This window comes from Streptomyces sp. NPDC048288 (assembly GCF_043201555.1).
Classification (GTDB): Bacteria; Actinomycetota; Actinomycetes; order Streptomycetales; family Streptomycetaceae; genus Streptomyces.
On sequence record NZ_JBICZD010000002.1, the window covers coordinates 1 to 229105 of the forward strand.

A 229105-nucleotide genomic window follows, 5' to 3' on the forward strand; every position below is an offset into this window, starting at 1 on the left:
CCGTTTTCCGATCCGATTTCCTCGGTGCTTTCCAGGTTTCCGCTCTCGCGTTTCCCTTTCCGGCGGTTCCGACTCTATCAGATCCTTTCGGCGTCCGATTCCCAGTCAGCGGGGGTTGTCTTCTCGGCTGTTGGGCCGTTCCGACGAGTGAGACTTTAGCGGATTCCCGGCCTCCGAGCTAATCGGGGGCCGCGTCCTTTCGAACGTGGATTCCTCATTTCGCACAGCACATGCCGAAGCAACACGACGACATGCGTCGATTGCCGGTAGGTACTTGCGGAATGGTTGTCCGGGGACCGACCGGGGTCGGCGCTCACGTCGGACAACTCGGAGAACACTACGTATCCGTTTGGGGTGTGTCAACTCAACGGCGGACGGCACCCCACGGGCGTAAGGTGGACGCCATGACTACGCGTACGTGTACCCAGCAGTGGTGGCCCGCCTGACGGCGGCCGCGCTCACGTACGTATTCAACGGCCGCCGCCTCGGCGGCCGTTCGCGTATCTCCCTCCGGAACCCCTGAGGGTCGGCCGCCCGGGACGGCGGCCTCGACCAGGAGGTGGAGAGGGAATGACACGGGTCTTCAGCGGGATCAAGCCGACCGGGCACCTGACACTGGGGAACTACCTGGGGGCCATGCGCCAGTGGGCCGCGGTGGACCAGCACCAGTCCGACGCGCTGTTCTGCATCGTCGATCTGCACGGCATGACCGTGGACCACGATCCGGCCCGGCTGCGCAGACTCACCCGGCAGGCCGCGACGCTGCTGCTGGCGGCGGGGCTGGATCCCGAGCTGTGCACCGTGTTCGTACAGAGTCATGTCGACGAGCACACCCGGCTGTCGTACGTCATGGAGTGTGTGGCGGCCGACGGGGAGATGCGGCGGATGATCCAGTACAGGGAGAAGGTCGCGAGCGAGGGGGTGCGGGGGCGGGGTGTGCGGCTGTCCCTGCTGACGTATCCGGCGCTGATGGCGGCGGACATCCTGGCGTACGGGGCGGACGAGGTGCCGGTCGGGGACGACCAGGCGCAGCACGTGGAGCTGACGCGGGATCTGGCGGTGCGGTTCAACCAGCGGTACGGGCACACGTTCGTGGTGCCGAGGGCGACCGTGCCGGCGGTGGCGGCGCGGGTGATGAACCTGCAGGATCCGACGTCGAAGATGGGGAAGAGCGACGACTCGGGGCCGGGGATCGTCTATCTGCTCGACGAGCCGGACGTGATCCGGAAGAAGATCATGCGGGCCGTGACCGACAGCGGGCACGAGGTCGTGTACGACCGGGAGGAGCAGCCCGGCGTCGCGAATCTGCTGGAGATTCTCGCTGCGTGCACGGGCGGGAACCCTGAGTCACTGGCAACCGTTCACGATTCGTACGGCGCTCTGAAGCAGGCCACCGCGGAGGCGGTGCTGGAGGTGCTCAGGCCCGTGCGGGCCAGGCACAAGGAGCTGTGTGCGGATCCGGGATATGTGGAGGGGGTGCTGCGGCATGGGGCGGAGAAGGCTCGGGCGATCGCCCGGCCGATCGTCGATACCGCCTACCGGGCGATCGGGCTGTTGCCGCCCGGTGCCTTCGCGGAGTCGGTGGCGGCCGAGCCCGCGTTGAACGCGGCGCGGTAGGCGCGGGGGCTGGTGGCGAGGCGCGATGCGAAGTGCTGGCGCATCGTGACCTCGCTGCCGAAGCCGGCCCGGCGGGCGATCTCGGGCATGGGCAGGTCGGTGCGTTCGAGGAGTTTCTGCGCCGCCGCGATGCGCTGGTCGAGGAGCCAGCGGAGCGGGGTCGTGCCGGTTTCCGCGGTGAAGTGGCGGGCGAAGCTGCGCGGTGACATTCCGGCGTGGGCGGCGAGGCCGGCGACCGTGAGCGGTTCGTGCAGCCGGCGCAGGGCGTGTTCGCGTACGGCGGCGAGGGTGTCGGCGTCGCGGTCGGCGCGGGGCGTGGGGTGCTCGATGAACTGTGCCTGGGTGCCGGTGCGGAAGGGGGCGGTGACCATCGAGCGGGCGATGGTGGCCGCGGCCTCGGCGCCGTGGGCCTGCCGGACCAGATGGAGGCAGAGGTCGATGCCGGCTGCCGTTCCGGCGGCGGTCCAGATGTTGTCGTCCTCGATGAAGAGGGCGTCGGGGACGACGGTGACCTGGGGGTGGCGGGTGCGCAGGAGGTCGATGAGGTTCCAGTGGGTGATGGCTCGGCGGCCGTCGAGCAGGCCGGCCTGGGCGAGGGTGAAGGCGCCGCCGCAGAGGGCGGCGAGGGTGGTGCCGCGGGCGTGGGCGCGGCGGAGCGCGTCGAGAACGGGGGTGGGTGCGGGTGCGAGGTGCTCGTCGAGGCCGGGGACGACGATGAGATCGGCGCGGTCGAGCCAGGCGAGGGTGCGGTCGGGGTGCAGGGCCAGGCCGCCGCGCATCGGAATGGGGGTGGTGGTGTCGACGGCGGCTCTGCGCAGGTCGAAGGAGGGGGCGCCGCGGTCGGTGCGGTCGGTGCCCCAGACCTCGGTGATGACGGAGGCGTCGAAGGCGCGGATGCCGGGGAAGGCGACGAGGGCGATGCGCTGCGCGGGAGCCTCGGTGGGCGTGGCGGGCGCGGGTGGCGGCATGGCTGGCAGTAAACCATCGATCGCTGGCTTCTGTCCGTCTGGGGCGGGTCGGGTCCCGGCGCCAGGATCGTGGCCATGGGAGACAACACGGAAAGCAAGCAGCTCGCTGTCGCCGCCGGCGCGGCCCTGGTGGTCGTCGATGTGCAGAAGGGCTTCGAGGAGCTCGGCTTCTGGGGGCCGCGGAACAACCCCGGGGCCGATGAGAACATCGCGGCGCTCGTCGACGTATGGCAGGAGACCGGGCGGCCGGTGGTGTTCGTCCGGCACGACTCGGTGAATCCGCGGTCGCCGCTGCGGCCGGGTCAGGAGGGGAACGACTTCAAGGAGTACGTGGAGGAGAGGAGGGCGAAGGGAGCTGCCGGTGGCGGTGGTGCCGAGTTGCTGGTCACGAAGTCCGTGAACTCGGCCTTTCTCGGGTCGCCGGATCTGGGGGCCTGGCTGACGGGGCAGGGTGCCGGGCAGATCGTGCTGGCCGGGATCCAGACCAACATGTGTGTCGAGACGACGGCCCGGATGGGCGGGAATCTCGGGTACGACGTGCTGGTGGCCTACGACGCGACGCACACCTTCGATCTGGCGGGGCCGTTCGGCTGGCGGCGCACGGCGGAGGAGTTGGCGCAGGCGTCGGCGGTGTCCCTGCACGGGGGCGGTTTCGCGCGGGTGCTGACCACGAAGGAGATCGTGGCGGCCGCGGCGGTCTAGCCACCGCCCCCTCGGGTCGTCGGTGTCAGTCCTTCTTCCCGGTGGCGAGTTCGCGGCTGCGGTCGCGGGCGGCTTCGAGGGCGGCGATGAGGGCGGCCCGGACGCCGTGGTTCTCCAGTTCGCGGATGGCGTTGATGGTGGTGCCGGCGGGCGAGGTGACGTTCTCGCGGAGTTTGACGGGGTGTTCGCCGCTGTCGCGGAGCATCACGGCGGCGCCGATCGCGGACTGGACGATGAGGTCGTGGGCCTTGTCCCGGGGCAGGCCGAGCAGGATGCCGGCGTCGGTCATGGCTTCGACGAGGTAGAAGAAGTACGCCGGGCCGGAGCCGGAGAGGGCGGTGCAGGCGTCCTGCTGGGACTCGGGGACCTGGAGGGTCTTGCCGACGGCGCCGAAGATCTCCTCGGCGGTGGCCAGGTGGGCGGCGGTGGCGTGGCTGCCGGCGGAGATGACGGACATCGCCTCGTCGACGAGGGCGGGGGTGTTCGTCATGACGCGGACGACGGGGGTGCCGGTGGCGAGGCGCTCCTCGAAGAAGGAGGTGGGGATGCCCGCCGCGCCGCTGATGACGAGGCGGTCGGCGGGGATGTGCGGGGCGAGTTCGTCGAGGAGGGTGCCCATGTCCTGCGGCTTGACCGTGAGGATCAGGGTGTCGGCGGTCTTCGCGGCCTCGGCGTTGGTGACCGGCGTGACTCCGTGGCGGGCGCGGAGTTCTTCGGCCCGTTCCGGGCGGCGGGCGGTGACCAGGAGGTCGGCAGGCGCCCAGCCGGCGCGGATCATTCCGCTGAGCAGGGCTTCGCCGATCTTGCCGGTGCCGAGGACTGCGACTTTCTGACTCATGCGGTTCAGTTTCGCACCGGGGTGAGGGGGGCGGGGTGGTTGTCCGGTGGGCGGGACGTGCCGGCGGTGCTATGCCGTGCGGCGCCTGAGGGTCGCCGCTCCCAGGGCCAGGACCAGCAGGGCGCAGCCGGCGACGATCAGGACGTCCCGGACGAAGGTGGCGGTCATGTCGGTGTGGTGGAGGACCTCGTTCATGCCGTCGACGGCATAGGACATGGGGAGGACGTCCGACACCGCTTCGAGGGCGGGGTGCATCTCGGAGCGGGGTGTGAAGAGGCCGCAGAGGAGGAGCTGGGGGAAGATCACCGCGGGCATGAACTGGACCGCCTGGAATTCGGAGGCCGCGAAGGCCGAGACGAAGAGTCCGAGGGCCGTGCCGAGCAGGGCATCGAGCAGGGCGACCAGGAGCAGCAGCCACGGGGAGCCGGTGACGTCCAGGCCCAGCAGCCAGACGGCGAGGCCGGTGGCGAGGGCGGACTGGATGATCGCGAGGATGCCGAAGGCGAGGGCATAGCCGGCGATGAGGTCGGCCTTGCCGAGGGGCATGGCGAGGAGGCGTTCGAGGGTGCCGGAGGTGCGTTCGCGGAGGGTGGCGATGGAGGTCACCAGGAACATCGTGATGAGCGGGAAGATGCCGAGCAGTGAGGCGCCGATGTTGTCGAAGGTGTGCGGGCTGCCGTCGAAGACGTAGCGGAGCAGCACCAGCATCAGGCAGGGGATGAGGAGCAGCAGCGCGATCGTGCGGGGGTCGTGGCGGAGCTGGCGCAGGACGCGGGCGGCGGTGGCGGTGGTGCGGGAGAGGTTGAGGGCGCTCACGGGGGCGGCGGCGGTGGCCGACTGGGTGCTCATCGGGTGGTTTCCTTCGTGCGGGACTGGGCGGCGGCGGCTTCGTCGACGAGGTGCAGGAAGGCCGCCTCGACGGTGTCGGAGCCGGTGCGGGTGCGCAGGGCCTCGGGACTGTCGTCGGCGAGGATCCCGCCGTCGCGCATGAGGAGGAGGCGGTGGCAGCGCTCGGCCTCGTCCATGACGTGGGAGGAGATGAGGAGGGTGGCGCCGCGGTCGGCGGCGATGGAGTGGAAGAGGTGCCAGAGGTCGCGCCGCAGGACGGGGTCCAGGCCGACGGTGGGCTCGTCGAGGACGAGGAGTTCGGGGGTGCCGAGCAGGGCGACGGCGAGCGAGACGCGGCTGCGCTGGCCGCCGGAGAGGTTGCCGGCGAGCGCGTCGGCGTGGCCGGTGAGGTCGACTTCGCCGAGGACGCGTTCGACGTCGGCGCGGCGCTCGGCGGTGGGGCGGGTGGGGTCGAGGACGGCGCCGAAGTAGTCGAGGTTCTGGCGGATGCTCAGGTCATCGTAGACGGAGGGGGCTTGGGTGACGTAGCCGATGCGGGTGCGCAGGGTGGGGTGTCCGGCGGGGCGGCCGAGGACGTCGAGCGTGCCGCTGACTTTCGCCTGGGTGCCGACGATCGACCGCATCAGGGTCGACTTGCCGCATCCGGAGGGCCCGAGCAGGCCGGTGATCTGTCCGCGCGGGACGGTGAAGTCAAGGCCGCGGAGCACGGTGCGCGGGCCACGGACAGCCGTGAGTCCGGCGGCCCGGACGGCAGGGGGCAGGACTGAGTTGCCGGCGGCCTCGTGCGGCTCCGGCGAGTAATTCACCATGCGATGAATAATGCTCCGGGGGGTGGGGGTCGTCAAGGGGCGGGGGCTGCAGCGCCCCGCAAGGGGCGCGGGGCTGCATCGATGTGCGGCTCCGCCGCGTGGGCGCGACCAGCCCCCACCCACCCGCACCCGACCCGGAACGTCAGGCCGGGCAGGCGAGGGCATCGCTCAGGAGTTGACGGCGACGAGAAGGAGCACGTCGTACGTCTCCTCGACGACGCCGTCCGGAAAGGCCGTCAGGAGGTGGTCGCGTTCCTCCGCGAGGAAGGCGGTGCGGCGCTCCTCGGGGGTGACGAGGAACGCCGAGTGGCTGGAGATGTTGGCGAGATGGGTGTCGAGAGGAACCCGGCGGCTCCAGCGGACCACGCGTCGGCTGAAGCGGAGCGCGCCGCTGGGGTCGGCGAGGTCCGTGCGGTCGGTCCCCTTGCTCTGCTCGGCCTTGACGTCGATGCCGAAGAAGCGGCTGATACGGGCGGACGAGTCGGCGATCCAGTCCACGTCCAGGGCGCTCGTGTTCCACCACAGCGCCAGCGCACCGCCGGGACGCAGCACCCGGAGCGCCTCCGGCACGGAGCGGGCGGGGTCGGTCCAGTGCCAGGCCTGGGCGTAGGTGAGGAAGTCGGCGGTGTCGTCGGCGAGGGGGAGGGCGTTGCCGTTGCCGCGGACGATCGGGACGCCGGGGAGCGTGGTGTGGAACTGGGCCGCCATGCCCTCGCCCGGCTCCACCGCGACCACGTCGGCGCCGCGCGTGTGCAGGAGGGCGGTCGCGATGCCGGTACCCGCGCCGACGTCGACCACCCGGGCGCCCGTGAGGGAGCGGCCGGCCTCCTCCTCGACGGCGTCGAGGAGCGCGGACGGGTAGGAGGGGCGGTTCGCGGCGTACTGGGCCGCGGCGGCGTTGAAGGAGTGGGCGCGGGCGGCGTGGGAGGGGGTGGGGTTCGGGAGGTGCGACTGGCCTGTGGTCATGCGGCCATGGTCCTCGGCGGCGGAGCGGCGGGGACAGAGGATTTCCGCGGGGCGGGTGTGCCCGCCCCGGCGGCTGCCTCCAGGCCGCCTCAGCGCTTGCGCTTCTTCTTCGACGGGTCGCCCGAGCGGCGGGTGGAGCGGCGCTCGTGTTCCTGGACGGCGGTCTGGTACTCGGCGCGGTGGAGTTTCTCGCCGGGGGCCTCCACGAGGGAGCGGAAGAAGTAGGCGAGCAGGGAGCCGACGAAGCCGATGGCGAGGAGGCCGCGGAGGGAGGCCTGCCGGTCGGGGTCGGGGCACTTGCCGAAGGACTCCCACGTGTTCCGGAAGGCCAGGGCGCTGCAGATGGCGAACATCGCGACGACGAGAACGGTCACGAAGGATCCGGTGTCGGCCAGCTGCACGCCCTCGTACGCGAGGCGGAGCACCAGGCAGGAGACGACGGCGGCGGCGAGCGAGCCGGCGGCCACGCCGATCCGGCGGGCTGTGTAGCGGTCGTCGTGGTCCACCCAGGACGTGCCGAAGAAACGGAGGGGCTCCGGGCGGGGGCCGCCGGTGGAGCCCGCGGGGGTGTCCGGGGTGCCTGGTTCGTCGCTCACGGGACGATTATGGCGCCGCCGGCCCACGGGCTCCGGGACGGGGTCGGGTGACCGGTCAGGCGCAGCGGTCGGCGACGTAGCCGTCGCTGCCGGTGTTGACGTAGGCGTCGGACACGTACTCGCCGTTGCTGATGTTGTCCCAGATGTTCGACGTGCCGTAGTAGCCGGACACGGTCGAGCCCGGGGTCTGGCAGTAGATCGGCACCTTGGCGCCCTCGGTGAGGACTCGGGTGATGGAGTAGCTGGTGCCGGGGCCGCTGCGGACGTTCAGGCGAAGGCCCGGAGCGGTGTCGTAGTAGCGGACGGTGGCGGCGGCGTTCGCCGTGGCGGCGGAGCCGAGCAGCATGAGGAAAGCGCTGCCGGTGACCGCGGCCAGCAGGGTGGATCTGCGTCTGAGCGATGTCATACGAGTCCTCCGAAGTCCGAAGACCGGATCAGGCGAAGTCGAATCGGGAGTCCCGATCGCGAAACCGGATCAGGCGCAGCGGTCGGCCACGTAGCCGTCGCTGCCGGTGTTGACGTAGGCATCCGAGACGTATTCACCGTTGTCGATGTTGTCCCAGATCTTGGATGTGCCGTAGTAGCCGGACACCGTCGTACCGGGCGTCTGGCAGAAGATCGGAACGCGGGTGCCCTCCGCGAGGGTCCGCGTGATGCCGTAGTTGGTGCCCGGGCCGCTGCGGACGTTGAGGCGGACGCCCGGGGCGACCGCGTACGTCTTCACCGACGCCGCCGCCAGGGTCGTGACGGCCTCTTCCTCGCCGCTGCTCTCGGCTTCCTGCGCGTGCTCGACAGACATGTGGTGCTCCCCCCACTGGACCCATGAGTGCCATGGAGTCCCGTTGATTCCCCGCGATCGAGCCACGAAACACATGTGCGTAACTCGCACGCGGAGGCTAGCAAGCCGCCTCTGTATCGCACGAGTCATCGACTAGGCTCCGTGCGTCGCGCTCCGCGGAACCAGCACGGGGGTGGTCCCTTGACGCCACAGCGCAACACCGGAGCGGGCGCGGAAGCGGAACTTCCCGAGTACGCCGGGCACTACCGCCTGGAGTCCTGCCTGGGTTCCGGTGGCATGGGCGTGGTCCATCTGGCCCGCAGCACCTCGGGGCTGAAGCTCGCGGTGAAGGTCGTACACGCCGAGTTCGCCAAGGACCGCGAGTTCAGGGGCCGTTTCCGGCAGGAGGTGGCCGCCGCCCGCAAGGTCAGCGGTGCATTCACCGCGCCCGTAGTGGACGCCGATCCCGAGGCCGCGCGGCCCTGGATGGCCACCCTCTTCATCCCCGGCCCGACCCTCGCCGAGCAGGTGAAGCGGAACGGGCCCATGCCCCCTGCTCAGTTGCGCCGGCTGATGGCGGGGCTCGCGGAGGCGCTGCGCGACATTCACCGGGTCGGCGTGGTGCACAGGGATCTCAAGCCGAGCAATGTGCTGCTGGCCGAGGACGGGCCCAAGGTCATCGACTTCGGTATCTCCCGGCCGAAAGACAGCGAACTGCGGACCGAGACCGGGAAGTTGATCGGTACCCCGCCGTTCATGGCGCCGGAGCAGTTCCGGCGGCCGCGTGAGGTGGGGCCCGCCGCCGACATCTTCGCGCTGGGGTCGGTGCTGGTGCACGCGGCGACCGGGCGGGGGCCGTTCGACTCCGACAGCCCGTATGTCGTCGCCTACCAGGTCGTGCACGACGAGCCCGACATCACCGAAGTGCCGGAGGAGATCGCTCCGCTGGTGCTGCGCTGTCTCGCCAAGGAGCCGGAGGACCGGCCGACGCCCGACGAACTGATGCGGGAGCTGCGGTCGTTGTCGGCGTCGTACGACACGCAGGCGTTCATACCGGCACAGCGGGTCACGGACGAGGACGGCGACGACGGTGAAGCGCCGAAGGAGGAGACGTCCGACGCCGCACCGGAACGGAAGAGAAGAGGACCGTGGAAGGCGACGAGGCGTCGCATGGCCGTCGCCGCCGGGTCGAGCGTCCTGGCTCTGGGTGGTGTGGTCGCCTCGGTGCTCTGGCTCGCGGGCGGTGATCCGACACCCGCGGGCAGCACAGTGCACGGCTCCGCGACCGCGTTCGAGGCGTGGCAGACGGAGGCGGTGGCCAAGAGCGGCTCCGGGATGCCCCAATGCGTAGCCGGAGAGGGGAAGTTGCTGTGCTTCCGGTCGGGGCTGGCTTTCGCACTCGACCCGGTGGACGGCCATGTGCTGTGGCGGCACAGGGTCGCGGACGAGCGTACGAGCGGCTCGCCGTTCCTGTCGGGCGGGCTCCTGCTGCTCCCGACGGACGGGGGCCGGCGCGTGGAGGCGTTGGACGCCGCCTCGGGCTCGTCGCACTGGAAGAAGGACTTTCCCGAGCCCCAGGTCATGAAGATCACCAAGAGCATGCTGCTCGTCGTCGGCGCCGACATGACGGTCACCGGTATGGACAGCGAAACCGGCCGCACCGAGTGGAGCCTGACCCTCTCCGGCAGCGGCACGCCGTCCCTGAGCTCGTTCGCCGGGGATCCGCTGACGTACGCGACCAGCACCTCCTCCCATGGGAACGACACCCTGGTCACCGCGCTTGATCCGGTCACGGGCGCCAAGCGCTGGGAAGCCCGTCTGGCGGGGAATCTGGAGCCGTTCGGCAGCGCCGACGGGTCTTTGTACCTGCTGTCCCTGGACACCACCGCCGGGGAGACGGACGCGGTCGTGCGCTACACGCCGGGCACCAAGGCGACCCGCCGGGCGGCGCTGCCCGTTCCCCGGGTGGCTCCGGGTGCCACCGTGCGCGGCGATGTCGTCTATCTGCTGGCCGCTGCCGGCTCGCTGGAGGCCGTCGATGTCGAGAGTGGCAAACAGCTCTGGGCACTCCAGACCTCGGTGAGCCGGGGCTCCGCGCCCGTGACCGACGGCCGCCATGTCTACTTCACGGCGGCCGACGGACGTCTGCTCGCCGTCGACGCCCGCGAGGGAACCCTCGTTGGCCAGACCCCGGCGCGCCTCGGCGCGAACACGAGCGAGGTCACGGCAGCCCTGCCGGCACCGCTAATCCTCGCCTCCCACATCTACGCCACCGCCCCCGACGGCACCGTCTTCGCCGTGGACGCGGGTGATCCGGCCGGCTGGTGACGGTGGGCGGGGGGAAGGCGAAGGGGCCGCTCCCGGTTGGGAGGCGGCCCCTGAGGCGCTACGGCGGCTACGGCGCTGTCGGCGCTACGGCAGGCGTGGGTCAGCCCAGCTTGGACACGTCGCGGACCGCGCCCTTGTCGGCGCTGGTGGCCATGGCGGCGTAGGCGCGGAGTGCGGCCGAGACCTTGCGCTCGCGGTTCTTCGGGGCGTACACGCCGTTGAGGGCCTGCTCGCGGCGGGCGAGTTCGGCGTCGTCGACGAGGAGCTCGATGGAGCGGCCCGGGATGTCGATGCGGATGCGGTCGCCGTCCTCGACGAGGGCGATGGTGCCGCCGGAGGCCGCCTCGGGGGAGGCGTGGCCGATGGAGAGGCCGGAGGTGCCGCCGGAGAAGCGGCCGTCGGTGATCAGGGCGCAGGACTTGCCGAGCCCGCGGCCCTTGAGGAAGGACGTCGGGTAGAGCATCTCCTGCATGCCGGGGCCGCCCTTGGGACCCTCGTAGCGGATCACGACGACGTCGCCGTGCGTGACCTGCTTGTTGAGGATCTTCTCGACGGCTTCCTCCTGGGACTCGCAGACGACCGCGGGGCCCTCGAAGGTCCAGATGGACTCGTCGACGCCGGCCGTCTTGACCACGCAGCCGTCGACCGCGAGGTTGCCCTTGAGGACCGCGAGGCCGCCGTCCTTGGAGTAGGCGTGCTCGACGCTGCGGATGCAGCCTTCGGCCGCGTCCTCGTCCAGGGCCTCCCAGCGCTCGGACTGGGAGAAGGCCTCGGCGGAGCGGACGCAGCCGGGGGCCGCGTGCCACAGCTCGATCGCCTCGGGGGACGGGGAGCCGGCGCGCACGTCCCAGGTCTTCAGCCAGTCCGCGAGGGAGGGGCTGTGGACGGAGTGCACGTCCTCGTTGAGGAGGCCGCCGCGGTGCAGCTCGCCGAGGAGGGCGGGGATGCCACCGGCCCGGTGCACGTCCTCCATGTAGTACGTGCGGGTCTTCGCGACGTTCGGGGCGACCTTGGCGAGGCAGGGCACCCGGCGGGAGACCTCGTTGATCTCCTCCAGGCCGAAGGGGACGCCCGCCTCCTGGGCGGCGGCCAGCAGGTGCAGGATCGTGTTGGTGGAGCCGCCCATCGCGATGTCCAGGGCCATGGCGTTCTCGAACGCGGCGAAGGTCGCGATGTTGAGCGGCAGGACCGTGTCGTCGTCCTGCTCGTAGTAGCGGCGGGTGAGGTCCATGACCGTGGTGGCCGCGTCGACGTACAGCTGTTTGCGGGCCGTGTGGGTGGCCAGGACCGAGCCGTTGCCGGGGAGGGAGAGGCCGATCGCCTCCGTCAGGCAGTTCATCGAGTTGGCGGTGAACATGCCGGAACAGGAGCCGCAGGTCGGGCAGGCGTTCTCCTCGATCTTGAGGACGTCCTCGTCGGAGACGTTCTCGTTGGCCGCGTCGACCATCGCGTCGATCAGGTCGAGGGTGCGGACCGTGCCGTCGACGAGGGTCGCGCGGCCGGCCTCCATGGGGCCGCCGGAGACGAAGACCGTCGGGATGTTCAGCCGCAGGGCGGCCATCAGCATGCCCGGGGTGATCTTGTCGCAGTTGGAGATGCAGACCAGGGCGTCGGCGCAGTGCGCCTCGACCATGTACTCGACCGAGTCCGCGATCAGGTCGCGGGAGGGGAGGGAGTACAGCATGCCGCCGTGGCCCATCGCGATGCCGTCGTCCACGGCGATCGTGTTGAACTCGCGCGGGATGCCACCCGCCTCCTTGATCGCCTCGGAGACGATCCGGCCGACCGGCTGGAGGTGGGTGTGGCCCGGCACGAACTCGGTGAAGGAGTTGGCGACGGCGATGATCGGCTTCCGGCCGATGTCCGCGCCGGGTACACCGGAGGCGCGCATAAGGGCGCGGGCGCCCGCCATGTTGCGACCGTGGGTGACTGTGCGGGACCTCAGCTCGGGCATCGTCGCTCGCTCCTTCAGACAGATAGGGCTGCTAATGAGCGTACGCCCGTTGTTCAGGCCTCGGGACGAGGTGTCCGGAATGCGGGACGCGGATCTCAGCCGGGCTGGTCACGGACCGGTCAGATGCCCCTGCACCACCGGGGCGACCCGGCGCACGATCTGCTCCAGGTCCGCCGAGGCCAGCGGCTCCACCCTGATCACATAGCGCAGCATCGCGCAGCCGATCAGCTGGGCGGCCGCCAGCTCGGCGCGCAGCTCCGCGTCCGGGAGGTCCAGCTGTCCGGCGATCCGGCGCAGCAGCTGGGTGGCGATCAGCCGGCGGAAGACGGCGGCCGCGGCCTCGTTGTTGACGGCGGAGCGGACGATCGCCAGCAGCGGCTTACGGGTGGTCGGGTTCTCCCAGACGCCGAAGATGAACCGGGTCAGGCGCTCGCCGACACCGTCCGGCGGGCCGTCCGCGATCGCGGCGGGCGCGTTCAGCGCGGGGGCGAAGGCGACCGAGATGGCGGCCTCGAAGATCTGGTCCTTGGTGCCGAAGTAGTGATGGACCAGCGCGGAGTCCACACCGGCCGCCTTGGCGATCGCGCGTACGGAGGTCTTCTCGTACCCGCGCTCGGCGAACTCCTCGCGGGCGGCGACGAGGATACGGTCCCGGGTGCCGGCCGACTCGGTACGCGGGGGCCGGCCGCGGCGACGGGTACCGGCACCCGCGTCCGTGCCGCCGTTCTCGGTACCCGTCACCGGCGCGGCACCTTGAGCGCCGAGGCCAGGTGCAGGCGGGTGAAGGCCAGGGCTTCCGCCAGGTCGGCCTCGCGCTCCGCGCCGGACATCGCGCGCCGGGTGTTGACCTCGATCACGACATGGCCGTCGAAGCCGGTGAGCGCGAGGCGCTCCAGCAGCTCGGCGCAGGGCTGGGTGCCGCGGCCCGGCACCAGGTGCTCGTCCTTGGCGGAGCCGCGGCCGTCGGCGAGGTGGACGTGGCCGAGCCGGTCGCTCATGCGGTCCACCATGGCGAGCGCGTCCACGCGGGACGTCGCGGCGTGGCTGAGGTCGATCGTGAAGTGCCGGTAGTCGTCCTTGGTGACGTCCCAGTCGGGGGCGTACGCCAGCATCTCGCGGTCGCGGTAGCGCCAGGGGTACATGTTCTCCACCGCGAACCGTACGTCCGTCTCGTTCGCCATCCGCCAGATCCCCTCGACGAAGTCGCGGGCGTACTGGCGCTGCCAGCGGAACGGGGGGTGTACGACGACCGCGCTCGCGCCCAGCTTCTCGGCGGCGGCGCGGGCCCGCTGGAGCTTGACCCAGGGGTCGGTGGACCAGACCCGCTGGGTGATCAGCAGACAGGGGGCGTGGACGGCGAGGATCGGGATGCGGTGGTAGTCGCTCAGTCTGCGCAGGGCCTCGATGTCCTGGCTGACCGGGTCGGTCCACACCATGACCTCGACGCCGTCGTACCCGAGGCGTGCGGCGATCTCGAAGGCCGTCGCCGTCGACTCCGGGTAGACGGAGGCCGTGGAGAGCGCGACCTTCGCATCCGGGATGCGGACGACGTCCCTTGGTTCTGCCACGAGGGACAGGTTACGGGGTGGGGCCGGGTGGGAAGGGGGCGCCTGCTCGCCGTTGTGACCAGGGTCGCGCCGGCGCCCCTGCCGGGCTACGCCGATCCCATGTGGTCGAGGCGCCGCAGGATGACGCCCTCCCGGAGCGCCCACGGGCAGACCTCCAGGTTCTCCACCTCGAAGAGGTCCATCGCGGCCTCCGCGACCAGCGCACCCGCCACCAGCTGGCCGGAGCGCCCCTCCGACACCCCCGGAAGCGCGCTCCGCTGGGCGGTGCTCATGGCCGCCAGCCGCGGGACCCAGGTCGTCAGGGAGCCCCGCTTGAGCTCGCGCTGGACGTAGAGGCCGTCGGCGGAGCGGGCCGCGCCGGCGATACGGGCCAGCTGCTTGAAGGTCTTGGACGTGGCGACCACGTGGTCGGGGGCGCCGAAGCGGCTGAACTCGCCGACCGTCCGCGCGATCTCGGCGCGTACATGGCGACGCAGCGCCCGTATGTCGTCGGAGGTCGGCGGGTCGCCCGGGAGCCAGCCGGCGGTGAGCCGGCCCGCGCCCAGCGGCAGCGAGACCGCCGCGTCCGGCTTCTCGTCGATGCCGTACGCGACCTCCAGCGAGCCCCCGCCGATGTCCAGGACCAGCAGCTTCCCGGCGGACCAGCCGAACCAGCGGCGCACCGCGAGAAAGGTCAGCCGGGCCTCCTCGGCCCCGGTGAGGACCTGGAGCTCGACGCCCGTCTCGGCCTTCACGCGCGCGAGCACGTCATCGGCGTTGGTGGCCTCGCGCACGGCGGACGTGGCGAACGGCAGCAGTTCCTCGACACCCTTGTCCTCCGCGGCCTGCAGGGCCTCATGGACGACACCGACCAGTTTCTCGACCCCGTCGGGGCCGATCGCCCCGTTGCCGTCGAGGAGTTGGGCAAGGCGCAATTCCGCCTTGTGCGAGTGCGCCGGCAGCGGGCGCGCGCCGGGGTGCGCATCCACCACCAGCAGATGCACCGTGTTAGATCCCACGTCGAGGACACCGAGTCTCATGTACGGAACGCTACTGCCACCTGGGCCGGAACCCGTCCTCGGAGCCGTCCCCGAACCGGTCCCGGGCGACTTACCCTGGACGCGTGCCAAAGACGAAAAAGACGAAGGACCACAAGGGCGCCCAATCTGCCGACGGTTCTTCGCGGGTGAAGCCACCGAAGCCGTCGAAGACGTCGCGGCAGGCTCTCGCAGCGGACGAGAAGGGCCTCGACTTCGCGCGCGCATGGGTGGAATTCCCTGATCCGGCGGACGACGAGCAGGTCTTCCGCTGCGATCTGACCTGGCTGACCTCCCGCTGGAACTGCATCTTCGGCAGCGGCTGCCAGGGCATCCAGGCGGGCCGCGCGGACGACGGCTGCTGCACGCTGGGCGCGCACTTCTCCGACGAGGACGACGAGAAGCGGGTCGCCGATCACGTGGCGAGGCTCACGCCGGACATCTGGCAGCACCACGACGAGGGCACCCGCGACGGCTGGATCTCGGAGGACGAGGACGGCTCCCGCCAGACCCGCCCCTTCAACGGCTCCTGCATCTTCCAGAACCGCCCCGGTTTCGCGGGCGGCGCGGGCTGCTCGCTGCACATCCTCGCGCTGAAGGAGGGCCGCGAGCCGCTGGAGACCAAGCCGGACGTCTGCTGGCAGCTCCCGGTCCGCCGCACCTACGACTGGATCGACCGCCCGGACGACACCCGCGTCCTCCAGGTCTCGATCGGCGAGTACGACCGCCGGGGCTGGGGCCCGGGCGGCCACGACCTCCACTGGTGGTGCACCTCGGCCACCTCCGCCCACGGCGCCGGCGACCCCGTCTACGTCTCCTACCGCCCGGAACTGACCGAACTGATGGGCAAGGCCGGCTACGACCGTTTGGTCGAGCTGTGCGAGCAGCGCCTGGCAAGCCAGCTCCCCCTGCTGGCTCCGCATCCGGCGGATCCTAAGGACTGACGCCCGCCGAAGCGCCCCGTCAGGGGCGCGGGGCTGCCTTTGATGTGCGGCTACCGCCGCGTGGGCGCGACCAGCCACAACGAAGCCGCACCCGCCCCGCCCCCTCACCGCAGCCCCTCTCCCCCCTCACGGACTCACGGACTCGCCGACGCCCCCGCACTCTCGCTCTCCGTCGGCGAGGCCGACTCCGTCGGAGGCGCCCCCGTGTCCGAGGCGCTCGGCGTGGGCGAAGCCGACGTCGGCGGCTCACTGACCGGCGGTGTCGGCTCGGCGGACGCCGACCCCGTCGCCGTCGGCCCCGGCCCCCCGCCAGGGGTCGGCTTGGGCCCCCGGCGCGACGGCGGAGCCATCCCGTACCCGCCGATCGACACCACCGCCCCCGCCGGTGCCACCGCCACCCGCGCTCCCCAGCGCCCGGCCGGTTCCCGCAGATGATCGACGTACACCTTGATCGTGAACGACTCGCCCGGCTGTAGCGTTCCTGCGGATCGCGAGAAGTACAGCCACCCGGCCGGCGTGGACAGCGACCACCGCACCGGCGCGTCCCCGGACGCCGCGAGCGTGATCAGCGTGGTGTCGCCGTCGTTCGCGGCCGTCACCGCGAGGTGCCCCGCGCCGGTCGCCTTCCGGTCCGTCCCGGCGACGCTGATCACCTCCACCGAGACATCGGCCTTGCCGTCCTTCCCGATGCGCGGCCCGGGTCTCGGGCCGGCGTTTCCGGCGTTCTCGTAGCCCCCGGTCCGGTCGCCGTCGAGCGCGTCGGGGCCGGCTGCCTCCCGCGCGGTGGCGGACGGTCCCTCGTGGGTCTCCCCCGGTGAGCCCCGGTAGGCCGCCCACAGGGCCAGCACCGGCGCGGCCACGACCGTGGCGACGACGGTCGTGGTGACGGCACGCGCGCGGAGCCGGTCGCGGCGGGCCGCGTGGTCCTTGGGGTCCATCGGGAAGCCGCGCCGGTCGAAGCGGGGCACCGCGGCGCCCCGCGCGCGTGGCTGGTGGGCCATGGCCATGTGCAGGGCCGCGCGGGGCGCCTCCAGGACGGGCAGCTCGGCGGGCGTGGTCATCGCGCCGGGCCACCGCCCGGGGGCCGCGCGCTCGGCGGTGCGGCGGCAGCGCGGGCAGTCGTCGACGTGCCGGACCAGTTCGCGGCGCAGGGCGCTGCTGAGCACCAGCTGGCTGTCCCCGGTGAGGTGGGACACGCTCGGGCAGCCGCCGGTCTCGACGACGGCGAGGGCCGCGCGGGTGCGCTCCACCTCGCAGGCGGCGGAGGCGAGCAGCTCACGGGCGCCGGCCAGGTCCAGGCCGAGGACGGCGGCGACCTCCTGCGCGGCGAGGTGGTGGCGGACGGCGAGTTCGAGCGCCTCGCGCTGCTCGGGGGTGGTGCCGGCCGCCTCGGGCCAGGCGAGCAGGGCGAGTTCGCGGCGCCGCTGCTCCTGGACCTCGGTGACGGCCGGCGGGTCGGGGGCGAGGTGGCGGCCCGGCGCGTGATGGGCCTGACGTTTCTGCTTGGCCTGGGCGAGCCCGCGCAGACAGGCCCAGCGGGCCAGCGCGTACAGCCAGGCCCGGCGGTCGCCGGCGGCCTCCGGGACGCGCTGCCCGCGCCGCTCGGCGAGTGCGAGGACGTCCCCGAGCGCGGCGGTGGCCGCGTCGTGGTCGCACAGCACCGAGAGGCAGTAGGTGAACAGCCCGTCGAGGTACGGCTCGTAACGCGCCGGCGGTCGCTGCGCCAGCGCGCGCGCCGCCGTACGATCACGCGCCGTACGCGCCTCCCGGTGCGCCCGGTGTGCGCCGGTCGTGCGGGTCGAGGTCTCCGGACTGCTGCTCATCACCCGTGCGACCGTAGGCGGCGGCGTATCGCCCCTTCTTGCGGCTTGAGCACTTTTAATCCGTACGGGTGAAACGATCCCTCATAAGGGGACAGGAACCTGTTATTCCGTGGCTCGTTCCTCACCGGGCGTGGCCGAGACCGGTCCACCCACACCCGTCACCCGCGCCACCCCGGTCCCGCTGTCAGTGGCGGGGGCTACGGTTTCCGCATGGCCACCCGTACCAAGACCGCGAAGGACCGACCGTCGTACCGCTGCACCGAGTGCGGCTGGCAGACGGCGAAGTGGCTCGGCCGCTGCGCCGAGTGCCAGGCCTGGGGGACGATCGAGGAGTACGGCGCGCCAGCGGTCCGTACGACGGCTCCCGGCCGGGTCACCACCTCCGCGGTGCCCATCGGCCAGGTCGACGGCCGCCAGGCCACCGCGCGGACGACCGGCGTGCCCGAGCTGGACCGGGTCCTCGGCGGCGGTCTGGTCCCCGGCGCGGTCGTGCTGCTGGCCGGGGAGCCCGGCGTCGGCAAGTCGACCCTCCTGCTCGACGTGGCGGCCAAGTCGGCCAGCGACGAGCACCGCACCCTCTATGTCACCGGCGAGGAGTCGGCGAGCCAGGTCCGGCTGCGCGCCGACCGCATCGGCGCCCTCGACGACCACCTGTATCTCGCCGCCGAGACCGATCTGTCCGCCGTCCTCGGCCACTTGGACGCGGTGAAGCCGTCGCTGCTGATCCTGGACTCCGTGCAGACGGTCGCCTCCCCCGAGATCGACGGCGCGCCCGGCGGCATGGCCCAGGTGCGGGAGGTGGCCGGGGCGCTCATCCGCGCGTCGAAGGAGCGGGGCATGTCGACCCTCCTGGTGGGCCACGTCACCAAGGACGGCGCGATCGCCGGTCCCCGGCTGCTGGAACACCTGGTGGACGTCGTCCTGCACTTCGAGGGCGACCGGCACGCGCGGCTGCGTCTGGTCCGGGGCGTCAAGAACCGCTACGGCGCCACCGACGAGGTCGGCTGCTTCGAGCTGCACGACGAGGGCATCACCGGCCTCGCCGACCCGAGCGGGCTCTTCCTGACCCGGCGTGCCGAACCGGTCCCGGGTACCTGTCTGACCGTGACCCTGGAGGGCCGCCGTCCGCTGGTCGCCGAGGTCCAGGCCCTCACCGTCGACTCGCAGATCCCCTCCCCCCGCCGGACCACCTCCGGCCTGGAGACCTCCCGGGTCTCGATGATGCTGGCGGTGCTGGAGCAGCGCGGGCGGATCAGCGCGCTCGGCAAGCGGGACATCTACTCCGCGACGGTGGGCGGCGTGAAGCTCTCCGAGCCGGCGGCGGACCTCGCGATCGCGCTGGCGCTGGCCTCGGCCGCGAGCGACACCCCCCTGCCCAAGAACCTGGTCGCCATCGGCGAGGTCGGCCTCGCGGGCGAGGTCAGACGGGTCACCGGCGTCCAGCGCAGGCTCTCCGAGGCACACCGTCTGGGCTTCACGCACGCGCTCGTACCGGGCGATCCGGGCAAGATCCCGCCGGGCATGAAGGTCCTGGAAGTCGCCGACATAGGAGACGCCCTGCGGGTGCTGCCGCGCTCCCGTCGCCGAGAGGCCCCACGGGAGGCGGAGGAGCGCCGGTAGACTTTGCCCTGGTCTCGCCCGTCCGTACGAACCGCGTGCGGGTGCGGGAGCGCCTCAGAACCTGCGACCGGAGGAGTGCAGTGGCAGCCAACGACCGGGCAGCGGCTCCCGGAAAGTCCGGTGGGAGTGCCGGTTCCGATGGCCTGATGCGCGCCTCGCTGAGCGCTGTGGCTCCGGGCACGTCCATGCGGGACGGCCTGGAGCGGGTCCTCCGCGGCAACACCGGCGGGCTCATCGTCCTCGGCTTCGACAAGTCGGTCGAGACGATGTGCACGGGCGGTTTCGTGCTGGACGTCGAGTTCACGGCGACCCGGCTGCGGGAGCTGTGCAAGCTCGACGGCGGCATCGTGGTCTCCACCGACCAGTCGAAGATCCTCCGGGCCGGCGTCCAGTTCGTACCGGACGCCACGATCCCGACGGAGGAGACCGGCACCCGGCACCGCACGGCCGACCGGATCTCCAAGCAGGTCGGCTTCCCGGTGGTCTCGGTCTCCCAGTCGATGCGGCTGATCGCGCTCTACGTCGACGGTCAGCGCCGGGTCCTGGAGGACTCGGCGGCGATCCTGTCCCGCGCGAACCAGGCGCTGGCGACGCTGGAGCGGTACAAGCTCCGCCTGGACGAGGTCGCGGGAACGCTGTCGGCGCTGGAGATCGAGGACCTGGTGACGGTCCGCGACGTGTCGGCCGTCGCGCAGCGGCTGGAGATGGTCCGGCGGATCGCCACGGAGATCGCCGAGTACGTGGTCGAACTGGGCACCGACGGGCGGCTTCTCGCGCTCCAGCTGGACGAACTGATCGCCGGGGTCGAGCCCGAGCGGGAGCTGGTGGTCCGGGACTATGTGCCCGAGCCGACGGCGAAGCGGTCCCGCACGGTCGACGAGGCGCTCGCCGAGCTGGACGCGCTGAGCCATGCGGAGTTGCTGGAACTGCCGACGGTGGCGCGGGCGTTGGGGTACACCGGTTCGCCGGAGGCGCTGGACTCGGCGGTGTCGCCGCGCGGGTTCCGGCTGCTGGCGAAGGTGCCGCGGCTGCCCGGGGCGATCATCGACCGGCTGGTGGAGCATTTCGGGGGGCTGCAGAAGCTGCTCGCTGCCAGCGTGGATGACCTGCAGACGGTGGACGGGGTCGGGGAGGCTCGGGCGCGGAGTGTGCGTGAGGGGCTGTCCCGGCTGGCGGAGTCTTCGATTCTTGAGCGGTATGTCTGAGTTCGCCCAGTAGCTCGGCGGGGTGCGGTTGTACGGCGGCTGCGGGTGGGTGGGGGTTGCTCGCGCAGTTCCCCGCGCCCCTGAAGGGGCGCTAATCAGCCGCCAGTACGAAGGAAGCCTGTGCCTTTGTGAAGCCCGGGGCCTCTGCCTGCAAGAGGTATGTTCCCGTGCCGGCCGAGCCGGCCGGCGGGGTGGCGCACTGGGGGGCGCTGGGCTTGCGGTCCCACGTGAGGGTGTAGGTGATGCTGCTGGCGGCGGGCACGCGGTACCAGCGGCTCGCCGCCGTCTTCGGGCAGTCGGCCGACGACCAGTAGGTGTCGTCGGCGCTGGCGGCCGTGATCGTGAGGACCGCGTTCTTCGGGCCGAGGTCGATCTTGCAGTCGCTGGACGAGGTGCTCTTCGCCGTGAGTTCGAAGGTCGGCGTCTGCTCCGGCGAGTAGGAGTTGCGCAGGCTCTTCAGGCTCAACGTCACGGCAGCGGCCGTGCAGTTGGGGAGGGTGGACGTCCCCGGCAGGGAGGCGACCGTACCGCCGGAACCCGAGGTCACGTCGCCGCCCGAACCGGACGAGGAACCGGAGGAGCCGGAGGAACCGGCGGAACCCGACGAGGAGTCGCCGCTCGAACCGGCCGAACTCCCGTCCGTGGAACCGGAGCCGGGGCTCGAACCGGTGCTGCTTCCCGAACCGCCGCCGCTGGAGTCGTCCCGTCCGCCGGGTGCCTGGCTGATGGCCGGCCCGCTGCCGGAGGGCCCCGGCGTGATCGTGGACACGGGGTTCTTGCCGTCCGAGCCGTCGGCGTTCTTCTTGCCGCCCCCGCCGCCCGACATCACGATCCATGCGATCAGCAGCGCCAGGACGGCGAGCGTCGACAGCATGGCGACCCTCCGTCGCCAGTAGATGGAGGAGGGAAGCGGCCCGACCGGATTGCGCAGAGATCCCACGGCCCAAACTGTACGAGAGATCCGAGCAGTTCCACGCCCCACCCGCCGCCCAAACCTCAACTTTTCCGGATCATCATTCCGGCAACTCCCCTCGGCCCGGCCCGCCTTCACCACCGGGGACGTCAACCACCCGCCCCGCCGCGGACCACGTCCACCCCACCCGCCGCCGGACGTGGCAGGATCGGAAGGGCCATGACTGAGAAGCTGCACACCCCCGTGATCGCCTGGTTCGACGCCCACGCCCGCGACCTCCCCTGGCGCCGCCCGGAGGCGGGCCCGTGGGGTGTGATGGTCAGCGAGTTCATGTTGCAGCAGACGCCGGTGAGCCGCGTGCTGCCCGTCTACGAGCAGTGGCTCGCCCGCTGGCCGCGCCCCGCCGACCTCGCCGCGGAGGCCCCCGGTGAGGCGGTCCGCGCCTGGGGCCGGCTCGGCTATCCGCGGCGCGCCCTGCGGCTGCACGGCGCCGCCGTCGCCATAACGGAACGGCACGGCGGCGACGTACCGACGGATCACGCGCAGCTGCTCGCCCTGCCCGGCATCGGGGAGTACACGGCGGCTGCCGTCGCCTCCTTCGCCTACGGTCAGCGGCACGCCGTGCTGGACACGAACGTGCGGCGGGTCTTCGCGCGGGCCGTGACCGGGGTGCAGTACCCGCCGAACGCGACCACCGCCGCCGAGCGCCGGCTCGCCCGCGAGCTGCTGCCCGAGGACGAGCGGACCGCCGCCCGCTGGGCCGCCGCCTCCATGGAGCTGGGCGCACTGGTGTGCACGGCGAAGAACGAGACGTGCCGACAGTGCCCGATCGCCGGCGAGTGCGCCTGGCTGCTGGCCGGAAAGCCGGAGCACGAGGGTCCGCCCCGGCGCGGGCAGACGTACGCGGGGACCGACCGGCAGGTGCGCGGCAAGCTGCTCGCCGTGCTGCGCGAGGCGCACACCCCCGTGCCGCAGACGACGCTCGACCGGGTCTGGCACGAGCCGGTGCAACGGGCCCGCGCGCTGGACGGGCTGGTCTCGGACGGGCTGGTGGAGCCGCTCACGGGCGGCCTGTACCGGCTTCCGCTGAGCTGACGTACAGCCACATCACAGCGGAAGGGCCTCTGTTACGGCCCCGACCGTGCGGCAAATCGCGTCATTACCGGGCATACACCTGTGCCCGTTTACCCCGGACCTACTTCCGTTACACAACCGACGGACAGCCGATTGCTACCCGCAGGCTGCTCCGCACAGGCCCGTGACAACAGGTCCGTAGCTTCGTTTCTGTGCCCGCCAGGACCGCGGGACGGCAGGGACTCAGGCACAGGGCCGGGGAAAACGGGGATCGGGAGGCGGTTGATCATGGCGCAGGGCGAGGTGCTCGAATTCGAGGAGTACGTCCGCACTCGGCAGGACGCGCTGCTGCGCAGCGCCCGCCGGCTCGTCCCGGACCCGACGGACGCCCAGGACCTGCTCCAGACCGCGCTGGTCCGGACGTACGGCCGCTGGGAGACCATCGAGGACAAGAAGCTCGCGGACGCCTACCTCCGCCGGGTCATGATCAACACGCGCACCGAGTGGTGGCGGGCCCGGAAGCTGGAGGAGGTCCCGACCGAGCAGCTGCCCGATGCCTGCGTGGAGGACTCCACCGAGCAGCACGCGGACCGCGCGCTCCTTATGGACATCATGAAGGTTCTGGCTCCGAAGCAGCGCAGTGTCGTGGTGCTGCGACACTGGGAGCAGATGTCCACGGAGGAGACGGCCGCCGCCCTCGGCATGTCGGCCGGAACGGTCAAGAGCACGCTGCACCGGGCGCTCGCCCGGCTCCGCGAGGAGCTGGAGTCCCGCGACCTCGACGCACGCGCGCTGGAGCGTGAGGAGCGGGAGCGTTGCGCGGCCTGACCGGCACAGGGCCCAGCCGGGGCCCGGCGAGTGCACAGGCGGTGATCACGGCGACGGCCGTGCTCGCCGCCCTCGCCCTTTTCGCCGCCGCCTGCGGCACCGGCGGCACCGGAGCCCGGGACGAGGGCCCGGCGCACGACGACTCGGCCGGGAACGCCCCGGCCGCCGCCGCACCCTCGCCCAGCCCGTCCCAGACCTACGAGAAGGTCGACGCGGTCGCGCTGGTGAAGGCCGACCCGGCGGTCTCGGCCACGGTGAAGCGCGACCTCACCCCGTGCGCGGGCGACGAGTACCCGGTCGACGTGACCTACGGCGATCTGACCGGCGGCCCCGTCGAGGACGTCGTCGTCAACGTGCTGACCTGCGGGGACGCGGTCGGGGTGGGGGCGTATGTGTACCGCAAGGAGAGCGGCGCGTACAAGAATGTCTTCAAGGCCGAGGAGTCCCCGGTCTACGCGGAGATCGACAAGGGCGATCTGAGCGTGACCAAGCAGGTGTACGAGAAGGGCGACCCGGTGTCGAGCCCGTCCGGTGAGAACGTGATCACCTACAACTGGGCCTCCGGGCGCTTCGTCCAGGAGGACTTCCACCACACCGACTACGGCAACGCGGCGGGCGGCGGCGAGGCCACACCGGTCCCCTCCCCGGCCGACTGACCCCACTCCCCACCCCGCCCCTGTCCCCACCCCCACCGACTACCGAGAGATCCGGGATGGCAGACCAGACCCACGTCCTGTTCGTCGAGGACGACGATGTCATCCGCGAGGCCACCCAGCTCGCCCTGGAGCGGGACGGCTTCGCGGTCACCGCCATGCCCGACGGGCTGTCGGGCCTCGACGCGTTCCGCAGCGACCGGCCCGACATCGCCCTGCTGGACGTGATGGTGCCGGGCCTGGACGGGGTGAGCCTGTGCCGGCGCATCCGCGACGAGTCCACCGTGCCGGTGATCATGCTGTCCGCGCGGGCCGACTCGATCGACGTGGTGCTGGGCCTGGAGGCGGGCGCCGACGACTACGTCACCAAGCCGTTCGACGGAGCCGTGCTGGTCGCCCGGATCCGGGCGGTGCTGCGCCGCTTCGGCCACGCGAGCGGCGCCGACCGGCCGCACGAGGACGCGGCTCCGGTCTCCGGCGGCATCCTCGCCTTCGGCGACCTGGAGATCGACACCGAGGGCATGGAGGTGCGCCGGGCCGGACAGACCGTCGCGCTCACCCCGACCGAGATGCGGCTGCTCCTGGAGTTCTCGTCGGCGCCGGGGACCGTGCTCTCCCGCGACAAGCTGCTCGAACGCGTCTGGGACTACGGCTGGGGCGGGGACACCCGGGTCGTCGACGTCCATGTGCAGCGGCTGCGCACCAAGATCGGCCAGGACCGGATCGAGACGGTCCGCGGTTTCGGCTACAAGTTGAAGGCCTGAACGGGGCGGTCATGCGGGGGTTCACCAGATCCATCCGATACCGGGGTCCGGGGCTGCGCACCGGGCTCCGCTGGAAGCTGAGCGCGGCGATCGCGCTGGTCGGCGCGCTGGTCGCGATCGCGCTGAGCCTGGTGGTGCACAACGCCGCCCGGGTCTCGATGCTGGACAACGCGCGCGAGCTGGCCAACGACCGGCTCCAGCTCGGCCAGCGCAACTACGAGCTGTACGGCAGGGCGAACTTCCCCGACGTCAAGATCGACGACCCGATGCTGCCGCCGGCCCTGCGCGAGCGGGTCGACGCGGGCCGCCGGGCGACCGACGTCATCGACCGCGGACACGGGGCACCGGACATCTGGGCGGCGGTGCAGGCCAAGGACGGGCGGGTGCTGTCCCTGCACAGCACCTTCGCGAACCGCAGCAGCAATGTGCTGAAGGACCTCGACCAGGCCCTCGTCATCGGCTCCATCGCCGTCGTCCTCGGCGGCAGCGCGCTCGGGGTGCTGATCGGCGGGCAGCTCTCGGGGCGGCTGCGCAAGGCGGCGGCCGCGGCCAACCAGGTCGCGCAGGGCGAGCCGGACGTCCGGGTGCGCGAGGCGATCGGCGGGGTGGTCCGGGACGAGACCGACGACCTGGCCCGCGCGGTGGACGCCATGGCGGACGCGTTGCAGCAGCGGCTGGAGGCGGAGCGGCGGGTGACGGCCGACATCGCGCACGAGCTGCGGACGCCGGTGACCGGGCTGCTCACGGCGGCCGAACTCCTCCCGCCCGGCCGCCCGACCGAACTGGTCCTGGACCGGGCGAAGGCGATGCGCACGCTCGTCGAGGACGTCCTGGAGGTGGCCCGGCTCGACAGCGCCTCCGAGCGGGCCGAGCTGCAGGACATCATGCTGGGCGAGTTCGTGTCCCGGCGGGTGGCCGCGAAGGATCCGCGGATCGAGGTGCGGGTGGTGCACGAGTCGGAGGTCACCACCGATCCGCGCCGCCTGGAACGGGTGCTGTTCAACCTGCTGGCCAACGCGGCCCGGCACGGCAGGCCGCCCATCGAGGTGACCGTCGAGGGGCGGGTCATCCGGGTCCGCGACCACGGCCCCGGCTTCCCGGAGAAACTCCTCGCCGACGGCCCGAGCCGCTTCCGCACCGGCAGCGAGGACCGCGCCGGCCAGGGCCACGGCCTCGGCCTCACCATCGCCGCCGGCCAGGCCCGCGTCCTCGGCGCCCGCCTCACCTTCCGCAACGTGCGCCCGGTCGGCGCCCCCGAACACATCCCCTCCGAGGGCGCGGTGGCCGTCCTCTGGCTCCCGGAACACGCCCCGACCGCCACCGGCAGCTACCCGATGCTCCCGGGCCCGGCCCAGGCGGGCCGCTGAGGCTCGGGCTACGGCGCTGAGGCTCTGACCGCGCCGCCGAGGTTTACGCAGCCGGGACGCCGAGACTCTGGCCGCAGCGTTGAGGCTTGCCCAGCCGGGACGCCGCGCGCGCGGCCGGTTCGCGCTTCGACGGCTTGCCCACCGCGCGAGCAAACCGACCGCTCACGGCTCAGGGCCGACCGCCGCGATCCAGGCCGGGCCGACCACGGGGGCTCCGAGCGGGCCGACCGCAGCGACGACTCAGGCGGGACCGCCCACGGGACCCCAGACCGGGCCGACCGCAGCGCCCCAGGCCCGACCGACCACCAGGCTCCAGACCGGGCCGACCGCGGCGACTCACGTCGTGGCCACCAGCAGCTCCTCGCCCCGCGAGGGGCGCAGGTCGTCGGCCCGGGTCGCGAAGTAGCGTCGCGCGAGTTCCTCGGCGGGTACGTGCCGGGTGTCGCGGAAGCCGGCCGCCATGGCGAGGTCCGCGATCCGCGCGGGCGCGTAGAAGCTCAGGAAGGGGGTGCCGGAGGCCCGGGCGCCCCGTTGGGCCACGCGCAGCTGCTCCCGCTGGTCCGGCTCGACGTCCTCGACGGGCCGGAGGAAGGTCGTGACCAGCGTCGATCCGGGGGCGAGCCGGGCGATGTGCCGGAGGGTGGCGGTGAGGGCGTCCTCGGTGAGGTACATGGTGACCCCGGCGGAGGCGACCACGGCCGGCCGCCCCGGATCGAACCCGGCGGCCGTCAGCTGCCCCCACCAGTCCCCCTCGAAGTCCACCGGCACCAGCCGCAGCCACTCGGGCACGCCGTACCCCAGTTCGGTCAGCCGCCGCCGTTTCCACGCCACGGCTCCGGCCCGGTCGGCCTCGAACACCCGCAGCCCGGTCGCGGCGATGTCGTCGGCCCGGCGCTGCGCGAAGGTGTCGAGCCCGGCGCCGAGGACGACGTACTGGCCCACCCCGCGCCCGGCCTCCGCCACCACCAGGTCCTCGACGAAACGGGCCCGGGCCACGATCGACGCCCGGGTCCGCCGGGTCGCCTCGGCGTCCATGTCCGGCCGCGCCCGCCAGTCGTCCCCGGCGGCGGGCCCGGCGAGCCGGAGCCCGACCTCGTCCTCGATGACGTACGGCGGCGCGTCGGCCCGCAGATGCAGCGCACGCCACAGCGCGGTGCGCACGGCGGTGTGGTCGGGCCCGGTCTCCGTGGTCATGCTCAGAACTCCTTGGAGAGGTCGAGCTCCTCGCTGCGCTGGGTCAGCGAGTACCAGTTGCCGTTGTCGTCACGGAAGATCGCCTCGATGCCGTACGGCCGTTCCTTGGGCTCCTGGACGAACTCGACACCGCGCGCGCTGAAGGTCTCGTAGTCCCCCCGGCAGTCGTCGGTGCGGAACGCGCCGGCCCCCATGACCCCCTTGGCGACCAGCTTGCGCAGCGCCGCGGCGGACTCGGGGTCGAGGCCCGGCCCGTCCAGGCGCATCAGGGCGAGTTCGACGCCGGGCTGGCCCTTGGCGCCGACGGTGACCCACCGCATGTCCCCCATGGCGATGTCGTCGCGCACCTCGAAGCCGAGTTTCTCGGTGAAGAAGGCCTTGGTGCGCTGCTGGTCGAAGGTCCACACGGTGGTGATGGCCAGACCCTGGATCATGGCTCGGTACTCCTGCCGGACGGTTGCTGTTCCTGTCCGTCACGGTAGGCAGCGGGGCGCTCGGCGCGCTTCTCGGAAATTGCGCTCCTGCGCGGGAACCCTCCGGCCCAGAGCAGGGCGTAGCAGCCGGGGATGAGGGAGGCGCCGCCGCCGACATGCTCGGCCCGGTACTCGGTGGGGCTGAGCCCCGTCCGTGCCTTGAACGTCGCGGAGAAGGTGCCCAGGCTGCTGAAGCCGACCAGATGGCAGATCTCGGTGACGCCGAGGTCGGCGGCGCGGAGCAGTTCCTCGGCCCGCTCGATCCTGCGGTGCGTCAGGTACTGGCCGGGCGTCTCGCCGTACGCCTCCTTGAAGACGCGCAGGAAGTGGTACCGCGAGTACCCGGCGTGCGCGGCGACCGCGTCCAGGTCCAGGGCGGGGTCGGCCCAGTCCCGGTCCATGGCGTCCTTGGCCCGCCGCAGCTGCCGCATTCTGTCCACACGGCCGATGGTGACACGGGGCACTGACAACAACGCCGGACGGCTGGGGATCCAGCCGTCCGGCGTTCGCCGAGGGGGGTCGTCAGACCGCTTCGACCACCGGCATCGGCGCCGCCTCCTCGGAGGACGCGGACTGCCCGCCCTTGAGCGGCACCTCCTTCACGAAGACCGCCGCCACCAGCACCGCCACCGCGATCACGGCACCGAGCAGGAACGCCGAGTGCGTGCCGGCCGACACCGCGTGCTGGTACGCCTCGCGCGCCGCGGCCGGCAGCTTCGCCAGGCTCTTCGCGTCCAGCTGCGCCGACTGCTCCGTGATCTTGGAGCCCAGCGAACCGGCCCGCTGGGCCATGACGTCCTGGACCCGGTTGTTGAAGATCGCGCCCATGATGGCCACACCGAAGGAGGAGCCGAGCGTCCGGAACAGGGTGGTGGAGGAGGACGCGACGCCCATGTCCTTCATCTCCACGCTGTTCTGCGCGACCAGCATGGTGATCTGCATCAGGCAGCCCATGCCGAGACCGACGACGGCCATGTACACCCCGGAGGTGAACCGGGAGGTGTCGGTGTCCATGGTGGACAGCAGGTAGAGCCCGACGGTCAGCAGCACACCGCCGGCGATCGGGAAGATCTTGTAGCGGCCGCTGCTGGTGGTGACCCGCCCGGCGACCATCGAGGTGACCAGCATCGCGCCGAGCATCGGGAGCAGCAGCAGACCGGAGTTGGTCGCGGACGCGCCCTGCACGGACTGCTGGTAGAGCGGCAGGAACAGGGTGGCGCCGAACATCACGAAGCCCACGATGAAGCCGATGATCGACATCAGGGTGAAGTTGCGGCTGCGGAAGATGTGCAGCGGCACGATCGGCTCGGCGGCCTTGGTCTGCCAGAAGACGAACCCGACCAGGGAGACGACGCCGATGGCGATCAGTTCCATGATCCGCGCGGACGTCCAGGCGTACTCGGAGCCGCCCCAGGTGGTGACCAGCACGATGGAGGTGATGCCGAGGGTCAGCAGGCCGGCGCCCAGGTAGTCGATGCGCGCCTTGTTCCGCTTCCTGGGCAGGTGCAGTACGGCGCTGATGGCGGCCAGCGCGACCACGCCGAGCGGCAGGTTGATGTAGAAGGCCCAGCGCCAGCCCCAGTTGTCGGTGATGGTGCCGCCGACCAGCGGGCCGCCGATCATGGCGAGCGCCATGACGCCGGCCATCATGCCCTGGTACTTGCCGCGCTCGCGGGGCGGCACGAGGTCGCCGATGATCGCCATGACGCCGACCATCAGGCCACCGGCGCCGAGGCCCTGGACGGCCCGGAACCCGATCAGCTGGCCCATGTCCTGGGCCATGCCGCTGAGCGCGGAACCAACCAGGAAGATGACGATGGAGGTCATGAAGGCGCCCTTGCGCCCGTACATGTCACCGAGCTTGCCCCAGAGCGGGGTGGACGCCGCAGTGGCGAGGGTATAGGCGGTCACGACCCACGACAGGTGTTCGAGGCCGCCCAGTTCACCCACGATCGTCGGCATCGCCGTACCCACGATCATGTTGTCGAGCATCGCGAGCATCATCGCGACCATGAGCGCGAGCATCACGACCCGTACGCTCTTCGGCTCCTTCTGCGGCTGCTCGGCCGCTTCCGGTGCCCCGGGTGTCCCCGGAGTCTCCTGGCCGGTACCGGCCGCCTGGGTGTCCGCCATCTCTCCCACTCCCCCCGGCGACAGGTACTTACTTGTCGCCCGGCTAGTTCACTACACTGGGAAGCTAGACCCGTCACTAGCCGGGCGTCAAGTAAGTTTACTAGCCGGGCGGCAAGCAAGTTTCGCGGGAGTGCGAGGAGTAAGAGGATGAGCGTCACCATGGACGGCACCAAGCAGCAGCGCCGCGGGAACACCCGCCAGCGCATCCAGGACGTGGCGCTCGAACTCTTCGCCGAGCAGGGCTACGAGAAGACCTCCCTGCGGGAGATCGCCGAGCGCCTCGACGTGACCAAGGCGGCCCTGTACTACCACTTCAAGACCAAGGAAGAGATCCTGGTCAGCGTCTTCGAGGACCTGACACAGCCGATCCAGGACCTGATCGAGTGGGGCGCGGACCAGCCGCACACCCTGGAGATCAAGCTGGAGATCGTACGGCGCTACAGCCAGGCGCTCTCCGAGGCCGGGCCGCTGTTCCGGTTCATGCAGGAGAACCAGGCGACGGTCCGCGAACTGCGGATCGGCGACACGTTCAAGGACCGGATGCGCGGCCTGCGGAGCATCTTCATCGACCCGGACGCCCCGCTGACCGACCAGGTCCGCTGCATCAGCGCGATGTTCACGCTGCACGCCGGCATGTTCGTGATGCAGGACCTCGAAGGCGACCCCAAGGAGAAGCAGGAAGCCGTCCTCGAAGTCGCCCTGGACCTGGTGACCCAGGCCCACCGGGGTTCCGCCAACCCCGCTTAGACGATCACGCCCTTGGCGCGCAGGAACGCGACGGGGTTGATCGCGGAGCCGTAGTTCGGGGTCGTACGGATCTCGAAGTGCAGGTGCGGGCCGGAGGAGTTGCCGGTGTTGCCGGACCGGGCTATGTGCTGGCCGGTCTTGACGATCTGCCCGATCCTGACGTCGATGCGGGACAGGTGCGCGTACTGCGAGTACTGGCCGTTGCCGTGCTTGATGACGACGGCGTTGCCGTACGCGGGACCGTCGCCGGCGCCGTTGCCGCCGGCCTTGACGACCGTGCCGCCGTGCGCGGCGACCACGTCGGTACCGCTCGGCACGGCGAAGTCCTGGCCGCTGTGCTTGGCGGCCCACATGCCGCCGGCCTGGTTGAAGGTCGCCGAGAGCGTGTACTTCTTCACCGGGTCGACCCAGGCGGCGGCACCGGGGGTGGCGGCCGACGCGACACCCGACCCCACCACGGCCGCGACTCCGACACCGGCGGCCAGAACGGCGGCCCGCTTGCGGAGCGAGGACGTGCGAGGGGTACGGAGAGCGGCGCGCAGGGACATCGGAACCTCGTGGGGTAGACAGCAGGGACCCCCCTCCGGCACCGGCTCACACCGGCAGCCGCCGAACGGGGCATCTCTTGGTAACCCGGAAACCGGCCGACGCCCAAACCCCCTCATCTACGACACCACCTAGTACCTGGGGCAATAATTGACCCTTTCTTGACAGAACCCCCAGGACCGGACAGGCCCGACCCGGCACCGGCGCCTCACGCGGCATCGCGCGGGTAAAGCGCTCGCAAAACGGCGAAAGCTCGCACTATCCACGCTAGTAACGGACATTTCGCCCGTGCGGTATGTCACCGGCTCCCGCGCTCCGCGCCCGCCGATTTGTGACGCACACCTCTGGCTACCTACCCATCGGTAACCCTACGGTTCCCCTCGCGCCACCTGCCCCACTCACCATGCCCCTGACACAACACAGGCAGCCGCACAGACGTGAGAGGACACCCCACACCGATGACCACAGGCACCTGGGCCCGCCGCATATCCGCCACCGCCGTCTCCGTGGCCGCGCTCGCCGGGATGGCCGCCCCGGCCCAGGCAGCGACGGAGAGCAGCTCCGGCACGGTCGACTACGCCACCTGGCAGCAGGACTGCCAGTCCGTGATGGACCAGGCCCTGCCCTACCTGAAGAGCCGGATCGCCGCCGCGAAGCCGGGCGAGAAGCAGGCGATCGTCTTCGACATCGACAACACCACGCTGGAGACCGACTTCGGCTTCAGCTGGCCCCAGCCGGCCAACAAGCCGGTCCTGAACGTCGCCAAGTACGCCCAGGAGCACGGCGTCTCCCTGTTCTTCGTCACGGCCCGCCCGGGGATCATCTACCTCCCCACCGAGTACAACCTCGAACACGACGGCTACCAGGTCTCCGGCCTCTACGTCCGCGGTCTCCTCGACCTCTTCAAGGACGTCGCCGCCTACAAGACCGCCCAGCGCGTCGACATCGAGAACAAGGGCTACGACATCATCGCCAACATCGGCAACAGCGCCACCGACCTCTCGGGCGGCCACGCCGACAAGACGTTCAAGCTGCCGGACTACGACGGCCAGCTGTCCTAGCCCCCCGCTAGGCTCCATCCGTTCGCGCGAATCACGGGGGTGGGCGGATGGAGCCGACGGTACTGGGCGGCAAGCTGGCGTCGAGCCTGATGGGCCCGCTGCTGAAGAAGCTGTTCGTGGCGGACGGCCCGGGCGCGGGCCTGGTGGACCGGCCGGTGCGGCTGAAGAGCCTGGTGTCGTTCAGGGGCGAGAAGCGCGCCCTCGGCGAGAAGGAGGTCGCCCGCCTCGCCGGCCGGCTGGTCGCGGAGGCGATGACCTCCCCCGGCGAACCCCCGTTCCCGCCCGACGAGCAGACGGCCGTCACCGACGCCCTTACCGCGCGGCTCCTCGCCCTCGGCGACCTGGAGATGGACGACGTACAGGCCGTACGACTGGGGCACAAGGAACTGGCCGGGCGGCTGGCGGACAACGGCCCCCTCGCCGGCCTCTACCTCTCCGCCGACTCCGTCCTCTTCCTCGACTCCGCCACGGAGTGGTCCTGCCTCCAGATCCTGGAGTTCTTCACCCGCCGCTCCACCTTCGTAGCCCGCACCCTCGTCGAGCAGACCCGCTCCCAGGCCGAACTGATCGCCAGGATCGACGAGTTGATCGCCCGCGCGCCCCGCCCCGACGCCCGCGACACCGCCTTCGAGCGCCGCTACCTCCCGTACATCGCCGAACACCACAACCACATCACCATCTACGGCATCGACCTGCGCGACTCCCCGGACCGCTGGCCCCTCGAAGTGGCCTATCTGAGCCTGGAGGCGACGACCGCCGAGAAGCCCGGCGACCGGCCGGAGGCCGACCACCTCGCGCCCGTCACCCTCCAGCTGCCGGCCGAGGAGGCCATGCGCGGCCACGACCGCGTGCTGCTGCGCGGCGACGCGGGTTCCGGCAAGACCACCCTCGTCCAGTGGCTCGCGGTGACCACCGCGCGCACCGGCGACCGCATCCCGTACGTGCTCCCCCTGCGCACCCTGATACGCGCGGGCGCGCTGCCCGCCCCGCCCGCCTTCCTGACCGCCGTCGGCTGCCCGCTCACACCCCCCGAGGGCTGGACGGAACGCGTCCTGACGGCCGGCCGGGGCCTGGTCCTGGTCGACGGCCTGGACGAGATCCCGGCGGCCGACCGCCGGCGCACCCGCGACTGGCTGCTCGCCCTGATCCGCGCGTTCCCGGGCAACCGCTGGATGCTGACCTCCCGCCCCACCGCCGTACGCCCCGACTGGCTCACCGCCGAGGGCTTCCGCGAACTGACGCTGGCCCCCATGCGCCGCACGGACGTCACGACCTTCGTGGACCGCTGGCACGCGGCGGCCCAGGCCCCGCAGTTCAAGGGCCCCCTCCTCGACTCCCTCCGCACCAAACGCGACCTGGCCCGCCTCGCCACCAACCCCCTGATGTGCGGCCTGATCTGCGCCCTGCACCGCGAACGCCGGGGCTACCTCCCCACCGGCCGCAAGGAGTTGTACGACGCCGCCCTCGCGATGCTGCTGACCCGCCGGGACCGGGAGCGGGGCATGGGGGCGGTGGACGAGGTCGAGCTGAGCGAGGACGCCCAGCTGGAACTCCTCCAACGCCTTGCCTACGCGCTGGTGCTGAGCGGTCGCACGGAGACGGAGGTGGAGACGGCCGAGGGGATCGTGGAGCGCTGCCTGCCGGCGCTCGCGCTGCCGGGAAGGCAGGCGGACGCCCCCACCGTCCTCCGTACCCTGCTGCTGCGCAGCGGCCTGGTCCGCCAACCGGCCGACGGTGTGCTGGACTTCGTCCACCGCACCTTCCAGGACTACCTGGGCGCGCGGTGCGCGGTGGAGGAGGGCCACCTGGACGTCCTCGCGAGCCACGCGGCCGACGCCCAGTGGGAGGACGTGATCCGCATGGCCGTGGCCCACGCCCGGTCCCGCGAACGCGCCTCGCTGCTCCGCCGGCTGCTGACCCACGACACCCCTCGGCTGACCCTGCTGGCACTGGCCTGCCTGGAGCACGCGACAGCGTTGGATCCGGGGGTGCGGGCGGAGGTGGAGCAACGGGCGGCGGCGCTGATACCGCCGCGTACGAACGAGGACGCGAAGCTCCTGGCGGAGGCGGGCCCCCTGGTGCTGGAGCTGCTGCCGGGGCCGGAGGGGCTGAGCGACGCGGAGGCGCTGGGAGTCACGGTCACGGCGTCGGTGCTGGGCGAGGAGGAGCCGACGGGGGCACTGGGGGTGCTGCGGAGATTCCGGGAGCACGCGGACCTGGATGTGCGACGCCAGCTCGTCGGCACATGGGGTCGTTTCGAGACCGAGGAGTACGCCAGGGAGGTGCTGGACCACCTGGACCGCGAACAGCTCTTCCTGACCTGCGACTCGACCGAGCAGTTGACGGCGCTGGCCCGGATGCGGCACTGGGAGAGCCTGGACCTCCGCGGTGAACGCCGGGGCGAGGAGATCCACCTCGCGGTACCGGCCCCCGAGGCGGTGACCGGCCTGCAGGTGCGGGACAACCCTCTGCTCCGGGACCTGAGCGCACTCCTGCCGTTCAGCTCCCTCAACAACCTGACGTTGTTCGACTGCCCGGCCGCGCGCGGCCTCGCCGACCTCGCGGAACTTCCTCTCACCTATCTCAACTGTGCGGGAATCCCGGATCTGACCGGTCTCGGTTCGCTGCGCACCCTTGAGCATCTGTATCTGCAGCAGGAAATCCCGGCCGAGAGTCTCACCGACCTCCTGCCCCTCGATGCCCCGCTGGGATCCCTGCTCCTGGGCAGCGGCAGCACCACGCACACAGGGCTGCGCGGCCTGCGGCACTGGACGAGTCTCCGGCAACTCGTCCTCTACTCGGTCCTGACCCCGCTGACAGCCGACGACTGGCAGTCCCTGGCCGAGCTTCCCGAGCTGACACACGTCTCCCTGGACGTGCGGATCGTCACCGACTTCCCCGAGTCCGCCGAGACCATGCCCGAGTTGCCGGGGATCGAGGCGCTCGCCGTCTCCGTACTCAACGGCCACGAGGATCTTTCCGGGCTGGCTTCCCGGCTGCCGGGCCTTCGTCAGGTGACCCTGACCTGCGCCGCCTACAGGAACCTCGCCGTCGACCGCTATACGGCCCTCTTCCCGAACGCCACCGTCATCATGAACCACATCTGAGCAACGCGAAGGGGCCGGTGCTCCGAAAAGCACCGGCCCCTCACTCGGCGAACCCCCGAAGGGCTACGCCTCCTTGCTCAGGTTCGGACCGGCGCCGCCGGCCGCCTGCTCGATCGGCGGGACGTCGGGCAGGGCCGACTTCTCCTCGCCGCGGAAGGTGAAGGTCGCGGAGTCGCCCTCGCCCTCCGTGTCGACGACCACGATGTGACCGGGGCGCAGCTCGCCGAAGAGGATCTTCTCCGAGAGCGTGTCCTCGACCTCGCGCTGGATCGTGCGACGCAGCGGTCGCGCGCCCAGCACCGGGTCGTAGCCCTTCTTGGACAGCAGCTCCTTGGCGGACTGGGAGAGCTCGATGCCCATGTCCCGGTCCTTCAGGCGCTCGTCCACCTTGCCGATCATCAGGTCGACGATCCGCAGGATGTCCTCCTGCGTCAGCTGCGGGAAGACGACCACGTCGTCGACGCGGTTGAGGAACTCGGGCCGGAAGTGCTGCTTGAGCTCGTCCTGGACCTTGTTCTTCATGCGCTCGTAGTTGGTCTTCGTGTCACCCGAGGCCGCGAAGCCCAGGTTGAAGCCCTTGGAGATGTCCCGGGTGCCGAGGTTGGTCGTCATGATGATGACCGTGTTCTTGAAGTCCACGACCCGGCCCTGGGAGTCGGTCAGGCGACCGTCCTCCAGGATCTGCAGCAGCGAGTTGAAGATGTCCGGGTGGGCCTTCTCGACCTCGTCGAAGAGGACGACGGAGAACGGCTTGCGGCGGACCTTCTCGGTCAGCTGGCCGCCCTCTTCGTAGCCCACGTAGCCGGGGGGCGAACCGAAGAGACGGGAGACCGTGTGCTTCTCGCTGAACTCCGACATGTCGAGGGAGATCAGCGCGTCCTCGTCACCGAAGAGGAACTCGGCGAGCGCCTTGGACAGCTCGGTCTTACCGACACCGGACGGGCCGGCGAAGATGAACGAGCCACCGGGGCGCTTCGGGTCCTTCAGACCGGCACGCGTACGGCGGATCGCCTTCGACAGCGCCTTGACGGCGTCGACCTGGCCGATGACCCGCTTGTGGAGCTCGTCCTCCATGCGCAGCAGACGCGAGGACTCCTCCTCGGTCAGCTTGAAGACCGGGATGCCGGTGGCCGTGGCGAGGACCTCGGCGATCAGCTCGCCGTCGACCTCGGCGACGACGTCCATGTCGCCGGCCTTCCACTCCTTCTCCCGCTTGGCCTTGGCGGCCAGGAGCTGCTTCTCCTTGTCGCGGAGGGAGGCGGCCTTCTCGAAGTCCTGCGAGTCGATCGCGGACTCCTTGTCCCGGCGGACGGCGGCGATCTTCTCGTCGAACTCGCGCAGGTCCGGCGGCGCGGTCATCCGGCGGATGCGCATCCGGGAGCCGGCCTCGTCGATCAGGTCGATCGCCTTGTCCGGCAGGAAGCGGTCCGAGATGTAGCGGTCGGCCAGGGTGGCCGCCTGGACCAGCGCCTCGTCCGTGATGGAGACCCGGTGGTGGGCCTCGTACCGGTCACGCAGACCCTTGAGGATCTCGATCGTGTGCGGCAGGGACGGCTCGGCGACCTGGATGGGCTGGAAGCGGCGCTCGAGGGCCGCGTCCTTCTCCAGGTGCTTGCGGTACTCGTCCAGGGTGGTGGCACCGATGGTCTGCAGCTCACCGCGGGCCAGCATCGGCTTCAGGATCGAAGCGGCGTCGATGGCGCCCTCGGCGGCACCCGCACCGACCAGCGTGTGCAGCTCGTCGATGAACAGGATGATGTCACCGCGGGTGCGGATCTCCTTGAGCACCTTCTTCAGGCGCTCCTCGAAGTCACCGCGGTAGCGGGAGCCGGCGACCAGGGCGCCGAGGTCCAGGGTGTAGAGGTGCTTGTCCTTGAGGGTCTCGGGCACCTCGCCCTTGACGATGGCCTGGGCGAGGCCCTCGACGACGGCGGTCTTGCCGACGCCGGGCTCACCGATCAGGACCGGGTTGTTCTTGGTACGGCGGGACAGCACCTGCATGACCCGCTCGATCTCCTTCTCGCGCCCGATGACCGGGTCGAGCTTGGACTCACGAGCGGCCTGGGTGAGGTTCCGGCCGAACTGGTCGAGGACCAGGGACGTCGAGGGGGTGCCCTCGGCAGGGCCGCCCGCGGTGGCGGTCTCCTTGCCCTGGTAGCCGGAGAGCAGCTGGATGACCTGCTGCCGCACCCGGTTGAGATCGGCGCCCAGCTTGACCAGGACCTGGGCGGCGACGCCCTCGCCCTCACGGATCAGGCCGAGCAGGATGTGCTCCGTGCCGATGTAGTTGTGGCCGAGCTGAAGGGCCTCCCGGAGCGAGAGCTCCAGGACCTTCTTGGCACGGGGGGTGAAGGGGATGTGCCCGGACGGGGCCTGCTGGCCCTGGCCGATGATCTCCTCCACCTGCTGGCGGACCGCCTCGAGCGAAATCCCGAGGCTCTCAAGGGCCTTGGCGGCGACACCCTCACCCTCGTGGATCAGGCCCAGGAGGATGTGCTCGGTGCCGATGTAGTTGTGGTTGAGCATCCGGGCTTCTTCCTGAGCCAGGACGACAACCCGCCGCGCGCGGTCGGTGAACCTCTCGAACATCGTTAATCGCTCCTCAGAGCGGTCAGGCAGTGGGGGGAACTTCCCCTCCCTGTCCTTCCGCAGCTTAGTCCCGCAAGCGGGGACCGCTCATTCCAACTGCCGACACCGTCGATGGCCTCCTGACCCCGAACGCCGACATCTGCTCCAACCCGATGGTGCGAGACGATGTTCCCGCAGGCCAGGCAGTTACCCCTTCCGTCAGTACGCCGATGGCGAACGTGAGACGGCCTCGCATGCGTGTCGCCCCCTCCCACTAGGGATGTCTTACCCGTTCGGACTGACAGTCCATGCCGTAGGCCCCCGGTCCCTCCGCTACGGGCGAACAACCTTGCGTCCCTCCGGACCCCCACGAGGCCTCATTTCCGGCACTCTGCGCGTTCGCACGCGCACCCAGCGTAACCCGGGCGGGCTCGTGGCTGTTGCACTCGGCATGGCTGGCACAGCCGCTCCGGCTTCTTCCACGGTCCCTCACCCCCGTCGTCCGCTCGGTCCTGGTTCCGGCGGCGGGTCCGGTGGGGGATCCGCCGCCGTGCCGGACGGACGGGAGGAGGTCCGGCTCCGGCACTGGTACGAGAACGATCTGGGGTGGGCAACAGTGCCCGAGGCGCCCGGAGAGCCGTTGCGGCTGGTCACGGGCGTGCGTTTCGACGTACTGGAGATGCCGGCCGAGGCGGGCGCGAAGGCGCTCAGGCACCTGGGGCCGGGCTCGCCGGTGGCCCTTCAGGGCGGGCGGCTGCGGCTGCTGATGGCAGCGGGCGGCGCGGAGGAGCTGCCGGGGCTGCTGGACTGGCTGGAGTGGGGCGCGCTGGCCCTCGATCTGCGGGCGCTGGGCGCCGGCGGCCGGATGGACGCTCCGGCGCGGCCCGAGCCGGAGCACTCCGGAGCCCGGCCGCTGCCCGGAGCCGCCGACGGCCGCGCTCAGGCCGTGCAGGGGGCCGCCTTCTGGTTGCGGCCCCCCGAGCCGGGGTGCGAGGTCGAGGCCTCGCTGCCGACGCTGTCGGCCGTGGGGCGCGTTGCCGGCGCCCCCGATCTCGTACGGCTGGTGGACTCGGTGGCCACGGAGTGCCACCGGGCCCGGCTGCGGCGCGCGGGCCGCGGTGTGCCGGACAGTCAGGCGTTGGCGTCCTCGTAGGCCTGGCGAATCGTCGCCGGAACACGGCCGCGGTCGTTGACCTCGTAACCGTTCTCCTTCGCCCACGCGCGAATCTGCGCGGTGTCCTGGCTGCCGCCGGAAGCCGCACGGGCCTTTCCGCGTCCGCCCGAAGCGCGGCCACCGGTACGACGACCACCCTTGACATACGGGTCGAGAAGGCCGCGCAGCTTGTCCGCATTGGCGGTCGTGAGATCGATCTCGTACGTCTTGCCGTCCAGCGCGAACGTCACGGTCTCGTCCGCCTCGCCGCCGTCGAGGTCGTCGACAAGAAGGACCTGAACCTTCTGTGCCACCGGATTTCCTTTCATCGATAACTTCAGGGCCGGGGGTCTGCGGCGTCCGCCGTTTCGCCGCCCCCTGTTATATGCAGTACTGCAGTACGTCGGAAAGCAAACCGCTTTTGCGGGAAAAACACAAACCCCTGGGAGAGACCGAGGGGCCCGCTCCCACCCGGAAACATGCGCGTTTCGGACATAGGGAACCGGGGCATGGCGGGACGCCCGGAATAGCGGGCCGATCCACGGGGATCCTTGCGGATCGATGCGGAACCTTCGCGATCACAGATGCAGAAGCATCCGGCTGTTGCCCAAGGTGTTCGGTTTCACTCGTTCGAGTCCGAGGAACTCCGCGACACCCTCGTCATAGGAACGCAACAGCTCCGCGTAGACATCGGTGTCCACCGGCGTCTCGCCGATCTCCACGAAGCCGTGCTTCCCGAAGAACTCGACTTCGAAGGTCAGACAGAAAACGCGGCGAACACCAAGCCAACGCGCGGTCTCCAGCAACTTCTCCAGCACTTGATGACCGACACCGGCGCCCTTGAGGCCCGGCTTCACCGCGAGAGTGCGTACTTCCGCGAGGTCTTCCCACATCACGTGCAGTGCGCCGCAGCCGACGACCTCGGCGTTGTCGTCGCGTTCGGCGACCCAGAACTCCTGGATGTCCTCGTAAAGCGTCACCGTGGCTTTGTCGAGCAGGATGCGGTCGCGGACGTACGCGTCAAGGAGCTGGCGCACGGCCGGGACATCGCCGGTCCGGGCCCGCCGGACGGTGATGGCTTTTGCGGTGACTTCGGGGCGCATCGCTGACATGAGCGGACGCTATCGCCCGCCGCGGTCCGGCACCGAGCCGGGGTTCTCCTCTTCCCGTTCGGGCCGTTCCGGGGTTTCCGGACCCTGCACGATGCGTACGGCGTCTCTGAGGGCCTGGCGCTGTTCGTCGCTCATCATCCCGAAGAACGCGACGAGGGCGGCCGCCGGGTTGTCGCTCTGCGACCACGCGTCGTTCATCAGGGCGGCCGCGTAGGCGGCCCGGGTGGAGACGGCCTCATATCGATAGGCGCGTCCTTCGGCCTCCCGGCGGACCCAGCCCTTCTGATGGAGATTGTCCAAAACGGTCATCACCGTGGTGTACGCGATGGACCGTTCCTGCTGAAGGTCTTCCAGGACTTCTCGAACGGTCACCGGGCGGTTCCACTTCCACACCCGCGTCATGACCGCGTCTTCGAGTTCTCCCAATGGGCGAGGCACAGCTCAGAACAATAGTGGGAGATCCCGCCAATGGCGTGCCGGACGTGCACTTTCGCCAACAAAGGCGAACAAAAAGGGCGTACGACTCGGAAAGCGCGGCCGCGGTGAGTCGTACGCCCAGGGGGTTGGCGGCGCCCCGGGTGCCCAGTCAGGCGTCGGCGTTCGGGGCGGCGGCCCCGCGGGCGCCCGCCGCGCGCTCGAGGGCGGCGTCGACCGCGGCGTCCTCCTTGGCCTTGGCGGCCCCGCCCTGGGTCTTCACGATGACCCGGACCAAGCCGATGAAGAAGATGGCCATGACAACCGGAGGCAGGAGCGCGGCAACGTATTCCATGCGTCCAGAGTAGCCACGCACCACCGCACGAAAGGGGCGGGGTGACCCAACCATCCCCCAAGCCCCGCGAGCTGCCGCTTTCCGGGTGACCGACTCGGGTGACCGGGGCCGGCGGCCGGAGCGGGGGGCGGAGCGGGGGGGGCGGAGCGGGGGGGGGCGGCCCAGGTATCCGACTCGGGTGACCGAAGCAGGGACCGACTCAGGTGACCGGCCCGGGGGGCCGGCCCAGATGAACGGCTCAGGTGGCCTGCCCGGGTGGTCGGCTCCGGTGGTCGCTCAGCCCGCGGCGAGTTGTTGTGGGGGGCCGGCGGGGGGTGGGGTGGGGCGGCGGCGGGGGAAGACCTCGCCCGGGGTGGGGATGGGGCGTTTCGGTTCGGCGGGCTCGGGGGCGGGGGGCTGCGGGGCCGGGCGCTCGGCGGGCTTCTCGTTCGGCTTCTTCTCCGGCTCCTTGGCGACACCGCCCGGCAGGGCCGTCAGGCGGACTCTGGAGCCCGGAACGGCGGGTGCCGGTACCTTCCGGGCACCCTGGGCGAGCCGGGCCCGCACATCGCGCTCGGCGAGGTCCTGGCACCGGTCGAGCAGCGCGGCGGCCGAGGCGTTCCCCCGCAGGGCCCGGAGCGCGGCGAGGTCGCCCGGGGTGGGCCGATGGCCGGCGCCCAGCGCCTCCTCCAGGAGGGCGAGATAGCCGGCGGCGGTCCCGGGCAGGGCCGCGCGGTACCGGGCGAGATCGGCCACCAGAAAGACACGCAACCGGTCTCCCTCGCGCACCGCCTCGTCGAGCGACTCGGCCAGCCGATGACAGTCCTTGATGTCGTCGGCGGAGGCGGGACCGGGGTGAAGGGCGAGGGCGAGGGCGCGACGGAGCACACGCAGCTCCTCCGCACCGAACGCCATGCCGCCGCGGGATCCGTAGGGCGTGGGCATGAACCGAAGATACGCGTAAATCAGACAAACTCGACATAGCGGGCGGGGTGTGGCGCCCACCGGTCCACCCGCTCAGCCGCAACACGACCTGCGCCGCCACCCAGCCCGTCCCGCGTTCGAGGACAAGAGGACGAGGCCGTCCAGGCCGAAGCGGGGTCCGGGGGCTGCCGCCCCCGGGGACGGCATCGGCCGGGGACGGCATCGGCCGGGGGGTCGAAGGGGGCTCGCCCCCTGGAGGACGGGACGGGTAGGGGCGGCGGGGGCGAAACCCGCCCCACACCCGCACCCACCGGCCGCTCACATCCGCGACACGTTCCGCTCGTACACCAGCCGCAGTCCCACCAGCGTCAGCCACGGCTCGTGCTCGTCGATCACCGAGGACTCCCCGAGGACCATCGGCGCCAACCCACCGGTGGCGATCACCGTCACGTCGTCGGGATCGTCGGCGAGTTCCCGGGCCATCCGGCCGACCACCCCGTCGACCTGCCCGGCGAACCCGTAGACGATGCCCGCCTGCATGGCCTCCACGGTGTTCTTGCCGATCACGCTGCGCGGCCGGGCCACCTCGATCTTGCGCAGCTGTGCGCCCTTGACGCCCAGCGCCTCCACGGAGATCTCGATACCGGGCGCGATCACGCCCCCGACGTACTCCCCGCGCGCGGAGACCGCGTCGAAGGTCGTGGCCGTGCCGAAGTCGACGACGATCGCCGGACCCCCGAACAGCTCGACGGCGGCGACCGCGTTGATGATCCGGTCCGCGCCGACCTCCTTGGGGTTGTCGGTGAGGATGGGCACCCCGGTCTTCACCCCGGGCTCCACCAGCACCGCCGGGACGTCGCCGTAGTAGCGCCGCGTCACCTCGCGCAGCTCGTGCAGCACGGACGGCACGGTCGCGCAGATCGCGATGCCGTCGATGCCGTCGCCGAGTTCGTCGCCGAGCAGCGGGTGCATGCCCATCAGGCCCTGGAGGAGCACCGCCAGCTCGTCGGCGGTGCGGCGGGCGTCCGTGGAGATGCGCCAGTGCTCGACGATGTCCTCGCCGTCGAAGAGGCCGAGGACGGTGTGCGTGTTGCCGACGTCGATCGTGAGGAGCATGGGGTCACTCCGCGTCGCGCAGGTCCAGGCCGATGTCCAGGATCGGCGAGGAGTGGGTGAGGGCGCCGACGGCCAGGAAGTCCACGCCGGTGTCGGCGTACGCCCGCGCGTTGTCCAGCGTGAGCCGCCCGGACGCCTCCAGGAGCGCGCGCCCGTCGACGATCGCGACGGCCTCCTCGCACTCCATCGGCGTGAAGTTGTCCAGCAGGATCAGGTCGGCGCCCGCGTCGACGACCTCGCGCAGCTGGTGCAGGGTGTCGACCTCGACCTCGATCGCCAGGTCCGGGAAGGCCTCGCGGACGGCCTTGAAGGCCTGGGCGACGCCGCCGGCGGCGACCACGTGGTTGTCCTTGACCAGGGCCGCGTCGGAGAGCGACATGCGGTGGTTGACGCCCCCGCCGCAGCGCACCGCGAACTTCTCCAGGGAGCGCAGCCCGGGCGTGGTCTTGCGGGTGTCCCGCACGCGCGTGGCCGTGCCCTCCAGGGCGTCCGCCCACGCGCGCGTGGCGGTCGCGATGCCGGACAGGCGGTTCAGGATGTTGAGCGCGCTGCGCTCGGCGGTGAGCAGGTCGCGGGTGCGGGTGGTGATCGACAGCAGCGGCTGCCCGGCCTCGACCCGGTCGCCGTCCTCGACGTGCCGCTCGACCTCGAACTCGTCCGTGCAGACCACGGAGACCACGGCCTCGGCGACCCGCAGGCCCGCGACGACGCCCGCCTCGCGGGCGACGAAGTCGGCGGTCGCCACGGCCTCCTCGGGAATCGTCGCGAGGGTCGTCACGTCCACGCCGCCCGCCAGGTCCTCCTGGACGGCCACGTTGGCGATGTCCTCGACCTCGATGGGGTCGAGCCCGGCGGCGGCCAGGAGTTCGGCGAGCGCAGGGTCGAGCCCGCACTCCAGGTACTCCTCGTCGCCCTCGGCGCCACAGGCACAGCCGTCGCCGCAGCCGCCGCCGTCGGCGAGGGGAAGGTCGTTGGTGCTCACGTCTGTCACTGCTCCTGGTGTGGCTGGTGCGGCCGGGTAGGGGGGAAGTCTGCGGTGTCGGTGGTGCCCACGGCCAGTGAACGGTCCGGATTGAGCCGTACGACGATGTGCCGCCGCCAGTGCGCGTCGTCGCGGTCGGCGTGGTCCTCGCGCCAGTGGCAGCCGCGGGTCTCCTGGCGGCGCCGGGCCGCCTCGACGAGGACGCGCGCGACGCACAGGAGGTTGGTGGCCTCCCAGGTGTCGACGCCGGGCTCGGCGGTCTTGCCGTTCTCGTCGAGGGCGTCGCGGGCCTCGGTGTGCAGCCGCTGGAGCTGCCCGGCGGCGGTGGCGAGGGACTCCTCGGAGCGCAGCACGCCGGCGCCCTCGGCCATGATCCGCTGGATGGTGAACCGCGCCTCGGCGGCCTGCAGCGGGTGCGCGGGCTTCTCCGGGTGCGGGACCGGGACGGGCACGCGCGCGTGCAGGCCGTCGTCCGCGCGGGCGGCCGTGATGTCGGCGGCGATGCGCTCGGCGTAGACGAGGCCTTCGAGGAGGGAGTTGGAGGCGAGCCGGTTGGCGCCGTGCACGCCGGTGCAGGCGACCTCGCCGCACGCGTACAGGCCGGGCACGGTGGTCCGGCCGCGCGCGTCGGTGCGCACGCCGCCGGAGGCGTAGTGGGCGGCCGGGGCGATCGGGATGGGCTCGGTGACCGGGTCGATGCCGTTGGCCCGGCAGGCGGCCAGGATGGTCGGGAAGCGGTGCTCCCACATGTCGGCGCCGAAGTGCCGGGCGTCCAGGTACATGTGCTCGGCGCCCTGGTCCAGCATCCGGCGCAGGATGCCCTTGGCGACGATGTCCCGGGGCGCCAGCTCGGCCAGTTCGTGCTGCCCCACCATGAAGCGCACGCCGTCCGCGTCGACCAGGTGGGCGCCCTCGCCGCGCACCGCCTCGGAGACCAGCGGCTGCTGGCCCTCCGCGTCCGGGCCGAGGAACAGCACGGTCGGGTGGAACTGCACGAATTCGAGGTCGCTGACCTCGGCGCCCGCGCGCAGGGCCAGCGCCACGCCGTCGCCGGTCGACACCGAGGGGTTGGTGGTCGCGGAGAACACCTGGCCCATGCCGCCGGTCGCGAGGACCACCGCGGGGGCGTGCACGGCGCCCACGCCGTCGTGCTGGCCCTCGCCCATCACGTGCAGGGTGACGCCGGCCGTACGGCCCTCGGCGTCGGTCAGCAGGTCCAGCACGAGCGCGTTCTCGAAGGTGCGCAGCCCCCGCGCGCGTACCGCCTCGACGAGGGCCCGGGAGACCTCGGCGCCGGTGGCGTCGCCGCCGGCGTGCGCGATCCGGCGCCGGTGGTGGCCGCCCTCGCGGGTGAGGTCGAGGCCGCCCTCGGAGGACTCGTCGAAGATGGCGCCGGTGTCGATGAGCCGCCGTACCGCGCCGGGGCCCTCGGTGACGAGGATCCGTACCGCTTCCTCGTCGCACAGGCCCGCGCCGGCCACCAGGGTGTCCCCGAGGTGCTGTTCGGGGGTGTCGCCCTCGCCGAGGGCGGCGGCGATGCCGCCCTGCGCCCAGCGGGTGGAGCCGTCGTCCAGGCGGGCCTTGGTGACGACGACCGTGCTGAGCCCGGCGGCCTGGCAGCGCAGGGCCGCGGTCAGGCCGGCCACGCCGGATCCGACGACGACCACGTCCGCCGAGATGCTCCAGCCGGGGGCGGGCGCGTGCAGTCGTATGCCTGTGCTGGTGCCTGTGCTGGTGCCTGTGCTGGTCACGAGGCGGCTCCGAAGGTTCCGAAGGTGAGGGGGATGTTGTCGATCAGCCGGGTCGTCCCGACCCGGGCGGCGACGGCGAGGACGGCCTCTCCGGTGAAGTCGTCGTCGATGTCGGTGAAGTCGGAGGGGTCGACCAGGGCGAGGTAGTCCAGGGCGAGCGGTGGGTCGTAGTGGACGGCCTCGTCCAGGGTGGTCCGGGCGGCCGCGCGGACGGCCGCCGCGGCGTTCGGCACGGCCTTGGCCACGGCGTGCGCGTCGGCGGCGGCGCGGGACTCCCCTATGGCGCTGAGCGCCTCGGCCCGCGCGCGCGTGGAGGGCACTTCGAGCGCCCGCGCGCGCAGCGCCTCCTGTGCCGCGTGCCGGTCGCGGCCCGCGAACAGCGCGCGCGACAGCGTGAGGGCGGTGCGCCGCTCGTCGGCCGACAGGTAGCGGTTGCGGCTGGACAGCGCGAGCCCGTCGGCCTCGCGCACGGTCGGCACGCCGACGATCTCGACGCCGAAGTTCAGGTCCCGCACCATGCGCCGGATCACGGCGAGCTGCTGGGCGTCCTTCTGCCCGAACAGGGCCACGTCGGGACGGGTGAGGTGCAGCAGCTTGGCGACGACGGTGAGGACGCCGTCGAAGTGCCCGGGCCGGGAGGCGCCCTCCAGGACCGTGCCCATGGGGCCCGCGGTGATGCGGACCTGGGGCTCGCCGCCGGGGTAGACCTCGTCCGCGGCGGGGGCGAACACCACGTCCGCGCCGGCCTGCTCGGCGATCTTGAGATCGGCGTCCAGGGTGCGCGGGTAGCGGTCGAGGTCCTCGCCCGCGCCGAACTGCATCGGGTTCACGAAGACGGTGACGATCACGAAACCCTCGCCGCCGACGTGCTCGCGGGCCTCCCGGATCAGCGTCGCGTGGCCCTCGTGCAGGGCGCCCATGGTCATGACGACGGCGGTACGGCCCGGCACCGCGGAGTGGTCCCGCGCGGCCCTGAGGTCGTCGACGGTGGGGGCGAGTGCGAGGGGGTGGCGGGTCATCGGTCTTCCCCGTTCTCGGACGTGTGCGTGCCGTTGGCGAGGACGCCCAGGAGGTCCTCGGCGAGTTCCGGCTTCAGCAGACCGTGGGCGAGCGCCCGGTCGGCCGTCGCGCGGGCCATCGCCAGATAGCCGTCGACGGCCTGCGGGGCGTGCCGGCGCAACTCGGTGACGTGCGCGGCGACGGTGCCCGCGTCCCCGCGCGCGACCGGGCCGGTCAGCGCCGCGTCGCCGGAGCGCAGGGCGTTGTCCAGGGCGGCGCCCAGCAGCGGGCCGAGCATCCGGTCGGGGGCCTCGACGCCGGCCGTGCGCAGCAGCTCCATGGACTGGGCGACCAGGGTGACCAGGTGGTTCGCGCCGAGGGCGAGGGCCGCGTGGTAGAGCGGGCGGTTCTCCTCGGCGATCCACTCCGGCTCGCCGCCCATCTCGATGACGAGGGCCTCGGCGGCCAGCCGCAGCTCCTCGGGCGCGGTGACCCCGAACGAGCAGCCCGCGAGGCGCTGGACGTCCACCGGTGTCCCGGTGAAGGTCATCGCCGGGTGCAGGGCCAGCGGCAGCGCGCCCGCGCGCAGGGCCGGGTCCAGGACCCCGGTGCCGTACCGCCCGGAGGTGTGCACGAGCAGCTGGCCGGGCCGTACGGCGCCGGTCTCGGCGAGGCCGGTGACCAGGCCGGGCAGGGCGTCGTCGGGGACGGTCAGGAGCACCAGGTCGGCGCGCCGGAGGACCTCGGCGGGGGGTACCAGCGGGACGCCGGGCAGCAGCGCCTCGGCGCGCCGCCGGGAGGCTTCGGAGACTCCGGAGGCGGCCACCGGGCGGTGTCCGGCGAGCTGCAGGGACGCGGCGAGCGCGGGACCCACCCGGCCGGCGCCGACGACGCCGACGGTGAGCCGCGCGGGGCGGTCACTGAGGTCTGGCTGTTGGAATGTACTCACGCGAGGGTGGCCTTCCCGTTCCAGTCCGCTCTGGGTACCGGACGATTTCTCGTCATGTTAACGCTATCGGGTCGGAGCCCCGTTGGTTGTCCACAGGCTGTGGGTGACCGGTCACATCCCGGGGAGGGTCCCGCGCGAAATTCCGGGGCCCTCCCTCCTCGCGCCACGGCATCATCCTCGGCATGAGCGATACGGCGACGCCCCAGGACGAACGGCCGCAGGAGACCCTGCCGGCCGAGCAGGAGATGCGAGAGCGGCGCGCGGCCGCCTACCGGAGGGCCGACCGCGTCCTCGCGCGCATGGGCCTGCGTGCCTCGCTGCGCGAACGGCTCGCGCGGCTCCAGGAGGCGGCGCCCGAGGTGTACGACCTGGACGAGCCGGCGGACATCTACGGCAACGGGATCGTCGAGGCGCTGGAGCGGCGCGTCGCGGCCCTGCTGGGCACGGAGGCCGCCGCGTTCTTCCCGACCGGCACGATGGCCCAGCAGGTCGCCCTGCGCTGCTGGGCGGCCCGCACCGGCAACCCCACGGTGGCCCTGCACGCCCTCGGCCACCCCGAGGTGCACGAACGGGACGCCTTCCGCGAGGTCGCCGGCCTGCGCACGGTGCGCGTCACCGGCGAGCCCCGGCTCCCCACCGCCCAGGAGATACGCGACCTGGAGGAGCCCTTCGGGGCGCTGATGCTGGAACTGCCGCTGAGGGACGCCGGTTTCGTGCTGCCGACCTGGGAGGAGCTCACGGAGGTCGTGGAGGCGGCACGGGAGCGCGACGCGGTGGTGCACTTCGACGGCGCGCGCCTGTGGGAGTGCACGGTCCGCTTCGGGCGCCCCCTGCACGAGATCGCGGAGCTGGCGGACAGCGTCTACGTCTCGTTCTACAAGTCCCTGAACGGGTTCGGCGGCGCCGCGCTGGCGGGCCCGAAGTCCCTGGTCGAGGAGGCGAAGACCTGGCGCCACCGCTACGGCGGCATGGTCTTCCAGCAGTTCCCGACCGCCCTGGCGGCCCTCGTCGGCCTGGAGCGCGAACTGCCCCGCCTCCCGGACTACGTCCGCCACGCGCGCGTGGTCGCCGCGGCCCTGCGCGAGGGCTTCGCCGGGGCGGGCGTCCCCTGGGCGCGCGTCCACCCCGAGGAGCCGCACACGCACCAGTTCCAGGTCTGGCTGCCGTACGAGCCGGATGCGCTGGCGGAAGCGGCGGTCCGGCAGGCCGAGGAGACCGGCACGTACCTCTTCGTGGGTCCGTGGGAGGCGAAGGGCCCGGGGCTGTCCATGAACGAGGTGACGGTGACGGCCGAGGGGCTGGAGTGGACCGCGCGGGACGTGCGGGCGGCGGTCGCGGACTTCGTGGCGCGGCTGCCCTAGCCGCCCCGCCGGAGGCCGCGTGGATTGACGGCGGCCGTCAATCCACGGGGGCGTTGTCGGTGCCGGGGTGCACGATGGGGACATGAGCGTACGTATCGACATCGCGGGGCTGCGGCCGGAGAGGGTCGCCGTCGTGCCCTCTCCGCTGGCCGAGCTCGGCATGGCGCTGCACGCGCTGTCCGAACCGGGGCACCACCCGGGTCTCCAGGGCTGGGTGACCGGGGTGGCCGCCGCTCTGGAGCCGCACCTGGCGGACCGGATGTGCGAGGCGGACTTCCTGTGGCGGACGACGTTCTCGGACCTGTTCCTGCCGTACGCGGCCGTGCCGGGCGCCGTCCCGGGCGGCACGCTCGCCGAGGAGCTGGACCAGCTCGACAAACTGACGGACGAGCAGTTCGTGGACGCGGCACTGGAGTTCACCTGCGCGCTGTCCTACGGGACGCGGGCGCCGGGCCTGCTGTCGGACCCGGTCGCGCGCGGGCGGGCGCTGGAGGTGGCGGCCTCGCGCGGTCCGCGGCAGGTCCGCTTCGCCCGGCGGCTGCTCGACGATCCGCCGAGCGTGCGCGCGTGGCTGCGCCGGTTCCTGGAGGACTGCGCCGAGGCGTTCTTCGACGAGGCCTGGTCGCGGCTGCGCCACCAGCTGGCGGCCGACGCCCGGCACAAGACGGAGCTGCTGCGGCGCAAGGGGCTGGCCGAGGCGCTGACCGCGGTCTCGCCGTCGGTGACCCTCGACGGGGCGGCCGGGCGGATCACCGTGGACAAGCTCACCGACGGCCATGCCACGGCCGCCGCCGACGGCCTCCTGCTGGTGCCGACGAGCCTCGGCTGGCCGCATCTGATGGTGCTGCACCGCTACGGCTGGCAGCCGGTGCTGCACTACCCCGTCGGTTCGCCGGAGCTGGCCTCCCCGGCCTCGGTGGAACAGCTCACGCTGCGGATGGCGGCGCTGTCGCACCCCGTCCGGATGCGGCTGTGCCGGTATCTGGCGCGCAGCGCGTACACCACCAGCGAGCTGGCACAGGCGCAGGGTCTGTCGGCGCCGGAGGTGTCCCGGCATCTGGGTGTGCTCAAGAAGGCAGGCCTGGTCTCCACCCGCCGCCGCGGGCGGTACGTGCTGCACCAGCTGGACGTCACCGTGGTCGCCCGGCTGGGCAGCGACTTCCTGGAAGGGATACTCCGCTAGCCGCCCGCGCGGTACGGCGGCGCGTCAGCCGTGCCCGCCACCCGCCCGCACCAGCCCGGTCTCGTAGGCGAGCACGACCACCTGGACCCGGTCGCGCAGCCCGAGCTTGGTCAGGATGCGGCCCACGTGGGTCTTCACGGTCGCCTCGGACAGCACCAGGCGGCCCGCGATCTCGCCGTTCGACAGGCCCTGCGCGACCAGCACCATGACCTCGCGCTCCCGGTCGGTGAGCCGGTTCAGCTCCTGGTGCTGCGCCTCCTTGCCGGCCGAGGGCAGCATCGGGGCGAAGCGGTCGAGGAGGCGCCGGGTGGTGGAGGGCGCGACGACGGCGTCGCCGCTGTGCACGGAGCGGATGGCCGCCAGCAGCTCGCCCGGCGGCACGTCCTTGAGCATGAAGCCGGAGGCGCCCGCCTTCAGCCCCGAGAAGGCGTACTCGTCGAGGTCGAAGGTGGTCAGGATGAGCACCTTGGGCGGTTCGGGCTCCGCGCAGATGCGGCGGGTGGCCTCCACCCCGTCCAGCTTGGGCATGCGCACATCCATCAGCACCACGTCCACGTCGGTGGATCTCAGCACCTGGAGGGCCTCGACGCCGTCGCCCGCCTCGGCGACGACCTCCATGTCCGGCTGCGCCGCGAGCACCATCCGGAACCCGGTGCGCAGCAGCACCTGGTCGTCGACGAGCATGACGCGGATCGTCATCGGGTCCTCTTCCGTTGCCATTCGTACGTTTGTTCCGGGGCGTGACAGGTGTCAACCGGGGGCGTGCGTCTGTGTCAATGCGCCGGTTTGAGCGGCAGCAGGGCACTGATGCGGAATCCTCCGCCGGGGCGGGGTCCCGCGTCGAGGGTGCCACCGACCATGCCGACGCGCTCGCGCATGCCGATCAGGCCGTGTCCCTGCCCGTCGGCGCCGCCCTCCTCGTACATCTCGTGCGGGGCTCCCTTGCCGTCGTCCTCCACCAGCAGGCCGAGGCCGTCGTCGAAGTAGACCAGCCGCACACTGGCTCCCGTGTTGGGACCGCCGTGCTTGCGCGTGTTGGTGAGCGCCTCCTGCACGATCCGGTACGCCGTGAGCTCGACCCCGCTGGGCAGCGGGCGCGGGGTGCCCTCGACCTTGAAGTCGACGGGCAGGCCGGAGCTGCGGCACTGCTCGACGAGCTCGTCGATCTGCTCGACGTCCGGCTGCGGGACGTACTCGCCGACCTCCTTGTGCTCGCCGGTGCGCAGCACGCCCAGCAGGCGGCGCATCTCGGCGAGGGCCTGGCGGCCGGTGGAGGAGATCGTCTCCAGAGCCTTCTTGGCCTGGTCGGGGGCGGCGTCCAGCACATAGGCGGCGCCGTCGGCCTGGACCACCATCACGGACACGTTGTGCGCGACCACGTCGTGCAGCTCGCGCGCGATCCGGGCGCGCTCGGCGGCGACCGCCACCTTGGCCTGCGCCTCGCGCTCCTTCTCCAGCCGGGCGGCACGCTCCTCCAGCTGCGCGAAGTAGGCGCGGCGGGTGCGCATGGAGTCGCCGAGCACCCAGGCGAGCACGAACGGCACCGTCTGGAACAGCACGATGGCGAGGCGCCCCGGGAAGCTCGCCTCCTCCTGCGGCCACCGGATCTGCGCCAGCGGCGCAGCGGCCAGCCCCGTGTAGAGGCCGAACCGGGACGCCCAGCGCGCGCCGACGGCGGCGTTCGTGCAGACGATCACCAGCATGGCGAAGTTGGCGACGGTCGTCTCCACGTCCAGCACCAGCTGGACCAGGCCGGTGGCCGCGGCCAGCAGCAGCATCGGCTCCGGGAACCGGCGGCGCAGCGCGACGACGACGCACATCACGACGGACACGGCCAGCATGGCGGCCCTGGACCCGTGGTGCTGCTGGGCCTCGCCGAGCTTCCAGATGCTCGCGGCGGAGATCCCGAGCAGGGCGACGGCCCAGAAGCTGTCGACCCATGTCGGGTGCCTGCGGAGGAAGTCATAGAGGCGCTGCACGTAACCCAGAGTAGGGAAGCGTGATAGGTGCAGGGGTCAACCGGAGGGCCGATCCCTGTTCCGCACGCGTACTCCGCAAGGTGGAGAAGGTGATCACCTGTACGCCTAGTCTGGCCCGGTGACGGATGAGGCGACGCGAGAGACGGCCGACGACGCGCGCGGCTGGCGCGCGGCCACCGAGACGGCCCTGTACGGCCCCGGCGGCTTCTACCGCCGCCCGGAGGGGCCGGCCGGGCACTTCCGCACGTCGGTGCACGCCTCGGGGCTGTTCGCCGAGGCCGTGGCCGAGCTGCTGTGCCGGGTGGACGAGGCGCTGGGGCGCCCCGAGACGCTGGACTTCGTCGACATGGGCGCCGGGCGGGGCGAGCTGGTCACCGGCGTGCTGGCCGCGCTGCCCGCCGGGGTGGCGGCACGCACCCGCGCGTACGCCGTCGACATCGCCGACCGCCCGCCCGGCCTCGCCGACCGCGTCACCTGGCTCGCCGAGCCCCCGCGCACGATCAGCGGCCTGCTCTTCGCCAACGAGTGGCTCGACAACGTCCCGGTCGACGTCGCCGAGGTGGACCCGGCCGGGGTGCCCCGCCTGGTGCACGTCCGGCGGGACGGCGTCGAGCTGCTCGGGGAGCGGGTGTCCGGCGCGGACGCGCAGTGGCTCGCGCGGTGGTGGCCGCTGGGCACCGAACCGGGACTGCGCGCGGAGATCGGGCTGCCCCGGGACCAGGCCTGGGCGACCGCCGTCACCGGTCTGCGCAGGGGGCTCGCGGTGGCCGTGGACTACGCGCACACGGTGGACACCCGCCCCCCGTTCGGGACGCTCACCGGCTTCCGCGCGGGGCGCGCGACATTCCCCGTGCCGAACGGATCGTGCGACATCACGGCGCATGTGGCGCTGGACGCGTGCGCGGCGCTCGACCCGGCCCTCAGGCTGCCCGAGGCGCTGCTGTGCACCCAGCGCGACGCCCTGCGCGCCCTGGGCCTGATCGCCGGCCGCCCCCCGCTCACGCTCGCCTCCACGAACCCCGCCGGCTATGTGCGCGCCCTCTCGACCGCGGGAGAGGCCGCCGAACTCACCGCCCCCGGCGGCCTCGGCGACTTCCTCTGGCTGGTCCAGCCGGTGGGCATCGCGGACACCCTGCTCTGACCCACCACCCGCGGCGCACACCCGACACCCCACGCCCCACGCCCTCGCGGGCCTACTTGTCGATGTCCCCCACCACGAAGAACATCGACCCCAGGATCGCCACCATGTCCGCCACCAGCGTCCCCGGCAGCAGTTCGGTCAGGGCCTGGATGTTGTTGTACGACGCCGAGCGCAGCTTGAGCCGGTACGGGGTCTTCTCGCCCTTGCTGACGAGGTAGTAGCCGTTGATGCCGAGCGGGTTCTCGGTCCACGCGTAGGTGTGGCCCTCGGGCGCCTTGAGCACCTTGGGCAGCCGCTGGTTGATCGGTCCCGGCGGCAGCTCGGCGAACCGGTCCAGACAGGCGTCGGCCAGGTCCAGGGCGTTGTGGGTCTGCTCCAGGAGGCACTCGAAGCGGGCCAGGCAGTCGCCCTCGGTCCGGGTGACCACCCTGAGGGTGTCCTGGAGCTCGCCGTAGGCCAGGTAGGGCTCGTCGCGGCGCAGGTCGAAGTCGACGCCCGAGGCGCGCGCGAGGGGCCCGCTCACGCCGTACCCGTGCACGGCCTCCGGCGTGAGGGCGCCCACGCCCCGGGTGCGCCCCCGGAAGATCTCGTTGCCGAGGACGAGGTCGTCGAAGACGTCCATCCGGGAGCGCACGGCGGCCACCGCCGCACGCGCGCGTGCGGTCCAGCCGGCCGGGAGGTCCTCCTTGAGGCCGCCGACGCGGTTGAACATGTAGTGCATGCGCCCGCCGGAGACCTCCTCCATGACGTTCTGGAGCTCCTCGCGCTCGCGGAACGCGTAGAAGACCGGGGTGATCCCGCCCAGCTCCAGCGGATAGGAGCCGAGGAACATCAGGTGGTTGAGCACCCGGTTCAGCTCGGCGAGCAGAGTGCGCGTCCACACCGCGCGGACGGGCACCTCCATGCCGAGCATGCGCTCCACGGCGAGGACCACGCCCAGCTCGTTCGAGAAGGCCGACAGCCAGTCGTGGCGGTTGGCGAGCATGATGATCTGCCGGTAGTCGCGCGCCTCGAAGAGCTTCTCCGCGCCCCGGTGCATATAGCCGATCACCGGCTCCGCCGAGACGATCCGCTCGCCGTCCAGCACCAGCTTCAGCCGCAGCACACCGTGCGTGGAGGGGTGCTGGGGGCCGATGTTGAGCACCATGTCGGTGCTCTCCGCGGCGCCGCCGATCCCGACCGTGGTCTCCGTCGTAGGAGTCATGGCCCCAGTCTCTCCTACGTACGCTGGGCATATGGAGACGGGGAGCCCGGCCGGCGCCGGGACGACGGGGACCGAGCCGGTGTGGACGGGACTGCCCTCCGGCCTGCTGCGGATGCGCCGCCTGCTGCTGGTGGTGTGGCTGGGGCTGACCGCCCTCGCCGTAGGGCTGCTGCTCGGGCTGCTCGCGGGCCCGGTGTGGGCGGCGTTCGCGCTGCTGCCGCTGGCCCTGCTGGCCTGGGGCTGGGTGCTGCTGGGCCGCAACTGGCGGTCCTGGCGTTATGCCGAGCGCGCCGACGACCTGCTGATCAGCCGTGGTGTGCTCTGGCGCGAGGAGACCGTGGTGCCCTACGGGCGGATGCAGCTGGTGGAGGTGACCTCGGGGCCCGTCGAGCGGCACTTCGGGCTGGCCAGCGTCCAGCTGCACACCGCCGCCGCGGCCACCGACGCGACCATCCCGGGCCTCGACCCGGCCGAGGCGGAACGGCTGCGCGACCGGCTCACCGAGCTCGGCGAGGCCCGATCGGCGGGCCTGTGACCACGCCGGGCGTCGACGACGCCGTACGCCCGGACAGGGCCGCCGTGGCCGAGCGGCGGCTGCACCCCGTGACGCCGTTCCGGCGGGCGTGGGCGCCGGTCGCGGTGATCGCGGGATGGGCGATGCACGACCCGAACCAGGCCCAGGAACAGCTGACGAAACTGACCACGACCATGCTGCTGGCCGGGTTCGCCGCCCTGGTCACGGCGGGCGCCCTCTACGGCTTCCTCACCTGGTGGTTCACCCACTTCGCGGTGACCGACAGCGAACTGCGCATACGTACCGGCCTGTTGTTCCGGCGCACCGCGCACATCCGGCTGGAGCGGATCCAGGCCGTGGACGTCACCCAGCCGCTGCTGGCGCGCGTGGCGGGCGTCGCCAAGCTGCGCATAGACGTCGTCGGCACCGACAAGAAGGACGAGCTGGCCTTTCTGGGCGAGGGCGAGGCGCGGGCGCTGCGCGCGGAGCTGCTCGCGCGTGCCGCCGGATTCGCGCCGGAGACCGCGCACGAGGTCGGCGAGGCGCCGGCGCACGAGCTGATGCGGGTGCCCCCGAACAAGCTCGCGCTCGCCCTCGTGCTGACCGGCGCGACCTGGGGCTCGCTGGCCGCCGCCCTCGTCGCCCCGCCGCTGCTGTGGCTGGCCACCCACAGCGTGTGGACGGTCCTCGCCACCGCCCTGCCGCTGCTCGGCGCGGCGGCCACGGCCAGCGCGGGGCGGTTCGTCGCGGAGTACGACTGGACGCTCGCGGAGTCCCCGGACGGGCTGCACATCGACCACGGGCTGCTCGACCGCACGCACGAGACGGTGCCGCCGGGCCGGGTGCAGACCGTGCGGATCGTGGAGCCGCTGCTGTGGCGGCCGCTGCGCTGGGTGCGGGTGGAGCTGGACGTGGCCGGGTCGGCGAACTCCGTGCTGGTGCCGGTCGCGCCCCGCGCGGTCGCCGAGTCGGTCGTCGCGCGCGTGCTGCCCGGGGTGACCGTGCCGGCCGGGCTGTCGCGGTCGCCGCGGCGCGCCGAATGGTGCGTGCCGCTGTGGTGGCGCGGCTACGGGTTCGCGGTCACGGACGCGGTGTTCGCCGCCCGGCACGGGCTGCTGCGCCGGAAGCTGTCGCTGGTCCCGCACGCCAAGGTCCAGAGCGTACGACTGACGCAGGGGCCCTGGGAGCGGCTGTGGCGGCTCGCGGACGTTCATGTGGACACGGGGGCCAACAAGACCGTCACGGCCCGTCTACGGGGCGCCGAGGAGGCCGCCGCACTGCTGCGGGAGCAGGCCGAGCGCTCCCGCACGGGCCGCCGGACCGCGCGCCCGGACCGCTGGATGGCCTGAGGCCGGGACCCCGTCGGGGGTCCCGGCCTCAGGATCGCCGCGCGTTCAGGAGGCGGCGTGGCTTCAGGACGCGGCGCTGCGCAGGCCGCCGAGGTTGATCTGCTCCGTCTCGTCGTGCGCGGTCAGGTCGATGACCTGGCCGACGCCCCGGGACTCCGGGTCGGCGGGCTTGAACTCGGCCTCGGACTCGGCCTTGTGGAGCGCGAGGGCCTCCTGGCCGACGACGTCCGCGAGGTCCTCGTTGTGCATGGTGTCCAGCCCGCCCGCCGCGGCGCCCTTCTGCGTACCGAAGAAGTCGAACCCGCCGGTGACCAGCGGCCGCGGGATGGGCGCCGCCGGCAGCACGGCCACCGCGGTCGGCACCGTGAAGTGCCCGGTGGGCCGCACGGAGTTGGCGGACGGCGCGGTCGCGGCCGGGACGTCCTGCTCGGGCCCCGCGGACTGCTCGGGCCCCGCGGACTGCTCGGGCTCTGCCGACCCCTCGGGCGCCGCGGACTCTTCGGACCCTTCGGACCGCTCGGGCCGTTCGGACTCCGCCGGGGTGGTGTCCTCCGGGCCTGCCGTGATGGTGGCGGCCGCGCGCGCGTGCCCGTCGGCCGCCTCGGGCTGCCCCTGGTCCTCGTCCTCCGGCGCGGACTCGCCCTTGGCCTCGGCCGTCTTGGGCTCGGCGGCCGTCTCCGCCACGCTCTCGCCGTCGGCGTCCGCCTCGGCCGCCGGGGTGTCGCTCTCGTCGAACCGGGCCAATGCCACCTTGGCCCGCAGGAACAGCTTGGAACCCTCCGGCGAGAAGACCGCGGGAGTCGCCTCCTCGACCGCCAGCTCCTCGACCGCCAGCTCCTCGACGACGTCCGCGGCCTCTTCGAGCGCTTCCGCGGCCCCGCCGGACGGCAGCTCGTCGGACGGCTCCGCCGCCTCGATCTCCAGCAGGCGACGGCCCTCCAGGGCGCTCGCGCGCTCGGTCTCCGCCGTGGCGTAGCGGCGCAGCAGGGACGCGTGCTCGTTGCGCAGTCCCGCCAGCTCCGCCCGCTTCGCGCGCAGCCGCTGCTCCAGCTTGGTGCGCAGCTCCCGCGACTCCTCGAGGTCGGTCTCCAGCTCGGCGATCCGCTCCTCGTGGCGCCACTCGTCGCTCGCACGCGCGCGTGACAGGTCGGCCACCTGCTTGCCCGCGTCGGTGTCCCAGCGCCGCATGACGGCGGCACCGACGGCCGCGGTGGCCGCGGCTATCGCCGCGAGGGTGCGCAGCACCGTCGGTTGGGAGGACAACCAGGGGCCAAGGGCGCAGACGAGGGAGACACCGGCGATCGCCGAGGGAGGCAACAGCCTGTGCAAAGGTGGGGAATGGCGGTGACGTCCACGTGGCATGGCCAGAAACTTACCGCGCGTAGGCGAATCGTGGTGCCCCGGGCCGTAAAAACACAGCGACAACGAAGTCTTCACACGGCATCGACAGAGCCCGGGTTCAGTGACCGCCCAATCGGCCGCTGATCCACTGGAGAGTCGCGGGGATCTCCCGGCGCCAGGTATTGAAGTTGTGGCCGCCGCTGTCGAGGATGATCGACGAGATCCGGGTCAGCTCCGTGGCCTGCACGCGCGTGATGAATTTCAGCGTGTCCTTGTAGTTCGTTTCCCCGATCCTGCTGCTGGTGACCAGCAGGGACGTCTCCGGGGCGGGCTCGTGCCGCAGCAGCCACCACAGGTTCGCGCGGTTCTGCAGCTGCCGGTCGCCCTGGAAGAGGTCGCCCGTCGTGGCGTCCAGGGGTGCCTTGTACGACGGGGAGAGTCCGGCGCCGGCCCCGTACACGTCGGGGTGGTGCATCGCGAGCTTGAGCGCGCAGTAGCCGCCCGTCGAGTCGCCGACGATCCCCCAGCGGCCCTGCTTGCCGACGGCCCGGTAGTGCGCGCGCACGGCCTCGGGGAGGTCCTTGGCGAAGAAGGTCTCGGTCTGCGGGCCGCGCGGGACGTCCACGCACTCGGTGTCCCGGGGCGGCGCGACCGTGGGCCGCAGCATCACCAGGATCGTCGGCCGCATCCGCCCGTCCCGGACCAGGTGCTGCGCCGTGCGCGGGTAGTGCAGCTTGTCGACCAGCGCCCGCGCGGTGCCGGGATAGCCGCTGAGGACGACCGTCACCGGGAACGTACGGGTGCGGTTCCGCGGCTGGAAGTACTCCGGCGGCAGGTACACGTACGCCGGGGTGGCGATGTGCGTCGTACGGCCGACGATGTCGACCTGCTGGACCTGGCCGGCCGTCCGCGGCAGCGAGCCGCCCATGCCGTGCACCTCGGACGTGGCCACCACCTGCACCGGGCCGCCGGAGGCATGGTCGACGACGACACCCTGGTCGGTCTCCGTACCGAACAGGTCCGCCCAGCTCGCGTAGAAACCGAAAGCCTGGTTGACGGCTATCCCCAGGCACGCGAAGAGCGCCAACTGGGTGGCCAGCAAAAGGCCGACGCGACCGCTGACGGCCCGCCAGTTCCGCCGGGCCAGCCGGGGCCACAGCCACACGGTACCGACGAACAGCAGTAGGGCGGACAAGATCGCCAATGCCAGCATTTTATTGCTCGTGAGACCCATGAGGTGCTTCCTGCCTGCGCTTTCCCCCGTGGCGACCGCCGCTTTCAGCGAGGCTTGCCCTGGGCTTTCCCTGGCCTTTGAACCGGCTTTCCGGTGAGGAGTGAACCTCTCCCCCCGAGACACCGTCCTAGAGGGCGCAATGTCGCCGGATGCCCGAATCGGCACCGGATTCAAGGTCTCTCGCAGAACTACGGGATGCGATGTCTGTCAGGATAGATGGGGAAATGTCGGGCGAGGTTCCGAGCCGATCAGGCCGGGCGCGGCGCATAGTCCGTGGTCCGCGTCCCGAGGCCGTCCCCGCTCTGGTCGGCCGGGCGTGCGCCGTTGTGGGTGCCCTGGACATCGCCGCGGGTGTGTTCCCGCGCTTCCGTCACAGCCGTATGCACGCCATGGCCGAGGTGCTGCCGGGCTCGCTCGGGCCGTTCGCGGCCGCGCTCTCGCTCAGCGCCGGGGTGCTGTTGCTGCTGCTCGCGCACGGGCTCAAGCGGCGCAAGCGCCGGGCGTGGCGGGCCGCGGTCGCGCTGCTGCCGGCCGGTGCGATCTCCCAGTTCGTGTACCGGCACTCGCTCATCGGCGCGCTGATCTCACTGGCGCTGTTCGTACCGCTGGTGATCCACCGCGACGAGTTCAAGGCGCTGCCCGACCCGCGCAGCCGGTGGCGGGCGCTCGCCAACTTCGTCCTCATGAGCGCCGGTTCCCTCGCGCTCGGCCTGGTCATCGTCAGCGCCCACCCCAAGCGCACCATCGGCGACCCGAGCCTGGCCGACCGGCTCACCCACGTGATCTACGGCCTGTTCGGCTTCGAGGGCCCGGTCGACTACGAGGGCTCCACCTCCTGGACGGTCGCCTTCTCGCTCGGCGCGCTCGGCCTGATCACCGCCGTCACCACCATCTACCTCGCGTTCCGCCCCGAACACCCCGCCGCGCACCTCACCGAGGAGGACGAGACGAGGCTGCGCGCCCTGCTGGAGAAGCACGGCGCCCGCGACTCCCTCGGCCACTTCGCGCTCCGCCGCGACAAGGCGGTCGTCTTCTCGCCCAGCGGCAAGGCGGCGGTCACCTACCGCGTCGTCTCCGGCGTGATGCTCGCCAGCGGCGACCCCATCGGCGACGTCGAGGCCTGGCCCGGCGCCATCGAACGCTTCATGGACGAGGCCAAGGCCCACTCCTGGACCCCCGCCGTCATGGGCTGCTCGGAGACGGGCGGCGAGGTGTGGACCCGCGAGACCGGCCTGGACGCCCTCGAACTGGGCGACGAGGCGGTGGTGGACGTGGCGGATTTCTCGCTCGCCGGACGCGCGATGCGCAACGTGCGCCAGATGGTCAAGCGCATCGAGCGGGCCGGCTACGAAACCCGGGTACGGCGCATCCGTGACCTCGGCGAGGCCGAACTGGACCGCATCCGCCGGGCGGCGGAGGACTGGCGCGGCACCGACACCGAACGCGGCTTCTCCATGGCACTCGGCCGCATAGGAGACCCCAACGACGGCGACTGCCTGATCGCCACCGCCCACAAGACCGACGAACTGCCCGGTCCCTACGGCGACCTCAAGGCGATCCTGCACTTCGTGCCCTGGGGCACCGACGGCGTCTCCCTCGACCTGATGCGCCGCGACCGCGCCGCCGACCCCGGGATGAACGAACTGCTCATCGTGGCCGCCCTCCAGGCGTCCCCGAAGCTCGGCATCACCCGGATCTCGCTCAACTTCGCGATGTTCCGCTCGGCGCTCGCGCGCGGCGAGAAGATCGGCGCCGGTCCTGTGCTGCGGGCCTGGCGCGGACTGCTGGTCTTCCTGTCCCGCTGGTTCCAGATCGAGTCGCTGTACAAGTTCAACGCGAAGTTCCAGCCGCGCTGGGAGCCGCGCTTCGTGGTCTACCGGGCCTCCGGCGACCTCCCGCGCATCGGCCTCGCCGCCATGCAGGCCGAGGGCTTCGTCAACCTCGCCCTTCCGCTCCCGCGCTTCCTGCGCCGCACCTCCCCCGCCGCCCGCCCCTGCCCGCACCAGGTGGCCGAGCACGAGGTCCGGGCGGCCTGACCCCACCGACGGGCCCGAGCGGAGCCCCTCACCCTCCAGCCCGGGGGCTCCGCTCGGGCCGCACGGCCCCGCCCCGGCGGGGCCTACGCTGAACGTATGAACAACCAGAGCGGGCGTGGCCAGGTGACAGGGCTTCCGGCATGGGACCGCTGCGCGGTCATGGGGGTCGTGAACGTCACCCCCGACTCCTTCTCCGACGGCGGCCGCTGGTTCGACACGACCATCGCCGTCAAGCACGGTCTCGACCTCGTCACCCAGGGCGCCGACCTGGTCGACGTCGGCGGCGAGTCCACCCGCCCCGGCGCCACCCGCGTCGACGAGGCCGAGGAACTGCGCCGGGTCATCCCCGTGGTCCGCGGCCTCGCCGCCGAAGGCGTCGTCGTCTCCGTGGACACCATGCGCGCCTCGGTCGCCCGGCAGGCCCTCGCCGCCGGCGCCGCCCTCGTCAACGACGTCAGCGGCGGCCTCGCCGACCCCGGCATGATCCCCGCCGTCGCCGAGTCCGGCGCCCCCTTCGTCGTCATGCACTGGCGGGGCTTCCTGGACGGCGGCAATGTCAGGGGCGCGTACGACGACGTCGTCGCCGAGGTCGTCGACGAACTCCGCGCGCGCGTGGACGCCGTCCTCGCCGGCGGCATCGCACCCGACCGGGTCGTCGTCGACCCCGGTCTCGGCTTCTCCAAGGACTCCGAGCACGACCTGACCCTGCTCGCCCACCTCGACCGGCTGCACGCCCTGGGCCACCCGCTGCTGGTCGCCGCCTCCCGCAAGCGGTTCCTCGGCCGGGTGCTGGCCGGACCCGAGGGGGCGCCCCCGCCGGCCCGGGAGCGTGACGCGGCGACGGCCGCCGTCTCCGCGCTCGCCGCGCACGCCGGCGCGTGGGCGGTGCGCGTGCACGAGGTGCGCGCCACGGCGGACGCGGTACGGGTCGCGCGCGCCATCGAGGGCGCCCGCACCGCAGAGGGAGCCCGGTGAGCGCCCCCCATACGGACGTCGAACAGGTCGAGGCCGCCAACACCGCCTTCTACGAGGCACTGGAGAACGGCGACTTCGAAACGGTCTCCTCCCTCTGGCTCACCCCCGCCGACCTGGGCGTCGACGAGGAGTACCACGACCCCGCGGACAGCGGCGTGATCTCCTGCGTGCACCCCGGCTGGCCGGTGCTGACCGGCCGCGGCGAGGTCCTCAGGTCGTACGCGCTGATCATGGCGAACACCGACTACATCCAGTTCTTCCTCACCGACGTGCATGTCTCCGTCACCGGCGACACCGCCCTGGTGACCTGCACGGAGAACATCCTCAGCGGCGGCCCGGCCCCGGAGGGCGGGCAGGAACTGGGCCCGCTGGTGGGCCAGCTCGTCGTCGCCACCAACGTGTTCCGGCGCACCCCGGACGACTGGAAGCTCTGGTCCCACCACGCCTCCCCCGTACTGTCCGAGGCCGACGAGGAGGACGAGGACGACACGCCCTCCTGAGCGGAGGAACCCCCTCGCGGACCAAGAAGTGGCTGGAATCACGAACTCGCGAGTAGCTACGGCTACCAGCCCGTGAGCCGCCGGGTTCTCCGGGGGAAACGCGCGATGAACCCTGCCGGCCAGGGCGGACGCCGCCGCCCCGTACCCCGGCGCTGTCAGTGCCCGCAGGTAGATTCGTGTGTGGCCGGTCCGTCGTCCGCACGCGACGCGACCTCGCCGTCACCGACGATTGCAGGAGTGATTCGCGTGGATCGTGTCGCGCTGCGCGGCCTCAGGGCCCGCGGGCACCACGGTGTCTTCCCCAAGGAACGCGAGGAGGGCCAGACCTTCATCGTGGACCTCGCCCTCGGCCTGGACACCCGGCCCGCGGCGGCCACCGACGACCTCGCGAAGACCGTGCACTACGGCATCGTGGCCGAGGAGGTCGTCGCCGTGGTCGAGGGGGAACCGGTGAACCTGATCGAGACGCTCGCCGAGCGGATCGCCCAGGCCTGCCTGAAGCACGAGGGGGTACAAGAGGTCGAGGTCCGCGTCCACAAGCCCGACGCGCCCATCACCGTCCCGTTCGACGACGTCACCGTCACCATCACCCGGAGCCGAGTATGACCGCATCCTCCCTGCGGGGTCCCAGCGACCCGACCGTACAGCCGGTGCCCGCCTCCGTCGTCGAGCAGGTCGACGCCGCCGACACCACGCTCTCCAACCCCAAACGCGCCGTGGTCGCCCTCGGCTCCAACCTCGGCAACCGCCTGGAGACCCTCCAGGGCGCCGTCGACGCGCTGGAGGACACCCCGGGCGTCCGCATCAAGGCCGTGTCGCCGGTGTACGAGACGGAGCCGTGGGGCGTGGAGCCCGGCAGCCAGCCGACGTACCTCAACGCGATCGTGGTGCTGAAGACCACCCTCCCGCCGTCCTCCCTGCTGGAGCGGGCGCACGCGGTCGAGGAGGCGTTCAACCGGGTGCGGGACGAGCACTGGGGCCCGCGCACCCTCGACGTCGACATCGTCGCCTACGCCGACGTGGTCTCCGACGACCCGCAGCTGACCCTCCCGCACCCGCGGGCCCACCAGCGCGCCTTCGTGCTCGCGCCCTGGTACGACATCGACCCCGAGGCCCAGCTGCCCGGCCTCGGCCCGGTCGCGGAGCTGCTGACCGCCGTCACCCGGCACGGTGTGGAAGCGCGTGCGGACCTGGAACTCCGACTGCCCGAGTAGTCGTTAAGGTCAAGACGACCACATCGCTGCGGGGGAGCTGAAGGAACACAGTGAAAGAGCTGCGGATCAGGGTGCTGGCCGGCGTCTTCGTCGTGGCCGCGGTGCTGTCCTGGGCGGCCGCCCGCCTCTGGAACTCGGTGGGGACCCTGCCCAGCGTGCCGGTGGCCGCCCCCATCGTGCTGGCCCTGATCGCGGTGGTCCTGCTCTCCACGGCGCTCTCGCTGCGCGCCCGCTTCAAGGCGCAGCGCGAGCGGCGCCCGGGCGCCAAGGGCGTCGATCCCCTGATGGCGGCCCGCGCGGTCGTCTTCGGACAGGCCAGCGCCCTGGTCGCGGCCCTGGTCGCCGGCATGTACGGCGGCGCGGGCGTCTTCCTCCTGGAGCTCCTCGACATCCCCGCCCGCCGCGACCAGGCCCTCTACGCCGCCTTCTCGGTCCTCGCCGGCGTCGGCGTCATAGCGGCGGCCATGTTCCTGGAGCGCGTCTGCAAGCTCCCGGAGGACGACGACAACGACCGCAGCGGGGCCGAGCCGGTGGCGTGAGCCCCGCTCCCCCGCAGGGTCAGCGCGCCAGTATCAGGCTCATCGCCTCGGCGCGGGTCGTGGCGTCCCTGAGCTGGCCGCGCACCGCCGACGTGGTCGTCTTGGCGCCCGGCTTGCGGATCCCGCGCACCGACATGCACATGTGCTCGGCCTCCACCACGACGATCACGCCCCGGGCCTCCAGGATCCGCATGAGGGAGTCCGCGACCTGGGTGGTGAGCCGCTCCTGCACCTGAAGGCGGCGGGCGAACACCTCGACCAGCCGGGCGAGCTTCGACAGACCCGTGATCTTGCCGGTCTCCGCCGGGATGTAGCCGACGTGGGCCACACCGTGGAACGGCAGCATGTGGTGCTCGCACAGGCTGACGATCTCGATGTCCTTGACCAGGACCATCTCGTCGTGCCCGAGATCGAACGTCGTCGTCAGGACCTCTTCCGGTTCCTGGTAGTTCCCGGCCAGCAGCTCCCGGTAGGCACGTGCCACCCGCGCCGGAGTCTCGCGGAGCCCCTCACGGTCCGGGTCCTCGCCGACCGCGATCAGCAGTTCGCGTACGGCGTTCTCGGCGCGTTTCTCGTCGAACTCGCCGATGGGGCCCTCGCCGTCCAGGGTCACGGGGTCGGTCATCTGGGGTGCCTCGTTCCATCGGGTCTGCGCATGTGGATCACGCGCCTCATGTACAGGCATTACGGAAATGCCGCGCCCCCCAGGCTAGATCCTGGGGGGCGCGGCATCCATTCCGAGCCAGGTGAGAGCAGTGTGACTCAGCTCTCGGGTCGGTCCTCCGGGGCCTTCTCGACCGCCGGGGCGGACTCGGCCGCCGTGGACTTCACGGTGCTGATCGCGGGCGTCGAGCCGTTCGCCCCGTTGGTCAGTGCGAGCTCCTTGGGGGAGAGCACCGGCGGGCGGGTGGACGGCGTACGGCGGGAGGAGCCGGTCCACGCGGGGCGCGCGGGCCGCTTGTGGATCGCCGCGAAGACCTCGGCGATCTCCTCCTTGCCCAGGGTCTCCTTCTCCAGGAGCTGGAGCACCAGGTTGTCGAGGACGTCGCGGTTCTCGACCAGGATCTCCCAGGCCTCGTTGTGCGCGTTCTCGATGAGCTTCTTGACTTCCTCGTCCACCAGGGCGGCGACCTCTTCCGAGTAGTCGCGCTGGTGGGACATCTCACGGCCGAGGAAGGGCTCGGTGTTGTCGCCGCCGAACTTGATCGCGCCGAGACGCTCGGTCATGCCGTACTGCGTGACCATCGCGCGGGCGGTGGCCGTGGCCTTCTCGATGTCGTTCGCGGCGCCCGTGGTCGGGTCGTGGAAGACCAGTTCCTCGGCCGCGCGACCGCCCAGCATGTAGGCGAGCTGGTCGAGCATCTCGTTGCGCGTGGTCGAGTACTTGTCCTCGTCCGGCAGGACCATCGTGTAGCCGAGGGCACGGCCGCGGGACAGGATCGTGATCTTGTGGACCGGGTCGGAGTTCGGGGAGGCCGCCGCGACCAGGGCGTGTCCGCCCTCGTGGTACGCGGTGATCTTCTTCTCCTTGTCCGACATGATCCGGGTCCGCTTCTGCGGGCCCGCGACCACACGGTCGATCGCCTCGTCCAGGCTGAGGTTGTCGATCAGCTTCTTGTCGCTGCGGGCCGTGAGCAGCGCCGCCTCGTTCAGCACGTTCGACAGGTCCGCGCCGGTGAAGCCCGGCGTGCGGCGGGCGACCGCCGCGAGGTCGACGTCGGGCGCGACCGGCTTGCCCTTCTGGTGGACCTTGAGGATCTCCAGACGGCCCTGCAGGTCCGGCGGGTCGACCGCGATCTGGCGGTCGAAGCGGCCGGGGCGCAGCAGCGCCGGGTCGAGGATGTCGGGCCGGTTCGTCGCGGCGATGAGGATCACGCCGCCCTTGACGTCGAAGCCGTCCATCTCGACGAGCAGCTGGTTCAGGGTCTGCTCGCGCTCGTCGTGACCGCCGCCGAGGCCGGCGCCGCGGTGGCGGCCGACCGCGTCGATCTCGTCGACGAAGACGATCGCCGGGGCGTTCGCCTTGGCCTGCTCGAAGAGGTCACGCACCCGGGAGGCACCGACACCGACGAACATCTCGACGAAGTCGGAACCGGAGATCGAGTAGAAGGGCACCCCGGCCTCGCCGGCGACGGCGCGCGCGAGGAGCGTCTTGCCGGTGCCGGGACGGCCGTAGAGGAGCACGCCCTTGGGAATCTTTGCGCCGACCGCCTGGAACTTGGCCGGCTCCTGGAGGAACTCCTTGATCTCGTGGAGTTCCTCGACGGCCTCGTCGCAGCCCGCGACGTCCGAGAACGTCGTCTTCGGGGTGTCCTTGGTGATGAGCTTCGCCTTGGACTTGCCGAAGTTCATGACGCGGGAGCCGCCGCCCTGCATCTGGTTCATCAGGAACAGGAAGACGACCACGATGAGGACGAAGGGGAGCAGGGAGAGCAGGACACCGAGGAAAGCGTTCTGCTTCGTCGGCGCGACGGTGTAGCCGTCGGGGATCTGCTTGTCCTGGTACTTGGTCTGCAGCGTGTTGGCGATGGTCACGCCCTGGTCGCCGATGTAGCTCGCCTGGATCTTCGAGCTGCCGGAGACCTTCTCGCCGTCCTTGAGCGTGACCTTGATGGTCTGCTCGTCACCGGTGGTCAGCTTGGCCGATTCCACCTTGTTGTCATTGATCGCCGCCACGACCTGGCCGGTGTCCACCGTCTTGTAGCCGCCGGACGAGCCGACGACCTGCATCAACACGACCACGGCAAGGACGGCCAGCACGATCCACATGACCGGCCCACGGAAGTATCGCTTCACGTCCATCCATACGGAGCGAGACGCCCCGTCCCTCCTGCCATAGTGAGTTTGATAAGACAGTTCTTCTGACGGTACCCCAGCTTTGTTACCCAAAGCCGCACGGAGCGGCTCGGACGGCTGGCAAACCCGTCTCTGCATGCTCCAACGGCGCGAAACCCGCTGGGGTTCCCGATCGTCTTACGTAAGTGGACCCTCCGGCGTATCAGCCGGGGGTCAGCCGCCGTAGACGTGAGGCGCGAGCGTACCGACGAACGGGAGATTGCGGTACTTCTCGGCGTAGTCGAGGCCGTAGCCGACGACGAACTCGTTGGGGATGTCGAAGCCGACCCACTCGACGTCGATGGCGACCTTGGCCGCGTCCGGCTTGCGGAGCAGCGTGCAGATCTTCAGGGTCTCGGGCTCGCGGGAGCCGAGGTTGTTGATCAGCCAGGACAGGGTCAGCCCGGAGTCGATGATGTCCTCGACGATCAGGACGTGCTTGCCCTTGATGTCGGTGTCGAGGTCCTTGAGGATCCGCACCACACCGGAGGACTGGGTGCCCGCGCCGTAGGAGGACACGGCCATCCAGTCCATGGTGACGGGGGTGGACAGCGCCCGGGCGAGGTCCGCCATGACCATCACGGCGCCCTTGAGGACGCCCACGATGAGCAGGTCCTTGCCCGCGTACTCCGCGTCGATCTTCGCGGCCAGCTCGACCAGCTTCGCGTCGATCTCTTCCTTGGTGATGAGTACCGCCTGGAGGTCGGCACCCATGTCTTTCGCGTCCACCCGCATCACTTTCGGTCGGTCGTCCCACCGGCCTACCCACCCCGTCGGAGGAGCACCGAGGAGCTCTCCGTGAGGTCGGGATTCAGCCTTGCCGAATCACCAGTCTGCCACCCTGGCGCTGGGCGACGACTTTGCCCGGGAGATTGATGGCTCCCTGACCGCGCCAGCCGGTGATCAGCCGGTCGACTTCCTCGATGTGCCGGGCGAACAGGGAACCGGCCGGCGCGCCCGCCTCGATGGCGGCACGGCGCAGGATCCGGCGGCGCACCGCGGGGGGCAGGGCGTAGAGCTTGGCGCACTCCAGCAGGCCCGCGGCGTCCCGTACGGAGGCCTCGGCCTGGCTGGCCCAGGTGTCCAGGGCGTCGGCGTCGTCACGGGAGAGCTGGGCGGTGCGGGCGAGGGCCTCGACGACGCCCTTGCCGAGGGCCTTCTCCAGGGCGGGCAGGCCCTCGTGGCGGAGCCGGGAGCGGGTGTAGGCCGGGTCCGCGTTGTGCGGGTCGTCCCAGACGGGCAGTGCCTGGACCAGGCAGGCCTTGCGGGCGGTCTGCCGGTCCAGCTGGAGGAAGGGGCGTCGGTAACGGCCGCCGGCCCCCGAGACCGCGGCCATTCCGGACAGGGAGCGGATGCCCGAGCCGCGGGCGAGGCCGAGCAGGACGGTCTCGGCCTGGTCGTCCCTGGTGTGGCCGAGCAGGACCGCCGCGCCGTCGTGCCGCTCCAGGGCGGCGTCCAGGGCCGCGTAGCGGGCGTCGCGGGCGGCCGCCTCGGGTCCGCCGTCGCGGCCGACGGTCACGGTGATCGACTCGACCGGGTCGAGGCCGAGTTCGCGCAGTCTGAGGGCGACCTCCTCGGCGCGCAGGTCGGAGCCGGGCTGCAGGCCGTGGTCGACGGTGATGCCGCCCGCGCGGATGCCGAGCTTGGGGGCCTCGAAGGCGAGGGCGGAGGCGAGCGCCATGGAGTCGGCGCCGCCGGAGCATGCCACAAGGACGAGCGGGGAGGGGGGCCGCTCGTTCGGTGTCTGCTCCGGGATCTCTCCGACGGGGCGCACGACCCGCACACCGGCGTGCCCGAAGGCGCGTTCACCGGGGGTGCGGCTGTGGCGGTTCAGGTCGGTGAGGATGTCGTGGAGGGCGCGGCGGACCGCCAGGCGTATCGCCGCGACCGCAGGATGGGGACCCATGTCCGGTTCCCTTCATGAAGTTTTCGGGGGGTGAGCCCGAGGATCGGTCACTCAGAGTGTGTAGATGGTGACAGAAACGGGCCGTTCCCCGAGCATTGCACGCCTACCCATCGCTCACGGTCCCTCGGACGGGTGATTGAAGGGGCGTTCGCCTGCCGTAGGCCGGATTCGGTTCACCACACATCCGCTGGTTCACGACACACATCCGCGGGTTCACGACTCGGCCTTGCGGTGCACCCGCGCGACCCAGTCCGCCGGTTTGGCGATCTCCGACTTGGTCGGCAGGGTGTTCGGCGAGGTCCACACCCGGTTGAAGCCGTCCATGCCGACCTGGTCGACGACGGCCCGCACGAAGCGTTCGCCGTCGCGGTACTGGCGCAGCTTGGCATCGAGTCCGAGCAGCTTGCGCAGGGTCATGTCCAGCCGGGAGGCGCCCTTGGCACGCCGCTGCTGGAACTTCTCGCGGATCTCCGCGACGGTCGGCACGACGGCCGGTCCGACGCCGTCCATCACGAAGTCGGCGTGGCCCTCCAGGAGGGACATGACGGCGGTGAGCCGGCCGAGGATCTCGCGCTGGGCGGGGGTCTGCACCAGTTCGACGAACGACCGTCCGCCGTCGTCCTCCTCGGCCTCGGGACGGCTGCCGGCGAGGGACTGGGCGGCGTCCCGGATGCGTTCCAGGACGGTCATCGGGTCGACGTCGGTCTCCGACAGGAACGACTGGATCTCGCCCTCCAGATGGGCGCGCAGCCAGGGCACCGCGGAGAACTGGGTGCGGTGCGTCTCCTCGTGCAGGCAGACCCAGAGCCGGAAGTCGTGCGGCTTGACCTCGAGTTCGCGCTCCACGTGGACGATGTTGGGGGCGACGAGCAGCAGCCGGCCGCCGCCGTTCTCGTCCGCCGGGAGGTCGCGGGAGGCGGGGGCGAAGGTCTCGTACTGGCCGAGGACCCGGGACGACAGGAACGACAGCAGCATGCCCAGTTCGACGCCGGTGACCTTGCCGCCGACCGCGCCGAGCACCGCGCCGCCCGGGCTGCCGGCCCGCCGCTCCTGCATCTTGTCGAGGAGCGGCTTGAGCAGTTCCCGGAACCCGGCGACGTTGGCCTTGACCCAGCCGGGTCGGTCCACCACCAGAACGGGGGTGTCGTGGACGTCGCCGGTGCCCATACGAGTGAAGCCCCGGACGTGTTCCTCCGAGGCCTTCGCGTGCCGCCGCAGCTCCGCGACGATGGTCCGGGCCTCGTCGCGGCTCACCTCGGGGCCCGGCCGCACGAGTCGGGTCGCGGTCGCCACCGCGAGATTCCAGTCGACCATCCCTGATGAGGCAGCGCCACCGATGCTCGTCATGCGTCAACCGTACGTGAGCGGTCCCCCTTCGGGCAGACCGTGGAGGTTGGTGAGCTTCGCGTGACTTGTGTCATGGGCTACAGCCCCGCCAGCGCCGTCGCCGTCCGGTCCAGTGCCGCCTGCGCCTCCTCGGGGCTCGTCGTGTCCGAGGTGAGGAAGGCGAAGGCCAGCAGCCGGCCGTCCTTGTCGACGACCGTGCCCGCCAGCGTGTTGACGCCGGTCAGGGTGCCGGTCTTGGCGCGCACGACGCCTGCCGCGCCGTCCCCGTAACGGCTGGTCAGGGTGCCCGTGAAACCGGCCACGGGGAGGCCGGTGAGGACCGGGCGCAGGCCCGGCCGGTCGGCGTCGGCGGCCTTGGCGAGCAGCGCGGTGAGCAGGTTCGCGGTCAGCCGGTCGTCGCGGTTGAGGCCGCTGCCGTCGTGGAAGGAGGCGCCGGTCATCGGCAGGCCCAGGCGGGTCAGTTGGGCTGCGATGGCGGCCGCTCCCCCGTCGAAGCTCGCCGGCCGGCCGCTCGCCAGCGCCGTCTGCCGGGCCAGGGCCTCGGCGATGTCGTTGTCGCTGTTGGTCAGCATGCGCTCGACGATCGAGGACAGCGGCGGCGAGGAGACGGTGGCGAGGGTGGCGGCCCGGCTGCTCGCCTTGGAGGTGCCGGGGGACGAGGTCTTGATGCCGGCGGCCTGCAGGAAGCCCGCGAACTTCCGTGCCGCGTCGGCCGCCGGGTCGCTCACCCGGGTCACCGGCCCCTCGGTGGAGTCGTCGGTGCGGCCCTCGTCGGCCATCAGGGGGCTCACGCGCGCGAGGTTGTCGTTGACGCCGATGGGGTGCAGGTCGGAGCCGGCGTAGAGCGTGGTGTCGTACGAGAGCGTGATCTGCTTGATGCCCCGCGCGGTGAGCGATTTCGCGGTCTCGGTGGCGAGGGTGCGCAGGCTGGCCCAGCCTTCCGCGTCCTTGTGCGCGGTGAGGGTGGGGTCGCCGCCGCCGACCAGGACGACCTCCCTGGTGCCGGGTTCGAGGGCCACGCGCGTGGTGAGGCGGTGGTCGGGGCCGAGGGCGTGGAGGGCGGCGACGGCCGTGGCGATCTTGGTGGTGGAGGCGGGGGTGAGGGCCGTGTCGGCGCCGGAGCCGTACAGGCGCCCGCCGGTGGCCACGTCGACGACCACGGCGGTGCGGGTGCGGCCGAGTGCCGCGTCGGCCAGCAGGGGCTTCAGGACGTCCGTGACGGCCGTTCCGGAGATCCCGGCGGGCCGGCCGCTGGGGGCGGACTTCACGGTGTTCGTGGCGCCGCCCAGGCCCGTCAGGACCGACCCGGCGCTGGGCGCGGGGCTGGGCTCGCCGTCGGCTGTGACGGAGTCCGCACCGGAGCCGTGATCTGCGCCACCCGTCCGTTCCAGCGCGGCCGCCCGGTCCCGCTCGGCCGTACGCTGGCCGGTGGCGTCCCAGGGGCCCGCCGCGGTCGCCACACCGGCGGCCAGCGCGAGCCCGGCCGTGGCGGCGCCCGCGGTGTACTGCCAGGTCTTGAGGGTCCGGGGACGAGGGGGGCGGACCAGGGTGACCAGCCGGGGTCCGGCCGCGCGCGTGACGCGTGCGAGCTGCGGTCCCACTGCCTGCCGCAACCGCGCCACCTGCGGTTTCGTGACGGTCGCGACGCGTGCCAGACGCGGTCGTACGGCGCCCGCGATCTTCCGCACACGCGGTTTCGCGGACTGCCAAGACCTCAGTTCTGGCACGACCACCAGCCCCTTTCGCGATCACACACCTGCGTGAGGGACACTTAACCACCAGAACTATGTGTTGATCATGGAGGAGCCACCGGTGGAGTTCGACGTCACGATCGAGATCCCGAAGGGTTCGCGGAACAAGTACGAGGTGGACCACGAGACCGGTCGGATCCGCCTGGACCGTCGTCTCTTCACCTCGACCGCCTACCCGACCGACTACGGCTTCGTCGAGAACACTCTCGGCGAGGACGGCGACCCGCTGGACGCGCTGGTCATCCTGGACGAGCCCACGTTCCCGGGCTGCCTGATCAAGTGCCGCGCGATCGGCATGTTCCGGATGACGGACGAGGCCGGCGGCGACGACAAGCTGCTGTGCGTTCCGGCCACGGACCCGCGGGTGGAGCACCTGCGCGACATCCACCACGTGTCGGAGTTCGACCGCCTGGAGATCCAGCACTTCTTCGAGGTCTACAAGGACCTGGAGCCCGGCAAGTCCGTCGAGGGCGCCAACTGGGTCGGCCGCACCGACGCCGAGGTGGAGATCGAGCGGTCCTACAAGCGCTTCAAGGAGTCCGGCGGTCACTGAGACGCCGTTCACCCACGAAAACGGGCCGCACGTACCGTGCGGCCCGTTTTTCGTGTCCGCTGTGTGCTCACGCGCATACTGAGGCCTACGTGAAGATGTCGTTCAGGGAGCGTTACGACCGTGACGGAGGCGGAGGACCGCAAGCCCAGCTCGGACGAGGCGCGGTACGACCCGGAGATCACGTCCGAGTTCGCCGTGCCGGCGGGCATCGCGGCCCCCGAGGGCGGCGGTGAGCCCGAGACCACGTCCGAGTTCGCCGTGCCGGAGGGGCTGGCGGCGCGGCAGCCGGTGAGTGCCGAGCCGGAGGGGTCGGCGTTCAGCACGCCGAGCACCTACAGCGCCGAGGACGCCCCGCCGGTCTTCACGCCCGCCTCCGGGTTTCCCGCCGTGAGTCTCGTCAAGGACGCGCCCTGGCAGGACCGGATGCGCACGATGCTGCGCATGCCGGTGGCCGAGCGGCCGGCGCCGGAGCCGGTGCAGAAGGCGGAGGAGGGCGGTCCGGCCGTCCCGCGCGTGCTCGACCTGACGCTGCGTATCGGGGAGCTGCTGCTGGCCGGCGGCGAGGGCGCGGAGGACGTGGAGGCCGCGATGTTCGCGGTCTGCCGGTCCTACGGCCTCGACCGGTGCGAGCCGAACGTCACCTTCACGCTGCTGGCGATCTCGTACCAGCCCTCGCTGGTCGACGACCCGGTGACCGCGTCCCGGACGGTGCGGCGGCGCGGGACCGACTACACGCGTCTGGCGGCCGTCTTCCGGCTCGTGGACGACCTCACCGACCCCGAGGCCCATGTCTCCCTGGAGGAGGCCTACCGGCGGCTCGCGGAGATCCGCCGCAACCGGCACCCGTACCCCGGCTGGGCGCTGACCGCCGCGAGCGGGCTGCTGGCCGGGGCGGCCTCCGTGCTCGTCGGCGGTGACCTGCTGGTGTTCGTGGCGGCGGCGGTGGGCGCGATGCTCGGCGACCGGCTGGCGTGGCTGTGCGCGGGGCGGGGACTGCCGGAGTTCTACCAGTTCATGGTCGCCGCGATGCCGCCGGCCGCGATCGGGGTGGCGTTCGCGCTCGCCCACATCGACGTCGCGGCGTCCGCCGTCGTCACCGGTGGGCTGTTCGCGCTGCTGCCCGGGCGGGCCCTCGTCGCGGGCGTCCAGGACGGGCTGACCGGCTTCTACATCACCGCGTCCGCGCGGCTGCTGGAGGTCATGTACTTCTTCGTCGGCATCGTCATCGGGGTGCTGACGGTCCTGTACTTCGGCCTGAAACTGGGCGGCCGGCTCAATCCCGATGTCGCGCTCAACACCTCCCAACGGCCGCTGCTGCAGATCGCCGCGTCGATGGTGCTGTCGCTGACCTTCGCCGTACTGCTCCAGCAGGAACGATCCACCGTGCTGGCCGTGACCCTCAACGGGGGTGTGGCCTGGTCGGTCTACGGTGCGATGCACTACGCCGGGGAGATCTCACCGGTCGCCTCCACGGCCGTCGCGGCGGGGCTGGTGGGGTTGTTCGGGCAGTTGCTGTCCCGGTTCCGGTTCGCGTCCGCGCTGCCGTACACGACGGCGGCGATCGGGCCGCTGCTGCCGGGGTCGGCGACGTATTTCGGGCTGCTGTCGATGGCCCAGAACGAGGTCGACAAGGGGTTGGTGTCGCTGGCCAAGGCGGCGTCCCTGGCCATGGCGATCGCCATCGGGGTCAACCTGGGGTCGGAGATCTCCCGGTTGACCCTGCGGGTGGGGTCGGCGGGGAAGCGGCGGGCCGCCAAGCGGACGCGGGGGTTCTGAGCGCCTGAGGGGGAGCCGGTGCGGGTGCGTCGGCGGGTGCGGGTGCGTCGTGGCTGGTCGCGCCCACGCGGCGGTAGCCGCAGATTCAACACAGCCCCGCGCCCCTAGGGGGCGCGGTACTGGTCCTCGTTGTACGGGTACTGCTGGTTGTAGTAGCCGTTCTGGTCGTAGTACTGCTGCTGGGGCTGCTGGGGCTGCGCGTACGTCGGCTCGATCCTGCGCAGCTGCGTCGTCGCGTCGTCCATCACCGGGTACGCCGGAGGCTGCTGGAGCGGCGGCTGCGGCTGGGCCGCTTCCTTCTTGGCCTTGGAGCGGGCGCGGAGGAACTCGATGATGATCGGGACCACGGAGACGAGGACGATCAGGATCAGGATCGCCTCGATGTTGTTCTTGACGAAGTCGATCTTGCCGAGCCAGGAGCCGAGCAGGGTGACGCCGGCGCCCCAGAGGATGCCGCCGATGACGTTGAAGGTCAGGAACGAGCGGTACTTCATGCCGCTGACGCCGGCGATGATCGGCGTGAACGTGCGGATCACGGGGACGAAGCGGGCCAGGATCAGGGACTTCGGGCCGTGCTTCTCGAAGAACTCGTGGGCCTTGGCGACGTTCTCCTGCTTGAAGAGGCGGGAGTCCGGGCGGTTGAAGAGCGACGGGCCGACCTTCTTGCCGAACATGTAGCCCGCCTGGTCGCCGAGGATCGCGGCGACGCAGATCAGGGCGACGGCGCCCCAGAGGGGGAAGTCCAGCTGGTGCGAGGTGATCAGCAGGCCGCAGGTGAACAGCAGGGAGTCGCCCGGGAGGAAGAAGCCGATCAGGAGGCCGGACTCGGCGAAGACCACCAGGAGCAGGCCCCAGATGCCGAACGAGTCGAGAAGTTGGTTCGGATCCAACCAGCTCGGGCCGAGAGCGAGCGTCATCGTGGTTCCGGTCGTCACGGTTCCGGGCTCCTGAGGGGTGAGGGCACTACGAGTTCCATGTGCGGGCGCACAAAGCTATCAACGCAATGTGTCCGCCCCAGGTTCCATGGGTGGAACCAGGATGGACTGTGCCCGGCCTGGGGAATGGCTGTGGACATGGGTATCGAAGAGTACGGCGGCGGCCAGGGGCCGCAGCCGGATGTGCTGGTCGTCACCACGAACGACATCCCCGGGTACCGGGTGCGCGAGGTCATCGGCGAGGTCTTCGGGCTGACCGTGCGCTCCCGGCACCTGGGCAGTCAGATCGGCGCGGGTCTGAAGTCGATGATCGGCGGTGAGCTGAAGGGGCTGACGAAGACGCTGGTGCAGACCCGCAACCAGGCCATGGACCGGCTCGTCGAGCAGGCACGCGCGCGAGGCGCCAACGCCGTGCTGGCCTTCCGGTTCGACGTGACCGAGGCGGCGGACGTGGGGACCGAGGTGTGTGCCTACGGCACGGCCGTGATCATCGACAGGACCGCCTAGTCAGACCGTGTGCCGGGCCGCGTTCGCCTCGATGGCCCCCTTCAGGTGCTCGGCCAGACCGGGGGCCATCGAGTCGTAGAACGCCTTGAAGCGCTCGTCGGAGACGTACATCTCGGCGAGGCCGCGGTGCAGGGCGTACGGGCAGTCGTAGAACCAGGCCGAGATGTGCTGCCTGTGTTCCTCGGCCAGGTCCATGGCGCGTTCGCCGGTCGGCGGCTCGGCGCCGGTCACCAGGGCGGCGTAACGCGCGCTCCAGTCGTCGACCTCGTCCTTCATGCGCTGCCAGTCGGCCTTGGTGTAGCGGGCCGCGCGGCGCTGCGACTCGGCGTAGGCCCCGGTGCCGCCCCAGCACTGTTCGGCCTCCTCTGCGTATTGCTCGGGGTCCTTGTCGCCGAAGACCTCGAAGCGTTCCTCGGGGGTGAGGTTGATGCCCATCCTGCGTGCCTCCATGGCGTGCTCCACGGCCGCGGCCATCTTCCGCAGCTTCTCGATCCGGGCGGTCAGCAGGTCGTGCTGCCGGCGCAGGTGTGCGCGCGGGTCGGCCCGTCCGGTCGCCTCGTCGTCGAGCAGGGCCGCGACCTCGTCGAGCGGGAAGCCGAGCTCCCGGTAGAACAGGATCCGCTGGAGCCGTTCGAGGTCGGCGTCGCCGTAGCGCCGGTGGCCCGCGGTGCTGCGCTCGCCCGGGACCAGCAGGCCGATCTCGTCGTAGTGGTGCAGGGTGCGCACGGTGACGCCGGCGAACCCGGCGACCTGTCCTACGGAGTAGTTCACTTCCGCTCCTTTCTGCGCTCCACCCTGGGGCCTCACGCCACGTGAGGTGCAAGCCGGTTCCGTTCAGGATGTTGTGCCGGTTTTGCCCGCTTATGGTGGGCCCGTGGCCCAGGACACCGCGCACCAGGCGCTCCCCACCCCGCCCGCGGCCCCCGCGCGTGCCCTGCTGCCGCTGATCCTGCCCGCTCTGGTCGTCGGGGTCGGCGGCAGTCTGCTGTTCCTGCTGGTGAGCTCGCTGGCCGAGCGGCTGCAGCACGTGCTGTGGAACAACCTGCCGGACGCGCTGGGCATCGGACGGTACTCGGTGCTGTGGATGGTCGTGATGCTGACGGCCACCGGTGTCGCGGTGGGTCTTGTGGTGTGGAAGGTGCCCGGGCACGCGGGGCCGGATCCGGCCACCCTGGGGCTGGAGGCGGTGGCGATGCCCCCGGCCGTGCTGCCGGGGCTGGTCCTGGCGACCGTGCTGATGCTGGCGGGCGGGCCGAGCCTCGGTCCGGAGAACCCGCTCATCGCCGTCAACGTCGGGCTCGCGCTGTGGCTGGGGCGGCTCGCGATGCCCCGGCTGCCGAACTCGCTGTGGCCCGCGCTGGCCGACGCGGCGACGCTCGGCGCGCTGTTCGGTACGCCGGTGGCGGCGGCCCTGGTCATCTCCGAGGCGCTGGCCGGGAAACCGCTGAAGGGGGCGTTGTGGGACAACCTCTTCGGGCCGCTGATGGCCGCGGGGGCGGGCGCGATGACGACCGCCCTGGTGAGCCGTCCGACGCTGGACCTCGGGCTGCCCGCGCTGAGCGACCCGCGCTGGCCCGATCTGCTGGGGGCCCTGGTGGTGGCCCCCGCGGCCGCGCTGCTCGGCATGTGCGCCGTCTACGCCTTCCCGTACGTCCACGGCGTCTTCCGGCGCCTCGGGCACCCCATGGTGGCCCTTCCGGCCGGCGGGCTGGTGCTGGGCCTGCTGGGGGCGCTGGGCGGCCATCTGACGCTCTTCAAGGGGCTGGACGAGGTCGCGGAGCTGGCGAAGGACCCCGAGGGCTGGTCGGCCGGGCAGTTCGCCGTGATGGCGGTCGTCAAGCTGGCCGCGCTGCTGGTGGCCGCCTCCTGCGGTTTCCGCGGCGGCCGGATCTTCCCGTCGGTGTTCATCGGCGCGGCCTTCGGGCTGTGCGCCCATGCCCTGGTGCCCGCGGTCCAGCCCTCGGCGAGCGTGGCGGCGGGTGTGCTGGGCATGCTGTTGGCGATCACCCGCCAGGGCTGGGTGAGCCTGTTCACGGCCGCCGTGCTGGTGGCCTCGCCGAGCATCATCGCGCTGCTGTGCGTCGCGTCGCTGCCCGCGTGGCTGATGGTGACCGGGCGGCCCAGAATGCAGCTGCGGACGGACGGTACGGCCCTGCGCTGATCCCCGTGAGTCGACCCTGTGCATCGTGAGTCGTGAATTCCTCCAGGAGGCACCTTTCATGCCGCTCCACAAAGGTTCCCAGAAGCACCAAGAGCGCCCCATGTCCGTCAACCCGTTCTTCGGTGAGGCGAACCCGGTCGCCGGCATGGCCGAGGCCCCGCCCACGCACCGGCTGCCGGACGGCCCGCTGCCGCCCATGACCGCCTACCAGCTGGTGCACGACGAGCTGATGCTGGACGGCAACGCCCGGCTGAATCTGGCCACATTCGTCACCACCTGGATGGAGCCGCAGGCCGGCGTCCTGATGGCGGAGTGCGACGACAAGAACATGATCGACAAGGACGAGTACCCGCGCACCGCGGAGCTGGAGCGGCGCTGCGTGGCGATGCTCGCCGACCTGTGGAACGCGCCGGATCCGGCCAACACCATCGGCTGTTCGACGACCGGTTCCAGCGAGGCCTGCATGCTCGCCGGGATGGCGCTGAAGCGGCGCTGGGCGCAGCGCAACGCCGACCGCTATCCGGGCAGTGCCCGGCCGAACCTGATCATGGGCATCAACGTCCAGGTCTGCTGGGAGAAGTTCTGCAACTTCTGGGAGGTGGAGCCCCGGTTCGTGCCCATGGAGGGCGACCGCTACCACCTGGACGCGCAGGCCGCCGCCGACCTCTGCGACGAGAACACCATCGGGGTCGTCGCCATCCTCGGCTCCACCTTCGACGGGTCCTACGAGCCGGTCGCCGACCTCTGCGCGGCCCTGGACGCCCTCCAGGAGCGCACCGGGGTCGACGTCCCGGTCCATGTGGACGGCGCGTCCGGCGGGATGGTGGCGCCCTTCCTCGACCCGGACCTGGTGTGGGACTTCCGCCTCCCGCGCGTGGCGTCGATCAACACCTCGGGGCACAAGTACGGCCTGGTCTACCCCGGCGTCGGCTGGGCGCTGTGGCGGGACAAGGAGGCGCTGCCCGAGGAACTGGTCTTCCGGGTCAACTACCTGGGCGGCGACATGCCCACCTTCGCCCTCAACTTCTCCCGCCCCGGCGCCCAGGTGGTCGCGCAGTACTACACGTTCCTGCGGCTGGGCCGGGACGGCTACCGCGCGGTGCAGCAGGCGTCCCGGGACGTGGCGACCGGGCTCGCCGAACGCATCGAGGCGCTCGGCGACTTCCGGCTGCTGACGCGCGGCGACGAACTGCCCGTGTTCGCCTTCACCACCGCCGACCACGTGACGGCGTACGACGTCTTCGACGTGTCCCGGCGGCTGCGCGAGAACGGCTGGCTGGTGCCCGCGTACACCTTCCCGGCCGACCGGGAGGACCTGTCCGTGCTGCGGGTGGTGTGCCGCAACGGCTTCTCCAAGGACCTGGCCGACCTGTTCGTCGAGGACCTGACCCGGCTGCTGCCCGGACTGCGCCGGCAGCCGCATCCGCTGACCCACGACAAGGACGCGGCCACCAGCTTCCATCACTAGGGCCTGCCGTTCGGCCCCGGGAACTAGGCGCCCTGCTCCAGCGCCACCAGCTCGAAGGCCGTCTTCCCGTCCAGGGACTCGCGGACGATGTCGGCGTGGCCGGCGTGCCGGGCGGTCTCGCGGATCAGGTGGAGGCAGACCCAGCGCATGGAGACGCTGCCCTTCGGGAACCAGGGGGCCTCGGGGAGCGGGAAGGTGTCGTCGAGGCTGGGGACCGAGCGGATGAACTTCTCCGTCTCGGCGGCGACCTGCTCCCAGTGGGCGAGCTGCGAGGCCACCGTCTCGTCGCCGACCAGCTGGAAGGTCTCGTGCCAGTTCGACTGGTCGCGCACGATCGCCGGCGGCTCCTGCCTGGCGCGGGCGATCCAGCTCTGCTCGACCTCGGCGCAGTGCTTGAGCAGGCCCGCCAGGGACAGCTCGCTCGCGCTGGGTTTGCCCGACGCCTGCTCGTCGGTGAGGCCGAGCAGGGCCCGGCGGATGCCGCCGCGCTGCTCCTCGATGAAGGAGAGCAGTGCTCCGCGCTCGTCGCCCTGTGCTTCCGCGGGAACGTGAGTGACCATGACCGGCCGCCTTTCCTCAGGTCGTGTTTCCCTGACACGACCGAAGCTACGGGCCCTCTAGGACAGATCGCGTCCTAAAGGGCCCGGGGCGCCGAGCTGTTACGGAGGGCTTCTAGAACGGGAAGCCGCTGCGTCCGTGCTGCACCGAGATCCACTTCATCGTGGTGAAGGACTCCACGGTCGTCTCGCCGTTCAGACGGCCGATGCCGGAGTGCTTCTCACCGCCGAAGGGGACGAGCGGCTCGTCGTGCACGGTGGCGTCGTTGACGTGGAACATGCCGGTGTCGATCTGCTTGGCGAAGGCCACGCCCCGCTCGACGTCCCCGGTGTGAACCGCGCCGCTGAGGCCGTACGGGGTGTCGTTGACGATGCGTACGGCCTCCTCCTCGCCGTCGAAGGGGATGAGGAAGGCGACCGGGCCGAAGACCTCCTGGCGGAGCAGGTCGGAGTCGGCGGGGAGGCCGGTGAGGACCGAGGGCTCGACCAGGTTGTCGGTGGTGGTGCCGTGCACCAGGGCGGTGGCGCCCTCGGCGACGGCCTGCTCGACCGTGGCCGAAAGGGACTCCGCCTGCTGGGAGTTGATCACCGGGCCGATGATGGTCGCCGGGTCGCGCGGGTCGCCGGACTTGAGGGTCTTCACCTTGGCGACGAACTTCTCGGTGAACTCGTCCGCGATCGAGCGGTCGACCAGGACGCGGTTGGCGGCCATGCAGACCTGGCCCTGGTGGACGTACCGGCTGAAGACCGCCGCGTCGACCGCGTAGTCGATGTCGGCGTCGTCGAGGACCACGATCGCGCTGTTGCCGCCCAGTTCGAGCACCGAGCGCTTGAAGAGCGAGGCGCAGACGGTGGCCACGTGGCGGCCGACCTTGTCGGAGCCGGTGAAGGAGATGACCTTGGGGATCGGGTGCTCGATGAAGGCGTCGCCGATCTCCGCGATGTCGGTGACGACGACGTTGAGCAGGCCGCCCGGCAGACCCGCGTCCTCGAAGAGCTTCGCGACCAGGGTGCCGCCGACGATCGGGGTGTTCTGGTGCGGCTTGAGGACCACGCCGTTGCCGAGCGCGAGCGCCGGGGCGACCGACTTGATCGACAGCAGGAAGGGGAAGTTGAAGGGGCTGATCACGCCCACGACGCCGACGGGCACGCGGTAGAGGCGGTTCTCCTTGCCGTCCACCGGGGAGGGCAGGATCTTGCCCTCGGGGCGCAGCGCCCACTGGATCGACTCGCGCAGGAACTCCTTGGCGAGGTGCAGCTCGAAGCCGGCCTTGAGGTGGGTGCCGCCGAGCTCGGCGATGATCGCCTCGGTGATCTCCGCCTCGCGCTCCTCGATGAGGCGCAGCGCCTTCTCGAAGACGGCCCGGCGGGCGTAGGGGTTGGTGGCGGCCCACTTCTTCTGGGCGCGCGCGGCGGCCTGGTAGGCCTGATCTATCTCCTCGACCGCGGCTATCGTGATCGACGCGAGCTTCTCACCGTCGTACGGATTGAAGTCGATGATGTCCCAGGAACCGGTCCCCGGGCGCCACTCGCCGTCGATGTACTGCTGGGCCAGGTCGGTGAAGTACGACGACATGTGATCCCCAAATCACTAGCAGACATGATCAACATCACGGTCTGATCACGCGTCATCGTACTTGTGCCACAGGGGAGTTGGGGACAGAGAGCGAACTTCTGGGGAGAGCCCTAGGAAAGTTGGAGGAGGCCCCGGAGCAGGTCCCGGCTCTCGTCCGGTCCCGGGCTGTCCTGCTGGAGCTCCTTCAGGGCCTGCTCGTACTGGGCGACGTCCTCGCGTTTGTCCAGGTAGAGGGCGCTGGTGAGCTGCTCCAGGTAGACCACGTCGGAGAGGTCCGACTCCGGGAAGCTGAGCAGGGTGAAGGAGCCGCCCTCCCCGGAGTGCCCGCCGAAGCTGAACGGCATGATCTGCAGGCGCACGTTGGACCGCTCGGAGATCTCGACGAGGTGCTGGAGCTGACCGCGCATCACCTCGCGGTCGCCGTAGGGCCGGCGCAGGGCGGCCTCGTCGAGAACGATGTGGAAGTCGGGGGCGTTTTCGGACACCAGGTACTTCTGCCGCTCCATGCGCAGGGTGACCCGGCGCTCGACGTCGGCCTCGCTGGCCCCCTTCATACCGCGCCGCACCACGGCACGCGCGTAGGCCTCGGTCTGCAGCAGGCCGTGCACGAACTGCACCTCGTAGGCGCGGATCAGATGCGCCGCGCCCTCCAGGCCGACATAGGTGGGGAACCAGGTCGGCAGGACGTCCGAGTAACTGTGCCACCAGCCCGCCACGTTGGCCTCGCGGGCGAGGGACACGAGCTGCTCGCGCTCCGCCTCGTCGGTGATGCCGTACAGCGTCAGCAGGTCTTCCACGTCCCTGGTCTTGAAGCTCACTCGGCCCAGCTCCATGCGGCTGATCTTCGACTCGGAGGCACGGATCGAGTACCCCGCGGCCTCACGGGTGATGCCCCGGGCCTCGCGCAGTCGCCTGAGTTGCGAGCCGAGCAGCATGCGCCGCACCACCGATCCGGGCTCTCCCGCGCTCACGTTCGCCAGCCTCCCCAACCGTCTTCAGGGCCCGCAGTCTGCCACTAAAACACTTCGAGCAGTACTCGTCCGGTTACGGAAACGGAAAGCGGCCAAAGTTTAAGCACAGGAACTGGCAAGCAGGTAGTGAGCCAAGGACTGCAAGTTGGCGGAAAAAATGGCCAACAAGCGGTACGGGAGGGTCCAATTCGGTCGCGTGCACGTGCATCTGCCCTTGCATCTGCTGTGCGCATCCGAAACCATGGTCCCGCGCCACCGCTGCATCGCAACGACCGCGAATTCCCGGGAGTGCCTCGCATGGGGACGAATGGATCGACCATGCTCAAGCCATTACGGCAGGGCCTTCCGCCGCTCGACCCCGCGGCCGTGTCCAGCGCCGCCTCCTGCGCTCTGCCCGCCCGTTACGAAGCCGTGCGCGAAGCCCGTCGGTTCACCCGCAGAACCCTCGACCAGTGGGATGTCGGCGACCGCTTCGACGACGTCTGTCTCGTCGTCTCGGAACTCGTCACCAACGCCCTGCGGCACGCGGTGCCCGGCGAGACCGACTGCCTCGCCGCACCGCAGGCCCCGGCCGTGCGGCTGCACCTGATGCGGTGGACCGAGCGGCTGGTGTGCGCGGTGCGCGACCCGAGCCACGCGACCCCGGCCCCCCGCGACTCCGACGACTTCTCCGCCGAGTCGGGCCGCGGGCTGTTCCTGGTCGACTCCTTCAGCGACAGCTGGGGCTGGCACCCGCTGGCCGGCACCCTCAACGGCAAGGTCGTCTGGGCGCTGTTCCGGCTCCAGCCGGACGAGTAGCCGAACCCGGCATCGCGGGATGCCGGGTTTCTACGCGCGTTACCGAGCGTTCTACGACGATTGCCCGGAGTTGCCCCGGGAGCGACCCCGGCTCAGCTCGTGACCAGGTGGTCGAACTCGCCGTCCTTGACGCCGAGCAGCATCGCCTCTATCTCGGCGCGCGTGTAGACGAGCGCCGGCCCGTCCGGGAAGCGCGAGTTGCGGACCGCCACGTCGCCGCCCGGCAGCCGGGCGAACTCCACGCAGGAACCCTGCGAGTTGCTGTGCCTGCTCTTCTGCCAGGCCACTCCGTCCAGCTGCGTGGCAGCCATGCCGTTGTACACGTCAAACCCCCCGTACACGCCATCAACGTCGAGGTCCACAGGTCGCTCCCCGGTGGTGCACTAACTGGCTGATGTGACCATTGGTGCTCTGGTCAACTGACCCGGATCATAACCTTGTTCATGTGCAGATGCATGAGCAGATGCACGTGCACGCGGGGTGTTCCTGCGGTTACAGCTTTGACGTCCGCTTTACCGAACCCGTTCCAGCGTCTGCCCCAGAGCTGCGAAGACATGCGACCGCCAGCCCCCGTCCATGATCGTGCGCGCCATCATCTGCGCAGGATCGTCCGGATCGAATCCCTCGTGTACTAGGAACAGACGCGTACCGCGGCCCTCGTGTTCCAGCGTCCATGTGATGGTCCAGTGAGCGAGATTGGCCGGATCGGGATCGGACCACCGGACGGACAGCATCCGCTCCCGGTCGTAGGCGAGAACCTGCACGTCGACGACGCCGGAGAAGCGGGTGTTGGGACGCGGGACCGAGGTCATCCGGTACCGGTGACCCACCTCCAGCCGGAAGTTCTCCGCGCCCTGCATCTGCCACTGCACGAGCAGATCCGGCTCGGTGAGGGCGCGCCAGACCTTCGCGGGCGGATGCGGAAGGAACTGGTCCACGCGGATGGTGGTGAGGTCGTCATCGCTGGGGCCAGGGCCGGGCTCGGTCGTCATGACGGCTCATCGTCGGGCATGCGGTCGAGCAGCGCGCCGAGGCCCTTCAACCGGTCGCGCCAGAACCGCTCGTACGGGTGGAGCCAGTCCTGCAGGTCGGCGAGGGGGGCCGCCTCCAGGCGGTAGATGCGCTGCCGGCCGGAGCGCTGCTCGGAGACGAGGCCGGCCTCCCGGAGCACCCTGAGGTGTTCCGAGAGGCTGGGGCGGCGCATGTCGAAGTGGTCGGCCAGGGCCTGGACCGGCTGCGGCCCGCCGTCGCGCAGCAGCCGCAGCACCTCGCGGCGGGTGGCGTTGGCGAGCGCGGCGAAGACCTGGTCCTCGACGGCGCCGGTCGCGGTCATGCCGGGTCCTCCCCTATGGCCGGGCCCCTATGGCCGGGCCCCTATGGCCGGGCCTCCGTGAGCAGCATCAGACCGTTGCCGTCCGGGTCCCGGAAGGAGGCCATCCGGCCCCAGGGGAACGCGTCCGGGCCCTGTACGTCGGTGCCCGCCTCGGCGAGCCGCGCACAGTCGGCGTCGACATCGGTCGTCACCAACATGATCCCCCGAGCGGACCCGGGCTCGAAATCGCCCATCCCCGGACCGGACAGGGTGAACACGGTCTGCGCGCCCCTGGGGGCGACCTGGAGCCAGCGGCCGGGCGGCATCTCCAGGTCGGCGGTGACCTCGAAGCCGAGAACGTCCCGGTAGAAGCGCAGGGCGCGGTCCTGGTCGGTGACGGGGAGGGTGACGAAGGAGGCGTGGGTGATGTGCGTGGTCATGGGGACGAGAATAGGTAGGAACTTCCCTACCGGTCAAGCGTAGGGGAGTTCCTACCTATAGCCTCTATGGCCTCTATGGCCTCTATGGCTCGTGAGGTCTTCTAGCGGACAGGCCCGTACGGCAGCAGCGCCATCTCGCGGGCGTTCTTGATCGCCCGGGCCAGCAGCCGCTGCTGCTGCGCCGAGACGCGGGTGACCCGGCGGCCGCGGATCTTGCCGCGGTCCGAGAGGAACTTCCGCAGCAGGTCGGTGTCCTTGTAGTCGATGTACGTCACGCCCGCCCGGTCCAGCGGGTTCGGCCGGTTCGGCGTCGGCTTGCGGTCGGTCTTGCGGGGCATGGCGGGGTCAGACCTCCAGGAGGGTGTCGAAGGCGGGCGGCAGCCGCTTCCAGGCGGCTCGCCCGGCGGCGTACTCGGCGTCGGTCAACAGGCAGGACTCCAGGAGCCGTTCGAGCCCGTCGCGGTCGAGGCCGGGTGACGTGAAGACCAGGTGCTGGCAGCAGTCGCCGTGCTCCGGGTGCCAGTCGAGCGCCGCGGCGGCCCGGCGCACCGGCGGGACCATCTCCCAGGCCGCGTCCGGCAGGGAGGCGAGCCACGGCCCGGCGCTCTCCACGCAGAGGGCGCCGCCCGCCGCGTCCCAGTGCAGCAGCACATCGGGCTTGTCGGCGAGCCAGAACCGGCCCCGGCTGCGGGCGGCCGCGCAGGTCAGGTCCTCCAGGGCCGCGTACAGCCGCTCGGGGTGGAAGGGCCGCCTGCGGTGCCAGACCAGCGTGGACACCCCGTGGCTGTCGGCCTCGGCGGGCAGCAGGGCGCAGGCCGGGTGCTGGGCGGCGGCGGCCGCCTCCACGTCGAAGCCGGCGAGGGCGGCCCGGACCAGCGCGGCGCCGGGAGCGGGGCCCGCCGAGTCCCCGGGGTGGCCGCCCGGGAGGGGGACTCGGCGGGCGGTCGGGTGGAGCTGCGCGAGCAGCTCGTGGTCCTCGTCGTCGGCCTCCGGGGAGTCGAGGACGGCGAGGACCGGGGCGTACTCCAGCTGCCGGGCGAAGGTGTCGGCGACCGTGCGTTGGTCGGTGGCGGCCGCGGCGAGGCCGGTGTCGGCGAGGTCGTCGCCGTTGCCGAGGTACGGCAGCAGCAGGGCCGGGTCGACGGCGGTGATCACCCCGGTGACGGTGAGCCCGCCCGCGACGACCACCTCGGCCATCGCCTTGGGCTCGACGGAGTCCCACAGCTCGACGACGGCGAGCCGGGTACGGCCGTCGTCGGCGAGCCTGCGCAGCTCGGGCACCAGGTCCTCGCGCAGGGCACAGCAGGCGCAGTCGTTGACCAGGGGCGTCTCACCGGCGGCGAGGATCCCGCCGGCGTCCCGGACGGTCCGGACGACCGTGCCGGCGGCGGCCGTCGCGAGGTCGTGGTGGAGTACGACGCTGCCGGGGACGTCGGCGAGCAGCCGGGCGACGGCCCGCCTGCGGGCGTCGGCGTGCAGTCCGCCGACGAGCACGACGGGGAGCGGGGCGGCGGGACGCATCAGCCCTGCTTTCCGTACCGCCGCTCGAAGCGCTCGACGCGCCCGGCGGTGTCGAGCACGCGGGCGGTGCCGGTGTAGAAGGGGTGGCTGACGTTCGAGATCTCGACGTCGACGACCGGGTAGGTCCGGCCGTCCGCCCACTCGACCGTCTTCTCGCCGGTCATCGTCGAGCGGGTGAGGAAGGCGTGGCCCGCGGCCCGGTCACGGAACACGACGGGCCGGTACTCCGGGTGGATTCCCTTGCGCATGGCGGGGGTTCAGCGCTCCTCTCGGAAGTCGACGTGCCGGCCGGCGACCGGGTCGAACTTGCGCAGCGTCATACGGTCCGGATCGTTCCGGCGGTTCTTGCGGGTCACGTAGGTGTAGCCGGTCCCTGCGGTGGACCGGAGCCTGACGACCGGGCGGAGTTCGTTGCGTGCCATGGCTGCTATCTTACTGAAAATGAATCCCATTAGCGATAACTATTCCGAGGAGAGCTACGTCACCATGTCCGCGCACTGCATGCTGACCGGCGCCCAGCCCGGTTTCGGCAACCGCGTCTCCCACTCCCACCGGCGGACCTCCCGCCGCTTCGACCCGAACATCCAGACCAAGCGCTACTGGCTGCCGGGCGAGGGCCGCCACGTACGGCTGCGGCTCAGCGCCCGCGCCGTCAGGACGGTCGACGCGATCGGCGTGGAGGCGGCCGTGGCGCGCATCCGCGCGCGGGGCGTGAAGGTCTGAAGGGGGCGGGGCACCGATATGGCGAAGAAGAGCAAGATCGCGAAGAACGAGCGGCGGCGGCGGATCGTGGCGCGGTACGCCGCCCGGCGGGCCGAGCTGAAGGAGATCGTCCGGCGGCCGTCCTCGACGGCGGAGGAACGGCTCGCCGCCCGGCGTGAGCTGGACGGGCAGCCGCGCGACGCGAGCGCCACGCGCGTGCGCAACCGCGACCAGGTGGACGGCCGGCCGCGCGGTTACTTCCGCGCGTTCGGCCTGTCCCGGGTGAATCTGCGGGACCAGGCCCACAGCGGATACCTACCCGGCGTACGCAAGTCCTCTTGGTGAGTCCTGGTAGCTTGCGGCTGTCGTCCGGGCAGCCGGGCGGCCGACCCCCTAGAACCCGGGAGCGTTGCGGTGACCACGGCTACGGCGAGTACGGCTACGACGCCTGCGGAGACGGCTCCGGCTACGGCCACGGCCTCTTCCGCATCGGCTCCTTCCGCTTCCGTTTCCTCCGTACCGGCGTCCGCGCGGCCGGTCGTGCGGATCGCGGCCGCCGCCGCGGGGCTGGTGGGCGCGCTCGCGCTGACCGCGTGCAGCGGCGGTGGCGATTCCGGCGGCGACTCCTCGGCCACGCCGTCGGGCACGTCGTCGGCCGCGGCGAGCGCCACGGCCGGTTCGGACAGCGCCACGGCCTCGTCCGACGCGCTGCAGGGCAGCTGGATCACCACCAGCGGCGGCAAGATCGTCGCCCTGGTGGTCACCGGGAAGTCCGCGGGGCTCTTCGAGACCGGCGGGGCCGTGTGCAGCGGGAGCGCGGGCGAGGAGGCCGGGATGCGGATGATCCACCTCACCTGCACGGACGGCAGCAAGGGCCGGGGCACCGGAATGGTCGACTCCGTCAGCAAGAGCAGTATGAAGGTCACCTGGTCGGGGAAGACCGGCGAGGAGACCTACACCAAGGCCGAGGGCGGCAAGCTGCCGTCGGGGCTGCCGACGGCGAGCCTTGGTCAGTAGGGCCGGATCCGGCCGGGCGGCGCGGGTGCCGGCCGCCGTCACGGGCGGGGCGAACACACCCCGAACGGGTCAAGGACGGGGGCGGGCGAGCGGGAGCCGGGCGGGGGCGTGATGATGCTGGGACACCGTCACGACCTCGATGGGGATCTGCACATGCGCGTCATTCCGCTCACCGTCACGGCCCTCGCCGCCGCCCTCGCCCTCACCGCCTGCGACAGCGGCGGCTCCGGGTCCAGCAGCAAGAACAGCTCCGCCTGCGAGATCGGCAAGGTCTCCGTCCAGGTGGGCTCCGCGAGCGTCGCACCGGCCGCCGGGGACACCGGTGAGGTGCCGGTGAGCCTCACCAACCAGAGCGCGCCGTGCACGCTGGACGGGTTCGCCGGGGTGACGCTCAAGGCGGGCGGCACCTCCGCGTCGCTCTCCTCGCTGTCCGGCGCGAAGAACCAGAAGCTCAAGCTGGCCAAGGGCGACTCCGCGACGTTCTCGATCAGCTACGTGCGGGGCAAGGACGGCGACGCGGCGAGCCTCGCGGCCACGTCGATGGAGGTGTCCCTGCCGGGCAGCGACGCCACCCAGAGCTTCCCGTGGAAGTACGGGGCAGTGGCGGGCAAGGGGTCGGCGACGAAGCCGAACGCGACGGTGGGCGCGTTCCAGCAGGCGGGGGACTGACGGCGGAACGCCGGCCGACTGCAGAGCGGCCGCTTCGGCCGGGCGCCGGCCGGGTGCCGGCCGGGTGCCGGCCGGGTGCCGGCCGGGTGCCGGCCGGGTGCCGGCGGAGGCTGGGCGCCGGTGAGGGCCGGGCGCCGGTGAGGGCCGGGCGCCGGTGGAGGCCGACTGCCGGTGGAAGCCGGGCGCCGGTGGAAGCCGAGCGCCGGTGGAAGCCGAGCGCCTGTCAGGGCCAGCCGCCGGTGAAAGCCGGCCGCCGGTGAAAGCCGGCCGCCGGTGGAAGCCGAGCGTCGGTGAGGGCGAGCCTCCGGTGAGGGCTGGGCGCGCGGTTTTCCGCGCTCGCGGCGGGGTGGCTCACGCCTCCGGCAGGCCGTGGGTGCGCCTGAGCTGACGGGTCGCGTGCGGGGTGGTCAGGGAAGCTGGGAGCGCGAGCGTACCTGTGCTTGATCCGCTGCGCGCGTTCCCTCCGTCCAGCCCGCCTCGTCGGTCACGCCGCGCAGCCGGGTCGTGGTCGTCTCCGGGAACATCCGCTCCATACGGTCGGCGACGGCCGTCTCTCTGCCGGCGAGGACCGGGAGCAGGTCCACGGCGGTCCCGGTCCCGGTCTCGGCCACGGCCGACTCCGCCGCGGCGGCCAGCCGGTCGCCGACGCGGTGGGCGTAGGCCGCCAGGAAGGACTGGCGGAAGGTCTTGGTGCGTTTGCGGCCGCCCGCCCGCTGGGTGGCCTCCGCCTTCGTCATCGCGTGCGTGGCCTGCACCAGCAGCGAGGTGTAGAGCAGTTCGACCGCCTCCAGGTCCGCCGCGAAGCCGACGACCGTGGAGAAGGAGAACGGCTCGTTCCACACCGCGCGGCAGTGGTTGGCCGTGGCGACCGCGTCCAGCAGCACCGCCTTGGCCTGCTCGTACGGCGGTTCCACGCCGATCCGGCAGGCGCCGGGCGCGTCCGGGGCGGGCGCCCCCGCGGCGAGCAGCGCCTCGTCGACGCTGTGCCGGGCCATCAGCTCCTGGGCCTTCGCGCTGAGCGCCTCCGCCTCCTCCGGGTAGCCGGTCGCCTCCGCCTTGGCGAGCAGCGCGCGGATCCGGGTGAGCATGCGGGACTCGGGCCGGGCCGCGTCCGCGCGGGACCCGCTACCTGGCCCGGCGGCCGGTCCGGCACCGGGCTCGTCTAGGGGGTCCAGCGCGGGCAGCCGCAGCAGCAGCCGGTACAGCTCCAGGACGGCGGTGGCTCGCGAGAAACGGTCGCCCACGCGCGCGTCGCCGTCCGGCAGCGCGTCGAGCTGGGCCCGCCAGCGCGGGCCGCGCGGCCGGTCGTCCGGCATCTGTGCCCGGATCAGCCCGGCGGCGAGGCGGACGTGCGCGTCCTCCAGCTCGCGCCGCACCAGCCGTACGACGTCGGCGGGCTGCCAGCCGCGCCGCCAGGCCGCCGCGACGAAGTCCCGGCCCCGGCGCGCCAGTTCCGCGTCCGCGCCGGAGTCGGCCGCGAGGAGGGACGCGCCCGTGTCGAGGCCGGAGTCGGTGTCGTCGTACAGGGCGGTACGGAAGGCTCGGTCGACGGTGCTGGGCTCACTGCTGGTCACCCGTCGATCGTGCCATGCGGCACCGACGGCCCGCGGCGGCCGTCCACACCCTGTGGACAGCCCCCGGCGGCGGCCCCCCGCCGAGACTGTCAACCGACGGTTGACACCCCTAGCATGTCAACCTAAGGTTGACACATGGCTACCGACCAGAACATCACGGCATCCGTGCGCCTCGACGATCTGATCGCGGCGATCAAGAAGGTGCACCCGGAACCCCTCGACCAGCTCCAGGACGCGGTGATCGCCGCCGACCACCTGGGCGACGTGGCCGACCATCTCATCGGGCACTTCGTCGACCAGGCCCGGCGCTCGGGCGCCTCCTGGACCGACATCGGCAAGAGCATGGGCGTCACCCGGCAGGCGGCACAGAAGCGGTTCGTGCCGAAGGAGTCCGCCGACCTCGACCCCAGCCAGGGCTTCGACCGCTACACCCCGCGCGCCCGGAACGTGGTCATGGCAGCCCACAACGAGGCCGTCGCGGCGCGCAACGCGGAGGGCCGCCCCGAGCACCTGGTCCTCGGGCTGCTCGCCGAGCCGGAGGGCATCGCGGCGAAGGCGATCCTCACGCAGGGCGTACTGCTGGACACCGTCCGCCAGACGGCGACGGCCGCGCTGCCGCCCGCCGTAGAGGACGCCCCCGACCTCGTCCCGTACGGCCCGGAGGCCAAGAAGGCCCTCGAACTCACCTTCCGCGAGGCCCTGCGCCTCGGCCACAACTACATCGGCACCGAACACCTGCTGCTGGCCCTCCTCGAACACGAGAACGGCACGGGCGTCCTCAGCGGCCTCGGCATCACCAAGCCGGCGACCGAGGAGTACATCGCCAAGGTGCTGGGGTTGTTGCGGGAACAGCAGCAGGCGGCGACGGGCGAAGCGGAGCGGGGCGAAGCCGGCTGAAAAACCTCCCGGACCGTCGAATCCGCAGGTCAGAGCGATTGTCAGTGCTGCCTGCCACACTCGCAGCATGACCGACCGGTGGGCTCTCGCTCCGGCCGAGGACGGTGGCGTGGATGTCGCCCCCCTCGGTCCGGACGGGCTGCCCGCCGGGCCGGTGCGGCGGGAGCCCGATCTCGCCGGGGCGGTCAGGGGCCGCCCGGAGGTCACACGCTGGGTGTGGCGGTCGACCGCCGAGGTCTACCCGCGCCTGCTCGCCACGGGGGTGCGAGTGGAGCGGTGCTACGACATCGAGGACGCCGAGACACTTCTGCTGGGCCACGAGGGACGGTCCGGTGAGCCGCGTTCGGCCGCCGCCGCCCTGGCCCGCCTCCAGGGCGGCCCCGTACCGCCCGACCCGCCGCAGCGCTCGGCCGAACCGGGCGCGCAGTCCCCGCTGTTCGAGCCGGAGGGCACCGCCCGCCTCACGCTCGACGAACTCCTCGTGGTCTACGCCGAGCAGCAGCGCCGGCACGACCGGGCCGAACACCCCGACCGGATGCGGCTGCTGACCGCCGCCGAGTCGGCGGGGATGCTGATCGCCGCCGAGATGAACCGCGCGGGCCTGCCCTGGAGCGCCGAGGTGCACCGCGAGGTGCTGCGCGAACTGCTCGGCGAGCGGTACGCGGGCGGCGGCGAACCGCGCCGGCTGGCCGAGCTGGCGGACGAGGTCTCGGCCGCCTTCGGCCGGCGGGTGCGCCCGGACCTGCCCGCCGATGTGGTCAAGGCCTTCGCCCAGGCCGGGATCAAGGTGAGGTCCACCCGCCGCTGGGAGATCTCGTCCGTCGACCACCCGGCGGTGAAACCGCTCCTGGAGTACAAGAAGCTGTACCGGATCTGGGTGGCGCACGGCTGGACCTGGCTGCAGGACTGGGTGCGGGACGGCCGCTTCCGGCCCGAGTTCCACGCGGGCGGCACGGTCACCGGGCGCTGGGTGACCAACGGCGGGGGCGCACTGCAGATCCCCAAGGTGATCCGGCGGGCCGCGGTCGCCGACCCCGGCTGGCGGCTGGTCGTCGCCGACGCCGACCAGATGGAGCCCCGGGTGCTGGCGGCCATCTCCCGCGACCCCGGGCTGATGGAGGTCGCCGGGCGGGAGACCGACCTGTACCAGTCCGTCTCCGACCGCGCCTTCTCCGGTGACCGCCAGCAGGCCAAGATCGCCGTCCTCGGCGCGGTCTACGGCCAGACCTCCGGCGACGGACTGAAGAACCTGGCCGCGCTCAGACGCCGCTTCCCCAAGGCGGTGGCCTATGTCGACGACGCGGCACGGGAGGGCGAGGAGGGCCGGCTGGTGCGCACCTGGCTGGGCCGGACCTGCCCGCCGGCTGCTGGTGCGGGCGACGGCGCGGAGGAGGCTGGCATGCCCCAGGAGGAGGCGGAGGAGCAGCCCGCCGACGGCTGGGTGCCGGGGTACGCCTCCACCAACTCCCGTGCCCGGGGCCGCTTCGCGCGCAACTTCGTCGTCCAGGGCAGCGCCGCCGACTGGGCCCTGCTGATGCTCGCCGCGCTGCGCCGGACCTGCGCGGACCTGGCGGCGGAACTGGTCTTCTTCCAGCACGACGAGGTGATCGTGCACTGTCCCGAGGAGGAGACCGAGAGGGTCGTGGCGGCGATCCGGGAGGCGGCCGACCTGGCCGGACGGCTGACGTTCGGCGAGACACCGGTCAGATTCCCGTTCACGACGGCGGTGGTGGAGTGCTATGCCGACGCGAAGTGACCGGTCGCCGAGTGACCGGTCACCGGGTGATCAGTCACCGAGTGATCAGTCACCGAGTGATCAGTCGCCGGGTGCCAGCAGCTCGCGCAGCTCCGCGAGGACGTCCGGCTCGTCCGTGCCGTCCAGGGCGGCCAGGGCCGCGCGCCAGACCTCGTGCGCCTCGCCCGTGCGCCCCTGTTCGCGCAGGAGCAGACCGAGCTGGTGGCGGGCGAGACCGCCGCTGTAGCGGTCGGCGCGGGCGTCCGCCCGGTGCAGCAGCTCCGTGCACTCGTGGTGGGCGCGGTCGGTGCGGCCGAGGCCGCGCAGCGCGCGGACCAGGCCGAGCCGGGTCTGGGACTCGCCGTGCCAGTCGCCGTGCCGGCCGAGGGTGCGCAGGCTCTCCTCGAAGTGCGTGGCGGCCGCGGCCGGTTCGCCGAGGGTGAGATGGGCGTAGCCGATGTTGCAGTGCGCCGAGTGCTGCAGGATGACGGCGCCGATCGTGTCCCCGATCGCCAGGGAGCGCCGGTGCTGCTCGATGGCGGCGCGCGGATCGGTGTGCTCGTAGAGGTTGCCGAGGTGGCTGTGGGTGACGGCCTCGCCGTAGGGGTCGTTCAGCTGCCGGGAGTACGCCAGGCTCTGCCGCAGCGCCTCCCCCGACTCCTCGTACCGGCCGAGCCCCTCCAGCAGCAGCCCCCGGTTGTTCAGGCTGCGCCGGATCCAGGACGTCACGTCCAGCCGCCGCCAGAGGACGAGCGCCCGGTCGGTCAGGGCGAGGGCCTCGCGCTGGCGGCCGGTCAGGAAGCGCAGTCCGGCGAGGTCGCCCAGGGCGTAGGCCTCGGCGGGCTCGTCCCCGAGCCGGCGGGCGGCGGCCAGGGCGGCCGTGCCGAGCACCTCCATCTCGGCGACCCGGCCACCGCGCAGGACGTAGGGGAAGAGGAGCCGGACGAGGGTGGACAGGTACGCGCTGATCCGGGGATCGGCCGTGTCGGCGTACCGCCCCACCAGGGCGACGATGTTCTCCAGCTCCAGATCACCCCAGGCGAAGGCGTGTTCGGCGCACTCGAAGGGCGGCAGAGTGGCGACGTACGGCTGGTGTTCGGGGGGCTGGGCGGTGGTGGGACGGCGGCGGTCGCCCTGGTCGAGGCCGGGTTCGAGGATCGCGACAAGGGCGAGTTCGGCGACGGCGGCGAACCAGCGCAGGGCGGTCAGGGCGGCCTCGGCGCGGTCGGCGCCCCCGGCCCCGGCCAGCTCCCGCGCGAAGTCCCGCACCAGGTCGTGCGGGGCGTAGCGGCCGTACGCGGTCTCCTCCAGCAGGGCCACGTCGACCAGCCGGTCCAGGGCGGCCTCGGCGCGGCGCGGGTCGGTGCCGGCGAGCCGGGCGATCAACGGGGCGCCGTAGGTGGGCAGTTCGAGGGCGCCGAGGTGGCGCAGGGCGTCGGCGGCGTCGCGGTCGGATGCGCGGCCGGCGACCGCGAGGGCGTCATGGGCGACGGCCAGGGAGCGCCGGACGCTCAGGTCGTCGTATTCGAGGTGGTGCAGCCTGCCCTCGGTGGCGGCCAGCTGCCCGGCCAGCGTCTCGGGGGTGAGGGCGCGGCGGGCGGCCAGCCGGGCGGCGACCACACGCAGGGCGAGCGGGAGCCGGCCGGTGAGGCCGACGAGCGGGTGACCGGCGTCGATCTCCTCCCGTCCGCTGACCGCGCGCAGCAGCGCGGCGCTTTCCTCGCCGGTCAGCGGCCCCAGCGGCAGCCGGCGGGCGCCGTCGAGGGCGGTGAGCGGCGACCGGCTGGTGACGATCACCGCGCAGCCGGGGCCGCCCGGGAGCAGCGGCCGTACCTGGGCGGCACTCGCGGCGTCGTCGAGCAGCAGCAGGGTGCGGGTCGGGGCGAGCAGGGAGCGCAGCAACGCCGTGGCCGCGTCCGGGTGTTCGGGGATGTGCCGGGGGTCGGCGCCGAGGTCCCGCAGCAGCGCGGCGAGCGCCTGGGCGGGGGCGAGCGGGGGCACGCCCGGGGTGGCGCCGTGCAGGTTGACGTAGAGCTGCCCGTCGGGGAAACGTTCCCGCAGCTGATGGGCGACCTCCAGGGCGAGCGCACTCTTGCCGACCCCGGCCATACCGCTGACCACGGCCACGGCGGGGGCGGGGGCGGAAGCCGCCGGGGCGAGGGCGCGGCCCAGTTCCTCACGGACGGCGGTACGGCCGGTGAAGTGGGCTGGCGGTGGCGGTAGTTGGGCGGGACGGGGGGCGGGGGACTCGCCGCGCGTAGATCCGGGACCGACGGGTCGCTCTGCGGCCGGGGTGGACTCCACAGAACCATCGGCGTCCTCGGCTTCCGGCGGACGCCCGGTCGAAGCGCCCCGCAGGGGCGCGGGGAACTGCGCGCCCAGCCCCCGCTCACCCGCACCCGCCGCTTCGTCCGACACCCCCTCCCCCATCGCGTCCCCCACCGCGTCGCCCACCGCACCGCTCCCCCGCAGCACCTCCACATGAGCCTCGCGCACCGCCGCCCCCGGCTCGATGCCCAGCTCCTCCCGCAGGCGGTCCCGCAGGTCGCGGTGGACCGCGAGGGCCTCGGCCTGCCGCCCCGTGCGGTGCAGGGCGAGCATCAGCTGGCGGTGGTAGGCCTCACGGAACGGGTACTCCGCGACGAGCGCCGCCAACTCCGGTACGACACCGCCCGGTCGGGGCCCGCCGAGGGCGAGCTCCGCGTCGTAGCGCCACTCCAGCAGGGACAGCCGGGCCTCCTCCAGGCGCTGGACGAAGGCGAGGCCGCCGAAGTCGGCGGGCAGGCCGCCGAGCGGGACACCCCGCCAGAGCGCGAGCGCCCCGGCGCAGGCGCGCAGCACCGGCGCCCACTCCCTTCGCCCGTGCGCCGCGCGCGCCTCCGTCACCCGGGCGTCGAAGACGTCGACGTCCAGCTCACCGTCGTCGACACGCAGCAGGTATCCGGGCGGGACGGCCCGCAGCCGTTCCGGGTCGTCGAGGAGCCGGCGCAGCCGGGTGACGTGGTTGTGCAGCGAGGCCTGCGCGGACACCGGGGGCGCGCCGCCCCACAGCGCGTCCTTGAGCGAGTCGACGGGGACCACCCGCCCGGCCTCCAGGAGCAGCGCGGCCAGCAGCGCGCGCACCTTGGGGCTGCCGATGGGCCGGACCTCGCCCCCGGCGGGGTACAGCACCGGAGGTCCCAGCAGTCCGAACCGCAGCTCGTACCGCCGCATCACTCCGCCCATCGCCTTCCCGCACAGCGGGGGTGTGCCCGCAGGTCCCTGGTGCCTGGTGCCTGGTGCCTGGTCCCTAATTCCTGGTTCCTGGCGGGATCCCGTCCGTCGGGGACGACTTCCCGCCATCTTCTCCGTGCCGGTCGGAGCCGGAATCCGCTGGGTTTCCGGCCTGTCCCCGGAGCCGTACGGCGGCTTCACGCCAACCGGTCGGCGGCCTCCGGGGGAACCACTGGCCACATGTTAGCGATCCGTTGGCGAGCCTTGATGTGATCTTCGCATCGGATCGGGCCCGACGGCGCGCGCATAAGTCGCGTAACTCGGGGGAGTGTCGCCGCAGGCCAGGATCCGGGGACGCGAGAGGGTTCCGGTCGGCGGAGGTGAACGACCGGAACCCTCGTCCCGTTTCCGGAACGGTCCCTCAGATGACGGGCGGGCGCCCGAGCCGGGTGAGCCGCCACACCGTGCGCCAGCGCATGGGCCGGCGCTCGCCGGCCGGTTCGCGCATCCCCTCCACGAAGCCGCCGAACCAGGCACGCAGCCCACCCGTCGACCGGGTGCGCAGCAGGGTGATCAGCGTCCACACGGCCAGATGGACCGGGATCAGCGGCAGCGGCAGCCGACGGCGGGTCAGCCAGACCCGGTTGCGGGCGGTCACCCGGAAGTAGACGGCGTGCCGTGCGGGCGAGGTCCGGGGGTGCCGCAGGAGCAGTTCGGGCGCGTAGAGGATCTTCCAGCCGGCGTCGGCGGCCCGCCAGGCGAGGTCGGTCTCCTCGTGCGCGAAGAAGAACTCGGCAGGCCAGTCGCCGGTCTCGGCGAGCATGGACATGCGCAGGGCGTGGCCGCCGCCGAGGAATCCGGTGACGTAACCCCCGCGCATCGGGTCGGCGTTGCCGACGCGCGGCACGTGCCGCTGCTGGGTCTCGCCGTGCTCGTCCGCGATGCGGAAGCCGACGATGCCGAGGCGCGGGTCGGCGGCGAACAGGTCGCGGACCTGGCGGAGCACCTCGACGTCGACGAGCGCACCGTCGTCGTCCAGTTCGACGACCACATCCACGTCACCGTGCGCGCGCAGCGCGGCGAGGGCGACATTGCGGCCGCCGGGGCAGCCGAGGTTGTCCTCGACCTCGACGGTGCCGACCTCGCCGGGCAGGTCGAGACGGTCGGCGAACTCGGGCAGCCGGCAGCCGTTGCCCACGATCACGACCCGGGCGGGGGCGAGGTCCTGCTTCGCGACGGACCGGAGCAGGGCGTCGACTTCGTCGGGCCGGTTCCCCATGGTCACCACGGCGACCGCGATCCTCGGCTGCGCCATGTCCCTCACCCCGTCCGGGCCGTCGGCGGTGCCACGCCCTGACCGCGCGACACTCACCGTTAACCAAGATGTTGCCTCAAAGGGGGTCGTAGTCCTGACTTCGGTTTAGTTTGCGGCCCTTTTGCAGCGATTTTCCTTACGCGGGGCGAACTCCGGACCTGATCGCGCGTTGACGCCCTCCTCCCCCTCACGTCTTCGCGTCGATGTCGTCGGAGCGCGTCACGAAGCGTGCCGTTCCGTCGGTCACGCGGTAGAGGAACTCGCCGGTGTCCTCCTGGACCTGGAAGAACTGTCCGACGGAGTCGAAGCCGACGCGGCGGGTGATGCCCTGCCAGGGGTGGCGCAGGAGTACCGCGCGCAGGGTGGACCGGTCGTCGTCGCCGAGGGCGGTGAGGCCCTGGGCGGCGAACCGGACGGCGTCGTACGCCTCGGCCGCCCAGGGGCCCGGCGGCTGTCCGTGGCGGGACCGGAACGCGGCGGCGAACGCCCTGGTGCGGGGGTCGGCGCCGGCGTCGGTGTAGCCCGCGCCGACCCGCCAGTCCTCGCCGGCGGCGAGAAAGGGCGCGGCGAGGACGTGCTCGCCCGCGACCCGGACGCCCCGGTGGCCCGCGTCCCGCAGCGCTCGGGCGCAGGCGGCGGCACGATCGGGCCGCACCCCGCCGAAGAGGACGGCGTCCTCGGGACGGGCGGCGATACGGCGGGCGACGGCGGTGAAGTCCGCGTCGGCGGCCACGTCCTCCACCACGGTCTTGCTGTCGAGCTTGCCGTACGTGGTGGTGATGCGGACCGCGGACAGGCTCGCCGTCGCGGTGGCCAGGTCGTTCACGACCACCGTACGGGCGGGTCGGACGGCCCGGTTCAGATAGCGCAGCACCGCGGGCGGGCCGGTGGTCCGGGTGACGCGCAGCACGAGCCCGGTGGTGGTGTTGACACTGTTGAGTTCCTCGGTGTCGGCGCGGGTGATCAGCACGGTCAGCCGGGCCTCCGTGCACGGGGGCAGGGTCGCGGGCGCGGTCGTGTTGCCGCCGGTGGCGATCACCACGGACACCGCCGGGTCGGCGGCCAGCCGGGCCGCGGCCGCGGCGGCGCCCGCCGCGGTGCCCCGGTCGTCGGCGGTGCGCAGCACGAGGTCGACGGTGCGCCCGGCGTCCTTGTTGTGCTGTTCGACGGCGAGCCGGGCGCCGCGCACCTGGTTCTGGTGGAAGGAGTCGTCCGGGCTGCCGAGCAGCGCGATCACCCGGCGGGTCCGCCGGGCTGAGCCGCCGTTCGGGGACCCGGAGCCACGGCCCCACCGCCACCACGCACCCGCCCCGCCCGTCGCGGAGACCCCGAGCGCGGCCCCCGCGACGAGCAGCCGGCGCCGGGTGGGCGAGGGCGGGGCGTCGGCCGGGTCCGCGGGGGCGGGCCCGGAGAGCATGGTCGGTTCGGGCACCGGCAGGTCGAGGACGCGGGCGGCCCGGGCGGCGACCAGGGCGGGCAGCCCCTCGGGCAGCCACCGCTCCGGGGCGAAACCGCCCAGGACATCCATGAGTTCCCGCGCCCCGGGACGCGACTCCGGCTGCTTCGCCAGACACCGCCGTACGATCCCGTCGAGGCCCTCGGGCACACCGTCGAGGTCGGGCTCCTTGTGCACGGTCCGGTACAGCACGGCCGCGGCACCGCCGGTGCCGAACGGGGGCCGGCCGGTGGCCGTATGGGCGAGGACGCAGCCGAGCGAGAAGACGTCGCTGGGCGGGCCGACGGTGCGCCCGCGGGCCTGCTCGGGCGAGAGATAGCCGGGCGAGCCGACGACGGAGCCGTCCGTGGTGAGCGCGGTCGCGCCGACGGCCCGCGCGATCCCGAAGTCGATCAGGCGCGGCCCGTCCACGGCCAGCAGCACGTTCGCGGGCTTGACGTCCCGGTGGACCAGCCCGGCGGTGTGCACCCCGTCCAGCGCCTCGGCCAGCGCGGAGCCCAGGCCGCGCACCTGCGCCTCGGGCCAGGGCCCGTGCAGCGCGACGGCCTCGGCCAGGGCCGGGCCGGGCACGTAGGCCGTGGCCAGCCACGGCTCCCGCGCCTCGGCGTCCGCCCCGACGACCGGTACCGTCCACCGGCCCGTGAGGCGCGCGGCGAGCTCGGCCTCCCGGCGGAACCGGGCCCGGAAGCCCGGGTCGTCGGCGTACTCGGCACGGATCACCTTCAGCGCGCACCAGGCGCCGTGCGGCGAGCGCGCCAAGTAGACGACGCCCATGCCGCCCGCCCCGAGCCGCCCCGCGAGCCGGTGCCCGCCGATCGCCGAGGGATCGGCGGGCAGAAGCCGCTCCACGTCAGCCGCCTCCGTTCCCCGGCCGTCGGCCCCACCCGCCGTCGGCCCTCGTCAGCTCTGTGCCCTCGTCAGCTCTGTGCCTTAGACGCGCTGTACAGGTCCGCGAGCGAGCCCAGTTGGCGGAAGCTTCCGTCGTGGACCTGGTGGACGAAGGTCTGGGCCGCCCAGCCGTTCCCGGAGTTGTCGTAGTGGTGATAATCGCCGAAGGCGTATGTCCTGGCGATGCCCTGGTACTTGTACTTCGGCTTCCCCAGCCGCTCGGCCAGCTCGGACCGGACCGGCCTGCGGCGGGCCCCGGCCGGGACCGTGCGGGCGAACTCGGCGAGCATCATCCGCACGCTGTCGTAGGCCTCGGTGGCGTACGGCTCCGGAGTGGTGCCGTAGCGCTCGCGCCAGGCCGCGGTGAAGTCCTTGGCCCGCTGTGTCGTCAGTACGGCGGGGTCCACCGCCGAGGTGACCACGTACCAGCCCTCGCCCGCGGCGCCCGCGCGGCGCGGGAAGTCCGAGCCGTAGAGCTGGTGCTGCATCCAGCGCGGACCGGTGAAGTCCGCCGTGGCCAGTTCCCCGGCCGCGCGGACGGTGGCGTCCAGCAGGCCCAGGTAGACGAAGTCCTGGACACCGGCGGCGAGCAGGTCGCGGACCGCCCGCGGGCCGTCGTCGGTCCCCTCCGCGACGACGCGGGGGATGACCGCGCCACCGATTTTGCGCCAGCCGCTGACCAGCGGAGTGCCCTGGTCCTGCACGACCGAGCCGCCGGCCCGGTCGATCACGACGCCGGTCAGCCCCAACTGTCCGGTCGCCAGGGCGTGGTACGCGATCCAGGTGCCGAGCGCGAGATGCGGGGCGCCGGTCTGGAACGAGGTCTTCGGCGAGGTCACGAAGTAGTCCTGCAGGCCGGTGGTGCTGGACACATGGGTCAGCCCCGCCTCGCCGTAGACGGCCGCCGCCGACTGCATCGGGATCTCGGCGACCGGTCCCAGTACGGCGACGACGTCGCGGTCGGTGGTGAACGCGAGGGCCACCTTGCGGGCGGAGGACGCGTCCCCCTGGTCGGCGCGGACCCGCACCTTCAGGTCGTAGGCGCGCTTCGGCGTGGCGTTGTGCTGGGCGACGGCCAGCCGGGCGGCGCGTTCGCAGGCCCGGCTGACGGCGGTGTGGGCCGCGTCGGCCGCCGTGTGCACACCGAGCACGTACACGGGACGCGCGGTCGCGGACGGCTTCTTGTCGTCGTTCCCCGACGCCCACACCGCCGCGCCCGTCCCCGCGCCCGCGAGCAGCAGCGCACCGCCGGCCAGCAGCAGGCGCCGGCGGCCGGGGTGGCGGACGGGGGTGTCCGACGGGTCCCGTGGGTCTCGTGGATCTCGTGGATCCCGTGGGTTCCGTGGGTCCCGTGGATCCCTCGCATCCCGCGCGTCCCCGGGGTCCCGTGGGTCGGGCCCGTCCACGGCCGTGGGCTCGATGTCGGGCAGGGCGAGGCTCTCGGCGGCGCGCGTGGCGACCATCCGGGCGACGGAGTCGGGGAGCCAGTCGCCGGAGCCGTCCGGAGCGTCCGGGGCGAGCAGCCGTCGTATCTCCTCGGCCGTGGGCCGGGCGTCGGGGTCCTTGGCCAGGCAGCGCTCCACCAGGGTGCGCAACTCGCCGTCCACCCCGTCGAGTCCGGGCTCGTCGTGGACGGTGCGGTACAGCAGGGCGTCCGGTGCCCCGGTGCCGAAGGGCGGGGTTCCGGTCGCGGCGTACGCCAGCACGCAGCCGAGGGCGAAGACATCGCTGGCGGGTGTCGCGGGCCGGCCCTCGGCCTGTTCGGGGGCGAGGAATCCGGGCGTGCCGACGACCAGCCCGGACGCGGTGAGCGCCGTGTCGTCCGCCGCGCGTGCGATACCGAAGTCGATCAGGCGGGGGCCGTCCGGCACGAGCAGCACGTTGCCCGGCTTGACGTCCCGGTGGACCAGCCCGGCCGTGTGCACCGCGTCCAGCGCCCCGGCCAGCAGCCCGCCGAGCACGCCGACGGCACGCACCGGCAGCGGACCGTACGCCGCCACCGCCTCGGACAGGTCGGGGCCGGGGACGAACGCGGTCGCCAGCCACGGCTCGCGCGCCTCGGCGTCGGCGTCCAGGACGGGCACCACCCAGGGGTTGTCCACCCGCCGCGCCAGCTCCGCCTCCCGCGCGAACCGCGCCCGGAAGTCGTCCTCACCGGCGCTCCCGCCCCGGATCACCTTGACCGCGGCGAGGGCGCCCGCGTCGGTCCGCCCGAGGTAGACGACGCCCATGCCGCCCGCGCCGAGCCGCCGCAGCAGCCGGAACCCCGCGATGCGGGACGGGTCGGAGGACCGCAACGGTTCGCTCATCGGTCCGCCCCCTTCGTGGCGGTGGGTTCGTCCGTGCCGCCCGCGTCGCCGCCCCGCTCACCCCAGCGGTCGATGTCCGTGGCGACCAGGCTCACCCCCTGGAAGACCTCGCCGGTGACGTTGTCCTCCTCCTGCTTGCTGCGGCCCGCGCCGTGCCGCGCCGTCGCGGCCACGGTCACCGGGCCGAGCCGGAACTTGTACCAGTCGAAGGGGTACGCCTTGCCCGCGCCGTCGGCGATCCACTCCCCGGACTCCGTCAGGTCGTCCTCGGTGACCGGGTTGCGCCCGTCGGCGGCCGCGTCGACCCGGGAGTACAGACCACTGACCACGTCCGTGGCGTTCAGCCGCTGCTCGGGACAGCGCAGCGCCGACTCCAGCGCGCCGGCCATGTCGCGCCGCGCCGCCACGGTGTTCTCGTGCACGGTGACGGTCAACGACACGTACACCGGCCCCTTGCCGCCCCGCTCCGGCAGCTCGAACGCCCGTGTGAGGCTGGCCAGCACGGTGTCCGGCAGCGCCTCGCGCCGCCACAGACAGTCCTCGCCCAGCACGGCCCACTGCGCCGGATCGCTCTCGTACGGCTCCCGCTTGCGGTACCCGGCACCGAAGTAGTCCGGCCGCACCGCCAGCCCCCGCACGAACGCGACCGCTTCGGCCCGCGTCTTCGGCGCCCGGTCCTCGGCGAGCGTGTACGGCTCACTGGAGGCCGCCGCCGAAGCGCCGGAACCGGGACTGGCACTCACGGAACCCGTACCGCTTCCGGAGCTTGCGGAACTGACGGGACTCGTACGAGGACTCGCCCCGGCCTCGTCCCCCGACCCTCCGCCCGTACACCCCACCAGCAGCAACCCGCCCGCCGCCACGCCTAAGACGGGCCTGCGTCTCCACCCTGCCATGCCTCACACCCCTCCCTGCCCCCGTCGCCTGCAGGCAGTCTGGCGCAACTCCGCACAACGCCAACTACCCTTACAGAAATAGTCAGTTAAGGCTCCCGACGCCCCCGCGGGCTCCCCCGGTTTCCCCCGTTGCGACCCCGAGCCCACCCCGTGACACGAACACGGCAACCAGAACACCCCGACCGCGAACGAGACCCCTCCGGAACACAACAAAAGACCCAGGTCACATACAGCGTGACCTGGGTCTCGGTGGAGCCGCCTTCGGGATTCGAACCCGAGACCTACGCATTACGAGTGCGTTGCTCTGGCCATCTGAGCTAAGGCGGCGCGTCGCCCGCACTATGGTGCGATCAGCGACGTCGGTAAGTCTACACAGTTTCCGGGGGTGCTCCGCACACGCCCCGGAGCGGTGGCTCCGGGGCGGGTCGCAGGGCTATGAGCAGCGCTTTCCGTCCGTCGGCGGGGTGCCTTTGAGGAGGTAGGCGTCGATCGCCGAGTCGATGCAGGCGCTGCCCCGGCCGTACGCGGTGTGGCCGTCGCCGACGTAGGTGAGGAGGCGGGCCGAGGAGAGCTGGCCGGCGAGGGACTGGGCCCAGCGGTAGGGGGTCGCCGGGTCGCGGGTGGTGCCGACCACGACGATCGGGGCGGCGCCCTTCGCCTCGATGCGATGCGGTGTCCCCGTCGCCCGCACCGGCCAGTACGTGCAGTTCAGCGAGGCCCACGCCAGGTTGGGGCCGAACACCGGGGACGCCTTCTCGAACTCGGGCAGGGCCTTCTCCACCTGCGCCGGGCCGTTGAAGGCGGGCGGCAGGTCCAGGCAGTTCACGGCGGCGTTGGCGAACATCAGGTTGGAGTAGCGGCCGTCGGGGTCGCGTTCGTAGTAGCTGTCGGAGAGGGCGAGCAGGCCCGCGCCGTCGTTCTCCTTCGTCGCCGCGTGCAGCGCGTCGCGCAGCCGCTCCCACTCCGCCTGGTCGTACATCGCCGCGATCACGCCGGTCGTGCCGAGCGACTCGGTGAGCTTGCGGCCGTCCGGGTCGCCGGTCGGGAGGGGGTGCGCGTCGAGCTTCTTGAAGAAGGTGCTGAGGTTGTCGGCGATCTGCGTCGGGGTGCTGCCCTTGTCGCCGAGCGGGCAGTCGGCGCGCTTCGCACAGTCCTCGGCGAAGGACTGGAACGCCGTCTCGAACCCCGCCGTCTGCTGCAGGTTCAGCTCGCGCGCGGTGAGGGAGGGGTCCATCGCGCCGTCGAGGACCATACGGCCGACCCGGTCCGGGAACAGGCCCGCGTAGGTCGCGCCGAGGAACGTGCCGTACGACGCCCCGACGTAGTTCAGCTTCGGGTCGCCGAGCACCGCCCGCAGGATGTCCATGTCCCGCGCGGAGTCGACGGTGGAGACATGGCGCAGCAGCCGCGCCGAGTGCGTCCCGCAGGCCTCCGCGAACTTCTTGTACTGGGCGACCAGCTGGTCCGTCTCCCGCTGGTCGTCGGGGGTCATGTCGGTCTCGGTGAACGTGTCCATCCGCGGTCCGTCGAGGCACTCGACGGGCTCGCTGCGGGCGACCCCGCGCGGGTCCATCGCGACCATGTCGTAGCGCGCCCGCACCTCGGCGGGGTAGCCGATGCCGGCGTACTGCTGGAGGTAGTCCACCGCGGAGCCGCCCGGGCCACCCGGGTTGACCAGCAGCGAACCGAGCGGCTTCGCCTTGCCGGTGGCCTGTTTCCGGGCGACCGCGAGCCGGACGTCACCCGCGCCCGGCTTCGCGTAGTCCAGCGGCGCCTTCATCGTCGCGCACTGGAAGCCGGGGACACCGCAGCTGCGCCAGGTGAGCTTCTGGTCGTAGTACGGCGCCAGGGTGGACGGCGTCGAGCGGGGCAGCGCGGCCAGCCGGGCGACCCCGGCGGAGGTCGACGCCGACGTCGACGTGCTGTCCGAGGAGGAGCACGCCGAGCCGAGCAGGGCGGCGGCCGAGAGCAGGGCGGCCGCCATGGTCCGGGTGCGGGTCCGGCGCCGGGTGGGGGTCTGGGTCCGATTCCGGGCCTGCGTCCGATTCCGGGCCTGGGTCCGATTCCGGGTCTGGCGGGGGATTCGCCTGATGTGCATCAATCGAGCGTAACGCTGAGAGATGATCTACGAGCCGTGCGTGAGGTCTGTGGCTCGTACGGGTGACCCCGGTCAACCGCGATCACTCCTCGGCCCGGACCTCAGCCCGCTCTGAGCGCCATCGTCATCGCCTCCACCGCCAACAGAGGCGCCACATTGCGGTCGAGGGCGTCGCGGCAGGCGGCGATGGCCTCGATGCGGCGCAGCGTGGACTCGGGCGAGCCGGACCGGGCCAGCCGTTCCAGGGCGTCCTCGGCGTCGCCGTTGGCGATCGCGACCCTGGAGCCCAGCTGGAGGGCGAGGACATCGCGGTAGAAGCCGGTCAGGTCGGTGAGGGCGACGTCGAGGCTGTCCCGCTGGGTCCTGGTCCGGCGGCGCTTCTGCATGTCCTCCAGGTCCTTCATCACGCCCGCCGTGCCCCGGGGCAGCCGCCCGCCCTGGGCCGCGCCGAGCGCCGCCTTCAGCTCCTCGGTCTCCTTGCCGTCCATCTCCTCGGCGAGCTGCTTGGCGTCCTCCGCCGCCGCGTCCACCAGCTCCTGGGCCGCCTTCAGGCAGGCCCCGACCTCGTCAAGGCGCAGCGGCAGCTTGAGCACCGCCGCCCGGCGCTCGCGGGCGGCCGGGTCGGTGGCCAGCCGGCGGGCCCGGTCGACGTGTCCCTGGGTGGCGCGGGCGGCCGCCTCGGCCACCTGGGGCTCGATGCCCTCCCGCCGGACCAGCATGTCGGCGACCGCCGCCACCGAGGGCGTGCTCAGGTTCAGGTGGCGGCAGCGGGAGCGGATCGTGGGCAGCACGTCCTCCAGCGAGGGGGCGCAGAGCAGCCAGACCGTACGGGGGGCGGGCTCCTCGACGGCCTTGAGGACGGCGTTGGCCGACTTCTCGTTCAGCCGCTCGGCGTCCTCGACGAGGATGATCTGCCAGCGGCCGTTCGCCGGGGACGTGTACGACTTGCGGACCGTGTCGCGCATGTCCTTGACCAGGATCTCGGCGCCGACGGCGGCGACGGTCGTGACATCCGCGTGGGTGCCGATCAGTGCCGTGTGACACCCGTCGCAGAAGCCGCAGCCGGGGGCCCCGCCCAGGGCACGGTCGGGGCTGACGCACTGGAGGGCGGCGGCGAAGGCCCGCGCCGTCTGGTTGCGGCCGGCACCGGGCGGGCCGGTGAACAGCCAGGCATGGGTCATCTTCGACGACTCCGGCGGCGGCTGGCCGGCCGCGGCGGCGGTGACCAGGGCGTCGGCGTCCCGGGCGGCGGCGACGAGCGCCTCGCTCACCCGCTCCTGCCCGACGAGGTCGTCCCACACGCTCATGGGGTCACGCCACCCTTCCGTCCAAGGTCGATGCCCGGACGTCCGATGTCCGAGGTCCCGATCAGGATCCGGTGCCGATCCTGATCCGGTCCCGATCCGGTTTCCATTGTGCGGGCCCCCACTGACAGCGGGCTCCACTGACAACTGTGCGGCCCCCACCGACGACGCGGTCCGCGCCCGTCACAACGGCGCGGGGGCGGCACCGGCCGGAACCCCGGCCCGCACCGCCCCCGCGCTCCGTGCGGAAACCTCAGCCGCGCCGCCCGCGACCCCGGCGGCCCCGCCCGTCGTCGTGCTCCTGCTCGTCGTACGTGCCCAGCAGCTCGTCCGCCAGCGACGGCAGGTCGTCCAGCGGGGTCTCCTCGGCCCAGTCGGGGCGGGGGCGCCGACGCGGGGCCTGGCCCTCGGCCTCGACCTGCGGCAGCTCACGGGTGCGGCCCTCGGAGCCGTCGGGGTTCCCGCCGTCCCGCCCGTCCGGCTCGTCCCGTCCGTCCCGCTCGTCCCGCTCGTCCCGGAAGAAGCCGGTCGGCATCCGGTCCGCCGGAGTGGTGCCGGTGGGAGCGGTGGGCGGGGTCGCGTCGTCGCGCACGGGAGGCAGTACGGCGGTCTCGTCTGCGGCACCGGACCGCACCGGCGGCAGGACGGCCGTCTCGTCGGCCGCGCCCACCGCGGGCAGCACCGCGGTCTCGTCGGCAGCCCCCGCCGACGGCACCGGCGGCTGCGGCAGCTGCGCCGTCACCTCGGACTCGGACTCCGGCCCGGACCGCCGGGCGGCGGGGGCACGCTCGTCGCGTACCGGACGCAGCACCGTGGTCTCGTCGGTCGCGCGCGTGGGTGCCGCGGGAGGCTCGTCGTCGGGCCGCACCACGGGCGTCGGCATGGTCGTGGCCTCCGGGGTGACACCGGGCGCCGTCGGCTGCGGTGCGGCCGACTCCCGGGCGGCCGTGTCGGCCGCGGCCGCCGCCTCGGAGGCGGCACGCCGTGCCTGCTCGGCCTTGAGCAGGGCCTCCTCGGCCTTGCGCTGCTTCTCCAGGCGCCGCTCCTCGGCCTCGGCACGCAGCCGGGCCTCCTCCTCGGCACGCTTGCGGCGCTGCTCCTCCTCGGCCTTGCGGCGGGCCTCGGCCTCCGCGCGGGCCTTCTCCTCGGCGAGCAGCCGGGCCTGCTCCTCCTCGGCCCGCCTGCGCGCCTCCTCGGCTCGCTGCCGGGCCTCCTCCGCCTGCCGTTCGGCCTCGCGGCGCTGCGCCTCCTCCAGCTCGCGGCGCTTGCGCTCCTCCTCCTCGGCGCGCAGCTTGGCCAGCTGCTCCTGGCGCTCCCGCTCCAGGCGCTCCTCCTCGGCCTTGCGCGCGGCCTCTTCCTCGGCCTTGCGGCGGGCCTCCTCCTCGGCCTTCTTGCGGGCCTCCTCGGCGGCCTTGACCTCGGCCTCGGACAGCGGCAGCACGGTGTCGAGGCGGGCCCGGACGACCGTGGTCACCGCCTCGGGCTCCTGGCCCGCGTCCACCACCAGGTAGCGGCCGGGGTCTGCGGCGGCCAGCGTCAGGAATCCGGCCCGTACGCGCGCGTGGAACTCGGCGGGCTCGGACTCCAGCCGGTCGGGGGCCTCGGTGAACCGCTCCCGGGCGGTCTCCGGCACCACGTCCAGCAGGACGGTCAGATGCGGGACCAGTCCGTCGGTGGCCCAGCGGTTGATGCGGGCGACCTCGGTCGGGGACAGGTCGCGGCCCGCGCCCTGGTAGGCGACGGAGGAGTCGATGTAGCGGTCGGAGATGACGATCGCGCCGCGCTCCAGGGCGGGCCGTACGACGGTGTCCACGTGCTCCGCGCGGTCGGCGGCGTACAGCAGCGCCTCCGCGCGGTGCGACAGACCGGCGGACGAGACGTCCAGGAGGATCGAGCGCAGCCGCTTGCCGACCGGGGTGGCGCCCGGCTCGCGGGTGAGCACGACCTCGTGGCCCTTGGCGCGGATCCACTCGGCGAGAGCCTCGGCCTGGGTGGACTTGCCGGCGCCGTCGCCGCCCTCCAGGGCGATGAAGAAACCGTTGCCCGCGGGGGCCTGGGCGGGGTCGTCGCCGCCGAGCAGCGCGTCCCGCAGGTCGTGGCGGAGCGGTACGCCCGCGCGGTCGTCGAGCTTGGCCAGCACCAGCACGGCCACCGGCAGCAGCAGCGCGCCGACCAGCATCAGCGTGAACGCGGCGCCGCCGTGCGCGAACACGAACTTGCCGTTCTCCAGCCGGTGCGGGCCGATCAGCGCCGCGACCAGGGGGGCGACGAGCGCGCCGAGCGCTATGGCGACCCGGACCACCGCGTGCAGGTGCTCGGTGGTGCGCGCCCGGCGGAAGTCCTCGGTCTCCTGGTCGAGCAGGGTGTGCCCGGTGTTGGCGGCCACGCCCGCGCCGATGCCGGCCAGCGTGACGATCAACAGCACGGTGGTGACGTCCGGGACCAGGCCGGCGGCCAGCAGCGCGATGCCGGTGAAGGCGATGGCCAGCGACAGCAGCCGGCGGCGCGAGAGTGTCGGCAGCAGCGCGGGCGCCGTCCGGATGCCGATGGCCACGCCACCGGTCAGGGCGAGCACCAGCAGGCCGTACAGGACCGGGCCGCCGCCCAGGTCCCGCGCGTGCAGCACGGAGACGGCGACGGCCGCAGAGACCGCCCCGGCGACGGCCGCGCAGGCCAGCACCAGCAGCGGGATGACGCCGGTGCGGCCCATGTCGGTGCCGGAGCCGGTCCTCGGGCGGCGCAGGCCCTCCAGCGGCGACCGCGCGCGCGGGGTGCGGGTGCCGGGCACCTCCAGGTAGACCAGTACCGAGAGGGACCCGGCGAACAGGCCCGCCGCCACGTATGCCGCCAGGGCCGCCTGGTGCTGGGCGAACCACGCGAGGCCCGTGCCCAGCAGGTTGTTGACCAGGGACGCGGCGACCAGGGCGGCGGCCGCGAGCGGGATCGCCAGGAACGTCGTCCGCAGCGAGAGGCGGCGCAGCGCGTCCAGGTGGTCGGGCAGCGGTCGTACCGTCGCGCCCTCCGGGGGCGGGGCGGGCAGCAGTGCGGGGGCCGCGCTCTCCCGGCAGACCGTCCACAAACGCTCGGCGGTTCCGACGACGAAGGCCGTCGCCAGGAGGATCGCCGGGGCGTTCTGCGGGGTCCAGTCGATCCACAGGGGCGCGACGAGCAGCAGGAGGGCGCGCAGGCCGTCGGCGCCGACCATGGTCCAGCGGCGGTCGAGCGGTCCGTCCTGCGCGGTGAGCGCGGTCAGCGGGCCCAGCAGGACCGCGCCGAAGAGCAGGGTGGCCAGAATGCGCACCCCGAAGACGATCGCCACCGCGAACGCCAGGCCTCGGTAGCCGCCGCCGAAGGAGCCCTGGGCGACGGCCGCCTGGAGTGTGAGCACGACCAGCACCAGGAGCGCCAGTGCGTCGCCGACGCCGCTGACCAGCTGGGCGCTCCACAAGCGCCTCAGTTCGGGTCGGCGCAGCAACGCGCGGACGGCGCGCTCGCGGGAATCCGCTACCAGCGCGTCGTCGGGTTCTGTCCGGGGGGCCGTTGGCTGCTCGGCTCGCGTCATGCTTTCAGCCTATCGGCAGCCGCCGACAGCCCGCCGCGAGCGTCCACAGGTACACACACCCCGACACCAAGTTGATGCCGGGGCGTGCGCAATGCGAAGCCGATGTGAGGACCAGAAGGACCTGAGAGGGCTTCAGGAGCCCTGGAGCGGGCGCCCGGAGCGGCGGCTCAGTCCTCCGCGGTCGCCTGGGAGGCCGCCGTCGTCTTCTTGGCGGCTGCGGCCGTCTTCTTCGCGGCCGTCGTCGTCTTCTTGGCGACGGTCTTCTTGGCCGCGGTCTTCTTCGCCGGCGCGGCCTTCTTGGCGGCCGCCGTCTTCTTGGCGGGCGCCTTCTTCGCCGTCTTCTTGGCGGGCGCCTTCGCCCGCTTCTCGGCGAGCAGCTCGTAGCCGCGCTCGGGGGTGATCGTCTCGACGCTGTCGCCGGAGCGCAGGGTCGCGTTGGTCTCCCCGTCGGTGACGTACGCCCCGAAGCGGCCGTCCTTCACCACGACCGGCTTCTCGCTGACCGGGTCGGTGCCCAGCTCCTTCAGCGGCGGCTTGGCGGCGGCCCGGCCCCGCTGCTTGGGCTGTGCGTAGATCGCCAGCGCCTCTTCGAGGGTGATCGTGAAGAGCTGGTCCTCGGAGGTGAGCGAACGCGAGTCCGTGCCCTTCTTCAGGTACGGCCCGTAGCGCCCGTTCTGCGCGGTGATCTCCTGGCCCTCGGCGTCGGCGCCGACGACGCGCGGCAGCGACATCAGCTGCAGCGCGTCCGCCAGGGTGACGGTGTCCAGGGACATGCTCTTGAAGAGCGAGGCCGTGCGCGGCTTGACCGCGTTCTTGCCGGTCTTCGGGGTGCCCTCGGGGAGCACCTCGGTGACGTACGGGCCGTAGCGGCCGTCCCGGGCGATGATCTGGTGGCCCGTCGCGGGGTCGGCGCCCAGCTCGAAGTCGCCGCTCGGCTTGGCGAGCAGTTCCTCCGCGAGCTCGACGGACAGCTCGTCGGGGGCCAGGTCCTCCGGCACGTCCGCGCGCTGGTGGCCCTCGGAGTCCTTCTCGCCGCGCTCGACGTACGGCCCGTAGCGGCCGACGCGGAGCACGATGTCGTTGCCCACCGGGAACGACGACACCTCGCGCGCGTCGATCGCGCCCAGGTCGGTCACCAGTTCCTTGAGACCGCCGAGGTGGTCCCCGTCGCCGTTGCCGGCGTCGGCCGCGCCGCCGGTGGCTTCGCCGCCCTCACCGAAGTAGAAGCGCTTCAGCCACGGCACGGCCTTGGCCTGGCCGGCGGCGATGCGGTCGAGGTCGTCCTCCATGCGGGCGGTGAAGTCGTAGTCGACCAGCCGGCCGAAGTGCTTCTCCAGGAGGTTGACCACGGCGAAGGACAGGAAGGAGGGCACCAGGGCCGTCCCCTTCTTGAACACGTAGCCGCGGTCGAGGATCGTGCCGATGATCGACGCGTACGTCGAGGGGCGGCCGATCTCGCGCTCTTCCAGCTCCTTGACCAGCGAGGCCTCGGTGTAGCGGGCCGGCGGCTTGGTGGAGTGGCCGTCGACCGTGATCTCCTCGGCGGACAGCGCGTCGCCCTCGGCGACCTGGGGCAGCCGGCGCTCGCGGTCGTCCAGCTCGGCGTTCGGGTCGTCGGCGCCCTCGACGTAGGCCTTGAGGAAGCCGTGGAAGGTGATCGTCTTGCCGGAGGCGCTGAACTCGACGTCCCGGCCGTCGGCGGCGGCGCCGGCGATCTTCACGGTGACGCTGTTGCCGGTCGCGTCCTTCATCTGGGAGGCGACGGTCCGCTTCCAGATCAGCTCGTAGAGCTTGAACTGGTCGCCGGTCAGCCCGGTCTCCGCCGGGGTGCGGAAACGATCGCCCGAGGGGCGGATCGCCTCGTGCGCCTCCTGGGCGTTCTTGACCTTCGCGGCGTACGTACGCGGCTGCGGCGGCAGGTAGTCGGCGCCGTACAACTGCGTGACCTGGGCGCGGGCGGCCGCGATCGCGGTGTCGCTCAGCGTCGTGGAGTCCGTACGCATGTAGGTGATGTAGCCGTTCTCGTACAGCTTCTGGGCCACCTGCATGGTGGCCTTCGCGCCGAAGCCGAGCTTGCGGCTCGCCTCCTGCTGCAGCGTCGTCGTACGGAACGGGGCGTACGGCGAGCGGCGGTACGGCTTGGACTCGACCGAGCGGACCGCGAACCGGGTGTTCTCCAGGGCGGCGGCCAGGGCGCGGGCGTTCGCCTCGTCGAGGTGGAGGGTGTTCGCGCTCTTGAGCTGCCCCAGGGAGTCGAAGTCACGGCCCTGGGCGACCCGCTTGCCGTCGACGGCCTGCAGCCGGGCGACCAGGGACGACGGGTCCGACGAGTCGCCCGCGCGGCCGGTCGCGAAGGTGCCGGTCAGGTCCCAGTAGTCGGCGGAGCGGAACGCGATGCGCTCGCGCTCCCGCTCGACCACGAGCCGGGTCGCGACGGACTGGACACGGCCGGCCGACAGGCGCGGCATGACCTTCTTCCACAGGACCGGCGAGACCTCGTAGCCGTAGAGGCGGTCGAGGATGCGGCGGGTCTCCTGGGCGTCGACGAGCTTCTGGTTGAGTTGGCGCGGGTTGGCGACGGCGGCCTGGATCGCGGACTTGGTGATCTCGTGGAAGACCATCCGCTTGACCGGGACCTTGGGCTTGAGCACCTCCTGGAGGTGCCAGGCGATGGCCTCGCCCTCGCGGTCCTCATCGGTGGCGAGGTAGAGCTCGTCGGAGTCCTTCAGCAGGTCCTTGAGCTTCTTGACCTGGGCCCGCTTGTCCGCGTTGACCACATAGATCGGTTCGAAGTCGTGCTCGACGTCCACGCCGAGGCGCCGGACCTCGCCGGTGTACTTCTCGGGCACCTCCGCGGCGCCGTTGGGAAGGTCACGGATGTGCCCGACGCTCGCTTCGACGACGTATCCGGGGCCCAGATAGCCCTTGATCGTCTTCGCCTTGGCAGGCGACTCGACGATGACGAGTCGGCGGCCGCCCTGTGCGGTCTCGCTGGTCGGGGACAACTTCGCTCTTCTCTCCGGTCGACGCTGGGGCCTCCCCAGGCCTTGCTCCCGGGGTCGTGGCACGGGCAGGGATGCCCGTTCACTTGGTGACGCTGCGGAGTGTGACGGTACATCCCGCCCCCGTGTCAAACGGGAAAAGCTCACAACGGCCACTCGAACGGTAACCCGACTACCGCCATTCCTGCCGCCCGGAGTCCCCGGTCACTCTTCCGGCCCTGTCCGGAGCGTGATGCTCCGATTACCGGAACCGCACCCTCACAGGCGGGTCAGGCAGTACGCCCCGAGGCCCAGCGAGACCACCGCGGCAAGGGTCGTGAGGGTCGCCGATGCGATCTGACTCACACCCTGGGCGACGGGTTCGCCACGCCGGACCCGGATACCGGTCCACACCAGCAGCGCGGCTCCGAACAGGGCGAACACCGCCCCCGCGAAGATCGCCGGTCCGTTCTCCATGGGCCGTGCGCCCCTTCCCTGCCGTCCGTGACTGCCCAGCGCCGGGAGACTGGCACGCACGGGCGGCGGGCGGACGGCGGGCGGGCGAACTGGAGGTGAACGAGGCGCCCCAAGATGCTCGAACATTCGATCGACGGACTACGGGGCGAACCTCCCGGCCACATTTTTCCGGCCTTTTTCCTCTTCCGGCGTGTCCCACGAGCCCCCGGACCGCTCCCGAACCCCTCCCGGACGCCCCGTCAGCCCGCCGGCTCCAGGAAGCCCTGCTCCACCAGCAGCCGGATCTGCGCGGGCGTGCGGTCGCGCAGCGACACCGGGTCCTCGCCCATCAGCTGGGCGATGGCGTCGAGAATCCGCCCCGCGCTCAGCGAGCCGTCGCACACCCCGGCGAACCCGGCGCCCACCGTGTCCACCTTGGTCGCGCGGCGCATCCCGCGGTGCTGGCGCAGCACCACGTGCTCCGGGTCCTCGGCGCCGGGCAGTCCGACCTGCTCCTGGACCACCTCGACGGCGAGCCGGAAGTGGCCTTCGAGGAGATCCGCGTCGTCGTGGTCGCGGAGGTAGTCGAGCCGGTCGAAGTGCGCGCGGATCGTCTCACCGAGCGGCTGTTCGATCGGATGCGGCCACTCCTCGGCGGTGACCGACGGCACGGCGGCCCCCGTCCTGCGCAGCGTGATCCAGCCGAACCCCACCCCCTTCACCTTGCGCGCCTCGAACTCGTCGAGCCACGCGTCGTACCGCGCCTGGTACTCGGCCGGGTCCCCGCGGTGGTCGCCGGAGTCCCTGAGCCACAGCTCGGCGTACTGGTTGACGTCCTGCACCTCGCGCTGCACGATCCACGCGTCGCAGCCGCGCGGCACCCACGACCTGACCCTGTCCTGCCAGTCCTCCCCCGCGACGTGCTGCCAGTTGGCGAGGAACTGCGCGAACCCGCCCTCGTTCAGCCGCTCCCCGGCCTGTTGAACGAGCGAGCGGCACAGATCGTCCCCGCTCATCCCGCCGTCCCGGTAGGTGAGTCGGGCACCGGGAGAGATCACGAACGGCGGGTTGGAGACGATCAGGTCGTACGTCTCCCCGTCCTTCACCGGCTCGAACAGCGAACCCTCGCGCAGGTCGGCCGCCGGGGCTCCGGAGAGCGCCAGCGTGAGGGCCGTGATGTGCAGCGCGCGCGGGTTGAGATCGGTCGCCGTCACGCGCGTGGCGTGCTGGGCGGCGTGCAGCGCCTGGATCCCGGAGCCGGTGCCGAGGTCGAGGGCGGCCGCGACGGGCGTGCGGACGGTGATGCCGGCGAGCGTGGTGGACGCGCCGCCGACCCCGAGCACGACACCCTCGTGGCGCTGCCCGATGCCCCCGGCGCCGCCCACGGCGCATCCGAGGTCGGACACGATGAACCAGTCCTCGCCGTCGGGCCCGCCGTACGGCCGTACGTCCACGGTGGCCGCGACCTCGTCGCCGCCGACGCGGGTCAGCCAGCCGCTGTCCACCAGGTCGGCCACGGGCAGCACGTCGGCCACGCGCGCGTGCGGCACGGGCTGCTGCAGCAGGAACAGCCGGACGAGCGTCTCCAGCGGCGTGTCCCCGCGGGTCGCCCGGAGCGCGGGCACCGTCTCGCTGCGGGCCAGCGCCGCGTACGCGGGGGCGCCGAGCAGTTCGAGCAGCCCGTCGGCGGTGAAGGAGGCGCCCAGCAGGGCGGTGCGCAGCCGGGCGGCGACGTCGGGGCGGTCGGGGGCGGGCAGGATGGCGAGGCCGGAGTCAGTCACGCCCTCCATTGTGGCCCGCGGCCGCCTTCGGACGCGGGCTCGGCCCACCGCCGCCGGGGCCGTCAGCTCGTGGTCGAGGAGGCCGACGCCGTCGCGGAGACCTTCTTGCAGCTGGCCTGCTCGGCGATCGCGTCCTTGACCTCGCCCTGCTCCAGGGCCTGCAGCGCCGCGGTGCCGCTCTTGTTCTGCGTCTCCAGGTCCGCCATCTGGGAGGCGACGTCGTGCAGACCGGTGGCGAACTTCGCCTGGTCCTTGGTGTCCAGCGCGTCGACCTTCTTCTTCAGGTCGGCATAGGACGCGGAGAGGCTGTTGAGGTTCTTGACGACGTCCTGCTGGCGCTTGGCGCCGTCGTCGATCCCGGGGGGCGCGCCGGCGCCGTTGATGGCGGTGGCGAGCGCCTTGTAGCCGTCGGACATGTCCTGGAAGGCCTGGGAGTCGGTCTTCTGGATGGTCGCGGGCGAACTCGTGGTGTCCGAGGCCGTCTGCGCGATCGCCTCGTTGGCCGCCTTGATCTTCGCGTCCTGCGCCGGCACGGCGTCGCACACGGTCTTGGCCCAGGCGATCAGCTTGGGGTCGGTGCCCTTGTTTTCGCTGCACCCGGACAGCGCCACTATCAGTACCGCACCGCCGGACAGTGCGGCCGCGAGCTTCTTGTTCACCGGATCGGTCCCTTCCATGGCTCTCGGCCCCCGGAATCTACACGGCTGGCGGACAGGACCCCCATGGAGTGCACCCGGAAAGTATGTTTTTAGGCCGATTCGCACCGGGGAGAGAAGGCTCACGACGAGACGACGCGCACACCCGGAGCGGGAGTGCGCGACGGCGTACGGGATCCGGGCGAGTTCCCCGGCGCACGAAACGGGCGGACGGCGTGTCACCACACGCCGTCCGCCCGCTCGTTGACCGGTCCCTCTGGCGAGGGCCCCGGGTGGGCGTCGTAAGACCGCCTACGAAACCACCGCGGGATCGGCCGACTTGGCCACGCGTTCAGCACTCTCGTCGTCGTCGACGGCGATGCCGCGCCGCTTGGAGACGTACACCGCGCCGACGATCACGATCAGCGCGAGGACCGCGATCGTGATCCGGACGCCGATGCTCTTGTCACTGCCGTACGAGAACTTGATCACGGCGGGTGCGATGAGCAGCGACACCAGGTTCATGACCTTGAGCAGCGGGTTGATCGCGGGGCCCGCGGTGTCCTTGAAGGGGTCGCCGACCGTGTCGCCGATGACCGTGGCCGCGTGGGCCTCGCTGCCCTTGCCGCCGTGGTGGCCGTCCTCGACGAGTTTCTTGGCGTTGTCCCAGGCGCCACCGGAGTTGGCGAGGAACACCGCCATCAGGGTGCCCGCGCCGATCGCGCCCGCGAGATACGAGCCGAGCGCGCCGACGCCGAGCGTGAACCCGACGAAGATGGGCGCCATCACGGCGAGCAGTCCCGGCGTGGCCAGCTCGCGCAGGGCGTCCTTGGTGCAGATGTCGACGACCTTGCCGTACTCGGGCGTCTCCGTGTAGTCCATGATCCCGGGGTGCTCGCGGAACTGCCGCCGCACCTCGTAGACCACCGAACCCGCCGACCGTGACACGGCGTTGATGGCGAGCCCGGAGAAGAGGAAGACGACCGCCGCGCCGGCGATGAGCCCGACGAGGTTGTTCGGCTGCGAGATGTCCATCGACAGGGTCAACGGGGCTCCCGCGCCGCTGAGTTTCGCTCCCACGTCCTGCACGTTCGTGGTGATCGCGTCCCGGTACGACCCGAAGAGCGCCGACGCCGCGAGAACGGCGGTGGCGATCGCGATGCCCTTGGTGATGGCCTTCGTCGTGTTGCCGACGGCGTCCAGGTTGGTGAGCACCTGCGCGCCCGCGCCCTCGACGTCGCCGGACATCTCGGCGATGCCCTGGGCGTTGTCGGAGACCGGACCGAAGGTGTCCATCGCGACGATCACACCGACCGTGGTGAGCAGGCCGGTGCCGGCCAGCGCCACCGCGAACAGCGCCAGCATGATCGACGTGCCGCCCAGCAGGAACGCCCCGTAGACGCTCAGGCCGATCAACAGGGCGGTGTAGACGGCCGATTCGAGACCGATCGAGATACCGGCGAGGACCACGGTGGCCGGGCCGGTCAGCGAGGTCTTGCCGATGTCCATGACCGGACGCCGGTTGGTCTCGGTGAAGTAGCCGGTCAGCTGCTGGATGACGGCCGCCAGCAGGATGCCGATGGCGACCGCGACGAGCGCGAGGACCCGCGGGTCGCCGTCCTTGGCGCGGATGGCCGCGTCGCCGATCCCGTCGAGGTCGGAGTACTTACCCGGCAGGTAGACGAAGACCGCGATCGCGACCAGCACCAGCGAGATCACCGCGGAGATGAAGAAGCCGCGGTTGATGGCGCTCATGCCGCTGCGGTCGCTGCGGCGCGGGGCGACCGCGAAGATGCCGATCATCGCGGTGATCACGCCGATCGCCGGCACCAGGAGCGGGAAGGCGAGTCCGGAGTCGCCGAAGGCCACCTTGCCGAGGATCAGCGCGGCGACCAGGGTCACGGCGTACGACTCGAAGAGGTCGGCCGCCATGCCCGCGCAGTCGCCGACGTTGTCGCCCACGTTGTCGGCGATGGTCGCGGCATTGCGCGGGTCGTCCTCCGGAATGCCCTGTTCGACCTTGCCGACCAGGTCGGCGCCGACGTCGGCGGCCTTGGTGAAGATGCCGCCGCCGACACGCATGAACATCGCGATGAGGGCGGCACCGAGGCCGAAGCCTTCGAGCACCTTCGGCGCGTCGGCCGCGTAGACCAGCACCACACAGGAGGCGCCGAGCAGGCCGAGCCCCACCGTGAACATGCCGACGACGCCGCCCGTACGGAAAGCGATCTTCATCGCTTTGTGCGAGACGGCGGTGAGATCCTTTTCCGGTTCGCCTTCCGCCGGAGTGGCTTCGCGGGCCGCCGCGGCGACCCGCACATTGCTGCGTACGGCGAGCCACATGCCGATATAACCGGTGGTCGCCGAGAAGGCCGCGCCGATCAGGAAGAAGATCGATCGGCCGGCACGCTGATTCCAGTCGTCCGCGGGCAGCAGCAGGAGCAGGAAGAACACCACGACGGCGAATGCGCCGAGGGTGCGCAACTGTCGGCCCAGATAGGCGTTCGCGCCTTCCTGGACCGCCGCCGCGATCTTCTTCATGCTCTCGGTGCCCTCGCCCGCCGCGAGCACCTGGCGCACCAGGATCCAGGCGACCACGAGCGCGGCCAGCGCCACGACGGCGATCACCGCCACGAGGGCCCGGTTGCCGTCGGTCAGGACCGCGGCCGCGAGAGTTGAGGGGTGGCCCAACTGTTGAGGGGTAGAAAGCCCCGCCATTCGTCCTCCTTGACGCTTGGGCTGAGCTCAAGATGTGGACGGATTCTAGGTACCCCGGAGTGATCTCAACAGGGGACGGTAAACGGAATTGGCCTTCTCGTGCTCTTCAGCAAATGATCGGGGCCATGCCACCGAACCCGAAAGTGGTAATGCCCCAAAAGCATTGACGATCACCATTGGCGCAATCGGCGCTTGATCAAATTATCGGGCGATCCATCAGATCATTGATCGTGAATTCTTTCACGAATTCGGCGACCGGATGACATCCGCCGGAAAATAGCAAGAAGGGCCCTGCTCAGCAGGGCCCTTCTTGATCGATCAGGTGACTCTCAGGCGAGCGCGACCCCCTGCGGGGTGGTCGGCCAGGTCATGCGGATGAGTCCGCCGTGCTCCCCGGCGGTGACCTCCACGTCGTCGACGAGGCCGCTGATGACCGCGAGGCCCATCTCGTCCTCCTCGGCGTCCAGGTCCGCGTCCGCCGCGCCGCCCGGTGCCCGGTCGCCCGGAGCGGAACGGGGTGCTTCGTCGCCGACCTCGATGGAGAACTGTTTCTCCTCCTCGATCAGCGCCACCCGGACCGGATCGGTGATGCCCGCGCTCTGGTGCAGACCTACGGCACGGGAGCAGGCCTCGCCGACGGCCAGCCGGACCTCGTCCAGGACGGCCTCGTCCACTCCGGCCCTGCGAGCCACCGCCGCCGCCACCAGTCGGGCGGTGCGGACGTGCTCGGGCAGCGCGCTGAAGCGGAGTTCAACGGTGGCCATACGTCCCCCTCGGAACTACGGGCGTGCGGTGGGGGGCCGGGCCGCCGAAGAACCCGGACCCCCGATGAATTGCGTCCGCCACGGGCACTGCGTCCCGCGGACGGCTGCCGGCACGGGCACGCGGGCCCGAGCGGGCGGGGGCGGCAGGGGCGTACGTACTGGTGTACGGGCCCGTGCCGAGAGCCGGCCGGACGGCGCGGACCGATCGGCGGTCCGGGTGACGTCGGCCGGCTCCGGGTCAGTCGGTGGCCGCTACCGCTTCCTCGACCGAGGTGTGGATCGGGAACACCTTGGTGAGGCCGGTGATGCGGAAGATCTTCAGAATGCGCTCCTGGTTGCAGACCAGGCGCAGCGAACCCTCATGGGCACGCACCCGCTTCAGGCCGCCGACCAGCACGCCGAGCCCGGTGGAGTCGAGGAAGTCCACGCCCTCCATGTCGACGACGAGGTGGAAATTCCCGTCGTTCACCAGCTCCACCAGCTGTTCGCGCAACTTGGGCGCGGTATATACGTCGATTTCGCCACCGACCTCGACGACCGTACGATCGCCGACTGTACGGGTCGACAGGGACAGGTCCACGGATCCTCCAGCACCTTGCTATCGAGCGGTCGCCCCTCGGGACACCTCGGCTTGCGGCCCCCGGGGCGGTTCGCCAGCCGCGATGGCATTCAATCACTTACCGGCAGGCGTGCACGACGCCTTGGCCCCATTGTCCGTCACTCCAGTGACACACTCGGTCCCGATGGCCATAAATCACCGATCCGATCGACCCTCGGTTCCGGCCGCGTCCGGGTTCTCTCCGGGCACGGTCCTGGACCGGCTCGCCTCCGGGCCGAGCCGGGCTTCGCGCATCACTCATACGGAGCACTTGCCCCCGCGCGCGGGTCGGCATGCCGTCTGGCCTGACCGGATTCGTTCGGAAGTCGTGGCGGCCGTGCGGGACTACGGGATCGACCACCCCTGGGAACACCAGGCACTGGCCGCCGAGCACGCCCTGGACGGCGACTCGGTGGTGGTCGCCACCGGTACCGCCTCCGGCAAGTCCCTGGCCTATCTGGTACCGGTCCTGTCCACCCTCCTGGACGGCTCCGAGGCCGCCAACGGCCGTGGCGCCACCGCCCTCTACCTCGCGCCCACCAAGGCCCTCGCGGCCGACCAGTGCCGTTCCGTGAAGGAACTTTCACAACCGCTCGGCAATTCGGTGCGTCCCGCGGTCTACGACGGCGACACCCCGTACGAGGAACGGGAGTGGATCCGCCAGTACGCCAACTACGTGCTCACCAACCCGGACATGCTGCACCGCGGGATCCTCCCCGGGCACCCGCGCTGGTCCTCCTTCCTGAAGTCGCTGAAGTACGTCGTCGTCGACGAATGCCACACCTACCGGGGCGTCTTCGGCTCGCACGTCGCCCAGGTGCTGCGCCGGCTGCGCCGCCTGTGCGCCCGCTACGGCGCCTCCCCGGTCTTCCTGCTGGCCTCCGCGACCGCCGCCGAGCCGGCCGTGGCCGCCGGGCGCCTGACCGGCCTGCCGGTCGTGGAGATCGCCGACGACGCCTCCCCGCGCGGCGAGCTGGTCTTCGCCCTGTGGGAGCCGCCGCTGACCGAGCTGCACGGCGAGAAGGGCGCCCCGGTCCGCCGTACCGCCACCGCCGAGACCGCCGACCTGCTGACCGACCTCGCCGTGCAGGGGGTGCGCTCGGTCGCCTTCGTGCGCTCCAGACGCGGGGCGGAGCTGATCTCCGTCATCACCCAGGAACGGCTGGCCGAGGTCGACCGTTCCCTCGCCCGGCGTGTCGCGGCCTACCGCGGGGGCTACCTCCCCGAGGAGCGGCGCGCCCTGGAGCAGGCACTGCACTCCGGGGAGCTCCTCGGACTGGCCGCCACAACGGCCCTGGAGCTGGGTGTGGACGTCTCCGGGCTGGACGCCGTACTGATCGCCGGGTACCCGGGTACGAGGGCCTCTGTGTGGCAGCAGGCGGGTCGGGCGGGCCGCTCCGGCCAGGGGGCCCTCGCCGTGCTGGTCGCCCGGGACGACCCGCTGGACACCTTCCTGGTCCATCATCCCGAGGCCCTGTTCGACCAACCGGTGGAATCGACCGTCCTCGACCCCGACAACCCGTACGTCCTCGCCCCGCACCTGTGCGCCGCCGCGGCCGAGATCCCGCTCACCGACGACGACCTCGCCCTCTTCGGCCCCGCCTGCGAGGAGCTGCTGCCGCAGCTGGAGGCCGCGAAGCTGCTGCGCCGCCGTACCAAGGCCTGGCACTGGACCCGGCGGGAGCGGGCCGCCGAGCTGACCGACATCCGCGGCGAGGGCGGCCGTCCGGTCCAGGTCGTCGAGGCGGGCACGGGACGCCTGCTCGGCACGGTGGACGCGAGCGCCGCCCACTCCACCGTCCACGAGGGCGCGGTCCACCTGCACCAGGGCCGCACCTACCTCGTACGCTCCCTCGACCTGGAGGACTCGGTCGCCCTGGTCGAACAGGCCGAGCCGCCGTACTCCACGGTCGCCCGCGACACGACCGCGATCTCCGTCCTGGAGACCGACACCGAGATCCCCTGGGGCGACGGGCGCCTCTGCTACGGCTCCGTCGAGGTCACCAACCAGGTGGTCTCCTTCCTCCGCCGCCGGCTCATCACCGGCGAGGTCCTCGGCGAGTCGAAACTCGACCTCCCTCCGCGTACGTTGCGCACCCGCGCGGTGTGGTGGACGGTCACCGAGGACCAGCTCGACGAGGCCCGGATCAACCCGGAGATCCTCGGCGGCGCCCTGCACGCCGCCGAACACGCCTCCATCGGCCTGCTCCCGCTCTTCGCCACCTGCGACCGCTGGGACATCGGCGGTGTCTCCATCCCGCTGCACCCCGACACACTCCTGCCGACCGTCTTCGTCTACGACGGCCACCCGGGCGGCGCGGGCTTCGCGGAGCGCGCCTTCCACACGGCCCGCACCTGGCTCACGGCGACGCGGGAGGCGATCGCCGCGTGCGAGTGCGAGGCCGGGTGCCCGTCGTGCATCCAGTCACCCAAGTGCGGCAACGGGAACGAGCCCTTGCACAAGCGGGGGGCGGTGCGGTTGCTCACGGTGCTGTTGAAGGGGGCGCCGGGGTAGGCAGGTGGGTCGGTGCGGGCCGGTGGGGGCTGGTGGCGCAGTTCCCCGCGCCCCTTTGGGGCGCGTTGCAGGTGTCGTTCGTCGAGAGGGTCGCCGGGCCTGCTCTGGCCCGGACCTCCGCCGTGAACGGCCCTCCTCCGGAGGCCACCGTCACATCCGCGACATCCCCGACGAGCACGCACCGCGTCAGCCGGGTGCCCTGCGCCCGGGCCACGCCGTCGGCCCTGGAGCAGGCCGCTTCCTGCCCCTCGGCCCAGTGGTCCGCCGCCGCGAGCGCGGCCATGTCGGCACCACCGGCCGCGCGGTGCCGGACCGCGACGGCCTGTCCGAGGCCGAGCACCACCCCGAACACCACGCAGAGAACCGTGATGGCCCCGACGCTCCAGACAGTGGCAGAACCTTGATCACGCCCCCCGCTGCAACGCGCCCCGCGGGGGCGCGGGGCTGTGGCATTTGCGGCTCCGCCGCGTGGGCGCGACCAGCCCCCACGCAGCCGCAGCCACCCGACCACCGCACGCCCCCTCACGGCCCCTCCACCAACGCCACCGCCGACTCCCCGACCTCGAACGGCAACCCGCCCAGCACCGGTGGCCTCGCCACCACCGTCACCCGCACCAGGTCCCCCTCCCGGCCCACGCTCACCGTCGCCCCCTCCGGCGCCGCCTCCTTCGTCACCGCGATCACCGCGTCCTCGGCGTCCTGCCGCGCGGCGGCCCGCGCCCCGGTGCGGGCGGCGTCCACGCACCGGATCTGGGCGGCCACCGTCAGCAGCCCCCACACCAGCGCCATCGTGAACGCCACCAGCACCGGCAGCACCACGGCCGCCTCCGCCGTCACGAACCCCCGGTCCGCGCCGCGCCCCCGCTCACATCCGCGCACTGAGGGCTCGTTTCACGATGTCCTGCAACTCCGCGCTGACCTGACCACTGGTCACGACCGCGTAGAGGACCGCCGCGAACCCGACCGCGGCGATGATCCCCATCGCGTACTCGGACGTGACCATGCCCGCGTCCCCGCACAGCAGCTTCCGCATCTTCTCGACCTTCTGGTACATCCCCGCTCCTTCGACTCCGTTGACATCAGTTCCTGTTGACGAGCCCGCTGTCGCCCCTGTCATCCAGCACCCCCTCGCATCACCCCGCCGGCCAGCCCGATCACCACGGGCAGCACGCCCACCGCGATGAAGGCGGGGAGGAAGCACAGCCCCACCGGCGCGGAGATCAGCACCGCCGCTCCGCGCGCCCGCGCGGTCGCGTTCCGGGTCCACTCCGCGCGGGCGTCCGAGGCGAGCCGGGCGACCGGGGCGGCGGCCGGCAGCCCGGACTCGTCGGCGCGCTCCAGCAGCCGGGCCAGGGCCGCGGCGCCCGGAAGCGCCGCCAACCTCCGCCACGCCTTGGCCGGTTCGCCGCCCAGCCGTACCTCGGCCGCGCCCCGCGCGAGCCCCGCGCCGACCGGTCCGCCCAGGGCTTCTCCGACGGCCTGGGCGGCGACCACGGGACCGGCCCCGGCCGCGATACAGGCCGCCAGGAGGTCGGAGGCGAGCGGGAGTTGGCGCGCGGCCTCGGCCGCCTCCGCCTGCGCCGCCCGGGCCCCGTCGCCCTCCCTGCCGCGCCACTGCCAGAGCCCCACCGCGACGGCCAGCCCCAGCAGCGCGCCGACAGCCCCGCCGACCAGCACCCAGCCGCCGCACACCGCCCCGATGCCCGGCAGCCAGCCGCGGACGGCACCCCGGACGCCGGACCGCCGTGCCGCCATGTCCTCGGACCGCCGCACGGCCAGGTCCAGGGCCAGCAGTTCGGCCACCCTGCGCCGGACCCGGCGCCCGCGCCGCGCCCTCTCCAGCCGCCACGCCGACCAGCCCAGGGCCAGCAGCACCGCGACCGTCACCCCCAGCCTGTGGACAACCTCCGCGCTCACGCCGTCTCAGCTCCCCGCACGATCCGGGCCGCCCACCACATCCCGGCACCCTCGAACACCGCGCCCACGGCCAGGCAGCCCAGCCCGGCCCCGGTGTGCAGCAGCACCCGCAGCGGGTCGGCGCCCATGGCCGAGCCGAGCAGCAGGCCGAGGACGGGCAGCGCGGCGAGCAGCACCGCGGTGGCCCGGGCGCCCGACAACTGGGCGCGCAGATCCGCACGTTGGTCCCGCTCGGCACGGAGCGCCGCGTCCAGCCGGTCCAGGCCGGCGGCCAGCCCCGCACCCTGGTCGACGGCCACCCGCCAGCAGGCCGCGAGCCCCAGCAGACCGTCGGCGCCCGGCTGCCGTGCGGCCGCCGCGAGCGCACCCGGCACGTCCCCGCCGAAGCGGGCCGCCGCGACCACGGCCGCCCGGGCCTCGCCGAGCCCGCCGGAGTCCCGTGCGGCGCGCAGCAGCGCCTCACCGGGCTGCCGTCCCGCGCGCACCTCACCGGCAAGTGCCCCGCAGAGCCCGATCACCGCGTCGGCGCGCGCCTCCCGGGCCCGCCGCTCCTGGCGGGCCAGCCGCACCCGGCGCAGTACCGGCACCCCGGCCGCCCCCGCGAGCAGCGGAATCGCCGAGGCGGCCAGAAGGGCGAGCGCGGCACCGACGGCCAGGGCCCACCACTCGCCCCGCCAACGGCCGCGCAGCCGCCGCAGCTCCCCGACCGTCCGCTGCCAGGAGGGTGGTCCGGTGGCCACCACCCCACCCCCCGCGAGCAACAGCCGGGCCCGCCGCACCTCGCGCTGCCGCTCGGCCAGCAGCCATGCCATGACCCCACCGCAGACCACGGCCGCACCGACCGTCGTCTCGATCTCACCCATCACCCACGCCCCTTCCAACTCATCGATCACTTCCGCCACTTCCGCCGCTTCCGGGCAGATCACTCGGCCACTTCGGGCCCACCGGCAGATCGGATGGCCTCACAGGTCCCCGACGTCGCCTCGCAGCAGCTCCCGCAGCCGCTCCCACCCCCGCTCCCGCGCGAACGCCTCCTCGCCCCAGCGCAGCGCCGGTACCGTCCGCACCAGCCCCGAGGGATCCCGTTCCAGCACATGCACCTCAGCGATACGCCGTCGGCCCGCGCGGTCGCGCACGAGGTGCAGCACCACCGAGAGCGCGGCCGCCAACTGGCTGTGCAGGGCGGCCCGGTCAAGTCCGGCGGCGGTGCCGAGGGCCTCCAGGCGGGCCGGTACGTCCGCGGCCGCGTTGGCGTGGACCGTGCCGCAACCGCCCTCGTGGCCGGTGTTGAGCGCGGCCAGCAGATGGACGACCTCGGGTCCGCGCACCTCGCCGACGACCAGCCGGTCGGGGCGCATCCGCAGTGCCTGCCGGACCAGGTCCTCCAGGGTGACCAGGCCGGCGCCCTCCTGGTTGGCGGGTCTGGTCTCCAGCCGCACGACATGCGGGTGTTCGGGCCTGAGTTCCGCCGAGTCCTCGGCCAGCACGATCCGCTCCCCCGGTCCGACCAGGCCGAGCAGGGCACTCAGCAGGGTCGTCTTGCCGGTGCCGGTGCCGCCGCTGACCAGGAAGGAGAGCCTGGCGGCCAGCAGGGCGCGCAGGATCCGGTCGCCGCCGGGCGGTACGGTCCCGGCCGCCACTAGTTCGTCGAGCGTGAAGGCCCGGGGCCGTGCCACCCGCAGGGACAGACAGGTGCAGCCGACCGCCACCGGGGGCAGGACCGCGTGCAGCCGGGTGCCGTCGGGCAGCCGGGCGTCCGTCCAGGGCCGTGCGTCGTCCAGGCGCCGGCCGGCCACCGCGGCCAGCCGCTGCGCGAGGCGTCGTACCGCCGCCGCGTCCGGGAAGGCGACCCGGGTCAGTTCCAGGCCGCCGCCGCGGTCCACCCAGACCCGGTCGGGGGCCGTCACCAGCACGTCGGTGACCAGGGGGTCGGTGAGCAGGGGCTCCAGCGGGCCGCTGCCGACCAGTTCGGAGCGCAACCGCTCGGCCGCGCCGAGGACCTCGGCGTCGCCGAGCACCCGGCCCTGCTCGCGCAGCGCCTGCGCCACACGCGCGGGCGTCGGTTCGGCGCCGCTCTCGGCGAGCCAGCGCCGTACCCCGTCGAGCAGGGCCGGGCCGTCGGCGAGCCGGGCCGGGCCGTCGGCGCCCGCCGTGCCGGGCCTCATACGCCACCCGCCTCGACCAGCGTCCGCTCCCAGAAGTCCTTGCAGAAGCGGGCCAGCGGTCCGCGTGCGGCGGAGCCGGGCGGTTTGCGGTTCGGGCGGGCCAGGCCCGGTTCGACGGGCACCTCGCCGGCCAGGGGGAGGCCGAGCAGCCGGGCCACCTCGCGGTCGTCCAGTCCGGGCGCGTACGGCCCCCGTACCGCCACCCGCAGATCGCGGACGACCATGCCGACGGTGGCCGACACCCGGCCGGCGGCCGCGATCGCGCGGAGTTCGGCGGGGACCACGAGGACGGCGAGGTCGAGCTGGGTGAGGACCTCGGCGACCTCGTCGTCCAGGCGGCGCGGCAGGTCGACGACGACCGTGCCGCCGCGCCGACGGGCGGCCGCGAGTACCGCGCGGACGGCGGGCGGCGGGATCGCCACGCTGTCGCCGCGGTCCCAGCTGAGGATCCGCAGCGAGTGCAGTTCGGGCAGCGACTCCTCCAGTGCGCCGCTGCCGAGCCGGCCGCGCGAGGCGGCGAAGGCGGGCCAGCGCAGTCCCTCGGCGGTCTCGCAGCCGAGGAGTACGTCGAGTCCGCCGCCCAGCGGATCCGCGTCCACGAGGAGGGTGCGCAGTCCCTCCCGCGCGGAGGTGACGGCGAGCGCACAGGCCAGCGTGGAGGCGCCGGCCCCGCCCCGGCCGCCGATGACCCCGACGGTGAGGGCCGGGCGGCCCACGCCCTCGACGACGTCGGCGATCCGGTCCACGAGCCACTGCTCGCCGTCGGGCAGCATCAGGACGTGGTCCGCGCCGATCTCCACGGCCCGTTTCCAGACATCCGGGTCGTCCTGGTCCTGGCCGACGAGCACCACCCCGCGTCGGCGCGCGGCCCCGCGGACCCGCCGCGCGGCGTCGTCGCCGACCAGGACGAGCGGGGCGGACTCCCAGCCGCCGCCGCGTTCGGGTACCCCGTGGTGGACCTCGGGCCGGGCGCCGGCCGCCGCGCACAGGCGCAACAGGTCGTCGAGGAGTTCGGCGTCCTCGGTGACGATCATCGGGCGTCCGGGCCGTCCTGATGGGGCGGACGGCGGTTCGTGGGTGACAGTTCCGGCCACGTGAGCTTCCCCCTTGGCTGTGTTCTCGCGCGCGGCCCCTGCGGCCCCGCGATTCCCAAACGTGTGGAGAACCGGCAAGCGGCCTCCATATGCACGGCCGACAGAAACCGGCCATTGGCGCCCGGCAATCGGAACCGGCCATGAACTCGCCGCCGCCGGAGCGCGCAGGAATCACGGTGCAGCGAACCCGGAAAACGTGTGGATCTTGGTCCAAAACTGTGGACAACTCGGCGGTTGTGAATATCGCTGTCACCCATACCGGTGAGGCCCGTTCCAGGGTCTGTGCGACTTCCACAGCGCAGCGTCACGACTACCCAGCGTGACGGATCATGGGCATGCGAGAGGGGCGACCGAAGCCGCCGGACCTAGGCCTCACGGCCCGCGAGAGAGGAGGAAAACCCACCCGGACATGCGACGACCCCCACCGGGGGGGAGAGTGGGGGTCGTCTTCACGGCCGACTCGGGGGGGGGAGGAGCCGGGCCGCGTTAGCACGGTCGCGAACGATCCGTGACTTCCATGGTGTACCCGAGAGCCCTCTCAGGCAAACCCACGCGCCCCACCTTACGCCGAATGGTGGGCGCCTATGCTCGGGGTCGTGGAAAACCACTCCTTGCCCCGCACAGCAGCCTTCTTTGACCTGGACAAGACGGTCATTGCGAAGTCGAGCACGCTCACGTTCAGCAAGTCGTTCTACCAAGGCGGTCTGATCAACCGCAGGGCGGCGCTGCGCAACGCGTACTCCCAGTTCGTGTTCCTGGTCGGCGGTATGGACCACGACCAGATGGAGCGCACGCGCGCGTACCTCTCCTCCCTCGTCCGTGGCTGGAATGTCCAGCAGGTCAAGGAGATCGTCGCCGAGACCCTGCACGACCTGATCGACCCGATCATCTACGACGAGGCCGCCTCCCTCATCGAGGAGCACCACAAGGCCGGCCGGGACGTCGTCATCGTGTCCACCTCGGGCGCCGAGGTGGTCGAGCCGATCGGTGAACTCCTGGGCGCCGACCGGGTGGTGGCCACCCGCATGGTCGTCGGCGAGGACGGCTGCTACACGGGCGAGGTGGAGTACTACGCGTACGGCCCGACGAAGGCCGAGGCCGTACGCGAGCTGGCCGCCTCCGAGGGGTACGACCTCGACCGCTGCCACGCCTACAGCGACTCGGCGACGGACCTCCCGATGCTCCAGGCCGTCGGGCATCCGCACGCCGTGAACCCGGACCGGGCGCTGCGCCGCGAGGCCCTGGCGCGCGGCTGGCCGATCCTGGACTTCAACCGTCCGGTACGGCTCAAGCAGCGGATCTCCGCGCCCCCGCGTCCGGCCCTGGTCGCCGCGGCCGCCATAGGGGCGGCGGCCGCCACCGCGGGCCTGGTCTGGTACGCGAGCCGGCGCCGGAACTCGGTCGCCTGAACCGGCCGTCCGGCACCCCCGGTGACCCGTTCGGCCTAACGGCGCCCTTTTAGTGCGTCTTTGAACCTAAAAGTAAAGAACTGCAGGCAGGGGTTCCGCTTGCTCGGGGCTTGCAGTACAAAGGGGTTAGCGGCCCGCGAGACCTAAGGACATCCGAGAGGATCACCTTTAAAACGCATTCGGCCCCACGGACCCAGCATGGACACCGAGCACCCACGCGACGTCGACCCGTCGATTACGGGCCAGCCGCACCAGGTGACGGGCAAAGCACCCGACCTGATGGGCAACATATCGAGGACGCTTGGTAACCCGGTGAACATGCCAGCGGCGGTACGACTCCTCGTACCGCCGCAACCCTTTTCCGAAGCCTTCCCGCGCCGGTTTCAGGCCGCTCCGCGCTGCAGCGCCTCGCACACCGCCGTCGACTCGCGCACGCCCAGCCCGACCGCCCGGCCGCAGTGCGCGATCCAGGCCGCCATGCCCTCCGGAGTGCCGGAGACGTACCCGTCGAGAGCCGCCAGGTAGGAGGCCCGGCCCAGCTCGGCGTGGCCGACCTCGGCGGGGCAGATCGCCTTGGGGTCGAGGCCGCTGCCGATCAGCACGATCCGCTCGGCCGCCCGCGCGACCAGCCCGTTGTACGAGGTGAAGGGGCGCAGCGCGAGCAGCTCGCCGTGCACCACGGCGGCCGTCACCAGCGCGGGCGCCTCCGTCCCCGCGATGATCAGGTCGGCCAGCCCTTCGAGGCGGCCCGACACCTCGGCCGCGCCCGGCAGCGGCAGCTCGATCAGCGGCTCGTCGACGGTCTCGCCGGCCTGCCGCGGGCGTCCGACCTCGTCGCCGTCGGTCGCGGCCGCCACCAGGTGCAGCCGGGCCAGGACCCGCAGCGGCGACTGCCGCCAGACGGAGAGCAGTTGACCCGCCTCCGCGGTCAGCCGCAGAGCCGCGCCCACCACGCGCGCGTCCTCGTCGACGCCGAAGTCGGAGCGCCGGCGGACCTCCTCCAGCGCCCAGTCGGCACCGGAGAGCGCCGCGCTGCCCCGCGCGCCGCGCAGCGCGGCCTCGGAGGTGACGGCGTTGCTGCGGCGCCGCATCACCCGGTGGCCGTAGACCCGGTCCACGGCCTTGCGCACGGACTCCACGGACTCGGCCACCGAGGGCAGCGAGCCCAGCGCCGCGAGCGGATCGGCGGTCGCACCTGTCGTACTCATGAGTACGACCCTACGCACCCCGCCCTCCCCCTCCACGAAGGAGTGGTCTTCTTCACTCCATCTGACACATACAGCTATCACCCGACTACCCTTCGTGAACATGAAAATTGCTTTCGTCGGAAAGGGCGGCAGCGGCAAGACCACGCTCTCCTCCCTGTTCATCCGCCATCTCGCGGCCGGCGGCGCGCCGGTCGTCGCCGTCGACGCCGACATCAACCAGCACCTGGGCCCCGCGCTCGGCCTCGACGAGGCGGAGTCGGCGGCACTGCCCGCGATGGGCGAGCGGCTCTCCCTGATCAAGGACCACCTGCGGGGCCACAACCCGCGGATCGCCTCCGCCGCGACGATGATCAAGACCACCCCGCCCGGCGAGGGCTCGCGGCTGGTCCGGGTGCGGGAGCCCAACGCGGTGTACGACGCCTGCGCGCGGCCGGTGGAACTCGACGGCGGCGCCGTCCGTTTGATGGTCACCGGGCCCTTCACGGAGGCCGACCTGGGGGTCTCCTGCTACCACTCCAAGACGGGAGCGGTGGAGCTGTTCCTGAACCACCTCGTCGACGGCCCCGACGAGTACGTCGTGGTCGACATGACGGCGGGTTCGGACTCCTTCGCCTCCGGCATGTTCACCCGCTTCGACATCACGTTCCTCGTCGCCGAGCCGACCCGGAAGGGGGTCTCCGTCTACCGCCAGTACAAGGAGTACGCCCGGGACTTCGGCGTCGTGCTGAAGGTGATCGGCAACAAGGTGCAGGGGCAGGACGACCTCGACTTCCTGCGCGCCGAGGTCGGGGACGACCTGCTGGTGACGGTCGGGCACTCGGACTGGGTGCGCGCCATGGAGAAGGGCCGCCCGCCCCGGTTCGACCTCCTGGAGGACGACAACGCCCGCGCCCTGCGCACCCTGAAGATCGCCACCGATGCGACCCACGAGCTGCGGGACTGGGAGCGCTACACCCGGCAGATGGTCCACTTCCATCTGAAGAACGCCCTGTCCTGGGGGAACGAGCGCACCGGGGCCGACCTGGCGGCACAGATCGACCCCGGTTTCGTGCTCGGCGAGGGGGTGGCGGCGCCCGCCTGACGAAGGCGCCGCCCGGTTCCGCTACTGCTTGACCGCCGGCGCCCCGGGCACCCCCTTCGGGGCCGGGGCGGGGCGGCCGGACAGGAAGGACGCCCAGCCCGGCCGCGGGGCCTCGCCCACGTTCAGGGTGCGCAGCTTCGCCAGGACCTTCGGGTCCTGGGCGTCCAGCCAGTCGGCCAGCTGGTGGAAGGAGACACAGCGCACCTCGGGCTTGTTGCACACGTCCTGGACGACCTCGTCGAGGGCACGCATGTACGTGCCGCCGTTCCAGGACTCGAAGTGGTTGCCGATGACCATCGGCGCGCGGTTGCCGTTGTAGGCCCGGTTGAAGCCCTGGAGCAGCCCGTCCCGCATCTGGTCGCCCCAGTAGTCGTACATGTCGGGGTCGCCCTGGGTCGAGGTGCCGGACTGGTTGACCATGAAGTTGTAGTCCATGGTCAACTGCTCGTAGGTGTGGCCGGGGAAGGGGACGAGCTGCATCGACAGGTCCCACAGCCCTTCCCGCTTCTTGGGCCAGACCTGGTCGTTGACGCCACTGGTGTCGTAGCGGAAGCCCAACTGGCTCGCCGCCTTCACGAAGTTCTTCTGGCCTTCCAGGCAGGGGGTGCGGGCGCCGATCAGCTCCTTGTCGTAGTCGAAGGGCAGCGGGGCGGCGTTCTTCATGCCGGTGTTGGTCTTCCAGGTCTCCACGAACCGCTTGGCCTGGGCGATCTCGCTCTTCCACTCGGCCACCGACCACTCGCCGACACCCCCGTCGGGGCCGCAGAAGTGCCCGTTGAAGTGGGTGCCGATCTCGTTGCCCTCCAGCCAGGCCAGCCGTACCTGCTTGGCCGTGTCGGCGATGCCCTGCTGGTCGTTGAAGCCGATCTCGGAACTGCCGGGCGAGTGCTGCGGGGGCCGGTAGAGGTCACGTTTCTCCTCGGGCAGCATGTAGACACCGCTGAGGAAGTACGTCATGTTCGCGTTGTTCTCCTTGGAGACCTTGCGGAAGTGCGAGAACAGCTTCTGGCTGTCCTCGCCCGCGCCGTCCCAGGAGAAGACCACGAACTGCGGAGGCTTCTCACCTGGCTTGAGCCGCTCGGGCTGGGGCTGATGCGGCTGCGCCCCGGTGTACGCGGTGGAACCGTCGCCGATCAGACGGACCACACTCTGGGGCGCCGGCGCTCCTTTCTGCGGCCCGGACGCCCCTTCCTCGGACTTGGTGCCGCTCGCGCAACCGGCCAGCGACGCGGCACAGGCCGCGGCGGCGGCCACGGCGCCGACAGCCATCCTCTGGGTGGCGGCCAATTCCGCTCACCTTCTTCCTTCTCTCGGCAAACGCCGGTGACGGCGTTTTCTGGCGATGTGCCGGGTATGTGCCGACAGCGCCGCCAAGGTCGCATAGGACCGAGAGAGGGATTAATACGACAAGCCGATGAACTGCTCACTTCACCCATCGAGGTGAATCGGTGCCCCGTTTGCCCGGAAAATCCATGCCTGACCTTTACTCGCCATTACGATTCGTTTACCGAGCGTTGAATCATCCCGCCGCTGCACGCCGTGCCCCACGGCCGCGACCGAGCCCCCGCCCCGCGAGGGCACCCCCTGATCCGCGACCGCGCCGCCCCGGAGGAGACGGGAAACATGTCATCAGCCTGCGTACCCACCCACCCCGAGAGCCCGGGCCTCGCCCGCGCCGGAGCCGCAAGTCCCCGCAGCACCACGGCAACCGGCCGACCGCAGAGCCCGCCCGCGCCCCCGCGCCGCCGCCGCTTCCGCGTCGAGAGCGCCGACCTGTCCGCGTCCGTCGCGGTGTTCCTGATCGCCCTTCCGCTCTCCCTCGGCATCGCCCTCGCCACCGGCGCCCCGCTCCAGGCCGGCCTGGTCGCCGCGGCCGTCGGCGGGCTGGTCGCCGGGCGGCTCGGCGGCTGCCCGCTCCAGGTCAGCGGCCCCGCCGCCGGACTCACCGTGGTCACCGCCGACCTGATCCACCGGTACGGCTGGCGGACCACCTGCGGCATCACCGTCCTCGCCGGGCTGGCCCAGCTGGGCCTGGGCTGCCTGCGCGTGGCCCGCACCGCGCTCGCCGTCAGCCCCGCCGTGGTGCACGGCATGCTCGCCGGCATCGGCGTCACCATCGCCGTCGCCCAGCTGCACATCGTGCTCGGCGGCAACCCGCAGAGTTCGGTCCTCGCCAACGTCCGGGCGCTGCCCGCCCAGTTGGCCCACCTGCACCCGGCCGCCGTGGCGATGAGCACGCTGACCCTGGCCCTGCTCCTCGGCTGGCCCCGGATCCCCGGCGCCCCGGGCCGCCGGCTGCGCACGGTCCCGGCCGCCCTGGTCGCCGTCACCGGTGCCACCGCGACCGCCTCGCTCACCGGGCTCACCCTGCCGAGGGTCGACCTGCCGTCCTGGAGCAGCCATGCCCTGGCGGGGCTGCCCGAGGGGCCGGTGCTCGGCATCGCCGCCGCCGTGCTCACCACCACGCTGGTGTGCAGCGTGCAGTCGCTGCTGGGCGCGGTCGCGGTGGACAAGCTGGTCGCCGGGCGCACCGGCCCGCAGTCCCGGGTCGGCCGCTCCGACCTGGACCGCGAGCTGCTCGGCCAGGGCGCGGCCAACATCGTCTCCGGGGCACTCGGCGGACTGCCGGTCGCCGGGGTCGCGGTGCGCAGTTCGGCGAATGTGAGATCCGGTGCCGTCAGCCGGAACTCCACGATGCTGCACGGCGTTCTCGTAGTAGTCGCCGCGCTGCTGATGGTCCCGCTCCTGGACCTCATCCCGCTCGCCTCGCTCGCCGCCCTGGTGATGGCCGTCGGCATCCAGATGGTGTCCCTGCACCACATCCGCACGGTGACCCGCCACCGCGAAGTACTGGTGTACGCCGTCACCACACTCGGCGTGGTTCTCCTCGGCGTCCTGGAGGGCGTGGTCCTCGGGGTCGCCGTGGCCGTCGCCCTCGCCCTGCACCGCCTCGCCCGCACCCGCATCACCCATGAGGAGAAGGGAGGAGTCCACTACATCCATGTCAGAGGACAGCTGACGTTCCTCGCGGTTCCCCGGCTCAGCAGAGCCCTGCATCTCGTACCCCAAGGCGCCCACGCCGTGGTGGAGTTGGACGGTTCGTTCATGGACCACGCGGCGTACGAGTCACTGCAGGACTGGCGCAAGGCCCACACCGCGCAGGGCGGCTCCGCCGAACTCACCGGCTGCCGCGCGGGTATCCGCTCACCGGAGTACGGCCACCGCCCGGAACACGGCCCACGTGCCGAGCACCGCGCGGGCCAGGGCCACCGAGCGGGTCACAGCCACCGAGCGGGCCTGGTCAGGTCGGGCCTGGCCCGCTGGGCCGACGGCAGACCGGCCGACGGGACACCGGTCGACGGGACACCGGTCGACGGCGGTCCGGTCGGCTCCGGGCATGAACTCGCCCGTGGGATCAGCGCGTTCCAGCGTGAGACCGCGCCCCTGGTGCGGGACGAGCTGGCCCGGCTGGCGCGCGAGGGGCAGCGGCCCTCGCAGCTCTTCCTCACCTGCGCGGACTCCCGGCTCGTCACCTCGATGATCACCTCCAGTGGACCGGGTGACCTGTTCGTGGTCCGCAACGTCGGCAACCTGGTCCCCCTTCCGGGTGAGGAGAACGGCGACGACTCGGTGGCGGCGGCGATCGAATACGCGGTGGACGTGCTGAAGGTGCGGTCCATCACGGTGTGCGGGCACTCCGGGTGCGGGGCGATGCAGGCGCTGCTGACCTCGGGGTCCGGGGAGGAGGGGACGACCCCGCTCGGGCGGTGGCTGCGGCACGGCGAGCCGAGCCTGGCGCGGGTGGCCGACGACAGCCGTCCCTGGGTCCGGCTGGCCGGGCGGGCGCCGGCGGACGAGGTGGAGCAGCTCTGCCTGACCAATGTGGTCCAGCAGTTGGAGCATCTGCGGGCACACGACTCGGTGGCCCGGGCGCTGGCCGCGGGGGCGCTGGAGCTGCACGGGATGTACTTCCATGTGGGCGAGGCCCAGGCGTATCTGCTGGGCCGGCCCGAGGGGGATGAGGAGGGAGCGGTGTTCGAGGGGGTGCCGGGCGCGGAGGAGTTGCGCAGCCCGGCCTGAGAAGGGGCGACGGGCCCGCCGGGAGCCGACAGGTCTAAACCAATATTCCGACGGCCCTTGTCACCGGACCCCTGGGTCTGATGAGCTGTGTGGTCTGGGACACAACGGACACCCTTCGAAAGGGAGATGTCGTGAGCAACGAAAGCCTGGCCAACCTCTTGAGGGAGGAGCGACGCTTCGCGCCGCCCGCCGACCTGGCCGAGAACGCCAACGTCGGGGCCGAGGCGTACGAAGAGGCCAAGGCTGACAGGCTCGGCTTCTGGGCCGCGCAGGCCCGTCGGCTGACCTGGGCCAAGGAGCCGACGGAGACGCTGGACTGGTCGAACCCGCCGTTCGCCAAGTGGTTCAAGGACGGCGAACTCAATGTCGCGTACAACTGCGTGGACCGGCACGTGGAGGCCGGGAACGGCGACCGGGTCGCCATCCACTTCGAGGGCGAGCCCGGCGACAGCCGTGCGATCACCTACGCCGAGCTGAAGGACGAGGTCTCCAGGGCGGCGAACGCGCTGCTGGAACTCGGGGTCCGGCAGGGCGACCGGGTCGCGATCTACATGCCGATGATCCCGGAGACGGCGGTCGCGATGCTCGCCTGCGCCCGGATCGGTGCCGCGCACTCCGTGGTCTTCGGCGGTTTCTCGGCGGACGCGCTGGCCACCCGCATCCAGGACGCGGACGCCAAGGTCGTCATCACCTCCGACGGCGGCTACCGGCGCGGCAAGCCGTCCGCGCTGAAGCCTGCCGTGGACGAGGCGATCGGCAAGGTGGACAACGTCGAGCACGTGCTGGTCGTACGGCGCACCGGGCAGGAAGTGGCCTGGGACGGCGCGCGGGACGTGTGGTGGCACGAGATCGTCGAGCGGCAGTCGGCCGAGCACACGCCGGAGGCCTTCGACGCCGAGCACCCGCTGTTCATCCTCTACACGTCCGGTACGACGGGTAAGCCGAAGGGCATCCTGCACACCTCGGGCGGCTACCTCACCCAGGCGTCGTACACCCACTGGGCGGTCTTCGACCTCAAGCCGGAGACGGACGTGTACTGGTGCACGGCCGACGTCGGCTGGGTGACCGGCCACTCGTACATCGTGTACGGGCCGCTGGCCAACGGCGCGACGCAGGTGATGTACGAGGGCACCCCGGACACCCCGCACCAGGGCCGGTTCTGGGAGATCGTGCAGAAGTACGGGGTGACGATCCTGTACACAGCGCCCACCGCGATCCGGACGTTCATGAAGTGGGGCGACGACATCCCCGCCAAGTTCGACCTGAGCAGCCTGCGGGTGCTCGGTTCGGTGGGCGAGCCGATCAACCCCGAGGCGTGGATCTGGTACCGCAAGCACATCGGCGCCGACCGGACGCCGATCGTGGACACCTGGTGGCAGACCGAGACCGGCGCGATGATGATCTCCCCGCTGCCGGGCGTCACCGCGACCAAGCCCGGTTCGGCGCAGACCCCGCTGCCCGGCATCTCGGCGACCGTCGTCGACGACGAGGCGCACGAGGTGCCCAACGGCGGAGGCGGCTACCTGGTGCTGACCGAGCCGTGGCCGTCGATGCTGCGCACCATCTGGGGCGACGACCAGCGGTTCCTGGACACGTACTGGTCCCGCTTCGAGGGCAAGTACTTCGCCGGTGACGGCGCGAAGAAGGACGACGACGGCGACATCTGGCTGCTCGGCCGGGTGGACGACGTCATGCTCGTCTCCGGGCACAACATCTCCACCACCGAGGTGGAGTCGGCGCTCGTCTCCCACCCGTCGGTCGCCGAGGCGGCCGTGGTGGGTGCGGCGGACGAGACGACCGGGCAGGCGATCGTCGCCTTCGTGATCCTGCGCGGCACGGCGAACGCCGAGGACGAGGGCCTGGTCAACGAGTTGCGCAACCACGTCGGCGCCACGCTCGGCCCGATCGCCAAGCCCAAGCGGGTGCTGCCGGTGGCGGAGCTGCCGAAGACCCGCTCCGGCAAGATCATGCGCCGGCTGCTGCGCGATGTCGCCGAGAACCGCCAGCTCGGTGACGTCACGACGCTGACGGACTCCACGGTCATGGACCTCATCCAGGCGAAGCTCCCGGCGGCGCCCAGCGAGGACTGACCCGCAGGAGCACGGCCCGAGAGGCGCCCGGCGCGAAGCGCGCCGGGCGCCTCTTTTGCGCCTACCGTGAATCCCACCTGGCACTTCCGGCCATACCTTAGGTAAACTAAGCAAAGCAGCGTGATCCTCAGGGTGTGCCGGGAAGTCTGGTCGGCAAGTAGCTCCGTCCTGCCCACCGACCGGAGGTCCCCGTGTCCGCGCCCCGCACCAGCCCCGCCCGCAAGGTCCTCGGGCGGCTCTCGCTGCCCGAGCGGACCTTCGTCGCGGACGCGCTGCGGACCGAGACCGTCGGCGGCGTGCTGCTGCTGATCGCCGCGATCGCCGCCCTGGTCTGGGCGAACATCCCCGCGCTGCGGCACAGCTACGAGAGCGTCAGCCACTTCCACTTCGGCCCCGAGGCCCTCGGCCTGAACCTCTCCGTCGCCCACTGGGCCGCGGACGGGCTGCTCGCGGTCTTCTTCTTCGTCGCCGGCATCGAGCTCAAACGGGAGCTGGTGGCCGGCGATCTCAAGGACCCCAGGGCCGCGGTCCTGCCGGTCGTCGCCGCGCTGTGCGGAATGGCCGTACCGGCGCTCGTCTACACCCTCACCACCCTCACCGGCGGCGGCGACACCCACGGCTGGGCGGTGCCCACCGCCACCGACATCGCCTTCGCGCTGGCCGTGCTCGCGGTCATCGGAACGTCCCTGCCCAGTGCCCTGCGCGCCTTCCTGCTCACCCTCGCGGTCGTCGACGACCTGTTCGCGATCCTGATCATCGCGATCTTCTTCACCGAGCGGATCGACTTCGCCGCGCTCGGCGGTGCGGTCCTCGGCCTCGCCGTCTTCTGGCTGCTGCTACGCAAGGGCGTGCGCGGCTGGTACGTGTACGTCCCGCTCACGGTCGTCGTCTGGGCGCTGATGTACAACAGCGGGGTCCACGCGACCATCGCCGGTGTCGCCATGGGCCTGATGCTGCGCTGCACCACCCGCGAGGGCGAGGAGCACTCCCCCGGCGAGCACCTGGAGCATCTGGTGCGCCCGCTGTCGGCGGGGCTGGCCGTGCCCCTGTTCGCGCTCTTCAGCGCCGGTGTGAAGGTGTCCGGAGGGGCGCTCGGGGACGTGTTCCGCGAGCCCGAGACGCTCGGGGTCGTCCTCGGGCTGGTCGTCGGCAAGACGGTCGGGATCTTCGGCGGCACCTGGCTGACCGTCCGCTTCACCCGGGCCTCGCTCAGCGAGGACCTCGCCTGGGCCGACGTCTTCGCGGTCGCCTCGCTCGCCGGCATCGGCTTCACCGTGTCGCTGCTCATCGGCGAACTGGCCTTCGCGGGCGACACCGTGCTCACGGACGAGGTCAAGGCCTCCGTCCTCACCGGATCGCTCATCGCGGCCCTGTGCGCCACCGTGTTGCTGAAGATACGCAACGCCCGTTACCGCCGCCTGGTCGAGGCCGAGGAACGGGACGACGACCTCGACGGCATCCCGGACGTCTACGAGCAGGACGACCCGGCGTACCACCTGCGGATGGCGGAGATATACGACCGCAAGGCCGCCGAGCACCGCCGTATCGCCGCCGAGAAGGCGGCCCGGCAGGCCGCCGGATAGGGCCCGGCGGGCGCGACGCGCCTGCCGAAGTGCCGGGCGGGGCAGGCGAGCAGGGCGGCCGTCCGGCATGATCTGACGAGACGGTACAAAAGACGATGACAAGTACGCAGAGGGAGACCGCGATGAGCGCACCCGACGGCAGCCCGGTCGGTGCCGAACGCAGCATCGGCCAGCTGTTCGCCTCGGCGACCGCCGAGATGTCGGCGCTGGTGCACGACGAGATCGCGCTGGCCAAGGCCCAGCTGAAGCAGGACGTCAAGCGGGGCGCGACCAGCGGTGGCGCGTTCACGGTGGCGGCCGTGCTACTGCTGTTCTCCCTGCCGATGCTCAACTTCGCGCTGGCGTACGGCATTCGGACCTGGAGCCACTGGAACCTGGCGATCTGCTTCCTGCTCTCCTTCGCGGCGAACGTCCTGGTGGCCGTCGTCCTCGTGCTGATCGGCGTGCTGTTCGCGAAGAAGGCCAAGCAGGGCAAGGGCCCGCAGAAGGTGGCCGCGTCGATGAAGGAGACGGCGGGCGTGCTGCAGAACGCCAAGCCGCATCCGCGTCCGGAACTGCCCAGGGATGACGTGCCGGCCATCGAGGCTGTGGCACGCTCGACCTCATGACGGATCCCGCTCCCTCGGCCGTACGGCTGGAGGGCCCCTGGACGCACCGGGACGTCGCCGCGAACGGCGCCCGGTTCCACATCGCCGAGCTCGGCGACGGCCCGCTGGTCATGCTGGTACACGGCTTCCCCGAGTTCTGGTGGACCTGGCGGCACCAGCTGGTCGCGCTGGCCGACGCGGGTTTCCGGGCCGTCGCCATGGACCTGCGCGGTGTCGGCGGCAGCGACCGCACCCCGCGCGGCTACGACCCGGCCAACCTCGCGCTCGACATCACCGGCGTGATCCGCTCCCTGGGCGAGCCGGACGCCGCGCTGGTCGGCCACGACCTGGGCGGCTATCTGGCGTGGACGGCCGCCGCGATGCGGCCCAAGCTGGTCCGGCGCCTCGCGGTCGTGTCCATGCCGCACCCGCGGCGCTGGCGCGCGGCGATGCTGCGGGACCGCCGGCAGTCCGCCGCCGCCTCCTACATCTGGGGCTTCCAGCGGCCCTGGATCCCCGAGCGCCAGCTCGTCGCCGACGACGGCGCGCTGGTCGGCCGGCTGATCCGGGACTGGTCCGGGCCGCGGCTGCCCGAGGACAAGACCGTGCAGACGTATCAGCGGGCGATGTGCATCCCCTCCACCGCGCACTGCTCGATCGAGCCGTACCGCTGGCTGGTGCGCTCGCTGGCGCGCCCCGACGGCATCCAGTTCAACCGGCGGATGAAGCGGCCGGTGCGCGTCCCGACGCTCCATCTGCACGGCTCCCTGGACCCGGTGGCCCGTACCCGCAGCGCGGCCGGCTCCGGCGAGTACGTCGAAGCGCCGTACCGCTGGCGGCTGTTCGACGGTCTCGGGCACTTCCCGCACGAGGAGGACCCGGTCGCGTTCTCCGCCGAACTGGTCAACTGGCTGAAGGACCCCGAACCCGATCGGTGACCGCGCCGACGCGCCCGGTATCCGGAGCTGCACACCTGTTCTACGAACGGCCACATGCCCCGCGCATAGGCCGATTGAGGGGCGTGGGGGAGGTTATCGACCTTGGGGCAGGGGCAGACGTCGGGGTATGGGCTGGACGCACGACTACAGTGACGCACCCCGCAACCGCCGTACGACGGGCGGTCTGAACTCCCATCGAGGAGCCTCCCCGCAGCTGCCGGGCACGGACCTCAGGGTGGGGATTCCGCGCATCCTGCGCCGCCGGGCCCGCTGGGTCTCGGTCCGCCTGCGCCACACCCGCGGCTGACCCCCTCGCGGGGCCCCGCGGACCTCCGGGGGCTCTAAAGGGCGCAGCTGTCGGTGCCCACCTGCTGACTCGCGGTACGGCCCCGGGCGATGTCCGCCTGGATCTCGTCGGCCGTGAGGGCGTAACCGGTGTCGGCGTCGTCCAGCGACTTCGCGAAGACGACCCCGTACACCTTGCCCTCGGGGGTGAGCAGCGGGCCGCCGGAGTTGCCCTGGCGGACGGTGGCGTACAGCGAGTAGACGTCACGGCGGACGGTGCCGCGGTGGTAGATGTCCGGGCCGTTGGCCGTGATCCGGCCGCGCACCCGGGCGGCACGGACGTCGTACGAGCCGTTCTCCGGGAAGCCGGCGACGATCGCGTCGTTGTTGGTGTCCGCGTCCGCGGCGGAGAACTTCAGCGCCTTCGCCGGCAGGTTGGGCACGTCCAGTACGGCGATGTCGCGCTGCCAGTCGTAGAGGACGACCTTGGCGTCGTACCTGCGGCCCTCGCCGCCGATCTGGACGGTGGGCTCGTCGACGCCGCCGACCACGTGCGCGTTGGTCATGACGCGGCGGTCGGCGAAGACGAAGCCGGTGCCCTCCAGGATCTTGCCGCAGCTCTGCGCGGTGCCGGTCACCTTGACGATGGACTGCTTGGCCGTGGTGGCGACCGCGCTGTTCGCGAGGGCCGGGTCGGGCGGTGAGACGTCGGTGATCGGTTCGTTGGCGAAGGGGCTGAAGACCTGCGGGAAGCCGTTCTGGGCGAGGACCGCGGAGAAGTCCGCGAACCAGGTGTCGGCCTGGTTGGGCAGGGCTCTGGAGACCCCGAGCAGCACCTTGGAGTTGCGGACCTCCTTGCCGAGCGTCGGCAGGGTGGTGCCCGCGAGGGCGGAGCCGATCAGCCAGGCCACCAGCAGCATCGCGAGGACGTTGACCAGCGCGCCGCCGGTGGCGTCCAGGGCGCGGGCGGGGGACCAGGTGATGTACCGGCGGAGCTTGTTGCCCAGGTGCGTGGTCAGGGCCTGGCCGACGGAGGCGCAGACGATGACGACGACCACGGCGACGACCGCCGCGGTCGTGCTCACCTCGGAGTTGTCGGTCACCGCGTCCCAGATGACGGGCAGGGCGTAGACGGCGACGAGTCCGCCGCCCAGGAAGCCGATCACCGACAGGATGCCGACGACGAACCCCTGGCGGTAGCCGACGATCGCGAACCACACGGCGGCGACCAGCAACAGGATGTCCAGCACATTCACGGTGGACACCCTGTCATGACCGCCAGTCGAGCGGGACCAGCTTCTCGCGGTCCCAGGAGCGCTCCCATCCCGCGTAGTGCAGCAACCGGTCGATCACCCCGGCCGTGAACCCCCACACCAGGGTCGATTCGACCAGGAATGCCGGACCTCGGTGGCCGGCCGGGTGCACCGCGGTGGCCCGGTTGGCCGGATTCGTGAGATCCGCCACGGGGACCGTGAAGACCCGCGCCGTCTCGTTCGGATCGACCACCCCCACCGGGGTCGGCTCGCGCCACCAGCCCAGCACCGGGGTGACGACGAAGCTGCTGACCGGGATGTACAGCTTGGGCAGCACTCCGAACAGCTGGACCCCGGCCGGGTCGAGCCCGGTCTCCTCCTCGGCCTCGCGGAGAGCGGCCCGCAGCGGCCCGTCGGCCTTCGGGTCGCCGTCCTCGGGGTCGAGGGCGCCACCGGGGAAGGAGGGCTGCCCGGCGTGCGAGCGCAGCGAGCCAGCCCGCTCCATCAGCAGCAGCTCGGGGCCGGTCGCGCCCTCCCCGAACAGGATCAGCACGGCCGACTGCCGTCCCGCGCCGTTCTCCGGCGGCAGGAAGCGGCTCAGCTGGAGCGGCTTGACCGTCTCGGCGGCCCGCACCACCGGATCCAGCCAGCCCGGGAGGTCCTTCTTGCTGAGCGCCGCGCTCACGCGCGGCCCGTCGGTATGCGCGTCGGTATGCGCATCGGTATGCGCCTTGCCGGTGTGTGTCATGGCATCCCCCGTCGTCCTGCCCGGTCCAACGCCCGGGCGCGCCTTGATCGTTCCGTCACTCGACCCCCAGAAGGTCCCTAGGTCATTTCCCCTGTACGCCGCCCAGCGGCGGGGCCGGCCTGCCGCCCGCGTCGAGATAGGCCTGCGGGGGCTTGAGGCGCTGGCCCGGGAAGCCGCCCTTCTCGTACTTCAGCAGCTTCCTCGCCTTCTCCGGGTCGGTCTCGCCCTCACCGTAGGCCGGGCAGAGCGGGGCGATGGGGCAGACCCCGCAGGCGGGCTTGCGGGCGTGGCACATCCGGCGGCCGTGCCAGATCACGTGGTGCGAGAGGTCGGTCCAGTCGCTCTTGGGGAAGAGCGCTCCCACGGCCGCCTCGATCTTGTCGGGGTCGGTCTCCTCGGTCCACCGCCACCGCCGGACCAGGCGCTGGAAGTGGGTGTCCACGGTGATCCCGGGGCGCCCGAAGGCGTTGCCGAGCACGACGAACGCGGTCTTGCGGCCGACGCCGGGCAGCTTGACCAGGTCCTCGAGCCGGCCCGGCACCTCACCGCCGAACTGCTCCACCAGCCCCTTGGAGAGCCCTATCACCGACTTGGTCTTGGCCCGGAAGAACCCGCAGGGCCGCAGGATCTCCTCGACCTCCTCCGGGTTGGCGGCGGACAGGTCCTCGGGGGTGGGGTACTTCGCGAACAGCGTCGGGGTGGTCTGGTTGACGCGCAGATCGGTGGTCTGGGCGGACAGCACCGTGGCGACCAGCAGCTGGAAGGAGTTCTCGAAGTCCAGCTCGGGGTGGGCGTACGGGTACACCTCACCGAGTTCGCGGTCGATCCGCCGGGCCCGCCGGACGAGAGCGGTGTGCGACTCCGGCTTCCAGACGGCTTTCGGCGTCTCGGCGGCGGCCTTCTTCGCCACGGCCTTCTTGGCCGGCGCCGTCTTCTTCGCCACGGCCTTCTTCGCCACGGCCTTCTTCACGGCAGCCTTCTTCGCCGGCGCCGCCTTCTTCGCGGCGGTCTTCTCGGCGGCGGCCTTCTTCACGGCTTTCGCCGCTTTGGTCGCCTTTTTCGGCGCGCCAGGGGCGGCATCGGACCCCTGTTCGCCCACAGCGGAATCACGACGTACAACCACCCGCGCAGCCCCCTTGGCCTGTGCTCTCACCGGCGATTTGGACACCCGGCCAGCCTAAAGCCCGGCACCGACATCCGCCCCGGACCCGGAAGATCAGCCCCCGATTGGACCCCTGCCGCTTACCTAGGCACACCTGTGCGGCATCCTTGTGACAGATCACACTGTTTGGACCGTCCGGCAAAATGGGGAGCACGGTCCCCTGGTACGACGGGGAGCAAGATCCCCTGAGCAGGTCGACAAGGAGAGAACTCGTGGACGACGTTCTGCGGCGCAACCCGCTCTTCGCGGCGCTCGATGACGAGCAGTCCGCGGAGCTGCGTGCCTCCATGAGTGAGGTGACCCTCGCGCGTGGTGACTCCCTGTTCCACGAGGGCGACCCGGGCGACCGGCTCTATGTCGTCACCGAGGGCAAGGTCAAGCTCCACCGCACTTCCCCCGACGGCCGCGAGAACATGCTCGCCGTCGTCGGCCCCGGCGAGCTGATCGGCGAGCTGTCGCTGTTCGACCCGGGCCCGCGCACGGCGACCGCCACCGCGCTGACCGAGGTCAAGCTGCTGGGCCTCGGCCACGGCGACCTCCAGCCCTGGCTGAACGCCCGCCCGGAGGTGGCCACCGCCCTGCTGCGCGCGGTCGCCCGACGGCTGCGCAAGACCAACGACGCCATGTCCGACCTGGTCTTCTCCGATGTGCCGGGCCGTGTCGCGCGCGCTCTGCTGGACCTCTCCCGCCGCTTCGGCGTGCAGTCCGAGGAAGGCATCCACGTCGTCCACGACCTCACGCAGGAGGAGCTGGCCCAGCTGGTCGGCGCGTCCCGCGAGACCGTGAACAAGGCGCTGGCGGACTTCGCCCAGCGCGGCTGGCTGCGCCTGGAGGCGCGCGCCGTGATCCTGCTGGACGTCGAGCGGCTGGCCAAGCGCTCGCGCTGACACCGGCACCGGCACCGGACCGTACGGCTCAGGGTTCCGTCTTCGATGGGGCGGAACCCTGAGCCGTGTCCGGATCTTTGACACAGTTGCCCCATGGCTGAACCCGCTCCCTCCAGAGGGCTCGACTCCCTGGGCTTCATCGAGCGCGAGGGCTCGCACGCGCGCGTGCCGGACGTCTTCCGTCCCGTCGTCGCGGCCGCCCGTGACCGGCTCCTGGACGCCTTCGGGGCGCGGCTGGACAGCGCCTACCTCTACGGGTCGATCCCGCGCGGCACCGCGCGCGTGGGGCGCAGCGACCTGGATCTGGTGGCGGTGCTGCGCGCCGAGCCGACCGGGGCCGACCGGGAGGCGGCCCGGGCCCTCGGGGAGGCCGTCGACAAGGAGTTCCCGCAGATCGACGGGGTCGGGACGCTGCTCTACTCGCGGGCACGGGTGCTGAGCGAGCTGGAGCGGTACGACATCGGCTGGTTCGTGGCCTGCCAGTGCACCCCGCTGCTCGGCGAGGACCTCGCCGAGTTCCTGCCCCGCTACCGCCCCGACTCCCTGCTCGCCCGCGAGACCAACGGCGACCTGGCCCGGCTCCTGCCGCGCTGGCGGGACCGGATCGCGGCCGCCGAGGACACCGAGGAGGCCCTGCGGCCCCTGGTGCGCTTCATGTCACGGCATCTGGTCCGCACCGGCTTCACCCTCGTCATGCCCCGCTGGAACGGCTGGACCAGCGAGCTGCGGGAGATGGCCGAGGCGTTCGCCGGCTACTACCCGGAGCGGGCCGAACAGCTGCGCCGCGCGGCCGAGTCGGGCTACGAGCCGGTCGGCGACCGTGCCGTCCTGCGGTCGTACGTCGACGACCTCGGCCCCTGGCTCACCGCCGAGTACGCGCGCGTGCACGGCGTGAAGGCCCCGAGGCCCGCCGAGGAGGCCTAGATCAGCCCGTGCTCGCCGAGGTACTCCAGCTGGGCCCGCACGGACAGTTCCGCCGCCGGCCACAGGGAGCGGTCCACGTCGGCGTAGACATGGGCGACGACGTCGGCGGGGTCGCGGTGGCCGTTCTCGACGGCCGTCTCGACCTGGGCGAGCCGGTGGGCGCGGTGGGCCAGATAGAACTCCACGGCGCCCTGGGCGTCCTCCAGGACGGGACCGTGCCCCGGCAGGACGGTGTGGACGCCGTCGTCGACCGTCAGCGAGCGCAGCCGTCGTAGCGAGTCCAGGTAGTCGCCCAGCCGGCCGTCCGGATGGGCCACGACCGTCGTGCCGCGCCCCAGGATGGTGTCGCCGGTCAGGACCGCGCGGTCGGCCGGGAGGTGGAAGCAGAGCGAGTCGGCGGTGTGGCCGGGGGTGGGCACGACCCGGAGCTCCAGGCCGCCGGTCGTGATCACGTCACCGGCCGCCAGACCCTCGTCGCCCAGGCGCAGCGCCGGGTCGAGGGCGCGCACGCGCGTGCCGGTCAGTTCGGCGAAGCGGACGGCGCCCTCGGCGTGGTCGGGGTGGCCGTGGGTGAGCAGGGTGAGCGCGACGCGCCGGCCCGCCTTCTCCGCCGTGTCGATGACCGCGCGGAGGTGGTCGTCGTCCTGCGGGCCCGGGTCGATCACCACGGCGAGGTCGGAGTCGGGCTCGGCGACGATCCAGGTGTTGGTGCCGTCCAGGGTCATCGCGGAGGCGTTGGGCGCCAGCACGTTGACCGCCCGCGCGGTGGCCGGACCGGAGAGGACTCCGCCGCGGGGCTGGCCGGGAAGGGCTGCTGCCTCGGTCATGCGGGACCTCCTGCGCCGGGCGCGGTCGGTATGTGCTTGGTGAACTCGTCGTGCCCCGGCCAGGTCAGGACGATCTCCCCGGCCGCCAGGCGGGCGCGGGCCAGCACCGGGGTCATGTCCCGCGCGGGCGCCGCCGCGAGCGTCTCGGCGGCGGTGGCGTACGGCGCCAGCTGGCGCAGGGTCGCGATGGTGGGCGGCATCATCAGCAGCTCGCCCTTGTCGTACCCGGCGGCGGCCTCGGCCGGGCGGATCCACACCGTGCGGTCGGCCTCCGTGGAGGCGTTGCGAGTGCGCTGGCCGGCGGGCAGGGCGGCGACGAAGAACCAGGTGTCGTAGCGGCGGGTCTCGAACTCCGGGGTGATCCAGCGCGTCCAGGCGCCCAGCAGGTCCGAGCGGAGCACCAGGCCCCGGCGGTCCAGGAACTCCGCGAAGTACAGGTCACGGGCGACCAGGGCGGCCCGGTCGGCCTCCCAGTCGTCCCCGGTGGTGTCCCCGACCACCGCGTCGGCGGCCGGGCCCGCGAGGAGCACGCCCGCCTCCTCGTACGTCTCCCGCACGGCCGCGCAGACGATCGCCTGGGCGCCCGCCGCGTCCACGCCGAGCCGCTCGGCCCACCACGCGCGCGTGGGGCCCGCCCAGCGGATCTGGTGGTCGTCGTCGCGCCGGTCCACGCCGCCGCCCGGATACGCGTACGCGCCTCCGGCGAAGGCCATGGAGGCGCGTCTGCGCAGCATGTGGACGACGGAGCCGTCCGGGGTGTCCTTCAGGAGCAGCACGGTGGCCGCGCGCTTCGGGGTCACCGGCACGAGGGTGCCCTCCGCGTGCGCCCGGATGCGGTCCGGCCACTCGGGGGGATACCACTGTCCATCGGCCATTACCGGAGGCTATCCCTTGGTGGGCGAATGTTCGAGGGGTGGCCCGTGGCGTCGCCGTTACGGCAGCAGCTCGACCTGGACCTCGACCTCGACCGGCGCGTCCAGCGGGAGCACCGCGACGCCCACCGCGCTCCGCGCGTGCACGCCCTTCTCGCCGAGGACCTCGCCGAGCAGTTCGCTGGCGCCGTTGATCACACCGGGCTGGCCGGTGAAGTCGCTCGCGGAGGCCACGAAGCCGACGACCTTCACCACGCGCGCGACGCGGTCCAGGTCACCGGCGACGGACTTCACGGCGGCCAGGGCGTTCAGCGCGCAGGTGCGGGCGAGCTCCTTGGCCTCCTCCGCGGTGACCTCGGCGCCGACCTTGCCGGTGACCGGCAGCTTGCCGTCCACCATCGGCAGCTGGCCGGAGGTGTAGACGTACACACCCGACCGCACGGCCGGCTGGTAGGCGGCGAGCGGCGGGACGACCGCCGGCAGGGACAGACCGAGTTCAGCCAGCCTGGCCTCGACCGCGCCCACTACTCCTTCACCCGCTTCAGGTAGGCGACGAGCTGCTCGGGGTTGGGCCCGGGCACGACCTGGACGAGCTCCCAGCCGTCCTGACCCCAGTTGTCCAGAATCTGCTTCGTGGCATGCACGAGCAGCGGTACGGTCACGTATTCCCACTTGGTCATGTGGCCGACTTTATCCGCTGTGACGCACGGGACAGTCGTGCGGCCGGGAGCGCGGTTATCCACAGCCTCCCGCGTGAGTGTCGGGCCGACTGGTTAGGCTCGAAGACGTGAGCAGGCTCCAGGTCGTCAGCGGCAAGGGCGGGACCGGAAAGACGACGGTCGCCGCCGCACTCGCGCTGGCCCTCGCGACCGAGGGGAAGCGGACGCTTCTCGTGGAGGTCGAGGGCCGGCAGGGCATCGCCCAGCTCTTCGAGACGGAGGCGTTGCCCTACGAGGAGCGGAAGATCGCCGTCGCGCCGGGCGGCGGCGAGGTGTTCGCCCTCGCCATCGATCCCGAACTGGCCCTTCTGGACTATCTCCAGATGTTCTACAAGCTCGGCGGGGCCGGCCGGGCACTGAAGAAGCTCGGCGCGATCGACTTCGCCACCACCGTCGCGCCCGGCCTGCGGGACGTGCTCCTCACCGGCAAGGCGTGCGAGGCGGTGCGCCGCAAGGACAAGGCCGGCCGGTTCGTGTACGACTACGTCGTCATGGACGCGCCGCCGACCGGCCGCATCACCCGCTTCCTGAACGTCAACGACGAGGTGGCCGGGCTGGCGAAGATCGGCCCGATACACAATCAGGCGCAGGCCGTGATGCGGGTGCTCAAGTCCAAGGAGACGGCTGTGCACCTGGTCACCCTGCTGGAGGAGATGCCGGTCCAGGAGACCGCCGACGGCATCGCCGAACTGCGGGCCGCGCGGCTGCCGGTGGGCCGGGTCATCGTGAACATGGTCCGGCCGGAGGTGTTGGACGCCGCCGACCTGGAACTCGTACGGACGGTGCCGCGTACCGCCGTCGCGCAGGCGCTGTCGGCCGCGGGCCTCGGCGGGGCGCGGCGCGGCGGGAAGGCCGAGCAGCTGGTGAACCCGCTGCTGCGGCAGGCCGCCGAGTACGCCGAGCGGTACGCGCTGGAGCACGAGCAGCGCGCGGTCCTCGCCGAGCTGGACCTGGAGCGGCACGAACTGCCGCTGCTCGCCGAGGGGATGGACCTGGCGGGCCTGTACGAACTCGCGACCGAGCTGCGGGAACAGGGGATGTCATGACTCCGGAACGGGCGAAGGACCCGGCGCGGAAACCGGCACGGACACCGGCGCGGAAACCGGCACAGGAGCCGGCGCAGGACGGCACGCGGCGGCTGGCCCACGCGCCCGCGCTCGACGTCGACCCGCTGCTCGACGACCCGGCGACCCGGATCGTGGTGTGCTGCGGCTCGGGCGGGGTCGGGAAGACCACCACCGCGGCGGCGCTGGGCCTGCGGGCGGCGGAGCGCGGCCGCAAGGTGGTGGTGCTCACCATCGACCCGGCCAGGCGGCTGGCGCAGTCCATGGGCATCGACTCGCTCGACAACGTGCCGCGGAAGGTGAAGGGCACCGACGGCACCGGCGAACTGCACGCCATGATGCTCGACATGAAGCGCACCTTCGACGAGGTCGTCGAGGCGCACGCGGACGCGGAGCGGGCGGCCGCCATCCTGGCCAACCCCTTCTACCAGTCGCTCTCGGCGGGCTTCGCGGGCACGCAGGAGTACATGGCGATGGAGAAGCTGGGCCAGCTGCGGGCCCGGGACGAGTGGGACCTGATCGTGGTCGACACCCCGCCCTCCCGCTCGGCGCTGGACTTTCTCGACGCGCCGAAACGCCTCGGCTCCTTCCTGGACGGCAAGCTGATCCGGCTGCTCACCGCGCCGGCCAAGCTGGGCGGCCGCGCGGGCATGGCCTTCCTGAACGTCGGCATGTCGATGATGACCGGCACCCTCGGCAAGCTGCTCGGCGGGCAACTGCTGAAGGACGTCCAGACGTTCGTGGCCGCGATGGACACGACGTTCGGCGGGTTCCGCACCCGCGCGGACGCGACGTACAAGCTGCTTCAGGCGCCCGGTACGGCGTTCCTGGTGGTGGCGGCTCCCGAGCGGGACGCGCTGCGGGAGGCCGCGTACTTCGTGGAGCGGCTGGCCGCCGAGGACATGCCGCTGGTCGGGCTGGTCCTCAACCGTGTCCACGGCAGCGACGCCGACCGGTTGTCGGCCGAACGGGCGCTCGCCGCCGCGGAAAATCTTGAAGAGCCCCGCATTGTCGATCAGGGTGGCGGGAAAGCTGGACTTCGTAACTCTCCCGACACGTACGGCAGTTCTGAATCACCCGCGAGTTCCGAATCACCCACGCCCGCGCCGTCCGGGTCCCGGCCCGACGAATCCCCCTCGTCAGGGCACGCGGACAGGACTGACGAATCCCCCTCGTCAGAAGAACCGGACTCATCTGCAGACCCGGACCCGTCAGAAGACTCGGACTCGCCAGAAGTTTCGGACTCGTCAGAAGTTTCGGACTCGCCAGAAGATCCGGATCGCACCGTCGACCAGCTCACCGCAGGCCTGCTGAGGCTGCATGCCGAGCGCATGCAGCTGCTCTCCCGCGAGCAGCGCACACGTGACCGCTTCACCGCGCGCCACCCCGAGGTGGCCGTGGTGGAGGTGGCCGCGTTGCCCGGCGACGTACATGACCTCGCGGGACTGCGGGACATCGGTGACCGGCTCGCGGCCGGTCGGCCGGAGCTGCCCTAGATCCGTGCGGTCGAGCTGACCTGTGCGGTGCAGCTGACCTGTGCGGTCTAGCTCACGGCCGCGTAGTTCTCGTACACCTCGTCGTTGTCGAGGGGGACGATTCCGGTCCCCCGCTCGTACTCCGAGCGCGCTGTCTCCAGGAGCCGACGCCAGGAGGTCACGGTGGGCCGCCTGCGCAGCAGTGCGCGGCGCTCCCGCTCCGTCATGCCTCCCCACACGCCGAACTCGACGCGATTGTCCAGCGCATCAGCCAGGCATTCCGTGCGTACCGGACATCCGGTGCACACCGCCTTGGCCCTGTTCTGCGCTGCTCCTTGAACGAACAGTTCATCCGGATCGGTAGTGCGGCAGGCAGCCTGCGCACTCCAGTCGGTTACCCAGCCCATACCGGCGCCGTCCTCTCCCGAATCGAGGCTCCCCCACGGCGGCAGCGGCATATTCACCGCCGCCAGTTGAGGACGTTACGGAAGGTGGGCACAGCGCAACACCCCCTTCGGGCCCAATCTTGAATGGCCCGAACGGACTATGGGTAAGCGGCAGATCACCCGCGGGAGTGAGCTGGCGACATGCGTGATCATCCCGGCAAACCGGTACAGCTGTGGTGCGCCACAACGGACGCCTGGTGACACACGAGGCGGATTCGGACGCGCCATCAACACATCACCCGAAAAAAAGTGGTCGGGTTCCGAAACGATTCGGGGTCGCCGGACGTATTGATACGTGGCCGCACTGCTGTGACAGTTGAGAGCAGCTTAGGCCAAGGCCTGTACGCGTGTCCGGCGAATGGCAAGGTAGACCGTTCATGTCGTCGTGCCCTCGGACACACTCCGCGGTGTCGCCCTCTATGTCACGATCCGGCACTTGAACATCCCGAGGGCCACCCGCTCACCCGGAATGCTCATCCCCACGGATTAGGCTGCCCCCATGCCAAAGAAGCGCTCGGGCGGTGGTCTGTCGACCACGCAGCAGGCCGCCAAGTTCCTCGGTGTCAGTGTGCTCGCGGGAGCCGTGATGGCGGGCATCGCGCTGCCCGCGGCCGGCGCCCTGGGCCTCGCGGCCAAGGGCTCGGTCCAGGGCTTCGACGAGATCCCGGCCAACCTGAAGAGCCCGCAGCTCAGCCAGCGGACCACGATCCTCGACAGCAAGGGCAACCAGATCGCCCAGGTCTACTCCCGTGACCGCACGGTGGTGGACCTCAAGGACATCTCGCCGTACATGCAGAAGGCGATCGTCGCGATCGAGGACTCCCGCTACTACCAGCACGGCGCCATCGACCTGAAGGGCGTGCTGCGCGCGCTGAACAAGAACGCGCAGAGCGGCGGGGTCTCCCAGGGCGCGTCCACGCTCACCCAGCAGCTGGTGAAGAACTACTTCATCGAGGAGGCCGGCGACGACCCGACGAAGGTCGCCCAGGCCACCCAGCAGACCCTCGGCCGCAAGGTCAAGGAGCTGAAGTACGCGATCCAGCTGGAGGAGAAGCTCGGCAAGAAGAAGATCCTCGAGAACTACCTGAACATCACCTTCTTCGGCGAGCAGGCCTACGGCATCGAGGCCGCCTCCCAGCGGTACTTCTCCAAGCACGCCAAGGACCTGACCCTGGAGCAGTCCGCCCTGCTGGCAGGCATCGTCCAGTCACCCAGCCGCTACGACCCGGTCAACGACGAGGCCGAGGCCACCAAGCGGCGCAACGTCGTGCTGGAGCGCATGGCCCAGCTGGGTGACATCTCCCAGGCGGAGGCGGACAAGGCCAAGGAGAAGCCGCTCGGGCTGAAGATCACGCAGCCGAAGAACGGCTGCATCACCGCCGTCAAGGGCGCCGGGTTCTTCTGCAAGTACGTCGAGAACGTCTTCCTCACCGACCCGGTCTTCGGCAAGACCCGCGAGGCGCGCGCCAAGCTCTGGAACCAGGGCGGTCTGACCATCCGTACGACGCTGGACCCGCAGGCCCAGGAGTCGGTGCAGACGTCGATCAAGGACCACGTCTACAAGTCCGACTCGGTCGCGGCGGCCGCCACCCTCGTGGAGCCCGGCTCCGGCAAGATCCTGGCGATGGGCCAGTCGAAGCCGTACGGCTACAGCAAGAACGAGACCGAGTACAACTTCTCGGTCGACCGGGACTACGGCGGCTCCAACTACGGCTTCCCGACCGGTTCGACGTTCAAGCCGTTCGTGGCCGCGGCCGCGATCGAGGGCGGCAAGTCGGCGACGCAGAAGTACTCGTCGCCGTACAAGATGAACTACCCGAGCCCCGTCCAGCAGTGCGACGGCAAGCAGTGGGTCAACACGACGGGTGAGCAGGTCGAGAACGAGAACGAGTCCGAGGTCGGGCCGTACGCCATGAAGAAGGCCATGGCGAAGTCGATCAACACCTACTTCGTCCAGCTGATCTCCGACATCGGCCTGTGCCCGGTGGTCAAGATGACCGACGCGCTCCACGTCCACCAGGGCGACGGCTCGAAGCTCCCGCAGACCCCGGCCATCGCCCTCGGCGCGATCGGCCTCTCGCCGCTGACCATGGCGAGCGCGTACGCCACCTTCGCCGACCGCGGCATGTACTGCACGCCGGTCGCCATCGAGTCGATCACCCAGAAGGTCGGCAACGAGGAGAAGTCCCTCGCCGTCCCGAAGTCGACCTGCTCGCGCGCGATGAGCGAGAAGACCGCGGACACCATCAACACCCTGCTGCGCGGAGTGGTCGACTCCGGTACCGGTCAGCAGGCCGGTCTGGACGACCGGGAGAGCGCCGGCAAGACGGGTACGACGGACTCCCGCAAGAACGCCTGGTTCGTCGGCTACACGCCGAACCTCGCCGGCGCGGTCTGGGTCGGCAGCGCCAAGCAGAACATCGAGATGACCAACATCACCATCGGCGGCGTCTACCACTCCGAGGTCTACGGCGCCGACACCCCCGGCCCGATCTGGAAGGACGCCATGACCGGCGCCCTGGTGGGCAAGTCGGACGAGTCCTTCAACCTCGTCGACATCCCGGACGACGACAACAACGGCAAGCACGACGGGAACGGCAACGGCGACAACACGGGCGGCCTGATCGGCGGCCTCATCGGCGACACGAGCGACGGCGGCACGACGGACGGCTCCACCGACGGCGGCTCCACCCCGACCCCGACCTTCTCCTTCCCCGACGGCTTCATCCAGGGCAACGGGAACGGCGGGAACAACGGGAACGGGGGCGGCCGGGGCTGAACCTCCGGCCTCCGGCGCCTGAGCCGCTCTTCCGGTACGACGGCGGGGCCGCACCTCTTTCTTCGAGGTGCGGCCCCGCCGTCGTACTGTCTGCTGAGCCTTGGGACCTGCTCAGCCCTGGAGGTGCTTCTTGACCGCGGCGGCGACGCGGCCGCCCTCGGCCAGGCCGGCCACCTTCGGGTTCACGATCTTCATCACGGCGCCCATGGCCCGCGGGCCCTCGGCGCCCGCCGCCTTCGCCTCGGCGACGGCCTGGGCGACGACCGCGTCCAGCGCCGCGTCGTCGAGCTGCTTCGGCAGGTACTCGGCGAGGACCGCGCCCTCCGCCTTCTCCCGCTCGGCGCTCTCGGCACGGCCACCCTGCGCGAAGGCCTCAGCCGCCTCGCGGCGCTTCTTCGCCTCCTTGGCGATCACCTTGAGCACCTCGTCGTCGGAGAGCTCGCGCTTCTGCTTGCCCGCGACCTCCTCGGTGGTGATCGCGGCGAGCGTCATCCGGAGCGTGGACGAGCGGAGCTCGTCGCGGCCCTTGATCGCGACGTTGAGGTCGTCGTGCAGCTTCGACTTGAGCGTGGTGGTCATGACACCGATTGTCGCAGGTGCCGCAAGCCGACCGCCCGCCCTTTTTGCCCCCGCCCGCGATCCGCCCATGGGTGGACCACGGGACAGGGCGGTCCCGGGCCCCGCTCCCGGTCTGACACGATGGTCGTATGCGCGCTCGATACGGAGTACCCCTGGGAATCGCGGCGTTCGGCGCCGCCGGTGTGTTGTACGCGGCCGGCTTCGAGGTCCGTTCGTTCCGTCTGCGCCGGGTGACGGTCCCGGTCCTCCCGCCGGGGATGCGCCCGCTGCGCGTGCTCCAGGTCTCCGACATCCACATGGTCGGCGGTCAGCGCAAGAAGCAGCGCTGGCTGCGCTCGCTGGCGGGCCTGCGCCCGGACTTCGTGCTCAACACGGGCGACAACCTGTCCGACCCGGAGGGCGTCCCGGAGGTCCTGGACGCGCTCGGCCCGCTGATGGAGTTCCCGGGCGCGTACGTCTTCGGCTCCAACGACTACTACGGCCCGGTCCCCCGCAACCCCGCCCGCTATCTGGTGGAGAAGGCGAGCGGCAAGCACGGCCTGAACGGCAACCCGCCGGCCGTCGGCGTGATCCACAACCCGTGGGAGGACCTGCGGGACGGTTTCGACGGGGCGGGCTGGCTGAACCTGACGAACACCCGCGGTGTCCTGAAGATCGAGGGCGTCTCGGTGGAGCTGACGGGTCTGGACGACCCGCACATCAAGCGCGACCGCTACCCGCAGGTGGCGGGCGGTCCGTCCGGTACGGCGGACTTCTCGATGGGCGTCGTGCACGCCCCGTACCTGCGCGTCCTGGACGCCTTCACCGCCGACGGCTACCCGCTGGTCCTGGCCGGCCACACCCACGGCGGCCAGCTCTGCATCCCCTTCTACGGCGCCCTCGTCACCAACTGCGACCTGGACGCGGACCGGGTGAAGGGCCTGTCGACGCACACGGCGGACGGCCGCACCTCCTACCTCCACGTCTCGGCGGGCTGCGGCACCAACCGCTACACGCCGGTCCGCTTCGCGTGCCCGCCGGAGGCGACGCTGCTGACGCTGGTGGCCCGGGAGTAACCCGCCCGGCGTACACCGAAATGCCGGATATGCCCCTCCTCTCTACGTTGAGGGCATGACGGCCCCGATACCCAGGGACATCCCGGACCTCCCCGCGGTCCCGGGCACGCCCGTACTGATGCCCGCATACGTTCCGGCGACGGCGGTGGTGGCCCCGATCCGCCGCCCCGTCACCGCCGTGTTCCGCCTGGTGACCGCCGCGCTGGCCGCGGCGGGCGTGGCCCTGGAGCTGCTGCTGGGCAGCCCGAGCCGCATCGCGAGCTACTTCGGAATCCAGGCGGCGCTGCTACTGATCCTGGTCAGCGTCACCTCGGCCCGCCGCGCCTGGCAGGCGGCCCGCCCCCTGTCCTCGTCCCTGACCGGCGCGGCACTTCTCTACGCGCTGATCTCGGCCCTGGTCTACCACCTGCTCCTCGGCCACACGACGCCCCCGTTCTCCATGCCGGGCGCCGCACACCCCCCGGTGCCCTGGCACCCCCAGTGGCTGGCCCTGCAGCTCCTCTATACGGCGGCCCCCGCGGCGGCCCTGGTGGACTGGCTCTTCCTCACGCCCCCCGCCCGCCTCCACCTCCGCCAGACGGCCGGCTGGATGCTCTACCCCCTGACCTACCTGGCCTTCTACCTCACCCGAGCCGAACTGCTCCTCCCCGGCACGCCCGGCCGCTACCTCTACCCCTTCCTCGACGCCGAGCAGCACACCTACCGCGCCACCCTCGCCAACGCCCTCCTCCTCGGCCTCTCCTTCTACGCCCTGGCGGTCCTCCTCGTAGCCCTCGACCACACCCGCCCGAACCCCGTCGGCCGCCGCCCCTAAACCGGATTTCGTCTCCGGCCACCAGTGGGCTAAAGTAAACGACGTCGCCGCAACAAGCAGTACAGCAGCGACACCGGGGTGTAGCGCAGCTTGGCAGCGCGCTTCGTTCGGGACGAAGAGGTCGTGGGTTCAAATCCCGCCACCCCGACAGCCGAAACACCAGGTCAGGCCCGGTGCTGAGAGATCAGCACCGGGCCTGATTTGCATTGTGACCCCGTTTTGGGAGCCATTTGGGAGCCGACCTCGGAATCCGGCTCCCACAACAACGCACCAGCAGCGCGCATCGACCGCGGGCTCCGCGTCCAGAGCCTCCGGACCACCCGGCCGCCAGAGCCCCGTCCGACGCAGAGGGCCCCCTCGGAGAGAGCTGCGCGTCGCCAACCGACATCGGTCTGACTCTGCCAAGGAGGGGCCCGTCCCCATCCCAAGCCGCGACAGTCACCACCCGTACGAGGATCCGGGCGGCCATGTTGCCGTCACAACGAGCCCCGCCTCTTCGCGGCCAGGACTGAACAGACCGTCAGGACCCGCGCCCCTCCAGGCGTTTGATGGACGACTACCTACACCCTTAACTTTTTCCGTGATATTTTCACGGGCGTGATTAAGGATGAGGTCGCGCACATCCGCGACGCCACCGCTCAGCTCTGCGAGCCCCTTCACGACGCCTTCGCGTGGGCTGTTCAGCACCAGCGGGCCCAGTTGCCCGAGATGAACGGCCACGCCTACGGCTGGATACGCACACACATGACCCGCGCCTTCGCCCACTACCGCCTCGGTTCAGCGGCGGCCAGGCTCGGCGACTGGAAGCTCAGCGGCAATCACCGCCGGAATGGCGAGCTGTGGCTTACGAACGATGAGTACTGCACCCGACTGCTACACGGCTTCAGGGACGATCACGTCCCGGCCCCCGGACCGAACCGTCAGCGGCGAGCTTTCTACCAAAACCGTCCCTTGACGAAGTTCGGTCAACCGACCCTGATGGGGCCGGAAGACAACGACCTGCTTATCCTCTGGCGTATCGATGCCGAGGGAGCGCCGTTGTTCCGGGTAGTACGGACCATCGGAACGTGGAGGTTCGGCAAGGAACAGCTTGTCGATCTTGATTTTCCGCTGCTCGCAAGCGCATCCGACCTGCGGGACCTTCACTTCGAGCCGCAAGATGAAGGTCTGGAACTCGAACTTCCGGATGAGGAGACGAACGATGCCGACGGCACTGGAGGCTTCTCCTGGTGAGCGGCTGCGGACACTCCGCGACCTCCTCGGGCTCACCGGTGCCGACCTCCATCGCCTGACAGGAATCAGCCAAAGCTGGACCTCGCAGGTTGAGACAGGTGCGCGCGAGCCAGCCGAGGACCGGCTGCGCGCGATTGCTGAAGCCACCGATACGCCGATGAGCTTCTTTTACGCGCAGCCTTCCTCCGTGCCGCTGGACTCGTTGCGCTTTCGCAAGATGGCAACTGCGAGCCGGACTGTCACACGCCGGATCAGCGCGTTCTACGGCGAAAGCTTCCGCGTGACAGAGGAGATCACCAACAAGGCCGGCTACCCGGCGCCACCGCTCCCATTCGCCAGCGCACCGGACCTGTCAGAAGACGACATCGAGGAACTGGCAGGCCATACCCGCGAGGCCCTGCGTCTGGCCCCAGACAAGCCCATCCCTCACCTCACGCGTGCGCTTGAGCGCGCGGGTATTGCGGTTGCACCCATCGTGCTGCCTGATCCAACGGGTGACTCAGTCAGCCCGACCAACAAGCACTTCGGCGTTTCATACTGGGCCGGCATCGGAGAGACCGCACTGATCGCGTACTTCCCTGGCGCACAGGGCGACCGAGACCGGTTCACACTCGCCCATGAACTCGGTCACCTCGTACTCCACACCTTCAGGCCACGCGCAGCCGATCCCGAGCGTGAAGCAAACCGGTTCGCGGGCGCCCTGCTTGTCCCCTACGAAAGGGCACGGGAAGAGATCACGGACCGTCTAACCCTGGAAGGCTTTGCTCGCCGGAAGCAGGCATGGGGCGTGTCGATCCAGGCCCTGATCCTCCGCGGTGCCGCTGTGGGTCACATCGACGACAGCCGCAAACGATCGCTGTACGTGCAGCTCACTCAGCGCGGCTGGCGCAAAGAGGAACCCGTGTCTGTAGGACATGAGGCCCCCCTACTTCTTTGGAGCCTCCTACAGCGCCAGTACGGGGACAAACCATATCTACGCGCGTCGGACCAGCTGGCAATCCAGCCTACGATCCTGCGGTCCATCGCTCCACAGCCGGTCGCAAACACCTCAGCGACCCGCGCCGGCCGACCAAGAGCTGATGGAAAGGTAGTCGCCTTCAAGCAACGGACGGGCCGCCCAGAAGGCGATCTGCGCAGTACTGCACCCTGATCGTTGGGGCACTGCCACCTCGGACTTAAAGCAGGTTGGGCCCGGCACCGAGTCTTCGGCGCCGGGCCCAACCGCCTAGACAACGCCATGGAGAGCAAGCCTTCGCGAGCGCAGAAGCTCGTTGAGGACGCGCACCGATGACGTCGGGCACATTGCCAGGCGGGCGTCGAGTGCCGTCTCCCACTGGCCGGTCAGCCCGAGCATGAGTCGCTTGCGCATGCCGGGGGTGACGTGTGCGTAGCGCGCCGAGACAGAGCCGTCGATGTGGCCCATGCGTTGGTCCATGAGGACCTTCTCGGTGCCGAGGTCCTCCATCACGGTGCGGTGGGTGTGGCGTAGGCCGTGGGGTGTGAGGCCCTTGGCGATCGGGAGCCAGCAGGCGTCGGCTCGGTCGCTGGCGCCGCGTCCTCGGGCTGGGACGCCGGGCCATGGCTCGCCGAGCAGGGGTACAGGACGAGCCTCCTGTGGTGCCTTCTTCGGGTACCAGCCGGAGACCGCCGGGGTGAACAGCCACGTCGCGAAACCGTTTCGGCGCCAGTGGGCGGCATGCTGCGACACCGGGCCGCCGCGCACGAAGCCCAGGTCCGCGATGGCCTGCTCCACCCTCACCCGCTTGGCTTCGGTGACGCGGTCGGGGTGGTTGAGGACGTTGGACACCGTGCCCGTCGAGACTTCGGCACGGCGAGCGACGTCGACGAGCTTCGCGCCCTGGTGGCCACCGGTGCGGGCAGTGCCCTGCCCCCGGAAGACGTAGGTCTTGCCGTGGCACGGGCAGGGTGCTGGCTTCGTGCGGGCGACGTGGTTGGCGACCAGGGCCGACAGCCAGTCCATCGCGTCGATGGTGCGGTAGCTGTCGTCCTTGGGCGGACAGCGCACGAGCTCGCCGGTGTCGAGTTCGTACAGTTGCCACTCGACACGGACGGCACCTGGGCGGGCGAACTCAGTCTCCAGGCCGACGATTTCGCCCCAGCGCATGCCGGTGTACCCCTTTAGGACGACGGCAACGAACTCGTCGTCGCGGCCTGAGAGCAGGGCTGCCCGTTCGGCGGTCAGCAGGATGCCGAGTGGGTCGGTGACGACCTTCTCCGGGCCGCGGTCGCGGGAGCGGCCGGCGCGTTTGCCGCGTCCGCGCCGTCGGGTGGCCGGGTTGGACGTGATCAGGCCCTCGTCGATCGCGTCCTCGAAGATCAGGTGGAGCGTCGAGCGCCAGGTCTTGACGCTGGAGGCCGCGTACGCGGCCTTCTCTTTCTTCTCCCACAGGTCGACGTCCGTGCGCAGGATGCCGGCGAGCGCCTTGTCCTCGAAGTTGGGGAGCAGGTGCTCCTCAATGTGACGCTTGTAGTTCTGCATGGTCGAGGCGGCCAGGTCCTGGGCCTCGTACCAGCGGTTCGCGTACTCGCCGAACGTCTCCTGACCGAGCGCCGGGTCGCGCCAGTCGCCGCGGCGGTACTTGTTCTCGGCCTCGCTTGCGGCGCGCTGGGCCTCGCCCTTGGTGGCGAACCGGATCGCCTTGCCGTTGTCGTCGACCACCGTGAGGTGCTTGCCAGGCGCGGTCTTGTACCGGCCGCGCCAGTAGTTTCCGCGCTTCTCCGCGAAACCCACGTGTACTTCCCCTTCCCCGTCGTCGTCCTAAGCGGCGGTCCCGAACTGGCTCTCGCGTGCGCGGCGTGGAGTCCGTGCACGCAGTCGAGCCGTCGACGCGGCAGTCCGCAGTGGCGGTTGGGGAGTTGGCGGCTTGGGAGCGCGAGCTGCCGCCGGGTGCTGGTGGGGAGAGGCAGGTCGGGCCTCGTGCATACGGATGATCTCCGCGAGGTGTTCGCCAGTGAAGCGGTAGGCGCGGCCGACGCGCGTGTAGGGGATGAGCCGTCGGCGGGCGCGGTCCTTTACCCACCAGGCGGAGCAGCCGAGTACGGCCGCGACCTCCTCTGGGACGTAAAGGCGCGGGAGGGCGGAGTCGGCGTGCGGGGCGAGTACGGAGGCAGGGGGTATTGCGGGTTGACGCAAGGGGTGGGTCCTCTTCTGGCGGCCATGGGTGCGGCAACACCGGCTCGCCGGTCGATCACTGGGGATGGGGCGAGGTGCCCGTGCTGGGGGTTTGCGGGCCCAGGACGGGAGTGGATGGAGGGTGGAGGCTACGCCTCGTCGGAGATGTGGGCCTCATCTTGGCGCTCGGCGGAGGGCGGTCCGTACGCCTCCAGCAGATGCTTGGCGGACGCCTCGGCGATGGCGTTGGAGACCATCACGTCCGCTTCCTCGCGGATGTCGGGGTGCTCGGCCAGGTAGGCGTCCAGGGCGTCACGCGCTTGGGTGAAGACGGCGTTGGCCCGCTGAGTCCCGCGGAACGCGTCCACGACGACGTCGATGAGCTCCATGGCGCGGGCCTGGGCGGCGAGCTGTGGAGGGCCGACGAGGTTGCGCAGGTCGATACCGAAGACCTCGGCGAAGCCGATGGCCTCGTCGAGGTTGATACGGCGCTTGCCGTTCTCGATGCGCCAGACCGCGGAGGGGTTCATCTCGAAGCCGGCCTCGTTCAGGCGGTCGGACAGGGCGTTGGTACTCCAGCCACGCGCCTCACGCTCAAGCTTGATGCGTACCGCGACGTTCGCCTCGCCACTGAGCAGCACGCCCTGCGGAGCCTCTTCGTCAGTCACGGCCCACCTCCTTCCGTTCGTTGCAACTCACTGCCATATGCAGCGACCCCTAAACAGTAGCATGCATTCTGCGAGATGCAGAACACTTCTGCGATCGGCAATTCGTGTGGCATAGTGGTAGCCCCACCTCCATCACCCCGAGGAGTCCGCGACCCACCCGACGTAGCACCACATGCAAAAAGCCCCCGGCTGTCACCGGGGGCCAAGCGCAAACCTCTCAACCGCCATCCCTAGCGATCGACCCGCGAGGCCGGGATTGCCGTCCCGTATGGCCCGCGAGCAGAGGAGCTGATGCCCAGTATGACTGACGCCCAACCGAATACGCCATCCCACTCCGGATACGGCCCCGCGCTGTCTCCGGACGAGCCTGGGCGGGCTCCCTTCAATCTTGACGCCGAGTGCGCGGTGCTCGGCGCCTGCATGCACGACTGCGACGTCATCGACGTCGTACGGCCGATCCTGGGCGAGGACGCCTTCTACCGGCCCGCCCACGAGACGATCTGGCGCGCGCTGCTGGCCCAGCACCGCGAGGACAGGCCGACCGACCCGATCGTCCTGACCGAGCTGCTCCAGCAGCAAGGGGACCTGCAGCGTGTCGGCGGCACCGTCTACCTGCACCAGCTCGCCGACGTGCACTACGGCACCGGCAGCGCGGAGCACCACGCGGAGATCATCCGTGAGAAGGCCAACCTCCGCCGCCTGCTCGCCTCCGCAATACGCACCGTCCAACGCGCCCAGGAGCCCGGCGCCGACCCCGAAGCGATACGCAGCGAGGTCGAAGCGGAGATGCGGGCCGAACGCGAGCGCGCCCTCGCCTCGGGACAGGGCCGCCTGAACCGCTTCGCCACCGACGGATGGTCCTTCGTCAAAGAGACCGGCGCGGACGCCGAGCCTTTGTGGGGCACCCGCGAGAAGACCGTCTGGGCACCGGGCGAGAGCCTGATGATCGTCGGCGCACCCGGGGTCGGCAAGACCACCCTGGCCCACCAGGTGGTCTTCGCCCGCCTCGGGTTGCAGGAGACGGTCCTGGAGATGCCGGTCGCCCCGAGCCGGCGGATTCTCTACCTGGCCATGGACCGGCCCCGCCAGATCGCCCGGGCCATGGACCGCCGCGTCTTCCCCAGCGACGAGAAGATCCTGCGCGAGGGACTCGTCGTCTGGGAGGGCCCGCTGCCCGCCACCCTCGACAAGGAGCCCGACCTCCTCGCCGACCTCGCCGCCGCCCACCGGGCCGACACCATCGTGATCGACAGCCTCAAGGACGCTGTCAGCACGATGGTCGACGACAGCCTCGCGGTCGCCTTCCACAACGCCCGTATGCGCGCCCTGCGAGGTGGTGTGGAGATCCTGGAGCTGCACCACCAGCGCAAGGCCACCGCCGACGCCCCGCGCGGCCAACGCCCCAGCCTGGACCAGGTCTACGGCTCCACCTGGATCACCGCCGGCGCGGGCAGCGTCCTGTTCGTCACCGGCCGGGCAGGCGACCCCGCCGTCACCCTGCACCACCTCAAGACCCCCACCGGGGAGATCGGCCCGCTCGACGTCACCCACGACCACGTGCGCGGCACCACCACGGTCGACCCCAGCAAGGACCCCGCCGTCCTGCTCGGCAACGCCCCAGGCGGACTGACCGCCCGCGACCTGGCAGCCATCCTGATCGGCGGCGGCGATCCCGAACGCGCCGACGTGGAGAAGGCACGCCGCCACCTCGCCCGCCTCGTCGACAGCGGCCTGGCCACCAAGGCCGACGGCGTCGCCGGAGGAGCCGGAGGCGGGCAGCAGACCCGCTACTACGCCTCCGCACGCCACCTCACCGCCGTCGGCTGACCCTCACCCGGCCCGCGCGGAGCGATCACGCGACCGTACACGCGGCCCTGGTGTCCTGAGGCTGCCGTGAACCGCGCACAGCGCACACGCTCACCGTCAAACCGCAGGTCAAGCGATCACGGGAGCGTCCACGCCGTACACGCGCCCGAGCGATCACGCGCGGGGCCCCCTTTAGAAGGGGGCCCGCGTGAACGCCCCCTCCGTGAACGCCCCTCGCTCCCTCACCACAAGCCCCACCGCACCACTCCTGGAGTGCCTGTCTTGCCCTCCCCTGCCCCGATAGCCCCGGCCGCCACTCACGGCAGCCGCAGCATCCGCGTCGGCATCGTCCTACTCGCCGCCGTCGCCTTCGCCCTCTCGTACGACGCCCTGCGCCAGATGGCAGTCGCCGGCCACGTACGCGGGCTGCTCACCTACCTGTTCCCCCTCGTGATCGACGGCTTCATCGCCATCGGCATCGTCGCCCTTCTGCTCCTGCGCACCGCCCCGGTGCGCTCCCGCCTGTACGTGTGGACGCTCGTCGGCGCAGCCACCGGCACCAGCATCGGCGCCAACGTCGTCCACGCCGTCGGCCTCAACGAAGGAACCCGCCTCCACCTCAACAACGCCACCGCTGGCGCCCTGTCCGCCATCGCCCCCCTCGCCCTCGCCGGCGCCGTCCACCTCTACCTCGTCATCAACCGCCACCTCGGTGCCGACAGCGCGGCAGAGGAAACGCCATCCGCCACACCAGAAGCGCACTCGGCACCGCCAAAGCCAAGCCACCAGATCCGCCAGGAACCCCCCGATGGCGGCAACGCTGCACTTTCCACCAAGGCCACCGCACCCGAGCCGGTGGCGGACACCACCGTCGCGAAGCCGCCACCGGCCAAGGCGGATCGGAAGCAAGGCGGGCGCAAGACCACTGCTCCCGAACAGGTGTTGTGGTCAACGGCCCGCACCATCGGCACCGAGTACGGCGCAGTGCCCCGCACCACCCTGGAGAGCGCCATCAGGGCACAGGGCTACACGATCCAGAAGGACCGCGCTAAGGAGGTCGCCGCCGCCGTCACGGCGGAACTCTCCTCCGCCGCCAACACCAGCGCCGCCGCATGACCGCTATGGCGGAAGACCCGGCGGTGGCGGAAAACATCCCGCCACCGCTGTGCACCGTCAGTCGATCTCCGCCACCTCTGCTCACACCGCTCGGCGGCTCTTCACCTCGGCTGCGCCAACAGCTCAGCCAACTACGACATGGCGCTCTCTCACGCCCCTCCGCCCGAGCGATGAGCTGAGCCTCCTACCCGGCTCCACGACCACACGCACCATCACATCCCGCACACCTCCTGGAGACACGCTCCATGCACAACCAGCACCACGAACCGCCCGCTGCCCAGCAGACAATTCCCACCACCTCAGCCCCAGTCAGCACAGCAAGTTGGAGGTTCGGACACTCCCCCGCAGGGGGAGCGCCCGAACCCGAACCCGCCCCGGGGGTGGCGGGGCCTGTCCGGCGCCAGGGGGCGCCGGACAGGGAGGCTGCGACCGAGGGCGGATCGCAGCCGGGAAAGGCCGGCCGTGCACGCCGGACCACGATCAAGGGGAAGGCGCGTCCGCGCGCGAAGAAGCAGCGTCCTGCCCAGAGCGTCCGCCTCAGCGATCACGAGCACGCCATCATCCAGGCAGGCGCCGATGCCGTCGGCATGAGTGTGGCCGGCTTCCTCGCGCACTCCGCTCTTGCCGCCGCCCGCGACCAGTCCCGCACCGCCGCCACCATCGCCACCGAACGCGATGTGCTCACCGAGCTGTTCGCCATGCGCCGTCAGCTCGGCTGGGCCGGCAGCAACCTCAACCAGGTGGCCAAGGCGCTCAACTCCGGTGGCGATGTGCCCTACCTCAAGGAAGTGCTCGCCGACATCCACCGCGCGGCCAACGCCACGAAGAAGGCAGTCGACCGGACGGCCAACCGCGAGGAGGGTGAGGCGGCTTGATCCCCAGCATCCACCGGCAGGGCAGCAGTACCCTCGGCCTGCTCCACTACCTCTACGGCAAGGGCACGCACGAGGAGCACGTCGACCCTCACCTGGTCGCCTCCTTCGACCACATGGCCCCCGACCCGGGCCGCGACCCCTCGGCGACGAAGAAGGACCTCGCTCACCTCCTCGACCAGCCCCTCCATCTGCTCGACGCAGACCAGCGACCCGAGAAGCACGTGTGGCACTGCTCGGTGCGCGCCGCCCCCGACGACCCGGTCCTGACCGACGACCAGTGGGCCGACATCGCCCGCCGCATCGTCGCGGCCACCGGCATCGACCCCGGCGACGGCGCGGGCTGCCGCTGGGCCGCCGTCCGCCACGCCGACGACCACATCCACATCATCGCCACCCTCGTCCGCGAAGACGGCCGCCGTCCCGACCACCACCGCTCCGGCAAACGCGCCCAGGCCGAAGCCCGCCTCATCGAAGCCGACTACGACCTCCACCGCGTCACCCCCGGGGACGGCACCGCCGCCAAGCGCACCACCAGCGCCGAGCAACACAAGGCCGAACGCCTGGGCTGGGACCGCGCCGCGCGCGAGGAACTGCGCGAGACCGTGCGCCGCGCGGTCGCCGGCGCCGCCTCCACGGACGAGTTCCTCGAACGACTCAAGGACGCCGGGCTTCTCGTGCGCACCAAAGTGCTGCCCTCCGGCGACCTGAAGGGCTACACGGTCGCCTTGCCCGGTGACCGCAACAGGGAGAAGGAGCCGATCTTCTACGCCGGTTCCACGCTCGCCCCCGACCTGTCCCTGCCCCGCATCCAGGCACGCTTCACCACCGACTCCGCCTCACCGGGGACCACCGACAGCCAGCGGCCGGAACGCCCCACCGCGCCCTCGGCACCCGCCGTGGCACGGCGCACCACCGCTCGCGCGGCCTGGGCAGCACTGCTCGTCCTCGACCGCAGCGGTGACGATGGCGCAGCTGCCGCCCAGATTTCCGCCACCGGCGAGGTCCTCGACGCTCTCGCCAAGACCTCGGCACTGCACACTCGTGACGAACTACGCCGGGCGGCCTGGGAGTTCGAGCGGGCCTCCCGCTCGCATACCCGAGCCGAGTTCCGCCACGCGCAAGACCTGCGCCGGGCGGCCCGCGACCTGGTCTACAGCGGGCCCGCTTTCAGCCGGGGCGAGGACGGGGCCAGCACCGCGATGGTCCTGGACACGCTGGTCTTCCTCGCCATCGCCGCCGCCCACTGGCACGCCCAGCGTCAGCACGCCCAGCAGGCCGAGGCCGCGCGCCGGGCCGCCGAGCACCTGCGGGGCGCCTATCACCAGGCAGCCGCCGAGCCCCTCGCCGTGCTGCGCGAACGTGGCCGCCGTATCGTCCCGTCCCTGCGCCGCCACCACGCCACCACCGTGCGCGCCGCCCTGCCCGAGCTAGCAGAGACCGTCCTGGCCGAGCCCGGCTGGGACGCCCTGGCCGCAACCCTCGCCGACGCCGAACGCGCCGGCCACCATCCCCGCGCTCTGCTCGCCGAGGCCGCCGCCGGCCGGGAACTGGACACCGCCGATTCCGTCAGCGACGTTCTCGTCTGGCGTCTACGCCGCACCGTGGATCTCCCGTTGTACGCCCCAGCCCAGGAAGCCACCCGGGCCAACCGCCCCAACGATCACACGTCTGCCGCGCAGACAATGCCGATATCACCGGCATCGCGGGCACGGCGCCGTTGATCACGGCACGACGAACGCGTTGAGGGTGCCTGAATAGCTCCCGGTAAACAGATGACGGGCCCGACCGCACCGTGGTCGGGCCCGTCACCACCTGCACACTCCGCTCCTTGCTGCCACCTCCAACCGGGCATCAACGGCGGGTGCGTCGGGTTTCTCGGACGAAGTTGATGCGAGCAGTGTCCTTTTTGCACACGCACCCAGGGGTGGGAAGCCGGTGGTCGATCATCTCGTCGGGCCGGGGGCCGAAGCGGGTGTCGTACTCGATGCGTCGTGGAGGTCCGCTGACCAGGCCCGTGCTACGTGCGATCCAGGCGCCGACGACCAGGCAAGCGGCCTGCTGGGCCACGAACGCGGCCGAAGGACGGAACCCGTCGTCCGCTCTACCGGTCAGCTCAGCCGAGTTGATCAGCCCGCACACCGGCCGTCCGAGGAACTGCCTGACGAGTTCCCGCTGTTGATTGTCCAGGCTTTCCAGGTCCCGTTCGGTCAGGGGCTCCTGCCCGCGGGCGATTCGAGAAAGCGGGAGCCCGGTCAGTTCATGCAGTCGCTGCTCCGCGCTCTTCCCGGTGTGGTTGGCCTTGAAGTAGCAGCGCAGGCAGGGGCCGGTGGGCAGTGCCTCGTGCAGGGCGACAGTGGTGCCGACCGGGCCGCCGGTGCTGCCGTCCAGGGTGAGATCGGCCTGCAGCCGCTGCAGGTCGTGCCGGGCCTCGACGCTGTCCAGCCCGCCGAGGACGATCCGGGGCCACGGAAGGGCGCCCGCGTCGATGGCCTCGATGGAATCCTGGATCGTCCCGTGAAACGGGGTCACCTCGATCCGCCGTAGGCGTGCATCGATCAACCGCACCTTCGGCAGGCCCGCAGCCGCGTCGGCCAGGGTACCGATGCTGTACGAGGTGACGTTCGGTTTCTCGAAGACCTCTCTGTCCACCACCGTCAACTCGCCGGAGACCTGCAGCAGGTCCAGGATCAGGGCGATGCCGGTGCCGATTGCACCGCCCCCGCCCAGCAGCACCTGCTCCAGCGCGGGCAGCGGGGCGACGACGATCCCGGGTTGCTCACCGGGGAGGACGGGGCAGAAGTCCACCACCGGGGTCACCTGGAACTTCCCCTCCGGCAGCCCGGCAACGACCTTGAACGCCTCGCCAGCCAGCATCGCTGCAGTGAGGACCGCGCCCAGCCCGGTGCCGGGCGAGTTGAGCCGGGGGAAAGGATGACCGGTGTGCCGCAGACGGACCCCGTGCCCGTCCGGCGCACCGGCCACCGCAGTACCCAGCGGTGGTGCGGTTCCCACGTGCAGATGCAGCTGCGCCTTGTCCTGGGCCTCGCCGATGCGAAGCGGCCGGTCCGGATCGATCCCGGTCGCCGTTTCCACCAGCCTGCGGATGAGTTCGTCGTCGAGCCGTCCCGGTCCGCGGCCGGGGCCCAGACTCAGCCGGACCGGCCACCGGCGCAGGTCCGCCACCAGCACTTCTAGAGTCTCGGCGGCCGCGGGCAGGTGCCCGTCCGCGGTCAGGTGGATCAGGATGCCCTCCATCCGCTCCCGCAAGGTGGTCTCTTCTACGCCGGCGGCCAGGCCGCCCAGGCGTACGCTGCGGCTGTAGTCAGTACTCACGGACACCCTCCTCGTCGAACACCACCGTGCGCACCGGGGGCAGCGCCGGGTCGACAACCGGAACGGTGCAGGGCACCCAGTCCTGCTCGAAACGCCACCACCCCCACGACACCGGGTCGGCGGGCGGCGCCGCGTAGGTCGGGACGACAGCGCTGATGAACCTTGGCACCCGCAGCGAGTACGTGCGGTCGGTCCGCGACAGGAATGCCTCCTCGGGGTGCGAGTGGATCATCGCCCGCACCCGGTAGGACCGTTCCTCGGCGAAGGTAAACAGCCGGTCGTACGCGACCGCGCTCACCGTGAACAGGTCCGGCTCCCGCACGATCCCCACCGTCCCGGCTACCGCCACGACCAGCACGTGCATGTCCGACTGCCCGGTCAGCAGCAGCGCGCCGGTCTCCTGGGCTGCCAGCCCGTGACGCTGAATCTCCTGGAGCACCGGGTCGACCGCGCCGGCGGGCAGCACCAGCTTCCTCGTGTCGGTGGTCATGCGGCGCGCCTCCCGTCAATGCGATCGATGTCGTCCTGCACGTTCTCCACCACGTACAGGAAGGGATTGCCGGTGCTCCGCCAGGAGTGCGGCCCGCTGCTCCACTCGGGGTGGAGCTTCTGGCCTTCGGCGGTGAACGGCTTGCACACGTCGTTGGAGCCGTAGCGGTAGCCATCCGCTCCGGGCCAGACACTGGGCGCTCCGACTCCGGATGCGCCGATCGACTCGGCGAAGACAAGGGAGGGCGGCCGGTCCGGGTAGACCGTCCACTCGATCCGTGCGATGAACGCTGCGCGCTCACCGTTGTTCGGTTGCACCTCGGCCCAGAACAGGCCGTCGGGGTCCTGGTCGCGGTGGTGGAGGCGGCCGGCGGTCGAGGAGAGGAACTTCTCGACCGCCGGGACGTCGCCCGCCAGCCGCAGACGGCTTTCGAGATCCACGACTGACTCCCGGTTCTAGCCGTTGGTGGTCTCGGTGCGCAGCTTCAGGTGCAGGGCCTGGGCGTGCCCGGCCAGTTCGCCCACCGTTGCCTCGGGCGGGATCTCGTGCCCGTCGTGGAACAGGTAGTAGCGGGTGGTGCCGTCGCTGGCGAAGCCGAAGGCGGTGAGGGTGTCGGACAGGACGCTCGCGGTGGTCACCTGCGGGGCGTAGTCGTGCTGGTAGGGGTGCTCGGCGAGGGCGGAGGTCACCGTGATCTTGATCTCTTGGGGCTGGGGCATGCCGATCTCCTAGGTCGTTCGAGGGTGGTACGGGAGCGCCCTGCTGATTCAGCAAAGCGTCAGTGAGTCCAGTGTGATCACCCCGGGTCGATGCAGTCAAGCTTCATCGCCGTATTGCTGCGCGTTACGCTGCCCGTATGAGCCCCGACCGGAGCCAGCTCCCCCTCCCGGACCCCGAGACGACCGGACCGGACGCTGTCGAGCAGTTCGACATCGCCGAACTCGGACGCCTCCTGAAGGAACACCGCGGCCCCCTCTCCCTCCGGCAGGCCGCCGCCGAAGCGGGCGTCAGCTTCAGCACCCTCACCCGGGTCGAGGCCGGCGCCCAGCCCGACCTCGCCACCTTCACCCGCCTCTGCGCCTGGCTCGGCGTCTCCCCGAGCCGCTTCTTCACCTCGACCGCCACCCGCCAGATCTCGCCCCTCGATCAGGCCATCACCCACCTCCACGCAGACCCTCGGCTCACCGACGACGCGGCGAACAAGATCAGCTCCGTTCTGCGCGACCTCTACGACGCCCTAGCGCAGGAGGCGGTCCCCGCCGTACCCGCCCTTGCCTGCCACCTCCGGGCTGCCTCGGTGTTGCGCCCTGGCGTCCCTCAGCGGCTCGCCGACCTGCTCACCGACATGAACACCGAACTCGAACGACTCGTCGAAGCAGGCGAACTGTGACCCTCCCCCGAGGCTTCAAGGCCAACGCCGAACGAGAAGCCCTCCGACTGCGCCGCGAACTCGACCTCGGCGACACCGATGCCCTGAACGTCGACGACCTCGCCGACCACCTCAAGGTCAAGATCGTCAGCGCCGAGAAGCTCGTCAGCCGCACCCGCCTCGAAGAACTCGAACGGGTCCAGGCGTACGCCTTCTCCGCCGCGACCTTCCAGGTCTCCGGCAGGAACATCGTCGTCACCAACCCGCTCCGAACAGCGGGTCGCAGGGCCAGCGACGTGGCCCACGAGCTCTCCCATCTCGTCCTGAAGCATGACCTGACCGAAATCCGCGAAGTCAATGGCATGCCATTCAGGACCTGCCGCCCCGACGAGGAAGAACAAGCCACTGCCTTTGGCGGAACACTCATGCTTCCCCGCCCCCTGCTGCTCGGCGCAGTCCGCCGCCAGTGGGGGCCGGTGCAAATCGCTGAGCACTACGGGGTGACCGAGGAGATGGCCCGGTACCGGTACAACACCACTGGGGTGGCCAAACAGGTCCGAGGCCGCTGACGGTGCCGGAGGTAGGCGCTGTCGGTCTGCCCCTTACCGCCGGGACGTTGGTGCTCGATTCCCCCACGCGCCCGCCGGTCTCAACGACTGCCGAGGCCAGCTTGGACGACGTACACGCTCGGGGTGCGAGGACGAGCTCCCTTCGCCCGCTCCGCCGGGAGCGTCGCCCGCCAGCCTGCCCGGCTCACCCGTAGTGGTAGCGGACCACACTGCCCAGCGGTGCCGTCGGATCCGAAGATTCGGATACGACCGGAGGCTACGTAGCCGGGACACCACGTGAGACACCAGGCACAACCGCAGGTTGTAGCGCCGCTGGGTGACACGCGACCTGAAGTCCTACATGAACAGGCTTACCTGAAGAAGCGAGCCGCGCCCTCGCAGCTCCTGCCCGTGATCGCCAGCGGCCTTCGCGGTGCACGCGGTGGCTCAGACGCGCCCTTGACCAAGGTCTACGAGGGCTGTTCCGTTAGGAAAGTTGGGGCGTCGGACTCGGGGGTGGCCTTCGTGACCAGGTCGGTTGGCGGTGCGTGGTGTCTCATCGGCGGCACCGTGGGGGAACCGGTCGGTCCCCCGGCCGCTGGGGCCCGGGCATGAGACTCCGGCGCGGGATCGCGATCGCCGTCGTCGCCGGAGGCGGCGCTGTGACCACGCTGCTGGTCGGGCTCGTCACGAACGCCGTGTCCAATGAGTCACGGTGGCCCGGCTGGCTGGGGTGGTTACAGGCGCACGCCTGGCTCTCGTTCGTCGTGTTAGGCGTGGCGATGGCGGGGATGACGGCTCTACTCGCCGGGCTTTCCGAGTCTCGGCCTCCCGCGCCATCCGCGAGGCCGGAGGATGGAACGGGGCCGCCGGGGGCCGCCCAAGTACTGCGTTCGCTGCCACGCGACACCGCAGCGTTCACCGACCGTACCGCGGAGCTGGAGCTGCTGGTGGGCTCGGTGCGGGCCTCACAGGAGCAGGGCGAGGGGCTGCCCGTTCACGTGATCGACGGGATGCCGGGTGTCGGGAAGACCACTTTCGCCGTGCACGCCGGCCACCTGCTCTCCGAGCGGTTCCCCGACGGGCAGCTCTTCGTGAATCTCAACGGGTACACGCCGGGTCGCACTCCGGTGCAGGCCGGCGAGGCGCTCGCCTCTCTTCTTGCGGCCGCCGGCGTGCCGACACAGCAGATACCCGTCGGAGACGACGTCGGAGCGGTCACGGAGGCCCGGGCCGCCATGTGGCGGAGCAGACTCGCGGACAAGAAGGCGCTGCTGATTCTCGACAACGCGGCCAGCTATCGGCAGCTGGAGCCGCTGCTCCCTGGTGGGAGCGGGTGCCTGGTGTTGGTGACCAGCCGCAAGCGACTGGTGGCGAACGAGGAAGTGGTCATGTCGGTGGACGCGCTGCCGCCGGATCACGCGGTCGATCTCTTCGTGCGGCTCAGCGGGCGGCCGGCCGATGCGCTGGACCGGGATGTGGTGGACGAGCTGGTCCGGCTGTGCGGGTGCCTGCCGTTGGGGGTGTCTCTGCTCGCGGCACGGCTGCGGCATCATCCGTCCTGGACCGCGGAGGACCTGCGCGGGCGGCTGTTGGCGGCGCGGGACCGGCTGGGAGAGCTGCGGGCCGGGGAGCGCGCCGTCACCGCGACGTTCGATCTCTCCTATCGGGACCTGGCGCCGGAGCGGCAGCGCTTCTTCCAGCGGCTCGGTTTCTTCCCCGGCAGCGATCTCGACCCGCAGGTCGGCGCGGCTCTTGGTGAGGTCTCGGTCGTGGTGGCTCGTGGGCACCTCGAAGCGCTCTACGACGACCACCTGATCGACGAGCAACCGGGGAGTCGCTACCGGCTGCACGATCTCCTGCGTGACTACGCTCGCGGTCTCGCCACCGAGGGGGACAGCATGGACCACGTACAGGCCGTACAGCGTGTGTGCACCTACTACCTGGCCGCTCTCGCCGTCGTAAACGGGCACATCGGGCGCAGTGGTGCGGTAGTGCCACCGGCGCCGGACGGCGCCTCGCGGGTGGAGACTCCGGCGCTGGAGTCGCGGGCGGACGCTATGAGCTGGCTGGAGACCGAGCGGGCCAACATCCTCGCCTGTGTCCGGCGGGCAAACGGCCTCGCCCTGTACGACCTCGTCGTCCGGCTCGCGGCGGCCATGGCTCCCTTCCTGCGCCAGGCCGGTCCCTGGGACCAGGCCGTCGGGCTCCATCGGACCGCCTCCGAGGCCGCCCGCCAAGCCGGCGACCAGCGGGCCCGCGGTGACGCTCTCGCCGAACTCGGTGTCGTGCGCCGCTTCATGGCTGCCTACCCGCAGGCGATCGAGTCCCTCGGCGACGCCGTGACGGCGTACGAAGCGGTCGACGAACGGCGCGGCAAGGCGGACGCACTCAACCAGCTGGGCATCGTCTGGTACCTGACCGCCGAAAACGAGGACGCGGCCCGCGCCCAGACGGAGGCTCTCGTCCTCTATCGAGAGCTGGGCTATCGGCTCGGACAGGCGAACGCGCTCGCCGATCTCGGCATGACACATCGGCAGATGAGCCGGTTCGACGCCGCTGTGGAGGCACAGAGCGAGGCCCTGACGATCTACCGAGAACTCGGCGACCGGTACGGGGAGGCAAACTCCCTGCGCGACCTGGGCGTCGTGCACTGCCTCATGGGCGCGTACGACCTGGCCGCACGGCATCACCAGGAGGCGTTCGACATCTACCTGGAGCTGGACGACCGTACGCACCAGGCTTACGCGCTGAACGAGATGGGCGTCGTCCGACGGCAGACCGGAGACATTGAAGGAGCGCGGACGGCACACAGCCAGGCCCTGACGCACTTCACCGAGCTTGGTGAACGGTTCGGCCAAGCGACCAGCGTGCGCCACCTTGGGGTCGTGGACCGTGTTTCCGGGGATGCGACAGAGGCGATCCGGCTTCTGGAGGAGGCCCTGGACGCCTACCGTGAGCTCGGCAGCCACGGGGGTGAGGCCGCCTCGCTGAGCGAGCTGGGCGCGGCGCGCGGCATCGTCGGTGAGCGCGACGCCGCGATCGAGGCGTTCCAACGCGGTGTGGAGATCCTGCGGGGCCTGGGCGACCGGTGCGGCGAGGCGGAGGTGCTGAACCACTGGGGGATGCTGCTGTTCACCTCCGATGAACCGACGGCCGCCCGCCGGCACTTCGATCAGGCCCTCACACTCGCGCGGGACATCCGCTGCCCGCTGGAGGAGGCGCGGGCGCTGGAGGGCATCGGTCGCTGCGACTGGACGGTTGACGGTCCTGGTCACGGTGTGGGCTCGCTGCGAGCCGCCCTGACGGTGTACCGGCGGTTGGGAGTTAGCGCAGCCGTGGACGATATCGAGCGGTTGCTGGTGCCGCGGTCCGGCTGAGGCCGACCATGTGGCCGAATTCCCAGTGCCGGGTGGGTGGTTGCGGATGCTACGTTTCCGGCTGATCTGTCGCTTCAACCCCGTCGCACCGTGCCGCCTCTGGCACGTTCCTCACGAGGAGCGTTGAATGCCGTCACCCACGTCCGTCACCGAGCTACGCACCATCACGCCCGTTGGCACGGCGTCCGCAGAGCCGACGGCGGCTGGCACGGCCGTCCTGGACCGCGTGGCCGCCCGCGTCCGGCAACGGCTTGAGGCAGAGGAGGGCGCGACGGGCCGGTTCGGTGACGGTGCCCACGCGGCTTCGCTCATCTGGCCCTGGCCGCTGTAGGCGCATCTGCTCGATGACAGAACCCGAAGGCCCCGTTCCTTTCCGGACGTTCATCCTCAAGGTCGCCAACCGCTGCAACATCGACTGCGACTACTGCTTCGTCTTCAACTCCAGGGACCAGGCGGCGCGGCGCCTGCCCGCCCGGATGGACCTCGCTGTGGCCCGGGCCGCAGCCCGGCGAATCGGTGAGCACGCCTCTGCGCATGGCCTTCGGACTATCCACGTCGTCCTGCACGGCGGAGAGCCGCTTCTTGCTGGGGTCCAACACATGGCCGAGCTGCTGGAGGCCGTTCGGGACGGTGTGCCGACCGGGACCCGGGTGCTCTTCGAGCTCCAGACGAACGGGACTCTTCTGTCCGGAGCGTGGCTGGACCTCTTCGAGCGGTACGAGGTCGCGGTGGGCGTCAGCCTCGACGGACCGCCGCGGGCGAACGACCGGCACCGGCTGACCCACGCCGGGCGGTCGAGCGCCGCCTCCGCCGTGCACGGCATCGAACTCCTGCGGTCACGGCCTCACCTGTTCGCGGGACTGCTCGCCGTCGTGGACCTTGCCAACGATCCCGTGGAAGTTCACGACTACTTGGCGGCGTTCGAACCTCCAGTGATCGACTTCGGTCTGCCGCACGCGACTCACGACGACCCGCCGCACCGCGCCGACCCCAGCGTGCCCGAGTACGGGCTGTGGATGTGCAGGGTTTACGACGTCTGGCTCGCCCGGCCCGAGTACAGGCACAGTGTCCGGATGCTGGAGGACATCGTGGCCCTCAGCTCTGGCGTGCGCGGCTCGGTGGAGACGCTCGGCCTGGCCCCGCCGACGAGCGTCGTGATCGAGTCCGACGGCTCCATCGAAGCGGTGGACACCCTGCGGTCGGTCGAGGAGGGTGCCTCCTGGCTCGGGCTCGACGTCCTGCGCCACTCATTCGACGAAGCTCTGTCGCATCCGAAGCTGCTGCACCGGCAGCATGGCAAGGATGCGCTAGCCGAGCTGTGCCGTGCCTGCCCACTCGTGGACGTGTGCGGTGGTGGCTACCTCCCACACCGCTTCAGCGAAGCCCAGGGCTACCGGAATCCGTCTGTCTACTGCGCGGACCTGGAGTACCTCGTCCGACACGTGCAGGGCTCCCTGCGGCGGCACGGCTGGAACCCATACGCGCGGGCTGCGGCGTCGCCGTAGGCGCGTGTGCCGTACCGCGGGGAGAGGATCACGTGTTGGAAAGAGCGAATGCAGCAGACATCGAAGCAATCGAGGAAGGACAGGAGGCGCCGATGACCGTGACGATCCGTCCCGCGGAGAAGCGGGACGTCCCGGCTTTGGCCGAGCTGATCGAAGAGATCGAGCGGTACTACGGAGCTGCCGACACAGATATCCAGCCGATCGACGAGCGCCGCCTCCAAGTGGAAGAAGCCCTCTTCGGTGCGCCACCGCTCGCGTCCGCCCTGCTCGTCGAGGACGAGACCGGGGACATCGTGGGTCTCGCCGCCTATTCCTACCTATGGCCGGCCGCTGGCTCCTCGCACTCCCTGTTCCTGAAGGAGCTCTACGTCCGTGGCACCCTGCGTCGGCAGGGCATCGGTGCTCGCCTCATGGGCGAACTCCGCGCCTTGGCCGCCGCGCGCCCCGGGTGCAGCCGGGTGGAATGGATGGCTGACCGCGACAACCCAGGCGCACCGGCCTTCTACGAGGCACTTGGGTTCAGCGAGTCCGACGGGAAGATCGTCTACCGGGTCGACGCCGGCACCGCGTGAGGGCGAGTGCTGTGAAAGTGGAGCGCTGCGAGCCACCGGAGTTGATCACGGGCGGGTGAACAGCAGCCTGTGATCACACCCCCAGTCCTTTTCCACCCCTCGACGAAGACATAGCGCGGGCGGTCGGCACAGGCGGCAGAAGCCCACACGCCTCGTGCTTGTACTCAGTCACTGACTCAGAACGGGACCTTGATGGAGAAGGTGCCTGGCCGTCCTCGCCGGGCTGTGACCTCGGATGCCCTCTTCTGTATGTCGCCGCGGCTCGTGTCGTAAATCAAGGACAGGGCATGGTCCAAAAACTCGACTCCCTCCAGGACGTCAGGGATGCGGAGAACGTCCTCGTGGCTGCCCACGTTTCCGATCCACTTGACGGCCAGGAGCAGGTCAGCGGCGTCCGCGTGCTGCGGCAGCGCTGTCTTGAAAGTTGCGATCCGGTTGTCGAGGCTAAGCTTGACGGATTTCCCCGCGCCATTGAGCTTCGTACGAATGACTCCCCGGTCGTCCATCAGAGCCTCGACCGCCGTCCGGATCCTGTTCGCGGCAGCGTTGGGGTCGAGCCAAAGGATCTTGGCTGCGGCGTCAACTCGCTCCCCGACCTCTTTGGGGCAGAGGTCGCGGCTTTCGAGCAGGGGCAGCGCTGGGAAGAACATGGTCGGCGTCAAGTACTGCTCGTACTGGACGCCGTGCCGACCTGCCCAGTCGACAGTCATCTCCCCGATGACGCGCACGTGGTCGCAGGTCTCTCTCCTGCACGTGAGTACGCAGTGGAAGCCACCGTGAATCCACTCGGGTTCCCACCCATCGTGGTTGTGCAAGGACCTACTGGTGACCGACTCCTCTGCCACGAACGAGTCGGGGACCGGGAGCAAGGCCCCTCGCGTGCACGTGGGGCACGGGATGTGAGGCCAGTCATCCAGGTTCTCGGGGAAGCCCTTAGCGATTTCCCGTAGATCCTTAATCAAGAAGTTTGCCATGGTGTCGTATCTTGCCAGCGCCAACGACCCCACAGGGAAAGGTTTTTGAGTAGGCCGAAAGCGGGTCGCAGGGTGGTAGCTGAGCTGCAAGGAAATGATCATTCTCATCGGCATTTTCTGTACCGGAACTACTCACGCCCGGGGCTGGCCAGCAGGCAGCACGTCAGCCACGAACGACCCACGGTCGCCCTCGTCGACCGCCGCGCCCGCCTGCGTCAGGATCAGCAGGGTCAATAGGCGATGACGAGCCGTACAGAAGGGCGGTCGATCACTGCTCCGTCGGCGAGGTCTCTGTCCTGCGTGTCCGCAGGGTAGGCGGTGATCGCGGGTTCGACGGTCCTGGCCGGGCTCCAGGCACGGATCTGCCCGCAGATCCGCTCGGCGAGTTCGGCGCCGGCCGGGCCGTAGCCGACGGCTCCCAGCCGGAACCGAGGTTCGGTGGACTGAGGCTCGGCGGTGCGCTCCAGAGTGAGGTAGGCGATGGAGTCGGCCTCGACGAGGGCTGGGCTCAGGGCGGGTGAGGCGGGGCGGTGAAGGCCAACCTCCATCGCTTCGGCCTTCGCGGTGATGCGGCAGGTCGCTCGTTCGGTGGCGCTCAGGCGCAGCCAGACGCCGTCGAAGGACTCGACGGAGCCGACCGTCGCGTCGGTCCAGACGACCGACTTCGGTTGGTTGAGGGCATCGCGCAGCAGCTCTGGGGCGATGAGCTGGTCCACGTCCCAGTAGAGCCTGACGAGCCGGTTGTCGTCGATGTAGCCGTTCCGCTCGCCGTCCTGGCCGATCACCGGGAGGAAGCCACACATCCTCACGGAGTCGGACCGCATCAGGTCCTTCTCCCGACGGAACGCCACGGACCTGGACAGCCCGCGCCAACGCAACGGGACCACGAGGCGTCCGCCGACGGCGAGCTGGTCCCACCAGGCTTCGGGAAGGTCCCACATGCCGACCGCCGCGATCATTCGGTCGTAGGGGCCGAACTCCGGGGCACCGAGGGCGCCGTCCCTCGTGACCACGCGAACGTCGGCGTACCCGTTCGCGTCCAGCATCCGGCGGGCGTAGGCCGTCACGTCGGGGGCGATGTCGCACGTGGTGACCTGACCGGACTTTCCGGTGAGGTGCTTAAGCAGGGCGGCGTTGTAGCCGGTGCCGGCCCCGATCTCGAAGACGTGGTCGCCTTCGCGGACGCCGAGCTGGACCAGCATGAAGTGCACGACGTCGGGTTGGGAGGCGCAGCTCAGCGGGAGGGCGTCCTCGTCGGGGTTCTCCTTGATGGTGACGCTCTTGTTGGCGTACGCCTCCCGGAGGGGTGCGTCGGGGAGGAAGGCGTGGCGGGGTACGGCCCGCATGGCGGCTTCGACGCGTGCGTCGCGGGGGCCGGAGACGTCCTGCTGCAGGATGGCGTCGACCAGGCGGTTGCGCAGGTCCTCAGGGGAGGCGCCGGTGGTGTTCATCGCGTCCTTCCGGAAGGTGCCCGGCCGTGCGTACGGCAGGCACAGAGCGTACTCAGGTGATCTAGTGCGGGGTGCTGCGGTTCACGAGCGTCATCCCGCCAGGAGCAGGCAGCGGTCCCAGGGGGCGGTAGTCGCCGTGTTGACGGGGTCGGTGAGACGGACCAGGTGAATGCCCGACGTGCCGTCCATCAGGCCGACTCCGTCCGGCAGTCCGCTGTGGTCCAGGTGCTCGTCGAGCCGGGCTCGCAGACGGGGCAGGTGCGCTGCGAGTTCGTCGTTGACGGCGTCGGCGGCGGCCCGGGCGGCGGTCTGTATGAGTCCCGCCCAGCCGTGGCATAGGGATGCGTCGGTGAGCTGGGCGAGCTGCTGGTCGTCGGCCAGGCATCCGGCAAGGGCCTGTTCGGCGCGGCGTTGCCGGTCGGGGTCGCCGAGGGCGATGGCGGCGAGTTGTTGGGCGCGGGCGATGCCGGGGGTGCCATAGCACCAGGACGGACGTCCCGGTACCGAGTGCTGGATAACGCCGCGTCGGTGTTCGGGCCGGGTGACCAGGCCCGGCCACCAGGCGCGCGAGCCCGTACCGTCGCGCCACTGGTCGAGCCAGCCGCATATCCGGATGATGGCTCGTTTCTGTCCGGGCGCCGTGTGGCCGTGGCGCACGGCAGTGGCCAGCAGTGCGAGGGGTCCACTGATGCCGTGGGCCAGACCAAGGTTGCCGTGTCCGCCGGGCCATTGCGGCGACGGGCGAAGGTCGGGGCTGTCGCTGCTCCACCAGCCCGGCAGGAGCTGGGACTCGATGGTGATCGGTTCGGTCAGCCGCACCAGGTAGGCGAGGACGTCTCGTAGTTCAGTCCGGTGACCGCGGTGCAGGTGGTAGACCCCCAGGCCGGTCAGTCCGCTGATGAGGTCGTACTCGTCCAGGCTGGGCGGCGCGCCGCGGTCGATGCGGGCGTTCGCCCGCATGAGGCGGTGGCGGGTGACGTCGGCGAGGTGTGCGTCCAGGGTCGCCAGGGCGCGGGTGCCGGTGTCCGTGTGCGTGAAGCTGAGGACGTACGCGACGGCTGGCGCGCCCTCGTACAGGCCGCATGCCTCCGGGGCGGCCTGTATCGGGCCCTTGACCATGGCGGCGGCCCACGGCCGGAGCGCGTCCGTGTCGTCTTCGCCGGTGTGGGCCCTGACGGCGTGCAGCAGGGCGGCTCCCGCCGCGCCGGAGTACAGCGACTGGCCCCAGCCGGGCCTGGTGGGTGTGGGCGACGCGTCGTGGTTCATGAGTGGCTCTCCCCCGGCCGTGCGGTCCACGCGAGAGCGGACTGACGGGCCAGGCGCCGGCAGATCCGCTCGTCCTCCCGGTCCAGGCCGCGCAGTCGGTTGTGGTGCATGTGCAGCAGGGACTCCAGAACCGAGTCGAGGTCCATGTCCTCGGCGAGGTGCTCGCGATACAGCGTCAGGGCCACCGCGCGGCGGTGCCACGCGTGTGCGAGCGCTTCGCCCCAGCCGCGGGCGCGGGGCGTGGGGTGGCGAACGAGTTCGACGGTCTGGTCTCTGACGCCTCGCTCGACTCGGGCCGGAGGAGCGGGACGGTTGGCCAGCCAACGCATGCCATCGTCGAGACCGAGCAGACCGCAGGCGATGTCCGCCATGCCGGCCGCGGCCAGCGCGCGTCCGTCGAGGCCGTCGCCTCCCAGGCCCCGCAGGACGGCGAGGGAGTAGGCCGAGTCGGCGGCGAACACCGCCTCGGCACCGCGCAGGGCAGCGCCGGGGCCGTAGCGGCCGATCTCCGGGGTGTACGTGTCGAACACGAGCCTGCTGCTGAGCCCCTCGTGGCGCAGTCCGGCGGCCCATCGGGCGACGAGCTCGGTGTGGGCGGAGTACTGTCCGGGGCTTCGGGTGCGGATGCGCAGGCGTAGGTGGTCGGGGTCGTGCGGGGTGCGGTAGCGGACGAACCACCACTCGGGTGCGCCCTGGAGCTGGGCCATGAGCCGCGCGAGGTGGGTGGCGATCAGTTCCTCGAACTGGTCGGGGTGGGTGTAGATCTTGGCGTTCAGCCAGGGTGCCCACACCGATCCCGGTACGGGCCCGAGGGTGCTATTGGTGAGCACGGGGAGGGAGCCGGAGAGCGGGTCAGGGGCCGGCGGGCGGGTGCTGGTCATGGGCAGGGCGATCTCGTGGACGTGGCCGCCGATCCAGCCGTAGCTCTCCTCGGGGGGCGCCTCGGTGAGCACGGTCTGGTCTTCCCGGGACAGGTGGGCGCGCAGGACGGCGACGTGGGCGGGCACGTCGAGCCTCAGTCGTCGTGTGCGGTCGTCTTCCCGCAGCTCGACGGCATCGTGGCAGTGCCACTGCTTCCGCCAGCGGCCGAGGGCGTCCGCCCACTCCCGTGTCTCCGTACCCCGGCCGGGGAAGGCGTCGGCGGTCAGGTTCCAGCGGCCAGGAGAGAGGATCACGCGCCCGTAGCGGACGCGTGGCAGGAACGGCAGCCGTGCGCCGTGCGGACCCCAGTCGAAGCCGGTCCAGGCGGGGCCGAAGGAACGGGTCAGGTGCGCCAGGAACCGGGCCAGGGGCGGAGGTTGCTTGTCCAGGGCCATGGCGTGGAAGACCTGCGGGTCAACGACGCGACGGCGGGAGATGCTGACCAGATACAGGCGGGTGTGCGTGGCCGTGACCGCGAGGTCGTCGACGTCGATGAGCGTCGGCACGGTGTCGCCGGGGCCGCGGTGTTCACCCAGTGGGATCACGTGCGGGAGATAGGCGGGGATGCGGGCGACGTTCTCGGTGTGCGGGTACAGCGGCGGGAAGGAGAGCTGCGCGGTCAGCGCGTTCTCGACGCTCGCGGGGACCTGGCGGTAGATCTCGTCGAGTCCTAAGCCGTTGGCGACCGGTGAGAATCGGGACGTGAGTGTTCCCGCGGCGCGGGCCGGCGTCACAGTGAGCGTGAAGTCCCCGCGCTCCAGCGCGGGCAGACTGTCGGCGTGCAGGCGCGCGCACATCTCCACGTGGGGCGGCGCCTCCCGCACGGCCATCGTCTCGTCGGCCAGGCGGTCGATCACGTCGTCGGTGAGGACGATCTCCCTGCCGTCGTCGGCCAGGGCCTGCCAGGCCAGGGCCAGCAGCCGCTCGTCCCGCTCGGAGACCACCGTTGGCGGCGCGGTCATGCGGCTGCCGGGGTACTCGGCCGGGTAGCCGAGCCCGGACGCCGGGTCGACGACCTCCTTCACCGGCACCAGTGTTCCGGTGCCGTACCGCTCCCAGAACGCGACCTGGTACTCCTTCCACACACCCTGGCCCGCCGGTCGGCGCGTCAGCCGCAGCAGCGCATCGGCGGCGCGCTCCATCTCGCGCGCGACGCTCTCGGGGATCCGTACCTCGGCGTCCAGCCGCAGGTCGATGGCGAGAGGGCTTCGGCCCGCGCCGGAAAGCCGACGCAAGAGCGGCGTCAGCGCCTGCCGTTGTGACGCCTGGCGGTTCGCGGGAAGCCGGTTGTGCTCGTGCACAGCGCGTCGCACTGCTTCCAGTTCGTGCAGGACCCGCGCGGCCTCCGGCACCGTGCCCGCGTCCAAGCTGTACAGCTGCTCGATCAGGTGGGACAGCGGATCGGTGTCGGTCATCGGCGTGCGCAAGCTGGTAATCAGGAACTTCTCGCGCACCAGCGTGCCGAGCAGTGTGGTGATGTGGCGTGGCTCGGTTCGGCGAAAGGCGGAGGCCAACTGCTCGGCGAGGGCGGCGAAGCGGACCGGCTCGCGCGCGAGGTCCTCGATCCAGCGGACCGCGCTGGTGCGCCGGACAGTGGCCCCCATCGGTCCACCGTGCGGGACGTGCAGGCGTCCGCCTCGGCGTGCCGCCAGGTTGTTCAGGACCACGTCCAAGCGCTCCAGCAGGTCGGGGGACGCCTCCAGACGAGCGACGACGTCGTCCAGCCACTCGGTGTCCACCCGCGCCACGGCCCGGTGCGCGTCTCCCCATCTCGCGTACGGGGCGGAACCCACGCCGACCGGCGCCACCCCGGCGAAGAGGCCGAACGGGGTCGGCCGCCCGGTAGCTCGCAGCGCGTAGCGGACGGTGGCCAGGGCAGCGCGCCGGACCTGCTTGGGACGTGCCGGCTGCCCCGCGCGGATCGCGTCGACCCGTGTGGCGAGATCACCGCTCGTCTGCCGGACCGCGTCAGCGAACCCCTCGTCGGCCCACACCTCCTTCAGCCATCTACGGCAGGCATCCGTGTCGGCCGGATCGGGCCACCACCCCGGCAGACTCGTCAGCGGCATCGCGGCGGCCCGGAGCAGGGCCGTGCCCGTGTGCTGGTAGAGCTTTCCGTCACTTCCCATTTCCCGTGCCTCCGCCATAGTTCTGTGACCGGGCGGGGCCGGGAGCGAAAGTGCCCCCGGCCCCGCGTACGAGCCGCTGTCAGACGGCGCTCGCGCAGGACGAGGCGCAGGACGGCTTGCAGCCGTCACCGGTGTCGCACGCCCTGGGAAGCAGGTCGGCGTCGACCTCCGTGATGATGGTGAGGTCGATGTCGAAGGGGTCGGCGGGTACGTCGAGGGCGCCTGCCACCACGGGCACCTCGGCGCCGGCCGTTACCGGCGGTGGCGCGCTGATCGGGCTGAGTGTGGTTGCGGTCATCGCACTTCCTCTCGTGTCGGAAGGGTTCGAACGGTTCGTCGTACTGCTGGCCGGCCGGTGTGCGGCTCGCCGCGCCGCACACCGGTCGGGTTCCTGCATTCGCACCTTGCGGTGCGGCCCCTCTCCGGCTGATCGGATTCCGTGGGGGACGGGGATTCGGAGCATCCGGAGAGGGAGTCGAGGACGCGGGCCGTAGCTACCTGATCTGGCCTGCGTAGAGCGTGGTCAACGCTGTGCCGGTCACCAGGACGGGCAGGAACAGCACTTGGAAGGCGCCGAAGCCGAACCGGCCGACGTACTTCGCCGGGTGCCGCAGCACCAATCCGAGCTGGCTGAGCAGTTGCCGCAGAGGCCGTAGCCGCATGGTGGTCATCACGCCGCCGTCCTCCGTAAGAGCGTCGGGTCGGCGGCGTCGACGACTGCCCATGGCGTCGTGATCAACGCCCCGGTCCGGGCCTGCCAGGCCGCGAGGTTCGTCCTGTCCTCCTCCAGATGCCCCAGCATCACGAGCGGAGGGGTGACGATCGCGGCCGCCCTCCCCTGCTCGACCGCGGCCAGAGCGTTGTGCCAGCCCTCGCACAGGGCGCGGCTCTCGAACGGTGCCGCCCGGTCGACGTATGTCTCGACCGCCTCCAAGCCGGCATCGGCGACGTACCGCCGTGTGCTGGCCACGCTGTGGTCGGCGATCTCACCGAGCGACGCGGGCAGGCAGGCGTACAGCACCAGGCGCGCGCCCGGGGGCACCTCGTGCAGTGCGATCTGCCTTGCGCTGCCGCTCATTCCGAGTTACCTCCAGCCGGTTGTGGTCGAGACGCCAAGGGCCGGCGCTTCGAAGAAGAGCCTCGCTGGGGGCGGCCGACGGCGGTACGCCGTCAGGACGCCGTTCGTCCGCCGTCCGGCGGCGCGCGAAGAGGCGGAGCTGCGGCGTACCGCCGCAGCTCACGGATGGCGAGGGTGATCGGTCCAGTGCCCAACCGGAAACGAGAGCGGCGATGGACGCGGTAGACGAAGAGCGCCTCTGCAGGCAGACACCGGTAAGGCGTCATTGGGTGAAGCTGGCCGACTGCGCCGAGCCTTCGGGCCTCGCGCGGCGACACGTACACGAGTCCCTCAAGGGACGTGCCTCACCGGAGCGCGTCGACGACGCCGTTCTGGTCGCCTCGGAACTGGTGGGCAACGCGGTCAGACACACCGCCGGCGGACCGGACTGCATGTGCGTGGAGGTCTACCGGGACGTAGCGGTACTGCGAGTCCACGACGCGGGACGGGACGTCTCCAAGGTCCAGGCGCGATCAGCGCAGGCGTCGCTGGGTGAGCTGACGGAAAGTGGTCTCGGACTGCTGCTCGTCGGGGCGCTGGCCTCCGTATGGTCAGTCCGGCCGACCGCGATCGGCAAGGTGGTGGTCGTGGTCTTCCCCCTGGATGCCTGTGGGCTACCCGAGCGGGACGCTCTTCCGTAGATCCCAGCGGTACGTCCGGCCCTCGCGGCGGAGTTCCACCAACTGAACGGTGGACACGGAGAGTTCGACAGCGGGGAGAGCACGAAGTGCTGAGACCGCCTCCACGACAGGGGTAGCGGGACGCCGACGGTTGTTGTAGGCGAGGCTCAAGTGAGGTCGGAAAGCGGACGTCGGCTTCTTCGGCGCGAGACCGGCGCTGCTTCCGGCCTCGGCCAGCGCGTGGTGCAGCCGCAGCAGGGGTTCCCACGGGCCGAGGGACAGGCGGACGGCACCGCGGGAGCCGGCCAGCGGCATGGCGCGTATGGAGAACGCGGGGGGCAGCAGCGCCTCGACGTCCCGCGCCAGGCTGTCCAGCTGACCGGGGGCGACAGCGTCCGACCTGCCCACGCGGGCGAGGGTGATGTGCAGCCCGTCCGTCGGCACCGGGTCGAGGCCGAGGGGCGCCAGCTCCTCCTGGCAGTGTCCGGCGAGGGTCGCGAGCCGCCGGTCGTCCGGGAAGGCCAGCATCCAGTAGTACGCCCGGCTGCCGTCCGACCAGCCAGGGCGTGCCCAGTGGTCGATCATCTCGTCGAGTGCGCTGAACGCCGCCCAGTCATGGGCCGCGGTGACCGCCGGATCATGCGTGTCGGCGGGAGGCTCGGCGGGGAACGCGGCGGGATCGGCGCTGAGCAGGGGCACCCGTCGAACTCCTTCGGCTTCACACTGCCCCGGCGTACGACGACATCGACGGCGCCTACGACGCGGATGACGCCATGGCCAGGACGGCTGGCTGCGAGCTCCAGGCCAGGAACTCCTCGCCATAATCGCGTACCGCTTGGTGATCACGCCACGGCCCGGCCTGCTCGCGCAGGTGACGGGAGCGTTGGTAGACGGAGCTGATCGGGGTGTCTCCGCACAGCCGTAGGGCCTCACCCCCGAGCGCCATCGCGTGGTCGATGTCAGGAGTGCGCTGCTGCAGCAGCGCGGTGGCGACGTCGAGGCGTACGAGCGAACGGCTCCAGGAGGAGGCCGAGTGCTCGACCAGGTCGTCGATGTGCTCGGCGTCACGCAGTACCTGAGCCGTGTTGCGCAGGGCCACGTGTGACGTGACGGCGTTGGCCAGCGTCCGGGCTCGTCCGTACGGCTCGAAGGAGATGCAGGAGGTGAGCCCGACGGGTACCTCGTGGAGGTCGGAGAGGCGGAGGGCCTGCCCGATCGCCTGCTCGACGGCACGTCGGTCACCGGTTTTACCGAGGGCTCGGGCTCGGCCGTTGGCGAGCAGGCGGATGGACTGGGGGTGGCGTGGCGCGCGCTCAACGGCAGCGGCGGCGCAAGCGTCGGCCTCGTCGTACCGGCCCGCGTAGTAGAGGCCGAAGGAGAGGGTCCCGCGCGCCCAGAGCTCCGTGTCCAGGTCGCCGATCTCGCCGCTGAGATCGCGGGCTTCGGTGCAGTACGCCTCCGAGAGCGCGAAGTCGCCCGTGTTCACCGCCATGTAGCCGAGCAGGCCGGAGGCGCGAGCGGCGAGGCGGAAGAGCTCGCGGCGTGTGCCTGGTGGCTGGCGACCGTCGAGGAGGGTGTGGGCGAGCTGCCGCACCTGGCGAGCCTGGGGGCGTAGGGCGTACGGCCCGTCCTGCTCGTACCGGCCGGCAATGCCCTCCAGGGAGGAATCCAGGAACGCGAGCGTCGCGGCGTCGGTGTTGCTGGCCGTGAGCTGCCGGGTCCGGGCGACGATGTCCAGGGGGTTCTCGTCGTCCTCTCGCGGCGCAAGGGGACTCGGCGCTTGCTGGCGTGCGGGCGGCTCCTCGGAGCGGCCGGACTCGGAGTCGCCGTCGTACACCGCGGAGAACAGCTCGGACACCGGTCTGCCCAGCATGTGCTCCAGCACCCGGCAGGCGTCAGGACGGGGCAGGGTCAGTAGCTCCCCGCCGTACCAGCGGTCGAACTGGCGTGGAGAGACCTGGAGGGACGCCAGGCGAGGGTCTCGGTCGAGCTCCGCCAGCCGCACGGCGGCCCGCTCGTACTGGGCGGCGAAAGCCTCGTGCGTCGTCAGGTGCCGTTGCTGGAGCAGCTGCCGGAGCAGCGTTGTCCGTGGCATGGCCCACCCTCCTGGTACGGCGTGCGGGACCGACGTGGAGGCGCGCGCCGGTGACGGGGTCGTGGCGAGGCATCGCCCATCGGTCTGCTGCGGCGCGCACCCGTACGAGGACGCGTCGTGACTCATGACAGCATGCCGACGTAACCATCAACTAGGCAATATGCCTTGAGAAGTTGACCCGTACGGGCTTGTCGAGGCAGCGCCGGTACGGAGAGACTTCCGGCATGGCCTTGAAGAGAAGCCTGGTCCCGCAGTCGGTCTACCGGCGACAGCTCGCGGCACGGCTGAAGGAACTGCGTGACGCGACCGGGCTCACCCTCACCGAGGTCGCCGACCAGCTGGAGGTCAATCAGGGGTCACTGAGCCGAATCGAGAACGGCGAACGCGGTACGACGCCGGTCCTCGTCCGCGCTCTGCTGGACCTGTACGGCGTCGAAGACGAAGGCCGGCGCGCCGACGTGCTCGACCTCGTGCGAGCGGACAAGGAACAGCAGAAACCCTGGTGGCGGAAGTACTCCACGGTGCTCACACCAACCCGCTACGACGGGTACCTCGCACTGGAGGCCGGCGCGACGCACCTCGCCAGCTACCAGCCGATGCTCGTGCCAGGGCTGCTCCAGACCGAGGACTACGCACGTGCCGTGATCTCCCAGATGAGGAAGGACCTGTCCCCGCCGCAGGTCGAGTCCCTGGTCAGGGTCCGCATGGAGCGGCAGAACAGCCGCTTGGGTGGTGAGGCCCCCGCCGGACTCTGGGCGATCCTCGACGAAGCCGTGCTGCGCAGGACGGTCGGCTCTGTAGATGTCATGCGCGACCAGCTGCGAAAACTGGTGGAGGCGAGCGAGCAGTCGAACGTCACCGTGCAGCTGCTGCCGTTCTCGCTCGGGGCGCATCCCGGACTGTACGGCCCGTTCGTCATCCTGACTTTCCCGCACCCCACGCCGGACCTGGTGTGGCTGGAGAACCCCAAGAACTCCGTGTATTTGGAGTCCCCGGAGGACGTGGACAACTACACGGAAATCTTCGATCAGTTGAGGGACAGCGCCCTCGACCCGTCGGAGACTCGCACCCGCATCGCACGTATCAACAAGGAGCTCGAAGAGTGAGCACGCCCAGCGCAGCCACCCCGCACGACGTCACGACAGCCCCACGAGGCGTCGATCTCGCGCACGCGCGGTGGCGAAAGAGCTCGTACAGCGGGGGTGCAAATGACTGCGTGGAAGTCGCGGAGTTGGGCGAACACGCCGCAGTGCGTGACTCCAAGGACACCGACCGTGGGCCGTTGCTCTTCTCGACAATGGCGATGCGCGCACTGGTCGCCGGAATCGCCAGCGTATCCAACAGCGAGCATTGCGGCTGAGAAGAAAGACATTCCCCTCGGATGGAACCATCCGTTGCAGGCTCAGCAGGCGACGTCGACAGCAGAGGCTGCGAAGTCGTCCTCAAGCTGCCGGGACGCGTCGTCCTTCACCAGCAGTACCTCAGCGTCGAAGAGCTTGGAGGTCAGCGCCTCTGTGAGGGGTGGGGGCACGGCGTTGCCGATGATGACCTGAACCTCGGTGCGAGTCAGCTCATAGCGAGGCTTGACCCTTTCATCGACGAACTTGAAATAGTCCGGGAAACCCTGGATACGCGCGGCCTCGTGGGCGGTCAGACACCGCGGAACTTCAGGGTGGACAAAACGTCCGCGACCCATCGTAGCGAAACCGCTGGTAATAGTCTGAGCCGGACGGTCCCACCACAAGCGGCCATACATCGAGGTGTAATTGTGCTCACCCTGATGACACTCGGGGCGCTCTTCGTTCGGCAGGTTATGCTCGTCGTTCTCGAAGAGATACTTCATACGCCGCTGATTATCGGCGTTGGGTACGGCAGCCTCATCGAAAAATGACTTCGGTCGGACGTCGAGCAGGTCGCCGATCGCCCAGTACAGATCATGAGGCGTGGCTTTGTGGTCTTCGACCTTCAGCAGGTCGGCGGCTGAATAGCCAAATGGCAGCGCGTCTTCACGGATGGCCAGCAGTATGTGGCGTTTACGCGTCTGGGCGACCCCGAGCTTGAGAAGGTCGATACGACTGGTGGCGACGTCGTATCCAAGCTTCTTAAGGTGAACGATGGCGCGGGAGACCACCTGCTGCTTGTCATTGACAACGGCCAGCACGTTCTCGATGACGACTGCGCGAGGGCGCAGAACCTCTGCGGCACGAGCCATACGCAGGTACAGTCGGTTCTTCGGATCATCGCGGCGAGTGTGGTTATTGAGGTTACTGTGCCCCTGGCACGGGGGCCCGCCGAGCAAGAGTCCAACCTCACCCACCGTGGAGAGCGTCGCAGTCTCCCGAGCGGTCAACGAGGCGCCGAGGTCGCCGTCGAAGTAGGACTCAACGCTTCCCTCTTGGACGTTGGCCTTGGGAAAGTTGGCCTTGAAGACCTCGGTGGGAGCTGCCTCGAAGTCAACTGCGAGACGAACGTCAAGCGAGACGTCGCGCTTGTGGGCTGCCTGGGCAGTACCCAGGGTGAGGCCACCGCAGCCGGCGAAGAGGTCCACGACTCGCAGGGAGCTGACGCCCTCCTCAAACTTCGGCCGCCGCTTAGCCTGCAGGGGGTACTGCTTGCCCACGCGTGCCCCCCATCTGCCCTTGCCTGTAGAACCGCCGGAACGAGCGGTCATCGTACTCGATCAAGGATGAACGCGCGCGGTAGACCGGCAGGTAAGTGTCGCCTGACCTGCCGCTCATGACACTTCTACGCCCCGCCTTCCGGCATCACGAGCACCCTGAACCATTTCGTCATCGGCCATCACCTGCGGCACTGTTGTTACCGCGGCACCGGCAGGGCCCACGTCGTCCGGCCGACCCTCAACGAAACCGCAGTCAGCATCGAGTGCCTCAGCGCCAAGCACAGTGATCAGGGACTCTTGAGGAGCCCGACGGAGTACCCCGCTGGCGAATCAGGCGCACTTCAGCGCTCTGGCACCATATTTGATCTACCGTCAGCAACGGTGCCAGCTAAAATTCTTCAGCGCTCCCTGCCCGGTCGACGAAGGACAGCCGCATGCCGCTCGAGGTCAACAAGCACGTCCAACGGATACGTAGTTACCAACCGTTCGATGGTGACACCTCAGAGATGATCTACGAGCGAGCAGACCGAACACAGTCGCTGTTCCGCGTCGCGACGCTGGACTACCTGCTGAGCGCCATAGAGGCACCGAACACAAAGACAATCGTCCTCACCGGGGACGCTGGGCATGGCAAGACGAGCCTGTGTGCCAGCCTCCTGCTTGAGCTGTGGGTCGATGGCGAGACGATCCCACAAGATGTCCGCAAAAAAGCAGTTTTCAACGAACTGACTGAGGCCGGCAACGCCAGCCGCCCCCTCGGCCGGACACGCAGCGGGCGCCCGCTGTACATCCTGAGGGATCTCAGCGAGCTTGATGCGCAGGCGGGTGCCCAAAAGCTCGTCGAACTACTCGATCCTCCGGACGAGGGCGTCGCGGTTATCTGCGCAAACGAGGGCCAGCTACGTGCATGCGTCGCCGAAGACGACAACCTCGACAACGGCGGCACAGGATGCGCCAAGATTCTGGTGAGGACCCTCACGGACGGCATCGCTCGTGGGCAGGTCAGCAGTCCCGATGGCACAGTCATTGTCGTCAACCTCAACTACCAGTCCGTAGCTGCCGAAGGCGGCAACGGTGGCTTCGTTCCTTGGGTACTAAGACAGTGGACGACCCCGCAATGGTCGCGGTGGAAGGCATGTGAGACCTGTGACGCACAGGATGTCTGCCCAATTCTGGCCAACCGGAACGAGCTGAATGATGCCGCCCACGGGCCCCAGCGCCGTGCTGCAATCCGCGACCTATTCGCTGCGGCCGAGCGCACCGGAGCCGTGGTCACAGCCCGACAAGCGCTGGCAGTGACCAGCTACATGCTTACCGGTGGTCTGTCTTGCGAGAGCGTCCATGCCAGGTACCAGCGGTCGCACTCAAGCAAACTGTGGCAGGCGCCCCACCTGTACCACCAAGCGCTCTTCGGCGACGCGTTGACCGAGCAGAAGCGTCATCGGGTGCCTGCTTTTTTCGCGCTGCGCAAGCTAGATCCGGGCAAGGTCTCCCGTCGTCAGGTCGACGACCGCCTTGACCCAGACACCGTCGGCCGCTTCCCTCCCGAGGATCCCAAGAGCTTCCTGCAAAAGGCCCGTACGATCCGGGATGCGCAGAAGCAGGCCGAACAGCTGCGGGGCTTGTACACGTTCCTGCGGCGGGCTGACTTCTTCAACAGCATCGACAACAAAGACCGGTTCGCCCGGCTGGGCCTGCAGGCTGGCGACGACTTCGTCAGTGTCCAGAACAAGAATGGGGACCCGGCAGACACCACAGTACGAGACCGCTTCCTCAAGGGCCTGGAAGCTGTCCAGGGTATCCACCGGGCTGGGAGCAACCCCGACTTCCTCGTACTTGACCCGGCCTTCTTCGCCCATCGCGCCCGCGCGGCGGTGATCTCCCGACGAGTTTCCAGCAAGGGCGTTGAGGTGGTCGACCAGGTCACCCAGTGGCAGAAAGAAGGACGCACGGGCGACACCCCAGGGATGCGGAACGCTGTTGAGTGGCTCAACCGCTCCATCTACATCCGTATCCCAGCCGTCGACTCCGACCAGGCCGCAGTCTCGGTCGAAGTGGATCTTTTGCGCTTCGAGTTGCTGACGCGGTGGGCCGCAGGTCTGCGTAGCGAGGTCCAGCACGAGGCCGAGATCCGTGGACTGAGCGGATCCCTGGCAGAGCTGGCTGACTCTTCGAACAAGGACGACGAGATCCAGGTACTGGTGGGCAATGTCATGAGAAAGCTCATGATCGACGTCGGCGACAAGATCAGGTCGGTGCGGGCGTAATGGCTGATCGCTCCAAGGCAGAGGTTGTCCGTCGTCTCTTCGGTGTGAATCTTGAACAGCAGGGCCGCGGCTTTTACGTCTCGCTTGAGATGCTCGCGATCGCCCGCGGCGTCTACTTGGCACATCAGAAGGACCCACAGAAGCACGCAGGACTGCTGGACGACGGAGACAGAGTCGCCTACACCAGGACCTCACACGACTTGGCTCGGCGGATCGCGACCAAAGCCTCCATCGCTGAAGGCGACGAGGAACTCGGTAAAGCGGTCGAGCTGGACTCCCCCGAGACACTGGAAACCCTCCATGCCCTGTTCTCGTCCCTGTTGGTCGAGATCCCGGGGCGTCGCAGTCAGCCCAGCTGGTTCGGGGCACACATCTATCCGTTCGTCGGCGAACTCATCCATTACGACGCAGTCGATCGACAGGTCAATCAACGCGGTGCCTCCCCCAAGAAGCGTGAACAGGCCCGCAAGCTAACTGCCAAGATCAAGGCTCCCAGCATCGAGCGCTATCTCTTCCGTGATGGTGGGGGCTGGGCCTACAAGGTCCTGCGCAGCGATCCTGATCCTGCCCGCAAGGCGGCTACGCGACGGGGACTGGACGACCTCGTTCGAGACAGCGGCACCCCGCTGGGCAACCTTGCCAAGGCCCTCAGCACCCACGACTTCGACTACGACGAAGAGCCCTACGAAGACGATTCAGAAAGAGACATTGACCTGTACGAAAACCTCAGCCCGTGGCCTGGCCTGCTGAGAAACGGGGCTCGTAACATCGTCGCCAGGACTACCACGCCCAGAGCCAAACGCACCGAGAGCCTCATGCACTGGGTCCCCTATTGCTTGGCCCGCCACCAGCTTCACCTCGCACGCAGAAAGCTGGGTTCTACCGATAGCGAGTCGATCCTGTTGGACTTCGGCAACGAGGCGACCCCGCTGCGCAGCGAGTCGCAGAAGAATCTCGCCAGCTTCCGCAACGACATCGGCAACGCGATCAACATCCAGGCCCGGGAAATGATCAGCGAAGCCGAAGGCGACGAGGCTAAGAAGGACCGCTACGAGCGATTCACCAAGGAGACGGACAGCGCAGTCGCATCGCCCCGAGCATTCTTCAGCGAGACCCTCGCCGCTGTGGGAGCCCTGAACGCAACGGTCGGGCGTCGACATTTCACTATGAAGCCCCCCATGCTTGAGGCACTGGCATCTGCCACTGTCCCGCAGGGCACGGAGATGGAGTTCGACCAGTTTTGTGCCCTGCTGTACAAGAATTATGGCCTAGTAACTGAGAACAAGGTCGCGTCTGAGAGCCCGCTGGCCCATGAGATCGACTCGTCAGTGCTTGCTCGCAACGGCAAGGCATTTCAAGGGAAGCTAGCCGCCATCGGCCTGCTCACTCAGTATTCAGACGCAACCAGCATGGTTCGAGGGGAGCCCCGGTGACCGACAGCAGCATCCGAGCGCTCGGCCGGTTCGTCGCCGATGAAGCACTGCGCAAGGTCACTGAATCCACCGGGGATCGTGTCCGCCTGCGTGTCAGCGGGTTCGATCAGCAAACCGTGGCCGAGGCCCTCCGTCACACGGCCCAGAGACTGTCGAAGTCTCCGGAACTTCAGGTTGTCGTCAAGGTCGGCACTTCAGAGCAGATAGACGGCGTACCTGATGAGTTCCTGCTGAATCGGGGGGACCAGCTGACCAAGTGGCGAAATTCCGTGCAGGGCACGGCGGTGTTGCTGTTCGAGTGGGGGCAGTCTCCAGATGAACAGGGCCTGGCGGCCATGAACGCCCTTGACGATGCCGCAATCCTGGGTGACTACCATGACACCTCCGGGGAGCACGGATTCGGCAGGTTCATGGCAGACGCATGGCGGGAGGCGGGTGGCAGCGGCACCGTTCCGACCCCTATGGCCGAATCTCTGCCCAACATCTGGCGTGCCGTCACCGATGAGGATTCCCGTTCCTTGCACCGCTGGGCAGCTTTCCTGGTCGAGACGGCGCAGAAGGTCGCAGCCACTCGGGTCCACACCCCTGATGTCGTCTGTGCCGAGATTTCTGCAGCCTTGCCCGCTCTTGGTCTCTTCCCGGACCGAAACCTCTTCGTCAAGCCTGCCGCGCTGCCTGCCCGGATCAAGAAGAACGTCTGCGTCAGTGCCTTCAAGCAGCCCAATGGCAAGGAAATTACCGCGGAAGACCTGATAGACCGCATCACCACGGCTGAGTTCACTGAGGAATCCCTAGCTCACATCGAAGCAGACTCAGAGGCTGTCAAAGCCCGCATGCGCAACCTTGTGCTCAACCTCAACCGCAGTGGGCCTGATCTGCAAGATCGTCGTCAGCTACGTTGTGGGCACGACCTGACCCTCTGGCTTGAGGTCTTCGAGCAGAAGTCCAAGAAAATCGGCCTTGGGCAGCAGGTACGACAAGAGATCGAGAAGAAGGCCGCAGACCGAGTCGACGACTTCGACGCCATGATGATCGAGGAGGGGCTTGACCGCGGAGACCAGGAATCCGCACAGCGCTTCCTTGACGAGTCTCCCATCGGTGGCACTGATGCGCTGGCCGACCTGCTGTCCAAGCGTTCGCGCCGCAAAGTTGAGAAGCTTGCCTTCCCGGACTCTCAGGTCGTCCAAGACCCACTGCGAGCTCTGCTGCGCGAGCTGACCTACTTCTCCGACGAAGAGGAAGGCACCGTCGTCGTCGGGCTTGAAGGCAACCAGGAAGCCGGGCGCTGGAGCCGCTGGTTGTTCGCTTTCCTGTACGCACGCACCCTGGGTGACATCCAAGACTCCACCGGGCTTCGCCTGACTCTGGAGGTGAAAGACTGCCTGTTGGACGTGACGAAGCCGATCGTGCCGGAGGCCGGCGAAACCCAAGAGCCATTCGACCTGAACACCGAGTGGGCACCTTTGCGCTTCCTGGTCGAGATGGACGGCGCCGCGCAGCGACGTTTTCGCTGGGACCCTCTGGGTATCCCCGGGCAGATAGCCCTGGCAGCCCTCATCGACAGCTGGCGAAACACCCCAGCCCATACCAGCGATCTGACCTTCGACACCTTCCTTGAGAAATTCAACGACCCTCGGCAATGGCAGGTCGACGAGCCTACATCTGTCCCTGAGTCTCATTTTGCAGGCGAGTTGGAGCGCCTCAAGCGGAAACACTTCGAACGGCTCTCCGAAGGGCTTGAGGCCGGGAACATCAACGATTACGTACGCGAGTGGGAAGGCATCCTCCGCCAAGCGCGCAGCGCCCTGGTTCCCAACAACGCTCCGGACGAAGACCTTAAGGCCGTCGTCCTGACCGACGTCGTCGGGCTGGCCGATCACCGCATGATGATGCTGGCCACCCACCCGCTGAAGCTGCGCTGGCTGGCGCGGAACTACACAGAGACCGCCCGCAGCATTGAGACAGCCCTGAATAAAGATGGAGGTCTGAGCCTCAACCAGGAGAACGAGGATCTCTTCTTCGACGCTATCGATCGCATCTCCCCACACGGAACACCGGCAGTCCTCGTCGGGCCGAACGGCACGGTCGCCATTCCGATGCGGGAATCGGCTGGACACGAAGAGTACGCACCAGTCCGCCATGGCGGCAACGAGTCTAAGGAATGGCTCTCCAGCGTCGACGAGACCGCGATCGATGAGATGGTCCGCGTCATCACTGACTACCTGACGACCTACCCCCACAAGCTTGACGGCCTCCGCGTACTGCTTCTGGACCGCAACGGCGATCCCGTCCTGCCAATGCGCGTGGCCAAGCAAGTACGGGCCAAGAACCCTCGTCTGAAGGTTGATCTGGTCGTGCTGGCCCCTCAGGCTACCCATCACGAGATCATCCAGGGTTTCGACCTGCATTTCTCCGGCGCGGAGATGTCCGAGGACAGCTTCCTGCCCGATGTTCAACTCATCCTGCAGGCATGGGAGCCCGAGCAGAAAGCAGACCTGTCTGGGCTGGAAGACACCGTAGACCTCGTCCTGGCTCCGGCACTGTTCGGCACCCAGACCAGCGTTAAGGAAAGCACCAAGAAGGAATCCTTGTCAGGCTTCTTCAACCCCTGGAAGCACCCGGCCTCACACAACTTGGCTCAGACCAGCGAGAATGTCGTGAGGGCGTTGTTGCCCGAAACCGCCGACGAGGCTCTTGAGTCTTGGTCCACCTTGTGCGTGCGCTATGACCGCCGTTCCCCGGTCTCCCGAGAGAGTGTCGACGGCATCGACTACTTCGAGATGCAGGTGCAGTTCGACCAGCATCAGGACTTGTTCGCCGATCTGCACCGCGTAGCCCACTGGGTCGTCACCCTCGACAGCTTCATCGGTCGTGAGCAGATCGATGCGCTGCGCAACCGCCCTGACGTCATTCTTGTCAAGCCGAATGTCGGCAAGAACGAGTCGTACACCCTCATTGTCAGCTCGCAGACCGGCCGGCAGTTCGTCGTCCAGCGACTGCGACGCCGCCTGGAGCAGATCGGTGTCGTCACCCCGCAGGACTCCGAAGGCACCGCCAAGCGGATCTACGAGGTCGGCCGCAACGTGGCTCCTGGCGCCGTGCTGCGCTCCCTTGGTATCGGCACCACGGTCAACGAAGTCGTGGGCCTGGTCGCCACACGGTTTGTCATCGACCAGCAGTTTCCCGTCTCTCGTCAGGGCACGAGCCTGGTCACCTGGATTAGCTTCGACGAGCACCATCGCTGGTTCGGCCGCGGACACAAAACACGGGCCGATCTGGGTCGGTTCGTACTGACCGTCCAGGACGACGGCACGGTTCGCCTGGATGTCCTAGTCGCCGAGTCCAAGTTCCGCCAGACCTTCGACGTCGGATCGGCTGAGGAACAGCTCAACCGCACCACCGACCTGTGCAAGGACGCTTTCCGCTCGGACGGCGAAGCTCGCCATGACCGTCCTTTCTGGCTGGACGAGCTTGCCGCCGCAATCGCTCAGACCAGTGGAAACGCCGTGGACTCGGCAGATCTTCCAGCTCGCACCCTGATCGGCAATGATGATCACCGTCAGGTTGAGGCGAAGGTCCTTGATGCCCTGCGCTCCGAGGAGGTCCAGCTCGGTCAAGTCATAGGCATTGCCGTGGCCGTCTCAGCCGAGGACGACCAGTCAGCACCCGCGGTTGGACGCCTCGGCAAGCACATTCTGGTGAGGCTGAACAAGCACGAACTGCTGAACCTCATCGGCGCTCTGCGCGCCAACCAGGACCCCACCAACGCCGATCCACTTGTTGCATCCGAGGACCACAGTGCGACCGCGGACGTCCCCAATACTGACGTCGAAGCCTCCTCAGCAGGAATTGCCGCCGAACTGCCTACTCCGGAAGAACCGGCGGCACCCGTCGAGGTTGTCGAAGCAAGTGCTCTAGCAGCCACGCCGAGCAAGGTAGTTGTGCATCCCCCTGCCGCAGAGGTAGATCCTGTCCCTCTGAAGGCTCATCGCGGTGGGCTCTCCGAGGAGGAGCTGAGGCTTCGATACAACAAAGTTGTCGACGTCTTCGCCCGCCACAAGGTCGTGGTGACCGCCCCGGAGGTGGGCAAGTGGCAGGAAGGACCCGGCTTCTACATCTTCCGGTTCATCCCCAATCCTGGGGTCACCGTGGACAAGCTGACCAATCGACGCGACGAGATCTTCCTGGCCCTGGCACTACCCTCCGGGTTCAGCATTCGTACCCGTAGCGACCGCGGCTCCGTGCTCTTCGAGATCCCCAAGGTCGACCGCGAGAAATACGGGGTCGACGCCAAGGGCCTATGGCGGCAGTGCCCGGCCGATCCTGAGAGCCTCATCGCTCCCCTTGGCGCCGACATCGAAGGCAACCCGGTTACCATCGACCTGTCCTCCGCGGACTCACCACACTTGCTGGTGGCCGGCACTACCGGATCAGGAAAGTCCGTCGCCCTGGACACAATCCTCAAGGGCTTGGTCCGGTACGACAAGAGCACCCTGCGACTCCGCCTCGTCGATCCCAAGGGCACCGAGCTTGTCGACTTCGAGGACGACCCTCACCTTGATGGCATGATCGGTATGGACGCCGCCGACGCCATTGAGATTCTTGAGGAAACTGTCGAAGAGATGACCGTGCGTTACAAGGATATGAAGGCGATCCGCACGCGCAAGCTCGTCGAGTACAACGCGAAGGTCAACAGAGCAGACCGAAAGCCCTGGATCGTCATCGTCCTGGACGAGTACGCCGACCTCACCAGCGATCCCGAAGAGAAGAAGAAAATTGAAGCGCTACTCAAGCGCCTCACGCAGAAGGCCCGCGCTGCCGGCATCCATGTCATCGCAGCCACGCAGCGCCCGAGCGCGGACGTTATCTCGACGACCATCCGCTCCAACTTCCCCGCCCAACTCGCCCTGCGGGTCAAGACCGCGACCGACAGCCGCATCATTCTGGACGAGACCGGAGCCGAAGCTTTGGCCGGACAGGGCGATGCCTTTCTGCACACGGCCAAGGGCACCATACGGCTGCAAGTGGCCCGCGACGGGAGCTGACCAGGCGGCTCCGCCATGGCTGACCGCTGCCGCCAGCGACGCGGCGGTCAGGAGGTCTTCCTCGGACGATTCGAGGCTTCGACCTCCTGCCGCCGGGCAGCCACTGCCTCAATGACAGTGGCGGCACACGCCTGTGGTTTGAGGTGCTCCCAGAAGCGGAGCACCAGCCAGCCAGCCTCCGCAAGGCGGTTGTCCGTGTCCCTATCTCGCTGGATGTTCCGGCTGATCTTGTCTTCCCAGTACGGCCGGTTCGTCTTGGGCATCACGAAGTGTTCTGGGCAGCCGTGCCAGAAGCAGCCATCGATGAAGACGGCCACCTTCACAGAGCGGAAGACCATGTCGGCCGTACGGCGCATCTTCGGGAGCGGCTTTGCAGCCACCCGGTAGCGCAGTCCAGCGGCGTGGACAAGCGAGCGGAGGAGCAGCTCGGGTGCGGTATCGCGATTCCGGTTGCCGAGCATGCTCCGCCGGTTCGCGGCCGACGACGCCCACGACCCCTCCGGCGGTTTCCACTGCTCAGCCGGTGCTTCTGGTTGTCTTTGCTCGCTCATATCTCCGGCAGCTTAGGGACGGCTCCCTCCGGGTCGTCCGGTCTAGCGAGGACCCTTTCCTGTCCGTTCAGCTCTATTCTCGGCGCTTCCCATGGTGGGGACGGGCAGCCGCAAGTCTCGCACTCACCGACTCCCCTGAGCCCGGCACGGGCAACCCAAGCGCTTCGCCGATCCGGCATTGGAGTAGTCCACGCTGGTGTCGTCGGCGAAGCCGATTCCCGCTGGGAGCCATCTGGGAGACGACCCGCTCCCGAAGACCTCTCCATACCACCCGGACCACCTACCTGACCTGCATAAACACAATCCCGGACAGGAAAGATCATTAACCGAACCCCGTTCGGGACGAAGGGGCCATGGCTTCAAGTTCAGCCACGCTGACTGGCTGGCAGAGAAGCGTTAGAAAGAGGGCAAATCCATGAGGGGCTTAATGGGGCCCTTGGAGCCGCTTGGAATCCGGAGAAACTGACCGCCCAAGGGACTGGCCTGCACGTAAGCTTGGGTGCCCGGCGTGACGCTGCCAGTGCGTAAGGGGAAGTAGTGGATCATCTCTTCGCCGTTGCAGGGCGGTCGGCAACACCGATCTCACCGACCGGCCTGGCTACTGAGGGGCTCCTCGAACGGCAGCACCTGCAGGAGTGGGTGATCGACAATCCGCAGGTCCTGGGTGAGTCGGTACTCGTGATCACGGCAGAGTTTGACCGGTGGGCCGATACGGACGGGGTGCCGGCGCGGGACCGGCTGGACGTCCTTGGGCTGGACGCCACCGGGCGCCTCGTGGTGGTCGAGCTGAAGCGGGGGACGGCCGACCGGGATGTACACCTCCAGGCGATCACCTACGCCGCCCTCGTGTCACGGTTCGACCTCGACACCCTGGCGCAAGCGCATCGCGACTTCCTGGCCGGCAGGGGCCAGGCTGTCGAAATCGACGCGTGTCGGCAGCGCCTTCTCGACCATGTGGACGGAGTCTGGAGTCCGGAACTGCTCCAGCGCCCCCGACAGGTGATCATCGCTGCGGACTTCCCCAAGCAGGTAACCCACACCGTGGTGTGGCTGTCGGAGATGAACCTCGACATCGACCTCGTCCAGGTGGGCTTGTGGAAGGTGGAAGGCCACCTCGTCGTTGGCTTCACCAAGGTCTATCCGACGCCGGAAGTAGAGGAGTTCACCCTCGCTCCGGCCAGGGTCGAAGCGAAGGCAGCCGCCAAGAAGCTAGAGGAGCGTTCCCGGGCCCGCAACGCCGCCCACGTCCTCGTCGCCGCCGGTCTGTTGCCGGACGGGACCAGACTTGGATTGACGCCGAGGCACGGCGCTCCGCAATCCATCCGCGAGGCCATCCTTGCCTGGGTGGGCGAGGATGACGGGCGCGCGACAGCCGTCTGGAACAACAACACCGCCAAACCTCTTACCTGGGGTGCCGACGGCATGCTGTACACGCCGACCGGACTCGCAAACCACATCTTCAAGACCGTGACCGGCCGGACGCCTGACGGGATTCAGGGAACGACCTGGTGGGATGTCGACACCAGCGATGTCCCGAACACGGTCGATCCCGATGAGTGGGCAGCGTTGGCAGGGGGCAGTCTCGCTGACCTGGCCAAGCAGCTCAGCGGCGCTCGCAAGGACTGGACGAGCCTCCACACCTTGCTGGGGGCCATTCCGTCCGGGCGGTGGACGACCTACGGCGACGTGGCGTCCGTCATCGGCAGCCACGCCGTTCCCGTCGGTACCCACCTGGCCACCTGCGGCCAGTGCCCCAACGCCTGGCGGGTCCTCACCACGTCCGGTCGCATCAGTGCAGGCTTCCGGTGGACCGATCCGACCCGCACGGACGCACCCGCGGATGTCCTGGCAGGCGAGGGTGTCCGATTCTCCGGTGGAGCTGCCGTTCCGGAAGCCCGCCTGTCGCTGGAGGCACTCCGGAATCTGATCGACGACTAACTGCGGTTCCTTCGAACACGGCCCGGGGAAGAACCGTGAACCGACTGGCTACGTCAGACGAAGGCTACTGATACGAGGGGGACATGAACCAGTTCGAACTACGCCGTGTGGAAGGGCAGCTCCGCGAAGCGCTGCAAGACACCGCCCTGAGTTGGGTGCTCGACGATGTCGACGCGGCAATCGCCGCGGGAGTACCGGAGGAGAAGATCCTCCGCCGGCGCCAACAGCGTCGCGGCGATGACCTCCCTGCGACGAGTCCGGCGGCAGCAGCGGCTCGATACGAGGTCGTGGACCGCAGCATGCTTGGCCTCGGAGAGTACGAGTCTTCACGCAAGGGAGGGACTCTGGTCATCGCCACGCGAGCCATGACGGATGAAGAGCGTGTCCAGCTCCTCCTGGATGCGGTGAGGCGAGTCCTCGTCGAACTGCCTGAAATGGAACTTGAGGTGTTGAAGACGCTCCGGACCGAGCCCGAGGGCGACGCCGGCAGCCGGAGCATCGCTGAGGCAGTCGTGTTCGAGCCGGACGAAAGCACTCGATCACGCCGTAGTCGAACGGAGTTCCGGGGAGATCGGACGCCGGCTGAACGACGTAACCACGTCAGCCAACTGCTGGCCGACGTGACGAGGGAGGTCGTCAGTTGAGCACGATCGACAGCCTGGTCAACGAGATCAAGAGCCTTTTGGCAGCAGGGGCGGTGTCGTACGACTCCGCTTCGAAGCCGTCCGACGTCTACGAGGGCTTCATCTTCTCCCTGATCGTCGCCACTGCGAGTCGGCATGGCGCCACAGTCACCTACGAAGACGTCTACGGGGCGAAGGCCAGCAGCCTTGTCTTCCGGACAGGGCCTGGTCATCTGTACAGCAACAGCCAGCCCTTCACCCACGCCGTGATCGAGTTCGACAGTGCTCCCGCCCTTGAGGTCCATCTCGGCGTGTACGTGACCGGTTCATCGGGAGTCCTGCACGAGTGCGACGTGCTGGTTCTGCCAGCCGAGGAAGCCGCCCTGAGCCGGGCGCAGGGCATCGCACCACGAGGCAGTCAGTGCGTCCTCATCGTCGAGTGCAAGTACTACGTCTCCAACCTCGGCATCGGTCTCGCGCGGAACTTCGAGGGGTTGCGCGCCGACATTCGCACCCAGAACGAGCTCTTCGTCTCCAACACCAGGTCATCGAGCATCGTGCGGTACCTCGATGCCCGAAAGAGAGGCTTCGAGCCGGACGTGGTACCCAACTCACCGCAGGCAGGCTATCTACAGGCGGAGATCAGGAAGACCTTCAAGAGCTACCTGAGCAAGCACGCACCCTCAACGGTGATCTGAGCCCGCTGGCCGATGCCGACGCAGCATGGGCAGATCATCCTGGACTTCCACCGTCGTGCTCCCCTCCCGACGCGGCAGTCGCCTCAAACGTGATCACAGAGAGAGCGGGGACACACCTGCCCACGGGCCGGTCAGCGGGCTCCCCATCCGAAACCGTGCTCTTCGGGCCCATACGGACTCCATCCCTTCAAGTACGGCTTCAGGTCATCTGGTGTCGGCTCCTTCGGCGTCGGCATCACAGGCAGTCGAGTCAACGGATCGGCTACCTGCGCATATTGGCGTGCCCAGGCCAGCCACTCTCGCGCCGAGGCGACTTCGGTGTCGTCGTCCGTTGCTTCCGCGAGCCGGCGTTCCAGGGCATCGCAGTACGTGCGCAACGCTATGGCCGACTGCCAGCTCCTGGCCTGCTCTTTCAGCATCTCCGCTAGCTGGTCTTGTTGGGCCTGTTCCTTCGCCTCCGCTATGGCGGCTTTCCACCGGACCTCACGTTCCGCCTTGGCCCGCTCCTCATCCACCTTGCGTTGTGCATCCTCGACAGCCCGGGTCTCGATCTCCTGAAGCACCGCGCCCAGGATGTCCTCCAGTACCCAGCGCTTGCGATCAGCCCAGCGTCGTTGTCGGTCCGACCTGCCGTAGCCCAGCTCGATCACGAGTCTCCCGGAGCGCTCCGGATCGGTGGACTGCGGGAACTCTTGCTGAATAGTGACGGTGTACGTGAAGCCGTCGACAAGCACGTCCAGTTCGCCATCGCGCCGCGAGTAGCCCGACGGGAAGTACTTTCCGTCATAGGAGTACGGGCGGCTGCGGTAGCGGTCAGCGACCGGACGATCCTTGGCCTTGTGTCCCCGTCGTACGACTTCGGCCGCCAGTCCCTGGAACAGCAACAGAGCTCGTCGACGAAGAGCGGATGGCATCGCCAGCCGCCCCTCGTCGTCCCGCAACGCTGCGACGACCGGATGCGGGGAGCGGAGCTGTGTGGGGACCTGAACTGGCGACGCGTTCTCCGGTGAATCCCTTCGCGAATTGGGATGCTGTCCTGTAACCAAAGAAATCTGCAGGTCACGGTTCCACATGCGCATCTTCTCGATGCGCTTGCCCGATGGGGTCAGGCCGTGCCGCTTTGCGTAGTCGACAACGCGCCGCCACTCCGTCACCTCGTCCTCGTCGGGTTCGGAAATCGTGACGCGCTCTTCGGCCACAAGACGTTCGACGAGCTGCCTCGCCTTCTCACGCCGTGCCCGAGCGATGGGCCTCGCGCTGTACGGCATGGGACTGCGCCGACCGCCTGCAGCTCGCGACCGGGCAGTCTTCGGTTTTCCAGGGCCGGATGCGCTTCCGGCGTCGCCATCGGCACGCTCAGGGTCATCCGGGTGGTGGCCGTGCTCAAGGTAGAAGCGCCCAGCCTCCGTGACTTGCACCTGAACGCCCCCGCTCCCCCGCTTGACGGTTGCCAAGCCTCGGTCGCGCAACGCATACAGAGAACGCCACTCACTGGCGCCCTGCGTATCGAGCTCCTCGCCACCTGCAAGTCGGTCGAGAAGTGCCTTCTGCCGCTCGTTCAAAGGGGACCAGCGATGCATGGATCCAGACCACAACTCGCACCGGTGTTTCGCAATGGCTCGAAAGAGTGACAGCGCCACCCGGGACGCCCGGGTCGTACGACGCGCAGCACCTTGCCGGTCATGTGGACGGAGGAGGCCGACGCGAATAGCTGGGTACCCGGGGGGCCAAGGAGCGCGTGAGGGGGCTCTGTCAGTGCCTGCGCATAGCGTGAGTCCTGTCCGGTCTTGAGAGCAGGGGGCACGAATGTTCGATCGCGATGTGAGCTATCCGTGCGCTGTCGCCAGCTACGACGCCGAAGGCGTGGGCGCAGCCATCGACTGGTGCTGTGGGTATCTGGAGGACGGCGACACTCTCACCGTATGGACCAGCCTGAAGTCCAACCTGGAAAACAGCTCGGAGCTGGAACAGCTCGTGACCCGACACTCCAACGTCGAGCACGTCACCGGCAGAGGCGGCGGATTCATCCGCGGAAACGGTCCGGTCCTCATGGCCTGGCCGGACATGGCAGATATCGGGAAACTCGTGCACTACGGCGGCCGCCGCGTCCGGGCGCTTTGCGTCATCACGTGGAACGAGGACGAGATCAGGCCGTGGGTGACAGCCATGGAGCCAGCGATCTTGGGCGACGGCTCAGCATGGGAAGAGTTGACGCCCGAACTCGACCCCGTCGCCGTCGAAGCCCTCAAGGGCCTGACGCTGACCGTCAACCACAACAACACGATCGCGGCCGGTTACGAGAAGGACATGGTCGTGAGCGCTCTCCTTGCGTTGCACGACGCCAGCATCCCGATGGACGGTGAAGCCGTGCAGGGGTGGGCCCTCGCGCATGGATGGTCAGGCAAGAATCCCGGACACCTCGCCAAGTATGTGGAGGACATCAACGCAGGGAAGCGTCCGCGATGCCGCCGCGTGCTCGGCACGGACTACATCGACACGCTTCGACGCCGAGCCGCGGACAACGCGTAGAACCGCCGACTGGCCACTGCCCGAGCGGCAGGACTCCTTGGGAGCCATCTGGGAGCCGACCCGCTCCCCAAGCCCCTTCGAGTCCGCCCGAGACCACCACAGCCCAACGCTCTGACCAGGTAAAACATCATCCGTGCAGGCAAGATCACCACCCGAACCTCATTCGGGACGAAGAGGTCGTGGGTTCAAATCCCGCCACCCCGACAGCCGAAACACCAGGTCAGGCCGAGTGCTGAGAGATCAGCGCTCGGCCTGATTTGCTTTGTGGCCCCGTTTTGGGGCCATTTGGGAGCGACCCTCGCCGCCCAGCTCCATGTGGCTAGTGAGCCAGGCCTGTTGGACCCTTCACCAGGCGTTTGCCACGCCTGCCGGCGCGAGCGCCTCATCACCGCGTTGACGCCGCCTTACCCCTCCCCGGAGGGGTCATCACGCATAGTCACAACATGGTCACGAGGTGGAATATGCGGGTGATCAAATGGCTGATTCATGAAGAAAATGTCCCTCTACGTTTGCCGGGAATATCCGGCGCCCTGAGTGCTGGGGAGCCTCAGGGGCGAGGGGGGTGGGGAATGACTACTTACCGTTTCAATCCGCCGCCGGGCTGGCCTGTGCCACCCGAGGGATGGATGCCGCCGCCGGACTGGCGGCCCGATCCGACGTGGCAACCGATGCCGGCGGGGTGGCAGCTGTGGGTTCCTGAGGCCGACCCCACCGTCGACTCCACCGCCGATGCCCTCGCTGTGGGCCCTGCCACCGGAGCCTCTGCGGTGCCGGCTCCTCGGAAGGGAGGGCTGTTCGGGCGCCGGCGTTCGGATGTGGTGTCCGAGGCCGAGGAGTTGCGGGCGTGGATCACACAGACGCAGGGGCTGGATGCCGCGCGGGTCGCCGGTCTTGTGCGGCAGGTCGAGGCGGAGGGCGAAGCACTGCGTGAGCGGACAGTCGCCGATGCCGCCGAGGAGGCGGAGGGGATCCTCAAGGACGCGCGTGAGACGGCGAAGGAGATTCTCGGCGACGCGCGCCGGACCGCGAAGGAGACCGAGCAGGTCCGCAAGGAGGCCGACCGGCACCGCAAAGACGTCTTCGACGCCGAGCGGCGGCTCGCCGAACTGCAGGCCCGGATCGTCAACGCCGACGAGACCGCCATGCTGCAGGAGGCCGGGATCTATGCCTACCGGCATGCGCTGCACGACGCGATCGCCTACCGCAGCCGGCTCGACTCGCTGCAGAACGAGATCAAGGCGCTCGCCCGCGCGGGCCGCGCCGTGCAGGCGGCCACGGACTGGACGGTCAACGGCTCCAAGCGTGAGGGCCAGAAGATGGTCCGCGACTTCTCCAAGCTCATGCTGCGCGCCTACAACGCCGAAGCCGACTACGCCGTGCGGTCCATGCGGCCGCACCGGCTCAGCTCCCTCGTCGACCGTCTCTACAAAAGCCGCGAAACGATCGCCCGGCTCGGTGCCACCATGCACATCCGAATCACCGACGAGTACCACAACGCGCGCGTGCGGGAGTTGGAGCTGACTGCTGACTTCCTGCAGAAGAAGGAAGAGGAGAAGGAAGCCCAGCGCGAGGTACGCGCCCGGGAGCGTGAGGAGGCGGCGGTCCAGCGGGAACTCGACCGGCAGCGCGAGAAGCTGAACAAGGAACTCGGGCACTATCAGTCAGCCCTTGACCGCCTGCGTGAGCGCGGTGACGAGGCGGGTGTGGCGGAGATGGAGGCCAAACTGGCCGAGATCGAGAACGCTCTGCAGGACGTCGAGTCCCGTGCGGCGAACGTCCGCGCCGGTTATGTGTACGTCATCTCGAACATCGGCGCCTTCGGCGATCGCATGGTGAAGATCGGCATGACGCGTCGGCTCGAACCTCTGGAGCGTGTCTACGAGTTGAGTGGGGCGGCCGTACCCTTCCGGTTCGATGTGCACGCGCTGATCTTCAGTAAGGACGCGGTCGGCCTGGAGTCGGAACTCCACCGGCAGTTCGCCTCGAAGCGGGTCAACCAGGTGAACAGCCGGAAGGAGTTCTTCTACGCCACTCCGGCGGAGGTGCGCGATGCGCTGCAGCGGTTCGCGGGGCAGCATCTGATCGAGTTCACCGAGGAACCCCAGGCGCTGGAATGGCGGGCCGGCACCCGGACAGCGTGATGTGCGGCGAAGCATCACTACGATCACGGACATGGACTGGCTGGAGCGTGCCGCGAACCTGAGGCAGTGGAGCCGGGACGGCGTGCGGGCGCCGCACAAGCCGTTGCTGCTGCTGTACGCGCTGGGCCGGTTCCAGGCTGATGCCGAGGACGAGCTGCGGTACACCGCGGTGGAGGCCGATCTGAAGCAACTGCTGGCGGAGTACGGCCCAGCGCGCGGGACCACGCCCGCTTACCCCTTCCACCATCTGGTCAGCGACGAGGTGTGGGAGGTGCGTAGCGATCACGGCGGCGGCAGCCCTGGCACGGGGGTACGGGAGCTGCGGGCCAGTGGGGCCACGGGTCGGCTGGCCCCGGACCTGCGGCTGGCGCTGCGGCGGGAACCGTCGCTGCTGGGCCGGATGGCAAGGGTGCTGCTGGACCTGCACTTCCCGCCGTCGTTGCACCAGGACCTGTGCGAGACGGTGGGCCTGGAACTGGAGTTGGCGGAGACAGCCGCGCTGGCAACGCCCGAGCGGCGGCAGCGGGACCGGCGGATGCGGGAGATGGTGCTGACCGCCTACGAGTACCAGTGCGCCTTCTGCGGCTACGACGGCATGATCGGCGCGACGCCCGTCGGGCTGGAAGCCGCGCACGTGCGCTGGTGGGCGTTCGACGGCCCGGACGAGGTCGACAACGGGCTGTGCCTGTGCTCGCTGCACCACAAGCTGTTCGACAAGGGCGTCCTCGGTATAGGCGACGGCCACCGCATCCTCGTCTCGCAGCGATTCGTCGGGCGCAGTCAGGCTGCCCGCGACCATGTCACCGCGCTCTCGGGCCGTCCGCTCATAGGCCCTCAACCCGGCCTGCCGCCCGTCTCGGCGGCCCACCGTTCCTGGCACACCAGCCAGGTCTTCCACGGCAGCCCACGCCCGGCCACCTCCTGACCTGGTGTTCCATGCGGGATCCCAAGGATCCTCGTGCTGCACCGACGCGGGTCTGCTTCGGCGGCAGGCCCGCGCCGGTGAGGTCAGGAGGGTCGGACGTCAGCTGGTGAAGGTGAGGTACTTCCAGGTGCCGTGGGTTGTGGAGTTGACGTTGTCGCCCGAGGTGGTGTCGATGTAGGAGGAGCGGATGCGGAAGCGGATGCCGGTGGGTGGGGTGCCGGTCAGTTCGAGGGTGTCTTTGCCGGAGGAGCCGAGGGTGAGGTATTCGGTGTGGGTGGTGCGCCAAGTGCCCTGGTAGTAGCGCTGCAGTTCGACCTTGTACTTGCGGCCCGGGTAGGGCGTCATGGTCGTGTCGTAGACGGGGTCCTTGGACTTGTGGAAGTAGCGGTACGTCTGGTTCCACGCCGTCTTGGTCTTGTAGTAGCCGCTGAGCGCGCTGGACACCTTGACCTGTGCGCCGACGGTGGCGGTGGCCGTCGCGGGCGCGTAGCGGGTGTCGCCGGTGAACTTGGCGGTGAGCTTGGTGTCGCGCGTCAGGGAGACGGTGACGGAGAGGTTGCCGGAGGAGTCGACCGGGCCGGACTTCAGCAGCTTCTCGGGCTTGTCCTTGCCGTAGGGGTCGGCGTAGATGGCGACGGTGCGGTTCTTGGACGTCGTTCCCAGGTGCGCGGTGAACTTCACCGCGGTGTTGTACGCGTACACCTTGCCGTTGTTGCCGAGCGTCAGCGTGGTCGCCGTGCGGGTGACGTCCACCGTGCTCTGGGCGGTGGCGGCCGCGTGGTAGTCGTCGCCCGCGTAGGTGACCGTGTACGTGACCTTGCCGCCGGCCGGCGGGGTGTCGGCGAAGGTGTAGGAGCCGTCGGCGCCGACCGTTGCCGTGCCGATCGCCTTGCCGGACGAGGATTCGTCGTCGGTGCGGGTGATGGAGACCCTGGTGCCGGACGGGAGTGCGGTGGTCGACGTCAGTTTGCCCGTGACGGTGAGGGACTTGGCGCGCGGGGCGGTGGCCGGGGCCGTCGCCGTGAGGGTGGTGTCCGCCTTGGTCGGGTTGTCGAGGACGCGCAGCGAGTACACGTTCGCGGAGTTGTACGACACCGCGAACAGCTTGCTGGTGTCCGGCGCCCAGGCGAGGCCCGAGGGTGCGAGGGTGTCGGCGCCGCTGCCGCCGCCGGTGTTCGGGAAGTCGTACTGCCGCACCGGGTCGGAGACGCCCGGCTCGAAGATGTGGACGTCCGGCTCGTACGAGGAGAAGGTGCCCGCGGCGACGGCGCCGTTCGGGGCGATGTCGACCGCGTTCGGGTAGGGCTCGGTGGCGTAGCTGCCGTCCTCCGACAGGTCGGAGAGCTTGAACACCTCGTGCTTGTACGGGGCGCCGCTGGCCGTGACGACGTCCTTGCCGTCCGGAGTGACCGCGAGGTCGCTGAGGTTGCTGCTGCTGCCCGGGTCCCAGGCGTACGCGGTGCGGTTCGCCGAGCCCGACGACACGTCGTACACGGCGAGTTCGACCGGGCTCTGTCCCGGTGCGCCCGCGACGATGGTGCCCGGGGCGCCGGTCGAGGAGCCGAGGATCGGCGCGTCGTTCCAGGTACGGGTGGTGTCCTGGTGGAGGGTCACGACCGGGTCGGTGCCGCTCAGGTCGAGCGAGCCGATGTTGCCGCTGCCGCTGCCGCGGTAGCCGAACCAGAGCTTGCCGCCGGCGAGGGCCGGGTACTCGGGCCGGCTGCCGTCGCCCGTCGGGTAGCGGTGGGCCTCGGTGGCGGTCGCCGTGTCGATGGCGACGATCGCGTCGGCGCCCTCGACGGCCGCGTACAGCGTGCCGGAGTCGGCGGACAGTTCCAGGCCGCGGACGCCGGGCAGCGAGTCGACGGTGCCGACGACCGTGCCGCTGTAGTCGGTCGCGACGACCTTTCCGCTGGTCGGGTCACTGATGAAGACCCGCTGGTGGACGCCGTCCACGACGACGTCGCCGGTCGAGGTGACCGGCAGGACGGTGCTGGAGTCGGCCAGTGCGGGCGCGGCCGAGGTGACGGCGAGCGCGGCCGAGCCGAAGAGGACCGCGAGTGCTGTCGCGGCCGGAAGAGTGCGTATGCGCACGTGTTTTCGAACCCCCGGAACGAAAAGAGCCCCTGTTGTTGCACTGGGGAAGTAGGCGGAGCCTAAGTCGCTACCAGTGACGGCAGAGGCAAACGAGGGTCAACGATGATCAAAGAAAGGGAAGTGGACGGGATACGGCGCCCGACACTGTGAGTCACCGTGAGTCAGGGTTTCGGGGTGGGTGGGGTGGTGGGTGGGGTGGTGGCTCGGCAGTGGGTGGGTGGGGTGGGGGACGTGTGGGTCAGCCAGGTGGCGGCTATCTCGCGGCCGTCGGAGAGGGTGTGGCGGGGCGGTCCGGGGGTGGGAGTGGGGAGGAAGCCGGCGGCGGTGAGAGCTCGGGCGCTGGCGGTGTTGGTGGGTTCGTGGCCGGCGTTGACCGTGGGGAGGCCGAGGTGGGCGTGGCCGAGGTGGAGGGCGGCACGGAAGAGTTCCGTGCCGAGGCCCTGGCCGCGGGAGTGGGGGGCCAGCCAGCCGCCCACCTGGCCGGTGTCGAGGTGGAGGGTCGTGGCTCCGGCGTATCTGCCGTCGTCGAGGCGTACGGCGACCAGTACCTCGTTCTCGTCGGGGCGGGGGGTGAAGGGGCGGGACAGGAGGAGCTGGGCCACCCGGGAGGAGCGGAGGGCGTCGGGGTCGCCGGGGCGCAGGGCGAGGACGGCTTCGCGGACGCGCTCGTCGAGCACGGTGTCCTCGGGCCTGCCGAGCCAGTGCTGGGCCTCGGGGTCCGAGCCGGCGGCCATGGCGGCGACGACGTCCAGCTCGGTCTCGGGGGTGTAGAGCAGGAGGCGCTGCGTGCGCAGGGTGTGCCGCTGGGCCCAGCAGGGGCCGGGGAGGGGGAGCTTGGGCGTCCGCCGCTCGCGGCGCAGCAGCCGTGACCAGACCATGTGTTCTCCCCCTGAGTCCGGTCCAGTCCGGTCCGGTCCCGTCCGGTCCAGTCCTTCGTCCCTGGCGGCGGCGTGCGTCGTCGGGCGGAGTCTAGTGCGGGTGGTGGGAGCAGGGGCGAGGGCGGGTAGGAGGGCGGTGTGGTGGTGGCGGGCGACCGGGAGTGCGGGGGACGACGTATGCGTGATGACGTGGTGCCGGCGGTGCGTGCGGTGTACGGGGAGCAGGATCTGAGTTCCGCGCCGGCGTTCGGGGGCGGGTTCATCAACTTCGGGCACTGGGAGGGGATTCCGCTCGATCGGCCGCTGACGGCTGCGGACCGGGTGCGGAGTCAGCGCGATCTGTACCGGTGTGTGCTGGGGGCGCTCGACGGCGCGGGGGCGCGGGGTGTCGAGGTCGGGTGCGGGCTGGGGGTGGGGGCCGGGCTGGCGGTGGAGGAGTTCGGGTTCGCCTCGGTGACCGGGCTGGACATCCATCCCGAGCAGGTGGAACGGGCCCGCCGGGCCAACGCCGGGCTGCTCGCCCGGGCGCCGGAGCGGCTCGGGTTCGCTTGTGGTGCGGCGGAGCGGATGCCGTTCGGGGACGGTGAGTTCGACCGGTTGTACTCGGTCGAGGCCGCGCAGCACTTCCGTGACCTGGCCGCGTTCGGCCGGGAGGCCGCGCGTGTGCTGCGGCCCGGTGGGCGGCTGGCCGTCACCAGCTTCTTCGTACCGGACGGCGCCGAGGACGCGGGCGCGGTGGACGCGGGACCGGAGGGCGTGGGCGCGCAGGGCGTGGGCGCGCAGGGCGTGGGCGCGCAGGGCGTGGGCGCGGAACTGGCCGCGCGGCTGGACAGCTTCGCGTCGGGGCTCGATGTGGCGCACCCGGTGACGTCGCTGACCGGGGCCCTCGACGCCGTGGGGCTGAGCGACGTACGGGCCGAGTCGATCGGTGGGCATGTCTGGCCGGGGCTGGATCACTTCCTCGCCGGTATCGACCAGCCTGTGCGGTGGCCGCGCAATTTCCTGCCGGCCTATCGCGACGGCCTGCTGGACTACTACGTCGTCACCGCGCGCCGTCCGCTGGAGGGCGGGTGAGGTGAGGTTCGCGCTGCGCCCGCTCGGGTGGCGTCGGCGGGTGTGCCGCGTGGCTGCGCGGTCGTAGCCGAATGGGACTGATGATCATCCTTGTGTGACGATCCACGACGCCACCCCGCGTACCGGTGACCGACCGCGCACCGGCAACCCCCCGCCGCGGCGCGCAGCCCTCGCCGTCCTGGCGCTGATGTGCCTCGTGCTCCTGTCGGCCGCCGCCCCTGCCGCGGGTGCGGTCTCCGCCGGCACGGTCTCCGCGGGTGCGGCCGGTGCCGGTGCGGCCGGTGCCGGTGCGGCCGGTGCCGGTGCGGCCGGTGCCGGTGCGGCCGGTGCGGGTGTGCGGGTCGGCGGAGAGCCTCGGCCGCCGGCGACGGCCGGTGAGGCCCGTACGGCCGCGTATCTCGACTCGATCCATGGTGATCCGGGGCTGCTGCAGCGCTTCTTCTTGCGGCTGCCCAAGGGGGGTGACCTGCACAATCATCTCTTCGGTGCGGTGCGGACCGAGTATCTGATCGAGCTGGCCGGTCAGGACGGGCTGTGCGTCGACACGGTGACGCTGACCGCGGTCGTACCGCCGTGCGGGGGTGGTAGTCGTCCGGCGGCGGATGCCCGGACCGACCGGGACTTCCGGGAGGCGATCCTGCGTGCCTGGTCGATGCAGGACTTTCCGCCGGACCGGCTCGGGCACGACCACTTCTTCGCCACGTTCGACAAGTTCGGTCTGGTGGCCGCGCGCCATCCGGGCAAGGTGCTCGCCGAGGTCGCCGACTCGGTCGCGGCGCAGCACCAGCTCTATCTGGAGACCATGGTCAATCCGGCCTCCGACGAGGCCGCGCAACTGGCGGAGCAGGTCGGCTGGGATCCGGACCTCGCCGCGTTGCACGCCAGGCTGGTGGCGGACGGCGGGCTCGACCGGGTGGTCGCCGACGCGCGGGCGCAGACCGACGCCACCAACGCCGAGTTCCGGTCCGCCGCCCGCTGCGGCACCGGGCGGCCCCGCCCGGGCTGCCGGCTGACCGTTCGCTTCGTCTACCAGGCCTTCCGCGGCGGTTCCCCCGAGAGCGTCTTCGCGCAACTGGCCCTCGGCATGCGGCTGGCCGAGCGCGACCCCCGGTTCGTCGCCGTCAACCTCGTCCAGCCGGAGGACGGGGACGGCGCGCTGCGCGACTACAGCCTGCAGATGCGCATGGTGGACTTCCTGCGCACGGTGTACCCGAAGGCCCATGTCACCCTGCACGCGGGTGAGTTGTGGCCGGGGCTGGTCAAGCCGGAGGAGCTGCGGTTCCACATCCGGGAGGCCGTGGACGTCGCCGGTGCCGAGCGCATCGGGCACGGCGTCGACCTCCGGTTCGAGGACGACTGGCAGCGGACGGCCAGGGTGATGGCCGACCGGCAGGTGGCCGTCGAGGTGCCGTTCACCAGCAACGCGCAGATCCTGGGCGTGCGCGGGGCCGAGCATCCCTTCGACACCTACCGTGCCTTCCGCGTACCGGTCGTCCTCGCCACCGACGACCCGGGCGTCTCCCGCATCGACATCAGCCACGAGTACCGCTACGCCGCCGAGACGTACGGACTGACGTACCCGGAGCTGAAGGACCTGGCCCGCGCCTCCCTGCAGTACGCCTTCCTGCCGGGGCGGAGCCTGTGGCGGGGCAACCCGACCCGCGACGGCTACCGGCCGGTGTCCGTCTGCGCCGGGCAGCTCCCCGACGGCGACCGCGACAGCGGCGCCGACGGCAACGGCAACAGCGACGGCAGACCTCGGCCGCCGGGTGCGGAGTGCCGGCGGCTGATCGCCGCCAGCCCGAAGGCCGCCGTCCAGTGGCGGCAGGAGGCCGCCTTCGCGGGGTTCGAGGGTTCCGGCCACCCTGTTCACCCCGCCCGCTGAAGACAAGTGACCACCGCCTGAAGACAAGAGGCTGCCGCCTGAAGACAAGAGGCCGCCGCGCGCGGGCCTCGGGAACTCCGGTGGCTCCGGCGCCGGCCCGTTCGTCCCGGTCCCTGGCTACGCTGCACGGGTGACCACCGAGCTGACCCTGCTGCCCCGAGTCGCCTGTCGTGGACGGGAGATCACCGCGCCCCGGCTGCGCGGGCTGCTGGCGCTGCTCGCGGAGGACCTGCGGGCCGGCTGCAGCACGGGGCGGCTGGTGGAGGGGCTGTGGCCGGAGGAGCAGCCGGAGCGGCCGGGCAAGGCCGTGCAGATCCTGGTGTCGCGGCTGCGCGCGCAGGTCGGGGCCGACCTGGTCGTGAGCACGCCGACGGGGTACCGGCTGGCGCTGGACGAGACGCGCGTCGACAGTTCCGCGCTGCTGCTGCACGAGGCGGCCGGCGCCGAGCGGGCACGGGCGGGGGATCACGAGGGCGCGCTGGCCCGGGCCGAGGCGGGGCTGGCGCTGTGGGACGGGAGCGTGGGCGCCGGGGCGGGCGAGGACCTGCACGATCCGGTGGTGGCGCTCCGTGCCGACCGGGTGCGGGTCCACCGTGCGCTGGTCCGGGCGCGGGCGCTGGCGCTCGCGCGGGTCGGGCGGCGGGAGGAGGCCGCCGCGCCCCTGGCCGAGCTGAGCCGGGCGCTGCCGCGGGACGAGGAGGTGCTGGCGGAGCTGCTGCGCTGCGAGGCGGCCACCGCAGGCCGGGCCGCGGCGCTGACCCGGTACGACGGCTACCGGCGGCGGCTCCGCGACGAGCTGGGGACCGATCCGGGGCCGCGGCTCAAGGCCGTCCACCGGGAGTTGCTGAGCGCGGACACGGCGCCGGTGCGCCACGGTGTGCCGCACGAGCCGAACCCGCTGCTGGGCCGGGACGCCGACGTCGCCGCCGTGGCCGGGCTGCTGCGCGACACCCGGGTGGTCACCGTGGTGGGGCCGGGCGGACTGGGCAAGACCCGGCTGTCGCACGCGGTGAGCCGGGCGGCCGCGCAGCCGGTGGTGCACTACGTCACCCTGGCCGGTGTCACCGCCGACGACGACGTGGCCGGCGAGGTGGCCTCGGCCGTCGGGAGCGGGGACGGACGCCAGCTGCCGGGCGCCGGCGCGGACCCGGCGGGCGGGATCGTCACCGCGCTGGGTCCGGGCTCCGCGCTGCTGGTCCTGGACAACTGCGAGCATGTGGTCGCCGGTGCCTCCGCGCTCGTACAGGCGCTGGTGTCACGGTCGAAGGAGCTGCGCGTGCTGGCCACCAGCCGGGCTCCGCTGGGGCTGACCTCGGAGTCCGTGTACGCGCTGCCGGAGCTGTCGCTCGCGACCTCCGTCGAGCTGTTCGGGCAGCGGGCGCGGGCCGCGCGGCCCGGGGTGGACCTGCCGGCCGACCGGGTCGCCGAGATCTGCCGTCATCTGGACGGGCTGCCGCTGGCCGTGGAACTGGCCGCGGCCCGGGTGCGGGTGCTCTCCGTGGCCGACATCGCCCGCCGGCTGCAGGACCGTTTCGCGCTGCTGCGCGGCGGCGCCCGGGACGCCCCCGAGCGGCACCGCACGCTGCGGGCCGTGGTCGAGTGGAGCTGGAACCTGCTGGAGCCTGAGGGGCGGGCGGCGCTCCGGGCGCTGTCCGTGTTCCCGGGGGGCTTCACCGAGGACGCGGCCGAGTGCCTCATCGAGGACGGCGGGGACGCGGGCGGGGGTGGTGGCGGGGGCGCGCTGGATCTGCTGGAGCAGCTGGCCGATCAGTCCCTGCTCAAGGTGGGGGAAGGTCCTTCCGGGGTGCGGTTCCACATGCTGGAGACGCTGCGGGAGTTCGGTGCCGCGCGCCGCGAGGAGGCCGGTGAGAGCGCGGCGGTGACGGACCGGTTCCTGTCCTGGGCGCGGGACTTCGGCCGGGCCCACCACGACGCGATGTTCGGCGACGAGGCGGTGGCCTCCTTCGGCCGGGTCCGCGCCGAGCAGGACAACCTCGTCCTCGCCCTGCGGTACGCCCAGGCCAGGGCCGACGGGCCGGCCATCGCCGCGCTCACCGCCGTACTGGCCTCTCTGTGGTCCGTCGGCAACAACTACCTGCGGTTCGTCACGCTCGCCGCCGAGACCGGCGGGCCGCTGTCCCGGTTCCGCCCGGGACCGGAGCACCCCGAGGACGTGGAGGCGCTGCGGAGCGCGGCGGCGATCTGCACGGCCGGGCTCTTCATGGGCTACGGCCCGCACGCCGTACGCCAGTTGGTCACGTTGCGCCGGCTGCCGCCCGCGCCGCCGGACACCGTGCTGCGGGCACTGGCCGTCGTACTGTCCGCCGTCCCGGACATGCACCCGCCGGACTGGGCACGGCTGCAGGAGCTGTGCGACGCCGACGAACCGCTGCTGGCGGGGCTCGCCGCGGGCGTCGCCAGCTACCTGTGGGAGGCCGCGTACGAGACGGAGCGCGCGCTCGACCACGCGCGCCGGATGCTCGCCGCGGTGCGACCGCTCGGCAATCCGATCACCCTGCTGCTCAGCCACGGGCGGATCAGCGAGCTGTGCCTCAAGACGGAGCGCGGCGCGGAGGCGTACGACCATCTGCGCGCCGCGGACGCGATCGGCGAGGTCGGCGGCTGGTCGGACGCGATCGGTGTCCGCTACGGGCTGGTCTCCGCCTGTCTGCAGCGGGGGGACGTCGAGGAGGCGGAGTACTGGCTGGGCCTGGCCGCCCCGGACCGGCAGCCGGAGTCCCCGCAGGCCCCGCAGGCCCCGCAGGCCTTCACGCCCGAACTGCTGCAGGCGCGGGCGGAGATCGCGCTGGCGCGGGGGCTGACCGAGGTCGGTCTCGGCCTGTGGCGGCAGGCGGCGGGCGGGATCCGGGAGGCCAGTCTGCTGGCCACCGACGACCCCTTCCTGGACTCGTGGTCGCTCCAGGTGCAGGCGGCCGCCCTCGCGGCACACGCGCAGCACGGCCGGCTGGAGCCGGTCGCCCGGCTTGCCGAGGAGCTGCGGGTACGGCTGCTCGGGATGCTGTCCGGATCCGACCCTGGGAGTGGTTCGGGTACGGACGGGTCCGGTGCCGGGGATCTGCTGGAACTGCCGGTGTACGGCTCGGTGTTGCTGGCGCTCGGCCACGTCGGGGTGGCCCGTGGCGAGACGGCGGCCGTACGGCTGCTGGCGCTGGCGGAGCTGATGCCGGTGATGCGGGACCTGCCCACCATGTCCTCGGCCAGGTCGCGGGCGGCCGCCGAGAACGCGGATCGGGCCGCGTACGCCGACGCGAGGTCGGAGTACGCGGCCCTGGGGCGGGATCAGCTGCGGGTCGCGGCCCGGCACGAGCTCACTGCCGCGGCTCACGGCTGAACATCGCCTTGGACCACAGGTAGCCGACGACGATCAGCACCAGGCACCAGCCGAGCGCCAGCACCGCGTTCCTGGTGCCGATCCCGCTGCCCAGCAGCAGTCCGCGCAGGGTCTCGATGAAGGGCGAGAAGGGCTGGTACTCGGCGAACCAGCGGAACCAGCCCGGCATGGCGGCCACCGGCACGAACGCGCTGGACAGGAAGGGCAGCATCACCAGCGGCGTCCCGATGTTGCTGGCGCCCTCGGCGTTGGGGCTGATCAGGCCGATGCCGACCGCGAGCCAGGTGACCGCGACGCTGACCAGGGCCATCAGGCCGGCCGCCGCGATCCACTCCACCGGCGAGGCGTCGGGCCGGAACCCGATGGCCAGTGCGATGCCGAGGACCAGCACCAGGGCCATCAGCGTCTGGATCACGCTGCCGACGACGTGGCCGATCAGCACGGAGGCGCGGGAGATCGCCATGGTGCGGAACCGGGCCATGATGCCCTCGGTCATGTCGGTGGCCACGGACACCGCGGTGCCGAGCGAGGTCATGGCCACGGTCAGGAAGAGGATGCCGGGGACGAGGTAGTTGACGTACTGGGAGCGGTCGGCGTGGCCGCCGGTGATGCCCGCGCTCATCACGTTGCCGAAGACGTAGACGAACAGGAGCAGCAGGATGACCGGGGTGAGCAGGAGGTTCAGGGTGAGGGAGGGGTAGCGGCGGGCGTGCAGGAGGTTGCGCCGCAGCATGGTCAGGTTGTCGCGGAAGGCGTAGCCGGCGGTGCTCATCGGGCGGTCTCCTTGTCAGTGGAAGCGGTGGAGGCGGCGGAAGCGGTGGAGGCGCTGGAGGCGCTGGGCGTGGTGGTGGGCTGAGCGGGTACGGAACCGCCGGTCAGGGCGAAGAACACGTCGTCCAGGTCGGGGGTGTGCACGGAGAGTTCGTCGGCCTCGATGCCGGCCGCGTCCAGCCAGTCGAGGATGGCGCGCAGCTCGCGCTGGCTGCCGCCGCTGGGGATCTGCAGGGTGAGCGCGTCGTCGTCGCGGGTGGTCTCGCGCAGCGTGGTGGCCGCGCGTTCGTACGCCTCCGGGTCGGAGAACCGCAGCCGTACGTGGCCGCCCGGCACGAGTCGCTTGAGCTCCTCGGCGCTGCCCTCGGCGACGATCCGGCCGCCGTTGAGGACCGCGATACGGTCGGCGAGCTGGTCGGCCTCCTCCAGGTACTGGGTGGTGAGGAAGACCGTCGTGCCGCCGGAGACCAGCTCGCGGATGATCTGCCACATGGTGTGGCGGCTGCGCGGGTCGAGGCCGGTGGTGGGCTCGTCGAGGAAGATGATCCGCGGGCTGCCGACCAGGGTCATGGCGATGTCGAGGCGGCGCTTCATGCCGCCGGAGTAGGTGGAGGCGGGCTTCTTCGCGGCCTCGGTGAGGTCGAAGCGCTCCAGCAGCCCGGCGACCGTCCGCCGCCCCTCCGCGCGGGGCAGGTGGTGCAGGTCGGCCATCAGGAGCATGTTCTCCTCGCCGGTGATCAGCCCGTCCACGGCGGAGAACTGGCCGGTCACGCCGATGGCGGCCCGTACCGTCTGCGCCTCGGCGGTGAGGTCGTGGCCGGCGATGCGGGCGTCGCCGCCGTCGGCGGAGATCAGGGTGGACAGGATGTTGACCACCGTGGTCTTGCCCGCGCCGTTCGGCCCGAGGAGGGAGAAGATCGTGCCGGCCGGCACCCGGATGTCGATGCCGTCGAGAACGGTCTTGTCGCCGTAGGACTTGCGCAGCCCGGTGGCCGCGATCGCGAGTTCCTGCTCTGCCGAGGTCGATGTCGAGGTCGAGGCCGGTGTCGGTGCGGGTGTGGGTGTGGGTGCGGGGTTCGAGGTCATGCCGCAGAGCGTGCCGCCGCAGCGGTTCAGAACGGCTTCAGCGCGGTTTCAGGCCGCCGGGGGTGGTTTCAGGTGGGGTGAAACCGCAGGTGGGCGGGGGTAGGCGGGGCTCCGGAGGCCGTTCCATACATTTCCCATAGGAAAGGTGGCTAAGGTCCCCGCATGGATTCCACTGGCCCGATCATCATCGCGGGAGCCCTGGTCGGCTTCGCCGTAGGACTCACCGGCATGGGCGGCGGAGCCCTGATGACGCCGATCATGGTCATGGTGTTCGGGGTGAACCCGACGGCGGCGATCGGCAGCGACCTGGCCGCGTCCGTGTTCATGAAGCCGTTCGGCGCGCTGGTGCACCAGCGCGCGGGCACCGTGCGCTGGGACATCGTGCGCTGGCTGCTGCCCACCGCCGTCCCGGCCGCCTTCGGTGGCGTGTTCCTGCTCCGCGCCCTCGGTGACGGCGACGACCTGCAGCAACGCGTCAAGTACGTCGTCGGTACGGCGCTGATGCTCGCGGTCGTCGGCATGCTCACCCGGCTGTGGCTGGACCGCCGCCGCGCCACGACGGCCGACGACGACGCCCATGTCCCGGTACGGCCCGTGGCCACGCTGCTCATCGGGCTGGTGGGCGGGGTGATCGTCGGGATGACCTCGGTCGGCTCGGGCTCCCTGATCATCGTGATGCTGATGCTGGCCCACCCCCGCCTGAAGGCCAACCATCTCGTCGGTACGGACCTGGTGCAGGCCATCCCGATGGTGGCCGCCGCCGCCCTGGGGCACCTGCTCGTCGGCGACGCCGACCTGGGCCTCGCGGCGACGCTGCTGATCGGCGCCATCCCGGGCGTGCTGGCCGGCTCCGTCATCTCCACCCGGGTCTCGGGGTCCGCGGTGCGCTGGGCCCTGGTCGTCCTGCTCACCGGGTCCGGGCTGTCGATGCTGAAGGCGTCGTCCACCGCCATCGTGCTGGGATGCCTGGGCATGGCGCTCCTCGCCACGGTGGTCAGCCTGCGCGACCGGCGCTCCGCCGCCCGCCGACCCGACGGCTCCACGCCGACGGCCGACGCGTCCCAGGCGGCGCAGGAGGCCGAGACGGCGGGCGTCACCGGCGGATCCGGCTGACCACCGGTGCCGCCCGGCCTGGGCGGCCCGGACTCCTTCCCCTCGCGCGCCGCATGGGCGTCTTGGGAATTCGCTGACACGCGTTGCTTTTCCGATACTCCGACAAGGTCGGCCATTTACCTTTGCTTTGCGTGGGCATGATCGTCTGGCGCGCGTTGGTCATCGCATCCGCACAACGGACGCACAAGGAGTCGTACCCATGCCCAGAACCACCCGCCGTCGCCTCATGGTCGCCACCGCCGTGATCACCGCGGCCACCGCCGCCGTCGCGGTCACCAGCGCCGCCGGTGCCTTCGACAGCGCGCAGCAGGCGAAGAACGCGATCCGGAGCGGGAAGGCGAAGAACGTCATCCTGCTGATCGGCGACGGCATGGGCGACTCGGAGATCACCCTCGCCCGTGACTACACGGTCGGCGCCAACGGCCGCCTGAACATGGACAAGTTCCCGCTCACCGGCGCGTACACCACGTACGCGGTGCACGCCGACGGCACCCCGGACTACGTCACCGACTCCGCCGCCAGCGGCACCGGCTGGGCGACCGGTGTGAAGACCGTCAACGGCCGTATCTCCAAGACGCCCGGCACCGACAAGGCCGTGAAGACGATCCTGGAGCTGGCGCAGAAGAACGGCTACGCCACCGGCAGCGTGACCACGTCCGAGCTCACCGACGCCACCCCGGCGGTGCTCGCCTCGCACGTCACCGACCGTTCCTGCCAGGGCCCCGCCGACATGGCCAAGTGCTCGACGGACACGATCGCCGCAGGCGGGCCCGGCTCGATCGCCGAGCAGTCCGTCAACCACAAGGTGGACGTCCTCATCGGCGGCGGCAAGCAGCGCTTCGACCAGACGGTCACCGACGGCAAGTACAAGGGCCTGACCGTCACCCAGCAGGCGCAGAAGCTCGGCTACCAGGTCGTCACCGACAGCGCGGGCCTGAAGAGCGTCAAGTCCGGCAAGCCGGTGCTCGGCCTGCTCGCCTCCGGCAACGTGCCGGTGGAGTGGACCGGCAAGGCGGCGGCCGTCGGCGGTACGGACCCGCAGCGGTGCGTCACCTCCAACCCGAACCGCCCGGCCACCACCCCGAGCCTCGCGGACTCCGCCACCAAGGCGATCCAGCTCCTTGAGGCCAAGCAGAAGGCCGCCCACTCCAAGCAGGGCTTCTTCCTGCAGATCGAGGGCGCCTCGATCGACAAGCAGGACCACGCGGCCGACCCGTGCGGCCAGATCGGCGAGACCGCCGCCTTCGACAAGGCCGTCAAGGTCGCCCGCGCGTACGCGGCCAAGCACCCCGACACCCTGGTCGTCACCACCGCCGACCACGGCCACACCAGCCAGATCGTGCCGCTGGAGGCCACCCCGCCCGGCCTGTCCTCCACCCTGGTCACCGACGAGGGCCAGCAGCTGAAGGTCAACTACTCGACCAACACCCCGGGCCTGTCCCAGGAGCACACCGGCACGGAGGTCCGGATCGCGGCCCAGGGCCCGCAGGCCTACCGCGTCCTCGGCGTCACCAACCAGACGGATCTGTTCACCACGATCCGCGAGGCCCTGCGCCTGCGCTGACCGGCGCACCCGGCTCGGACGGGCGGCCGCCACCGCCCGCCCGACTCGCGGGTCCCGCCTCCCGCGCGCGACCATGGGCGTACGTCGCACCCGGGCGCCCCAGAAGGAGCGGGCATGAGACGGAACCGACTGCTCACCTCGGCCGCGGCACTGACCGCGGCCGCCGCGCTGGGCCTGGCGGTGCCCCGTACCGCCGTGGCCGCCGCCGATCAGCAGGCCTGCGCGTACGTGTCCTCGTACTACCGGCCGACCCTCGGGTACGGCGCCACCGGAGCCGCGGTCAGCCAGGCCCAGTGCCTCAGCAACGCGTGGGGCGGACAGCCGCCCAAGCTCGCCCCGGACGGGGTCTACGGCACGGCCCTGCAGAAGAAGATCGAGTGGATCCAGATCTGCCACGGCCTGCCGGAGAGCGGTGTCATCGAGGGCCGCACCTGGCACGCGCTGTACCACCCGGCACTGGACTGCTACGTGCCGTACCCGACCTGACAGCCGTCCCTGCCTCCCGGCCCCGCCTCCCGTCCCTGCCTCCCGGCCTCCGCTTCCCGCCCCCTGTCCCCCGCGTTTGTCCACAGGCCGGCAACCGCTTTCCGGCCGTGCCCGTTAGGGTGTGGTTAAAGAAATCGCAAAGGACGAGCCGGACGAGACAGGGAGAGAGCCTTGGGGGCGCCACGCCTGAGCAGGACACCGTTGCCGGGAATCGGGGTCCGTTACGACCTCACGACACGGGAACAGCGCAAGCTGTCCGTGGTCGCCCACCGGGACGGCTCACGGATTCTGAGCGCCTACCACCAGGACGATCCCGACGCCTGCGCGCTGTCGATGCGGCTGTCCTCGGGGGAGACGGCGGCGCTCATCGACGCGCTGATGCCGACGCACCACAGCCCGAACCTGCTCTCCACCACCGACCTGGGGCTGGTCGCCGAGCGGATCGAGCTCACCGCCACCTCGTACTGGAACGGCCGGCTCCTGGGCGAGACCCGGATGCGGACCGAGACGGGCGTCTCCATCGTGGCCGTGCTGCGCCGCGCCGACGCGGTCCCCTCCCCCACGCCCGACTTCCGGCTCGCCGGCGGGGACACGCTCATCGTCATCGGCACCCGCGAGGGCGTCGACGCGGCCGCCGCGATACTCGGGCGGGAGTGAGCCGTCGTGCACGACTCCTCCGTGTTCCTGATCGAGTTCGGGGCGATCATCCTCGGCCTGGGCCTGCTCGGCCGGCTCGCCGGACGCCTCCAGTTCTCGCCCATACCGCTCTACCTGCTGGCCGGTCTCGCCTTCGGCAAGGGCGGGCTCTACCCGCTCGGCACCAGCGAGGAGTTCGTGGCGATCGGCGCCGAGATCGGCGTCGTCCTGCTGCTGCTCATGCTCGGCCTGGAGTACACCGCCAGCGATCTCGTCTCCAACCTCAAGACCCAGTACCCGGCGGGGCTGGTCGACGCCGCGCTCAACGCGGTGCCCGGCGCCGCCATGGCCCTCCTGCTGGGCTGGGGCCCGGTGGCGGCGGTGGTGCTGGCCGGTGTCACCTGGATCTCCTCCTCCGGCGTCATAGCCAAGGTCCTCGGCGACCTGGGACGGCTCGGCAACCGGGAGACCCCGGTGATCCTGAGCATCCTGGTCCTGGAGGACCTCTCCATGGCCGTCTACCTGCCGATCCTCACCGCCCTGCTGGCCGGCGCGGGCCTCGCGGCGGGCAGCCTCACCCTCGCCATCGCGCTCGGCGTCGCCGGGCTGGTCCTGGTGGTCGCCGTCCGCTACGGCCGGCACATCTCCCGCTTCGTCTCCAGCGACGACTCCGAGAAACTCCTCCTGGTGGTCCTCGGCCTGACCCTCCTCGTCGCGGGTATCGCGCAGAAACTCCAGGTCTCCGCCGCCGTGGGCGCGTTCCTCGTCGGCATAGCGCTCTCCGGCGAGGTGGCGGAAGGCGCCCACCACCTCCTGTCGCCCCTGCGTGACCTCTTCGCCGCCGTCTTCTTCGTCTTCTTCGGCCTGCACACCGACCCGGCGAGCATTCCGCCCGTCCTCGTGCCCGCGCTCGCCCTGGCGGTCGTCACCGCGCTGACGAAGATCGCGACCGGCTACTGGGCCGCCCAACGCGCCGGCATCTCGGCGAAGGGCCGCTGGCGGGCCGGCGGCACCCTGGTCGCCCGCGGCGAGTTCTCCATCGTGATCGCGGGCCTCGCCGTCACCGCCGGCATCGAACCCGACCTGGGCCCCCTGGCCACGGCCTACGTCCTCATCCTCGTCATCGTCGGCCCCCTCACCGCCCGCTACACCGAACCCCTGGCCCGCCGCCTCACCCGCCGCTCCGGCGCCCCGGAGCCCGTGGCGGCCGGGGTCGCGATCCCGCACCAGGCCACCGAGGCCACCGCGGAGGACCAGGACGCGGTGGGCCGGACCTGAGCGGCGAGGTGCCGCGCGTACGCCGTGACCGGCCGACCCGTCAGTTGTTCCAGGTCTCGTCGTACGGGTCGGACGGGGTCGGGATCGGTTTGGCGTCGGTGACCTTGAGGAACGGGATCGGGCCGTTGTTGACCGGGTCGCGGGTCTCGCGGGCGATGTAGGTGCCCGTCACCTGGAGCCAGGAGTCCGGCTGGAGGACCGGGGGGATCGTGCCGGTCAGGGCCACCTTCACCGGCTGGGCGTCGGCCGCGCAGCAGTTGAGGGCCATCCGGACCAGGTAGGGGGTGCCCTTGGAGTCGAGGGCCACGAAGCCGGTGATGCGGACGCTGCGGCCGTCGAAGGAGCGGCCGTGGTCGTACACCGCGCGGCCCGCGTAGTCGACCAGGTTGAGGGGGATCGGGTCGCTCTTCGGCAACTTCATGTAGCCGTACGGGTGTTGCAGGGCCGTGCCGGTGCGCATCGCGCTGTAGGAGCCGAGCGCGGGCGGCGCCACGAGGATCAGGGCGAGGAGGGGGAGCACCAGGAGCCAGGAGATACGGGGTTCGGGGTGGGCGTGGGTGTGAGTGTCGGTGTGGGCGTCCTCGGTACGGCTTGGGGTCCGGGTTCGGCCGCGGCGCCACTCGTACCACGCCGTCGCCAGCGCCGAGACGATCAGGACCACGCCCGCCGCCAGGACCAGCGGGCGCAGGCCCGCCTTGACGTAGCGCAGGTAGAGGTCGGTGCCGCCCGCGTGCAGCAGGGCCGCGCCCACCAGGAACATCACCGCCGCCTGGGCCTGCCGGTTCACAGCAGCACCGCCCCGGTCAGGACCGCGCCCGCGATCGCCGCCGCGAAGGTGGCCGGGGCGAAGCGCAGCGCGAAGCCGCGGCCGAAGGTGCCCGCCTGCATCGCGAAGAGCTTGAGGTCGATCATCGGGCCCACGATCAGGAACGCCAGCTTCGCGGTGAGCGAGAACTGGGTCAGGGAGGCCGCCACGAACGCGTCCGCCTCCGAGCAGATGGACAGCAGGACGGCCAGGATCGACAGGGCCAGGATCGCGACCACCGGGTTGCCGGCGGCCGTGCGCAGCCACTCCGCGGGGGCCACCGCCTTCAGGGTCGCCGCCGCCATCGCGCCGAGCACCAGGAAGCCGCCCGCCTGCATGGTGTCGTGCCGGACCGAGGACCAGAACGCCTCCGCCTTCGTCTCCCCCTCGTGGTGCGCGTGCGTCGGCAGCCGCAGCCAGTCGGTGCGGCCGAGCCGCTGCCACAGCCAGCCCATCGCGCACGCCACCAGCAGGCTGCCGGCGAACCGGCCCACCACCATCTCGGGGTTGCGGGGGAACGCCACCGCCGTCGCCGTCAGCACGATCGGGTTGATCGCGGGGGCGGAGAGCAGGAAGGCGATCGCCGCGGCCGGGGTGACACCCCGGCGGACCAGGGCGCCGGCCACCGGGACGGACGCGCACTCGCAGCCCGGGAGCACCACACCGGCGAGGCCCGCGACCGGTACGGCCAGGGCCGGGCGGCTGGGCAGGGCGCGGGCGAAGAAGGCCGGGGGCACGAAGACCGCGATCGCCGCGGAGAGCAGGACGCCGAGGACGAGGAAGGGCAGCGCCTGGACGACCACCGCCACGAACACCGTCATCCAGCTCTGCATCACCGGCTTGGACAGCGCGCCGCGCACCGGGCCCTGGAAGACCACGAACACGAGGAGGAGCAGGGTCAGGGCCAGGGGGGAGTTGAGATGCCAGCCCTCCTGGTCCGGGCGGTCCGGGCGGTCGCCACGGCTCGGGGGCTCGTCGTGGGGGGCCTGCCCGGGCGGGGCGGCCTTCTCGGTGATGGCCACGGGTGGGATACCTCCGGCACTTCGGTCAGATCCGGGATTATGCTCCCTCCCCCTCCCTACGGGCGGTCGGGGGCGGTTGTTCACCTCGTTGCTGGAACCATGCGTCCCGTTGAGGCAGTCTTTTCCCTCGTGGCGAGCGTTCCGTATCAGGGTGGTGGAGGCCGGGCGCCCATGGTGGTGTGCGGGGACGACGGACTCGCGCACCGGCTGGCGGCCGAGTTGCGCACGGTCTACAACGAACAGGTCACCCTTGTCGTACCGCCGAACGTGCGGACCGCACGGCCGCCGGTCGTCGGACGGGCCCGGGCCGCCTCCGCCGCGCTGCTCGACCGGGTGGTCAGCGCCACCGTCGGACGGGGCAACGGCAACGGCGGGAACGGGGCCAACGGCGGGAACGGGGGCACCGGGCCGGTCGCCGGTGAAGGGCCGCGCGGGGAGCGGGTGTTGGAGGCCGTCGAGGCCACCGAGGCCGTGCTCGCCGAGGCGGGCGTGGAGCGGGCCGCCGCGCTCGCGCTCGTCTACGACGACGACGAGACCAACATCCGGGCCGCCCTCACCGCCCGCCGGCTGAACCCGCGACTGCGGCTCGTACTGCGGCTGTACAACCGGCGGTTGGGCCAGCACATCGAGGAACTCCTGGACCAGGCCGCCACGTTGGCGATCGGGGACCCGGACGGCGGCGGGGGCGACGCCTCCACCACCGTGCTCTCCGACGCCGACACCGCCGCGCCCGCCCTCGCCGCCACCGCGCTCGCCGGGCACGGCAAGCTCATCCAGACGGACGGGCTGGTGCTGCGGGCCGTGGAGTTGCCGCCGGGGGCCGGCGCCCGGCAGGACGACGGACGGGAGCTGTTCCCGCTGGCGTTGCTCTCGCCGAACAGCACCGGGCCCGATCCCGTCGACGGCGGGATGGAGCAGGGGCCGCGGCTGCTGCCCGACGACGCGGCGGTACGGGCCGCGGGCGAGCGGGGTGTGCTGGCGCTGGAGCAGGTGTCGTCGTCGGCGGGTCCGGCTGCGCCGGGGGGCCGCGGGGTCGGGGTCGTGCCGCCGCTCGCCTCGCTGTTCTCGCGGCGGCTGCGGTGGACGCTGGCCGGGCTGGTGGCGTGCGTGGTCGCGCTCGCGGTCGCGTTGTCGGTGGTGACGGGCATTCATCCGGTACGGGCCTTCTACTACACGCTCCTCGACCTGCTCGCCATCGACGATCCCGCGCTCAGGGGCTCGCTCGGCCGGCAGCTGCTGCAGTTGCTGTCGGCGCTGGTGGGGTTGCTGCTGCTGCCGGTGCTGCTGGCGGCGGTGCTGGAGGCGCTGGGTACCTTCCGGACCGCGTCCACGCTGCGGAAGCCGCCGCGGGGGCTGGGCGGACATGTCGTGCTCCTCGGGCTGGGGAAGATCGGGACGCGGGTGCTGACGCGGCTGCGGGAGCTGCATGTCCCGGTGGTGTGCGTCGAGTCCGACCCCGAGGCGCGCGGGCTGGCGGTGGCGCGGCGGCTGCGGGTGCCGGTGGTGCTGGGCGATGTGACCCAGGAGGGGGTCCTGGAGGCCGCCAAGATCCATCGGGCGCAGGCGCTGCTCGCGGTGACCAGCGCGGACACGACGAATCTGGAGGCCGTGCTGTACGCGCGGTCCGTGCGGCCCGATCTGAAGGCGGTGCTGCGGCTGTACGACGACGACTTCGCGACCGCCGTGTACCGGACGCTGGCGGCGGCGCATCCGCAGGCGGTCACCCGGAGCCGGAGCGTGTCGTATCTGGCGGCGCCGTCCTTCGCGGGGGCGATGCTGGGGCGGCAGATCCTCGGGGCGATTCCGGTGGAGCGGAAGGTGTTGCTGGTGGCGGTGGTGGAGGTGGGCGGGCATCCGCAGTTGGAGGGGCGGACGGTTCAGGGGGCGTTTCGGGCGGGGGCCTGGCGGGTGCTGGCGCTTGAGGGCCGACAGGGGGTTGTCGCTGGGGAGTATGTGTTGCGGGGTGGGGATCGGGTGGTGGTGGCCGCCACTCGGAGGGGGCTGGCGGAGTTGTCCGGCCGGGTGCCGCCCACCCACCCACCCGACTCGCTCAGTTGAGAGGCGAGGGGTGGGGGTGGGTTGCGGTTTTGTGGGTGCGTGCGGGTGAGTGGGGGCTGAGCGCGCAGTTCCCCGCGCCCCTGACGGGGCGCTTCAGCTCCCGGCGATGAAAAGTGCGCCCAGCTCCAGCCCTACCTGCCCAGCCCAGCCCGGCCCGGACCAGCCCGGCTCCTAGACCGACGCCTCCGCCGTCGCGCCGTTCAGGTGGCGTTGCGCGAAGTCCATTTCCAGTCTGAGTTGCTTGATGCGCTCGTCGACGACGAGGGAGCCGTGGCCGGCGTCGTAGCGGTAGACCTCGTGGGGGGCGGAGCGGACGGCGAGGCGGTGGACGTAGTTGTCGATCTGGCGGATGGGGCAGCGGGGGTCGTTGAGGCCGGCGGAGATGTAGACGGGGGCCTTGACGTCGTCGACGTAGGTGAGGGGCGAGGAGGCGGCGAAGCGGTCGGGGACCTCTTCCGGGGTGCCGCCCAGCAGGGTGCGGTCCATCGCCTTCAGTGACTCCATCTCGTCGTGGTACGCGGTGACGTAGTCCGCGACCGGGACGACGGCGATGCCCACCGCCCAGGAGCCGGGCTGGGTGCCGAGGCCCAGCAGGGTCAGGTAGCCGCCCCAGGAGCCGCCGGTGAGGACCAGCCGGTCGGGGTCGGCGAGGCCGGACTCCACCGCCCAGTCCCGTACCGCCGCCACGTCCTCCAGCTCGATCAGGCCCACCCGGTGCTTCAGCGCGTCCGTCCAGGCGCGGCCGTAGCCCGTGGAACCCCGGTAGTTGATGCGGACC

The 229105-nt window shown here is 70.9% G+C and carries 200 protein-coding genes, 2 tRNA genes and 1 pseudogene (1 of these 203 cut by a window edge); 88 read left to right on the forward strand and 115 right to left on the reverse strand.

Features of this window, described 5'->3' with window-relative positions; genetic code table 11:
* Positions 1 to 570 precede the first annotated feature (570 nt).
* Complete coding sequence (trpS, locus tag ACGFZS_RS06340; protein ID WP_393794131.1) at positions 571 to 1617, forward strand: tryptophan--tRNA ligase; 1047 nt, start codon at positions 571 to 573, stop codon at positions 1615 to 1617.
* Here trpS and ACGFZS_RS06345 read toward each other — a convergent pair.
* Positions 1536 to 2585 (reverse strand): GlxA family transcriptional regulator, encoded by a 1050-nt coding sequence (locus ACGFZS_RS06345; RefSeq protein WP_393794132.1) that lies wholly within the window; start codon positions 2583 to 2585, stop codon positions 1536 to 1538. The genes trpS and ACGFZS_RS06345 overlap by 82 nt on opposite strands.
* A gap of 75 nt (positions 2586 to 2660) precedes the next feature.
* On the opposite strand from ACGFZS_RS06345, the gene ACGFZS_RS06350 reads away from it, so the two are divergent.
* Positions 2661 to 3287, forward strand: coding sequence for a cysteine hydrolase family protein (locus ACGFZS_RS06350; RefSeq protein ID WP_393660004.1), 627 nt, complete (start codon positions 2661 to 2663; stop codon positions 3285 to 3287).
* A gap of 25 nt (positions 3288 to 3312) precedes the next feature.
* Here ACGFZS_RS06350 and proC read toward each other — a convergent pair whose 3' ends face one another.
* The 7 genes from proC to ACGFZS_RS06385 all read right to left on the reverse strand — a co-directional run bounded on the left by proC (position 3313) and on the right by ACGFZS_RS06385 (position 8144).
* Positions 3313 to 4125, reverse strand: a complete 813-nt coding sequence (gene proC / locus ACGFZS_RS06355; protein ID WP_355727886.1) for a pyrroline-5-carboxylate reductase — start codon at positions 4123 to 4125, stop codon at positions 3313 to 3315.
* Positions 4126 to 4194: 69 nt separating this feature from the next.
* Complete coding sequence (locus tag ACGFZS_RS06360; RefSeq protein WP_393794133.1) at positions 4195 to 4974, reverse strand: ABC transporter permease; 780 nt, start codon at positions 4972 to 4974, stop codon at positions 4195 to 4197.
* Positions 4971 to 5783: an ABC transporter ATP-binding protein gene (locus tag ACGFZS_RS06365; protein ID WP_393794134.1), complete on the reverse strand. Its 813-nt coding sequence runs from the start codon at positions 5781 to 5783 to the stop codon at positions 4971 to 4973. The genes ACGFZS_RS06360 and ACGFZS_RS06365 overlap by 4 nt, the downstream gene beginning before the upstream one ends.
* A gap of 168 nt (positions 5784 to 5951) precedes the next feature.
* Positions 5952 to 6749: a class I SAM-dependent methyltransferase gene (locus ACGFZS_RS06370; protein WP_393794135.1), complete on the reverse strand. Its 798-nt coding sequence runs from the start codon at positions 6747 to 6749 to the stop codon at positions 5952 to 5954.
* 89 nt (positions 6750 to 6838) lie between these two features.
* The gene (locus ACGFZS_RS06375; protein WP_393794136.1) at positions 6839 to 7345 is read right to left on the reverse strand and encodes an EamA/RhaT family transporter; all 507 of its coding nucleotides are present in this window, start codon (positions 7343 to 7345) and stop codon (positions 6839 to 6841) included.
* 55 nt (positions 7346 to 7400) lie between these two features.
* Positions 7401 to 7691 carry an SH3 domain-containing protein gene (locus ACGFZS_RS06380; RefSeq protein WP_393794857.1) on the reverse strand — a complete coding sequence of 97 codons (291 nt, stop codon included), beginning with the start codon at positions 7689 to 7691 and terminating at the stop codon, positions 7401 to 7403.
* Positions 7692 to 7820: 129 nt separating this feature from the next.
* Entirely contained in the window at positions 7821 to 8144 is a 324-nt protein-coding gene (locus ACGFZS_RS06385) for an SH3 domain-containing protein (RefSeq protein WP_393660015.1), read from the reverse strand.
* Positions 8145 to 8324: 180 nt separating this feature from the next.
* Here ACGFZS_RS06385 and ACGFZS_RS06390 point away from each other — a divergent pair, with 180 nt between their 5' ends.
* The gene (locus tag ACGFZS_RS06390) at positions 8325 to 10451 is read left to right on the forward strand and encodes a PQQ-binding-like beta-propeller repeat protein (protein WP_393794137.1); all 2127 of its coding nucleotides are present in this window, start codon (positions 8325 to 8327) and stop codon (positions 10449 to 10451) included.
* Between the two features lie 100 nt (positions 10452 to 10551).
* On the opposite strand, the gene ilvD is transcribed toward ACGFZS_RS06390, so the two are convergent.
* From ilvD to ACGFZS_RS06410, 4 genes are all read right to left on the reverse strand, one after another.
* Positions 10552 to 12405, reverse strand: coding sequence for a dihydroxy-acid dehydratase (gene ilvD / locus ACGFZS_RS06395; protein WP_393794138.1), 1854 nt, complete (start codon positions 12403 to 12405; stop codon positions 10552 to 10554).
* A 108-nt stretch (positions 12406 to 12513) separates the two neighbouring features.
* On the reverse strand, positions 12514 to 13146 hold the full coding sequence (locus ACGFZS_RS06400; RefSeq protein ID WP_365679876.1) for a TetR family transcriptional regulator: 633 nt from the start codon (positions 13144 to 13146) through the stop codon (positions 12514 to 12516).
* A complete protein-coding gene (locus ACGFZS_RS06405) occupies positions 13143 to 13973 on the reverse strand; it encodes a sugar phosphate isomerase/epimerase (protein WP_359225515.1) in 831 nt (276 codons plus the stop codon). The genes ACGFZS_RS06400 and ACGFZS_RS06405 overlap by 4 nt, the downstream gene beginning before the upstream one ends.
* Before the next feature lie 86 nt (positions 13974 to 14059).
* Positions 14060 to 14992, reverse strand: a complete 933-nt coding sequence (locus ACGFZS_RS06410) for a Ppx/GppA family phosphatase (protein ID WP_393794139.1) — start codon at positions 14990 to 14992, stop codon at positions 14060 to 14062.
* A gap of 146 nt (positions 14993 to 15138) precedes the next feature.
* Between ACGFZS_RS06410 and ACGFZS_RS06415 the strand changes: the two genes are divergently transcribed.
* On the forward strand, positions 15139 to 15933 hold the full coding sequence (locus ACGFZS_RS06415) for a hypothetical protein (protein WP_393794858.1): 795 nt from the start codon (positions 15139 to 15141) through the stop codon (positions 15931 to 15933).
* A 134-nt stretch (positions 15934 to 16067) separates the two neighbouring features.
* Here ACGFZS_RS06415 and ACGFZS_RS06420 read toward each other — a convergent pair whose 3' ends face one another.
* Positions 16068 to 17759, reverse strand: coding sequence for a hypothetical protein (locus tag ACGFZS_RS06420; RefSeq protein ID WP_393794140.1), 1692 nt, complete (start codon positions 17757 to 17759; stop codon positions 16068 to 16070).
* A 207-nt stretch (positions 17760 to 17966) separates the two neighbouring features.
* Between ACGFZS_RS06420 and radA the strand changes: the two genes are divergently transcribed.
* Together radA and disA are read left to right on the forward strand one after the other, a co-directional pair.
* Positions 17967 to 19376 carry a DNA repair protein RadA gene (radA, locus tag ACGFZS_RS06425; protein ID WP_393794141.1) on the forward strand — a complete coding sequence of 470 codons (1410 nt, stop codon included), beginning with the start codon at positions 17967 to 17969 and terminating at the stop codon, positions 19374 to 19376.
* A gap of 80 nt (positions 19377 to 19456) precedes the next feature.
* Positions 19457 to 20581: a DNA integrity scanning diadenylate cyclase DisA gene (gene disA, locus ACGFZS_RS06430; RefSeq protein WP_393660023.1), complete on the forward strand. Its 1125-nt coding sequence runs from the start codon at positions 19457 to 19459 to the stop codon at positions 20579 to 20581.
* Positions 20582 to 20672: 91 nt separating this feature from the next.
* Here disA and ACGFZS_RS06435 read toward each other — a convergent pair whose 3' ends face one another.
* On the reverse strand, positions 20673 to 21521 hold the full coding sequence (locus ACGFZS_RS06435) for a hypothetical protein (RefSeq protein ID WP_393794142.1): 849 nt from the start codon (positions 21519 to 21521) through the stop codon (positions 20673 to 20675).
* Between the two features lie 192 nt (positions 21522 to 21713).
* Between ACGFZS_RS06435 and ACGFZS_RS06440 the strand changes: the two genes are divergently transcribed.
* From ACGFZS_RS06440 to cseC, 5 genes are all read left to right on the forward strand, one after another.
* Positions 21714 to 22589: an A/G-specific adenine glycosylase gene (locus ACGFZS_RS06440; protein ID WP_355722159.1), complete on the forward strand. Its 876-nt coding sequence runs from the start codon at positions 21714 to 21716 to the stop codon at positions 22587 to 22589.
* Between the two features lie 267 nt (positions 22590 to 22856).
* Positions 22857 to 23396 carry a SigE family RNA polymerase sigma factor gene (locus ACGFZS_RS06445; RefSeq protein ID WP_217559609.1) on the forward strand — a complete coding sequence of 180 codons (540 nt, stop codon included), beginning with the start codon at positions 22857 to 22859 and terminating at the stop codon, positions 23394 to 23396.
* Positions 23384 to 24052: a hypothetical protein gene (locus tag ACGFZS_RS06450; RefSeq protein ID WP_393794143.1), complete on the forward strand. Its 669-nt coding sequence runs from the start codon at positions 23384 to 23386 to the stop codon at positions 24050 to 24052. The genes ACGFZS_RS06445 and ACGFZS_RS06450 overlap by 13 nt, the downstream gene beginning before the upstream one ends.
* A 56-nt stretch (positions 24053 to 24108) precedes the next feature.
* Positions 24109 to 24813, forward strand: coding sequence for a two-component system response regulator CseB (gene cseB / locus ACGFZS_RS06455; protein ID WP_355722164.1), 705 nt, complete (start codon positions 24109 to 24111; stop codon positions 24811 to 24813).
* Positions 24814 to 24824: 11 nt separating this feature from the next.
* Positions 24825 to 26180, forward strand: coding sequence for a two-component system sensor histidine kinase CseC (cseC, locus tag ACGFZS_RS06460; RefSeq protein ID WP_359225491.1), 1356 nt, complete (start codon positions 24825 to 24827; stop codon positions 26178 to 26180).
* 336 nt (positions 26181 to 26516) lie between these two features.
* Here cseC and ACGFZS_RS06465 read toward each other — a convergent pair whose 3' ends face one another.
* The 4 genes from ACGFZS_RS06465 to ACGFZS_RS06480 form a co-directional block, all read right to left on the reverse strand.
* Positions 26517 to 27374: a class I SAM-dependent methyltransferase gene (locus ACGFZS_RS06465; protein ID WP_393794144.1), complete on the reverse strand. Its 858-nt coding sequence runs from the start codon at positions 27372 to 27374 to the stop codon at positions 26517 to 26519.
* A gap of 2 nt (positions 27375 to 27376) precedes the next feature.
* Positions 27377 to 27808: a VOC family protein gene (locus tag ACGFZS_RS06470; RefSeq protein WP_393660029.1), complete on the reverse strand. Its 432-nt coding sequence runs from the start codon at positions 27806 to 27808 to the stop codon at positions 27377 to 27379.
* On the reverse strand, positions 27805 to 28278 hold the full coding sequence (locus tag ACGFZS_RS06475) for a helix-turn-helix transcriptional regulator (RefSeq protein WP_393794859.1): 474 nt from the start codon (positions 28276 to 28278) through the stop codon (positions 27805 to 27807). The genes ACGFZS_RS06470 and ACGFZS_RS06475 overlap by 4 nt, the downstream gene beginning before the upstream one ends.
* A gap of 91 nt (positions 28279 to 28369) precedes the next feature.
* A complete protein-coding gene (locus tag ACGFZS_RS06480; protein WP_393794145.1) occupies positions 28370 to 29980 on the reverse strand; it encodes an MDR family MFS transporter in 1611 nt (536 codons plus the stop codon).
* 147 nt (positions 29981 to 30127) lie between these two features.
* On the opposite strand from ACGFZS_RS06480, the gene ACGFZS_RS06485 reads away from it, so the two are divergent.
* Positions 30128 to 30727 (forward strand): TetR/AcrR family transcriptional regulator, encoded by a 600-nt coding sequence (locus tag ACGFZS_RS06485; RefSeq protein WP_393794146.1) that lies wholly within the window; start codon positions 30128 to 30130, stop codon positions 30725 to 30727.
* Here the strand turns inward: ACGFZS_RS06485 and ACGFZS_RS06490 are convergent.
* Positions 30724 to 31275, reverse strand: coding sequence for a M23 family metallopeptidase (locus tag ACGFZS_RS06490; protein ID WP_393547270.1), 552 nt, complete (start codon positions 31273 to 31275; stop codon positions 30724 to 30726). The two genes, ACGFZS_RS06485 and ACGFZS_RS06490, sit on opposite strands and share 4 nt — an antisense overlap.
* Before the next feature lie 456 nt (positions 31276 to 31731).
* Here ACGFZS_RS06490 and ACGFZS_RS06495 point away from each other — a divergent pair, with 456 nt between their 5' ends.
* Both ACGFZS_RS06495 and ACGFZS_RS06500 read left to right on the forward strand, forming a co-directional pair.
* A complete protein-coding gene (locus ACGFZS_RS06495; RefSeq protein WP_393794147.1) occupies positions 31732 to 32334 on the forward strand; it encodes an HAD family acid phosphatase in 603 nt (200 codons plus the stop codon).
* A 47-nt stretch (positions 32335 to 32381) separates the two neighbouring features.
* The gene (locus ACGFZS_RS06500) at positions 32382 to 35441 is read left to right on the forward strand and encodes an NACHT domain-containing protein (protein WP_393794148.1); all 3060 of its coding nucleotides are present in this window, start codon (positions 32382 to 32384) and stop codon (positions 35439 to 35441) included.
* A gap of 63 nt (positions 35442 to 35504) precedes the next feature.
* Here the strand turns inward: ACGFZS_RS06500 and ACGFZS_RS06505 are convergent, their stop codons facing one another.
* Positions 35505 to 38030 carry an ATP-dependent Clp protease ATP-binding subunit gene (locus tag ACGFZS_RS06505; RefSeq protein WP_355722186.1) on the reverse strand — a complete coding sequence of 842 codons (2526 nt, stop codon included), beginning with the start codon at positions 38028 to 38030 and terminating at the stop codon, positions 35505 to 35507.
* 430 nt (positions 38031 to 38460) lie between these two features.
* Here ACGFZS_RS06505 and ACGFZS_RS06510 point away from each other — a divergent pair, with 430 nt between their 5' ends.
* Positions 38461 to 39162, forward strand: a complete 702-nt coding sequence (locus ACGFZS_RS06510; protein ID WP_393794149.1) for an SCO3374 family protein — start codon at positions 38461 to 38463, stop codon at positions 39160 to 39162.
* Here ACGFZS_RS06510 and ACGFZS_RS06515 read toward each other — a convergent pair.
* The 10 genes from ACGFZS_RS06515 to ACGFZS_RS06560 all read right to left on the reverse strand — a co-directional run bounded on the left by ACGFZS_RS06515 (position 39141) and on the right by ACGFZS_RS06560 (position 47743).
* Complete coding sequence (locus ACGFZS_RS06515) at positions 39141 to 39476, reverse strand: Lsr2 family protein (RefSeq protein ID WP_046730878.1); 336 nt, start codon at positions 39474 to 39476, stop codon at positions 39141 to 39143. The two genes, ACGFZS_RS06510 and ACGFZS_RS06515, sit on opposite strands and share 22 nt — an antisense overlap.
* A gap of 264 nt (positions 39477 to 39740) precedes the next feature.
* Positions 39741 to 40274 carry an amino-acid N-acetyltransferase gene (locus ACGFZS_RS06520; RefSeq protein WP_359225467.1) on the reverse strand — a complete coding sequence of 178 codons (534 nt, stop codon included), beginning with the start codon at positions 40272 to 40274 and terminating at the stop codon, positions 39741 to 39743.
* Positions 40275 to 40283: 9 nt separating this feature from the next.
* Entirely contained in the window at positions 40284 to 40700 is a 417-nt protein-coding gene (locus ACGFZS_RS06525) for a BlaI/MecI/CopY family transcriptional regulator (protein ID WP_393547279.1), read from the reverse strand.
* 160 nt (positions 40701 to 40860) lie between these two features.
* Positions 40861 to 41043, reverse strand: a complete 183-nt coding sequence (locus ACGFZS_RS06530) for a hypothetical protein (RefSeq protein ID WP_359225461.1) — start codon at positions 41041 to 41043, stop codon at positions 40861 to 40863.
* A 276-nt stretch (positions 41044 to 41319) separates the two neighbouring features.
* Positions 41320 to 41937, reverse strand: a complete 618-nt coding sequence (locus tag ACGFZS_RS06535; protein WP_393794860.1) for a hypothetical protein — start codon at positions 41935 to 41937, stop codon at positions 41320 to 41322.
* A 327-nt stretch (positions 41938 to 42264) separates the two neighbouring features.
* Entirely contained in the window at positions 42265 to 43062 is a 798-nt protein-coding gene (locus tag ACGFZS_RS06540; RefSeq protein WP_089099902.1) for a type III pantothenate kinase, read from the reverse strand.
* Positions 43063 to 43066: 4 nt separating this feature from the next.
* Complete coding sequence (gene nadC, locus ACGFZS_RS06545; RefSeq protein ID WP_393794150.1) at positions 43067 to 44044, reverse strand: carboxylating nicotinate-nucleotide diphosphorylase; 978 nt, start codon at positions 44042 to 44044, stop codon at positions 43067 to 43069.
* Positions 44045 to 44049: 5 nt separating this feature from the next.
* Positions 44050 to 45795: an L-aspartate oxidase gene (locus ACGFZS_RS06550; RefSeq protein ID WP_393794151.1), complete on the reverse strand. Its 1746-nt coding sequence runs from the start codon at positions 45793 to 45795 to the stop codon at positions 44050 to 44052.
* On the reverse strand, positions 45792 to 46814 hold the full coding sequence (gene panC, locus ACGFZS_RS06555) for a pantoate--beta-alanine ligase (protein WP_393794152.1): 1023 nt from the start codon (positions 46812 to 46814) through the stop codon (positions 45792 to 45794). The genes ACGFZS_RS06550 and panC overlap by 4 nt, the downstream gene beginning before the upstream one ends.
* The gene (locus tag ACGFZS_RS06560; protein WP_393794153.1) at positions 46811 to 47743 is read right to left on the reverse strand and encodes a Rossmann-like and DUF2520 domain-containing protein; all 933 of its coding nucleotides are present in this window, start codon (positions 47741 to 47743) and stop codon (positions 46811 to 46813) included. The genes panC and ACGFZS_RS06560 overlap by 4 nt, the downstream gene beginning before the upstream one ends.
* 182 nt (positions 47744 to 47925) lie before the next feature.
* Between ACGFZS_RS06560 and ACGFZS_RS06565 the strand changes: the two genes are divergently transcribed.
* A complete protein-coding gene (locus tag ACGFZS_RS06565; RefSeq protein WP_393794154.1) occupies positions 47926 to 49104 on the forward strand; it encodes a threonine aldolase family protein in 1179 nt (392 codons plus the stop codon).
* An 82-nt stretch (positions 49105 to 49186) separates the two neighbouring features.
* Positions 49187 to 50287: a DUF5937 family protein gene (locus ACGFZS_RS06570; protein ID WP_393794155.1), complete on the forward strand. Its 1101-nt coding sequence runs from the start codon at positions 49187 to 49189 to the stop codon at positions 50285 to 50287.
* A gap of 24 nt (positions 50288 to 50311) precedes the next feature.
* On the opposite strand, the gene ACGFZS_RS06575 is transcribed toward ACGFZS_RS06570, so the two are convergent.
* A complete protein-coding gene (locus ACGFZS_RS06575; protein ID WP_359206028.1) occupies positions 50312 to 50986 on the reverse strand; it encodes a response regulator transcription factor in 675 nt (224 codons plus the stop codon).
* A gap of 74 nt (positions 50987 to 51060) precedes the next feature.
* Positions 51061 to 52266: a sensor histidine kinase gene (locus tag ACGFZS_RS06580; RefSeq protein WP_393794156.1), complete on the reverse strand. Its 1206-nt coding sequence runs from the start codon at positions 52264 to 52266 to the stop codon at positions 51061 to 51063.
* A gap of 118 nt (positions 52267 to 52384) precedes the next feature.
* On the opposite strand from ACGFZS_RS06580, the gene ACGFZS_RS06585 reads away from it, so the two are divergent.
* Complete coding sequence (locus tag ACGFZS_RS06585) at positions 52385 to 53407, forward strand: SAM-dependent methyltransferase (RefSeq protein WP_393794157.1); 1023 nt, start codon at positions 52385 to 52387, stop codon at positions 53405 to 53407.
* A gap of 52 nt (positions 53408 to 53459) precedes the next feature.
* On the opposite strand, the gene ACGFZS_RS06590 is transcribed toward ACGFZS_RS06585, so the two are convergent.
* Positions 53460 to 54611 carry an NADH-quinone oxidoreductase subunit D gene (locus ACGFZS_RS06590; protein ID WP_393794158.1) on the reverse strand — a complete coding sequence of 384 codons (1152 nt, stop codon included), beginning with the start codon at positions 54609 to 54611 and terminating at the stop codon, positions 53460 to 53462.
* 31 nt (positions 54612 to 54642) lie between these two features.
* Between ACGFZS_RS06590 and ACGFZS_RS06595 the strand changes: the two genes are divergently transcribed.
* Together ACGFZS_RS06595 and ACGFZS_RS06600 are read left to right on the forward strand one after the other, a co-directional pair.
* Positions 54643 to 55146 (forward strand): PH domain-containing protein, encoded by a 504-nt coding sequence (locus ACGFZS_RS06595; protein ID WP_359206036.1) that lies wholly within the window; start codon positions 54643 to 54645, stop codon positions 55144 to 55146.
* The gene (locus tag ACGFZS_RS06600; RefSeq protein WP_393794159.1) at positions 55143 to 56474 is read left to right on the forward strand and encodes a PH domain-containing protein; all 1332 of its coding nucleotides are present in this window, start codon (positions 55143 to 55145) and stop codon (positions 56472 to 56474) included. Before ACGFZS_RS06595 ends, ACGFZS_RS06600 begins: the two co-directional genes overlap by 4 nt.
* Positions 56475 to 56537: 63 nt before the next feature.
* Here the strand turns inward: ACGFZS_RS06600 and ACGFZS_RS06605 are convergent, their stop codons facing one another.
* Together ACGFZS_RS06605 and ACGFZS_RS06610 are read right to left on the reverse strand one after the other, a co-directional pair.
* On the reverse strand, positions 56538 to 57836 hold the full coding sequence (locus ACGFZS_RS06605) for a hypothetical protein (protein ID WP_393794160.1): 1299 nt from the start codon (positions 57834 to 57836) through the stop codon (positions 56538 to 56540).
* Positions 57837 to 57933: 97 nt separating this feature from the next.
* Positions 57934 to 59049: an alpha/beta hydrolase gene (locus ACGFZS_RS06610; protein ID WP_393794161.1), complete on the reverse strand. Its 1116-nt coding sequence runs from the start codon at positions 59047 to 59049 to the stop codon at positions 57934 to 57936.
* 224 nt (positions 59050 to 59273) lie between these two features.
* Between ACGFZS_RS06610 and ACGFZS_RS06615 the strand changes: the two genes are divergently transcribed.
* From ACGFZS_RS06615 to ACGFZS_RS06640, 6 genes are all read left to right on the forward strand, one after another.
* Entirely contained in the window at positions 59274 to 61085 is a 1812-nt protein-coding gene (locus ACGFZS_RS06615) for a phosphatidylglycerol lysyltransferase domain-containing protein (RefSeq protein WP_393794162.1), read from the forward strand.
* A gap of 96 nt (positions 61086 to 61181) precedes the next feature.
* On the forward strand, positions 61182 to 62060 hold the full coding sequence (gene folP / locus ACGFZS_RS06620) for a dihydropteroate synthase (RefSeq protein ID WP_393794163.1): 879 nt from the start codon (positions 61182 to 61184) through the stop codon (positions 62058 to 62060).
* Positions 62057 to 62560 carry a nuclear transport factor 2 family protein gene (locus ACGFZS_RS06625; RefSeq protein WP_393794164.1) on the forward strand — a complete coding sequence of 168 codons (504 nt, stop codon included), beginning with the start codon at positions 62057 to 62059 and terminating at the stop codon, positions 62558 to 62560. Before folP ends, ACGFZS_RS06625 begins: the two co-directional genes overlap by 4 nt.
* 246 nt (positions 62561 to 62806) lie before the next feature.
* Positions 62807 to 63166 carry a dihydroneopterin aldolase gene (gene folB, locus ACGFZS_RS06630; protein WP_393660051.1) on the forward strand — a complete coding sequence of 120 codons (360 nt, stop codon included), beginning with the start codon at positions 62807 to 62809 and terminating at the stop codon, positions 63164 to 63166.
* Positions 63163 to 63774 (forward strand): 2-amino-4-hydroxy-6-hydroxymethyldihydropteridine diphosphokinase, encoded by a 612-nt coding sequence (gene folK, locus ACGFZS_RS06635; protein WP_393794165.1) that lies wholly within the window; start codon positions 63163 to 63165, stop codon positions 63772 to 63774. Before folB ends, folK begins: the two co-directional genes overlap by 4 nt.
* A gap of 50 nt (positions 63775 to 63824) precedes the next feature.
* Positions 63825 to 64313 carry a DUF3180 domain-containing protein gene (locus tag ACGFZS_RS06640; RefSeq protein ID WP_393794166.1) on the forward strand — a complete coding sequence of 163 codons (489 nt, stop codon included), beginning with the start codon at positions 63825 to 63827 and terminating at the stop codon, positions 64311 to 64313.
* Between the two features lie 19 nt (positions 64314 to 64332).
* On the opposite strand, the gene folE is transcribed toward ACGFZS_RS06640, so the two are convergent.
* From folE to dacB, 6 genes are all read right to left on the reverse strand, one after another.
* A complete protein-coding gene (gene folE, locus ACGFZS_RS06645; protein WP_355722245.1) occupies positions 64333 to 64938 on the reverse strand; it encodes a GTP cyclohydrolase I FolE in 606 nt (201 codons plus the stop codon).
* A gap of 137 nt (positions 64939 to 65075) precedes the next feature.
* A complete protein-coding gene (ftsH, locus tag ACGFZS_RS06650) occupies positions 65076 to 67115 on the reverse strand; it encodes an ATP-dependent zinc metalloprotease FtsH (protein WP_393794167.1) in 2040 nt (679 codons plus the stop codon).
* Positions 67116 to 67322: 207 nt separating this feature from the next.
* Positions 67323 to 67883: a hypoxanthine phosphoribosyltransferase gene (gene hpt / locus ACGFZS_RS06655; RefSeq protein ID WP_359206847.1), complete on the reverse strand. Its 561-nt coding sequence runs from the start codon at positions 67881 to 67883 to the stop codon at positions 67323 to 67325.
* Positions 67884 to 67959: 76 nt separating this feature from the next.
* A complete protein-coding gene (gene tilS, locus ACGFZS_RS06660) occupies positions 67960 to 69054 on the reverse strand; it encodes a tRNA lysidine(34) synthetase TilS (RefSeq protein ID WP_393794168.1) in 1095 nt (364 codons plus the stop codon).
* A 213-nt stretch (positions 69055 to 69267) separates the two neighbouring features.
* A complete protein-coding gene (locus ACGFZS_RS06665) occupies positions 69268 to 70401 on the reverse strand; it encodes a zinc-dependent metalloprotease (RefSeq protein ID WP_359206053.1) in 1134 nt (377 codons plus the stop codon).
* Between the two features lie 77 nt (positions 70402 to 70478).
* The gene (gene dacB, locus ACGFZS_RS06670) at positions 70479 to 72089 is read right to left on the reverse strand and encodes a D-alanyl-D-alanine carboxypeptidase/D-alanyl-D-alanine-endopeptidase (RefSeq protein ID WP_393794169.1); all 1611 of its coding nucleotides are present in this window, start codon (positions 72087 to 72089) and stop codon (positions 70479 to 70481) included.
* A gap of 124 nt (positions 72090 to 72213) precedes the next feature.
* Between dacB and ACGFZS_RS06675 the strand changes: the two genes are divergently transcribed.
* Together ACGFZS_RS06675 and ACGFZS_RS06680 are read left to right on the forward strand one after the other, a co-directional pair.
* Positions 72214 to 72705, forward strand: coding sequence for an inorganic diphosphatase (locus ACGFZS_RS06675; RefSeq protein ID WP_089099927.1), 492 nt, complete (start codon positions 72214 to 72216; stop codon positions 72703 to 72705).
* A gap of 120 nt (positions 72706 to 72825) precedes the next feature.
* Positions 72826 to 74481: a threonine/serine exporter ThrE family protein gene (locus tag ACGFZS_RS06680; protein ID WP_393794170.1), complete on the forward strand. Its 1656-nt coding sequence runs from the start codon at positions 72826 to 72828 to the stop codon at positions 74479 to 74481.
* A gap of 104 nt (positions 74482 to 74585) precedes the next feature.
* Here ACGFZS_RS06680 and ACGFZS_RS06685 read toward each other — a convergent pair whose 3' ends face one another.
* Entirely contained in the window at positions 74586 to 75398 is an 813-nt protein-coding gene (locus ACGFZS_RS06685) for a DedA family protein (RefSeq protein ID WP_393794861.1), read from the reverse strand.
* 156 nt (positions 75399 to 75554) lie between these two features.
* On the opposite strand from ACGFZS_RS06685, the gene ACGFZS_RS06690 reads away from it, so the two are divergent.
* The gene (locus tag ACGFZS_RS06690) at positions 75555 to 75923 is read left to right on the forward strand and encodes a YbjQ family protein (RefSeq protein ID WP_393794171.1); all 369 of its coding nucleotides are present in this window, start codon (positions 75555 to 75557) and stop codon (positions 75921 to 75923) included.
* Here the strand turns inward: ACGFZS_RS06690 and ACGFZS_RS06695 are convergent, their stop codons facing one another.
* The gene (locus ACGFZS_RS06695; RefSeq protein ID WP_393794172.1) at positions 75924 to 76694 is read right to left on the reverse strand and encodes a MerR family transcriptional regulator; all 771 of its coding nucleotides are present in this window, start codon (positions 76692 to 76694) and stop codon (positions 75924 to 75926) included.
* A gap of 103 nt (positions 76695 to 76797) precedes the next feature.
* Between ACGFZS_RS06695 and ACGFZS_RS06700 the strand changes: the two genes are divergently transcribed.
* Both ACGFZS_RS06700 and ACGFZS_RS06705 read left to right on the forward strand, forming a co-directional pair.
* On the forward strand, positions 76798 to 78084 hold the full coding sequence (locus ACGFZS_RS06700; protein ID WP_393794173.1) for an ion channel protein: 1287 nt from the start codon (positions 76798 to 76800) through the stop codon (positions 78082 to 78084).
* A gap of 58 nt (positions 78085 to 78142) precedes the next feature.
* Positions 78143 to 79552 carry a glutamate decarboxylase gene (locus tag ACGFZS_RS06705; RefSeq protein WP_393794174.1) on the forward strand — a complete coding sequence of 470 codons (1410 nt, stop codon included), beginning with the start codon at positions 78143 to 78145 and terminating at the stop codon, positions 79550 to 79552.
* Positions 79553 to 79575: 23 nt separating this feature from the next.
* Here ACGFZS_RS06705 and ACGFZS_RS06710 read toward each other — a convergent pair whose 3' ends face one another.
* The 3 genes from ACGFZS_RS06710 to ACGFZS_RS06720 form a co-directional block, all read right to left on the reverse strand.
* Positions 79576 to 80112, reverse strand: a complete 537-nt coding sequence (locus tag ACGFZS_RS06710; RefSeq protein WP_393794175.1) for a DinB family protein — start codon at positions 80110 to 80112, stop codon at positions 79576 to 79578.
* A gap of 112 nt (positions 80113 to 80224) precedes the next feature.
* Positions 80225 to 81685: an aldehyde dehydrogenase family protein gene (locus tag ACGFZS_RS06715; protein WP_393794176.1), complete on the reverse strand. Its 1461-nt coding sequence runs from the start codon at positions 81683 to 81685 to the stop codon at positions 80225 to 80227.
* A 110-nt stretch (positions 81686 to 81795) separates the two neighbouring features.
* Complete coding sequence (locus ACGFZS_RS06720) at positions 81796 to 82620, reverse strand: helix-turn-helix transcriptional regulator (protein WP_359206852.1); 825 nt, start codon at positions 82618 to 82620, stop codon at positions 81796 to 81798.
* Positions 82621 to 82974: 354 nt separating this feature from the next.
* Here ACGFZS_RS06720 and ACGFZS_RS06725 point away from each other — a divergent pair, with 354 nt between their 5' ends.
* Positions 82975 to 83454 carry an ATP-binding protein gene (locus ACGFZS_RS06725; RefSeq protein WP_365679786.1) on the forward strand — a complete coding sequence of 160 codons (480 nt, stop codon included), beginning with the start codon at positions 82975 to 82977 and terminating at the stop codon, positions 83452 to 83454.
* 92 nt (positions 83455 to 83546) lie between these two features.
* Here the strand turns inward: ACGFZS_RS06725 and ACGFZS_RS06730 are convergent, their stop codons facing one another.
* The 8 genes from ACGFZS_RS06730 to rpmG form a co-directional block, all read right to left on the reverse strand.
* On the reverse strand, positions 83547 to 83816 hold the full coding sequence (locus ACGFZS_RS06730) for a DUF397 domain-containing protein (protein WP_393537191.1): 270 nt from the start codon (positions 83814 to 83816) through the stop codon (positions 83547 to 83549).
* Positions 83817 to 83966: 150 nt separating this feature from the next.
* On the reverse strand, positions 83967 to 84446 hold the full coding sequence (locus ACGFZS_RS06735) for an SRPBCC domain-containing protein (RefSeq protein ID WP_365679783.1): 480 nt from the start codon (positions 84444 to 84446) through the stop codon (positions 83967 to 83969).
* Positions 84443 to 84787: an ArsR/SmtB family transcription factor gene (locus ACGFZS_RS06740; protein WP_393660065.1), complete on the reverse strand. Its 345-nt coding sequence runs from the start codon at positions 84785 to 84787 to the stop codon at positions 84443 to 84445. The genes ACGFZS_RS06735 and ACGFZS_RS06740 overlap by 4 nt, the downstream gene beginning before the upstream one ends.
* A 41-nt stretch (positions 84788 to 84828) precedes the next feature.
* Positions 84829 to 85206, reverse strand: a complete 378-nt coding sequence (locus ACGFZS_RS06745; protein ID WP_365679779.1) for a VOC family protein — start codon at positions 85204 to 85206, stop codon at positions 84829 to 84831.
* A gap of 101 nt (positions 85207 to 85307) precedes the next feature.
* On the reverse strand, positions 85308 to 85544 hold the full coding sequence (gene rpsR / locus ACGFZS_RS06750) for a 30S ribosomal protein S18 (RefSeq protein WP_355727064.1): 237 nt from the start codon (positions 85542 to 85544) through the stop codon (positions 85308 to 85310).
* Between the two features lie 7 nt (positions 85545 to 85551).
* Positions 85552 to 86727 carry a CobW family GTP-binding protein gene (locus tag ACGFZS_RS06755; protein WP_393794177.1) on the reverse strand — a complete coding sequence of 392 codons (1176 nt, stop codon included), beginning with the start codon at positions 86725 to 86727 and terminating at the stop codon, positions 85552 to 85554.
* Positions 86727 to 86975: a type B 50S ribosomal protein L31 gene (locus ACGFZS_RS06760; RefSeq protein ID WP_393794178.1), complete on the reverse strand. Its 249-nt coding sequence runs from the start codon at positions 86973 to 86975 to the stop codon at positions 86727 to 86729. Before ACGFZS_RS06760 ends, ACGFZS_RS06755 begins: the two co-directional genes overlap by 1 nt.
* Before the next feature lie 9 nt (positions 86976 to 86984).
* Complete coding sequence (gene rpmG, locus ACGFZS_RS06765; protein ID WP_355727060.1) at positions 86985 to 87149, reverse strand: 50S ribosomal protein L33; 165 nt, start codon at positions 87147 to 87149, stop codon at positions 86985 to 86987.
* A gap of 64 nt (positions 87150 to 87213) precedes the next feature.
* On the opposite strand from rpmG, the gene rpmB reads away from it, so the two are divergent.
* The 4 genes from rpmB to ACGFZS_RS06785 all read left to right on the forward strand — a co-directional run bounded on the left by rpmB (position 87214) and on the right by ACGFZS_RS06785 (position 89115).
* The gene (gene rpmB / locus ACGFZS_RS06770) at positions 87214 to 87450 is read left to right on the forward strand and encodes a 50S ribosomal protein L28 (RefSeq protein WP_359206081.1); all 237 of its coding nucleotides are present in this window, start codon (positions 87214 to 87216) and stop codon (positions 87448 to 87450) included.
* A gap of 18 nt (positions 87451 to 87468) precedes the next feature.
* Entirely contained in the window at positions 87469 to 87774 is a 306-nt protein-coding gene (gene rpsN / locus ACGFZS_RS06775; protein ID WP_393794179.1) for a 30S ribosomal protein S14, read from the forward strand.
* 195 nt (positions 87775 to 87969) lie between these two features.
* Complete coding sequence (locus tag ACGFZS_RS06780; protein WP_393794180.1) at positions 87970 to 88446, forward strand: hypothetical protein; 477 nt, start codon at positions 87970 to 87972, stop codon at positions 88444 to 88446.
* A gap of 153 nt (positions 88447 to 88599) precedes the next feature.
* Complete coding sequence (locus tag ACGFZS_RS06785; RefSeq protein ID WP_393794181.1) at positions 88600 to 89115, forward strand: DUF4232 domain-containing protein; 516 nt, start codon at positions 88600 to 88602, stop codon at positions 89113 to 89115.
* A gap of 407 nt (positions 89116 to 89522) precedes the next feature.
* Here ACGFZS_RS06785 and ACGFZS_RS06790 read toward each other — a convergent pair whose 3' ends face one another.
* Entirely contained in the window at positions 89523 to 90689 is a 1167-nt protein-coding gene (locus ACGFZS_RS06790; RefSeq protein ID WP_393794182.1) for a DUF2786 domain-containing protein, read from the reverse strand.
* Between the two features lie 135 nt (positions 90690 to 90824).
* Here ACGFZS_RS06790 and ACGFZS_RS06795 point away from each other — a divergent pair, with 135 nt between their 5' ends.
* Both ACGFZS_RS06795 and ACGFZS_RS06800 read left to right on the forward strand, forming a co-directional pair.
* Positions 90825 to 91586 (forward strand): Clp protease N-terminal domain-containing protein, encoded by a 762-nt coding sequence (locus tag ACGFZS_RS06795; protein ID WP_393794183.1) that lies wholly within the window; start codon positions 90825 to 90827, stop codon positions 91584 to 91586.
* A 67-nt stretch (positions 91587 to 91653) separates the two neighbouring features.
* Positions 91654 to 93342 carry a bifunctional 3'-5' exonuclease/DNA polymerase gene (locus tag ACGFZS_RS06800; RefSeq protein ID WP_393794184.1) on the forward strand — a complete coding sequence of 563 codons (1689 nt, stop codon included), beginning with the start codon at positions 91654 to 91656 and terminating at the stop codon, positions 93340 to 93342.
* A gap of 60 nt (positions 93343 to 93402) precedes the next feature.
* Here the strand turns inward: ACGFZS_RS06800 and ACGFZS_RS06805 are convergent, their stop codons facing one another.
* The 16 genes from ACGFZS_RS06805 to bldG form a co-directional block, all read right to left on the reverse strand.
* Positions 93403 to 96546: a BTAD domain-containing putative transcriptional regulator gene (locus tag ACGFZS_RS06805; protein ID WP_393794185.1), complete on the reverse strand. Its 3144-nt coding sequence runs from the start codon at positions 96544 to 96546 to the stop codon at positions 93403 to 93405.
* A 409-nt stretch (positions 96547 to 96955) separates the two neighbouring features.
* Positions 96956 to 97849 carry a glycosyltransferase family 2 protein gene (locus tag ACGFZS_RS06810; protein ID WP_393794186.1) on the reverse strand — a complete coding sequence of 298 codons (894 nt, stop codon included), beginning with the start codon at positions 97847 to 97849 and terminating at the stop codon, positions 96956 to 96958.
* A 187-nt stretch (positions 97850 to 98036) separates the two neighbouring features.
* Positions 98037 to 100154: a bifunctional serine/threonine-protein kinase/ABC transporter substrate-binding protein gene (locus tag ACGFZS_RS06815; RefSeq protein ID WP_393794187.1), complete on the reverse strand. Its 2118-nt coding sequence runs from the start codon at positions 100152 to 100154 to the stop codon at positions 98037 to 98039.
* A gap of 68 nt (positions 100155 to 100222) precedes the next feature.
* The gene (locus tag ACGFZS_RS06820; protein ID WP_393794188.1) at positions 100223 to 102502 is read right to left on the reverse strand and encodes a bifunctional serine/threonine-protein kinase/ABC transporter substrate-binding protein; all 2280 of its coding nucleotides are present in this window, start codon (positions 102500 to 102502) and stop codon (positions 100223 to 100225) included.
* The gene (locus ACGFZS_RS06825; protein ID WP_393794189.1) at positions 102499 to 103245 is read right to left on the reverse strand and encodes a hypothetical protein; all 747 of its coding nucleotides are present in this window, start codon (positions 103243 to 103245) and stop codon (positions 102499 to 102501) included. Before ACGFZS_RS06825 ends, ACGFZS_RS06820 begins: the two co-directional genes overlap by 4 nt.
* A 403-nt stretch (positions 103246 to 103648) precedes the next feature.
* Positions 103649 to 103725, reverse strand: a tRNA-Thr gene (locus ACGFZS_RS06830).
* Between the two features lie 106 nt (positions 103726 to 103831).
* Positions 103832 to 105382 carry an alpha/beta hydrolase gene (locus tag ACGFZS_RS06835; protein ID WP_393794862.1) on the reverse strand — a complete coding sequence of 517 codons (1551 nt, stop codon included), beginning with the start codon at positions 105380 to 105382 and terminating at the stop codon, positions 103832 to 103834.
* 215 nt (positions 105383 to 105597) lie between these two features.
* Entirely contained in the window at positions 105598 to 106803 is a 1206-nt protein-coding gene (locus tag ACGFZS_RS06840; RefSeq protein WP_393794190.1) for a DNA polymerase III subunit delta', read from the reverse strand.
* A 250-nt stretch (positions 106804 to 107053) separates the two neighbouring features.
* Entirely contained in the window at positions 107054 to 110362 is a 3309-nt protein-coding gene (tmk, locus tag ACGFZS_RS06845; protein ID WP_393794191.1) for a dTMP kinase, read from the reverse strand.
* Positions 110363 to 110529: 167 nt separating this feature from the next.
* On the reverse strand, positions 110530 to 113367 hold the full coding sequence (gene topA, locus ACGFZS_RS06850) for a type I DNA topoisomerase (RefSeq protein ID WP_393794192.1): 2838 nt from the start codon (positions 113365 to 113367) through the stop codon (positions 110530 to 110532).
* A gap of 255 nt (positions 113368 to 113622) precedes the next feature.
* Complete coding sequence (locus ACGFZS_RS06855) at positions 113623 to 113820, reverse strand: hypothetical protein (RefSeq protein WP_393660085.1); 198 nt, start codon at positions 113818 to 113820, stop codon at positions 113623 to 113625.
* Between the two features lie 239 nt (positions 113821 to 114059).
* Positions 114060 to 115589, reverse strand: coding sequence for a methyltransferase (locus ACGFZS_RS06860; RefSeq protein ID WP_393794193.1), 1530 nt, complete (start codon positions 115587 to 115589; stop codon positions 114060 to 114062).
* Between the two features lie 53 nt (positions 115590 to 115642).
* Positions 115643 to 116257, reverse strand: a complete 615-nt coding sequence (locus ACGFZS_RS06865) for a small secreted protein (protein WP_365679734.1) — start codon at positions 116255 to 116257, stop codon at positions 115643 to 115645.
* Between the two features lie 270 nt (positions 116258 to 116527).
* A complete protein-coding gene (locus ACGFZS_RS06870) occupies positions 116528 to 118933 on the reverse strand; it encodes a sodium-translocating pyrophosphatase (RefSeq protein WP_393794194.1) in 2406 nt (801 codons plus the stop codon).
* A gap of 329 nt (positions 118934 to 119262) precedes the next feature.
* On the reverse strand, positions 119263 to 119697 hold the full coding sequence (locus ACGFZS_RS06875; protein ID WP_393794195.1) for an ATP-binding protein: 435 nt from the start codon (positions 119695 to 119697) through the stop codon (positions 119263 to 119265).
* A gap of 238 nt (positions 119698 to 119935) precedes the next feature.
* The gene (bldG, locus tag ACGFZS_RS06880; protein ID WP_010986038.1) at positions 119936 to 120277 is read right to left on the reverse strand and encodes an anti-sigma factor antagonist BldG; all 342 of its coding nucleotides are present in this window, start codon (positions 120275 to 120277) and stop codon (positions 119936 to 119938) included.
* Between the two features lie 82 nt (positions 120278 to 120359).
* Here bldG and ACGFZS_RS06885 point away from each other — a divergent pair, with 82 nt between their 5' ends.
* Complete coding sequence (locus ACGFZS_RS06885; RefSeq protein ID WP_393794196.1) at positions 120360 to 122810, forward strand: DEAD/DEAH box helicase; 2451 nt, start codon at positions 120360 to 120362, stop codon at positions 122808 to 122810.
* Here ACGFZS_RS06885 and ACGFZS_RS06890 read toward each other — a convergent pair.
* The 7 genes from ACGFZS_RS06890 to ssd all read right to left on the reverse strand — a co-directional run bounded on the left by ACGFZS_RS06890 (position 122779) and on the right by ssd (position 127926).
* Positions 122779 to 123165 (reverse strand): Rv3654c family TadE-like protein, encoded by a 387-nt coding sequence (locus ACGFZS_RS06890; protein WP_393794197.1) that lies wholly within the window; start codon positions 123163 to 123165, stop codon positions 122779 to 122781. The genes ACGFZS_RS06885 and ACGFZS_RS06890 overlap by 32 nt on opposite strands.
* A 167-nt stretch (positions 123166 to 123332) precedes the next feature.
* On the reverse strand, positions 123333 to 123647 hold the full coding sequence (locus ACGFZS_RS06895; protein WP_393660092.1) for a TadE family type IV pilus minor pilin: 315 nt from the start codon (positions 123645 to 123647) through the stop codon (positions 123333 to 123335).
* 28 nt (positions 123648 to 123675) lie between these two features.
* A complete protein-coding gene (locus tag ACGFZS_RS06900) occupies positions 123676 to 123864 on the reverse strand; it encodes a DUF4244 domain-containing protein (protein ID WP_365679726.1) in 189 nt (62 codons plus the stop codon).
* 59 nt (positions 123865 to 123923) lie between these two features.
* Complete coding sequence (locus ACGFZS_RS06905; RefSeq protein ID WP_393794198.1) at positions 123924 to 124727, reverse strand: type II secretion system F family protein; 804 nt, start codon at positions 124725 to 124727, stop codon at positions 123924 to 123926.
* Positions 124724 to 125590 carry a type II secretion system F family protein gene (locus ACGFZS_RS06910; RefSeq protein WP_393794199.1) on the reverse strand — a complete coding sequence of 289 codons (867 nt, stop codon included), beginning with the start codon at positions 125588 to 125590 and terminating at the stop codon, positions 124724 to 124726. The genes ACGFZS_RS06905 and ACGFZS_RS06910 overlap by 4 nt, the downstream gene beginning before the upstream one ends.
* 99 nt (positions 125591 to 125689) lie before the next feature.
* Entirely contained in the window at positions 125690 to 126892 is a 1203-nt protein-coding gene (locus ACGFZS_RS06915; protein WP_393794200.1) for a TadA family conjugal transfer-associated ATPase, read from the reverse strand.
* A complete protein-coding gene (gene ssd / locus ACGFZS_RS06920; RefSeq protein ID WP_393794201.1) occupies positions 126889 to 127926 on the reverse strand; it encodes a septum site-determining protein Ssd in 1038 nt (345 codons plus the stop codon). Before ssd ends, ACGFZS_RS06915 begins: the two co-directional genes overlap by 4 nt.
* 644 nt (positions 127927 to 128570) lie before the next feature.
* Between ssd and ACGFZS_RS06925 the strand changes: the two genes are divergently transcribed.
* Positions 128571 to 129395, forward strand: a complete 825-nt coding sequence (locus tag ACGFZS_RS06925; protein ID WP_359206131.1) for an HAD family hydrolase — start codon at positions 128571 to 128573, stop codon at positions 129393 to 129395.
* A gap of 383 nt (positions 129396 to 129778) precedes the next feature.
* On the opposite strand, the gene ACGFZS_RS06930 is transcribed toward ACGFZS_RS06925, so the two are convergent.
* Positions 129779 to 130603, reverse strand: coding sequence for an oxidoreductase (locus ACGFZS_RS06930; protein WP_355725024.1), 825 nt, complete (start codon positions 130601 to 130603; stop codon positions 129779 to 129781).
* Positions 130604 to 130703: 100 nt separating this feature from the next.
* Here ACGFZS_RS06930 and ACGFZS_RS06935 point away from each other — a divergent pair, with 100 nt between their 5' ends.
* Positions 130704 to 131684, forward strand: coding sequence for an ATP-binding protein (locus ACGFZS_RS06935; RefSeq protein ID WP_393794202.1), 981 nt, complete (start codon positions 130704 to 130706; stop codon positions 131682 to 131684).
* Between the two features lie 21 nt (positions 131685 to 131705).
* Here ACGFZS_RS06935 and ACGFZS_RS06940 read toward each other — a convergent pair whose 3' ends face one another.
* Positions 131706 to 132971 carry a hypothetical protein gene (locus ACGFZS_RS06940; RefSeq protein ID WP_393536989.1) on the reverse strand — a complete coding sequence of 422 codons (1266 nt, stop codon included), beginning with the start codon at positions 132969 to 132971 and terminating at the stop codon, positions 131706 to 131708.
* Between the two features lie 336 nt (positions 132972 to 133307).
* Between ACGFZS_RS06940 and ACGFZS_RS06945 the strand changes: the two genes are divergently transcribed.
* The 6 genes and pseudogenes from ACGFZS_RS06945 to ACGFZS_RS06970 all read left to right on the forward strand — a co-directional run bounded on the left by ACGFZS_RS06945 (position 133308) and on the right by ACGFZS_RS06970 (position 141269).
* Positions 133308 to 135764, forward strand: coding sequence for a bifunctional SulP family inorganic anion transporter/carbonic anhydrase (locus ACGFZS_RS06945; RefSeq protein WP_393794203.1), 2457 nt, complete (start codon positions 133308 to 133310; stop codon positions 135762 to 135764).
* A gap of 131 nt (positions 135765 to 135895) precedes the next feature.
* Positions 135896 to 137854 carry an acetate--CoA ligase gene (acs, locus tag ACGFZS_RS06950; protein WP_393794204.1) on the forward strand — a complete coding sequence of 653 codons (1959 nt, stop codon included), beginning with the start codon at positions 135896 to 135898 and terminating at the stop codon, positions 137852 to 137854.
* Positions 137855 to 138045: 191 nt separating this feature from the next.
* Positions 138046 to 139508: pseudogene (gene nhaA, locus ACGFZS_RS06955) on the forward strand (Na+/H+ antiporter NhaA).
* Between the two features lie 51 nt (positions 139509 to 139559).
* Positions 139560 to 140045 carry a phage holin family protein gene (locus ACGFZS_RS06960; protein ID WP_393660103.1) on the forward strand — a complete coding sequence of 162 codons (486 nt, stop codon included), beginning with the start codon at positions 139560 to 139562 and terminating at the stop codon, positions 140043 to 140045.
* On the forward strand, positions 140042 to 140962 hold the full coding sequence (locus ACGFZS_RS06965) for an alpha/beta fold hydrolase (RefSeq protein ID WP_393794205.1): 921 nt from the start codon (positions 140042 to 140044) through the stop codon (positions 140960 to 140962). Before ACGFZS_RS06960 ends, ACGFZS_RS06965 begins: the two co-directional genes overlap by 4 nt.
* Before the next feature lie 127 nt (positions 140963 to 141089).
* Positions 141090 to 141269 (forward strand): hypothetical protein, encoded by a 180-nt coding sequence (locus ACGFZS_RS06970; protein WP_355712546.1) that lies wholly within the window; start codon positions 141090 to 141092, stop codon positions 141267 to 141269.
* Between the two features lie 34 nt (positions 141270 to 141303).
* On the opposite strand, the gene ACGFZS_RS06975 is transcribed toward ACGFZS_RS06970, so the two are convergent.
* The 3 genes from ACGFZS_RS06975 to nth all read right to left on the reverse strand — a co-directional run bounded on the left by ACGFZS_RS06975 (position 141304) and on the right by nth (position 144281).
* On the reverse strand, positions 141304 to 142503 hold the full coding sequence (locus ACGFZS_RS06975; protein ID WP_393794206.1) for a MarP family serine protease: 1200 nt from the start codon (positions 142501 to 142503) through the stop codon (positions 141304 to 141306).
* Between the two features lie 13 nt (positions 142504 to 142516).
* A complete protein-coding gene (locus ACGFZS_RS06980; RefSeq protein ID WP_393794207.1) occupies positions 142517 to 143248 on the reverse strand; it encodes an NUDIX hydrolase in 732 nt (243 codons plus the stop codon).
* An 82-nt stretch (positions 143249 to 143330) separates the two neighbouring features.
* Entirely contained in the window at positions 143331 to 144281 is a 951-nt protein-coding gene (gene nth / locus ACGFZS_RS06985; RefSeq protein WP_393794208.1) for an endonuclease III, read from the reverse strand.
* 341 nt (positions 144282 to 144622) lie between these two features.
* Between nth and ACGFZS_RS06990 the strand changes: the two genes are divergently transcribed.
* Together ACGFZS_RS06990 and ACGFZS_RS06995 are read left to right on the forward strand one after the other, a co-directional pair.
* Positions 144623 to 145297 (forward strand): Crp/Fnr family transcriptional regulator, encoded by a 675-nt coding sequence (locus ACGFZS_RS06990; RefSeq protein ID WP_018547939.1) that lies wholly within the window; start codon positions 144623 to 144625, stop codon positions 145295 to 145297.
* Positions 145298 to 145390: 93 nt separating this feature from the next.
* Positions 145391 to 146221: a nucleotidyltransferase gene (locus ACGFZS_RS06995; RefSeq protein WP_393794209.1), complete on the forward strand. Its 831-nt coding sequence runs from the start codon at positions 145391 to 145393 to the stop codon at positions 146219 to 146221.
* Here ACGFZS_RS06995 and ACGFZS_RS07000 read toward each other — a convergent pair.
* Genes ACGFZS_RS07000 through ACGFZS_RS07015 form a run of 4 tightly spaced genes read right to left on the reverse strand, consistent with a single transcriptional unit; the run spans position 146218 to position 148600 of the window.
* The gene (locus tag ACGFZS_RS07000; RefSeq protein WP_393794210.1) at positions 146218 to 147048 is read right to left on the reverse strand and encodes an MBL fold metallo-hydrolase; all 831 of its coding nucleotides are present in this window, start codon (positions 147046 to 147048) and stop codon (positions 146218 to 146220) included. The two genes, ACGFZS_RS06995 and ACGFZS_RS07000, sit on opposite strands and share 4 nt — an antisense overlap.
* Positions 147045 to 147923: an NUDIX hydrolase gene (locus ACGFZS_RS07005; RefSeq protein ID WP_393794211.1), complete on the reverse strand. Its 879-nt coding sequence runs from the start codon at positions 147921 to 147923 to the stop codon at positions 147045 to 147047. Before ACGFZS_RS07005 ends, ACGFZS_RS07000 begins: the two co-directional genes overlap by 4 nt.
* 57 nt (positions 147924 to 147980) lie before the next feature.
* Positions 147981 to 148445 (reverse strand): RidA family protein, encoded by a 465-nt coding sequence (locus tag ACGFZS_RS07010; protein WP_359206153.1) that lies wholly within the window; start codon positions 148443 to 148445, stop codon positions 147981 to 147983.
* A complete protein-coding gene (locus ACGFZS_RS07015; protein ID WP_355712560.1) occupies positions 148445 to 148600 on the reverse strand; it encodes a DUF4177 domain-containing protein in 156 nt (51 codons plus the stop codon). Before ACGFZS_RS07015 ends, ACGFZS_RS07010 begins: the two co-directional genes overlap by 1 nt.
* A 107-nt stretch (positions 148601 to 148707) precedes the next feature.
* Here ACGFZS_RS07015 and ACGFZS_RS07020 point away from each other — a divergent pair, with 107 nt between their 5' ends.
* Entirely contained in the window at positions 148708 to 149685 is a 978-nt protein-coding gene (locus ACGFZS_RS07020; protein WP_393794212.1) for an ArsA family ATPase, read from the forward strand.
* A complete protein-coding gene (locus ACGFZS_RS07025; protein WP_393794213.1) occupies positions 149682 to 151199 on the forward strand; it encodes an ArsA family ATPase in 1518 nt (505 codons plus the stop codon). Before ACGFZS_RS07020 ends, ACGFZS_RS07025 begins: the two co-directional genes overlap by 4 nt.
* 47 nt (positions 151200 to 151246) lie before the next feature.
* On the opposite strand, the gene wblA is transcribed toward ACGFZS_RS07025, so the two are convergent.
* Positions 151247 to 151585, reverse strand: a complete 339-nt coding sequence (gene wblA / locus ACGFZS_RS07030; RefSeq protein WP_063777071.1) for a transcriptional regulator WblA — start codon at positions 151583 to 151585, stop codon at positions 151247 to 151249.
* A gap of 538 nt (positions 151586 to 152123) precedes the next feature.
* Here wblA and ACGFZS_RS07035 point away from each other — a divergent pair.
* On the forward strand, positions 152124 to 154403 hold the full coding sequence (locus ACGFZS_RS07035) for a transglycosylase domain-containing protein (RefSeq protein ID WP_393794214.1): 2280 nt from the start codon (positions 152124 to 152126) through the stop codon (positions 154401 to 154403).
* Between the two features lie 111 nt (positions 154404 to 154514).
* Here ACGFZS_RS07035 and ACGFZS_RS07040 read toward each other — a convergent pair whose 3' ends face one another.
* A complete protein-coding gene (locus ACGFZS_RS07040; protein ID WP_393794215.1) occupies positions 154515 to 154982 on the reverse strand; it encodes a GatB/YqeY domain-containing protein in 468 nt (155 codons plus the stop codon).
* A 128-nt stretch (positions 154983 to 155110) separates the two neighbouring features.
* Here ACGFZS_RS07040 and ACGFZS_RS07045 point away from each other — a divergent pair, with 128 nt between their 5' ends.
* From ACGFZS_RS07045 to ACGFZS_RS07065, 5 genes are all read left to right on the forward strand, one after another.
* The gene (locus ACGFZS_RS07045; protein ID WP_355712574.1) at positions 155111 to 156037 is read left to right on the forward strand and encodes a metallophosphoesterase; all 927 of its coding nucleotides are present in this window, start codon (positions 155111 to 155113) and stop codon (positions 156035 to 156037) included.
* 55 nt (positions 156038 to 156092) lie between these two features.
* A complete protein-coding gene (locus ACGFZS_RS07050) occupies positions 156093 to 156851 on the forward strand; it encodes a Pr6Pr family membrane protein (protein ID WP_393794216.1) in 759 nt (252 codons plus the stop codon).
* Between the two features lie 74 nt (positions 156852 to 156925).
* Positions 156926 to 156999, forward strand: a tRNA-Pro gene (locus ACGFZS_RS07055).
* Between the two features lie 449 nt (positions 157000 to 157448).
* Positions 157449 to 158084 carry a hypothetical protein gene (locus ACGFZS_RS07060; RefSeq protein WP_393794217.1) on the forward strand — a complete coding sequence of 212 codons (636 nt, stop codon included), beginning with the start codon at positions 157449 to 157451 and terminating at the stop codon, positions 158082 to 158084.
* Positions 158053 to 159234 carry a helix-turn-helix domain-containing protein gene (locus tag ACGFZS_RS07065; RefSeq protein WP_393794218.1) on the forward strand — a complete coding sequence of 394 codons (1182 nt, stop codon included), beginning with the start codon at positions 158053 to 158055 and terminating at the stop codon, positions 159232 to 159234. Before ACGFZS_RS07060 ends, ACGFZS_RS07065 begins: the two co-directional genes overlap by 32 nt.
* Positions 159235 to 159309: 75 nt before the next feature.
* Here ACGFZS_RS07065 and ACGFZS_RS07070 read toward each other — a convergent pair whose 3' ends face one another.
* The 3 genes from ACGFZS_RS07070 to ACGFZS_RS07080 form a co-directional block, all read right to left on the reverse strand.
* Positions 159310 to 160836: a LacI family DNA-binding transcriptional regulator gene (locus ACGFZS_RS07070; RefSeq protein ID WP_393794219.1), complete on the reverse strand. Its 1527-nt coding sequence runs from the start codon at positions 160834 to 160836 to the stop codon at positions 159310 to 159312.
* A gap of 27 nt (positions 160837 to 160863) precedes the next feature.
* The gene (locus ACGFZS_RS07075; RefSeq protein ID WP_393794220.1) at positions 160864 to 161238 is read right to left on the reverse strand and encodes a helix-turn-helix domain-containing protein; all 375 of its coding nucleotides are present in this window, start codon (positions 161236 to 161238) and stop codon (positions 160864 to 160866) included.
* A 128-nt stretch (positions 161239 to 161366) separates the two neighbouring features.
* The gene (locus ACGFZS_RS07080) at positions 161367 to 161885 is read right to left on the reverse strand and encodes a helix-turn-helix domain-containing protein (RefSeq protein ID WP_393794221.1); all 519 of its coding nucleotides are present in this window, start codon (positions 161883 to 161885) and stop codon (positions 161367 to 161369) included.
* A 291-nt stretch (positions 161886 to 162176) separates the two neighbouring features.
* On the opposite strand from ACGFZS_RS07080, the gene ACGFZS_RS07085 reads away from it, so the two are divergent.
* The 4 genes from ACGFZS_RS07085 to ACGFZS_RS07100 all read left to right on the forward strand — a co-directional run bounded on the left by ACGFZS_RS07085 (position 162177) and on the right by ACGFZS_RS07100 (position 167403).
* Positions 162177 to 163712: a DnaB-like helicase N-terminal domain-containing protein gene (locus ACGFZS_RS07085; protein ID WP_393794222.1), complete on the forward strand. Its 1536-nt coding sequence runs from the start codon at positions 162177 to 162179 to the stop codon at positions 163710 to 163712.
* Between the two features lie 252 nt (positions 163713 to 163964).
* Positions 163965 to 164807 (forward strand): DUF2637 domain-containing protein, encoded by an 843-nt coding sequence (locus ACGFZS_RS07090; protein WP_393794223.1) that lies wholly within the window; start codon positions 163965 to 163967, stop codon positions 164805 to 164807.
* Between the two features lie 245 nt (positions 164808 to 165052).
* Positions 165053 to 165682 carry a plasmid mobilization protein gene (locus tag ACGFZS_RS07095; RefSeq protein ID WP_393794224.1) on the forward strand — a complete coding sequence of 210 codons (630 nt, stop codon included), beginning with the start codon at positions 165053 to 165055 and terminating at the stop codon, positions 165680 to 165682.
* Entirely contained in the window at positions 165679 to 167403 is a 1725-nt protein-coding gene (locus ACGFZS_RS07100) for a relaxase/mobilization nuclease domain-containing protein (RefSeq protein ID WP_393794225.1), read from the forward strand. Before ACGFZS_RS07095 ends, ACGFZS_RS07100 begins: the two co-directional genes overlap by 4 nt.
* A 130-nt stretch (positions 167404 to 167533) precedes the next feature.
* Here the strand turns inward: ACGFZS_RS07100 and ACGFZS_RS07105 are convergent, their stop codons facing one another.
* Genes ACGFZS_RS07105 through ACGFZS_RS07120 form a run of 4 tightly spaced genes read right to left on the reverse strand, consistent with a single transcriptional unit; the run spans position 167534 to position 170224 of the window.
* Positions 167534 to 169015 carry a ThiF family adenylyltransferase gene (locus tag ACGFZS_RS07105; protein ID WP_393794226.1) on the reverse strand — a complete coding sequence of 494 codons (1482 nt, stop codon included), beginning with the start codon at positions 169013 to 169015 and terminating at the stop codon, positions 167534 to 167536.
* A complete protein-coding gene (locus ACGFZS_RS07110) occupies positions 169005 to 169505 on the reverse strand; it encodes a hypothetical protein (protein ID WP_393794227.1) in 501 nt (166 codons plus the stop codon). Before ACGFZS_RS07110 ends, ACGFZS_RS07105 begins: the two co-directional genes overlap by 11 nt.
* Positions 169502 to 169945, reverse strand: coding sequence for a hypothetical protein (locus ACGFZS_RS07115; RefSeq protein ID WP_393794228.1), 444 nt, complete (start codon positions 169943 to 169945; stop codon positions 169502 to 169504). The genes ACGFZS_RS07110 and ACGFZS_RS07115 overlap by 4 nt, the downstream gene beginning before the upstream one ends.
* Before the next feature lie 15 nt (positions 169946 to 169960).
* Positions 169961 to 170224 (reverse strand): hypothetical protein, encoded by a 264-nt coding sequence (locus tag ACGFZS_RS07120; RefSeq protein WP_393794229.1) that lies wholly within the window; start codon positions 170222 to 170224, stop codon positions 169961 to 169963.
* A 137-nt stretch (positions 170225 to 170361) separates the two neighbouring features.
* Here ACGFZS_RS07120 and ACGFZS_RS07125 point away from each other — a divergent pair, with 137 nt between their 5' ends.
* The 6 genes from ACGFZS_RS07125 to haaN all read left to right on the forward strand — a co-directional run bounded on the left by ACGFZS_RS07125 (position 170362) and on the right by haaN (position 176879).
* Positions 170362 to 170895, forward strand: coding sequence for a helix-turn-helix domain-containing protein (locus tag ACGFZS_RS07125; RefSeq protein WP_393794230.1), 534 nt, complete (start codon positions 170362 to 170364; stop codon positions 170893 to 170895).
* Positions 170892 to 171443, forward strand: coding sequence for an ImmA/IrrE family metallo-endopeptidase (locus ACGFZS_RS07130; protein ID WP_369223967.1), 552 nt, complete (start codon positions 170892 to 170894; stop codon positions 171441 to 171443). Before ACGFZS_RS07125 ends, ACGFZS_RS07130 begins: the two co-directional genes overlap by 4 nt.
* Before the next feature lie 590 nt (positions 171444 to 172033).
* Complete coding sequence (gene haaT, locus ACGFZS_RS07135) at positions 172034 to 174802, forward strand: cyclophane-containing RiPP biosynthesis TPR protein HaaT (RefSeq protein WP_393794231.1); 2769 nt, start codon at positions 172034 to 172036, stop codon at positions 174800 to 174802.
* Between the two features lie 127 nt (positions 174803 to 174929).
* Positions 174930 to 175133, forward strand: coding sequence for a HaaA family cyclophane-containing RiPP peptide (haaA, locus tag ACGFZS_RS07140; protein ID WP_393794232.1), 204 nt, complete (start codon positions 174930 to 174932; stop codon positions 175131 to 175133).
* 13 nt (positions 175134 to 175146) lie between these two features.
* Complete coding sequence (locus ACGFZS_RS07145; protein ID WP_393794233.1) at positions 175147 to 176307, forward strand: FxsB family cyclophane-forming radical SAM/SPASM peptide maturase; 1161 nt, start codon at positions 175147 to 175149, stop codon at positions 176305 to 176307.
* A 92-nt stretch (positions 176308 to 176399) separates the two neighbouring features.
* Entirely contained in the window at positions 176400 to 176879 is a 480-nt protein-coding gene (haaN, locus tag ACGFZS_RS07150) for a cyclophane-containing RiPP N-acetyltransferase HaaN (RefSeq protein ID WP_393794234.1), read from the forward strand.
* Positions 176880 to 177055: 176 nt separating this feature from the next.
* On the opposite strand, the gene ACGFZS_RS07155 is transcribed toward haaN, so the two are convergent.
* From ACGFZS_RS07155 to ACGFZS_RS07185, 7 genes are all read right to left on the reverse strand, one after another.
* Entirely contained in the window at positions 177056 to 177853 is a 798-nt protein-coding gene (locus ACGFZS_RS07155) for a DUF4145 domain-containing protein (RefSeq protein ID WP_393794235.1), read from the reverse strand.
* 230 nt (positions 177854 to 178083) lie between these two features.
* On the reverse strand, positions 178084 to 179304 hold the full coding sequence (fxlM, locus tag ACGFZS_RS07160) for a methyltransferase, FxLD system (RefSeq protein WP_393794236.1): 1221 nt from the start codon (positions 179302 to 179304) through the stop codon (positions 178084 to 178086).
* A 90-nt stretch (positions 179305 to 179394) separates the two neighbouring features.
* On the reverse strand, positions 179395 to 180570 hold the full coding sequence (locus tag ACGFZS_RS07165) for a lanthionine synthetase C family protein (RefSeq protein ID WP_393794237.1): 1176 nt from the start codon (positions 180568 to 180570) through the stop codon (positions 179395 to 179397).
* The gene (locus ACGFZS_RS07170; RefSeq protein WP_393794238.1) at positions 180567 to 183620 is read right to left on the reverse strand and encodes a lantibiotic dehydratase; all 3054 of its coding nucleotides are present in this window, start codon (positions 183618 to 183620) and stop codon (positions 180567 to 180569) included. Before ACGFZS_RS07170 ends, ACGFZS_RS07165 begins: the two co-directional genes overlap by 4 nt.
* A gap of 79 nt (positions 183621 to 183699) precedes the next feature.
* A complete protein-coding gene (locus ACGFZS_RS07175) occupies positions 183700 to 183918 on the reverse strand; it encodes an FxLD family lanthipeptide (protein ID WP_393794239.1) in 219 nt (72 codons plus the stop codon).
* A gap of 196 nt (positions 183919 to 184114) precedes the next feature.
* Positions 184115 to 184294, reverse strand: a complete 180-nt coding sequence (locus ACGFZS_RS07180) for a hypothetical protein (RefSeq protein ID WP_393794240.1) — start codon at positions 184292 to 184294, stop codon at positions 184115 to 184117.
* The gene (locus tag ACGFZS_RS07185) at positions 184291 to 184698 is read right to left on the reverse strand and encodes a hypothetical protein (protein ID WP_393794241.1); all 408 of its coding nucleotides are present in this window, start codon (positions 184696 to 184698) and stop codon (positions 184291 to 184293) included. Before ACGFZS_RS07185 ends, ACGFZS_RS07180 begins: the two co-directional genes overlap by 4 nt.
* Before the next feature lie 269 nt (positions 184699 to 184967).
* Between ACGFZS_RS07185 and ACGFZS_RS07190 the strand changes: the two genes are divergently transcribed.
* A complete protein-coding gene (locus tag ACGFZS_RS07190; protein WP_393794242.1) occupies positions 184968 to 185378 on the forward strand; it encodes an ATP-binding protein in 411 nt (136 codons plus the stop codon).
* Here ACGFZS_RS07190 and ACGFZS_RS07195 read toward each other — a convergent pair.
* Together ACGFZS_RS07195 and ACGFZS_RS07200 are read right to left on the reverse strand one after the other, a co-directional pair.
* On the reverse strand, positions 185352 to 186056 hold the full coding sequence (locus ACGFZS_RS07195) for a 2'-5' RNA ligase family protein (RefSeq protein ID WP_393794243.1): 705 nt from the start codon (positions 186054 to 186056) through the stop codon (positions 185352 to 185354). The genes ACGFZS_RS07190 and ACGFZS_RS07195 overlap by 27 nt on opposite strands.
* Before the next feature lie 55 nt (positions 186057 to 186111).
* Positions 186112 to 187452 carry a tetratricopeptide repeat protein gene (locus ACGFZS_RS07200; RefSeq protein ID WP_393794244.1) on the reverse strand — a complete coding sequence of 447 codons (1341 nt, stop codon included), beginning with the start codon at positions 187450 to 187452 and terminating at the stop codon, positions 186112 to 186114.
* 224 nt (positions 187453 to 187676) lie between these two features.
* Between ACGFZS_RS07200 and ACGFZS_RS07205 the strand changes: the two genes are divergently transcribed.
* The gene (locus ACGFZS_RS07205; RefSeq protein ID WP_393794245.1) at positions 187677 to 188558 is read left to right on the forward strand and encodes a helix-turn-helix domain-containing protein; all 882 of its coding nucleotides are present in this window, start codon (positions 187677 to 187679) and stop codon (positions 188556 to 188558) included.
* Positions 188555 to 188812, forward strand: a complete 258-nt coding sequence (locus ACGFZS_RS07210; RefSeq protein ID WP_393794246.1) for a DUF397 domain-containing protein — start codon at positions 188555 to 188557, stop codon at positions 188810 to 188812. Before ACGFZS_RS07205 ends, ACGFZS_RS07210 begins: the two co-directional genes overlap by 4 nt.
* A gap of 42 nt (positions 188813 to 188854) precedes the next feature.
* Here the strand turns inward: ACGFZS_RS07210 and ACGFZS_RS07215 are convergent, their stop codons facing one another.
* Positions 188855 to 190072, reverse strand: a complete 1218-nt coding sequence (locus tag ACGFZS_RS07215) for a DNA cytosine methyltransferase (RefSeq protein ID WP_393794247.1) — start codon at positions 190070 to 190072, stop codon at positions 188855 to 188857.
* A 434-nt stretch (positions 190073 to 190506) separates the two neighbouring features.
* On the opposite strand from ACGFZS_RS07215, the gene ACGFZS_RS07220 reads away from it, so the two are divergent.
* The 3 genes from ACGFZS_RS07220 to ACGFZS_RS07230 are packed head-to-tail and all read left to right on the forward strand — an operon-like array spanning position 190507 to position 198817.
* Entirely contained in the window at positions 190507 to 192339 is a 1833-nt protein-coding gene (locus tag ACGFZS_RS07220; protein ID WP_393794248.1) for a hypothetical protein, read from the forward strand.
* Complete coding sequence (locus tag ACGFZS_RS07225) at positions 192339 to 193772, forward strand: hypothetical protein (protein WP_393794249.1); 1434 nt, start codon at positions 192339 to 192341, stop codon at positions 193770 to 193772. The genes ACGFZS_RS07220 and ACGFZS_RS07225 overlap by 1 nt, the downstream gene beginning before the upstream one ends.
* Complete coding sequence (locus ACGFZS_RS07230; RefSeq protein ID WP_393794250.1) at positions 193769 to 198817, forward strand: FtsK/SpoIIIE domain-containing protein; 5049 nt, start codon at positions 193769 to 193771, stop codon at positions 198815 to 198817. Before ACGFZS_RS07225 ends, ACGFZS_RS07230 begins: the two co-directional genes overlap by 4 nt.
* Before the next feature lie 47 nt (positions 198818 to 198864).
* Here the strand turns inward: ACGFZS_RS07230 and ACGFZS_RS07235 are convergent, their stop codons facing one another.
* On the reverse strand, positions 198865 to 199368 hold the full coding sequence (locus ACGFZS_RS07235) for a very short patch repair endonuclease (RefSeq protein ID WP_393794251.1): 504 nt from the start codon (positions 199366 to 199368) through the stop codon (positions 198865 to 198867).
* 537 nt (positions 199369 to 199905) lie between these two features.
* Between ACGFZS_RS07235 and ACGFZS_RS07240 the strand changes: the two genes are divergently transcribed.
* The 3 genes from ACGFZS_RS07240 to ACGFZS_RS07250 all read left to right on the forward strand — a co-directional run bounded on the left by ACGFZS_RS07240 (position 199906) and on the right by ACGFZS_RS07250 (position 202627).
* Positions 199906 to 201306 carry a DNA-binding protein gene (locus ACGFZS_RS07240; RefSeq protein ID WP_393794252.1) on the forward strand — a complete coding sequence of 467 codons (1401 nt, stop codon included), beginning with the start codon at positions 199906 to 199908 and terminating at the stop codon, positions 201304 to 201306.
* Between the two features lie 83 nt (positions 201307 to 201389).
* Positions 201390 to 201950, forward strand: coding sequence for a hypothetical protein (locus ACGFZS_RS07245; RefSeq protein WP_393794253.1), 561 nt, complete (start codon positions 201390 to 201392; stop codon positions 201948 to 201950).
* Positions 201947 to 202627: a hypothetical protein gene (locus tag ACGFZS_RS07250; RefSeq protein ID WP_393794254.1), complete on the forward strand. Its 681-nt coding sequence runs from the start codon at positions 201947 to 201949 to the stop codon at positions 202625 to 202627. The genes ACGFZS_RS07245 and ACGFZS_RS07250 overlap by 4 nt, the downstream gene beginning before the upstream one ends.
* Before the next feature lie 131 nt (positions 202628 to 202758).
* Here the strand turns inward: ACGFZS_RS07250 and ACGFZS_RS07255 are convergent, their stop codons facing one another.
* On the reverse strand, positions 202759 to 204207 hold the full coding sequence (locus tag ACGFZS_RS07255) for a hypothetical protein (protein WP_393794255.1): 1449 nt from the start codon (positions 204205 to 204207) through the stop codon (positions 202759 to 202761).
* Positions 204208 to 204433: 226 nt separating this feature from the next.
* On the opposite strand from ACGFZS_RS07255, the gene ACGFZS_RS07260 reads away from it, so the two are divergent.
* The 3 genes from ACGFZS_RS07260 (at position 204434) to ACGFZS_RS07270 (ending at position 208222) form a co-directional block, all read left to right on the forward strand.
* Entirely contained in the window at positions 204434 to 205156 is a 723-nt protein-coding gene (locus ACGFZS_RS07260; protein ID WP_393794256.1) for a hypothetical protein, read from the forward strand.
* Positions 205157 to 205974: 818 nt separating this feature from the next.
* Positions 205975 to 207297 carry a DUF4041 domain-containing protein gene (locus ACGFZS_RS07265; RefSeq protein ID WP_393794257.1) on the forward strand — a complete coding sequence of 441 codons (1323 nt, stop codon included), beginning with the start codon at positions 205975 to 205977 and terminating at the stop codon, positions 207295 to 207297.
* A gap of 31 nt (positions 207298 to 207328) precedes the next feature.
* Positions 207329 to 208222 (forward strand): phosphorothioated DNA-binding restriction endonuclease, encoded by an 894-nt coding sequence (locus ACGFZS_RS07270; RefSeq protein WP_393794258.1) that lies wholly within the window; start codon positions 207329 to 207331, stop codon positions 208220 to 208222.
* Between the two features lie 99 nt (positions 208223 to 208321).
* Here the strand turns inward: ACGFZS_RS07270 and ACGFZS_RS07275 are convergent, their stop codons facing one another.
* Together ACGFZS_RS07275 and ACGFZS_RS07280 are read right to left on the reverse strand one after the other, a co-directional pair.
* On the reverse strand, positions 208322 to 210316 hold the full coding sequence (locus ACGFZS_RS07275) for a YncE family protein (RefSeq protein WP_393794259.1): 1995 nt from the start codon (positions 210314 to 210316) through the stop codon (positions 208322 to 208324).
* 164 nt (positions 210317 to 210480) lie between these two features.
* Entirely contained in the window at positions 210481 to 211197 is a 717-nt protein-coding gene (locus ACGFZS_RS07280; protein ID WP_393794260.1) for a GNAT family N-acetyltransferase, read from the reverse strand.
* A gap of 177 nt (positions 211198 to 211374) precedes the next feature.
* Here ACGFZS_RS07280 and ACGFZS_RS07285 point away from each other — a divergent pair, with 177 nt between their 5' ends.
* The 3 genes from ACGFZS_RS07285 to ACGFZS_RS07295 all read left to right on the forward strand — a co-directional run bounded on the left by ACGFZS_RS07285 (position 211375) and on the right by ACGFZS_RS07295 (position 217508).
* On the forward strand, positions 211375 to 212271 hold the full coding sequence (locus tag ACGFZS_RS07285) for a class I SAM-dependent methyltransferase (protein ID WP_393794261.1): 897 nt from the start codon (positions 211375 to 211377) through the stop codon (positions 212269 to 212271).
* Positions 212272 to 212458: 187 nt separating this feature from the next.
* Entirely contained in the window at positions 212459 to 214156 is a 1698-nt protein-coding gene (locus ACGFZS_RS07290; RefSeq protein ID WP_393794863.1) for an adenosine deaminase, read from the forward strand.
* 130 nt (positions 214157 to 214286) lie between these two features.
* Positions 214287 to 217508, forward strand: a complete 3222-nt coding sequence (locus ACGFZS_RS07295; protein ID WP_393794262.1) for an ATP-binding protein — start codon at positions 214287 to 214289, stop codon at positions 217506 to 217508.
* Here ACGFZS_RS07295 and ACGFZS_RS07300 read toward each other — a convergent pair.
* Positions 217486 to 218280, reverse strand: coding sequence for an ABC transporter permease (locus ACGFZS_RS07300; RefSeq protein WP_393794263.1), 795 nt, complete (start codon positions 218278 to 218280; stop codon positions 217486 to 217488). The two genes, ACGFZS_RS07295 and ACGFZS_RS07300, sit on opposite strands and share 23 nt — an antisense overlap.
* Positions 218277 to 219365, reverse strand: coding sequence for an ATP-binding cassette domain-containing protein (locus ACGFZS_RS07305; protein ID WP_393794264.1), 1089 nt, complete (start codon positions 219363 to 219365; stop codon positions 218277 to 218279). The genes ACGFZS_RS07300 and ACGFZS_RS07305 overlap by 4 nt, the downstream gene beginning before the upstream one ends.
* Positions 219366 to 219527: 162 nt before the next feature.
* Between ACGFZS_RS07305 and ACGFZS_RS07310 the strand changes: the two genes are divergently transcribed.
* The 5 genes from ACGFZS_RS07310 (at position 219528) to ACGFZS_RS07330 (ending at position 224442) form a co-directional block, all read left to right on the forward strand.
* Positions 219528 to 220478 (forward strand): sulfite exporter TauE/SafE family protein, encoded by a 951-nt coding sequence (locus ACGFZS_RS07310; protein ID WP_393794265.1) that lies wholly within the window; start codon positions 219528 to 219530, stop codon positions 220476 to 220478.
* A 199-nt stretch (positions 220479 to 220677) separates the two neighbouring features.
* On the forward strand, positions 220678 to 222042 hold the full coding sequence (locus ACGFZS_RS07315) for an alkaline phosphatase (RefSeq protein WP_393794266.1): 1365 nt from the start codon (positions 220678 to 220680) through the stop codon (positions 222040 to 222042).
* A gap of 114 nt (positions 222043 to 222156) precedes the next feature.
* Positions 222157 to 222528: a peptidoglycan-binding protein gene (locus tag ACGFZS_RS07320; protein WP_393794267.1), complete on the forward strand. Its 372-nt coding sequence runs from the start codon at positions 222157 to 222159 to the stop codon at positions 222526 to 222528.
* A 201-nt stretch (positions 222529 to 222729) separates the two neighbouring features.
* Positions 222730 to 223185, forward strand: a complete 456-nt coding sequence (locus ACGFZS_RS07325; protein ID WP_393794268.1) for a cation:proton antiporter regulatory subunit — start codon at positions 222730 to 222732, stop codon at positions 223183 to 223185.
* Positions 223186 to 223191: 6 nt separating this feature from the next.
* Positions 223192 to 224442 carry a cation:proton antiporter gene (locus ACGFZS_RS07330; RefSeq protein WP_393794269.1) on the forward strand — a complete coding sequence of 417 codons (1251 nt, stop codon included), beginning with the start codon at positions 223192 to 223194 and terminating at the stop codon, positions 224440 to 224442.
* A gap of 40 nt (positions 224443 to 224482) precedes the next feature.
* Here ACGFZS_RS07330 and ACGFZS_RS07335 read toward each other — a convergent pair whose 3' ends face one another.
* Positions 224483 to 225229, reverse strand: coding sequence for a TIGR03943 family putative permease subunit (locus tag ACGFZS_RS07335; protein WP_393794270.1), 747 nt, complete (start codon positions 225227 to 225229; stop codon positions 224483 to 224485).
* Positions 225226 to 226269 (reverse strand): permease, encoded by a 1044-nt coding sequence (locus ACGFZS_RS07340; RefSeq protein WP_393660125.1) that lies wholly within the window; start codon positions 226267 to 226269, stop codon positions 225226 to 225228. The genes ACGFZS_RS07335 and ACGFZS_RS07340 overlap by 4 nt, the downstream gene beginning before the upstream one ends.
* Before the next feature lie 171 nt (positions 226270 to 226440).
* Here ACGFZS_RS07340 and ACGFZS_RS07345 point away from each other — a divergent pair, with 171 nt between their 5' ends.
* On the forward strand, positions 226441 to 228327 hold the full coding sequence (locus ACGFZS_RS07345; protein ID WP_393794271.1) for an NAD-binding protein: 1887 nt from the start codon (positions 226441 to 226443) through the stop codon (positions 228325 to 228327).
* Between the two features lie 171 nt (positions 228328 to 228498).
* Here the strand turns inward: ACGFZS_RS07345 and ACGFZS_RS07350 are convergent, their stop codons facing one another.
* Positions 228499 to 229105, reverse strand: the end of a protein-coding gene (locus ACGFZS_RS07350) for a S9 family peptidase (protein ID WP_393794272.1). 1214 nt of this gene lie beyond the right edge of the window; 607 of the gene's 1821 nt are visible here — the last part of the coding sequence; its start codon lies beyond the right edge, outside the window; the stop codon is at positions 228499 to 228501.

Bases quoted from the DNA above. Each gene is read 5' to 3' on its own strand.
- trpS (WP_393794131.1), top strand. From the start codon at position 571: ATGACACGGGTCTTCAGCGGGATCAAGCCGACCGGGCACCTGACACTG.
- ACGFZS_RS06345 (WP_393794132.1), bottom strand. From the start codon at position 2,585: ATGCCGCCACCCGCGCCCGCCACGCCCACCGAGGCTCCCGCGCAGCGC.
- ACGFZS_RS06350 (WP_393660004.1), top strand. From the start codon at position 2,661: ATGGGAGACAACACGGAAAGCAAGCAGCTCGCTGTCGCCGCCGGCGCG.
- proC (WP_355727886.1), bottom strand. From the start codon at position 4,125: ATGAGTCAGAAAGTCGCAGTCCTCGGCACCGGCAAGATCGGCGAAGCC.
- ACGFZS_RS06360 (WP_393794133.1), bottom strand. From the start codon at position 4,974: ATGAGCACCCAGTCGGCCACCGCCGCCGCCCCCGTGAGCGCCCTCAAC.
- ACGFZS_RS06365 (WP_393794134.1), bottom strand. From the start codon at position 5,783: ATGGTGAATTACTCGCCGGAGCCGCACGAGGCCGCCGGCAACTCAGTC.
- ACGFZS_RS06370 (WP_393794135.1), bottom strand. From the start codon at position 6,749: ATGACCACAGGCCAGTCGCACCTCCCGAACCCCACCCCCTCCCACGCC.
- ACGFZS_RS06380 (WP_393794857.1), bottom strand. From the start codon at position 7,691: ATGCTGCTCGGCTCCGCCGCCACGGCGAACGCCGCCGCCACCGTCCGC.
- ACGFZS_RS06385 (WP_393660015.1), bottom strand. From the start codon at position 8,144: ATGTCTGTCGAGCACGCGCAGGAAGCCGAGAGCAGCGGCGAGGAAGAG.
- ilvD (WP_393794138.1), bottom strand. From the start codon at position 12,405: ATGCCCGAGCTGAGGTCCCGCACAGTCACCCACGGTCGCAACATGGCG.
- ACGFZS_RS06410 (WP_393794139.1), bottom strand. From the start codon at position 14,992: ATGAGACTCGGTGTCCTCGACGTGGGATCTAACACGGTGCATCTGCTG.
- radA (WP_393794141.1), top strand. From the start codon at position 17,967: ATGGCCACCCGTACCAAGACCGCGAAGGACCGACCGTCGTACCGCTGC.
- ACGFZS_RS06440 (WP_355722159.1), top strand. From the start codon at position 21,714: ATGACTGAGAAGCTGCACACCCCCGTGATCGCCTGGTTCGACGCCCAC.
- ACGFZS_RS06445 (WP_217559609.1), top strand. From the start codon at position 22,857: ATGGCGCAGGGCGAGGTGCTCGAATTCGAGGAGTACGTCCGCACTCGG.
- cseB (WP_355722164.1), top strand. From the start codon at position 24,109: ATGGCAGACCAGACCCACGTCCTGTTCGTCGAGGACGACGATGTCATC.
- cseC (WP_359225491.1), top strand. From the start codon at position 24,825: ATGCGGGGGTTCACCAGATCCATCCGATACCGGGGTCCGGGGCTGCGC.
- ACGFZS_RS06465 (WP_393794144.1), bottom strand. From the start codon at position 27,374: ATGACCACGGAGACCGGGCCCGACCACACCGCCGTGCGCACCGCGCTG.
- ACGFZS_RS06470 (WP_393660029.1), bottom strand. From the start codon at position 27,808: ATGATCCAGGGTCTGGCCATCACCACCGTGTGGACCTTCGACCAGCAG.
- ACGFZS_RS06475 (WP_393794859.1), bottom strand. From the start codon at position 28,278: ATGCGGCAGCTGCGGCGGGCCAAGGACGCCATGGACCGGGACTGGGCC.
- ACGFZS_RS06480 (WP_393794145.1), bottom strand. From the start codon at position 29,980: ATGGCGGACACCCAGGCGGCCGGTACCGGCCAGGAGACTCCGGGGACA.
- ACGFZS_RS06485 (WP_393794146.1), top strand. From the start codon at position 30,128: ATGAGCGTCACCATGGACGGCACCAAGCAGCAGCGCCGCGGGAACACC.
- ACGFZS_RS06490 (WP_393547270.1), bottom strand. From the start codon at position 31,275: ATGTCCCTGCGCGCCGCTCTCCGTACCCCTCGCACGTCCTCGCTCCGC.
- ACGFZS_RS06495 (WP_393794147.1), top strand. From the start codon at position 31,732: ATGACCACAGGCACCTGGGCCCGCCGCATATCCGCCACCGCCGTCTCC.
- ACGFZS_RS06500 (WP_393794148.1), top strand. From the start codon at position 32,382: ATGGAGCCGACGGTACTGGGCGGCAAGCTGGCGTCGAGCCTGATGGGC.
- ACGFZS_RS06505 (WP_355722186.1), bottom strand. From the start codon at position 38,030: ATGTTCGAGAGGTTCACCGACCGCGCGCGGCGGGTTGTCGTCCTGGCT.
- ACGFZS_RS06510 (WP_393794149.1), top strand. From the start codon at position 38,461: ATGGCTGGCACAGCCGCTCCGGCTTCTTCCACGGTCCCTCACCCCCGT.
- ACGFZS_RS06520 (WP_359225467.1), bottom strand. From the start codon at position 40,274: ATGTCAGCGATGCGCCCCGAAGTCACCGCAAAAGCCATCACCGTCCGG.
- ACGFZS_RS06530 (WP_359225461.1), bottom strand. From the start codon at position 41,043: ATGGAATACGTTGCCGCGCTCCTGCCTCCGGTTGTCATGGCCATCTTC.
- ACGFZS_RS06535 (WP_393794860.1), bottom strand. From the start codon at position 41,937: ATGGCGTTCGGTGCGGAGGAGCTGCGTGTGCTCCGTCGCGCCCTCGCC.
- ACGFZS_RS06540 (WP_089099902.1), bottom strand. From the start codon at position 43,062: ATGCTCCTCACGATCGACGTCGGCAACACGCACACCGTCCTCGGCCTC.
- panC (WP_393794152.1), bottom strand. From the start codon at position 46,814: ATGACCCGCCACCCCCTCGCACTCGCCCCCACCGTCGACGACCTCAGG.
- ACGFZS_RS06565 (WP_393794154.1), top strand. From the start codon at position 47,926: ATGAGCGATACGGCGACGCCCCAGGACGAACGGCCGCAGGAGACCCTG.
- ACGFZS_RS06570 (WP_393794155.1), top strand. From the start codon at position 49,187: ATGAGCGTACGTATCGACATCGCGGGGCTGCGGCCGGAGAGGGTCGCC.
- ACGFZS_RS06575 (WP_359206028.1), bottom strand. From the start codon at position 50,986: ATGACGATCCGCGTCATGCTCGTCGACGACCAGGTGCTGCTGCGCACC.
- ACGFZS_RS06590 (WP_393794158.1), bottom strand. From the start codon at position 54,611: ATGACTCCTACGACGGAGACCACGGTCGGGATCGGCGGCGCCGCGGAG.
- ACGFZS_RS06595 (WP_359206036.1), top strand. From the start codon at position 54,643: ATGGAGACGGGGAGCCCGGCCGGCGCCGGGACGACGGGGACCGAGCCG.
- ACGFZS_RS06605 (WP_393794160.1), bottom strand. From the start codon at position 57,836: ATGCCACGTGGACGTCACCGCCATTCCCCACCTTTGCACAGGCTGTTG.
- ACGFZS_RS06610 (WP_393794161.1), bottom strand. From the start codon at position 59,049: ATGGGTCTCACGAGCAATAAAATGCTGGCATTGGCGATCTTGTCCGCC.
- ACGFZS_RS06615 (WP_393794162.1), top strand. From the start codon at position 59,274: ATGTCGGGCGAGGTTCCGAGCCGATCAGGCCGGGCGCGGCGCATAGTC.
- folP (WP_393794163.1), top strand. From the start codon at position 61,182: ATGAACAACCAGAGCGGGCGTGGCCAGGTGACAGGGCTTCCGGCATGG.
- folK (WP_393794165.1), top strand. From the start codon at position 63,163: ATGACCGCATCCTCCCTGCGGGGTCCCAGCGACCCGACCGTACAGCCG.
- folE (WP_355722245.1), bottom strand. From the start codon at position 64,938: ATGACCGACCCCGTGACCCTGGACGGCGAGGGCCCCATCGGCGAGTTC.
- ftsH (WP_393794167.1), bottom strand. From the start codon at position 67,115: ATGGACGTGAAGCGATACTTCCGTGGGCCGGTCATGTGGATCGTGCTG.
- hpt (WP_359206847.1), bottom strand. From the start codon at position 67,883: ATGCGGGTGGACGCGAAAGACATGGGTGCCGACCTCCAGGCGGTACTC.
- tilS (WP_393794168.1), bottom strand. From the start codon at position 69,054: ATGGGTCCCCATCCTGCGGTCGCGGCGATACGCCTGGCGGTCCGCCGC.
- ACGFZS_RS06665 (WP_359206053.1), bottom strand. From the start codon at position 70,401: ATGACGAGCATCGGTGGCGCTGCCTCATCAGGGATGGTCGACTGGAAT.
- ACGFZS_RS06685 (WP_393794861.1), bottom strand. From the start codon at position 75,398: ATGACGCTCGCTCTCGGCCCGAGCTGGTTGGATCCGAACCAACTTCTC.
- ACGFZS_RS06690 (WP_393794171.1), top strand. From the start codon at position 75,555: ATGGGTATCGAAGAGTACGGCGGCGGCCAGGGGCCGCAGCCGGATGTG.
- ACGFZS_RS06705 (WP_393794174.1), top strand. From the start codon at position 78,143: ATGCCGCTCCACAAAGGTTCCCAGAAGCACCAAGAGCGCCCCATGTCC.
- ACGFZS_RS06710 (WP_393794175.1), bottom strand. From the start codon at position 80,112: ATGGTCACTCACGTTCCCGCGGAAGCACAGGGCGACGAGCGCGGAGCA.
- ACGFZS_RS06715 (WP_393794176.1), bottom strand. From the start codon at position 81,685: ATGTCGTCGTACTTCACCGACCTGGCCCAGCAGTACATCGACGGCGAG.
- ACGFZS_RS06720 (WP_359206852.1), bottom strand. From the start codon at position 82,620: ATGCTGCTCGGCTCGCAACTCAGGCGACTGCGCGAGGCCCGGGGCATC.
- ACGFZS_RS06725 (WP_365679786.1), top strand. From the start codon at position 82,975: ATGCTCAAGCCATTACGGCAGGGCCTTCCGCCGCTCGACCCCGCGGCC.
- ACGFZS_RS06735 (WP_365679783.1), bottom strand. From the start codon at position 84,446: ATGACGACCGAGCCCGGCCCTGGCCCCAGCGATGACGACCTCACCACC.
- ACGFZS_RS06740 (WP_393660065.1), bottom strand. From the start codon at position 84,787: ATGACCGCGACCGGCGCCGTCGAGGACCAGGTCTTCGCCGCGCTCGCC.
- ACGFZS_RS06745 (WP_365679779.1), bottom strand. From the start codon at position 85,206: ATGACCACGCACATCACCCACGCCTCCTTCGTCACCCTCCCCGTCACC.
- rpsR (WP_355727064.1), bottom strand. From the start codon at position 85,544: ATGCCCCGCAAGACCGACCGCAAGCCGACGCCGAACCGGCCGAACCCG.
- ACGFZS_RS06755 (WP_393794177.1), bottom strand. From the start codon at position 86,727: ATGCGTCCCGCCGCCCCGCTCCCCGTCGTGCTCGTCGGCGGACTGCAC.
- ACGFZS_RS06760 (WP_393794178.1), bottom strand. From the start codon at position 86,975: ATGCGCAAGGGAATCCACCCGGAGTACCGGCCCGTCGTGTTCCGTGAC.
- rpmG (WP_355727060.1), bottom strand. From the start codon at position 87,149: ATGGCACGCAACGAACTCCGCCCGGTCGTCAGGCTCCGGTCCACCGCA.
- rpmB (WP_359206081.1), top strand. From the start codon at position 87,214: ATGTCCGCGCACTGCATGCTGACCGGCGCCCAGCCCGGTTTCGGCAAC.
- rpsN (WP_393794179.1), top strand. From the start codon at position 87,469: ATGGCGAAGAAGAGCAAGATCGCGAAGAACGAGCGGCGGCGGCGGATC.
- ACGFZS_RS06785 (WP_393794181.1), top strand. From the start codon at position 88,600: ATGCGCGTCATTCCGCTCACCGTCACGGCCCTCGCCGCCGCCCTCGCC.
- ACGFZS_RS06795 (WP_393794183.1), top strand. From the start codon at position 90,825: ATGGCTACCGACCAGAACATCACGGCATCCGTGCGCCTCGACGATCTG.
- ACGFZS_RS06800 (WP_393794184.1), top strand. From the start codon at position 91,654: ATGACCGACCGGTGGGCTCTCGCTCCGGCCGAGGACGGTGGCGTGGAT.
- ACGFZS_RS06805 (WP_393794185.1), bottom strand. From the start codon at position 96,546: ATGGGCGGAGTGATGCGGCGGTACGAGCTGCGGTTCGGACTGCTGGGA.
- ACGFZS_RS06810 (WP_393794186.1), bottom strand. From the start codon at position 97,849: ATGGCGCAGCCGAGGATCGCGGTCGCCGTGGTGACCATGGGGAACCGG.
- ACGFZS_RS06820 (WP_393794188.1), bottom strand. From the start codon at position 102,502: ATGAGCGAACCGTTGCGGTCCTCCGACCCGTCCCGCATCGCGGGGTTC.
- ACGFZS_RS06835 (WP_393794862.1), bottom strand. From the start codon at position 105,382: ATGGCGGCCGCCCTGCTCTCGGCCGCCGCCCTGCTCGGCTCGGCGTGC.
- ACGFZS_RS06840 (WP_393794190.1), bottom strand. From the start codon at position 106,803: ATGAGCGTGTGGGACGACCTCGTCGGGCAGGAGCGGGTGAGCGAGGCG.
- tmk (WP_393794191.1), bottom strand. From the start codon at position 110,362: ATGACGCGAGCCGAGCAGCCAACGGCCCCCCGGACAGAACCCGACGAC.
- ACGFZS_RS06855 (WP_393660085.1), bottom strand. From the start codon at position 113,820: ATGGAGAACGGACCGGCGATCTTCGCGGGGGCGGTGTTCGCCCTGTTC.
- ACGFZS_RS06860 (WP_393794193.1), bottom strand. From the start codon at position 115,589: ATGGAGGGCGTGACTGACTCCGGCCTCGCCATCCTGCCCGCCCCCGAC.
- ACGFZS_RS06865 (WP_365679734.1), bottom strand. From the start codon at position 116,257: ATGGAAGGGACCGATCCGGTGAACAAGAAGCTCGCGGCCGCACTGTCC.
- ACGFZS_RS06870 (WP_393794194.1), bottom strand. From the start codon at position 118,933: ATGGCGGGGCTTTCTACCCCTCAACAGTTGGGCCACCCCTCAACTCTC.
- ACGFZS_RS06875 (WP_393794195.1), bottom strand. From the start codon at position 119,697: ATGGCCACCGTTGAACTCCGCTTCAGCGCGCTGCCCGAGCACGTCCGC.
- ACGFZS_RS06885 (WP_393794196.1), top strand. From the start codon at position 120,360: ATGGCATTCAATCACTTACCGGCAGGCGTGCACGACGCCTTGGCCCCA.
- ACGFZS_RS06900 (WP_365679726.1), bottom strand. From the start codon at position 123,864: ATGTACCAGAAGGTCGAGAAGATGCGGAAGCTGCTGTGCGGGGACGCG.
- ACGFZS_RS06910 (WP_393794199.1), bottom strand. From the start codon at position 125,590: ATGGGTGAGATCGAGACGACGGTCGGTGCGGCCGTGGTCTGCGGTGGG.
- ACGFZS_RS06915 (WP_393794200.1), bottom strand. From the start codon at position 126,892: ATGAGGCCCGGCACGGCGGGCGCCGACGGCCCGGCCCGGCTCGCCGAC.
- ssd (WP_393794201.1), bottom strand. From the start codon at position 127,926: ATGATCGTCACCGAGGACGCCGAACTCCTCGACGACCTGTTGCGCCTG.
- ACGFZS_RS06925 (WP_359206131.1), top strand. From the start codon at position 128,571: ATGCTCGGGGTCGTGGAAAACCACTCCTTGCCCCGCACAGCAGCCTTC.
- ACGFZS_RS06930 (WP_355725024.1), bottom strand. From the start codon at position 130,603: ATGAGTACGACAGGTGCGACCGCCGATCCGCTCGCGGCGCTGGGCTCG.
- ACGFZS_RS06935 (WP_393794202.1), top strand. From the start codon at position 130,704: ATGAAAATTGCTTTCGTCGGAAAGGGCGGCAGCGGCAAGACCACGCTC.
- ACGFZS_RS06945 (WP_393794203.1), top strand. From the start codon at position 133,308: ATGTCATCAGCCTGCGTACCCACCCACCCCGAGAGCCCGGGCCTCGCC.
- ACGFZS_RS06960 (WP_393660103.1), top strand. From the start codon at position 139,560: ATGAGCGCACCCGACGGCAGCCCGGTCGGTGCCGAACGCAGCATCGGC.
- ACGFZS_RS06965 (WP_393794205.1), top strand. From the start codon at position 140,042: ATGACGGATCCCGCTCCCTCGGCCGTACGGCTGGAGGGCCCCTGGACG.
- ACGFZS_RS06970 (WP_355712546.1), top strand. From the start codon at position 141,090: ATGGGCTGGACGCACGACTACAGTGACGCACCCCGCAACCGCCGTACG.
- ACGFZS_RS06980 (WP_393794207.1), bottom strand. From the start codon at position 143,248: ATGACACACACCGGCAAGGCGCATACCGATGCGCATACCGACGCGCAT.
- ACGFZS_RS06995 (WP_393794209.1), top strand. From the start codon at position 145,391: ATGGCTGAACCCGCTCCCTCCAGAGGGCTCGACTCCCTGGGCTTCATC.
- ACGFZS_RS07000 (WP_393794210.1), bottom strand. From the start codon at position 147,048: ATGACCGAGGCAGCAGCCCTTCCCGGCCAGCCCCGCGGCGGAGTCCTC.
- ACGFZS_RS07005 (WP_393794211.1), bottom strand. From the start codon at position 147,923: ATGGCCGATGGACAGTGGTATCCCCCCGAGTGGCCGGACCGCATCCGG.
- ACGFZS_RS07015 (WP_355712560.1), bottom strand. From the start codon at position 148,600: ATGACCAAGTGGGAATACGTGACCGTACCGCTGCTCGTGCATGCCACG.
- ACGFZS_RS07025 (WP_393794213.1), top strand. From the start codon at position 149,682: ATGACTCCGGAACGGGCGAAGGACCCGGCGCGGAAACCGGCACGGACA.
- wblA (WP_063777071.1), bottom strand. From the start codon at position 151,585: ATGGGCTGGGTAACCGACTGGAGTGCGCAGGCTGCCTGCCGCACTACC.
- ACGFZS_RS07035 (WP_393794214.1), top strand. From the start codon at position 152,124: ATGCCAAAGAAGCGCTCGGGCGGTGGTCTGTCGACCACGCAGCAGGCC.
- ACGFZS_RS07040 (WP_393794215.1), bottom strand. From the start codon at position 154,982: ATGACCACCACGCTCAAGTCGAAGCTGCACGACGACCTCAACGTCGCG.
- ACGFZS_RS07045 (WP_355712574.1), top strand. From the start codon at position 155,111: ATGCGCGCTCGATACGGAGTACCCCTGGGAATCGCGGCGTTCGGCGCC.
- ACGFZS_RS07050 (WP_393794216.1), top strand. From the start codon at position 156,093: ATGACGGCCCCGATACCCAGGGACATCCCGGACCTCCCCGCGGTCCCG.
- ACGFZS_RS07065 (WP_393794218.1), top strand. From the start codon at position 158,053: ATGCCGACGGCACTGGAGGCTTCTCCTGGTGAGCGGCTGCGGACACTC.
- ACGFZS_RS07085 (WP_393794222.1), top strand. From the start codon at position 162,177: ATGCCCAGTATGACTGACGCCCAACCGAATACGCCATCCCACTCCGGA.
- ACGFZS_RS07095 (WP_393794224.1), top strand. From the start codon at position 165,053: ATGCACAACCAGCACCACGAACCGCCCGCTGCCCAGCAGACAATTCCC.
- ACGFZS_RS07110 (WP_393794227.1), bottom strand. From the start codon at position 169,505: ATGACCACCGACACGAGGAAGCTGGTGCTGCCCGCCGGCGCGGTCGAC.
- ACGFZS_RS07120 (WP_393794229.1), bottom strand. From the start codon at position 170,224: ATGCCCCAGCCCCAAGAGATCAAGATCACGGTGACCTCCGCCCTCGCC.
- ACGFZS_RS07125 (WP_393794230.1), top strand. From the start codon at position 170,362: ATGAGCCCCGACCGGAGCCAGCTCCCCCTCCCGGACCCCGAGACGACC.
- haaT (WP_393794231.1), top strand. From the start codon at position 172,034: ATGAGACTCCGGCGCGGGATCGCGATCGCCGTCGTCGCCGGAGGCGGC.
- haaA (WP_393794232.1), top strand. From the start codon at position 174,930: ATGCCGTCACCCACGTCCGTCACCGAGCTACGCACCATCACGCCCGTT.
- ACGFZS_RS07145 (WP_393794233.1), top strand. From the start codon at position 175,147: ATGACAGAACCCGAAGGCCCCGTTCCTTTCCGGACGTTCATCCTCAAG.
- haaN (WP_393794234.1), top strand. From the start codon at position 176,400: ATGACCGTGACGATCCGTCCCGCGGAGAAGCGGGACGTCCCGGCTTTG.
- ACGFZS_RS07155 (WP_393794235.1), bottom strand. From the start codon at position 177,853: ATGGCAAACTTCTTGATTAAGGATCTACGGGAAATCGCTAAGGGCTTC.
- fxlM (WP_393794236.1), bottom strand. From the start codon at position 179,304: ATGAACACCACCGGCGCCTCCCCTGAGGACCTGCGCAACCGCCTGGTC.
- ACGFZS_RS07165 (WP_393794237.1), bottom strand. From the start codon at position 180,570: ATGAACCACGACGCGTCGCCCACACCCACCAGGCCCGGCTGGGGCCAG.
- ACGFZS_RS07170 (WP_393794238.1), bottom strand. From the start codon at position 183,620: ATGGGAAGTGACGGAAAGCTCTACCAGCACACGGGCACGGCCCTGCTC.
- ACGFZS_RS07175 (WP_393794239.1), bottom strand. From the start codon at position 183,918: ATGACCGCAACCACACTCAGCCCGATCAGCGCGCCACCGCCGGTAACG.
- ACGFZS_RS07185 (WP_393794241.1), bottom strand. From the start codon at position 184,698: ATGAGCGGCAGCGCAAGGCAGATCGCACTGCACGAGGTGCCCCCGGGC.
- ACGFZS_RS07200 (WP_393794244.1), bottom strand. From the start codon at position 187,452: ATGCCACGGACAACGCTGCTCCGGCAGCTGCTCCAGCAACGGCACCTG.
- ACGFZS_RS07205 (WP_393794245.1), top strand. From the start codon at position 187,677: ATGGCCTTGAAGAGAAGCCTGGTCCCGCAGTCGGTCTACCGGCGACAG.
- ACGFZS_RS07220 (WP_393794248.1), top strand. From the start codon at position 190,507: ATGCCGCTCGAGGTCAACAAGCACGTCCAACGGATACGTAGTTACCAA.
- ACGFZS_RS07225 (WP_393794249.1), top strand. From the start codon at position 192,339: ATGGCTGATCGCTCCAAGGCAGAGGTTGTCCGTCGTCTCTTCGGTGTG.
- ACGFZS_RS07235 (WP_393794251.1), bottom strand. From the start codon at position 199,368: ATGAGCGAGCAAAGACAACCAGAAGCACCGGCTGAGCAGTGGAAACCG.
- ACGFZS_RS07245 (WP_393794253.1), top strand. From the start codon at position 201,390: ATGAACCAGTTCGAACTACGCCGTGTGGAAGGGCAGCTCCGCGAAGCG.
- ACGFZS_RS07255 (WP_393794255.1), bottom strand. From the start codon at position 204,207: ATGCATCGCTGGTCCCCTTTGAACGAGCGGCAGAAGGCACTTCTCGAC.
- ACGFZS_RS07260 (WP_393794256.1), top strand. From the start codon at position 204,434: ATGTTCGATCGCGATGTGAGCTATCCGTGCGCTGTCGCCAGCTACGAC.
- ACGFZS_RS07270 (WP_393794258.1), top strand. From the start codon at position 207,329: ATGGACTGGCTGGAGCGTGCCGCGAACCTGAGGCAGTGGAGCCGGGAC.
- ACGFZS_RS07280 (WP_393794260.1), bottom strand. From the start codon at position 211,197: ATGGTCTGGTCACGGCTGCTGCGCCGCGAGCGGCGGACGCCCAAGCTC.
- ACGFZS_RS07285 (WP_393794261.1), top strand. From the start codon at position 211,375: ATGCGTGATGACGTGGTGCCGGCGGTGCGTGCGGTGTACGGGGAGCAG.
- ACGFZS_RS07290 (WP_393794863.1), top strand. From the start codon at position 212,459: ATGTGCCTCGTGCTCCTGTCGGCCGCCGCCCCTGCCGCGGGTGCGGTC.
- ACGFZS_RS07300 (WP_393794263.1), bottom strand. From the start codon at position 218,280: ATGAGCACCGCCGGCTACGCCTTCCGCGACAACCTGACCATGCTGCGG.
- ACGFZS_RS07305 (WP_393794264.1), bottom strand. From the start codon at position 219,365: ATGACCTCGAACCCCGCACCCACACCCACACCCGCACCGACACCGGCC.
- ACGFZS_RS07310 (WP_393794265.1), top strand. From the start codon at position 219,528: ATGGATTCCACTGGCCCGATCATCATCGCGGGAGCCCTGGTCGGCTTC.
- ACGFZS_RS07315 (WP_393794266.1), top strand. From the start codon at position 220,678: ATGCCCAGAACCACCCGCCGTCGCCTCATGGTCGCCACCGCCGTGATC.
- ACGFZS_RS07320 (WP_393794267.1), top strand. From the start codon at position 222,157: ATGAGACGGAACCGACTGCTCACCTCGGCCGCGGCACTGACCGCGGCC.
- ACGFZS_RS07345 (WP_393794271.1), top strand. From the start codon at position 226,441: ATGGTGGTGTGCGGGGACGACGGACTCGCGCACCGGCTGGCGGCCGAG.